Genomic DNA, 226,351 nt, shown 5'->3' on the forward strand with positions numbered 1-226,351 from the left:
AAGGACCACTTGGCGCTCGCCGACCGAGCCTGAGCAAAGAAGCCGAACAATTCCAACATGCTCTTCCCGTGCTGCCCACCGGGGTCCGCGCAACTCTTCTCTCATCCTTAGAACGGGATGTCGTCGTCGAGATCCCGCGAGAAGTTGCCGCCACCACCACCGCCCCGGCTCGGCGATGAAGCGGGAGGCGGGGCGCCGTAATCGTCGCCATAATCGTTGCCGCCACCGGCACTGCCACGGCCGCCGCTCGCGCCGCCGCCTTCACCGCGGCCGTCGAGCATCGTCAGCGTCGAACCGAAACCCTGCAGCACCACTTCCGTGCTGTAGCGATCCTGGCCCTGCTGGTCCTGCCATTTGCGGGTCTGCAGCTGGCCTTCGATATAGAGCTTGGCGCCCTTCTTCACATATTGCTCGACGACCTTGCAGAGGCCTTCGTTGAAGACGACGACCGTGTGCCATTCGGTCTTTTCGCGGCGCTCGCCGGAATTGCGGTCGCGCCAGGTCTCCGAGGTTGCAAGACGGATATTGGCGATCGGCCGGCCATCCTGAGTGCGGCGGATTTCGGGATCTGCACCGACGTTTCCAATCAGAATTACCTTATTCACACTACCAGCCATGCTTCTCACCCTGCCTGCCGCCCTGCCCGGCGGCGTTTAATCGATCGGCGCACCTTAAACCATCACGGACCGCCGATGCGCATGGGCGGCATTTAATCCACATCTTTATCCATCAGAAAGCCGCATGCATTCATCAGGAATTTTGTTCTTTATTTGTTCTAGTTTATCCGTATGATCCTGTCAACAGAATCGAAAACCTTGAGCCCTTGCGGATATTCAGCCTCGACTCGCCCGTCGGCATCACTAAATAAGGGCTGTTATCCAGAAAACCAAAGCAGAGACGATGAGCGAACTGAAGACGATCTCCATCCGCGGCGCGCGCGAGCATAATCTCAAGAGCATCGATCTCGATCTGCCGCGTAACAAGCTGATCGTCATGACCGGGCTTTCGGGTTCAGGCAAATCCTCGCTCGCCTTCGACACGATCTATGCCGAGGGCCAGCGGCGCTATGTCGAGAGCCTGTCGGCCTATGCCCGCCAGTTTCTCGAGATGATGCAGAAGCCCGACGTCGACCAGATCGACGGGCTGTCGCCGGCGATCTCGATCGAGCAGAAGACCACCTCGCGCAATCCGCGCTCGACGGTCGGCACCGTCACCGAGATCTACGACTACATGCGCCTGCTCTTTGCCCGCGTCGGCGTTCCCTATTCGCCGGCGACCGGCCTGCCGATCGAGAGCCAGACCGTCAGCCAGATGGTCGACCGCATCCTCGATTTCGGCGACGGCACCCGTCTTTATATCCTTGCGCCGCTCGTGCGCGGGCGCAAGGGCGAATACAAGAAGGAACTGGCGGAGCTGATGAAGAAGGGCTTCCAGCGCGTCAAGGTCGACGGGCAGTTCTACGAGATTGCCGAGGCGCCGGTGCTCGACAAGAAATACAAGCACGACATCGACGTGGTGGTCGACCGCATTGTCGTGCGCTCCGATGTCTCGGCGCGACTGGCGGACAGCCTGGAGACCTGCCTGAAGCTTGCCGACGGGCTGGCGGTCGCCGAATTCGCCGATAAGCCGCTGCCGCCGGAAGAGACGTCGGCCGGCGGCTCGGCCAACAAGTCGCTGAACGAGACGCATGAACGCGTGCTGTTTTCGGAGAAGTTTGCCTGCCCGGTCTCGGGCTTCACGATTCCCGAGATCGAGCCCAGGCTCTTCTCTTTCAACAACCCCTTCGGTGCCTGCCCGACCTGCGACGGCCTCGGCGCCCAGCAGAAGATCGACCCGGACCTGATCGTGCCGGAGCCGGAACGGACGCTGCGCGACGGGGCGATCGCGCCCTGGGCCAAGTCGACCTCGCCCTATTACAATCAGACGCTGGAAGCGCTCGGCAAACATTACGGCTTCAAGCTCGGCACCCGCTGGAACGATCTTTCCGACGAGGCCAAGGACGTCATCCTCAACGGCACCAACGACAAGATCGAATTCCACTATGCCGACGGCGCCCGCTCCTATACGACGCAGAAGAATTTCGAAGGCATCATCACCAATCTCGAGCGCCGCTGGAAGGAGACCGATTCCGCCTGGGCGCGCGAGGATATCGAGCGCTTCATGTCGGCGGCCCCCTGCCCTTCCTGCAACGGCTTCCGCCTGAAGCCCGAGGCCTTGGCGGTGAAGATCAACACGCTGCAGATCGGCGAAGTGACCGGAATGTCGATCCGTGTCGCCCGCGACTGGTTCGAGACGCTGCCGGCAAGCTTCAATGCCAAGCAGAACGAGATTGCTGTGCGCATCCTCAAGGAAATCCGCGACCGGCTGCGTTTCCTCAACGATGTCGGCCTGGAATATCTCAGCCTGTCGCGCAATTCCGGCACGCTGTCGGGCGGCGAGAGCCAGCGCATCCGGCTCGCCTCGCAGATCGGTTCGGGTCTGACGGGCGTGCTTTACGTGCTCGACGAACCGTCGATCGGCCTGCATCAGCGCGACAATGCCCGGCTGCTCGACACGCTGAAGCATCTGCGCGACATCGGCAACACCGTCATTGTCGTCGAACATGACGAGGATGCGATCCTGTCGGCCGACGACGTGGTCGATATCGGCCCGGCGGCCGGCATTCACGGCGGCCAGGTGATTGCCCACGGCACGCCGCAGGATATCATGGCCAATCCGAAGTCGCTGACCGGCAAATATCTCTCCGGCGAACTCGGCGTTCCCGTTCCCGACGAGCGCCGCAAGCCGAAGAAGGGCCGCGAGATCAAGGTGGTCGGCGCGCGCGGCAACAATCTGAAGAACGTCACGGCGTCGATCCCGCTCGGCGTGTTCACGGCGGTGACCGGCGTTTCAGGCGGCGGCAAATCGACCTTCCTGATCGAGACGCTCTATAAATCGGCAGCACGCCGCGTCATGGGCGCGCGTGAAAACCCGGCCGATCACGACCGCATTGACGGCTTCGAGCATATCGACAAAGTGATCGACATCGACCAATCGCCGATCGGCCGCACGCCGCGCTCGAACCCGGCGACCTATACCGGCGCCTTCACGCCGATCCGCGACTGGTTCGCCGGCCTGCCGGAGGCAAAGGCCCGCGGCTACCAGCCGGGCCGTTTCTCCTTCAACGTCAAGGGTGGACGCTGCGAGGCCTGCCAAGGCGACGGCGTCATCAAGATCGAGATGCACTTCCTGCCCGATGTCTACGTCACCTGCGACGTCTGCCACGGCAAGCGCTATAACAGGGAGACACTCGACGTCACCTTCAAACAGAGGTCGATCGCCGACGTGCTCGACATGACTGTGGAGGAAGGTGTCGATTTCTTCGCGGCGGTGCCCGCGGTGCGCGACAAGCTGCAAGCGCTGAAGGATGTCGGTCTCGGCTATATCAAGGTCGGCCAGCAGGCCAATACGCTCTCGGGCGGCGAGGCGCAGCGCGTCAAGCTTGCCAAGGAGCTGTCGAAACGCTCGACGGGACGCACGCTCTACATTCTCGATGAACCGACGACCGGCCTGCATTTCCACGACGTCGCCAAGCTGCTCGAAATGCTGCACGAACTGGTCAACCAGGGCAATTCGGTGGTGGTGATCGAGCACAATCTTGAAGTCATCAAGACGGCCGATTGGGTGCTCGATTTCGGACCCGAAGGCGGCGACGGCGGCGGCGAGATCGTCGCGACCGGCACGCCGGAAGCGATCGTCAAGGAGAAGCGGTCCTATACCGGACACTTCCTCAAGGAATTGCTGGAGCGACGGCCAGTGAAGAAGGCGGTTGCGGCTGCCGAATAAAAGATGAAGCGGGGGAAGTAATGGAAGATCGGTTGGAAGATTGGGATATCTTTATTTCCCACGCATCGGAAGATAAGGAGGACTTTGTTCAACCACTTGCAGATGCGTTGGCCGCATTTGGAGTGCGAGTTTGGTACGACAAATTTACACTGAAAATTGGTGATAGCCTGAGCAGGAGTATTGATCGAGGGCTGTCGAAATCCAATTATGGGCTAATTGTCCTATCGCCTTCTTTTATCTCCAAAAGCTGGCCAGAATACGAACTTAGAGGGCTTACTGCTCGCGAACTGAGTGGTGACAAAATTATCCTCCCAATTTGGCATAATGTTTCTCATCGAGACATATTGAATTTTAGTCCGCCGCTAGCAGACAAGCTCGCCGTTGATTCCAAAAGCCTTACGCCGCTTCAAATTGCAATTGAGGTTATAAAAGTAATACGCCCCGATATTTTCACGAGAATATTAAGGCGTATAGCCTATTATCAAAGGTTGGAGGGGGCGGAAGTCAGGCAAATCGCTCTGAAAGACATTAAACCAAGCCCCATACAACACCCAACACTCCCCCCAGAAATGATTGGTCGTATCCGACTAATCCGAGCCACGTTACTTGATGTATATGGCTGCACAATGGAGTTCTGGATAGATGGATTTAGGCGAGACGCCCACCCTTCGGGGGAGATTGCATATTGGGAGCATGTCTCCGCAGTTTATTGCGAGTATATCAATATGCACCCAGAAATATCTACCGAAAATCGTTCAGATGTTTTTGGAATTATACTTTCAATCGGAAATTCTTCAGATGAAGAACATCTAAAATCTCGTGCAAAAAATCTGCCGAAAGGCTCTATAGATGATTTGCGATCACTATGGGCATCCGCCATTCCATTATTTGAATTTGAGTCCGATTCATCTGTTTTTAAAGATCAAATAGTTGATGCTGATATAATTCCGGAGAGATTGGGAGATAAGGAGCATTTTCCGAACGACCTTCCAGAAGCCTTGATACGAGAAATTATAGAGGCCACAAAATGACGAAATCCGGCACTATCCGCACTGGCATCGGCGGCTGGACCTTCGAGCCCTGGCGCGGGCATTTCTTTCCCGAGAGCCTGAAACAGAAGGACGAGCTGAATTATGCCAGCCGCCAGCTGAAGGTCATCGAGGTCAACGGCACCTATTACAGCACGCAGAAGCCTGCGGTCTTTGCCAAATGGGCGGCTGACGTGCCCGACGGTTTCATCTTTTCGCTGAAGGCGACACGTTTCGTCACCAATCGGCGGGTGCTTGCCGAAGCCGGTGAATCGATGGAACGGTTCCTGTCGTCGGGCATCAGCGAACTCGGCGATCATCTCGGGCCGCTGCTCTGGCAGTTCGCACCTACGAAGAGGTTCGATCCGGACGATTTTGGGGCCTTCCTGAAGCTGCTGCCGGAAAAGCAGGACGGACTGCCGCTCCGCCACGTGGTTGAGGTGCGGCACGATTCCTTCAAGGTGCCGGAGTTCGTGGCGCTGCTTTCGAAATACGGCGTGGCGCCGGTCTGTGCCGAACATTTCGAATATCCGATGATCGCCGACGTGACGGCCGATTTCGTCTATGCCAGGCTGCAGAAGGGATCAGACGACATCCCGACCTGCTATCCGGAAAAGGACCTGAAGGCCTGGGCAGACCGGCTGGAGACCTGGGCCGAGGGCAAGATTCCCGACGACCTGCCGCTGATCGATGGAGATCGCAAAGTGAAGATCGAGCCACGCGACGTCTTCGCCTTCATGATCCATGAAGGCAAGGTCAATGCGCCGCATGGGGCGATCGCCCTGCAGCAGGCGTTGGCGAAATAGGCGGGGGTCGATAGTCACAAAAGGATCGTGACCTTGTGGGTATCACATCGTCAGTCACGCGTTGCATGAGGGCATCATGAGCGTGGTAACCCGGGAGCCCGCATGAGCGTTGCCGCATCCTATCTCTATCGCGACGGACGCCGGGTCGAGGCAGTCCCTTTCGAGGCTGCCTCCATTCCGGCGATGGACAACGAATTCATCTGGATCGGCCTGCACAAGCCCAGCCGGGACGAACTCCTGCTTCTGCAAAGCCGTTTTGGCCTTCACGAACTCTCGATCGCCGATGCGCTCAGTTCCCTGCAGATGCCGAAGCTCAGCGTTTATGACAACCAGCTGTTCGTCATCGCAAAGACGGCGCAGCTCGAGGGAGACCAAATCACCTACGGGGAAACCGCAATTTTCGTCGGCAAGCGCTATATCATCACCGTGCGGAATGGTTCCGAGCGCGGGCACGGAGAGCTGCGCGGCCGGCTGGAGACTTCGCCGAAGACGCTCTGCCATGGCACCGACTACATTCTGCATGCCATTCTCGATTTCATTATTGACGGCTATCTTCCCATCGTCCGCACGATCGAGGATTCCGTTTTCGACATGGAACGAAAAATGCTCGACGCGTTTCTCGACCGCAGCCAGATCGCCCGCATTTTCAAGTTGCGCCGGGAAGTCATTCTATTTCAGCGGGTGCTGGACGCGATGCTCGACCTTTGCGGGAAGCTCTACCATCTCGACCTGCCGTCGCTTGACAGGGAAGCGAAGCCCTATTTCCGCGATGCGCTTCAGCACATGCACCGTGTCGAGACGATGGTTGCAAGCTTGCGCGACGTGATCACATCGGTTTTCGAAGCGAGCAATCTGCTTGAACAGCAAAGACAGGGCACGATCACCCGGCAGCTGGCGGCCCGGCATCTACGGCATGAATTTCGACAATATGCCCGAGCTGAAAACCAGCTACGGTTATTTTGTCGTCCTGGCAGTCATCGCCGTCATGTGCATCGCGCTTTTCATCCGTTTCAAGCGCGCCCGCTGGATATGACGCCTTGCTCGCCGATACCGGCAGGCTTTATTTTTTCCCGTCCGCCAGCGCCTCTTTCCGGCGGCGCGGCAGGAGCGATTTGAGGTACTGCCAGATCGGCGAGACGATGTAGCCGGCGACCGGAATAGCGATCAAGCCGGCGACGATACCGACGATGCCCGCTCCTGCGGCCTCGACGATCCAGCTGAGCACGGATGCCAGAGCGGGAATGGCATGCGCGGTCGCCTCCCCGGCATCATGGATCAGATGTGCAAGGCGGCCGAGGCCATAGGATTCGAGGCCGTGAACGATGATGCCGCCGCCGACCCAGATCATGGCGGCCGTTCCGACAATGCCGAGCACTTTCAGAAAATAAGGCATGCCTGTGACAAGCCCCTTTCCGATCGTACGCCAGAAGGCGCCCACCGCAGATGCCGTCCGCACACGTGCCAGCATCAGACCGAGATCATCGGCCTTGACGATAAGCGCCACGCCGCCATAGACCAGGACCGTGATGCCCAGTCCAACGACGGCAAGGATGAGGGCCTGCGTGAACATGCTGCCTGACGGCACCGCGGCGAGCGTAATCGCCATGATTTCGGCCGACAGGATGAAATCCGTCTTGATCGCACCGGCGACCTTTTCGTCTTCTACCGATTTGGCATCGAGGCTTGTCGTCTCGAGTGCCGATTCATGGGCGTGAGCTGCATGCGGCAGCACCAGTGCGTAGACTTTTTCCACACCCTCGTAGCAGAGATAAAGTCCGCCGATCATCAGCAGCGGTGTGATCGCCTGCGGTGCGACAAGGCTCAGGATGAGTGCTGCGGGCAGGAGGATCAGAAGCTTGTTCTTCACCGAGCCGAGGGCGATCTTGCCGATGATCGGCAATTCGCGCGCTGCCGAAAATCCGGTGACGTAGCGTGGGGTAACTGCGGCATCGTCGATGACGACGCCGGCCGCTTTCGCGCCTGCCTTGGCAGCCTGGCCGGCAATATCGTCGAGCGATGCCGCAGCCACCTTGGCCAAAGCCGCGATATCATCAAGAAGGGCGATCAGGCCAACACTCATTCGAGCCTCCGTCGGGAAGACAGACTTATGCAGCAAAAACGGAAGGCCCGTCAACGAAACGTGGCATCCTCCGCCGGGAAGATGCCACGCAAGGATCGCGACGACGATGGCCGTTATTCAGCCGGCATCGGGCTCAACCCGCCCTCGTCCAGCGGCGGACGCGCCTGTCGTTCCCGTTTCTGCGAAACCCGCGACAGAACGCTCTGCCGGTTCACGGATTTGCGCTCCTCGTCGATGCGGCGGATCAGGATCTCCGCGCGCTCGACCGAGCCGAGAAGCGCCAGGATCGTGCCGCGTTCGGCCGCGCCGGCATTCGGGCCAAGTGCCAGTGTCTGTTCCCGCAGTTCAGTGACATTGGGAAGGCTGACATGGCCGGCCGGCATGGAGGGACGAACCACGCCATAGTCGGGCATGATATCCTGCAACGAGGCATCGAGCTTGCTCAGTGCCAGATTGACGATCGCCAAAGCGGGCTCGCTGAACTTTTCACGCTTCACGCGCCGGGCGACCTGATGCATCGATTCCGTCAAGGCAGCGGTGAAGTCCGCCTCCTCGATAAGGCTGGCGACAAGATCGAGTTGCTCGTAAGGCAGATCCTCCTTCATCAGCGATGCGGTATAATCGCGAATGTCACGGCTGAGGATATCGGTGGCGAGATAGTGTTCGCCCGGATCGGATGGCGCCGACTTGGCGGACCGGGCAATATCCAGGAACATCGCTCCGGCCTGCAGATGACGCGCGGTCTCCTGCTGGACGGCCGGAACGGCTCGCGCGAAGTCGCTGGTGAGCCTGCGGTCGAGGAATTTCGGCGTCGAATAATCTTCAACATCCTCGGCGTCGATACGGCCGATGCGCGACAAGACACGTTCGAAGACGCTGACGAAGGGAAACAGCAGCGCCGTGTTGAAAACGTTGAAGAAGGTCGAATAGAGACCGACAGCGACCGGAACCAGCGGAAATGTCTCCTTGCCCTCGACCACGACCGGAACGCCGGGATCGCCGCCGAACCACTGCATCGCCCATGCCAGAACGTCGATCGAGACGAAGAACAAGGGCACCGTGATGCAGACGCCGATAATGTTGAAGGACATATGGGCGTAGGCAGCGCGTTTGGCGTTCTTCGACAGATTGAGCGAGGCAATCCAGGAGGTGATCGTGGTTCCGAGATCCGCACCCAGCGAAAAGGCAACCGCCGTCGTCCAGTCAAGGACACCGGCCGCGCCGAGCCCCATGACGATACCGATCGTCGCCGACGAGGAGTGGATCATCGCAGTGACGCCGGCGGCGATCAGCACGCACTTGATCAGGTTGTAATAGGAGTCGGCGGTCAGCGTCGACAGAATGTCCATGACCTCCGGTATGTTGCGCAGCGGCCGAAGGCCGCCGGTCATCAGATTGAGACCGTAGAAAATCAGCGCGAAGCCCATGCAGGCAAGCGCGACGTTGCGGATGCGCTCGCTCTTGGCAAAGCAGTAGACCAGTGAAAAAACACCCGCAAAGATCAGGCCAAGAGGACCGAGCGGCAAGGCGATCAGGCCGTTTCCGAGCGTCGTTCCGATGTTGGCGCCCATGATGACGCTGATCGCCGGACGCAAGCCGACAACGCCGGCATTGACGAGGCCGACGACCATGACCGTCATTGCCGTGGATGACTGGATGACACCGGTGATGAGCGTTCCCGCGATGACGCCCTTGATCGGCGTGCCTGCGGCTCTCGCGAGAAATGCGCGCATCTTGTTGACGGAGAGTGCCTGGATGCCGTTCGACATGAACTCCAGACCGAGCATGAATATCCCCAGCCCGCCAATAACAGGCACAAGAATATCCTTGAAAATGTCGATGTTCATTACGCCTTACCCCCTTGGCGCCAAAATGGCGCGCTTCAACGACGCCCCCGCGTGTCACATGCCCGATTTGATACGGTCGGGGATGCCCCGACCGCGTATCATGCGCGCCCGAACGATTTACTGGCTCGCGGATGCATCCTGCTTCAGCCAGTATTTGACGATCTGACTGACGAGCTGCGGCGGCAAAGGCACATAGCCCAGCGCCTCGGCGTCCTTACCGCCCGCCTCGAACGCCAGACGGAAAAAATCATGCACGCGGCGATAGCGATTGGGCGCCTGTCCCGTGATTGGAACGACAGCAAATGTTGCGCCGCTGATCGGATAGGCCGCCTCTCCCGGTTGATCCGCGAGCGATACCGAAAAATCCTTCGCTTCATCCCATGAGGCGGTGCTGGCGGCAGCCCGCACGCCATCCGGTCCCGGTTTTACGAACTGGCCGGATTTGTTCTGAACAGCGGCATAGGGCAGGTTTGCACGCTCGACCTGGCCAAAATCGGCATAGGCGATCGCCCCCTTGGTTGCCTGCACCGCGCGAATGAGATCCCCGGTTCCCTCGACACTCGTCCCCACAGGCCAGGCGATCAGCGTATCCGCTCCATGTGCCGCCTTCCATTCCGGGCTTGCCGAGGACAGGAATTCGGTGAACATGAAGGTGGTGCCTGATCCATCCTTGCGGCTAACCGGGCTGATTTTCTGATCGGGAAGGCTGATCTCCGGGTTGATCGCCTTGATGGCAGGGTCAGCCCACGACTGGATCTTGCCGAGATAGATATTCGCAAGCAGCGGGCCAGTCAGGTTGATACGGCCCTTGTCGATACCGTCAAGATTGACGGCAATCGCCACGCTGCCGAGCACGATCGGAAATTGCTGGCGGCCATGCTTTAAAAGCTCGTCGTGGGAGACAGGCACATCGGTCGCAGCGAAATCCAGCTCCGGCTGATCAAGGCGCATCAGGCCTGCCAGCGAACCGACGAGCTCGTAATCTACCGTCCAATCGGGTGAGCTGAAGTCGCCGTCATCCATCCGCGCCTTCTCGTAGATCTCTGCCCACTTCGCGATGATGGGTGCCGCGAATGTGGAGCCGGCGCCGCGAATGGGCTCGGCCATGGCTGCAGGAGCGATGAAGAGTGAACCGACAACTGCCGCAAGTCCGCTAAAGCCGGCGGCGGCGGTCGTCACTCTGTGGACTTGCCGAAAAAAACGTTCCATCGGCGCTTCCCCTCGCAACCGTTGACTGCGCACTTCGATCAGAATTCAAACCAGATCAGCTCAGGACCCACTGTCCGAACCCGTGTTCCAGCCGACAGGAATTCCTGACACGACTAAGTATTTCCATTAATTAACATTTTAATGACAGTTTAGTTTTGCGGGTTGCTGATTCTCCGCGCAGGACATTCTTGGACTGATCGATGTCGCTCTAAAAATTCGAAATAAAACCGTCACTCAACTGACACATCGGCCGCATTTATAATGGTAAAACAACGCAGCCCGCGCCACGGCCAGACCGACGGTGCGGATTGCTTCTGCGTTCGAGGTGCAAGAGGATGCGGCGGCGCTAAAGCGGCAATACCTCGGCTGCAAGCTCCTCCGCCGTCAGCCCCTTGCCGGCGCGTTGGCCAGCCTCGCCGTGCAGCCAGACGCCGGCAGCCGCGGCCTCGAAGGCCGGCAGGCCCTGGGCGAGCAAGCCGCCGATGATGCCGGCAAGCACGTCGCCGGAACCGGCGGTGGCAAGCCAGACGGGAGCGTTGGTATTGATGAGCGCACGTCCATCGGGTGCTGCGATAACGGTATCGGCGCCTTTGTAAATGATCGCGGCATTGGCGCGGCGGGCGGCGGCCACAGCCTTATCCACCTTTCCGAGCGCATCATCGCTGCCGATATCGGGAAAGAGCCGCGCGAATTCGCCCTCGTGCGGTGTCAGCACCAGACGCGGCTCACCCCGGAAAAGATCAAACAGCTGTTGCGGATCGTCTTTGAACGAGGAGATGCCGTCGGCATCGAGCACCAGATGACGATCGGCAAAGGCGGCGACGAAGCCGCGCGCCCTGGCGCCGATGCCGAAACCGGGGCCGAGGACGAAGGTCTGCAGCCGCTTGTCGGAGAGCCAGTTGCCGAGGTCGGCCTCGTCGTCGATGGCATGCAGCATGACGGCGGTCAGATGCGCGGCATTGGCGGCCATCGCCGCGCGGGGGGCGGCGATCGTCACCAAGCCGGCGCCGGCCTTCAGGCCCGAGATCGCCGACATGCGCGCCGCACCCGTCTTGTCGGCCACGCCTGAGAAGACGACCAGATGACCGCGCTTGTATTTGTGGGTTTCCAACTGCTCGGCCGGCAGCGCACTCTTCCAGGCATCCGGCCTGTTCTCGGCGATGATACCGCCTGCCTCGGCGCGGATGATGCGGGCGGGGATACCGATGTCGAAGACCTCCAATTCACCGCAAAGCTCCCTGCCCGGCATCAGCAGATGGCCGGGCTTGCGGGTCATGAAGGTGATGGTGTTGCAGGCCCGGAAGGCAGCCCCCAGCACTTTGCCGGTGCGGCCATCGAGGCCGGAGGGCAGATCGATGGCGAGCACGGGAATAGCGGCCTCGGTGACGCGCTCGATCAGCGCGCGCACATCGGCCGACACCGCGCGACCAAGCCCAGCCCCGAACAGGCCATCGATGACGACGTCGCCGGTTTCCGGCCGATAGAGGTCAAGTTCCTGTCCCTCCGACGCGCAGCCGATGCGGGCGCGGGCGACATCGCCCTTCAGCCTCAAGGGATCGCCGAGATAGTAGAGCGCCACGTTGGCCCCACTCTCCTGCAGATGGCGGGCTGCGACATAGGCGTCGCCGCCATTGTTGCCGGGCCCGCAGAGTATGACGAAACGCAAAGCTCCGGGATGAAGGCGCAGAGCAGCCGCCGCGACTGCCGCACCTGCCCTCTCCATCAGGTCGAAAGAGTCGATGCCGGACGCGGCAGCGGCCGCGTCGACGGCGGCCATTTCGGCAGGCGTGAGAAGAAGGTCGGACAGATGTTTGCTCATCATCCTATTCAATCAAAAAACGCCTAAAAAACAACCGCCTGAAATACCAAAGAGAAGGACCCTATTTAGGCATTTGCCTATATTTTAATCTCAGCGTGACGTGTATTCGCAGGTGCGAAAATACATGAGTTTTTCCGTTTCCGATGGGATTTTGATCGGGAGACAATGTTTTTCCATCTGACCGTCGCCAAAACCACACAGAATTCCCTACAAACTCGCCGGTTTTGGCAGAATCGACGTCTTTTTTCGACAGGATGGATTTCAAACTGGCACGATATCTGCATCATATCCCGCGAGCGGGAAAATTCCTGCCATAACAAGAGAAGCGGAGAGACATTTTCTCATGAAAAAGATCGAAGCGATCATTAAGCCTTTCAAGCTGGACGAAGTGAAGGAAGCCCTTCAGGAAGTTGGCCTGCAGGGTATCACGGTCACGGAAGCCAAGGGTTTCGGCCGTCAGAAAGGCCACACGGAACTCTACCGTGGAGCCGAATACGTCGTCGATTTCCTGCCGAAGGTCAAAGTCGAGGTCGTATTGGCCGACGAGAACGCGGAGGCCGTTATCGATGCGATCCGTAAGGCGGCGCAGACCGGCCGAATCGGCGACGGAAAGATCTTCGTCTCCAATGTCGAAGAGGTTATCCGCATCCGAACCGGCGAGACCGGTATCGATGCCATCTGACCACTTTGCCAATCGCGCAAAGTCCGTTACCGTCACCGCCGACCTACACCGTCATCGCAAATCGGAGGAAACTACTTAATGGCGACCGCAAGCGAAATTCTGAAGCAGATCAAGGAGAACGACGTAAAGTTCGTCGATCTGCGTTTCACCGACCCGAAGGGCAAGTTGCAGCATGTGACGATGGACGTTGTCTGCGTCGATGAAGACATGTTCGCTGATGGCGTGATGTTCGACGGCTCGTCGATCGGCGGCTGGAAGGCCATCAACGAGTCCGACATGGTGCTGATGCCCGATACCGAAACGGTGCATATGGACCCATTCTTCGCCCAGTCGACCATGGTTATCGTCTGCGACATCCTCGATCCGGTTTCCGGCGAGGCCTACAACCGCGATCCGCGCGGCACCGCCAAGAAGGCCGAAGCCTACCTCAAGGCATCCGGCATCGGCGATACGGTCTTCGTCGGCCCTGAAGCCGAATTCTTCGTCTTCGACGACGTCAAGTACAAGGCCGATCCCTACAATACCGGCTTCAAGCTCGATTCGACCGAACTGCCGTCGAACGACGATACCGATTACGAAACAGGCAACCTCGGCCATCGCCCGCGCGTCAAGGGCGGCTATTTCCCGGTTCCCCCCGTCGACAGCGCCCAGGACATGCGTTCGGAAATGCTGACGGTGCTCTCCGAAATGGGCGTCGTCGTCGAAAAGCATCACCATGAAGTCGCGGCCGCCCAGCACGAACTCGGCATCAAGTTCGATACGCTGGTGCGCAACGCCGACAAGATGCAGATCTACAAATACGTCGTGCACCAGGTGGCCAACGCCTACGGCAAGACGGCGACCTTCATGCCGAAGCCGATCTTCGGTGACAATGGCTCGGGCATGCATGTGCACCAATCGATCTGGAAGGGCGGCAAGCCGACCTTTGCCGGCGACGAATATGCCGGCCTTTCCGAGAGCTGCCTGTTCTACATCGGCGGCATCATCAAGCATGCCAAGGCGATCAACGCCTTCACCAATCCGTCGACGAACTCCTACAAGCGCCTCGTCCCGGGTTACGAAGCCCCTGTGCTGCTGGCCTATTCGGCCCGCAACCGCTCGGCTTCCTGCCGCATTCCGTTCGGCTCCAACCCGAAGGCTAAGCGCGTCGAAGTCCGTTTCCCGGATCCGACCGCCAACCCCTATCTCGCCTTTGCCGCCATGCTGATGGCCGGCCTCGACGGCATCAAGAACAAGATCCATCCCGGCAAGGCCATGGACAAGGATCTCTACGACCTGCCGCCGAAGGAATTGAAGAAGATCCCGACCGTCTGCGGCTCGTTGCGCGAAGCACTCGAAAGCCTCGACAAGGACCGCAAGTTCCTGACGGCCGGCGGCGTCTTCGACGACGATCAGATCGATGCCTTCATCGAGCTGAAGATGGCTGAGGTGATGCGTTTCGAAATGACGCCGCATCCGGTCGAATACGATATGTACTATTCGGCCTGATCGGCCGCGAACACAGAAAGTCCCGGCCCGCCGGGGCTTTCGCCTCCCAGGTCATGGACGCCACTACGGCGCCGCGCGTCTATCAGACGCGCAAAGGACGCTGTAGAACTTGGAGTGCTGCATAATTTTGTCCTTAAATCGGTTCCGATTTAAGGAGTTATGCAGAAGGAGGATATGACGTTCATGTGACGAACTCGCGCACAAATCTTGATTTGCGCGGCACCAATCACCAAATTTGGTGATGAAAGGAAGTCGTACCATGAAAGAAAGAGTAGCAAAGTTCAGTATCGGCGAAGTGGTTCGGCACAAGGTTTTTCCGTTTCGCGGCGTCATCTTCGACGTTGATCCGGAGTTCGCGAATACGGAGGAATGGTGGAATTCCATTCCCGCCGAGGTCCGTCCGAGCAGGGACCAGCCCTTCTATCACCTGCTCGCCGAGAATGACGAAAGCGAATATGTCGCTTACGTCTCCGAGCAAAACCTGACGAACGACGAAAGCGGTACGCCGCTTCGCAACCCGCAGATCTACCAGATTTTCGATCAGGCCCCGTCAGGGCAGTTCAAACCCAAGATGAGCTTCGCCCACTAACCCACTCGTGCCGATCGTTGAATCAAGGCCTCGCTTCTCCCGGCGAGGCCTTTTCTTTGCGAAACAAAAAACCCGGCGCGAAGCCGGGGTTTCTGTTTCAAAGAAAGTGGCAGGATTACTGCGCCTTGGCTGCCTTCTGGGCGTCTTCCAACTTCTTGCGGGCTTCTTCGGCCTTCTTCTGCATGCCTTCCTGGAGGCTGCGCTGGCTTTCGGCGAGCTTGGATTCGGAAACCGGTTCGCCGTCGTAAGCACCGGTGAAGCCTTCAAGCGAAATCTTGATCGGGTTCGGGGCGCGGCGGAAGTTGATCGAAGTGAAGATCACGTCGCTGCCCTTCTTGAGGCTGGCGATCATCGCGTCGGTCAGCGGAATTTCGGCGGTGCACTTGTCCGGCAGGCAGACGGCGTAATCGAGCTTCTGGCCCTTGCCGCCGTCGATCTGCATGATGACGCCGGGAGGAACGAGGCGTGCCGTGGGAACAGAGACCTGCAGGAGCTTGCGGTTGATCTTGCCGGAAACCGAGATCAGGCCGACGGCCGTGACGAGCTGGCCGCCATTGGCGAGGATCAGGTTCTGGACAACACAGATGTCGTTGTCTTCCTGCTTGCTGCAGGTCTTGTACCAGCCGAGCTTCGGCGCCCCTGCTGCCTGTGCCGGGGCATCGGCCGGAGCCTGTGCCGCCGCATCCTGTGCGAAGGAGGAGACCGGAGCCGAAGCGCCGAACACCACTGCCAGAACGGACAGTGCTGCCCGCATTTTCTTTTCAGTCTTGAACATCATAACGAATTCCGTCTCCTGATATCCGTTCGGGGCAGCGGTTTGCCGCCCCAACCATCGGGTCGTTCGGCACTCCACCTCTTAAAAAAATAAGGCAAATGCATGACCCCTAAACTTCGGGTTCACCTGTTACATCGCAGCGTTCAAGATATCCAGCATTTCTTTGGCAATTTGAGGTGCATTTCGTCGCGAGGCCAAAGAAATCGCCGATCCGTGTTGGAATCGGTCGACCCCATGATAATCTTGGCGTGAATCATGCCCCGTTTTTCACGGCTCAAGGATTGCCGAATGCTCCGGATCGTCGTCCCCCTCGTCCTCTCGCTGCTGCTGTGCGGCACTGTCGCTGCCGAGCCGCTGCACGGCATCGCGATGCACGGCGAGCCGGCCTTGCCGGCCGACTACAAACACTTCCCTTACGTCAATCCCGACGTGAAAAAGGGCGGCAAGATCACCTATGGCGTGGTAGGCACCTTCGACAACCTCAACCCGTTCATCCTCAAGAGCATGCGCACGACGGCGCGCGGCATGTGGGATCCTGATTATGGCAATCTCGTCTACGAATCGCTGATGCAGCGCTCCAGGGACGAGCCCTTCACGCTCTACGGCCTGCTGGCCGAGACGGTGGAATGGGACGACGACCGGAGCTTCATCCAGTTCAACCTCAATCCGAAGGCGAAATGGGCCGATGGCCAGCCGGTGACGCCCGAGGATGTGATGTTCACATTCGAGCTGATGCGCGACAAGGGCCGCGTGCCCTTTGCCAACCGCCTCAACGTCGTCGCCAAGATGGAGAAGGTCGGCGAGCACAGCGTGCGCTTCACCTTCAACGACAAGGCCGACCGCGAGACGCCGCTGATCTTCGGCCTGTTCCCGGTGCTGCCGAGACATGCGATCGATCCGGCAACCTTCGACCGTTCTTCGCTGACGGCGCCGGTCGGCTCCGGTCCCTACAAGGTGAAGACGGTGAAGCCCGGCGAGAGCATCACCTATGAGCGCGATCCGAATCACTGGGGCAAGGACATTCCCGCCAAGGTCGGCACCGACAATTACGACCAGATCACCGTCCAGTATTTCCTGCAGGACACAACGCTGTTCGAGGCCTTCAAGAAGGGCGATGTCGACATCTATCCCGACGGCAATCCCGGTCATTGGGCCAATGCCTATAATTTCCCCGCCGTCACCTCGGGGGTTGTGGTCAAGGACGTGTTCACACCGAAACTGCCGAGCGGCATGCTCGGATTCGTGTTCAACACGCGCCGGCCGATCTTCGCCGATCCCAAGGTGCGCGAAGGTCTGTCGCTGGTGTTCGACTTCGAATGGGCGAACAAGAACCTTTATTCCGGCGCCTATAAACGCACGCAGAGCTTCTGGCAGAATTCCGAGCTGTCGAGTTTCGGCGTTCCCGCCAACGCGGCCGAGCTTGCCCTGCTCGGGCCGATCAAGGACAAGATCGCGCCGGAGATTCTCGACGGCACCTACAAGCTGCCGGTCACCGACGGTTCCGGCCGCGACCGCAATGTGCTGAAACAGGCCGTCGAGCAGTTGAAACAGGGCGGCTATACGATCCAGGGCGGGAAGATGAACGACGCCTCCGGCCGCCAGCTCGCCTTCGAGATCATGACGCAGAATGCCGACCAGGAGAAGCTCGCCCTCGCCTATCAGCGTTCGCTGCAGACGATCGGCATCGCCGCTTCGATCCGCACCGTCGACGATTCGCAGTATCAGAGCCGGACGAACAGCTTCGACTACGACATGATCATGAAGTCCTACACGTCCTCGCTGTCGCCCGGAAACGAACAGCTCGGCCGCTGGTCTTCGGCCGCGAAGACCCGCGAGGGCAGCGACAGCTTCGCGGGCGCTGCCGACCCCGATCTAGATGCGTTGATCGATCACCTGCTCCGGGCGCGCACGGCCGAGGATTTCACCGCGGCGGTGCGCTCCTACGACCGGCTGCTGCTGTCCAGCCATTACGTGCTGCCGCTCTATCATATGGGTCAGCAATGGGTGGCGCGCAGCAAACGCATCGGCCATCCCGACACGGTGCCGCTCTATGGCTATCAGCTGCCGCTATGGTGGGATACGAGCGCCCAATAAGAAGCAGCCGAACCGCCCCGGCTTAAATGTCTCCCTGGAGACGCACAGAATAAGGAAAATCATGATGGAGCGCATCACCATCGACGTCGTCTCGGATGTCGTCTGCCCCTGGTGCTATCTCGGCAAGGCGCGGCTGGAACTCGCCATCGCCGAGGTGCAGGACCAAATCGGCGTCGACATCAACTGGCGGCCGTACCGGCTCAATCCCGACTACCCCAAGGAAGGCGTCGACCAGAAGAAGGCGCTGGCGGAGAAGCTCGGCGGCGAGGAGCGCGTGGCGCAGGCGCACAAGATGCTCACCGATTATGGCCGCGAGGTCGGCATCGCCTTTAATTTCGAGGCGATCAAGATCGGCCCGAACACGCTCGATGCGCATCGGCTGATCCACTGGGCGATGATCGAAGGACGCGAGAAGCAGGACAAGGTCGTTGCCGCGCTGTTCAGGGCGAATTTCGAGGATGGCCGCAATGTCGGCGACCATGCTGTGCTGCTCGATATCGCCGAAAAATCAGGCCTCGACCGCTCGGTCATCGCCTCGCTACTCGCCTCCGATGCCGATCGCGATCTGATCGTCGCCGAGATCAAGGCGGCCCAGGAGATGGGCGTCAACGGCGTGCCGTTCTTCATCTTCGACCAGCAATATGCCGTCAGCGGTGCACAGACACCCGATGTGCTAGCGAACGCGTTGCGCGATATCGCCAAGGCGAAGGCCGAGGCGCGGTCGGGGCTCAACTGAGGCTACTATGCGAATCGAGATCGAACAGCAGCGGCAAAGCCGTCCGCGTGAGCCAACTATACCGTTTATATTTTCAAGCATGACTTGGAACGAAGCATGAGTGGCGCCAGAGCGAAACCTAAAGGAATTTATATGCTTCATTCACAAGGGACTCACGGCTGGGAGTTCGCAAACTGGGATAGGCTACAGCCCGATGGTGAAGGCATCGGCCTCCATTTTCGTGAGAGCCCGTGGCCGGATAGCATGCTCGATTTGCCTCGCGGCCCGTGGCGAATACCGGACTATGCCGAAACGCCAAAGCTGATCTTTGATTCAAAGCGGAAAGTGCAAGACATTTATGCGGTAGAGTATTTCCTTTTCATTTCCGACAAAATGAAGAGCTTGCTTGAGGAGTTCGCTCCAAAGTCATGTGAATACTTGATTTGCGAGACCGAGTTTTCGAACGGAAAACCCGGACCGAAAATCTGGCTGTGCAGCGTTGTCGATTCATACCGCAAGGCAGTGGATGTCGAGAATTCCCCCTTAATTCGCGTCACTCAATGGGGCGGCTATATGATATCGGGCGGAGCTGACTGGTGTTTTCTGCCTGCTGTCCTCAAGGGCGCGCAGCTCTTCCGCTTGGTTGAGTATGCGGTGGCAATTTTTTGCGATCAATCGTTCAAGGACATATGCAAAGACAGGGGTATTAAAGGTACTTCTTTCCAACAAGTTGGCTTTTTACCGAAATAGTAAGATACGTTTCGATGAGCAGCGCATTCCAACTTCGTTGTAGAGCGAAGCTGCAGGAATCTAGCCCGGAACCGGAACGCAGCGCACCTCGGTCTTCACCGAATTGGCGATGAAGCATTCGTCGTGGGCGCGATGATGCAGGGCTTCGAGTTCGCTTGACGAGGGCTGCTTTTCGCCGCTGAAGACGACATGCGGACGGAGCGTTACGACGGTCATGGCAAGGCGGCCTTCGGCATTCTTTTCCATGATGCCCTCGGCGGCATCGGTGTAGCTGTCGACGCAAAAGCGCTGTTTGGCGGCGATCGACAGGAACCAGAGCATGTGGCAGCTGGAGAGCGAGGCGACGAAAGCCTCTTCCGGATCAACGGCATCCTCGGCTGAGTAGGGCAGCGGAACGACATGCGCGGAAGAGGACGCCCTCACCTCGATGCCGCCGTCGAAGGTCCAGCGGTGGGCGCGGCTGTAGCGGTTGTCGGTGAAGGTCTCGCCGTTGCGCTGCCAGGCGATTGTTGCGCCGTATGTTCCCATCTCCATCTCCTTTTTCCACGCAATTCCGGACGCAAAACCGCGGCACACTTTTGCTGGAATTGCTCTATTTCGCGAATTCGGCCAGCTGCGTCATGATGACGGCGGCGCCCTGCAGGCGTTTTTCCGGCGTCGGCAGGTCTCGGGTCAGGAACAGGCTGTGATCGGGGCGGATCTTCGCCATCGTGCCCTGCTTGCCGATATAACCGACGAGGTTGGCCGGATTGGGGAATTCCTTGTTGCGGAACTGCACGACGACGCCCTTCGGGCCGGCATCGAGCTTTTCGACATTGGCGGTGCGGCAGAGCGACTTGATGTAGACGATCTTCAGCAGGTGCTGGACTTCGATCGGCATCGGGCCGAAGCGGTCGATCATCTCGGCGCCGAAGCCATCGATCTCCTTGAGCTCGGTGATTTCGCCGAGACGGCGGTAGAGCGCCATGCGCAGGTGCAAATCGGGCACGTAGCCTTCCGGGATCATCACCGTCGTGCCGACCGAGATCTGCGGCGACCAGCCGGTGTCGTGGACCTCGTCGAGACCCTTGACCTCGGCGACCGCCTCTTCCAGCATCTGCTGGTAAAGCTCGAAGCCGACCTCCTTGATATGGCCGGACTGCTCCTCGCCGAGCAGGTTGCCGGCGCCGCGGATATCGAGGTCGTGGCTTGCCAGCTGGAAACCGGCGCCAAGCGTATCCAGCGACTGTAGCACCTTGAGGCGACGTTCGGCGGTGGCCGTCAGCACCTTGTTGACCGGCAGGGTGAAGAGCGCGAAAGCACGCACCTTCGAGCGGCCGACGCGACCACGCAGCTGATAGAGCTGGGCGAGACCGAACATATCGGCACGGTGGACGATCAGCGTATTGGCGGTGGGCACGTCGAGGCCGGATTCGACGATGGTGGTCGAGAGAAGCACGTCGTAGCGGCCTTCATAGAAGGCGTTCATGATGTCTTCGAGTTCGCCGGCCGGCATCTGGCCATGGGCGACCGCGACCTTCAGCTCCGGCACATCCGACTGCAAGAAGGCATGCACGTCCTCGAGATCGGCAAGCCGCGGGCAGACATAGAAGCTCTGGCCGCCGCGATAGTGCTCGCGCATCAGCGTCTCGCGGATGACCAGGCTATCGAAGGGCGAGATGAAGGTGCGTACCGCCATGCGGTCGACCGGCGGCGTGGTGATCAGCGACAGTTCGCGCACGCCGGTCATGGCAAGCTGCAGCGTGCGCGGGATCGGCGTTGCCGACAGCGTCAGCACGTGCACGTCGCTCTTCAGCTCCTTCAGCCGCTCCTTGTGCTTGACGCCGAAATGCTGTTCCTCGTCGATGACGAGCAGGCCGAGATTGGCGAATTTGATACCGGCGCCGAGCAGCGCATGGGTGCCGACGACGATATCGGTCTTGCCTTCCGCCACTTCCTTCTTGGTCAGCGCCAGCTCCTTGGCGCCGACGAGGCGCGAGGCCTGCTGGATGCGCACCGGCAGACCGCGGAAACGGTCGGAGAAGGTCTTGAAATGCTGGCGGGAAAGCAGTGTCGTCGGCACGACGATGGCGACCTGGGCACCGTTCATCGCGGCGACGAAGGCGGCGCGCAGCGCCACTTCGGTCTTGCCGAAGCCGACGTCGCCGCAGACCAGACGGTCCATCGGCCGGCCGGCGGCGAGATCCGAGCGCACCGCCTCGATGGCGTTATCCTGATCTTCGGTCTCGTCATAGGGGAAGCGAGCTGCGAATTCGTCGTAAAGGCCTTCCGGCGTCGTCAGCATCGGCGCATGGCGCGTCAGGCGCTCGGCAGCGATGCGGATCAGCGCATCGGCCATATCGAGCAGGCGCTTCTTGAGCTTGGCCTTGCGCATCTGCCAGGCGCCGCCGCCGAGCTTGTCGAGCTGCGCCTCGGTGCCCTCGCCGCCGTAACGCGAGAGAAGATCGATGTTTTCGACCGGCAGGAAGAGCTTGGCCTCGTCGGCATATTGCAGTTCGAGGCAGGCATGCGGCGCGCCTGCCGCCTCAATGGTCCTCAGCCCTATAAAGCGCCCGATACCATGTTCGGCGTGGACGACGATCGAGCCCTCATCGAGGCCCGCGACTTCCGAGATGAAATCGGCGGCGCGCTTGCGGCGCTTGGAGCGGCGCACCATGCGGTCGCCGAGGATGTCCTGCTCGCCGATGACGACGAGGTCGCCGGCCTCGAAGCCGGCTTCGAGACTGAGTACGGCAGCAGCAGCCTCACCTCTCGCCAGCGAGCCGACATCCTTCAGCGCCTCGATCGGCTTGACCTTTTCCAGGCCATGTTCGTTCAACACCTGCAGCAGGCGCTCCAGCGAGCCTTCGGTCCAGGCGGTGACGAGCACTTTCGCGCCGGCAGCGCGCCGGTCGGCAATATGCTTGACGACGACGTCGAAGATGTTAATGCGTTCGGCATCGCCGCCGCCTTCGGCGTTCGAGCGAGCCCAGCGCTGGCCCTGGCGAGCGTCGACATTGACGACCCGCCTTGCCTCGCCCTCATGCTCGTTGAAGGGGCTGATGCGGATCGCGCCGAGAGCGTCGAGGGTTTTGACGAAAAGCTTGCTGTCGAGATAGAGCTGGCCCGGCGTCACCGGCTTGTAGGGCGTGCCCTGCGTCATCCCCTTGGCCGGCTGGCCGGAGTTCAGGCGGGCGTCGTAATAGTCGAAAACGAGCTTGGAGCGCTCTTCGGCTGCTTCACGTACCGTATGGTCGATGACGATACGGAAGCCGCTGAGATAATCGAAGACGGTATCGAGCTTCTCGTAGAAAAGCGGCAGCCAGTGCTCCATGCCGGGGTAACGGCGGCCTTCGGAGACGGCGAGATAGAGCGCGTCGTCGCGTGTGGTCGCGCCGAAAGCGGAGAGGTAATTCTTGCGGAAACGGCTGATCGTATCGGGCGTCAGCGTCACCTCGCTCATCGGATTGAGATCGAGGGAACGCACCTGCCCGATCGTGCGCTGGCTGGCCGGATCGAAGGAGCGGATGCTCTCCAGCGTGTCGCCGAAGAAATCGAGGCGGACCGGCTCTTCGGAACCCGGCACGAAGACGTCGAGAATGCCGCCGCGCACGGCATATTCGCCGACCTCGCGAACGGTCGCGACCCGCTCGAAGCCGTTGCGCTCCAGGCGTCCGGCGAGATCGTCCATGCGCAGCTGATTGCCGGGGCGGGCCGAAAAGCTCAGGCTTTCTATGACATCCTGCGGCGCCACCTTCTGCAGCATGGCATTGGCGGTGACGAGCACGATTGCCGCATGCGGCTTCTTGCGATGGGCGATGAGGCCGCCGAGTGCGGCAAGCCGGCGAGCCGAAGTGTCGGCACTCGGCGAGACACGGTCATAGGGCAGACAGTCCCAGGCCGGCAGGGTGAGAACCGGAATGTCGGGGGCGACAAAGCTCAGCATCTGTTCGAGATCGGCCATTCGGTGGCCGTCGGACATGACATAGGCGACCGGCTCTCCCGTTCGGGCGAGCTCGGCGAGCAGCACCGTTTCAAGACCTGCCGGCACATTGCCGATCGTCAGCGGCTCGGCAATGGCCGCAAGCTTCTTCGCATCGAAACCAGGGATCATTCCGGCGTCCTGAGGGGCTTGTCAAAATCGGGCTTGTAGGCGGCGATGCGGGCAAACATCGGTGTCTGGAAACGCTCAGGCACCGGCCATGTTCCCATGATCCAGCGGACGAGATCATTGTCCTCTTCCGCCATGATCGTCTCGAACTCATCGAGTTCGGCTTCCGACAGAGTCGCGACCTCGGCTTCGGCGAACTGGCCGAAGACCAGATCCATCTCGCGGATGCCGCGATGCCAGCAGCGGAAAAGGATTCTGCGGCGGCGCGGGTCGAGACCGGCACTCGTGAGCGTGACACCTGTCATGGCATTACCTTCCTGTTGATGCGCCTCTATAGACCCTGGAAAGCGGCTTGTCAGCCTTGCCAAGGCCGCATTGTTCATCGCATTTTGGCCTCATGCGCCCCGCCATTCTCGATCCTCTGTTTTCCCCCATTTCCGGCCTTCCGGGCGTCGGCCCGAAGATCGCCGAGCTGCTCGTCAAGCTGCTCGGCCGCGAGACGCTGGAGGATTGCCGGGTGATCGACCTGCTCTTCCACGCGCCCTTCTCGCTGATCGACCGGCGCAACCAGCCGGGCATCGCCCGGGCGCCGCAGGGTGCGATCGTGACGATCACGGCGCGCGTCGACCGGCACCAGGTGCCGCCGCGCGGCAAAAGCAATATCCCCTACCGCGTCTTCCTGCATGACGAGACCGGCGAGCTGACGCTGGTCTTCTTTCGCGGACAGGCGGCATGGCTGGAAAAGCAGCTGCCTGTTGACGCGGAGGTGACGGTCAGCGGCAAGATCGACTGGTTCAACGGCCGCGCCTCGATGGCGCATCCCGACTATATCGTCAGGGCCGACGAGGCGGAGAGCCTGCCGCTGGTCGAGCCGATCTATCCGCTGACGGCGGGGCTCTCGCCGAAGACGCTGCGCAAGATCATCGACGCCGGCCTGCCGCGTTTTCCCGAGCTGCCGGAATGGATCGACCTGGCCTTGACTGAGAAACAGGGACTGCCGTCGATCCGCGACAGTTTCCACATGCTGCACGAGCCGCGCGATCCCACCGATATCGACCCGCAGGCCCCTGCCCGGCGGCGGCTTGCCTATGACGAATTCCTCGCCGGCCAGCTATCGCTGAGCCTGGTGCGGCAGAGGCTGCGCAAGGTGGCGGGCCAGCCGGTGCATGCCACCGGCGCCATCAGCAGCAAGATCCTGAAGAGCTTGCCCTTTTCGCTTACCGCCAGCCAGAACGAGGCGATCGCCGAGGTTTTGAAGGATATGGCCGGCAACGAGCGCATGCTGCGGCTGCTGCAGGGCGATGTCGGCTCCGGCAAGACGCTGGTGGCGCTGATGGCGATGGCGGCGGTGATCGAGAGCGGCGGCCAGGCCGTGCTGATGGCGCCGACTGAAATCCTGGCGCGGCAGCACCACGCGACGATCGCGAAATTCGCCGCCTCCGCCGGTCTCGGCATCGAGGTGCTGACCGGGCGAACCAAGGGACGCGAGAGGGAGGAAATCCTGGAGCGCATCGCCTCGGGTGCTGCCCAGATCATCATCGGCACGCATGCGCTGTTCCAGGACAGCGTCGCCTACGCCAATCTGATGCTTGCCGTCGTCGACGAGCAGCACCGTTTCGGCGTGCATCAGCGCCTGCGGTTGACCGCCAAGGGCCTCTCGCCGCACATGCTTGTCATGACGGCGACGCCGATCCCGCGCACGCTGGTGCTTGCCGCCTTCGGCGATATGGACGTCTCCAAGCTCACCGAAAAACCGGCCGGCCGCAAGCCGATTCAGACGATCACCGTGCCGATGGAACGGACCGGCGAAATCGTCGGGCGGCTGCAAAGCGCGATCGCCGAGGGCAAGAAGGCCTACTGGATCTGCCCGCTGGTCGAGGAGTCCGAAGAGCTCGACCTGATGTCGGCCGAGGAACGGCATGCGACGCTGGTCGCCGCACTTGGCCCCGGCATCGGCCTGATCCACGGCCGCATGAGCGGGCCGGAGAAGGACGCGGCGATGATGGCGTTTAAGAACGGCGAGACCCGGCTGCTCGTCGCCACGACCGTCGTCGAGGTCGGTGTCGACGTGCCGGATGCGACGATCATGGTGATCGAGCATGCCGAACGTTTCGGCCTGGCGCAATTGCATCAGCTGCGCGGCCGCGTCGGGCGCGGCCACGAGGCCTCGACCTGCATCCTGCTCTACAAGGGACCGCTCGGCGAGACCGGCCATGCCAGGCTCTCGATCATGCGGGAGACGGAGGACGGCTTCCGCATCGCCGAGGAGGACCTGAAGCTGCGCGGCGAAGGCGAATTGCTCGGCACACGACAATCCGGCACGCCGGGTTTCCGCATCGCCAGCCTCGAGGCGCATGCCGACCTGCTGGAGATCGCCCGTAAGGATGCGGCTTACCTCATCGAGCGCGATCCGGAGCTGACCACCGAGAGGGGAACGGCGATCCGCACCCTGCTTTATCTTTTCCGCCGCGACGAGGCGATCCGGTTCTTGAGAGCGGGTTAAAGCGCGCCGAGGCGCGCTTTAAGTCTTTGTTCTATGCATGTCGTTACCCCAAAACCGCTGAACACTTTTGGGCGACATGCATCATTCAGCCTTGGAAACCGCCACCGGCTTCGGCCGCGGCAAATGCTTCTGCTTGGGATCGGCCGGCTTATGTTCGGGCGCCACAAGCCCGCCTGAAATCAGGAACTTGGCGGCGTCTTCCGGCGACATATCGAGCATGACGATTTTTTCGCGCGGCACGAAGATGAGGAAGCCGGCCGTCGGCACCGGCGTCGGCGGCAGGAAGACGGCGACCATGTCCTGGCCCATGGCATTGAACTTCGAAGCGATTTCGCCCTTGGCGTCGGTGGCGATGAAGATCAGTGCCCAGAGGCCGGGACCCGGATATTCGATGAGGCCGACCTTTTTGAAGGAGTTCGCCTGTTCCTTCAGCACGGTTTCGAAAATCTGCTTCACGCTTCTGTAGATCGTGCGCACCAGCGGCATGCGCTGAACGATCGATTCGCCGAACCGGACGATGCTCTGGCCGATGAGGTTCTTGCCGAGGAAGCCGACGACGGTGATCAGCACGACGGCGATCAGCAGGCCGAAGCCGGGAATGGCGAAATTGAGATAGCTTTCCGGATTCCAGCGCGCCGGAATATAGGGCCGGACCCAGCTGTCCGACCAATGGATGAAGGTCCAGGTCAGCCAGATGGTAATCGCGATCGGCGCGCAGATGATCAGTCCTGCGAGAAAATTATTCCTCAGCCGCGTCGCGACCGGCATTCTGGGGGTGTTGTCGGCCATCGTTTCCTGATGAACTCCATCTCAGTCCTGGACGGGCCGGAACGCCGGCCCTTCCCCCTTGTCCGCAGACCAAAATTGCCAGAATTCGGGGCGCCGCACAATATGTTTCGGCACGGCGCTCCCGGCGTTGCAGGCTTATTCCACGGTCACGGATTTCGCCAGGTTGCGCGGCTGATCGACATCGGTGCCCATGAAGACGGCGGTGTGATAGGCGAGCAACTGGATCGGCAGCGAGAAGATCATCGGCGCGATGATTTCGTCGACCACAGGCAGGGTAATCGTCGCCATGGTCGGCAGTTTCGAGGCCGCCGCACCGGCCTCGTCGGTGATGAAGATGATGCGGCCGCCGCGGGCGGCGACCTCCTGCATGTTCGAGACAGTCTTTTCGAAGAAGCGGTCGTAGGGCGCGATGACGATAACAGGCATGTTCTCGTCGATCAGCGCGATCGGTCCGTGCTTCAACTCGCCGGCGGCGTAACCCTCGGCGTGGATATAGGAAATTTCCTTGAGCTTCAGTGCGCCTTCCATGGCAAGCGGGAAGCTGGTGCCGCGGCCGAGATAGAGCACGTCCTTGCATTTCGACAGTTCGCGCGACAGGCTTTCCATCTGCGGCTGGATGAGGTTCAGCACCCGGCTCATGATCCGCGGCATTTCGGCGAGATGGCGCACCAGCGCCCTCTCCTCGTCTGCACTCACCGTGCCGCGCGCCTTGCCGGCGCCGATCGCCAGCGCTGCCAGCACGGCAAGCTGGCAGGTGAAGGCCTTGGTCGAGGCGACGCCGATTTCGGGACCGGCCATGATCGGGAAGACGGCATCGGATTCGCGCGCGATCGTCGATTCGCGGACATTGACGACGGCGCCGATCTTCAACCCGTTGTCGCGGCAATAACGCAAGCATGCCAGCGTATCGGCGGTCTCGCCGGACTGCGAGATGAAGAGTGCGGCCTGCGACGGCGACAGCGGCATTTCGCGGTAGCGGAACTCGGAGGCAACGTCGATCTCAACAGGCAGGCGGGCATAACGCTCGAACCAGTATTTGCCGACGAGGCCGGCGAGATAGGCCGTGCCGCAGGCCGAGATCGCAAGGCCGGTCGCCGCCTTGAAGTCGATCGCGGCGGCATTGGCGCCGATGGTGTTCTCGGCGAAATCGACATAGTGGCTGAGCGCATGAGAGATCACCTCCGGCTGCTCGTAGATTTCCTTTTCCATGAAGTGGCGGTGGTTGCCCTTGTCGACGACATAGGCGGTCGCCTGCGAGATCTGCCGGGCGCGCTTGACCGGCTTGCCGGCGAAATCGAGCACCGCGACACTGTCGCGGGTGAGGATGGCGCAATCGCCGTCGACGAGGTAGGTAATCTCGTTGGTGAAAGGCGATAGCGCGATCGCATCCGAGCCGAGGAACATCTCGCCGCGGCCGTAGCCGACGGCGAGCGGCGGGCCGGAACGGGCGGCCATGATCGTGCCGGGATCGGCCTTGAGCATGATGGCCAGCGCATAGGCGCCGGTTACCCGGTTCACCATCTTCAGCATGGCGGCGCGCGGCTCCAGGCCTTCGCGCAGGTATTTCGCCATCAGATGGGCGACGACCTCGGTGTCGGTCTGGGTTTCGAAAACCGACCCCTCCTCGGTCAACTCGTCGCGAAGCTCGGAGAAGTTCTCGATGATGCCGTTATGGACGACGGCGACGCCTTCGACGAAATGCGGATGGGCATTGGTCTCGTTCGGCACGCCATGGGTCGCCCAGCGCGTGTGGGCGATGCCGACGGTGCCGGGCAGCGGTTCGATGTCGAGGCGCTTTTCCAGATTGAACAGCTTGCCCTCGGCGCGGCGGCGATCCATCACGCCGTCATGAATGGTGGCGACACCGGCGGAATCGTAACCGCGATATTCGAGACGCTTCAGCGCATCGACCAGGCGCCCCGCAACAGGCGCAGTTCCGACGATCCCCACAATGCCGCACATATAGTATCCCCATAAAGGCTTCGACAACGAGGCCAGTCCTAACGATTCCTGCTTATTTCTCAATCACCTCGGCGGTCACTTTCAATTTCCGCCGGTTACGCAAGGCCGGTCAGGCTTTCGCCTTCTTCGCCGCCTTGATGGCGAGCGCACGCTCACGCAGCAGCGTCGCGCGGCCGGGCTTGATCTCCTGCCGGGCGCGGCCGAGCGCCAGCGCGTCGGCCGGCACGTCGGCAGTGATGACGCTGCCGGAGGCGATATAGGCGCCGTCGCCAATCGTCACCGGCGCGACCAGCGAAGAATTGGAACCGATGAAGGCGTTTTCGCCGATCACCGTCTCGCTCTTGTTGACGCCGTCATAGTTGCAGGTGATCGTGCCGGCGCCGATATTGCTGCCGGCGCCGATGACGGCATCGCCGATGTAAGTCAGGTGGTTGACCTTGGCGCCCTCGCCGAGCCGGCCGTTCTTGACCTCGCAGAAATTGCCGACCTTCGAACCGGTGCCGAGATCCGCACCCGGACGCAACCGCGCAAAGGGGCCGACGGTCGCGCCCTGGCTGACATGCGCGCCTTCGATATGCGAGAAGGCATGGATGACGGCGCCGCTGTCGATCACCGCGCCGGGACCGAAGACGACGTTCGGCTCGATCAGCGCATCCTGGCCGATGACGGTATCGTAGGCGAGAAAAACCGTTTCCGGCGCGATCATGGTGACGCCTGAAAGCATCATCTGGTGGCGGCGGCGCTCCTGCCAGAAGCGCTCGATGACGGCGAGTTCGGCCCGGTTGTTGCAGCCGGTCATCTCGATCTCGGGAGCATCGACCGCGGTGACGCGTCCGCCGAGCGAACGGGCGATTTCGACGAGATCGGTCAGATAGAATTCGCCCTTCGCATTGGCGTTGCCGATGCGCGAGAGAAGATCGAGCGCCTTTCTGCCGTTGATCGCCATCAGCCCACTGTTGCACCAGGTCACAGTGCGCTCAGCATCGGTCGCATCCTTTTCCTCGCGGATGGCGATGAGTTCGCCGTCCTTGACGAGCAGGCGGCCGTAGCCAGTCGGGCGGTCGGTGTGGAAGCCGATGACGACGACATCGCTGCCATCGGCAAGGCCCTGGCGGGCGGCCTTCAGCGGTCCGTCGGTCTGCAGCGGCACATCGCCATAGGTGACGAGGATATCGTCATAACCCTTGGCGATCGCTTCGCGCGCCGCCAGCACCGCGTGGCCGGTGCCGAGGCGTTCCTTCTGCAGACAGGATTCGATGTCGACGCCGGCGATGCTTGCCGCCTTTGCCACGTCCTCGGCATCACGGCCGACGACAAGGGCGACGGATGAGATGCCGGCGGAGGCGACCGCCTCGACCACATGGGCGATCATCGGCCGTCCGGCGACCGGATGCAGGACCTTCGATTTCGAGGATTTCATCCGCGTGCTGTCACCGGCGGCAAGGATGACGGCAAGACAAGTGCGTTCCATGATTTGCTCCGCGAATCCGCGCCATGAGGCGGCTTTATCGCCTCATACTGCATAATTCCCTAAATCGGAATCGATTTAAGGATAAATTATGCAGCCATTCAAAGTGCTGCAGCGTCCTTTGCATCTCTCGAAAAGACGTGCGGCGCTGCAGACAAGCAAAGCCTTCACAAGGGTGAAATTGCTGCCGAAATCGACCCTGTGACGGCCTCGGACCCGCGGGCCTCGAAAGCTTCATGCACATGATGGCGGCCGTCGAGGATGACGTCCTCCATCGCACGGCGCGCGGCGGCGTTATCGCCGGAAACGATCGCATCGACGATGCGCATATGGGTATCGGCGATATTGGCGAAGCCGTTTTCGGTTGGCGGCGTGCTCATCCGGAACATGCCGACGAGGGCTGCTTCGATGAGACTGCCCAGTGTCCGCATGAAGGGATTGTGCGAGGCTTCGGCGATCGCCAGGTGAAAACGAAGGTCGGCGAGTGCGAGGCTGTCGGCCGTATGACCGGCCGCCGCCATCTCGAGCGCCAGCCCGCGCAGCATCTCGATCTCCTCGGCATTCGCCCGCTCGGCGACGAGACCGGCGGCGAAAGGTTCGAAGGCGAGACGGATATCGTAGAGCTGCAGCAGAAACTCTTCCGTCACGCCGTTGTCGAAGTGCCAGGCGATGATCTCGCTGTCGAACATGTTCCAGAGGTTCTTCTCGGTCACACGCGTACCGACCCGCGCCTTGGCGACGACCATGCCTTTGGCGGCGAGCGTCTTCATCGTCTCGCGCAACACCGTGCGGGACACTTTGAAGCGTTGCGCCAGTTCCGTATCGCCTGGCAGGATCGAGCCGACCGGATAGGTGCCGGCGACGATCGCCTTGCCGAGTTCGTCGACCACCTGAGCGTGGCTCGTCCGGGTTCTACGCCCCGTTTTGCGTGTCTCGTCCAATTTGTAGCGCAAGCGATCCGTCTCCCCCTCAGGCGTACCTCTTGTTCAGACTGGAAACGAACAGGATGGCTTTCTGCATCAGGATGAATGCAAACAGCAAAAGGCCAATCAGGATCTTGGTCCACCAGCTCGACAGCGTGCCGTCGAAGGTGATGTAGGTCTGAATGAGCCCCTGGATCAGGATACCGATCAAGGTTCCTGCCACGAATCCCGCTCCTCCGGTCAGCAGCGTCCCCCCAATGACGACCGCCGCGATGGCATCGAGTTCGACGCCGACTGCTGCAAGAGAATATCCGGCAGAGGTGTACAGCGAAAAAACGATCCCGGATAGACCCGCGAGAAAACCCGACAACGCATAGATCTGGATTGTCGTGCGGCCGACCGGCACGCCCATCAGCCTCGCCGTCTGCGTGCCGCCGCCGAGCGCATAGACGTTGGTGCCGAAGCGGGTGCGCTGGGCGATGAAAATGCCGACGGCAAAGACCAGAAGCATGATGCCGCCGATCAGCGTCAGCCGCCCGCCACCGGGCAGACGGTAATAGAGGCTCGTCAGCGTCGAATAATATTCGTGGTTGATCGGGATGCTGTCGATCGAGAGCACGAAGGCCATGCCGCGCGCCAGGAACATGCCGGCAAGGGTGACGATGAAGGCCGGCATTTCGAGATAGTGGATGATCGCGCCCATGATACCGCCAAAGGCAGTGGTGATGACGAGCACCAGCGCGAAGGCGAGCAGCGGATGGATCGAGGTGTTCTCAAGGATCACCGCGAGGAAGACGCCGGTAAAGGCGATGACCGAGCCGATCGACAGATCGATGCCGCCCGAAATGATAACGAAGGTCATGCCGACGGCAGCGATGCCGAGAAAGGCATTGTCGGTCAAAAGATTGCCGATGACGCGCGTCGACAGAATGTTCGGATATTGCAGCGCGCATCCTGCATAGGCGAGCACGAAGATGACGATGGTCGCAAGCAGCGGCAGGTATTTCGAGTTCATTTCGGCTGCTCCCTGCCCTGCCGGCGGCTGGCGAAGATGGCGAGCGATTGTACCGCCGGCGACTGGATGACGAGAATGACGATAATGATGACGGCCTTGATGATCAGGTTGAATTCAGGCGGGAAGCCGGCGGACAGGATGCCGGTATTCACCGCCTGGATGATCATCGCACCGATCAGCGATCCGAGAATGCTGAAGCGTCCGCCGAGCAGCGAATTGCCGCCGACGACGACGGCGAGGATGGCGTCGAGTTCCAGCCATAGGCCGGCATTATTGGCATCGGCGCCCTTGATGTCGGCTGCGACGATGATGCCCGCAATCGAGGCGCAGAGACCGCTCAGCATGTAGACCGCCATCAGCAGCACCGGCGTTTGAATGCCGGAGAGCGTGCTGGCGCGACGATTGATGCCGACGGCCTCGATCAGCATGCCGAGCGCCGTGCGGCGGACGAGCAGGATGACGAGCAGGCCGACGAGAAGCCAGATGACGACAGGCATCGGCAGGAGAGCCAGCGAACCGCTGCCGAAGAAGGTGAGCCCGTCATTGTTGAAGGTCAGGATGGCGCCTTCGGTGATGAGCTGGGCGATGCCGCGACCGGCCACCATCAGCACCAGCGTCGCGATAATCGGCTGGATATTGAGGACTGCCACGAGGAAACCGTTCCAGACACCGCAGGCAAGCCCAATCGCCAGCGTCAGGATAATAGTATAAGCAACTGAATTTCCTGACACAATCGACGAAGCGGCGACGGCGCCGCAGATGGCGATGACCGCACCGACGGACAGATCGATACCCTTGGTGGCGATGACCAGCGTCATGCCGATCGCCAGCAGCGCCACCGGCGCGCCGCGGTTCAGCACGTCGATCAGGCTGCCATAGAGGCGGTCATTCTGAACCACGACATTAAAAAACTGCGGTGACGTTATGAAATTCAACAGAAGAATGACAACGAGCGCAATCAATTGCGGCGCCAGGCGATATGCCAGCGCTTTCAGCGAGGACCTCATGCATCCTCCATCTTGTGCTCGGCCGCAGCGATGGCATCGACGATGCCGGCAGCGGTGATACGCTCGCCTGTCAGTTCGGCGATATGCTGCCTGTCGCGAAGTACGATGACACGTGAGCTATAGGCGACAAGCTCTTCAAGTTCCGAGGAAATTACGATCAGCGACATGCCGCCGGCACAGAGCTCTTCGATGAGCCGGATGATCTCGGCATGGGCACCGACATCGATGCCGCGGGTCGGCTCGTCGAGGATCAGAAACTTCGGATTGGTCGCCAGCCAGCGGGCGAGGATCGCCTTCTGCTGGTTGCCGCCTGACAGTAGCCGGATCGGCTTCTCGCGATCGGTGGTGCGGATATCGAGCGCCTTGATGTAGCGGTCGGCAAGCGTGTTCTGCTCGGCGCGCGACAGCGGCCGCGTCCAGCCGCGGCGGGCCTGCAGCGCCAGTGCGATGTTCTCCCTGATCGACAGGTCGCCGATGATGCCATCGGTCTTGCGGTCCTCCGGGCAGAAGCCGAAGCCCTTTGCGATCGCCGCGCGGGGGCTCGAAATCGTCGCCGGCTGGCCGTCGATCGTGGCGCTGCCGCTGTCGGCGTGTTCGATGCCGAAGAGCAGTTCGGCGGTTTCGGTGCGGCCGGAACCGAGCAGCCCGGCGACGCCGACCACCTCTCCGGCGCGCACTTCAAGGTCGAACGGTTTGACCTTGCCACGTTTGCCGTAGCCTGAAAACCGGTATCGGACATCACCCGCCGCAAGGTTGTGTTCCCTGACCGTCTCCTCGACATGGGCCAGCTCGCGGCCGAGCATCATGGCGATCAGGCCCTGGCGCGGCAGATTGGCGACATCGCGGGTGCCGACGAGCTTGCCGTTGCGCAGCACGGTGATACGGTCGCTAATCGCATAAACCTGCTCGAGAAAATGGGTGATGAAGACGATGCCAAGGCCGCGCTTCTTGAGGTCTTCGATGATGCGGAAGAGCAGCGCCACTTCCTGATTATCGAGACTTGCAGTGGGCTCATCGAGGATCAGCACCTTGCCGGAAAGATCGACGGCACGGGCGATGGCAACCACCTGCTGGACAGCGACGGAGAAACGGCCGAGCTCGGCGGTGACGTCGATATCGACGCCGTAGCCGGCGAGCAACTCACGTGCCTTGCGGTTCATTGCGCGGACGTCGGTCATGCCGAAGCGCCTTGGCTGGCGCCCGAGAAAGAGATTTTCGGCGACGCTGAGATTGGAAAGGAGATTGACCTCCTGGTAGACCGTGCCGATGCCGAGCTTCTGGGCGGCGAGCGTATTGGCCGGATTGATTTCCTGGCCGTCGAGCGTCAGGCTGCCCTCGTCACGATGGTAGGCGCCGGTGATGCACTTGATCAGCGTCGACTTGCCGGCACCGTTTTCGCCCAGCAATGCGTGCACCTCGCCTCGGCGGAGCGTGAAATCGACCTTATCCAGCGCCACTGCGCCGGGAAAGAATTTCGATATTCCGGAGGCCGCGAGAACGTTCTCGAAATCGTGAATCATAAGGGTCTGTTTTCCTGATATTGACGGCAAACGCCGCGCCGCGGCCGGACATGACGTCCCAAGGCGGCAAAGGCAGTTCCGCACCGGTCCATGACGGGCCGGTGCGGTTCTACAGCGCCCTCTCGTCTTTTCAGACGCAGGACGCTGTAGCGCTTTTATTGCTGCATGATTTTGTCCGGAAATCGAATTCCGATTTCAGGAATTATGCAGCGGTGTCACATCAGATCAGTAGCCCTGACCCTTCTTCTCTTCGTAGACCTTCATCGGCTCGTCGGCAGGCGTGTAGAGCTTCGACTCGGTCTGGATCCACTTGGCCGGAGCCTTCTTGTCCTTCAGATAGGCTTCGAGCGCATCGAAGGCCGGACCTGCCATATTCGGCGTCAGCTCGACCGTGGCATTGGCCTCGCCTTCGGACATCGCCTTGAAGATATCCGGAACGGCGTCGATGGAGACGACGAGAATATCCTTGCCGGGCTTCAGGCCGGCTTCCTTGATCGCCTGGATGGCGCCGACGGCCATGTCGTCGTTATGGGCGTAGAGAGCGCAGATATCCTTGCCGCCATTCTCGGCCTTCAGGAAGCTTTCCATGACTTCCTTGCCCTTGGTGCGGGTGAAGTCACCGGTCTGGCTGCGAACGATCTTGAGGTTGTCGTGGCCGGCAAGAGCCTCTTCGAAGCCCTTCTTGCGGGCGATGGCCGGCGACGAACCGGTGGTGCCCTGAAGCTCGACGACATTGCACTTCTTGTCGCCGACGGTCTTGACCAGGAAGTCGCCTGCGACCTTGCCTTCATGGACCAGGTCCGACGTCACCGCCGTCAGGTAGAGATCGTCAGGAGCCTTGATGGTACGGTCGAGAAGGATGACCGGGATTTCGGCTTCCTTGGCTTCCTTGAGAACGTCGTCCCAGCCGGTTTCGACGACCGGAGCAATGAGAATGGCATCGACGCCCTGAGCAATGAAGGAGCGCAGAGCCTTGATCTGGTTTTCCTGCTTCTGCTGCGCATCGGCAAACTTCAGATCGATGCCGCGCTTCTTGGCCTGTTCCTTGGTCACGGTCGTTTCAGCCGCACGCCAGCCCGATTCCGAGCCGATCTGCGAGAAGCCGACAGTGAGGCCGGCGGCCGAAGCCGAACCGAACATGCAGGCAGCCAGAATCGTGGCACTCAAAAGTGCAGTCTTCAATTTCATGATTTCCTCCCAATGCCGCATCTCGCGGCGCAGGGTCAAAAAATCATATAGTATTACTTTTGTAAATCGGAATCTTGGGATGCATTGCAGCAAAAAAAGAGCGCCCAGAAGGGCGCTCTTCGCAACTGCGAGATAGCTACGGGACTATTTACCCGGAAGCTTGTCGTCGACACCTTCGACATAGAAGTTCATGCCGAGCAGTGTGCCGTCATCGGCCTTCTCGCCGGCCTTCAACCAGGGCGTGCCGTCCTGCTTGTTGATCGGGCCGGTGAAGGGATGCAGTTCGCCTGATTTGATCTTGGCTTCGGTCTCCTCGGCGAGTTTCTTCACGTCGTCGGGCATGTTGGTATAGGGCGCCATCGTCAGGATGCCGTCCTTGAGGCCATCCCAGCTCTGCTCTGACTTCCAGGTGCCGTCGAGAAGCGCCTTGACGCGCTTGACGTAATAATTGCCCCAGGTGTCGATGATCGCGGTCAGCTGGACGTTCGGGCCAGCCTTGATCATGTCGGAAGCCTGGCCGAACGCCTTGACGCCGCGCTGCTCGGCGACCTGCATTGGCGCGGTCGTGTCGGTGTGCTGGGTGAGGATATCGACGCCCTGGTCGATCAGCGCCTTGGCGGCATCGGCTTCCTTGCCGGGGTCGAACCAGGTGTTGACCCAGATAACCTTCATCTTGAAGTTCGGATTGACCGACTTGGCGCCAGTTTCGAAGGCATTGATGCCCATCACCACCTCGGGGATCGGGAAGGAGGCGATATAGCCGGCCGTGCCGTTTTTAGAGAGCTTGCCGGCGATAATGCCACTGATGTAGCGGCCTTCATAAAAGCGCGAATTGTAGGTCGCGACATTGTCGGCGGCCTTGAAGCCTGTCGCATGCTCGAACTTCACTTTCGGGAACTTCTTGGCGACGGCAATAGTCGGGTCCATGAAGCCGAAGGACGTGGTGAAAATCAGCGAGCAACCGGAGCGGGCCATGCGCTCGATCGCGCGTTCGGCATCCGGGCCTTCCGGGACGCTTTCGAGGTAGGGCGTCTCGATCTTGTCGCCGAATTCCTTCTCGAGCTGGAGGCGGCCGTTCTCATGGGCCTGCGTCCAGCCGCCGTCGGTGCGGGTGCCGACATAAACGAAGCAGACCTTGGTCTTGTCAGCCGCCTCGGCGGCCGAACCGATGCTCAGGACGAGGGCAGCTGTCGCTGCGAGAGCAAGTGCAAGTTTTTTCATATTGATCCCTGTTGGTTGGAAGTTTCGAAACCCGTCTTGTTTGTTGTTGTTCACCGGTCCGGCACGAAGGCTTTGCCGAGCGAGGCCGGCGTATTGATCAACGTCGTGCGCCGATTATGCGAGATGATGACGAGGACCACAACTGTCGCCGCATAGGGCAGCATCGAGAGGAACTGCGAGGGAATGCCGATGCCGAAGGCCTGCGCGTGCAGTTGCAGGATCGTTACCGCCCCAAAAAGATAACCGCCGGCCAGCAGGCGCCAAGGCCGCCAGGAAGCGAAGACGACGAGCGCCAGCGCGATCCAGCCGCGCCCGCCTGACATGTTCTCTGTCCATTGCGGCGTGTAGATCAGCGACAGCTGCGCGCCGGCAAGGCCGGCGCAGGCGCCGCCGAACATCACGGCGAGGTAGCGCATGCGGATGACGTCGATACCGAGCGCATGCGCCGAGGCGTGATTGTCGCCGATGGCGCGGATCTTCAGGCCGGTGCGACTCTTGAAGAGGAACCAGTTGACGGCGATAACGAGCAGGATCGACAGGTAGAAGATCAGATCCTGCTTGAAGAGGACCGTTCCGACATAGGGAATGGCCGAAAGCAGCGGGATTTCGATCGGCAGCAGCCGGACGCCGGGTGCCCCGACGAAGGCCTCGCCGAGCATCCCGGAGGCGCCGAGGCCAAGGATCGTCATCGCAAGGCCTGTCGCCACCTGATTGGCGACGAGTGTCAACGTCAGGAAGGCGAAGAGCAGCGAAAACACCGCGCCGCTGACGACGCCGCCGACAATGCCGATATAGGCCGAGCCGGTGAGCTGTGCCGTGGCAAAGGCACCGACCGCGCCCATGATCATCATGCCCTCGACACCGAGATTGAGAACGCCGGAGCGCTCGGTCACCAGTTCGCCGAGTGCGGCGATGACGAGCGGCGTGGAGGCGGTGATGACGGTCAGCAGAATGGCTTCGAAGATGCTCATGCCGCCTTGCCCCCTACCCGCGACCAGACCAGGCGGATTTTGTAATAGATCAGCGTATCGCAGGAGAGCACGAAGAAGAGCAGCAGCCCCTGGAAGACGCGGGTGACCTTGTCGGAAAGGCCGAGCGAAAGCTGGGCTGCCTCGCCGCCGAGATAGGTCAGCGCCAGCACCAGGCCGGATGCGATGATGCCGAGCGGATTGAGGCGGCCGAGGAAGGCGACGATGATGGCGGTGAAGCCGTAGCCCGGCGAGATCGCCGGCTGCAAATGGCCGATCGAGCCGGAGACCTCGCTGATGCCAGCAAGGCCGGCAAGAGCGCCAGAGAAGAGAAAGCTGAACCAGATCATCTTCTTCGACGAGAAACCGGCAAAACGCCCCGCCCGCTCCGATTGGCCGAGCACGACGATCTCGAAGCCTTTCAGCGTATAACGCAGCATGAACCAGGCACCAACCGCCGCAATGATGGCGAAGATGAAGGCCCAATGGGCGCGGCCCGACTCTTCCCAGATCGCCGGCAGCACTGCTTCCGGCGCGAAATCACGGGAAACCGGAAAATTGAAACCCTTCGGATCGCGCCAGGCGCCGCGGATCAGCCAATCGAGGAAAAGCTGGGCGATATAGACCAGCATCAGCGATGTCAGGATCTCATTGGTGTTGAAATGCGCCTTCAGCAGCGCCGGAATGGCGGCGAAGAGCGCACCGCCGAGCGCGCCCAATATCAGCATCAGCGGTAGCACCAGCGGCGAATGCCAGTCGTAGAAGATGATCGGCAGATAGGAGCCGGTGATGGCGCCGATGGTGAACTGGCCTTCGGCGCCGATATTCCAGTTGTTCGAGCGATAACAGACGGCCAGGCCGACGGCGATCAGGATCAGGGGCGCGGCCTTGATCGCCAGTTCGTGCAGCGACCAGACCTCGAGCAACGGCTCGACGAAAAAGGCGTCGAGTGCGGCGACCGGATCCTTGCCGAGCATGGCGAACATGATGGCGCCGAAGACCAGCGTCAGGACAAGGGCAAGCAGCGGCGAGACGAAGGCGAAGAGCTTCGAGACGTCGGGCCGTTTTTCGAGTTCAATGCGCATGGGGCGCCTCCGGGGCAGAGCTGCTCTCGTGCAGGCCGCCCATCAGCAGGCCGATCCTTTCACGCGTCAGTTCGCCCGCCGGGAACGGGCGGGAAAGACGGCCTTCGCAGATGACGGCAATATCGGTCGCCACTTCGAAGATCTCGTCGAGATCCTGGCTGATGACGACGACGGCCGAACCAGCTCTTGCGAGATCCACCAAGGCCTGACGGATGCGGCTTGCCGCCCCGGCATCGACGCCCCAGGTCGGCTGGTTGACGACGAGCACCGCCGGCTGGCGGTCGAGCTCGCGGCCGACGATGAACTTCTGCAGGTTCCCGCCGGAAAGCGAGCCTGCGGCCGGATCATCGCCGCTCTTACGGACATCCATGGCCTCGGAAATGCGCCTTGCGGCGGATTTCACCGCAGCATGGCGGATGATGCCAAAGAGGCCCAGAAACGCTTTGCGGTCCGACTGGCTGCGGGCAAGGATGAGATTATCCGACAGTTTCATGGCGGAGACGGCGGCATGGCCGTGGCGCTCCTCCGGCACGAAGCCGGCGCCGAGAAGACGGCGGGCGGTAATGCCCTGATTGCCGACCGGCTTCTTGCGGATGACGATCGCCTCGGCCAAGGCGACCGGATATTCGCCCGACAGTGCGTCGAAGAGCTCGCTTTGCCCGTTACCCGCGACACCGGCAATGGCGAGGATTTCGCCGGAGCGCACCGCCATCGACACATCACGCAGCGACATGGCGAAAGGGGTGCGCGCGGCGACGGAAAGATTGGCGACGGCAAGCTGCACCTCGCCCTTGTCGCTGCGCTCCGGATGCGTGACGGTCGCCACTTCGCTGCCAACCATCATGCGGGCGAGAGAGGCAGGCGTTTCCCGTTTCGGATCGCAGGCGCCGGTCACGCGGCCATGACGCAGGACGGTGGCGCGATCGCAGATGCGCTGCACTTCCTCCAGGCGGTGGCTGATATAAAGAACCGAGCGCCCCTCGGCGCGCAGCTTGAACAGCGTCTCGAACAGCCTGTCGGCCTCCTGCGGCGTCAGCACCGAGGTCGGCTCGTCGAGGATGATGAGCTTCGGGTTCTGCAGCAGTGCGCGGACGATCTCGATGCGCTGGCGCTCGCCGACCGAGAGATCGGCGACATGGGCATGCGGATCGAGCGGCAGGCCGTAGGCGACGGACAGTGCCCTCGCCTCCTCGGCGATCCTGTCGATCGGGATGGCGTCATCGAGCGACAGCGCGATGTTTTCGGCAACCGTCAGCGCCTCGAACAGCGAGAAATGCTGGAAGACCATGCCGATGCCGAGCCTGCGGGCTTCACCCGGCGACGTGATCGCAACCGGCTGGCCCTGCCAAAGGATATTCCCGCCCGTCGGCTCGAGGACGCCGAACAGCATCTTCACCAGGGTGGATTTGCCTGCACCATTTTCGCCGAGAAGCGCATGAATTTCGCCCGGCGCTATATCGAGATCGATTTCATTGCAGGCTGCAAAGCCACCGAAGAACTTCGTCAGCTTCTGGACCGATAATAACGCGCCGGAATCCGGCACATTCAATGGCGACACGTTCCCCTCATTTCTTCTGCCAACCGGTCCGTTCGGATCTCATGGAATCAGCAGCGTCGTTCCTGTTGTTTTTCTTGTTTCCAGATCCGCGTGAGCCTGCCCAACCTCACGCAGCGGATAGGTTTGATTGATATTGATACCCACTTTGTTGCTTTGCACAATATCAAATAGCGCTTTGGCACTGTCGATCAGTTCCTGACGCGCGGCGATATAGGTGAAGAGCGTCGGCCGTGTCGCAAAGAGCGAGCCCCGCTGCGCCAGAGCCGCGAGGGTAAAATTCTCGATCGGACCGGAAGATTGGCCGAACGAGGCAAAAAGGCCGCGCGGTTTCAGACAATCGAGCGACTGTGGAAAAGTATCCCGGCCGATCGAATCGTAGACGACATCCACACCCTTGCCGCCGGTGATGTCGCGGACACGGTCGACGAAGCTGTCGCTCTTGTAGTTGATCACATGGTCGTAGCCATGGGCGAGCGCCAGCTGGATCTTGTCTTCAGAGCCCGCCGTGCCGATGACGGTGGCGCCGAGCGCCTTTGCCCATTGGCCGGCGATCAGGCCGACGCCGCCGGCAGCTGCGTGGAACAGCAGGACCGTCTGCGGGCCGACCTGGAAGGTGCGGTTCAAGAGATATTCGGCGGTCATGCCCTTCAGCATCATCGCCGCTGCGGTCTCCAGCTCTATGCCGTCCGGCACATGCACCAGATGCCGCGTCTCGACATTGCGTTCGGCGCTATAGGCGCCGTCGGCACTGGCATAGGCGACACGGTCGCCGACCTTGAAATCCTCGACGCCGGGGCCGACCGATGTCACGGTGCCGGCGCCCTCCTTGCCGGTGACAAAGGGCAGATGCGGCGCCTTGTAGGTGCCGTTGCGGAAATAGACATCGATGAAATTGAGCCCGACCGCCGCCTGTCTGATCTGCACTTCGCCTGTCGATGGCGGCGGAAGATCGATCTCAACATAGTCAAAAACCTCCGGCCCGCCCGTCCTCGAAAATGAAACCGCCTGCGTCTTGGTCATCTTGCCTGTCCTATGCTTCGCGCCCAAGGGCGGGGAAGAATTGCAGCACCGCGCCGATGACGTAAAGATAGGCGCCGGTTACGATGAAGAGAATGAGCGCCCATTCGGGTGTGTCGAAATGCATCAGCAGCGAAAAAATGCCGAGCGCCGACCACAGGAAAAAGACGCCGAGATTGAGCGGGCGCAACCTTTTGACCCGGACCGGGTGAAGGAAATTGATCGGCAGGAAGGTCAGCACCACCGAAACGATGACGACGGTGAGCGCCGTCGTGGCGCTGGCATCGATGACGAACAGCGTGAAAACGATCATGTTCCAGACGACGGGGAAGCCGGAGAAGAAATACTCGTCCGTCTTCATGCCCATATCGGCATAGTAGATGGCGCTGGAGACGACGATCATGCCGGCGGCGACGAAGGACCAGGGCTCGCCGATCATGCCGCTCTGATAGAGCGCGAAGGCCGGCAGAAGCACATAGGTGACGTAGTCGATGATATTGTCGAGCGTATCGCCCGACCAGTTCGGCAGAACTTCCTTGACGCGCACCTTGCGGGCGATCGGCCCGTCTATGCCGTCGACCAGAAGGGCGAGGCCCAGCCACCAGAACATGTCGATGAAGCGGTGCTCGGCGGCGGCAACGACGCCGAGAAACGCAAGAAAGGAGCCGGATGCCGTCAGAATATGGACGGAAAAGGCGCGCATCTCCGCATAAGGAACTCGCTTGTAGTTGAAAATCTTCATATTCCCCGACCGCCCTATCGCGCTCGCCCCGGCAAGCATCTTTTTTTTCGCCACCATCGCCGGACCCTGTTGCTGAATCGGGTTCGACGCCGTAGGTCTTTGTTGTCGCACCGTTTTTGTCGAAAACCGGTATCCGTTTGCGGCGCGCTGCTCTAATATGCATCCTTTGCCGGCCTTCGCCAGCGGGAAATACGACATTCCCCGCCTGCCCTTGCTGCCCATTGAATCCTGACAATGACATGCATATTTCCCTTTAGAAGCGTCGCGTGGAATGGAATGCCTTTAATTCCGGCCGGATTTGTAATATCTCGCTCGCATTCGAAAGTTCATCCGACGAAACGGGATCCGCTACCGAAATGAACGCGCCTGCAAAGACCGAAGACTTCGCCTTGTCCATCCCCGCCGGCGTCTATGCCGAGACGGTGCTCGATGTCACGCACTATACCGACCGGCTCTTCCGCTTCACGATGACCCGGCCGCAGGGCTTCCGTTTCCGTTCCGGCGAATTCGCGATGATCGGCCTGATGGTCGAGGGCAAGCCGGTGTTCCGCGCCTATTCGATCGCCAGCCCCGCCTGGGCCGAGGAGCTGGAATTCTTCTCGATCAAGGTGCCGGATGGCCCGCTCACCTCCCATCTGCAGGCGATCAAGCCGGGCGACCAGGTGCTGATGCGCAAGAAGCCGACGGGCACTCTGGTGCTCGACGCGCTGACGCCCGGCCGTCGTCTCTACATGTTCTCGACGGGAACAGGCATTGCGCCCTTCGCCAGCCTGATCCGCGATCCCGAGACCTATGAAAAGTTCGAGGAAGTCATCCTCACCCATACGACACGCGATGTCGCCGAACTGAAGTACGGCTTCGATCTCGTGCACGAAATCCAGAACGACGAGTTGCTGAAGGAAGTCGTCGGCGACAAGCTGCGCCACTATCCGACAGTCACGCGCGAGGATTTCGAATATCGCGGCCGCATTACCGACCTGATCTCCTCCGGCAAGCTGTTCACCGATCTCGGCGTGCCGCCGCTCGACCCAGCGATCGACCGCGGCATGATCTGCGGTTCCTCGGCCATGCTGAAGGATACCAAGGAACTGCTCGAGAAGGCCGGCCTCGATGAAGGCGCCAACAGCAAGCCTGCCGAATTCGTCATCGAGCGCGCTTTCGTCGGCTAAAGCATTTCTGACAATCTGATCTGACAACGGCTCCGGAAACGGGGCCGTTGCTATGTGTGGCTAAGGTAATCGATCAACACCGCCATGCTGGTGCGCGCTTCATCCGGCCTGCCTTGATGGATGGCGCGGATGACGGCGACATGCAGCGCGATGGCGCGGTCCATGCGCTCCGGACTTGCCTTGGAGTACCAGAGGCGACGTGAATGCGTCTGCACCGGGCCGAGTGCTGCCGTGATGAAGCCGTTCGGGCAGGCATCTTCAAGGATTTCGTCGAAGGCCTTGTCGGCGGCGAAGAAGCCGGCGAGATCGCCGGTGACGGCGCATTCCTCCATCGCGCGGGCGCAATCGATGAGGCGCGCGCGGTGCTCGTCGCTTGCATGTTCAGCAACAAGGCTTGCCGCGATCGGCTCCAGCTCGCGGCGCACCTGCATGACATTGCCATGATCCTGAGCCGCGATCTCGGCGATCTGCAGGCCGACGCGCGGCTTGACCAGGATCAGCCCCTGCCAGGCAAGCTTCTGGATCGCCTCGCGCACCGGCGTACGCCCATGGCCCGCCATATCGATCAGCTGCTTTTCAGTGACCAGCGCGCCGGGCTTCAACGCCAGCGTCACGATCAGATGCTCCAGCGCGAGATAGGCAAGATGGCTTTGTGAAGTCTGCATGCAAACAACCGTGCCCCACTGATATATCAAATTCTGGCATGCTGGAAAACGCACGGCAAGCCGTACTGGTATATCCCCACGGAGATAAATGAATGGACGCTCTCAAGATTGAGTGCTCCGACGAAGGGGCGTCTTCGTGACAGCGCGGACCGGCGGTCGGCGCTGTCGAATCTCAACAGAAATTGTCCCTTGTCACCTTACGATTGTCATGCGCCTGGCGAAATGCTTCGATGCTCCTCATGAACCGGTTTCATGGAGCTCGCAATGTCTCCCGACAACGTTGACCTTAATCTCCTGCGCGTCTTTGATGTTCTGATGCGGGAAAGGAGCGTTACGCGCGCTGCCGATCAATTGGGCCGGACCCAATCCGCAGTCAGTCACTCGCTCTCGAAATTGCGCATCGTATTTAAGGACGAGCTGTTCACACGCGACGGCGGATTGATGAGGCCCACGCCTCGCGCATTGGAGCTTATCGGGGACCTATCTGACTCTCTCGGAAAAATTCGCACGTTGATTGGGCGGTATAATGTCTTCGACCCTGCAACGACAGAACGAAAGTTTCGCGTGGGGCTCACTGACTATCATGCGATGATCTTCATCCCGGGCCTCATTCGAGAATTCTCCAGACAGGCGCCATATGCGACCCTGAATGTCATACCTGCAAATCGGGCTGAATCCGAAAGCGCAGACTACTTCCGACAGGTTGATTGCACTTTGACGGGCGCGAGTCTGAAGGACGACCCCAACCTGACTAAAACCGAGCTCGGGCAGGACAGAATCCTCTGCGCTGTTTGGAGTGGCAGCCAGATCGCCAGGGCTCCATTAGGTTTGGAGCAGTATCTTTCGGCATCTCACCTTCAAATTTCCGCCGATGGTTTATCTGAGGGTTTGGCAGATGCTGCACTTAAAGAGCGTGGGCTTAGGCGAAAGGTCGTAGCAACCATTTCGAACTACCTAGTGATGCCGTTGGCGCTCAGGGGGACGGACCTGATCACGCATTGTGGCGACGGTATTTTTCAGATTCTTGACGAAGCAAACGAGATAACACTTCTCTCTCCGCCCATACCCATTCCTTCCGTCAGCGCAAGTCTCGTGGTTCACCGGCAGATGGCTGCCGATCAGGGAAGCCTTTGGTTGCGTCGCCTCATAACTGAACTGTATCACGCGGCTCAAATCAGAAAAAATGAAGCCATATTGGCAAACAACGTTATCGCGTGACGAGGAGCGCCAACTAGGTCGTCAGCTTTGACGCATCCACCGGGGCCTGATGTTCGTATGAATCTCATTCATAAATCGAATGACGACAACCAATTTGACAGTTTAGTCCTCAGCGAGCCACCCTCTTTGGCAGAATTCAAAAAAGGGGATCCATTTATGCGAAATTTAGTGGCTGGTATTCTCGGCGCGGTAATTGCCGCCTGTGCATATCCCGTTTCGGCGGGAACCTTAGACGATGTCAAAGCAAAGGGCATCCTCACATGCGGGACGAACCCGGCAACGGCGGGTTTCAGCGTTCCTGACAACGATGGGAAGTGGACAGGCTTCGTCGTCGACTACTGCCGCGCCGTGGCCGCTGCCATCCTCGGGGATGCAACGAAGGTCAAGTTTATCCCGCTCAACGCCAAGGATCGGTTTACCGCGCTCCAATCCGGTGAGATCGACATCCTGGCTCACAATGCGACTTGGACGTCCTCGCGAGACACTTCCCTCGGCATCATCTTCGCTGGAGTTTATTTTTATGACGGCCAGGGCTTCATGGTTCGCAAGTCGGAGAATATTCAGTCCGCCAAGGGTCTGGACGGCGCATCGATTTGCGTTTCGCAGGGGACGACCGCCGAATTGAATCTGGCCGACTATTTCCGCATCAACGGCATGACCTATAGCGCCGTCGGTTTCGCGGATGAAGAGGCTGTTATCAAGGCCTATGAGGAAGGGCGTTGTGACGTTTTCTCCGCAGACACTTCGAGCCTGAACGCTGCGCGTATCCGTATGGCGAAGCCCGACGAGAACGTCGTGCTCCCGGAAATCATTTCGAAGGAGCCGCTGGGGCCAGCCGTCCGCCAAGGTGACGACCATTGGCTGAACATCGCCAAGTGGACTCTCAATGTCATGCTCGCTGCAGAAGAGTTCGGCATAACCTCGAAAAACGTCGACGAGATGAAAAATTCCGACGATCCGAATATTCGCCGTCTCCTGGGCGTCGAAGGAAGCTTCGGCAAAGACGTCGGGCTCGGTGAGACCTGGTCTCAGGACATCATCAAGCAGGTCGGCAATTATTCCGACATTTTCGAGCGTTCGATCGGCAAGGAATCTCCCTTGAAGATAGAACGTGGTGTGAATGCTCTCTGGAACGCCGGCGGCCTTCAGTACGCGCCTCCCATCCGTTGATACGAGGCCGCCAGGAGAATCGGCGGCCTCTTCCTAGTTGGGAGGAACGAATGGTTGACATATCTCAGCCAATTTATGTGCGCAAAACCTTCTCGTTGCATGACAAAAAGGTCCGTGGCATCGCCTATCAAGCCGCGTTGGCGGTGAGCCTGTCAGTGATCCTCGCTGCGGTTGCAACCCAAACCGTTTCCAACATGAAACGACGCGGCATTCCTCTCACATTTGATTTCTGGAACCAAACGTCAGGATTTCAGATCAACCAGACGCTGATCCCATACGACACCCTGTCCACCTATGGACAGGCCTTTTGGGTAGGTGTTGCGAACACGCTCCTGGTAAGTGTACTCGGCATCGTTTTTGCTACGATTATCGGTTTCCTGATCGGCGTTTTACGCCTTTCCCGCAACTGGATAGCGGCCAAAGTCGCGACCTCCTATGTCGAAGTCATCCGAAATATCCCGCTGCTGCTTCAGCTTCTGTTCTGGTACAACGCAGTCCTCAAGCCGCTGCCCGCTCCAAAGGCATCGATCTCCCTTCCAGGGGGAATATACCTCAACAATCGCGGGGTCATAATGCCAGCGGTTGAACTTCAGGCCGGCGCCAGCTGGGTCGGCGTCGCAATCGCTGTCGGGATAGCTGTTGCTGTTGCATTCGGGGCCTACGCCCGGACCGTCCAGAAGCGAACCGGCAAGCAGCTTCCAATCCTCCTAGTCAGCATACTCGCCCTCGTTGGGTCACCGCTGCTTGCTTATTTAGCAATGGGCAGTCCCGTGACCTTCACCTATCCGGAGTTGAAGGGTTTCAACTTCCGTGGTGGCCAGCAAATCTACCCCGAATTTGCCGCCCTGCTCATCGGCCTTTCTGTTTACACGGCGTCATTTATCGCTGAGATCGTCCGCGGCGGCATTCAAGCCGTTTCGAAGGGACAGACAGAAGCGGCCCATGCGCTCGGTCTGCCGGACGGCAAAACGTTACGCCTGGTTGTGGTTCCGCAAGCATTGCGGATCATCATTCCGCCACTGACCAGTCAATATCTGAACTTGATCAAAAACTCATCGCTTGCTGTTTTTATTGGCTATCCCGACCTCGTTCAGGTCTTTGCGGGATCGGTCCTCAATCAAACGGGGGCGGCGGTCCAGGTGATGGCCATAACGCTCGCGGTCTATCTCGTCATCTCTTTGATCACATCGGCCGCCATGAACGCCTTTAACCAACGTTTTGCGCTCGTGGAGAGATGAGATGAATGAAGCTCTTCATGCGCCGGCTGCATATCGACATGAATACATTCCTGCTGTCGCTCCGCCGCCCGGAATCCAGCCCGGCCCTATGACTTGGGTGCAGACGAACCTGTTCTCGAGTCCCTTCTCATGCCTTTTAACCGTGTGCTTCACCGGGCTGGCGGTTTGGCTCGTTTGGCTATTCCTGAGCTTTGCCTTGATAAATGCCGTGTGGAGCGGTGACAGCGAAACCTGCCGTGCCAATCCAGACGGCGCATGCTGGTCGTTTGTCGCCGCTAAACTGAACTATCTACGGTACGGCGCATATCCGGCAACCGAGCGCTGGCGGGTCGACGTAACGCAGCTGATTGGTGCTGCCTTGGTCGGGTGGCTCCTATGGCGGAGCGCGCCACATCGTAACATGGCGGCATCGCTGTTTTTTGGAATTTATCCCATTGCGACGTTTGCGCTGCTTCGTGGCGTTGAATCTATGGGCTTACCGATAGTAGACACCACCCTCTGGGGCGGAATGATGATCACGCTGTTGATGTCCATCGTCGGGATCGTGTTTTCGCTGCCGCTCGGTATCGTTCTCGCACTCGGCAGACGTTCCGAGCTCCCGATCGTCAAGGCCGTTTGCGTCTTTTATATCGAAGTTGTGCGAGGCGTACCGTTCATCACCGTACTGTTCATGGCGAACTTCATGATGCCCCTGTTTGTGCCCGAGGCGCTCACGCCGGACAGGCTTCTTCGCCCAATGATCGGCACCGCCCTCTTCTCGGCGGCTTACATGGCGGAAGTCGTTCGTGCCGGACTGCAGGCAATCTCCAAAGGGCAATATGAAGCGGCTCAGGCGCTGGGCCTCGGGTACTTCACGAGCATGAGGCTCGTCATCCTGCCTCAAGCGCTCGCGATCGTCATTCCCGGCATCGTTTCGACATTCATTGGACTATTCAAGGACACGACGCTCGTCGCAATCGTCGGCATTGCAGACTTTCTGCGAGCGGTCGAAACCGCCCGTATCGATCCGAACTGGGCGGGACCGACTATCTCGTCAACCGGTTATCTTTTCGCGGCGGTTATCTACTGGATCTTCTGTTTCGGGATGTCTCGGTATTCCATGTCCGTGGAAAGTCATCTCGCGCGCGGTCACAAATCATAGGAAGTGCGGATGTTGAACAATCCGAAGTAGACGCCGCTGGCGACATCACAGCAGCCGCTGGGCAGTTCCTGCGACAGAGGCGATTGTCCCGCTCATTCAACGCGCGGCTTGCGCACACATTGGCACTAGGAATCCAACCGATGACACATTCCCGTGCACCGGCGACCAGGAAACTGGGCGCCGAGGAGCCGAATTTTGACGTTGTCCACGACCGTAGCCAATTCGGCTCGGCGAAATGGGCCAATCAATGGGACGAATTCTCTCCCCGCGTCGAGGGTGACGGATTGATATCGCTTTGGACGGCCGACATGGATTTTCGTGCGCCGGAACCGGTGATTGCACGCCTGCGCGAGGCCGTTGATCATGGCATCTATGGCTATACCAAGCGCGATCCGCACCACTACGAAATCATAAAATCCTGGTTCAAGCGCCGCCACGGCTGGAATGTGGATATCGAGACGCTGCTTCCTGCTCCGGCAATCATGCCCTCCGTCGCAGCCATCTTGCGGACCTTTACGCAAGCTGGTGACGGCGTCATCGTCCAGGCACCGGTCTATTCCCCATATTTCCAAGTCGTCCGCGAGAATAGCAGGAAGCTCCTGATCAACCGCCTGAGACTTACGAACGGCGCGTACGAGCTCGATCTGGAGGACTTCGAACGGCAAGCTGCGAACGGCGCCCGCGCATTTTTATTGTGCAATCCGCACAACCCTGCCGGAAAGGCCTGGACACGTGAGGAGCTGAAGAGCCTCGACACCATATGTGAGCACTACGGCATCCTGGTCATCTCCGACGACATTCACTGCGACATTCGACTAAGCGATCGTCCTCATATCGTATTCTCCTCTCTCGATGAAGCCGCTGCGGCAAAATCCTTCATCTGCACAGCACCAACCAAGACATTTAACCTGGCCGGCGTACCTGCGGCTACCGTTTCCGTTGCTGACCGGAAGCGCCGCGAGGAACTGTTCCAGGTCATGCAAGCATCGTTCATGCTGAACGCTCACTATTTCGGGCGGCTGGCTCTTGAAGTCGCGTATAGCTCGGGCGATCAATGGCTTGACAGCCTTACACCTTATATTCGCGAAAACGTCAATCTCGTCTCGATCATAGCGGGCAGCAATCTTCCGGGTATCACACCCATGAGACCTGACGCGTCATATCTGGTGTGGCTGGATGCGCGAGAGTTGGACGTAAAAGTGGAAGGAATCCATCGATTCTTCGTCGACCGGGCCGGGGTCAACCTTTACGACGGGCGGGTCTATGGCCCGGGTGGAGAAGGATTCATCCGCCTAAACGTCGGTTGTCCGCGCTCAATCCTCAAGGAAGCGCTCGGACGCATGGCACGCGCCCTCGCATCGCTATAGCGCTTGCGGCGTCTCTCACTCGTGCCGCAGCGCCTCAATAGGGTTCAACTGCGCGGCCCTTCTCGCCGGGAAATAGCCGAAGATCATGCCGATCGCCGCGGAGAAGAGGAAGGCGACGGCGACCATTAGGGGGCTGAAGACGAAGGGGACTTTCAGGAGCGTCACGGTGCCGAAGCCGAGGCCGAGGCCCAGTATGATGCCGGTGATGCCGCCGAACAGCGACAGGGCCACCGCCTCGACCAGGAACTGGGTGAGCACCTGGTTTTCGAGCGCGCCGATCGCCAAGCGGATGCCGATTTCGCGGGTGCGCTCGGTGACGGAGACCAGCATGATGTTCATGATGCCGATGCCGCCGACGAGCAGGCTGATGGCCGCGACGGCGCCGAGCAGGCCGGTCAATAACGTCGTCGTGCCGGTCATCGCCGCGGCGATCTGGGTCATGTCGTTGACGTTGAAATCGTCCTGGCGGCCGGGCACGATCTTGCGGCGTTCGCGCAGGAGATTTTCGACATCGGATTGCACCTTGGCCGTGGAGACGCCGTCGCGCGCCGAGATGATGATCTGCGGCACGTTGCTGCTGCCGCTGATGCGCCGCTGGAACACCTTGACCGGCATGATGACGACATCGTCCTGGTCGTTGCCCATGCCGGACTGGCCGCGCTTGGCCAACACGCCGATGACGGGGCATGAGACCTTGCCGACGCGGATCTGCTGGCCTGTAGGGTCGGCGCTGCCGAAGAGCTGCGAGCGCACTGTCTCGCCGATGATGCAGCGCGCCTGGCCGCGTTCCTCGGCGGGGGTGAAATTGCGGCCGAGCGCCAGGTTCCAATCCTGTGCGATGAAATAGTCGTTGGTGGTGCCGGAGACGCTGGTGGAATGGTTCTGGCCGCCGAAAATCACCGTCGCCGTCGACTGGTTGAGCGGCGCCACGGCCCTGAGGCCGCCGATCTGGTCGCGGATCGCCGCGACGTCCTTGACGCTGAAGCGCTTGGCCTCAGAACTTGCCCGGCCGGGGCCGAACTGGCCGGGGCGGACGAACAGCATGTTGGTGCCCAGCCGCGACAGCTCGGTCGAGACCTGTGCGGTGGTGCCGTTGCCGATCGTCACCAGCGCGATGACGGCGGCAACGCCGATGACGACGCCGAGCACGGTCAGGAACGAGCGCAGCATATTGCGGCTGATGGCCCGCAGCGCCAGCTTCAGCGTCTCAAAGAACATGATCCGCCCTCCTCCGATGCTCGACTTCCGTCTCCAGCTTGCCGTCGACGAAACGCAACAGCCGCTGCGCATAGGCGGCAATATCGGGCTCGTGGGTGACCATGACGATGGTGATGCCCTGCTCGCGGTTCAGCCGCGTCATCAGATCCATGATCTCGACGCTGGTCTTCGTATCGAGATTGCCTGTGGGTTCATCGGCGAGCAGCAGTGCCGGCTCGGTAACGATGGCGCGGGCGATGGCGACGCGCTGCTGCTGGCCGCCTGACAGTTCTTGTGTCTTGTGATGTTCGCGCCCGGTCAATCCGACCAGCGCTAGCGCCTCGCGGGCCCGCTCGCGCCGCTCGCGCACCGCCATGCCGCGATAGATCAGCGGCAGCTCGACATTTTCGACGGCGGAGGTGCGCGACAGAAGATTGAAGCCCTGGAAGACGAAGCCGAGCATGTGGCGGCGCAGCAGCGTCAGCTGGCTGCGGTCGAAGCCGCTGGTCGGAATGCCTTCGAAGATGTAGTCGCCGGCACTCGGCACGTCGAGGCAACCGAGAATGTTCATGGCCGTCGACTTGCCGGAGCCAGACGGCCCCATGATCGCGACGAATTCATGGGCGTTGATCGCAAGGTCGACGTGGTCGAGCGCGCGGATCGCCGCCTCGCCCTCGCCATAGACTTTCGAGACCTGTCTGAATTCGATGAGCGGCGGGCTTGCCATCCGTCTCTCCGCCTAGTTCGCACGCGCCGTGGCGTCGATCACCAGTGCGTCGTCTTGCTTGAGGTCACCGGAGACGACCTGGGTGAACTGGCCGTCGGATGAGCCGACCTGGATGACAACAGGCACCGGGCGGCCGTTGCGCAGCACCCAGACACGGCGTTGCGTGCCCGTCAGCGCCGAACCGGCATTGTTGTTCCGCTGACGTGGCGGGCCGAAGATGCCGAAAATGCCGCGGCCACGCCTTTCGGCCTGCGCCGGAGCATAGCGCAGCGCGGCGTTCGACACCATCAGCGTGTCCTTGACGGCCTCGACGGTGACATCGGCCGTCGCCGTCATGCCGGGGCGCAGCAGCAGGTCGGCATTGTCGACCGACAGGACCGCCTTATAGGTCACGACATTGTTGACCACTTCGGAGGCGAAACGGATCTGCTCGATCTCGGCGGGAAAGGTCCGGTCGGGATAGGCGTCGACCGTGAACTTCGCCTTCTGGCCGACGGCGATCTGGCCGACATCGGCCTCGTCGACATCGACCTGCAGCTCCATCTTCTTCAGATCGCCGGCGATGGTGAAAAGGATCGGGGCCGAAAGCGAGGCTGCGACCGTGGCGCCCGGATTGACGGAGCGGGTGAGGATGACGCCGTCGATCGGCGAGATGATCTTCGCCTTGGCGAGATTGACTTCGGCAAGCTGCAGGTCGGCTTCCGAGGCCAGGACCTCGGCTTCGTTGATCTGTTTGGCGGCAACGGCAGAATCATATTTGTAGCTGGCGTCGTCGAGGCTCTGCTGGGTGGAGACATTGCTCCTGACCAGGCTCTTCAACCGCTCGAGCGAGGTGCTTGCCGATTGCATATCGGCATCGGCCTTGACGACGTTCGCCTTGGCCGAATTGAGCTTGGCGCGCGAGCTTTTCACATCCGCCTCGAGCTTGTTGGTATCGAGGAGGGCGAGCACTTCGCCTGATTTGACCGTGCTGTTGTAGTCGACATTGACGTCGCGGACCGTGCCGGACAGTTCGCTCGATATATCCACCTGCTCGGTCGGCTGTACCGAGCCGGTGGCGGTGACGAGCACCGTCAGATCGCCGCGTTTTGCCGGCTGGGTGGCATAGCTCACTTCGCTTTGCCCGCGGGCCATATAGAAATAGGCGGCGACTGCTGCGGCAGCGATGAGGATCAGCAGGATGAGCAGGCGTCCGCGCCAGCGGCTCCGCTTGCCCTGCCGTCCCGATGCGGCAAGGACCGCGGCGAGATCGGACGCTACGCCTGTCTTTGCTCCGGTCTCGCTGCCGCTTACGATTTTGTTCATGTCGTCCTCAATTCGTCAGTGGCCGCCTGCTGCCTCTGCGGCGAAATAATCACAACGCAGATGAACCGGCGATTAGCGTGCCGCCGAACTGGCACGGAATTGCGGATGGGTGAAATGAAATATTGGTAAGGAAAGGCTGGTTCAGGCGCCCGAAGCGTCTATCAATCCGCGTCCTCGGCATATTGGCCCGCGCCCGGCAAAGGATGCAGCCACGGTTCGCGCCGCTTGATCCAGACTTCATAGCCAGGCGCAAGGTCGGTCGGCGGAGTGTCCAGGGACCCTAGGCGGATTTCCGCCTCGTCATCCCTAAGGCAGAAAAGCCTGCTGCCACAGGCGGGGCAGAAGCTGCGGCCGGCGAAGGTGGCGATCTCGCCGTTATGGGAGAAAGCCTGGCGCGGCCAGACCGCGAAAAAGGTGAAGGCGGAGCCGCTCGATTTGCGGCAATCGGCGCAGTGGCAAAGGCCGACGCGAAGCGGTTCGCCGTCCACCCTGTAGGCGACCGCCCCGCAAAGGCAGCTTCCGGTTCGGATTTTCATGTCGGACCGTCAGGCGTCGAGATTGGTCGGCAGGCCCGGCGGGCGCTGCTTTGCCGCCATCAACAGGTCGAGTTCGGTGGCGGAGGGGCCGAACTTGTCGTAGAGGCGCTTTGCCTCCTTGTCATCCAACCGGTATTTCCTGGCAAATTCGCCGATGCTGTAGGGGCGGCCACGCAACACTCTTCGCGCCGGGGTCGCCGTATTCGGTGCGTCGGTCATGGTTTTCTCCTTTCGTCACGTCCCTTTTAAGCTAGAGCGAGCTGTCGATTTGGAAAGAGCCGACGAGCCGCATCGAGGCTTCCGGCATTGGGGAATGCGGTTGTTTTCCTGGAACCTTTTCGCCGATATGCGTATTTTTCGGACCGAGGTTGCGGGCCACGCCAAGCGGACACAGCGGTACTGGAGAACATCGGGATTTTTCCGCTTTCTCCCGGTGGCCAACGCAGTGGCAGACGAGTTCCCTGCCCGCCCGGTCCGCTTCCTCATCCCGCTCTTTTCGAATGGAAAACCGCTGCCCACTTTTGCGCGACATTCGTTAAGACAGGCGCTGGCCGTCCTCGCTGAAGAGGTGGAGTATATCGGGATCGAGATGCAGCGGCAGGCTGTCGCCGGATTTCATGCGCTGCTGGCCGGCAAAGACCGCAATCAGCTTCTTTCCGGCCGCCTCGGCGTGCACGACGGTCTCCGAGCCCAGTTCCTCGACAAGCGTGACGCTTGTATCCAGCCTGCTCGCGGAGCCGGCATCGGCAAGGGTGATATGCTGCGGCCGGATGCCGATGCTGACCCTTTCGCCCGCTGGGCGTGCCTCCTTGGCAACCACGGAAAGACGATGGCCGCCGACGGTTTCGACCTCAGCGAAACCGTCCTCGTGACCGACAATCGCACCTTCGAGAAAATTCATGTGCGGCGCGCCGATGAAGCCGGCGACGAAGCGGTTGGCCGGCTTGTTGTAGAGTTCCAGCGGTGTTCCCACCTGCTCGATCCTGCCGCCTCTCAGCACGACGATGCGGTCGGCCAGCGTCATTGCCTCGACTTGGTCATGGGTGACGTAGATCATCGTCGCCTTCAGGCGGGCGTGAAGGGCCGCCAGTTCGGCACGCATGCTGACCCTGAGTTCGGCGTCGAGATTGGATAGCGGCTCGTCGAGCAGGAAGGCATCCGGCCGCCGCACGATGGCGCGGCCGATCGCCACGCGCTGGCGCTGGCCGCCGGAGAGCTGGCCCGGGCGACGCTGCAGGAAAGGTTCGATCTCCAGCATGCGTGCGGCGTCGGTGATGCGCGCTTCGATCTCGGCCTTCGCCACCTTGGTGTTCTCGAGACCGAAGGCGAGGTTTTCCCTGACGCTCATATGCGGATAGAGCGCATAGGACTGGAAGACCATGGCCAGGCCGCGATCGGCGGCGCTGATAGCGGTAACATCCTTGCCGTCGATGGCGATGCTGCCGCCTGTGGGCTTGTCGAGGCCGGCAATCAGACGCAACAACGTCGATTTCCCGCAGCCGGAAGGGCCGACGAAAGCGACGAACTCGCCGTCGTTGACCTCAAGCGAGACATCGCGAATGACCTCGACGGCGCCGAAATTCTTGACGATGTTCCTGAGCTCAAGCCCGCTCATGCACTCTCCTGTTTCTTATTTTAAGGTTGGCCTATTTGAGCCCCGAGCCGGCAATGCCGGTGGTGATGAAGCGCTGCAGGAAGACGAAGATCAGCACGACTGGGATCATCGAGACGACGGTCATGGCGAGGATATAGTGCCATTGCACATTGAGCTCGCCGGCATAGACGTTGAGGCCGACCTGCAGCGTATAGAGTTCCTTGCGCGAGAGCACGATCAGCGGCCAAAGGAAGTCGTTCCAGCGCCAGACGACCGAGAAGATCGCCAGCACTGCGAGAGCCGGCGCCGACAGCGGCAGGATGATGCGCCAGTAGATCTGCCATTCGCTGGCCTTGTCCATGCGCGCTGCATCGAGCAATTCGTCGGGAATCGTCAGCATGTATTGCCTGAGCAGGAAGACGCCCGTCGGCGTGGCGACCGTCGGCAGGATGACACCCCAGAGGCTGTCGAAGAGGTTCAGCGTGCCGATGACGGAATAGAGCGGCACGACGATGACCGAGAGCGGCACCATCAGCGTTGCCAGGATCATCAGCATGACGGCGGTGCGGCCGGGGAACTGGTATTTCGACAGCGCGAAGGCGGCCATGGAATTGACGAGCAGCGTAATCGCCGTCGCCACGACGGTGACGAAGACGGAGTTGCGCAGGAACAGGAAGAAATCGAAGCGCTGGAACGGTTCGGTGTAGTTGCCGCCGGCGAATTCGACCTGACGCACCGGTGTGCGGTCCTTGATATTCGCCTTGACGATTTCACCCGGCTGTTTCGGATCGACCATCTGGCCGATGATGCCGATGCGGCGGACTTCGGCAAGCACGCGGGTGCTGCCATCCGGCATCGCGACATTATAGAGCGGCAACGGCTTGTCGTAGCCCGGCACCACTGCCTGCTCGGTGACATAGGGCAGGAAGGACGGCGGGAATTCGGCAAGGGCCGCCGGCGTCTTGAAGGAAGAGAAGACCAGCCAGACGGCGGGGCCGAACATCAGGAAGACGCCCGAGATCAGCCAGATCCAGGTGACGACATCCGTCCAATGCCAGCCGCGACCGCGCCGGCGGAGCAGAAAGGCAGAAACGGCGCTCATTGGCGTGCTCCCTTCTTCTCGTTGCGGCTACTGACGCCGAGCTGGACCAGCGTCAGGATGACGAGCACGATGCCCATCAGGATCGAGGCGGCCGACGCCAGTCCCGGATTGCGCAGCGAACTCGCAAAGCCGGTCTCGTAGATATATTGGGTGATGTACATGGTGCTGGTGCCCGGTCCGCCGCCGGTGAGCACGAAGACCTCGTCGAAAATCTGCACGGCGCGGATCAGCGCCAAGACCAACACGACGATGAGGTTCGGCATCAGAAGCGGCAGGGTAATGCGCCGGAAGATGCGGGTCGGGCGGGCGCTGTCCATCGCCGCCGCCTCGTAGAGATCGCGCGGGATCGCCTGCAGGCCGGCGAGCAGGATCAGCGCATAAAAGCCCATATGCGCCCAGACCGAGACGAAGACGGCAAAGAAGAAGGCCCAGAAACGATCGCTGAGCCAGGAGAAGGGTTCGAAGCCGAAGGGGCTCAGCGCATAATTCAACAGGCCCTCCCGCTGCAGGATCCATTTCCAGATCAGGCCGACGACGACGGGCGAAAGCAGCACCGGGAAGAAGAACACGGCGCGCCAGAAGCCGCGATTGGAAAGCTCGCGGTTGAGGATCAAAGCCGTTGCGAGCGCTGCGATCAGCATCACTGTGACCTGAAAGACGACGAAGACGGCGGTGTTGCGTACCGCCGCCCAGAAGGTGTCGGCGGCACAGGTCGAGGGATCGAGATAGCTGCGGCAATCGAAGAGGATGCGGTACTGGTCGGCGCCGACATAGGTCCTGTTCTGCAGGAAGATGGCGCTGCCGCTCGTCGTCGAATAGATGAAGTTGATGACCAGCGGCAGCAGCACGAAGACGGTGAAGATCAGCATGTTGGGCGCTAAAAAGACGCCCGCCATGCCGTTCAGCCCGGTGAGTTTCTGCCAGCCGCGCATGGGAATGTCGACGATCCCCATGGCAAGCCGGACAGGCGCAAGGAGCGCCTGCCGCAGACCGGTTCTCGCCGGTGGTTCAGAAAAAACCGTCTTCGCCGTCATCTGTTCTTCCGTCAGTTGCCGGCGACCTTGGCCTTGATGTCCTCGTCGATGCGGGCATAGGCATCGTCGAGCTTCATTTCGCCGGCGATCACCTGGCTGATGCGGGCGACGATGGCGCTGTAATAGGCATCCGACCACTTCCAGCCCGGCAGCTTCATGGCGGGTGCCGCCGTCTGACCGGCCGCTTCGACGAAGGCCTTCAGCGCCGCCTGCACATGCGGATTGTCGGTCTTGAAGTCCATCTGGCCGGCGGCGACACCCTTATGCGCCGGAATGAACAGGCTGCGTTCGGCAAATTCCTTCTGCACGTCGGCGCCTGCCAGGTAATCCATCACCTTGGCGACGTCCTTCGGGTTCTTGGTATATTTGACGGCGACCAGACCCGCACCGCCCTGCATGCCGGTGCAAGCGGCCGTGCCGCAGGGGCTTCCGGCCATCACCCAGTCGAAATTGTCGCCGATCTTTTGGGCGAAGCCCGAAACCTGCCAGCTGCCCGAATAAAGATAGGCAAGGCCGCCATTGATGAAGTCCTCGGCGGCGGAGCGGTAGGTGGTGCCGGCAGCACTCACCCAGACATCCTTGTTGATCGTGCCGTCCTCGTTCCACTTGACGAAGCGGCTGAGGAATTCCTTGGCGCCCTGATCGATCGGCGCCGGCTTGCCGTCGGCGGCGATATAGTTGGCGCCATAGGAGATATTCGGGCCGGAGACGCGGTGGCCGGAGCGGTCGATCGCCATGGCGAAGACCTTCTGGCTGTCGGCGACCTTCTTGGCGGCCGCCGCCCAGTCGTCCCAGGTGGCCTTCGGGCCGGGGATCTCGACGCCGGCCTGCTCGAACAGCGTCTTGTTGACGAAGCCGCCGGTCAGCGTCAGCTGCGTCATGAAGCCGGTGATGGCGTTCGAGCCGTCCGGACGCATCCAGTCGGCCTGAGCGCCGAAATTGTCGTCCCAGTATTTCGCGTCGGTGAGGTAGGGGCGAAGATCGAGCCAGTGTTGCGCCGGCGCCTTCAGATTGGTGAGGCGGGCAATATCCGGCCCCTGCCCGGCTTCGAGCTGCACTGGCAGCTGTTCCTTGACGACGTCGTAGGAGACTTCGTCGAGGATGACGTTGACGTCAGGATTGGCCTTCGAGAAGCGCGAGAGCAGATCCTTGATCACCTCGCCTTCGCCGCCGTCGGAATACCACATGATGCGCACGTCGCCGGCATGGGCGGCAACGGAGCTCAACAGAATTGCAGCAAAAGCTGCGCCGATCGATTTCATTCTGGTCATTTTCTCCTCCTCTTGACCGATAAATTCCTGCATCCGGCGGTCCTCCGCCTGCCGAACACGTCGTCTACGAGGCCGCGCGCCGAGGCTGCCTGCCCGGTATCTCCAGATGTACCGCTTCTCCCCGCACCGACCAGTCCGGCGGGCGAAGAATACGGCCTTCGGCATGCACGGTGCCGTCCTCTTCGAAGACGACCCGGCCATAATCCGGATCGACGACGATCAATGCGCCCTCGTCGTCTCGGCGGGCCGAAAGCGTGGCGAAACGCGCCTGCATGCCGTCAAGGCTACCCTCGCGCCCGAGATCGGAGAGACGGACGATCCAGCGGCCGTTGCGGCCGGCCAGGCGCAGCTCGATATCCGTCGTCGGGCCTTGCTTTACCGGCTCCAGCGCGCCGTTGCCGATCAGCATCGCAATCCCGTTGCCGGAGCGGGCGAGCGCCAGATTGCCGTCAACCACCGTGTCGTCGAAGGCCTCGAGCGGGAACCAGGCATGGGTGAAATCCGGCTGGCCCTCATGGATCTCGAAATCGAGGATCGCCAGATCGCGATATTGATGCACGCGCGGCAGCGTTCCGCAGCCGCCCCAGAAGCTCGGCCGGCCATAACCGAACTGGATGGTTTCGCCGGGATGATTGATCCAGATCTGCGCTTCCGGCCGGTGACCCAGACGGAGGTGCAGTACGGTTTCCTGATAGCCCCAGGCGCCGGGACGATAATGGGCGATGGTGCCGAGCGCAGTGTCGCGGGTCTTATAGTGATAGAGGGCAGCAAAGCGGTTCTCGCCCTGTGAAAAGGTCCATTCCTGCGCGTCGTCGGACTGGTGCGCGGCGATCGCGGCCAGCGTTTCGGGAAAACGCAGGCCATGATCGCGGATGCAGACGGCAAGCTGCGGCAAAGCGTGGACACGCCGGCCGTACCAGCCGCGGCCCCAGAGCAGACGGGCAATGGCGGAGAGTTCGACCGAGCGGCCGGGGCGCAACGTATGTTCATAGGAGCGGCCCTGGCTGCCGGTCAGCATGCCGTGATGGGCCGAGCGGGCGACGATCTCCATCAGGCGGACGATGCTACCACTCGCCCGGCTGCGGATCGTCTCGTCCGGCGCGCAGGCGGCCAGCGCCGTCAGGCCCTTGAGATCGATCGGGAAATAGGGAACGGAATTCCACTCGGCCATTTCCCAGCGCTCGAAATGATCGAGCCAGGCGCGGACACGATCCTCGCCAACTTGCATCTGCTCGGCGCCGGTGCGGCCGGAACGGACGAAGACGGCTTCCGGGAAAAGCCTGCCGCCGAGATAGGCGGCGGTATGGAAGAGAAGCGCGTGGTTTTCCGAGAAATACCACTGAACGTCGTTGCCGGGCTCATCCATCCAGTAGCGGTAATTGAGGACAGCGTGCTCGATCCTGTCGCGCAGCGCGGGTGACAGCAGATCGCTCCAGCGCGTATAGGCAAAGAGCAGCGGCACCAGCACGAAATCGGCGCAGTCGTGACAATCCTCGATGACCGGCAGCATGGCCGAGATCATCGCCTCGGTTTGCTCGCCGCCCTGCCCGAGCGCAAGGCGCGCGAAAGCACAGACCGTGTCGGGCTCCGAATGGGTAGCGACCTCGGCCAGCGCCTCGGCGACGCGGTCCTCAAGGGCGGCGGGTGCCTCCCCCTGCCGCTCAGGATGGCAGATCTCGACGCCGAGCGTGCGACTGAGCGAAAGCGTACCTGCTTTGAAGGTGATGCGGAAATGGCGGAAATCGGCGGGCATATCGACCGAGGTTCCGAGCGCCAGTTTCGTTGCTCCCGCTTCCAGCTCGAAATCATAATCGAAGCGCTCGATCGACATGAAGTCGCCTTCGATCTCGACATGGCAGCTCAGCGGCGCCGGCAGCGGCGCGGGGAAGAGGATCGTCACGTCTTCGCCGAGATAGGCGGTGCGGTCGAAGCGCATGCCTTCGAGGATCGCCTCCAGCGCATCCGCATCATCGGCGGCGATGGGAACAGGCAGGGCAGTTTCAACTTCCGGCCCTTCGACATAATCCAGCTGGAAATAGAAACGGGCGTCGCGCTCGGCGAGATCGTCGAAATAGACGCGGATTTCGTTCAGGCCGGCCGTGAGTTCGACCTCGAAGTCTTGCTGGGCTTCGAGATTGCGCTGGTAAGGCGCCATGAAACCCTGCTCGCGGCCATTGACGAAGAGGATCGCGCCGCCGCAGGTCGACAGCCGAAGCGTCGCGCGCCCCGCGGAGCGGGCATCGAGGAAGGTGCGCGCCCAGCAGCCGATGCGTGTCGGGCGAAACCAGAAGCCAGAGAGATCGACACGCGGGGAGGCAAAGGGAAGCCACCAGCGGACCGCCTCGAATTCGGCAGCCGGTTGCGGCCGACGGTCGGAGAAGGATTTTTTGAATTCGGTGCGGCAGGGATATTCATGCGGAATGAAGTTCTTCGTCTTGGTGACGAAGAAAAACGGATCCATGCTGCCTTCCATCGGGCGGTCGGCGACGTCGTAGCGCTGCTGCCACAGGTCGGCGAGCTGCCAGTAGACGATCGGGCTGGCCTTCGCCGTTGCACGGCGGAGATGGGATTGCTGCTCGGCGGTCATGCTTCAGCCCGCCCCAGGCAGTCAGAGCATGACGTCGTCTGAAAACCGCTCACACTTTTCGGCATCATGCTCGGAGCCATGAGATTCCGGACAAAACACCGACGCATGGATTGGCCGTCAAGCCGCATCTTCAAAGCCTCCCTGCTCTGCCGCTTGTCGCGGACTCCTCAGGCAACGATTGTGCACAGGCAATCCATTTGCGCAATCTGAAAGATTTTTGCATAGTAGCTGAGAGCGAGGAGACGACATGGCGGCGGAAGAGAAAAAAGGCAGGCGCACGCGCCTCGACGACATTGCCGCCCGATGTGGCGTCTCTATCAGCACGGTGTCTCGTGCGCTGGCCGGCGAAAAGGGCGTCAGGCCGGAGATTCGCAAGCTGGTGCTGGAAACGGCAAGTGCGGTCAGCTACGCGCTGCCGGCAAGCGTTGCCGGCAAGAAGGTCATGCTCGTTGCCTCTGGCGCAGCGATGATCGACTATGTCCGCAACCAGTTCACGCTCTATGTGCTCGAAGGATTGAATGCGCGTGCCGCCGCCCTCGGCATCGAACTGGCGATACGCCCGGTCGCCGACAAAGGGGACGAGGCCCGCGTCCTCGCCGAGATGCGTGACGATCCAAGCTTCGGCGGCATGCTGATCCTGACCGTCGACGAAGAGGAGATGCTGGCAGCTGCGGCTGATCTCGGAAAGCCCGTCGTGCTGGTCAACAGCGACGATCCGTATATGCGGCTTTCGAGTGTGACACCCTGCAACCGCTCGGCCGCCTTCATCGCCGCCGAGCGGCTGATCAAAGCCGGGCATGAACGCATCCTGTTCATGCTGAGGCCGGGTCGGCGGACGATCGAGCGGCGCCTGGAGGGCTGGCGCGATGCCCTGCAGCATCATGGACTGACCGCCGATGCCGATCTGGTGCTTGAGGTCGACGACTGGCTGCCGGAACTCGGCGCCGAAGCCGTCACCCGTCTTGTCCGCGAGAAAGGCCTCTCCTTCACCGCCATCCTGACGGCGGGCGACAGTCTTGCCAATGGCGCGGTGCGCGGATTGCAGGCGATGGGTTATGGCGTGCCGCAGGACATCTCCGTCATGGGCATAGACGACCTGCCGCAGTCGGCCTTTCTCAATCCGCCGCTCTCGACGGTGCATATTCCGATGCGCGAACTCGGCGCCACCGCGCTCGATCTGCTGCGCGACATGATGCTCGGCCTGGCGGCCCCACGGCGGCGGGTCGAGCTTGCCTGCCATCTCGTCGAAAGGGGCAGCGTCGCGGCCGTCAGGCATATGTCTGCCGTAGCGGAAGGTCGCTGAACCCACACCGTGATCGAGAATATCAAGCCTCGATAAAACTCGCTTCGAACAATTCTCGCGCATAGGCATCATGCGTGGTGCCGGCCTGCAGATCCGCTTTGGTGAGTTCGTCCACGAAACAACCATTCTTCATGATCAGCACCCGGTCGCACATATGGGAGATGACCGCGAGGTCGTGGCTGACGAGAAGATAGGTCAGGCCCTTTTCCTCGCGTTGGTCGGCCAGCAGGTTGAGGATTTCGGCCTGGACCGAGACGTCGAGCGCCGATGTCGGCTCGTCGAGCAACAGGATGGGCGGCGACAGGATCAGGGCCCGGGCGATGGCCACCCTCTGCCGCTGGCCGCCGGAAAGCTCGTGCGGGAAACGGTTTGCGAAGCTCGCCGGCAAACCCACCTGGATCAATGCCTTTTCGACTTTCGACCAGATGTCGGAATGGCCCATGGCGCGCAGCGGCTCGGCCAGGGCGGTGCCGATACGATGGCGCGGATGCAGGGATCCGTAAGGATCCTGAAACACCATCTGGGCGAATTTCAGCTCCTCGCGAGAGCGCTTCTTGCCGATCGGTTTGCCGCCAAGTTCGATGTCACCGGTCCAACCGGCCTCCATGCCGGCAAGGCAACGCAGCACCGTCGATTTTCCGCATCCGGATTCACCGACAATGCCGAGCGTCTCCCCCTGGCCGACCTCAAAACTGATGCCCCTGACGACATGGTTGCTTGATTTGCCGGAGGCAAAGACGACATCGAGGTCACGCACATTGATCATTGCGCCATCTCCAGATCGAGTTTCGTCCTGTCGAGAACCGCGAGCCGGCGAACCGGATTCCTGGGGTCGGGCAGCGCAGCGATCAGGCCGCGAGTATAGGGATGGCGCGCCTCCTCCAGACTGGTCAGCGTTTCCACGATCCGGCCGGCATACATGACGATGATGCGCTCGCAAAAGGCAGCCACCATGCGAATGTCGTGGCTGATCAACAGCAGGCCGGAATTGTTCTCGCGCACCAGCTCATCGAGCAACAGCAGCACGTCCTTACGGACACTGACATCAAGCGCCGAGGTCGGCTCGTCGGCGATGACAAGCTTCGGCCGTGCCAGCAGCATCATGGCGATCATCACGCGCTGGCCCATGCCGCCCGATATCTGGTGCGGATAAAGCGCCATGACCCGCTCCGGATCGCTGATGCGCACGCGCTCCAGCATGGCGCGGGCAGCCTCATGCGCCTGTTTCTTGTGAAGACCGAGGTGAAGGCGAGCGGCTTCGGCGATCTGCTTGCCGATCGAAAGCACCGGATTCAGCGAATAGCGCGGATCCTGCATGATCAAAGCGATGTCCTTGCCGCGCAGCGCGCCCATCTGACGTTCGGTCTTCGACAGCAACGAACTGCCGGCGAGATCCAAACGCTCGGCCGAGACCACCGCGGCAGGCGGCAGAAGGCGCATGATGGCGCGGCCTGTCGTCGATTTACCGGAACCGGATTCTCCGACGATCCCGACACGTTCGCGCCCGACGTCGAAAGTCACGTTGGAGACGGCAGGCACGGCGCCTCGGCCGAAACGGACGCTCAATCCTTCGACGGAAAGAACGGGCTGCAGATCACGATCTTGCATGGCGAGGATCCAGAATGTCGCGCAGAGCATCTCCGGCGATGTTGAAGGCAAGGCTGGTGAGAAGGATGGCGATACCCGGCATCACGGCAACCCACCAATAATCCAGCATGAACTTGCGGCCGCTGGAGATCATCGCGCCCCATTCCGGCGCCGGCGGCTGGGCGCCAAGCCCGAGGAAGCCAAGCGAAGCGGCTGTCAGGATGATGCCCGCCATGTTGAGCGTCAGGCGAACGATGACGGATGGGACGCACATCGGCGCGATATAGAGGAGAAGAATGCGCATCGGCGAGGCGCCATAAAGGCGGGCGGCGACCACGTAGTCGGCGTTTCTGACGACGAGCGCCTCGGCGCGCGCGAGTCTCGCAATCGGCGGCCATGCGGTCAGCGAGATCGCGATGATTGCCGTGGTCAATCCGGCGCCGAGCGCCGCAGCAAAGGCGAGCGCCAGGATCAGCGACGGGAAAGAGAGAACGATATCGGTGGCGCGCATCAGCAGCGCATCGGTGCGCCCTCCGAAGAAGCCGGCAACGACGCCGATCAACAGGCCGATCGGCCCGACGATCAGAGAGACCGAAAATACGGTCTGGATGGTGATGCGCGTGCCGAAAATCAGGCGGCTCAAGATATCGCGGCCGAATTCGTCCGTGCCGGCCAGATGCGCGAGGCTCGGCGGCTGCAAGGCATCACCAAGCCGCTGCACGACCGGATCGTAAGGCGCAAGCAGCGGCGCGAAGATCGCGATCAAGCAAAGCAGACCGAGGATGACGAACCCTCCGAGACCAAGCGGCTCGGCAGCCAGTTTGCGGCCGGCGCGCGCAAACGAAGCCGCGATACGGGTCGACACACTTGGAGGGCGAATCTCTATCTCGCTGCGGATGACATCGCTCATCGGGCCGCCTCCCGCATGCGCGGATCAAAGACGGCGTAAGCGACGTCGGCCAGGAAGTTCAACAACATGAAGATGAATCCCACAATGATGGTGCCGGCGACGATGGCGTTCATGTCGCCGATCATCAGCGCGTTGGTCATGTACTGGCCAATGCCCGGCCAGGAGAAAACGATCTCGGTCACGACAGCGCCTTCGAGCAACCCGCCATAGGAAATGGCGAGAATGGTGATCAGCTGCACCGCAATGTTCGGTAGCACATGGCGCCAGATCGTGCCGAGGGGGCTCACACCCTTGGCTCGGGCAGCAATGACATAATCCTGGCTCAACTGCTCCAGGGTGAAGCTGCGCGTCATGCGGGTGATATAGGCCATCGCCGCATAGGCAAGGATGACAGCCGGAAGGATGATATGACCGAGCGCGTTCCAGAAGATTTCGGTCTCGCCCTGCAGCAGGCTGTCTATCAACAACAGCCCGGTTTGCGGCGTGACGAGGCCTTCGTAAAAGACATCGATCCTGCCCGGCCCGCCGACCCAGTTGAGGCCGGCATAAAAGATGACGAGCCCGACGATGCCGAACCAGAAAACCGGGATCGAATGACCGACGAGCGCGACCACGCGGGCCGTCTTGTCGATGAAGCTGTCGCGAAAGAGTGCTGCGACCAGCCCGAGCGGGACACCGACGAAGGTCGAAATGATCACCGCCAGCGTCGCGAGTTCAAACGTCGCCGGAAAGGCTTGAGCGAGGTCTGCAGAGACCGGATTGCCGGTGAGGACTGCAGTGCCGAAATCACCATGCGCCAAACCGTTCAGATAGAGGAAAAACTGCTGGTAGATCGGCAGATCGAGCCCCAGACGCGCCCGCATCGCCGCATAGGCAGCGGGATCGGCGAGCTCGCCGACGATTGCGCCGACCGGATCGGTGGGCAGGATACGGCCGATCACGAAGGTCACACATAAGAGGATGAACAGGCTGACCAGCAAATGCGCCAGGCGTCGGCCAAATTCGGCTACGGAGAGTTCCTTCATGATCGGCTGTCCTGGAGTATTACTGGGTTTCGACCTTGGTGACGTTCTCGAGACGCGTCAGCTGAGACGGGTGGCCGACATATCCCTCGACCTTGGTGGACAGGACGATCGGTTCAAAGCGCTCGAAGAGCGGAAGCACCGCCGGCTTCTGTTCGACGAACATCTTCTGCATCTGAACATAGAGTTCACCGCGCTTCTTGGCGTCCGGCTCCATGGATGCCTTCGCCGTCAAGGCCGTCAGCTCGGGAATGTCCCAGCCCGAACGCCAGACGAAATTGCCGGCATTGTTGGCTTCCTTCGAGTTGTCGGGATTGGAGGAGAACTGCTCCATTGAACCAAGCACGTTCGGCATATAGGCGCTGGTCTGCGGGATCAGCAGATCGAAATCCCTGGCGCGATGGGCGGCGATGATTTCCGAGCCGTTGCCCTGCTGGATGTCGATCTTGATGCCGATCTGGGCCAGCGATGCCTGGATGGCGGTGGCAAGATCGATGCGCGGCGTTTGCGCGATGGTCTTCAGCGACAGCGAAAAGCCGTCCTTGAAGCCTGCTTCGCTCAGCAGCTGCTTGGACTTTTCGACGTCGAGATGCCAATCGGGGTTCGGGATGGCATATTCGAAATTCTCCGGAACGGGAACGTTTCTGGCCCGCCCGTATGGGCCCATGATGGTCTTTTCGATGCCCTTGTAGTCGATGCCGTAGGCAATGGCTTCGCGAACCTTCGGGTTGGCGAGATATTTGTTGCCGGCATTCATCGACAGCACGTAGAAGCCGCCCGTCGGAATACGCTGGATAGCAAAGCCCTTCTTGTCCTGGAAGGTCGCGAGATCGGATGCGGTGAGCGCACTGGCAATATCGATATCGCCGCGTTCGAGCATCAGCCGCTCGACCTGGCTTTCAGGCACATGCCGGACGATGACGCGACGCATCTTCGGCGCGCCGGTCATATAGTCCTTGTTGGCATCGAGGATCACCAGTTCGTTCGGAGACCAGCGATTGAGGGTGAACGGACCGGAGCCGGCCGAATGGGTTCGCATCCAGGCGTTTCCGTAGTCGTTGTCGACGGCGTGGCTCTCGACCTCGACGCTGTCGACCACACTGGTGGTCGTCGTCGTCAACCGGTAGAGCAGAAGCTCTGCCGTCACCTGATTGGAGAGATCGATCCGCACCGTCTGGTCGTCGACGGCCTTGACGAGCTTTTCGACATTGTCCTTGTCGTAGCCGACGCGCTTGAGGTTGGCGGCGGCGGCCTGATCCATCTTCAGGAGCCGGGCCAATGAATAGACGACATCCTTCGAGGTGACCGGATTGCCGGAGGCGAAATTCGCCTTGCGCAGCGTAAACGTGATGCCCTTGTCGTCCACCTTCCAGCTTTCTGCCAGCTGCGGAAGGACCTTACCATCAGCCGTGCTGGCAACCAGCCGATCATACAGATTCGACATGATCTCGACCGCCTTGCCTTCGGTCGCCTGGTGCGGATCGAGCGACAGAACCTGCGCTAGCGAAGTGCCAATCACTAGCTGGTCCTGCGGCGTAGCGGCCTGCAGCTGTGGTGCCGATATCGTCAGGGCGCCGATGACAGCGCCGACGAACAAGCTTTTAGAAAAATGCTTCATTGTCACTCCTCCCTGGATTACGATAGGAAACATATTATGTCGTCCGTATGTCGTATTATGATTTAACGAAGTCCGGTAGGGTTGACAAGGCCCGAGCGGCAGAGACTTGATGCGAAGGGATTGGGGGAGCCGAAGATGACGACACACAGCCGCGGCCGACAAAGACTGGCGCAGCAGGTCATCGATCAGTTGCGGGCGCAGATCGAGACGGGGAAGCTACGGGTCGGCGACCAGCTGCCGACCGAGCCGCAGCTTGAAGCGACATTCGGCGTCAGCCGCACGGTGGTGCGCGAGGCTATCGCCGATCTGAGGTCGGCAGGCTTCGTCAAGCCGATCCAGGGCAAAGGCGTCTTCGTCGCGGATCCGAAGGCGCATTCGGTCCTTTCTTTAACGCCGGTGGAAATCAAAAGCATTCCGGAAACCCTGGAATTGCTGGAGTTTCGCATGGCGGCCGAGGGTGAAGCGGCAGCGATCGCCGCCTATCGCCGCACCGCCGAGCAGGAAGCTGCGATCCGCGAAGCCAACCGCAGAATGGCAAACCTTATCGAGACAGGACAGCAGACGGTGGAGGCGGATTATGCCTTCCACATGGCGATTGCCGCCGCCACGAACAATCGATTCTATGTTGCCGTCTTGCGCCAGTTCGGGCCCAGAGCCATCCCCCGCGGCCAATTTCCGACGCTTCCCGAGGCCAACGACCGTGACTATCTTCAGAAGGTTTATGCCGAACATGTCGAGATCTTGTCGGCGATTGCCGACCAGGATCCGGAGCGGGCGCGACAGGCAATGCGGGCGCATATGCTGGCCAGCCAGCGCCGTTATCGCATGCTCGCCGAGCAGCAATAGGGCTCGACACTCTCAAAAATTCATATTATGTCATATGACATTGTGTAATTTCGAAAGAGACTCAAATGTATCTGGGAACGCAGGTCGCAGCGCGAGATGACGACGATTATCGTATCTTCGCGCAACTGGGGGTGAGGCATATCAATGCCGACCCGCCGGGGAAGCCGAGCAGCTGGACGCTCTCCGATCTCGAACGTCATCGCGACAAGGTCGAAAGCTTCGGCCTGATTCTCGACATGATCCAGTTGCCACTGCCCTCGCAGCCGATCGAGAAGGCGTCCTATCCCGACATCCTGCTTGCCGGCCCCGAGCGTGACCGGCAGATCGACGCCGTCTGCAAGCTGATCGAGAATGTCGCGGCCGCCGGCATTCCTGCGGTGAAGTACAATCTCAACCTGATCGGCATTCCCCGCACGCCGGATGAACCGGGACGCGGCGGATCGCTGAATGCGAGCTTCCGCTGGGACAAGACGGACCAGCAGGCCGAGCCCGGCCTTGCCGGCGTGCTTTCGGAAGACGAAAACTGGGAGCGGATCGACTATTTCCTGGAACGCGTCGTTCCTGTCGCTGCAAGCAACCGCGTCCGGCTCGCCTGCCATCCGCACGATCCCTATACGCCGCCGGGTTATCGCGGCGTCACGCGGGTGCTGGGTACGGTGGAAGGCCTGAAGAAATTCGTGCTGATGCGCGAAAACCCGTATCATGGCCTCAATTTCTGCCAGGGTTCGATCGGCGAGATGCTGGAAAAGCCCGGCAAGGAAATCGACGATGTCATCCGCTGGTTCGGCCAGCGCGACAAGATCTTCAATGTTCACTTCCGCAACATTCGCGGCGGCAAGCTGTCCTTCATGGAGACCTTCCCTGAAGAAGGCGACATGGACATGGTCCGCTCGGCCAGGATCTACAAGGAGGTGGGCTTCAAATACATGCTGATGCCCGACCATGTGCCGACCGTCAGCGGCAAGGATCCAACCGCCACCGCATTTGCCTTCTGCTACGGCTATATCGCCGCACTTCTGCAAGTGCTCGAGAGCGAGTGAGCCGGTTTTCAACACCTAAGAAATAGGACTTCATGATGAATCCGATTGAATTGAAGAAGGCCGTCGGTAGTGGCCTCCTGTCGTTTCCGGTGACCCATTTCGACGATCACCTCAAATTCGACGAAGCCAAGTACCGCCGTCATGTCGAGTGGCTTTCCGGTTATGACGCGGCTGCGCTGTTTGCCGCCGGCGGCACCGGTGAGTTTTTCTCGCTTAATCCGGCCGAAATTCCGCAGGTGATCCGGGCCGCCAAAGCGTCGGCGGGCAAGACGCCGATCATTTCGGGAACCGGCTACGGCACGTCGCTCGCCATCGAGATCGCAGTCGCGGCCGAGAAGGCCGGTGCGGACGGACTGCTGCTGCTGCCGCCCTATCTGATGTTTGCCGAACAGGCGGGTCTCATCGCCCACGTCAAGGCGGTCTGCCAATCGGTCGGCATCGGCGTCATCGTCTATAATCGCGACAACGCCATTCTGACCGCCGACAGCATCGCGCGCCTGGCGGAGGAATGCCCGAACCTGATCGGCTTCAAGGACGGCGTCGGCGATGTCGACAAGGTGATCGAGATCACCACCCTGCTTGGCGACCGCCTCGTCTATGTCGGCGGCATGCCGACCCATGAGGTTTATGCCCAGGCCTATTTCGCCGCAGGCGTGACGACCTATTCATCCGCCGTCTTCAACTTCGTGCCCGCGCTTGCCCAGCGTTTTTACGGCGCCTTGCGCACCGGCGATCAGGCAACCGTCGATGAGATCCTGAAGGGCTTCTTCTTCCCCTTCGTCGCCTTGCGCAACCGCAAGAAGGGATATGCCGTCTCGATCATCAAGGCCGGCCTTCGCGTCCTCGGGCAGAACCCAGGCCCCGTGCGCCCGCCTCTGACGGATCTTACCCAGGAAGAGCTGGCGCTGCTGGAAAAGATCGTCCAGGCCAACGGCGTCACGCGGATCGCGGCGGAATAATACAGCGCGGCAGTAGGCCGCCGGGGTGGCCCGGCGGCTGTCCGGCTCTCGCCAACAACGGACATCGGCCCGGCTTGGCTAGACGACCGCTACGGGGCTGCTTCGAGGCGCGAATTAGCTAAACAGCAGACTTTCAGGCACCCTGCGTGCATCCTCGTGAACGTAGGCCGTTGCTGTCGCTGGCTTCCGGCGCGACGGCTTTTCGGAATAGCGGCAACGGACAGCGCCGCACTGGCAACCGCCGGATTAGGACTCAGCCATCACGCCCCCTCACCGCCCATGAGGCGGTATCGTGATCGGGGTGCTGGTTGTTGCTCTCCTTGATCGCCGCGGCCCAGCCGGCGCCGTTGTTTTCGGTCGCACCGGTATTTTCTATGCCCGTGATGGTATCGAACCAGGCCACCATGTTCTCGGTGCAGGTATTGGCATGCGGCGAGAAAGCGTGCGGATCGTCAAGCGAACCGATCATCAGGTTGGTGCGACCGTTTTCGAGGTGGTGGAAGAACAATGGGGTGCCGCAATTGGCACAGAAGCCGCGCTCCACAAGCTCCGAGCTCTTCCAGACGCTTGGCTTGCCGCGTGTCCAGCTGAGCGCATCATCGGGCGCGGCGACGAGCGCGGCAAAGACGTTGCCCGAGGCTTTCTGGCACATGCGGCAATGGCAGAGATGCGAATTGTCAAACATAGCGGTTGCATGGTAGCGCACGGCACCGCACTGGCAGCCGCCGCTCACCTCCATTTCGACGCGTTTCATTTTTGCTCCTTCTTCAAGAGACGGGTTTGGGCTCAATCTCTTTCAGGTTTTCGTCACTTTCCCGTTCCCGAAGCTGTCATGCTGCCTAGTGGTACGTCACGGCGGGATTGAACACCCTTTGCAGGAAGGGCCTGAGAGCTCCCTGCATGTGGTTCCTTGGAATTTGATGTCCACACTCAAAGAGGTGAAGCGTCGCCAGGACTCCGGCATTGGACAGAGCTTTTGAGAAGCGTTCGGCTTGGGCAACAGGAGCACGGTCGTCATGCTTTCCATGCAGCAACAGCGTCTCAGACCGAACTTCGGGCGCATAATGCAATGCAGAGCGAGCCAGAAAGGCCTCTCTCGATAGGCCCGCCTCTTTCTCGATAGCCCACCGCAAACCGTCTGAACTCTCGTGATAAGCGGCTTCAAGATCGTAGACGCCGCTGGCTAGAATGACTGCTCGCAGATCAGAAACCTGGGTGGCGACCATTGCCGATGCAACGGCACCACGACTGTTTCCATAGAGAACAATTCGGTCAGGATCGACGGAAGGCTGGCCCCGCAGGAAAGCGAGAGCAGCTATGATCGCTTGCTGGGTTTTGGGACCGCAGAAATCTGAAGGGCCGTCTGACGCCCCAAAACCGGGCTGCGAGACTGCCGCTGCAGTGATATTCAAACCAGAACAGAACCGAAGCAACGCGCCGCTGTCGACCGCCTCTATCCCTCCAAGCAGACGGCCACCCTGATTGCCGTGGACAAATAGGATTGCTCCTGCGGGCGTTTCGCTTGCGGCTTGAGCTTGAAAAAGCTCAACCGTGGCTCCGTCACCCCGGTCAATGAGATGTCGAGTTACTACCGGCATAACCACCATCAGGTTTTCGCGTGCCGGACAGACAATACTGCAACTTATGGCATTGGCAACGTCCGGTGGCGGCGGATAATCGTTGAGAAACCGCTCATCCGTCTGTTTCGGTATTTTGAGCAAGTAGGTGCTGGCTATCCGCCCTTGGCTGGTTTCGGCGATCTCCTAGACCGAGGATTCACATGATCCCGGCCGCCCCGCCTACAGCGCCACGCCGGTGCCTCGGTCAAACACGTGCACCTGATCGCTGGTGATGCTTGCCTCGAACACGGCGCCGTAACGGGCGGGGTATTCGCCGTCGACGATGGCGGTTACCTGCTGTCCGGCGAGGTCGAAGACGACATGGGTCTGGGCGCCTGTCGGTTCCACCAGCATCGTCCGGCCGGCGAGCGGCGTGCCGGCGGTGATACCGGGAACGAGATGTTCGGGGCGCAGGCCGATGGTGACGGCCTGGCCGGCCTTGACCTTGCGGTCGGGCGCGATGCGGATTGCCGTGCCGTCACCGAGGCGGGCGGCGGGCTCACCGTTTTCGCCGTCGACCGTGCCTTCGAGCATGTTCATCGCCGGTGATCCGATGAAGGCGGCGACGAAGAGATTGGCGGGTTTCCTGTAGAGTTCGAGCGGCGTCCCCTCTTGCTCCACCCTGCCCTGATTGAGCACGACGATGCGGTCGGCAAGCGTCATCGCTTCGATCTGGTCGTGGGTGACATAGATCGAGGTCGTCCTGACCTTCTGGTGCAGCGTCTTGATTTCCGAGCGCATCTGCACGCGCAGCTTGGCATCCAGGTTGGAGAGCGGCTCGTCGAACAGGAAGACGGCGGGATTGCGCACGACGGCGCGGCCCATGGCGACGCGCTGGCGCTGGCCGCCGGAAAGCTGGGCCGGCTTGCGGTCGAGGAGCTCGGCGAGATCCAGCATACGGGCGGCCTCCGCCACCCGGGCCTCGATCTGGGGTTTGGCAACGCCGGCGAGCTTCAGATTGAAACCCATGTTTTCAGCAACCGTCATGTGCGGGTAAAGCGCGTAGGATTGGAAGACCATGGCGATGTTGCGTTCGCGCGGAGTCATGGCGTTGACGACCTTGCCGCCGATGGCGATCTCGCCATCGGTGATCTCCTCGAGGCCGGCGATCATTCTGAGCAGCGTCGATTTTCCGCAACCGGACGGCCCGACGAGGGCGACGAATTCCCCATCCTCAATATGAAGCGAGATGCCGTGGATGACATCGACGGCGCCATAGGTCTTGCTGATATCGGTGAGTTCAACGGATGCCATGATTGCACTCCAACGGTTCGGCTCAGGACTTTACGGCACCGGCGGTCAGACCGGCGATGATGTGTCTCTGGGCGACGAAAAAGACGATGATGGTGGGAAGGATGGTCAGGGTAATGAAGGCCAGCACCAGCTGCCACTCCGTGCCGTACTCGCCGCGATAGACCATGATGCCGAGCGGCCAGGGATATTTCGATTCCGAGTTCAGCATGATCAGCGGCAGGATGTAGCTGTTCCAGCTGCCGACGAAGGAAATGATGCTGACGGTGGCGACGATCGGGCGGGAAAGCGGCAGCGAGATATGCCAGAAGAAGCGGAGATAGCCGCAGCCATCGACAAAGGCCGCCTGAAACAATTCTTCCGGAAGATTGCGGAAGTAGTTTCGAAACAGCAGGATGCTCATGCCGAGGCCGAAGGCCACCTGCGGCAACACCACGCCCCAATAGGTATCGAGCAGGCCGAGATCGCGGATGCGGATGAAGAGCGGCAGGATCGCGGTCGCCGCCGGAAACATCAGGCCGAGCAGGAAATAATTGAGCAGGAAGGACGATCCGAAGAAGCGGACATGGGCGAAGGCGAAAGCTGCCATCGACGATACGATCAGCGTCAGGAGCACGGTGAGCGATGCGATCACCAGCGAATTGCCGATCTGCAGCCAGTAGCGTTCACCGAAGAGGATATCGGTGTAGTTCGCCCATTGCCACTCCGTCGGCAGGCCGAAGGGATTGGTGCGCAGATCGCCCAGCGTCTTGAAGCCGCCGAGCGCCGTCGTCAGCAGCGGCACGAGCACGATGGCGGCAATCAGGCTCAGCGACACGTAGAGGTAGACGCGTGTTGATGTGCTCATGCGGATGGAAGAGCTCATATCAGTCATGGCGCATGAATATCCTTTTGTAACCGAAGGCGAGCGTCACGCAGATGATGAAGAGCACCACGCCGACGGCGCTGCCGAGGCCGACCTGCATGCGCATGACGCCGTAGGTGTAGAGGAAGGTGACCATCGTCTGGGTGGAGTTGGACGGCCCGCCGCCGGTCAGCGGCATGATCATGTCGAAGAGCTGCAGCGAGCCGACGACGGCAAAGAAGATGGAAAGACGCAAGGTCGAGCCGAGCAGCGGCAGCGTCACGTAACGGAACTTCTGCCAGCCGGTGGCGCCGTCGATTTCGGCTGCCTCCAGCACGCTCTTGTCGACGGATTGCAGGCCGGCGATGAACAGCATCATGTGGAAACCGAAATATTTCCAGACGATGACGCCAAGCACGGCATAGATCGCCACATCCTTGTCGGCGAGCACGTAAGGGTTGGCGAAGCCGAAGAAGTTGGAAACGGCGGCAAACAGGCCATAATCGCCATCATAGACGAAGCGCCAGATAAGGCCCGCGGCGACGTCCGCCAGCACATAGGGCAGGAAGAAGATCAGGCGGTAGCCGACGACACCCGGAATGCGGTGTGCCAGCATGGTGGCCAGCCAGATGGCGAGCGGCACCTGGATGCAGATCGAGATGACGATGATCAGGCCGTTATTGACCAGCGCCTGCGTGAAGGCCGCATTGCGGAACAGAACCTGGAAATTGCGCAGTGCGATGAACTCGGTCGGCGTGCCGTAGCCATTCCACTTGTAGAGGCTGTACCAGGCCGCCTCGCCCATCGGCATGATGACGAAGAGCGTGAAAAGCAGCAGCGCCGGCGGCAGGAAGATCAACAGCACTGTCAGCCGATCATGGGCGACCGAACTCTTGCTGTTTGCGGCTCTCTTTGCCGGCCTCGCGGCCGTGGTTATCGATGGGACTGAAATATTGGCCATGGGTCCTGCTTTCGCATCTCGTCGGCAGCAATGCTGGCGCTCCGCTCTTAGAGCGCCCCGCGTCCAATAGGACGCGGTAAGGACGCTCTAACACTTTGAATCTGCGCATAATCCTTTCCGAAAATCGATTTCGATTTTCGGGGTTATGCGCGGAACGGAGCGCCAGGAAGGGTCTGCAGGCGCTGGTTATTGTTCCAGTTCGAAAGCGTCCTGGATCATCTGGGCGCCGTCCTTGGAATTCATCTGCCCGGAGACGATTTCCACCGACACGTCGTTGACGACACGGCCGACCGCAGCGCCGAGATCCTGGTCGAAATAGTTCTGATGCCAGGTCGAACCGGCCAGCTGTTTTGCCGATTCGGCAAGCAGCGGGTTGGTGACGCCGTCGCCGGCGCCGATGGAAACGGGTAGAAGCATGCCGGCCTTGGCCATCGCCCGCTCATTGTCCGCATTCGTCAGGAAAGCGAGGAAATCGAGCGCTTCCTTGGATGCCTTCTTGGTAACGGCCCAACCGTTCAAACCGCCGAGCGTATCGGTCGGCTTGCCGGCGCCGCCATCAACCGCCGGGAAGGCGAAACGGCCGATATTTTCGGGTGCGAGCCCCTTGCCGTCACCGGCATTCTTGCGCTGGTTGGCCTCGGTGTTTTCAAAGCCGAGGATGATTGCAGCCTTGCCGTCGCCGAAAACGCCGAGCGCCTGCGGCCAGGTCGAGCCGAGATAGCCGGGCTGGAACGGTTCGAGCTTGCCGAGTTCAGCGAGATCGTCGCCGGCCTTGATGATCGCGGGATCGAGGAAACCTTCGCCCTGGCCGGTCTTTGCCGCTTCGAAGACCTTCTGTCCGCCTTCGCGCATGACGAGATAGCTCCAGTAGAAGTGGATCGGCCATTTCTCACCGCCGCCGCCGGCGATCGGCACGATGCCTGCCGCCTTGATCTTCTTCACGGTACCCAGAAAATCAGCCCAGTTCTTGATGTCCTCGGCCTTCACGCCGGCCTTGGCAAAGAGTTCCTTGTTGTAGAAAAAGCTGACAAGACCGACCTTATAGGGAATAGCCCAGGTCTTGCCCTCGAATGTCAGGCCGCTGACCGAAGCCGGGCTATAGGCGCCGCGCAGTTTGCCGCCATCGGCATCGAGCGCCGGCGTCACATCCTGGAGGGCGCCGGTCTCGGACTGCTGCTTCAAGACGCCGCCGCCCCAGCTGTAAAAGAAATCCGGCACATCGTCGGATTGCAGCAATGTCGGAATCTTGGCTTTGAAGGCCTCGTTTTCGAGAAACTGCATCTGGATATCGACGTCGGGATGCTCGGCTTCGTATTTCTTGACGATCTCTTCCCAGGCCGCGACATATTTCGGGTCGAGTTCGAGATGCAGCCATTTGACGACCGTCGCCGCCGAAGCAGCACCTGCTCCGGCCAGCAACATGCCGGCAGCCGCGGCCATGGATGCGATACGCCTGCCGCGAAGAGCAGTGCTCTTGAACCTAAAAGTCATGATTTTTCCTCCCAGGGGTCCTGTCCTCACAATTTTTCCCCTATGCGGATTAATTCAACGGAGCTTTGGCATATTGTCAACCCAATGCCTCTATTTTTATCAAATGCGCTTGACAGGACCGCTGAATTCCCTGCTATTTATTTCGTAACCCGTTAAAAATATTTGGGGTCCGCCCCAACGAAACGCTCGCCTGGCTAGTTCCCATGAAGACCGCAGATCCCGAATTAATGCGCGCGATCAATCGCTTGAACGTGCTCGATACCATCAGGCGCCATGGCCCGATCTCGCGGATAGAGATCAGCGAGCGTACCGAACTCTCGACCACGACCGTTTCGGCCATCACCGCCTCATTGCTCGACGACGGGCTGATCCTGCCGCGTCACGAAGGCGATATCCGCAATGAGGCCGTGCGCGGACGGCCGCGGGTCATGCTGGAGCTCAATCCCGATGCCGCACGCGTTGTGGGCGCCAAGATCGCTGCCAACAGGATGGTCTTTGTCGTCACCAATTTCCGCGGCGATGTGCTGTCGAAGCTCGCCTTGCCGATCCGCATCGACCGGCAGCCGATTGGCGTCATCGCCGATCTGGTTGAGGATGGCGTCCGGCGCTGCGTCGTCGATGCCGGACTTTCGCTGGAGGATGTCGACAGCGTCTGCCTCGGCTTTCCCGGCGTCATCGAGCACCGCACCGGCTACATCAGAAGCAGCCCGATCTTTCGCGACACCAATGTCAATTTCGCCGCCGAGATGTCGACGCGGCTGGCAACGCCGACCATTGTCGAAAGCGACGCCCACGCCATCACGCTTGGCCATCACTGGTTTGGAAAGGCGCGCGATCTCGAAGATATGGTGCTGATTTCGCTGGAGCAGACGCTGGGGCTGGGCGTTCTGCACGGCAACAGCCTGTTTCGCGGCGCCGGCGGCCTCAGCCACAATCTCGGCGACCTCGTGCTCGGCATGGGGCCGAACGGCATCGTCCGGCTTTTCAGCCAGGCCGGCGAAAGCGCGATCCTCGGCGAACAGCAGGCCGACGGGCGTTTTGCCGAAGCGATCCGTCTCGGCCGCGGCATGAACCATGCCCAGGCGCTGATCAAGGCAGACGACGACCGGCTGATTAGCGCCGCGATCCGCGCCGGCGAAGCGGTGGGTTTGACTATTGCCAACATCGTCACACTGTTTGCGCCGCCACGGGTCATTCTTGTGGGGTCGAGCCTGGCGCTCGGCGAACCCTTTCTCAACAGCCTGCGCGATGCCTATGCGCTCGCCATTCCGCCATCGCTGCGCGGGGTGAGCGAACTCGTCTTCGACGATTCGACCGACGATTTCTGGGCGCAGGGTGCCGCGGCGGTGGCGCTCTATGAGCTTTACGAATCGCCCTGGAGTACGACGGGGCCGGCGCTCTGACGAGCGCCCCAATCAAGATCAATGGCAAGATCAGTGGAGGAATTCATGGACAAGGTCGGTATCGGCATCATCGGATGCGGCAATATTTCAGGCGCCTATCTCAAGGCGATGGCATCCTTTCCCATCCTCGACATCCGCGGCGTCGCCGATCTCAACCGGGAGCTGGCGGAAGCAAAGGCCGCGGAATTCAACGTTCCGGCCAAGACTGTCGAGGAGCTTTTCACCGACCCCAAGGTCGAGATCATCGTCAACCTGACGATCCCGAAGGCCCATGTTGCCGTAGCGCTGCAGGCGCTCGATGCCGGCAAGCATACCTATTCGGAAAAGCCGCTCGGGATTAATTTCGCGGAAGGGAAAAAATTGGCGGAGGCCGCCAAGGCGAGGAATCTGCGCATTGGTGCTGCCCCCGACACCTTCCTCGGCGGCGGCCACCAGACGGCGCGTGGCTTGATCGACCAGGGCGTCATCGGCCAGCCGGTCGGCGGCTCGGCGACCTTCATGTGCCCGGGCCATGAGCGCTGGCATCCGAACCCGGACTTCTATTACGAAGTCGGCGGCGGGCCGATGCTCGATATGGGTCCTTACTACATCACCGATCTCGTCAATCTTCTCGGGCCGGTTGCGCAGGTTGCAGGCTTTGCGACGACGCCGCGGGCCGAGCGGCTGATCACCAGCGAACCGCGAAACGGCGAACGCATTCCCGTGCATGTGCCGACCCACGTCGCCGGGATGATGGCCTTTGCCAATGGCGCTGTCGTGCATATCGCCATGAGCTTCGATGTTGCCGGCCACAAACATGTGCCGCTCGAAGTCTACGGCACCGAGGGCACGCTTGTTGTTCCCGATCCCAACAAGTTTGGCGGCCCGGTGGAATATCTGAAGAAGGGCGGTTCGTTCGAGGACCAGCCGGTCACAGCACCCTATGCCGACGGCAACTATCGCTCGCTCGGCGTTGCCGACATGGCGCATGCGATCCGCTCCAACCGGCCGCACCGCGCCAATGGCGATCTGGCGCTGCATGTGCTCGAAGTCATGGAAGCATTTCACACCGCCGCCGCGACCGGCCGGACGGTCGCGATCACCACGGCAACGGAGCGCCCTGCCCCGCTGTCCGATTCCATCGTCGACGGACGGTTGGCGAAATAAGTTTCAGGAGGAAAGACTATGCGTGAAGCACTGATTGTCTGGGGCGGCTGGAGCGGTCATGAGCCGCAGGAGTGCGCCGAAATCATCAAGACCATGCTCGAGGAGGACGGCTTCAAGGTCTATCTCGAGCATGGCACCGAGGCGCTTGCCGACCCTTCCGTTCATGATCTCAGCCTCGTCGTGCCGATCATGACGATGTCGAAGATCGAGAAGGAGGAGGTCAAGAACCTCGCCACTGCGATCGAAAGCGGCGTCGGTATCGCCGGCTATCACGGCGGCGCGGGCGATGCCTTCCGCGACTCCGTCGACTACCAGTTCATCATCGGCGGCCAGTGGGTCTCTCACCCCGGCAACATCATCGACTATACCGTCAACATCACCCGTCCCGACGATCCGCTCATGGAGGGTATTGCCGATTTCCCCTATACCTCAGAGCAATATTACATGCATGTCGACCCCTCGAACGAGGTTCTGGCGACGACCAAGTTCACCGGCGAACACGCCTACTGGATCGACGGCGTCGTCATGCCGGTCGTCTGGAAGCGGAAATACGGCAAGGGCCGGGTCTTCTATTCCTCGCTCGGCCATCAGGCCAAGGAATTCGACGTTCCCCAGATGAAGACCATCTTCCGCCGCGGCGCCAACTGGGCGGCGCGGTAAGGCGAAGTTCAGACACCGTGGCTGCCCAAGACCCCTCCCCACCCCCTCCCCACAAGGGGGAGGGGCTAAGCTGCGGTGTCCGGCAGTGACCAAATGGAGAGGTCTTCCTGGCTGGTACCGTTCTACCGATTGGTACGTTGGAGGTTATGTGAGGCGATGCGGCATCTTAGCCCCTCCCCCTTGTGGGGAGGGGTTGGGGAGGGGTTTGGGCTTGTCTCAGCCGATGATCAATGCCGTCCCGTAGAGCCCCAGCGCAAAAACCGTATGGGCCAGCAGATTGAAGCACCGCACCTTGTTCGGCGTCGGATGTTTGGAGGCGGCCCAGCCGATGCCGAGGCCGGGCTGCAACAGGAACCACCCTGCCCCGACGGTGATGATGCCGAAGATCCAGGCGGGAAGAAATGTCGGGGCCGCCAGCCAGGCCGAGCCCATGATGATGGCGAAGATCACCCCATAGAGGATGCCGACAGCGTAATGGCTGATCCAGCCGAGCGCCAGTTCGTTGTTATAGGGTTCGGCATCGGCGATGCTCTCGTGAAAAACCTTGCCCCGGCCGAGGTGCCAGAACCAGCGACCCACAGGTGCCCAGTTTGGGGCCGCCTGGCCGAGCTGGGTGAGCACGATTGCCCAGAGGTCCATCAGGATTGTTGCGCCGGCGCCGAGCGCCAGACCACGCAATAGAATATCGAACATCGGGAATCACCGGAAGTGTTGCGAATGCAGGACGCTACCAAACCATTGCGGGCGCGCCTGCGCAAGACTGCCACCAGTTCATCGCCTCAACTGCAGTTTTTCCCCGGAGGAGGGTCCCTGCCCTCGTCGGCGCTCGGTCATCCGCAAAGGCGTCAGTGCAGGCGTGAATTGACTGAAGGCACAAGGGGCTGCGGTATCGCTTTTGTTCCATAAGACTTGCGCTCCCCTGAAATTTAGCCAAAATCCTGATCGTAATACCCAGGCTCCTGACAGCAACGCGGCGCGCCTGGAAGCTATTCATTTAATACATCAAGGATGATTGCAGATTGACAGTGGCGTGGCGGTCGTGATTGACCCGCCGAGACTGAACAATTCGAATTTATATCTATCTTCACGGCGTGGATGCGACATGACTTTCGTGGAATCGCAAGGGGACAGAAAGTATCGGACCAGCGAGCGAGTGGGCGGGCTCGTTGAATGCTCGTCGCTGCAGGTCGAGCTCAGGTGTTTCGATCCGGGCTGGCAAGTCGACCTTACACTCGAATGCACGGAAATAGCCGTCCTGCTCTCGGGTCAGTCGAAGATCAGGTGGACCGGTGACGGTCACAGGCAGGAGGCCATCGCTCGCCCCGGTGTCGCCTGGATATGTCCGGCGGGTGTCCATGAGAGCGATGTAGAAATCATCGGCACCATGCCCGAGTCCCTGCACATCTTCCTGCCGCCGTCGCTCGTCGGTGAGAGCGCGCTTTCGAACTTTGACATCGACCCGGCCAAGGTGCAGCTCGCCTATGCGGGCGGCGTCCCCGATCCCATGGTGCTGCATATCGGCCAACTCTTTCGCGGTTTGTTGAACAGAAGCCTGGAGCCGACCGATCGACTCTTCCTCGACGGCATTCAGATGGCGCTGGTGGCGCACCTGCTCGGCACCTATTCGTCTGGTCGGTGGCATCCTGCAGTGCGGGTCCCGACCATCGATCCAAAAAGGCTGCAACGCGTCTTCGATTTCATCGAAGCCCGCATCGCCGCAGAGATCTCGCTGAATGACCTTGCTGCCGAGGCCTGCCTTAGCCCCTTTCATTTTGCCCGTATGTTTCGCAAGGCCACCGGCCTGACCCCGCATCGCTACGTCACCGAGCGACGGATCGAGGCGGCCAAGGAAAAGCTGCGGCTTGCGGGATCCTCGCTCGTGGAGATCGCGCTCGATACCGGCTTCGGCTCGCAGGCGAATTTCACGCGCGTCTTCCGCAAGATGACCGGCTTGACGCCCGGCCAATACCGCGCACTCGTCACCGGTTAGCGGTTTCCGCCTGTCGGACAGAGTTCGACGTTTGTGCACGCACGCCGGAGCGCAAGATTTGCGCATAGCGCAGCAAGAGCTGAAAATACCGCAAAACCATTTCCGGCCTACACCTGTCTCATCGAACGGGGAGCACTCATCCTCGAACGAAAAAGGAGGCAGGGAGATGATTACCATTGACGAAGCGCGCAAGATCATCGCCGCAGGCGAGGCGCGGGCTAAAGAAATCGGCGTGCCGGTCAATATCACGGTCCTGGACGCCGGAGCCCATCTCAAGGCGTTCAGCCGAATGGACGGCGCCGTGCTCGGCTCGATCGACCTTGCTATGGGCAAAGCCCGGACGGCCGTATTGTTTCAAACCACAAGCGAGGCCGTCTGGGAATATTGCAAGCCCGGCGCTCCCGCCCATGCCCTCGAATTATCCAACGGCGGCCTGGCTCCCTTTCCCGGTGGCATCTCGCTTTTTGCCCACGACGGCACGGTGATCGGCGCCGTTGGCGTTTCCGGCGGAGCGGTTCCGCAGGATCTGGAAATCGCGAAGGCAGCCGCTGCAGCCGTCGCGTGACGTGCCAACCCTTGCTTTTGACCAACCCTAAAGTATCGAAAGGAATGTCGCATGACCAAGACCATTTTGATCACTGGTGCAGGCTCCGGCTTCGGCAAGGCTGCCGCCATTGGCATGGCCAAGAACGGCCACAGCATTATCGCGACCACACAGGTTTCGTCGCAGGTCACTCCGCTGCGTGAGGAGGTCTCCGCCCTCGGACTGAAGAACGTTCGAATCGAGCGTCTCGACCTCACCGACGCCTATGACATCAAGCAGGCGCAGGGCTGGGACTTTGACGTGCTCTGGAACAATGCCGGCATGGGCGAAGCCGGTCCGGTTTGGGAAATCCCGATCGAGCTCGTTCGCAAGAACTACGAAGTCAATGTCTTCCTGCCGCTGGTGCTGACCCAGGGCGTCGTCCAGAAATGGGTGCGCGAACGCAAGAAGGGCAAGGTTGTTTTTACGTCCTCCATGGGCGGCCTCTTCACTCCGGCCAACTGGGGCACCTATGTCTCCACCAAGCACGCTTTGGAATCGATCGCCGAAGCGCTGCAGCAGGAACTCGCCCCTTATGGCATCAAGATCCAGACGATCAATCCGGGCGCCTACTACACCGGCTACAATGAGACCATGGCCGACAATCCGTTCCGCTGGCTGGACGACAGCAAGAACTTCACCAAGCGCGCAGATCTGCGCAAGGGCTTCGACGATTTCTTCGCCACCCCCGAAGGTAAGATGGACCCGAAGGAAATGATCGACCGTATGATCGACGTCGTCCCGGCCGACACCGGCAGGTTCCGCAACGTGGTACCGAAGGTCGTCGAGGACATGCTGAAGGAGCATCAGCTGAAAGCCTGGGAAAACCAGATCTAAGCAGAATTTTTGGCGGCGAGCTCTGCAAGTGACACCCGGCCAGCGGTGTCGCGCCACCAAACCGATCCTTGGAGGAAACCATGTCCATCATCGCAACCGCAACTGTCCGCAGCCCGGCACCCTTAGTCCGCCGCATCTTCAACGCTGCCCTCGGCATCGCCGCCACCATACTGGCTCTGGGTGGGATGGAAGTGCGTGCCGCACCGCAGACGCTGACCGAGACTGAACGCCGCAACAAGACGACTGTCGAGGCCGGCTTTGAAGCGTGGGCGGCCGGCACAGGCAGCCCTTATGACCTCCTCGCTGACGACGCCCGCTGGACGATCGAGGGCTATTCGTTGGCATCGAAGACCTATTCCAGTCGCGAGGCGTTCTTGCGCGAAGTGATCCGCCCGTTTAACGCCCGCATGAAGGCGCCGCTGAAGCCCGCGATCCGCAACGTCTATGCCGACGGCGACACTGTGATCGTCTTTTTCGATGCCCGCGGCATCGCCCGCGACGGGGAGCCCTACGCCAACACTTATGCCTGGTTCCTCGACATGCGCGACGGCCGTATCGTCCGCGCCTCGGCCTTCTTCGATTCGGTCGTGTTCAACGCGTTTTGGACCCGTGTAACGCCGGCCGACTAGCCAGAACCAAACTTACCGTTTCAAGGTCGCGCGGCGGACATCCTGCTGGCCACCAGCCGGCTTCCCGGGATTCAACCGCAGGATCGGGGCGGCAGGCGACTGACGCCTGTTGCCGGCTCCGTTATTTGACCGGCTCAACATCCTTGGCGAAGGTCGACCGTCAAAGGGCGTCGCGCTCGTATCGCGGCGCCCATCCGCGGGCCATCCCGCGGCTCATCACTCTTTCCGCCAGCGCCAATTGCTGGCGGAGATGTTTGCAGTCATCGAGCAGCGAGCGTATCGCCGCCTTGGCATTGTCGTCATGCCAGGCAAGCACGGCTTCGACTTCCCAAGCTTGATCGGGCCAGCTTTGATCCGGCCAAGCTTGACCAGGTCCAGTTTGTTCGGGGCGTGCCCGATGGGGTTCCAAGGCTTTTACCGGCTGCATCAGTTCAGCGCCAACGGCAATTGAACAGGGCGCGGCAACGGCGGCAGCGGCCGGCTGAGTTCGACCTTTCTCTGCCAGGCGGCACGACGCTGTTGATCCCGCTCGCGGGCTGCGCGGGATGCTTCGACAAGCGCGAGGGCGTTGGCGATCACCTGTTCCGTATGCGTCATGATCATCTCCAATGTTCCTGTTTTGTTCTAAGTTAGAACTTCGGCAAGAAAAGTCAAGCGTCGGGACAATATGGCTTTGAGGATGGGTGGGAAGCGCGGAGAGTATTCAGTCCGCTGCTTCTATGACGGCAATGCCCGCCTCCTGTGCCGCCCTGATGAAGGCCGCCCGAACGTGTTCCGGCGGGAGATCGCCGATAATCGCATCCAGGCACGACTTGACGGCCTCGAAATACTCTTCGCCGTCGTCTACGGGCCAGTCGCGCAGGAGCGTGCGCGCGGCGTCCCACACAGAGTTAATAACGGCGTAATGGCCGAGCCCCATTGAGGCCAAGCCAACCGGTCGAAAATGTGCCGTCTGTTTCACTTTGCTACAGCTTTTCCCAATTTCGGTGGAGCTCATGGGTACGATGCAATTTGCATGCCGTTGGTAGCCCGCGTCACCAGCCGAAGTGCGGCTTCACGGGATTCGATCTTGGTCAGCGATGCTCGCAGTGTAGACGCTCCCCTTCGTCCACTCCAGATCCCTGCAGCCGGCCCGGTTTGAGAACACGGAGCTTGAACTGAGGCCCTCCGATCAGTCTTTAAGCGAGCGATTATGGTAAATATCGGGCTCCCAGTCCCGCGCCTGCTGATTACGTCTCAGTCTTTCCTTTTATACTCTATAAGAATTACAGCAACTCATATGCTTTGCGCGACGCAGGACGCTCTCTAATCATTAATGGATTGTACCAGAGGTGGACGGAGTTTCATCCGGGTCGTACAATCCAAATCTATCTGCACGCGGATCTGGGAGGAGCGCGATGCCTATTTTCATGGACCGGCACTTTCTTGAAGGAACCACAGCCGCCGACGTTGCCCGGGCGCATCGCATGGATCTCGACATTCAGGACAAATACGGCGTCAAGTTCTTGACCTACTGGTTCGACCAGCGGCGCGGTACCGCCTTCTGCCTCGTGGATGCGCCGGATGCGGAAACGGCGCAATGCGTGCATCGAGAGGCGCACGGTTTCGTCGCCGGCGAGGTCGTCGAGGTCGCCTTATCGGCGGTCGAAGCTTTTCTTGGCCGAATTCACGATCCTGAGCCGGCGCCTGGACAGTCATCCAGCGACGTCGATCCCGGCCACCGGGCAATCCTCTTTACCGACATCGTCGGATCGACAGCAATGACATCGCGCCTCGGCGACCGCATTGCAACCGAAATGGTCAGGGCTCATGACGCTATCGTGCGCAGATGCCTCAGCCAGAATTCAGGCCGAGAAGTGAAACACACCGGCGACGGCATCATGGCGACCTTCGCCGCGACAACGGCAGCGGTCGCATGCGCCATGGCGATCCAGCGGGAATTCGAACGTTACAACGGCGGAAACTCCGAGCCTCTCCATATCCGCATCGGAGTGGATTGCGGCGAACCGGTCGAGGACAGCAACGACCTCTTCGGCTCGACCGTGCAACTTGCCGCGCGTCTCTGTGCGGCAGCCTCCAGCGACCAGATCCTCGTCTCGGAGAATATTTTTCGGGAATACGGCGCCGCCGATCTCTTCGCTCACGCAACGCGCCGACGGTTCAAGGGGTTCTCGAAGCCTATGTTGGTCTTTCGATGCGACTGGGCCAATGCCGGCGTAAACTAAGATCTGCTGGATCCGACACCCGAATAGCCGGCTGCCTCTTGGCAGGGCTCGCCGCGGCGCTTTGTGGCCAAGAAATAGGGGATCATCCGATCTGTAGATATCTAAAGCAGAACGCGCCGCAACTGATGTCACGGCGCGCCCTCACCTGCCATGCAGGCGGCCCCCAACAGCCATGTCTGATTAAGCATTACCAATTTGATGATTCATCAGCCCGTCGAACCTGGGACCACCCTCGACCTTGGCAAGCACGCCCGACATCTTCAGAAAGCGCCGGAAATTCTCGCGCGCAGCGCTCAGCGGGAAACGCCCGTTGGCCGTATCTCTGCACGCCTTCAACAGCGTTTCATATGCCAAACCCCGTTTGTCCTCCGGCCACCCGTCCAGAACATCGAAGATTTCATCGAGGCATGTGACCTCATCGATGAAATGTTGACGATGAAGCAGAATCGGATCAAACCGAGTTGACGACATAGTATCCTCCCATTTATATTACTTTTTTATGGTGTAATTTTACTCAAAAACCGCAATCTATTCAAGTCGAAATCGCGCCCGCTTGACTATTAACGTCGCGGAACTACTTCCATAGCGACGGAATAGCCCGATCAGCTTAGACTTACGTGAATTTAGTCATCGGCTGAGGCCGCGACGCATCACGATTATAGATTGATTGATCAATTGCGCGAATGTTTCGGCTCAGGTGAGCGTGATCTAGCGGGCCAGAAGTTTTCGTATAGGCTCGCGTTGGCATGGTAGATTGCGATCATGACAAGCTTGTGAGGAGACGTTCAGATGAACCGATTTTTTCCATTGGTAGCGGCAGTGCTGATCGGTGTGTCCGTGTTCACGTCTTCCTGCACGTCGCCTGCAAGGCAGGATCACCAGGATTTTCAGTATCAGCGGAATACATCGGTAAACCCGGCATGTGCGGATGGGTTCAGACCCAGCAATGCTCGCTCGTGCAGTTATTGATAGGCATAGAGCCGGAAATTGGGCGGCACGCTGCAGCAATTGGACCGGTTGGGAACTCCAAGCCCTGCCTCACCGTTAGATGATCGGGTCACAATGGCCCGACCCTTAAACAGGAGAACGGTTTCCCATGAACAATTTGATCTGGCTTGTCGGCGCTGTCGTTATCGTGCTCGCGATTTTGAGTTTCTTCGGCTTCCGCTGATTGCAGACGTGCTGATGGCATGCGGCGGCTCAACCGCGTCTTCTTCTCCCGGCGATCGTATGGACGAGGGGAAGCCGGAGCACGCGCCTGGTTGAAAACACTTCACGAAACGCGATTGATCCGCCAACGCCTCCTGACAGGTTTCGAGAAGGCCGAACCGGCTGTTTCGCCGAAGGTATTTTCGGTCGTCGGTTGTGACGTATTCACAGCATTGGCGATACCGCCCAGTTGCCGCCTAACAAACAACAGCCACTTGCCACCGGACATACGCGTTCCATATCGGAGATCTTGAGCATTGGAGGAAAGGGAGACCGACAATCCTGCGATGTCTTATTCCTTTCACCGCACTCGTTCTTGCGGGTTGCAGCGGTCAGCAGTCCGCGCTTAGTCCCGCCGGCGAGGAATCGGAGGCGGTCTATCGGCTGTTCGTCGTCATGGTTATTGGCGGCATTACGATTTGGGTCGGCGTAACCTCCCTGCTCCTTCACGCTGCGCGCCATCGACGGGAAGCATGGCCGGCGGAGAAGGCTGGCGCGCTCATTGCCTGGGGTGGAGTTGCATTTCCGACTGTCGTCCTTCTGCTTTTGCTGGGCTACGCAGTCTGGCTGATGCCGGCGATACGGCCTTGGAACCTGCTTGCAGCAAAGGATGGGGCGATCGAGGTGACGGGGGAGCAGTTCTGGTGGCGTATTCGCTATCCGGCCGTCGGTGACCAGCCTGCTTTCGAGACCGCCAACGAAATTCGCCTGCCCCTCGGCCGACCGGCGACTTTTTCCCTCAAAGCGACCGACGTTATTCATTCCTTCTGGATTCCGGCGCTGGGCGGCAAGATGGACATGATTCCGGGCCGGACCAATTTCCTCACGCTGACGCCAACGCGCACCGGCAGCTATCGTGCCCCTTGTGCCGAATTTTGCGGAGCCTCGCATGCCTATATGGCATTGTCGGTCGTCGTCATGGAGGAGGACGATTATAACGCCTGGCGCAGCAGGCTGATCGATGGCCAGGCAAGCGCTGCGAATGAAGGCGGACAACTCCTGCAGCGCCATGGCTGTGTGGGGTGCCATTCACTCCGTGGACTGCAGATCGCCGGCCAGACCGCCCCGGATCTCACCTTGATCGGCGCCCGCCTCTCGATCGGCGCAGGTGCGCTTGCCAACACGCCGGAAAACATCGCCCGCTTCATTCACTCACCCTCATCGGTGAAACCGGGCGCAAAGATGCCCGCTTTCAACATGCTTCCCGAAGATGATATCGAAGAAATTGCCCGCTATCTCGGGGGGCTCAAATGACGGAACCACTCGCTTCGGTCTCAGCCGAAACATCCGCCGCGCAGGAAGCGGAACTTCGGCGCGTATGGGCCAATCCGAAAGGCTGGCGTTACTGGACCTCCGTCAACAACACTCAGATCGGCCTGTGGTATGGATCGGCCGCCTTCATCTTCATGCTGTTTGCCGGCATCCTTGCGCTGCTCATGCGCCTGCAACTGGCAGTCCCCGACAACGACTTTCTCTCCGCCGATCTCTTCAACCAGGCCTTCACGCTGCACGGCACCGTGATGATGTTCCTGTTTGCCGTTCCGATCTTCGAGGCCGTCGCAATCTTCCTCCTGCCCTCCATGCTTGGCGCGCGGGAGTTGCCGTTTCCGCGGCTTTCCGCTTTCGGCTTCTGGAGTTTTGCGCTCGGCGGCGTATTCGTCTGCGGGTCGATATTTTTCGGGGCGGCGCCCAATGCGGGTTGGTTCATGTATCCGCCGCTTGCCACCGACAAGCAATATTCCGGCATCGGCGCGGATATCTGGCTGCTCGGCCTTTCCTTCATCGAGGTCGCCTCCATCGCCGCAGCCGTCGAGCTCATCGTCGGCATCATGAAATGCCGGGCGCCGGGCATGCGGATCAACATGATGCCGCTCTTTGCCTGGTATCTGCTGATCGTGGCGGGCATGATCCTCTTCGCCTTTCCGCCGCTGATTGCCGGCGACATCCTGTTCGAGATGGAGCGGATGTTCGACTGGCCTTTTTTCGATGCAGCACGTGGCGGCGATCCGCTGCTCTGGCAGCATCTATTCTGGATTTTCGGCCACCCCGAGGTCTACATCATCTTCCTGCCCGCCATCGCGCTGATGGCGATGATCGTTCCGACCTTCGCGCAGCGTCCGATCGTCGGCTATTCCTGGATCGTGCTGGCTGCGGTCGGCACTGGGTTCCTGAGCTTCGGGCTCTGGGTCCACCATATGTTCACCACGGGCCTGCCGCAGATTTCACTGGCCTTCTTCTCGGCAGCGTCCGAGGCCGTCGCAATCCCGACCGGAGTGCAGATCTTTGTCTTCATCGCCACCATGCTGGCCGGCCGGGTGATCTTTTCCCTTCCCATGCTCTTTGGCGTCGGGGGACTGGCGATCTTCATCATTGGCGGGCTGACCGGCGTCATGGTGGCGCTCGCGCCCTTCGACTGGCAGGCGCATGACACCTATTTCGTCGTCGCCCATCTCCATTACGTGATGATCGGCGGCATGCTGTTTCCGGTGGTTGCCGGAATCTACTATTATTATCCGCTGGTGAACGCACAAAAACTTTCGGCTCGATGGGGCAAAATCGCCTTCTGGCTCATGTTCGTCGGTTTCAACACCGCCTTCTTCCCCATGCACCTGACCGGCCTGCGCGGCATGCCGCGGCGGGTCTTCACCTACCCCTCCGATGTCGGCTGGAACCTCCTGAACCTCGTCTCCACCATCGGCGCTTTCATTTTTGCCGCAGGTGTCACCATCATCGTCATCGATGTTCTGCGTCCTAAACATCGCGAGCCGAAAGGCGAAATGAACCCCTGGAATGCCGGAACGCTCGAGTGGATCAGCGAGCCGGAAGAAAATTGGGGCGTGCGGTCCATTCCGATCATCAAAAGCCGGTATCCGCTCTGGGACCAGCCGGAGCTGATCGACGGCATCAAGGCGGGCCGGTACTATCTGCCGGACGCGGCCGATGGTCGGCGCGAAACGCTCGTGACGTCGGTTCTGGACGCCGAACCGCTGCAATGCCTGCGAGTTGGCGGGACATCGCTTCTGACCATCATCTCCGCTTTGGCGCTTGGCGGCGCGTTCATCGCACTGACCTTCCATTGGTGGATCTTGACGGCGCTATGTGCCGCCGTGACACTTGTCGTCATCCTGATCTGGCTCTGGACCGGAACCAACGAGATACCTAGCCAAAATCTCAGGGATATCGGCCTTGGCAAGCAGGTTCCCCTTTACGCCTCCGGCCCGGCTTCAGTCGGCTGGTGGGCGGTCTTCATCACCATGGCCGGAGACGGCACAGCCTATGCCAGCTTGATGTTCGGCTATTTTTTCTACTGGACGATCCATCCCGATTTTACGGCAGGATTGCCGGGTCCGGGCAGGCTCTGGCCCCTGATGGCGGCCGCGCTCTTTATGCTTGCCTGGCTTGCCATGCTGTTTGCGCGATATATCAATTCGAAGGGCAGGATGGCATCGGCCCGTCTTTGCCTCCTCACCGCCACCATCCTCACACTTGCCGCCTGCGCCGCCGGTCTGGCGGGTCCCTATCTGTACGACATGCAGCCGACGGCGCATGTCTATCCGGCGATCGTCTGGGTCATCGTGCTCTGGACGGTCGTTCACGGCCTCGTTGCCGTGATCATGCAGTTCTATTGTCTGGCGAGTAGCTTTGCGGGTCGTCTGACGGCGGAATATGACGCCGATCTGCACAATGTCGTGCTCTATTGGCACTTCCTGGTCATCACTGCCCTCACCTCCTTCGGAGTGCTGGGCCTGTTTCCAGAGTTGAGGTGACGAGATGCGCCTGATCCCAAAAGAGGTGGAAACGCTCTGGACCCTGTTTACCGGGCCCGCCGTCTGGGCTCTGCATTTCCTTGTCTGCTATGTCGCAGCCGCCGTCTATTGCGCGAAAGCATCGGAAGTTGCTTTCTCTTTCGGTATGCTCCGCTTTACCTTGTCCATTGTGACGGTGCTCGCGCTGCTTGCCATTCTCGGTGCCGCCTGGCTCGCCTGGCGGCAATGGGGCTTCGGCAGCGGCGATCCGCCTCATGACGAACCGACGAGGCAAGACCGGTTGCTGTTCCAGGGCTTTGCAACACTGCTGCTGTCGGGCCTGAGTTTCGTTGCAGTCATCTTCGTATCGGTCCCGCTGCTTTTCATCGAGGCCTGCGCAAGATGAAGAACCTTGCTCTTGTCGCCGGCATCTTTGCCCTTTGTCTTGCGCTGGCGCTTCTTGCGACGAGCTGGAACGGCGGATCGCTGACGGCGCATATGATCGTCCATATGACGACCGTCGCCATTGCAGCTCCGCTGCTGGCGATGGCGGTCAGCGGCAGGCGGCTCGATCCCGCCGTCCATCTCCCCTGGTTCGGGCCGGTACTTGCCTCGGTCGCCGAGCTCATCGTCGTCTGGCTCTGGCATATGCCGGCGCTCCGTCGGCTGGCGGAAACGCGGCTTGATGCGATGCTTCTCGAACAGGCAAGCTTCCTTCTTGCCGGCATTCTGTTGTGGGCCGCGTGTTTCCGGCGGCATGATGAAGGCGCCCAGCGGTTGGCGGGCATCATCGGCCTGCTCTTCACCTCGATCCACATGACGCTGCTCGGCGTCCTGCTGACACTTGCGCCCCGCCCGCTTTATGGGATCGGAGATGTCACCTGTCTCGGCTTCGTCCTTGGCCGCGACACCGATCAGCAACTCGGCGGTGTCGTCATGCTCCTGGTCGGCGCAGCCGCCTACATGCTCGGCGCCATCATCCTGCTTGCCGACGTCCTCAAGCCTACGTCTTCAAGGGGCAGCCAATGCGGATGAGGTGGAGACGGATATCTGCCGGCGCCGCAGTACTTGCTGCAGCGGGCCTGTTCGTCGCCTGGGCCGGCATCGTCGACATCCGTGCAAGCACCGGGCACTGGCGCGTTACGGACTGGTTCCTCCATTGGGTGATGCGGGCATCCGTGCGCACGGCAGCGCTGGGCGGGCATGCGCCACGGTTTACGGCGGCGATGCTGCCGCTTGCCGCAGGTCACTACGAAACCGGATGTGCGGGCTGTCATGGTTCGCCGGCTATGCCGCGACCCGCCACCGTCGAAAACATGCTTCCTCCTCCGCCCAACCTGCAGCATGTCACCGCGACATGGAATGATGCCGAGCTCTTCGAGATCGTCAAACATGGCGTGCGCTATACCGGCATGCCCGCCTGGCCTTCGCTGGAACGGGATGACGAGGTCTGGGCCATGGTCGCCTTCCTGCGGGAATATCCAAGCCTCGACCAGGCAGCCTATCAGCGGCTCGCCGGCTTTTCCGCGACGGCGTCCCGGGACTTCGCTGCGATCGTGAAAAGCTGCGAAGGCTGCCATTCGTCTGCAGGCCTCGATGAAACCAGTCTTATCCCGCGTCTCACCGGTCAGTCGGAGACTTACCTCCGCGACAGTCTCGAGGCTTACGCGACCGGCAAACGCCCAAGCGGCGTCATGAAGGTTGCGCTCTCGCAGACATCGAGCGAAGACCGGAAAAAGCTGGCCAGCTATTTCGCCAGTCAGAGCGTACCCACCGAAACGAGCCGACCTTCGGAAATGCTCTCTCTCGGCAAGGTCCTTGCGGAACGCGGTGACCGGACGCGTGGCATCGCGGCCTGCGCCGCCTGCCATGACGCTGCCGGTGTCAACGAGGCCTATCCACGCCTTGCCGGCCAACCGGTGCCCTATCTCGAAAACCAGCTCGGTCTTTTCCGTACCGGAACTCGTGGCGGCGGCGCCTATGCGGGTGTAATGACAAGGGCTGCCGCAGGCCTGACCGACGACGATATTCAGGCGCTCGCAGCCTATTACAGTGCGTTGTCCAAGGATTGAAGCTTTCCTGCGCGACGATGTTCGCCGGATTGCAAAAAGTGGATGATCACCCCCCGGCCCTTCCTTTACAATCAGCCGTTTCGCCGTCAAAGGCAGGTGGTAAGGGAATTCGATGGCTCGTCTTATTGGCGCAGATGAAGCGGCTCAATCGGGAAAGCGGACCACAAACTCCGATTGGCCGGAGGGCCTGGCGCGGGATGTTACAGCCATCAAGGTCGGCGACTGTCTGCTCGGTTACAAGGCTGTCCAGCGCCGCATGCGGACCGGCCGCTGGAACCATTTCCGCGGCCGGATGCGCGAGATCGAAAAATTGATCAGGCACCGTCACGGAGACATCGTGCCCGAAGCCGATGACGCATTGATTTACGTCGAGGTGATCGCCGGCCTCGCCCTTGTCGAGTTCAAGGAAGAGTTCGTCGAGGTGGTTCTCGGCTGGGCGGCGCGATGGCTTCCCTGGGCTGGGAAAGCCGACATAGAGGACGTGATCTACGAGCGGACAAAGGTGCGCTTTTCTGACTTGTCGGCCGACGCGCTCGGCCATGCTCTGCACCTCAGCTACGCAGAACGGAGCGCCCTCGATATCCGCACCATCGGCGCCTTCGATGTGCCGAAACAGAAACGAGCAAAACTGCAAAAGGAAAAGCGGCGACAGCGGGACCGAAGCCGAAAAGAGGAGCAGCGCCGCGCCGCCGGCGCGCTTTCCAGAGCCGACTATCTCGCCAATTCTTTCAGCCAAGTGCGCCCTTGGGAGGCTTTCGGCATCAGCCGCCGGACGTGGGAACGCCGCGGCAAACCCATGCCGAAGCCCGCGACGATATCGGATTGCGATCCGATCTCGCTCGCCGCTTAGAACAGGATGATTTTAGGCCTGTTCGGCCTAAAATCTGAATCCTGTTCTAAATTAAAGAGTTAGAGCATGATGTCGTCCGAAAACCGCTTACACTTTTCGGCATCATGCTCAGGCAAGCGCTTTCGTCAGCTTTAGCCGGGTGGTCCGAACCAGCTATTCACAGCCTCTTGCAGACCATCCTGCGCCCCGTCGCCGACCCACACCACATATCCATCGGGCCGGATCAACACTGCAGTTGGCGCCGAGACCAAGCCCAGCGCCGGCAGCTCCCATGCGCCCTCATATCCGGCGTCGACCAACTTGATGCGGTCCGACCACCGCGTGTTGCCGACGCTGCCGGGCGCGCCAAGGTTCAGGAGCACCGGCCGCGCATCCTGGAGCAGCGTAAAGAGACGCATAGGACCGACAGCCGTGGTGAGGTCGAGGTCAGGCATGCGGCGGCCGAGCAGCGGATGCCCCTCGCCAAACTCGTAGTGGATCGCCAATCCGGACATTTCGGCAGCGATGCGTTTGCGCGGTTCCTCCATGCCAAGCAGCTCCCTTACCACGTCACGCAAGGCTTCAGTGCGATCGTCGGTGCGCTGCAATGCCACCTGCGCCATCGTCATGCGCAACACGCGGGCGGCAACCGGATGCCGCTCGGCGTGATAGGTGTCGAGCAAGGCGTCAGGCGATCTTCCTTTTACCACCTGGGCCAGCTTCCAACCGAGATTGACGGCATCCTGCACACCGGTATTCAGGCCTTGCCCGCCGACCGGAGAGTGCACATGGGCGGCATCGCCGGCGAGGAGTACCCGCCCCTTGCGGTAGGCCGTCGCCTGCCTGGACATATCGGTGAACCGGGAAATCCAGTTGACGCGATGGAGTCCGTAATCCGTTCCAAATGCGGCGAGGAGGGCTTCCCTGAGATCGCTGAGCGTCGGTTCGGTCGTGGCGCCGGCATTCTTCTCCGGCACCATCACGCCGATCGGACCTTCCTTGGCAAAGACGATCTTGCCGTCGTGGATTTCATACTCCTCCCTGCCGAAGGCATAGATGCCAAGGGCCGTGCGATGGATGCCCAATGGCGGCTCCTCTTCCATCTCCACCTCAGCGAGAATGTTGCCGGTCGTCGCATCCCATCCTTCAAACGCAATGCCGGCAGCCTTGCGGATCAGACTGCGGCCGCCATCGCAGCCGGCGAGATAGCGCGCCCTGAGCGAGGCGCCATCGGAGAGTTCAATGGCGACGCCGCTCTCATCCTGCGCGAAACCCGTTACCTCGAGGCTGCGATAGATCGGCACTGCCAGCTCGCCGACCCAGCCGGCCAGAATGCGCTCGACATGCTTCTGTCGCAGCGCCAGCCCGTAATTGTGCCGGGTTCGGAAAATCGCTGATATCCAGACGCGTCACCGCGAAACCCGTGACCTGGGCTATCTGCCCTTCCGCGAGGAACCGGTCGACGATGCCGCGCTGATCGAGAACCTCGAGCGTGCGTGCGCTCAGTCCGCCGGCACGCGTACCGGCAAGCTCCTGGTCAGGGCGGCGCTCCACAATGGCGACGTCGACGCCCGCCAAGGCCAGTTCGCCTGCCAGCATCAGGCCCGTCGGCCCTGCCCCTGATATCACGACTGCATGTTCCCTCATCCGCAAACTCCCTATTCCGCCGCTCCTTCAGGATTCCAGACAGAGCTGGCCCCACTAGTAATCGGTCCTGCGCAGATGCCGATTTTCTCTGTCGCAGGTTGTTCTCCCTATAATAAGAGTTCCATACTGGTTGGAAGGACTTGCGACAGGATATCGGCCTTGCTCTCTAAAGCCATATTCTTTGCCATTTGCTGATCTGGTGCCGTGGAACCTCAGGCGTTTCAGCACGACCTGACCGGGTGGGCGCCGGATTTTGACAGGCATCTTCCCCGGTCATCGTCTGTTCTCGAACAGCGATCGATCAATTCCTTGGAAGGGTATCTTACTGCGGAGCCGGAGCTTTTTGCGGAATCGTCTCAGCCGCCGGTCGCTCGGACGGATCGGCGGGATGGCCATAGATCATGTAGGCGGCGCCTGCCAGCACCCCGAGGACGAGAAGAGCGAGCACGTACAACATCATTCCGCGGATGGCCGCCTTCGGTGTCTTATCCATGAGGGATCTCCAGGATTGCTCAGCGGTCAAATTCAATGCGAGCGCTTTTGGTTCTGACGCGGCGGTTGTTCAAGTGAGTAGCATTCACGGAACGATCAGGTCCGGATTTGGTTTAACCTGCATCCTCATCGCTAGCGGAGGCCATCATGTGGGCAATCCTCACCGGAGCCGCTCTCATCATCGGCGGACTTCTTTTTCTTTTCACGTCGGCGCTTGGTCGAAAACCGAGTAATCCGCACCAAATGCCGCAAGGCGGCACCACGCTGGAACCACGGCGCCAAGGCCTCAGGTTCCTCGGCGTATCCCAAAACTGGCCGGCGTTGGCCGTTATCGCCATCGGCGCACTTCTCTTGGCTTTTGGGGGATATTCATGACCGACACTCCTTGGGCGTCTTAGCTCCTTCGGCAACAAAAACCCGGCTTTCACCGGGTTTTTGTTCAGGCATTACCAAGTCTGGCGACTGGTCCAGTCATCGATGTCGCGTTTAACACGGTCCTTTTCGATACCATACCGCTCCTGGATCTTGCCTTCCAGTTGCTCGCGCTTGCCGGCAATCTGGTCGAGATCATCGTCGGTGAGTTTGCCCCACTGCTCTTTGATCTTGCCCTTCGCCTGCTTCCAGTTTCCTTCGACACGATTCCAATCCATGGTCGATTTCTCCTATTGTTGATGAGCAGGAAACGGACCGCAGTCGAAGTTGGTTCCTGTGTATTAGCTGATTTCATAAACCGTCACGTGATCCTGCGCCGACGCACGTAAACGACAGCCCAGGCCATGCGCGCAAGTGCTCGCCAGCAGTCGATCGCCATCGGCTTAGTTCAGTGTTTGAGCAAATGGGCACCTATTGTGCCGACCATAGTGCGGAGATCATCTTTCGACCGTACCCCATGTTCGAACATGGAGATCAACTCTTGAGCTGCTTTGATTGCACTTGGGCTATCCTTGGAGCAGCAGCGAGCGGCGCACCATTCGTCATAGATGTCTTTGATCATTGTGAGGTCTTCTGGACCCAGAGCCGACTTGGAGCCGTGCATACCTTGAAACATCGCAATCCTCCCAGATGCTGACGTGACACGTAACCACAACGCACTGATTTTATGCCAAATTCCGGAGATTTCAATGTGCGGTATAGGACAGAGCGAAAGACGCAAGGCTCTGCCCGCGTCCAATCAAAGCCAGACTCCAATCAAGAAAATCGCAAACAATTTTTGAAACTATAATAGATGTGAAAATATTAATCCAAGCGTTAAGCAAATCATTTTTCCAGTGTTATACTATGTCAATGGGAGAGAAACAATGTCACTCAATATATTCGTCTATCTCTACAATCTAGGCGGCCTTGACGCACTTAACGTTTCTCTGCGGAGCCTGTCGGATGAAGAAATGCTTGGTGCATTACTGTCTCTTGAGAAGATAGGGTACGAGTGATCTGGAATGCCCGGAGAAAGCAAGCTTCCGCATGTGTGCGGAGCGGTCCGAACGAACGCTAGTTGTCAGATGGGACAAAGGCCAATCCGGAAGATTGCGATGAGACCTCACGAGCTTGTGTCTCCCTTCATGCGCTGAAAAAGGAGATGTTCATTCTCTATCGTTCCAAAGGAAGTGAGGGCGATCATGATCCGATCCCAGATAGCCGACGCACAAACCGCGTTGAGCGACGAAGAAGTCGCGCTTTGCCAAAGAGTCTTTGACCACATCAGCTCGGTGCGAGAAATCACAACAGACACCGAGCGCGAAGATCTGGCTCAGCGGGTTATCCATTCGTACCAGCATGGGGTGAAGGACGAGGCCGCGTTAATGCGACTGCTGATCTGAGAGCGCGGCGGCAATCTTGAAGACTAGAAATGGTGAGAGCGTCGGGGTTCGAACCCGAGACCTACTGATTAAAAGTCAGTTGCTCTACCAGCTGAGCTACGCTCTCCCTCTCCGCGGGTGTGACCACCCCGGCTGGAAGTGGGCGGAACATAGGCAGGCGACCCATGCCGGTCAACCGAAAATTTTGCCTTTTGCAAACGTTCGGCACATTTCTTGCGCACGCCAAGACAAATATCTTACGTGCAGAGACAGATTTCTTGCGCGCGCAAAAAGGTGATTGGCAATCGCTTGCGTGCAAAGCTAGGAACATCACGCAGATTGCAGCCGGAGAGAATGCGTGTCGATTGCCGATATTTCCCTGTGGAGCGCGCTCATTGCCGGGGCGCTTTCCTTCCTGTCGCCCTGCGTGCTCCCCCTCGTTCCGCCCTATCTCTGCTATATGGCCGGCGTCTCCGTCGAGCAGTTCCGCGGAGGCGGTGCGGTGGCGGTGGCGCCCGACGTCAGGCGCGGCGTGTTTTTCTCGGCACTGCTCTTCACGCTCGGCTTTGCCACCGTCTTCGTGGCGCTCGGCGCCGGTGCTTCCAGCATCGGCATGGCGCTTCGCCAGCATCTCGACCTCTTGTCGAAGATCGGCGGGCTGATCATCATCGTCATGGGGTTGAACTTCCTTGGCCTCTTTCGAATCGGGGTGCTGGCGCGTGAGGCGCGCTTCCAGAGCAGCGGCAAGCCGGCGACGCTGACAGGCGCCTATATCATGGGCCTTGCCTTCGCCTTCGGCTGGACGCCCTGCATCGGCCCGGTGCTCGGCGCCATTCTCGGCGTTGCCGCCTCGCGCGAGACGGTCGGCTCCGGCGCCGGGCTGCTCGCCATCTATTCGCTCGGCCTTGCCATCCCGTTCTGGATCGCCGCCGGCTTTTCCGGCGCCTTCATGCGCTTCCTGTCGCGCTTCCGCCGCCATCTCGGCACGGTGGAAAAGGTGATGGGTCTGTTCCTCGTGCTGACCGGCCTCGCCTTCCTGTTCGGATGGGTCAGCAATGTGGCGATCTGGTTCCAGCAGACCTTTCCGATCCTGATGCAGATCGGCTAGGCCACCGGCTGCCGATTTTCCTGGCCATGGTGCAGGTGTGCGTGGGCTCCTCCGCTTCCTCCTGCGCCGTCCGTCGCCGGTACCGACGGGCAATGCGGCTTTGCGCGGCCTATCGGGAAAAGCGCCCCACGTTGCGGGATAGCCCATTGGTCAAGGGGACACTCCTCAGTATGCTGAGAATATCTGGCATCCGCACGCCGACGCTGCCATAAATGAGCTTCATCGAGGGAGGCATCGTGATGCAGAAGAATGCGCCGGACTTCAGCCTTGAGGGCAAGGTGACCTTAGTGACGGGAGCGAGCCGTGGCATCGGTCGAGCTTGCGCATTTGCCTGTGCCGCAGCAGGTTCCGATATCGTTTTGGGTGTCCGCGATGTCGCAGCGTCGGCGGGCCTGGTTGCCGAACTCGAGGGAGCGGGGCGAAAAGTTCTCCCCGTTGAACTGGACATTCCCAACAAAGCCCATATCGCACAAGCCGTCGACGCGGCGCTTGCGACGTTCGGGCGGATCGACGTCCTCGTCAACAATGTCGGCGTGGCTCCGGGCAACCTCGCGGAACTGGTCGAGGAGAAGGATCTTGACGAGATACTCGATGTCAACATCAAGGGTACCTTTCTGATGACGCAGGCTGTGGGCCGTCACATGATCAAGCGCAACGGCGGCAGGATCATCAACATCAGCTCACAGGCCGGTACCGTGGCACTGCGCGGCGAGGCAATCTATTGCATGAGCAAGGCGGCCATCAATCACCTCACGCGTTGCCTTGCAGCCGAATGGGCACGCTATGATGTCACCGTAAATACCGTATCGCCAACGTTCATTCACACCGATGGCACAGCACCTTTTCTATCCGATGCCGACAATCGCGAAGCGACGCTCGATCACATTCCGCTCGGCCGGATCGGAGAAACCGATGATGTGGTGGGTGCAGTCATCTTCCTTGCATCACCGGCAGCGAGCCTGATCACCGGCACTAATCTGCTGGTGGACGGTGGATGGTCCGTCGCCTGAGATTGAGCCCCCTTGCAGCGCAAGTCCTGTGCAAGTGAACAACGATTTGCCGGACAAGGATCGCCCTACGTCATCGGCAAAGGCGCTGGTCATAAGATTTCGGCCAGGATCAATAGCTCTCATGCAAACTGGCCATGAATTCGGCTCGGAGTGGAAGGTCGGTCGAGCAGACGGACTGTCACCGAGGAGTCGATTTCTTGGCGACTTGCAGACGCCAATGAGGGATCTAGATTCCCTGGATGGAAACCCTCGAATCCGACAACGGCTCTCGGCAGAATTCGCTTCGTCAGGTGCTGCGAAAGCTCGATAGGGCCGACGGCAAGCAGGCGGTCGCCTTTCGGGTGGTATTTGCTGCCATTGATGTCGCCATTCTCGCCTTCTTCCTGCTCGGCCCGTACCTGCGATCGGGTCCGTCCTATCTGATCATCGACTATGCGATAGCCGTGTGGATCGCTGCCGAGATGGCGGGCCGGGCGATTGCCGCATTCTCTCTGCGCGAGTGGATTCGGCGGCCGATGACCTGGATCGACTTTGTGGTGCTGGCCACGCTGTTGCTGCCGGATCTGCTCTTCAATTTCGCTTTCCTGCGGATCATGCGGTTCTGGGCGATCGGCAGGAGTCCGCTGCTTAGGGACTTGCTGCGCAAGGCCGGCTATTCATACCTTCTCGACGTCGTCCGGGCGGTGATCAATTTCCTTGTGTTCCTCTTCATGGCAACCGGGTTCGTCTATACGTCGTTCTTCTATAACAGGGAGGGAGGCGAAGGATTCGTCGATGCGCTATACTTCACGGTCGCGACGGTGACGACGACGGGATTCGGAGACATCACGCTTCCGGGAACGTTGGGCAAGCTCACTTCCGTTGTGACGATGATTGTCGGCATTTCCCTTTTCGTCAGGCTTGCTCAGGCAGTGGTCCGCCCTCACAAGGTGACCTATTCCTGCCACCGATGCGGCCTTCAGCGCCATGACGCGGACGCCGTTCATTGCAAGGCGTGCGGAGAGGTCTTGAACATACCGGACGAGGGATTGTGACCGTCGATCCTAGCGATTTTTGCAATGCTTTCGGACGAGGCTTCGTCCGTCGGATTGCAGCCCGCCCGTGCTGGGGAGCACGCCGCCGCCGGCTTAACGGTCGATGATCCGGCTGACTGAACGGGTACCCAGACGCGGGCTGGCACGACGGGCTGTCTGACCGATACCAAGGCGCCAGCCAAAGCCGCCATGGCGAGAAGGATTGCGACGCAAGGAAAATGACTCCCCGACGTATCGTTGTCGTTGTCTCGGTAGCTCATCATCCTCTCCTAAAGCGCGCCGGCGGAACGCCCGCGGCCTGGAGAACAGTATGGCTAACGGCAAAAGAGGCGGCTGTTGCACCTAGGTATCGACGACACGTTAGTATGCCCAATACCTTCGTCCACTAGCGGACCCCAGTCATCAGTCGCAAACTCCCGATGCCAACGCTCTCTGAGCATGATCTCGAGGCGGCCATCCATCGTCCATTATCGGAGAAGCAATCATGAGCGATCTTAGAACTGGGAGCCTCACGCGTCGGTCCTTCGGCGGGGTCGCACTCGGATTTACGGCGGCGGGGATCCTCGCGGGACATGCCGCGGGTGCTGACCAGGGCAAGATGGTCGGCCGAAAGAATGGCCACGGGCTTGTCGCTGACCGACAAATCGACGCGGGAGACCTCACTGTTGGATACGCCGAACTTGGCCCCAACGACGGATCGCCCGTCCTTCTGTTCCACGGTTGGCCCTATGACATCAATGCGTTCGCCGAAGTCGCCCCGTTGCTTGCAGACCAGGGCCATCGTGTAATCGTCCCCCATATGCGAGGATACGGCAGCACCAAGTTTCTCGCCGACGACACAATGCGCAACGGCCAACAGTCGGCGCTGGCAGTCGATGCCATCAAGCTGATGGACGCTCTGAAGATCGAGCGAGCCACTGTCGCGGGTTTCGACTGGGGCGCGCGGACCGCCGACATTGTCGCCGCGCTCTGGCCGGAACGATGCAAGGGCTTGGTCTCCGTCAGCGGCTATCTCATCGGGAACCAGACCGCCGGAAAGGCGCCGTTGCCGCCGTCGGCCGAACTGCAGTGGTGGTACCAGTTCTATTTCGCGACAGAACGCGGTCGCGACGGCTATGAAAAATACACGAACGACTTCGCCAGACTCATCTGGCAACTCGCCTCTCCTCGGTGGAAATTCGACGACAAAACGTTTGAACGAAGCGCTGCGGCGTTCGCCAATCCGGACCATGTGGCGATCGTCGTCCACAACTACCGTTGGCGGCTCGGTCTCGCGGAGGGAGAGAAGCGGTTCGACGAGTTCGAAACCAAGCTCGCATCCGCTCCCGACATCCACGTGCCTGCGATTACGATGGAAGGCGATGCCAATGGAGCACCGCATCCTGATCCGAAGGCCTACGCCGGAAAATTCAAGGCAAAATACGAACACCGTCTGATCAAGGGCGGTATAGGCCATAATCTCCCGCAGGAGTCACCAGAGGCTTTCGCTCAGGCAGTCATCGACGCGGATGCATGGGCATAAGCACCAGCATTGCTGGACGGTTCTTCCGAGGCTCGCCAGCCATCAGGTACAAACGAACTCACCTATCGGATATTTGGATAGTATCGATCAGAAAATGACGGGTAGTAGGACGCCTGTCATCGTGTGATGAAGCGGGAGGCGCTTCTGCCAGACAGCCGTGTCCGCTCCATCGCGGGGCGAGTTATCAGAAGCAGGAAGCGCCGAAACAGCGACCACCGCGGTTGCGTGGCGACAGTGCCTCGAAAGGATCCTTCGTTGGAAATCGGTATCGATAGTTTTGCCATGCTGCTGAACGACCCCGCTACGGGACGACTGCAGTCAGCCATCGATCGCATGGAGAGCGTACTTGCGGAGGTCGAGCTGGCCGATCAAGTCGGCCTCGACGTCTTTGGCATGGGCGAACATCATCGAGAGAACGCACTTGATTCCGCGCCAGCCGTGATCCTTGCGGCCGCTGCGGCGCGCACGAAGTCGATCAGGCTGACAAGCGCTGTCGCCGTCCTCAGCGCTGCCGACCCCGTGCGGCTCTTTCAGGAATTCGCCACACTGGATCTGATATCGCGCGGACGAGCGGAAATCGTGGTCGGCCGAGGTTCATCCATTGAGGCCTATCCCCTGTTCGGATTCGACCTTCGGGACTACGATACCCTCTTCGCGGAGAAGCTGGACCTGTTGCTGAAGATCAGGGAAAAGCCAAGTATCGAGTGGCAGGGCCGCTTTCGAGCGCCCATCGGCGGCCAGGGTGTCTTTCCCCGTCCGCACCAGCCAACCTTGCCAATCTGGCTGGGTGTCGGCGGGACGCCCGAATCCTTCATCCGCGCCGGAACACTTGGCTTGCCTCTGATGGTCGCCATCATCGGCGGTAGCTTCGAGCGGTTTCTGCCGTTGGTCGAACTTTATCGACGTGCATGGCTCGCCGCGGGCCACCCCAGCGAGGAACAGAGGGTCGGCGTGCACGCTCTCGGCTTTGTCGGGGAAACTGACAAAGCAGCCAGGGAAGCGTTCTTCCCTGGCTGGTTCCAGATGTTCACGGACGCTGGACGGGAACGGGGCTGGCCACCGCCAACGCAGGCGCAATTCGACTTCATGTGCGGCCCGAACGGTGCGTTTCTGGTTGGCAGCCCGCAGACGGTTGCGGCAAAGATCGAGCATGTTAACAGAACGTTGGGAGGGATTTCTCGCCTCACCTTTCAGATGAGCACAGCCGCCTTGGAGACCGAAGCAATGCGCCGTTCGATCGAACTCCTTGGCACCGATGTCGCTCCGATCGTTTGCGGACACCGTCTCGGCTAGAGCCATTGAGGCGCCTACATTGATCGGCGCCGCTATCTTCGAATGCTCGACCGACCCGTGATGGTGAAGCTGTCGCCGGACCCCCGTCCCTGCGCACCAACCACGGCGTCGTCCGGAAGGCGATGTCAGGCGGACGCGCGCCGATCGAGGACGATCCGGCCAGCGGGTCATGTGAACTCCAATCATCCGTGGTGCTGCTCGGGTGATACCTCCGGCCATTCCTCACGTCTATTGTACCTTGGTGTGCCCAAGGCGGCACCCGATCCGAACGTATCGGAGACACCTTCGTACAATATCGTGGCCCGGTTTTCGGCGCGATTGTCCCGGCAAAGCGGAAGACGACGCAAACCGTGTCCGGCTGCCTCCGCACACAACCGGTCAGCGCATGGCGCCGCTAGGTGAACGAAGGCCACCCGCGTCGCCCAAACGGAGGCAGGCATGAGCGTGCTTAAAACCGTGGTTATCCCGGGGCTTCGCAGGGAATCGGAGCGGGACGGTCAAGCCATTAGCATCCGGCGGTCGCCATGCGCGCGCCGATTTGGCATGAATTGAAAAGTAATACTTTTAACGAGCGAAGGGTTGGCATGCCCGCCGTCGATGCCTATGTGAGTTCGACAGCCGTACGCCGACGGTTACGCAGAGCCTCCATTCAGCATGGCGAGGGCGGCCATGGCTTCTCATTTTGAAAGGATCCACGATGACACTCTCCGGCGACCTTCTTATCGGCGGCGCGAACGTGCGCGGCGCGGCCGCGGCATTCTCCGCAATCAATCCCGCCAACGGCAACCCGATGGAACCGCGCTTCGCAGGTGCGACGAAGGAGCAGGTGGAAGAGGCCACGAGTTTGGCGTGGGACGCTTTCCCGATCTACAAGGAGACGTCGCTCGATGATCGGGCTCGGTTCCTGGAAGCAATCGCCGAAGGCATCGTCGCACTCGGCGACGATCTCGTCCTGCGAGCGATTGACGAGACTGGCCTGCCACGCGGCCGCATCGAGGGAGAGCGCGCCAGGACCGTCGGACAGCTTCGCCTGTTCGCCAAGGAGGTTCGCGACGGCAGATTTCAGGAACTTCGCTTCGATCCGGCCGATACGGAGCGCAGGCCGGTTGCAAAGCCGGACCTTCGGCTGCGAAACGTTGCCCTCGGCCCTGTCGCGGTGTTCGGGGCATCGAATTTTCCCCTCGCCTTCTCTGTCGCTGGCGGTGACACCGCCTCCGCCCTCGCCGCGGGCTGCCCGGTTATCGTCAAGGCGCACTCCGCGCATCCCGGCACGTCCGAGCTGGTCGGCAGAGCCGTCGCGGACGCGGTTGCTGCATGCGGCCTTCCGCGGGGGACGTTTGGGCTTTTGTTCGACGCGGGATTCGAGGTCGGTCAGACCCTGGTCGCCGACCACCGCATACGCGCCGTCGGCTTCACGGGCTCGCGCCGCGGCGGCACCGCGCTGATGAAGATCGCGTCGGAGCGGAAGCAGCCGATACCCGTCTACGCCGAAATGAGCAGCATCAATCCTGTCATCCTCTATCCCAACGCAGTTCGGAGCAGAGGAGCGGAGATCGGAAAATCGTTCGTATCCTCTCTGACCCTCGGCGCTGGCCAGTTCTGCACCAATCCTGGCCTGATCATCGCCGTCGAGGGTGCGGGCCTCGACGCCTTCATCGAGAGTGCCGCCGCAGCGCTTTCGGAATCGCAGGCTCAAACAATGCTGACTGGTGGCATCTTTGACGCATACTGCAATGGCGTCGCAAGGCTGTCGTCATCGTCTTCCGTCTCGCAAGTGGCCGCGGGAAAAGACGGAACGCCCCATCAGGCAGCGGCGGCGCTCTTCGAGACGACCGCGGCTGCATTCCTCGCGAATCCGGAACTTCAGGAAGAGGTTTTCGGCGCCTCGGGACTGATCGTCCGCTGCCGTGACGACGAGGAATTGCGAAGGGTCGTGGGATCCCTGGAAGGTCAGTTGACCATCGCCCTGCACGTGGACGCTGGAGACATCGGGGCCGCCTCGCCGATGATCTCGCAGTTGGAGCTGCTCGCGGGCCGACTTCTCGTCAACGGCTTCGGAACGGGGGTCGAGGTCTCCCCGGCGATGGTCCATGGCGGACCCTATCCAGCCACATCGGACGGACGATCGACCTCGGTCGGGACCATGGCGATCTACCGCTTCCTGCGCCCGGTCTCCTATCAGGACTTTCCGATAGATCTGCTTCCCGAGCCGCTCAAACTATTCTAAGCGCGTTTAGCCTCGGGCAACAGAATGTCGTGGATGCGATCGATGCATCCACGACGCAGGTCAGACTGCCGCTGTTCTAGCGGCCATCGTAGCTTTTTGCCCGCCACCCGCGATGATCTGCGCGGTGCCTGTGACTAGGCCCAGCGGCCGCCCAGTCGAAGGGGAAGGCTTATCCGCATCGTAGGCTGTTGCGAGACCGGTCGCCAGTTCATACGTTCTGTCATCCAACCTCACAGGAGCACAAGATGCAGATCGACCTCACAGGCAAGACCGCTCTGGTTACCGGATCCACTGAAGGCATTGGATACGCAATCGCCCGCCAGCTCGCGAGGGCGGGTGCGGACGTGGTGGTCAACGGCCGTTCCGAAGAAAAGACCGCAAAAGCCGCCGTCCGCCTGAAAGGCGAAGGCGCCAAGGGAAGCGTGACCGCGGCGGCAGCCGATCTCGCGACCGCTGGCGGATGTGACGCTCTTGTCGCCCAAGTCCCTCACGTCGACATCCTCATCAACAACGCGGGCATCTTCCAGCCGCTAGACTTCTTCGATGCGGACGACGAGGTATGGGACCGCCACTGGCAGGTGAACGTCATGTCCGCCGTCAGGCTTTCGCGCGCATATCTTCCGGGCATGCAGAAGCTCGATTGGGGCCGCGTCATCTTCATCGCGTCGGAATCCGGCTTTAACATACCGGTCGAGATGATCCACTACGGTGTCAGCAAGACCGCAGACATCGCGGTTGCCCGCGGCCTTGCTAAGCGCATGGCTGGCACGGGCGTCACCGTGAACTCCGTCCTTCCCGGCCCCACGCTTTCGGAAGGCGTCGAGGCGATGCTCGCCGAGGAACGTGTGAAGACGGGGAAACCGATCGAGGAGGTGGCGGCGGACTTCGTCAAGAAGCACCGCGCCGGTTCGATCATCCAACGGGCCGCGAGCGTCGAGGAAATTGCCAATCTCGTCACTTATTTGGCCTCCCCTTTGGCGTCCGCAACGACTGGAGCTTCGATGCGCGTGGACGGAGGCCTGATCGACACGCTCTGACGGACTCCACCGACCGGCCACTGCACCGTCTTCGTCGGAAGTTGTCTCCGCGATGCGCTGCGGTGGCGGGCTATTCGGTGGCCTTTCCAAAGCCCTCCAATTCTCACTCTTCGCAGACCAGTAGCTTATCGAAAAGACGGCACGTCAAGGAACCGCTGGCGACCGCCAAAGTTTAGCCTCGAGAACATCAGCGCAGATGAGTTCAATGGAAGACGCAGCGAAAGACTTGGGCGAACAACGTCGACGGCTCGATGGCCGTCGCGTCGCGGCAATCGACGACGACCTTGGGAATTCAGTATGAACATCGAGACGATCATTTTCGGGCCGAGCGACTGGGTCCCGAACAACCCGCATCTTCCTGTATTGCTTTACAAAGGGCTGTTTGCCGACGGCGGACCGACCGATTTCGAACGTCGCTTCGCGGCAAACGGTTGGACAGGCATCTGGACAAACGGTGTCTTCGATTATCAGCACTACCATTCCGGTGCCCATGAGGTGCTGGGAATTGCGCTTGGTAGCGCCACGCTGCTGATTGGTGGTCCCGGGGGTCAAGCAATAGCGGTGGCGGCCGGAGACTGTCTGGTGCTTCCTGCCGGGACAGGGCATCAGAATCTCGGCTGCACGTCGAACTTCCAGGTCATCGGCGCTTATCCTAAGGGACAGCATGCCGACATTCAGACTTCGGCTGCTTCAAGCGAGACGCTGACGAAAATCTCGTCGGTACCCCTACCCGACACCGATCCCGTTCAAGGACCATCGGGATTTCTGATCGAGCAATGGCGGTAGCAGGCTTGCCGCGTTCGCCGATCTGATCGACGCCGCCCCCATCAGCACCACGCCGGCAGCAAAAGCGAGGCCTGCACCTATGCCGTGGTATGGCTTGCCCTGTCCCTCGGCCCCACTCGTCCTTATCCCTCGACCAATCGATCGCAAACACGCCTCCATGTAGCGTCGTCGATGCCGTGTTTAAGGCGGCGGTCAGAAGGAGACGAACATGAACCTTGAGACAAAGATGAGCCTGGAAAACACCGCACACACCGGCAGACCTCGGCTCGACGAATTGGTGCCGTCGCGCTACGCGGTGCGGGTCGGCGAGATTGAGGTGCTGGTGGTCAGCGATGGAGTGCTACCGCTCCCTACCGCGATGCTGGGACACAACATCGATCCCGCCGTCCGAGCGGGCTGGCTGAAAGACATGTTCCTGCCAGCGGATGCTTTCGACTGGGCGCTGAACGTGGTCGTGGTGCGCAGCGGCGATCAGACCATACTCCTCGACGCCGGGCTGGGGATCGACCCGGACTTGCATCTGCCGCGGGCCGGGCAGCTGATCAAGCGTTTGGAAGCCGCCGGCATCGATCTTGCGTCGGTGACCGACGTGGTGCTGACCCACATGCACATGGACCATATTGGCGGGCTGCTCGTCGATGGGGTGAAGGACCAGTTGCGTCCGGACCTGCGCATCCACGTGGCGGCGGCCGAGGTCAAGTTCTGGGAGGCGCCCGATTTTTCCCGTGTCTCCATGCCGCCGGGCTTCCCGGAAGCGCTTCGGGCGACCGCCGAGCGGTTCGCCAAAGAGTATCGCAGCCATTTCAGGCTGTTCGATGACGAGTACGAGGTCGCGCCGGGCGTGGTCGTCCATCGCACCGGCGGCCACACCCCGGGGCACAGCGTGATCCGCGTGGCGTCCGGCGGCGACCGGCTGATGTTTGCCGGCGACGCCGTATTCGCGGTCGGCTTTGAGCACCCCGACTGGTTCAACGGCTTCGAGCACGACCCCGAGGAGGCGGCGCGCGTTCGGATCCGTCTTTTGCGGGAGCTGGCGGAGACCGGCGAGCAACTGGTGGCCACCCACCTGCCGTTCCCATCCGTCGGCCGGGTGGCGGTCGAAGGCGACGCCTTTCGTTGGGTGGCGGCCTTCTGGGACTACTGATCGATTGTTGGGTTGGGATCTTGGAGCGTGTACTCATCGCGTGAATGAGTCCACGCTCTACTGGTTTGTTTTTTGAGCAATTCCGAACGCTAAACCACTACACACTTTTGCTGGAATTGCTTAAGTCAGATCCTGACCCGCCGATCATCCCCGCATCCTGGAAGACCTCTTGGCCGATATCGTCAGCCTGCTATTGCCGTTCTTCGGCCTGATTCTCATCGGTTACATCGCCGCCAAGGCGACGAAGCAGCCTACCGAAGCGCTCGGCTGGCTGAAACCTTCATCATCTATGCCGCCCTGCCCGCTCTGTTCTTCAAGCTCGTCTCGCGCACGCCGATCGAAGAGCTGAGCCGCGTCGATTTCATCGCCACCGATATTGCGGCGACCTATGCAGTCTTCATCCTGCTTTCGCCATCGGCCGCCTGCTGCGCGGCAATTCGCTTGCCGATTGCACCATCCAGTCCTTTGCCGGCGCCTACGGCAATATCGGCTATTTGGGACCGGGCCTGGCGCTCTTGGCGCTCGGCGAAGGCGCGGCGGTGCCGGTGGCGCTGATCATCTGCTTCGAAAACGCGCTGCATTTCGTCGTGGCGCCGGCACTGATGGCAGCGGCTGGCGACGACAAGCGTTCAGCCAGCCGGCTTATCGCCGACATCGTGCGGAAAGTCGGCCTGCATCCCTTCATCCTGTCGACGACGCTTGGCTTTGCCGTGGCTGCCTTGCATCTCGACCAGCCGCTGGCGTTTCAGCGCCTCGTCGACTATCTCGCCCAGGCGGCGGCTCCCTGCGCGCTCTTTGCCATGGGCGTGACGCTGGCGCTGCGGCCACTGAAGCGGATCCCGGCAGAAATCTCCTATATCGTGCCGGCGAAGCTCATCCTGCATCCGATCGCGGTTTTCGTTGCGCTGACGGCGATTGGTGGTTTCGAGCCGGTGTGGATCCAAGCCGCCGCGCTGCTCGCCTCACTGCCGACGGCGACCAATGTCTTTGTCATCGGCCAGCAATATGGCGTCTGGCAGGAGCGCGCCTCGGCGACGATCCTGATCACCACGGTGTTTTCGGTGGTGACTGTTTCGCTCTGGCTGATCGTGATCCGCTCAGGCCTTCTTCCGCTTCAGTTTTTCCCGTAGCGCATCGGGAATATCGCGAAAGCCGCGGCCGGGCTCGATGCCCTCGCGCATGACGATATTGCGCAGCGGCGGTATGGCCGAGAGGATATGCAGGCCGGCAGCCCGCAGCATCTGGACGGGCAGGAAATCCGAGAGCAGCGAGCGGTTGAGAAGATCGACACTGGCCGTGCGCGTCATGATATCGGCGCGGCGCCTGCGGTCGAAGCTTTCGCCGGCATCGGCCGGCACCGGCAATTCCGCCCTGTCGCAAAGGATATCTGCAAGCGCCATGATATCGCGCAGGCTGAGGTTCAGCCCCTGCGCCCCGATCGGCGGGAAGACATGGGCGGCCTCGCCGATCAGCGCGATGCGTCCCTTGCCGAAACGATGCGCCATCATGCCGGACAGCGGCCAGACTTGGACGCCCTCCTCGACTCTGACCTTGCCGAGCATGGACTGCATGCGCGCCTCGACAAGAGCGCCGAGCTCGGCAAGCGGCAATTCCATGCGGCTCGCCGCCTCAGCGGGATCCTGCACCCAGACCAGGCTGGAGCGGCTCCCCGGCAGCGGCACCTGGGTGAAGGGGCCGTGTTTGGTGTGGAATTCGGTCGAGATATTCTGGTGCGGCAGCGAATGGGCGAAATTCAACACCATGGCCGATTGCGGATAGGACCAGTTGCGCACGGTAATGCCTGAGGTCTCGCGCAGCTTCGAGCCGCGGCCATCGGCGCCGACGGCAAAATCGGCCGACAGCGTCTCGCCGCCGGCAAGCGTGATCGAGACCACTTCGGCTGATATGTCGATCGATTCGGCCATATCGGTGAAGCGGTTGATATTGCCCTCGCCGGCAGCGGCCTCTTCGAGGATATCGATCAGCGCCCTGTTGGGGAAATTGTAGCCAAAGGCATCCAGGCCGACATCGGCCGCGCGAAAGGTGGTGGTCGGGGCGCGCAGCAGCCTGTCGGTGCCGTCGACGATGCGCATGCTGGTGAGAGGGGCGGCTGCGGGACGAAGCTTTTCCCAGAGCGCCAGGCGGTCGAGGAAGCGGATCGACTGATCCATCAGCGCTGTGGTGCGCCGGTCCTCCTTGGGAGCAACGGGGGCAACCAGCGCCACGCTGCGGCCGCCGCGCGCCAGCGCGATTGCGGCGATCATGCCGGCCAGACCGCCACCGACCACCGCCACTTCGAATGTCTTCATGCTATCGTTCCGCCATCGTAAAAAGGCGGATCGACCGCTTATGCGGCCGGCTTCGCCTGACGGCGCCAACTATAGCCCTTGCCGGCCTCGGCGTCACGCACCGCCGGCTGATAATGATGGGGAATGGCGGGAAGACGGTTTTCGGAAAGACGCTTCAGCGCCGTGGCGTTGGTGACCGAAAAGCTGTCGATGCCGACGCGCAGCATCAGCGGCACCTGATCGATCAGCACGTCGCCGACGGCGCGCAGCTCGTTGGTGTAGCCGAGGCGCTGGCGCAGCAACGAAGCATGGCTGAAGGCGCGGCCGTCGTTGAAAGCCGGAAAGGCGACGGCAATGATTTCGAGGCGATAGAGATAGGGCTCCAGCCGGCGCACGTCGTCGGCCGGCTTGATCAGCACGCCGAGGCCGACATCGTTGCTTTCGTCGGCCTTGGCGATCAGTTCGTCGAGACTAAGCAGCGGCTTCTGCTCTTCGGACGCCTTCACCTCGTCGGTCTCGATCACCCAGGGATCGTTTTCGACAAAACCGGTTTCTCTCCAGATCTTCGTCATCATCCCCTCCTTATGCCGCTTCGGCCGTCGCGCCGTAGAGCGCGGTCTTGAAAGGCTGCGGTCCGACGCGGCGATAGGCGGCGAGGAAGTTCTCGGATGGATCGAGGCGCAGGCCGAGATAGGTGTCGACGATCGTCTCGATCGCGTCGGTCACCCGGTCCGGCTCGAAGCCGCGGCCGATGATTTCGCCGATCGAGGTATGTTCGTCGCCGGAGCCGCCGAGCGTGATCTGGTAGAGTTCGGCGCCCTTCTTTTCCACACCGAGCAGGCCGATATGGCCGACATGGTGATGGCCGCAGGCATTGATGCAGCCGGAGATCTTGATCTTCAGTTCGCCGATCTCTGCCTGACGTTCGGCATTGCCGAAACGCCGCGAGATTTCCTGCGCCAGCGGAATCGAGCGTGCATTGGCCAGCGCGCAGTAGTCCAGCCCGGGACAGGCAATGATATCGGTGATCAGGCCGGCATTGGCTTCGGCGAGATTGATGGCGACGAGGCCGCGATAGACGGCTTCGAGATCGGCAAGTGCCACATGCGGCAGGATCAGGTTCTGCTCATGGCTGACGCGGATTTCGTCGAAGGCATATTCCTCGGCGAGATCGGCAATCGCATCCATCTGCGCATCCGAGGCATCGCCCGGAATGCCGCCGATCGGCTTCAGCGAGATCGTCACCATGCCGTAGTCGGGGTTCTTGTGCGGCTGCACGTTCTGCTGGACCCAGCGGGAGAAACCGGAATCAGCCTTCTTCCAGCGGGCGAGGTTTTCCCAGCCTTCGGCGCGCTGGGGCAGATCAGGCGGCGCGAAATAGGCAGCGATCGACTGGACGTCCTTTTCCGGCAGCTTGAGCTCGGTATCCTTCAGCGCGACGAATTCGGCCTCCACCTGGCGCGTCAGCTCCTCGGTGCCGGTTTCGTGCACGAGGATCTTGATGCGGGCCTTGTACTTGTTGTCGCGGCGGCCGTGCAGATTGTACACGCGCACGATTGCCGTGGTGTAGGAGAGCAGGTCTTCCTCGGGCAGGAAGTCGCGGATCAGCTTGGCGATCATCGGCGTACGGCCCTGGCCGCCGCCGACATAGACGGCAAAACCGATTTCGCCCTTGTCGTTCTTCTTCACATGCAGGCCGATATCATGGACCTGGATTGCGGCGCGGTCACGCTCGGCGCCGGTAACGGCGATCTTGAACTTGCGCGGCAGGAAGGAAAATTCCGGGTGTACCGACGACCACTGGCGCAGGATTTCGGCGTAAGGACGCGGATCGGCGACCTCATCGGCGGCGGCACCGGCGAAGTGATCGGCGGTGACGTTTCTGATGCAGTTGCCGGAGGTCTGCAGCGCATGCATTTCAACGCTGGCGAGGTCGGCCAGCGCATCTGGAATATCGGACAGCTTCGGCCAGTTGAACTGCAGATTCTGGCGCGTGGTGAAGTGTCCGTAGCCGCGGTCATAGGTGCGGGCGATATGGGCGAGCATGCGCAGCTGGCGCGCGCTCAGCGTGCCATAGGGAATGGCGATGCGCAGCATGTAGGCGTGGAGCTGCAGGTAGACGCCGTTCATCAGGCGCAGCGGCTTGAACGCATCCTCGGCGAGTTCGCCGGAAAGGCGGCGCTGGACCTGATCGCGAAACTGCTCGACGCGCTCGGTAACAAAGGCATGGTCAAATTCGTCGTAACGGTACATCGTCTTCCTCAGACTGCAATGAATTCGGGATCGGCAGGAGCGTAGCCCGGGGCATATTCCATGGTCGGGCCCTGTGCGCGGATGCGCTCGCGAAGGCGAAGCGGCCAGAGAATGCCGTTGGTTTCCTGAACGTCGACGACGGCGACGTCGACGACCTCGTTGTCGCCATAGGATTTCTTGCCGATCGCCTCCAGCGCCGCGACGGCCTCGGCATGATGGGCAACGAGCGCCTCCTGCAGCGAGGTGGACCACTTCCCGTTCGCATCCAGCCAGACGGCAATGCCGTCCGTCAGCCGGTTGGCGGTCAGAACCTTGTCACCCATATTCAGCTCCTTGCAAGTTCCTCGAGCCGGGCATTTGCGCGCACTAGTGGCTCGGACAGTTCGAAATTGGCGCCGGCGACCGCATCGCCGATGATGACCATGACAGGCCCGGTCAACTCGTCGCGGCGCTGCAGATCGGGCAAATCGGCGAGCGTCCCATGCAGCAGGCGACGATCGGCGCGGCTGGCATTTTCGATGACGGCGACGGTGGTTTCGGCGGGAATGCCCGCCTGCATCAGCCGCTCGGCAACGGAGGCAGCAACCGTGCGGCCCATATAGACGGCGATCGTCGCGCCGGAAACGGCAAGGCTTGCCCAATCGGGCAGCACGTCGCCTGTGAGATCATGGCCTGTCGTAAAGACCAACGAGGAGGCGACGCCGCGCAACGTCAGCGGCAGCTCGAAATCGGCTGCGGCAGCGAAAGCCGAGGTGATACCGGGCACGACCTCATAGGTGACGCCCGCAGCACGCAATGCGGCCATCTCTTCCCCTGCCCGGCCATAGACCAGCGGATCGCCGGATTTCAGGCGCACGACCCGCTTGCCCTGGCGGCCGAGATCGACCAGCAGGTCGTTGATTTCTTCCTGGGACTTCGAGTGGCAGCCCTTGCGCTTGCCGACGGAAAGCCGCTCGGCATCACGGCGGCCCATATCGACGATCGCCTGCGGCACGAGCGCATCATAGACGATGACGTCGGCTTCCATCATCACGCGCTGGGCCCGCAGCGTCAGCAGATCCTCGGCACCCGGACCGGCGCCGACCAGCCAGACGTGGCCTGCGACCTTGTCCATCGCGTGCAGCAGCCGGTCGGCGGCATGGTGGGCCTGCGGCAGGTTGCCGTTGGCGACCGCATCGGCAACGGCGCCGGAGAAGAAACGACGCCAGAAGACCCGGCGGGAGACGCCTCTCGGAACCAGTTGTTCGACGGCCTTGCGGTAGCTCGTTGCCAACCCGGCAAGGCGGCCGAGCGAGGGCGAAAGAAGCTGGTCGATCTGGGCGCGGATCATCTGCGCCAGAACCGGCCCTGCCCCTTCAGTGCCGATCGCAACGGCGACGGGCGCGCGGTTGACCAGCGCCGGCGTGAAGAAATCGCAGTAATCGGGCTGATCGACGGCATTGGCCGGAATTCTGGCGGCGCGGGCGGCATCGACGATGCTGCGGTCGTCGGCTTCATTGCCGGTTGCGGCGAAGACGAGCGCCGAACCCTCGACCTGTTCGGCTGAGAAGGCAACGCGCACGGTCTCGATACGGTTGCCGATCAGGAACGAGTGGTAATCGGCTTCCGGCCGATCGGCATAGGCGACAATCCGCGCCTTCGTGTTCAGCAGCAGCCGCACCTTAGCGAAAGCTTCGTCGCCATTGCCGAAGACAGCCGTCTTCTGGCCTTCCACGCGAAAGAAGGCGGGAAATACCGAAAGCTGTTCAGTCTTGGGAGGCATCATCAATCCACTTCAAGGTTGCCGGAATATGCCCTTGATCGACAAGGGATTGAAGGAACAGAAATTCGAAAGCCCAAGCAAGCGGGTATTCTTTTGCTCGTGCCGTCAATGATTTGAGAAAAGTCACCCGTGCGGCCAAAAAGCCGCATCTTCCCAGCCCGCTTGCTGCAATGCAGTATAAAGCTTGTGACAAAAGACGTCCACCGGTGCTTGACGCATTTCACTCGCGCCGCCAAGGCGATAGATTGAGGAAAACTGGAGCGCCCTCATGCCTGATAAGACCATTGCCTCCCGCCTGCTTTCGGTCATCGAAGGCGACATCCTGCCGCTGACGGAGCGTGGCGTTTCGCTTGGCAATAAGGTGTTCGGTGCGGCGATCTTAAGGAAATCCGATCTTTCGCTCGTCGTCGCCGAGACCAATAACGAGCTGGAAAATCCGCTCTGGCACGGCGAGGTCCATACGCTGAAGCGCTTCTACGAGCTTGGCGACAAGCCGCCGACCAAGGATCTGATCTTCCTTTCGACGCACGAGCCCTGCACGATGTGCATGTCGGCGATCACCTGGGCCGGCTTCGACAATTTCCACTATTTCTTCAGCCATGAGGATTCCCGCGACGCCTTCGCCATTCCGCACGATTTGAAGATCCTGAAGGAAGTCTTCGGGCTTGAACCCGGCGGCTACCGCAGGCAAAACGCCTTCTGGAACAGCTTTGCCATCGCCGATCTCGTCGAGACCGAAGAGGCTCAGCTGAAGACCGCGCTGGAGACGCAGACCGCCCGCATCAAGGCGCGCTACGACGCGCTGTCGTCCAGCTACCAGTCGTCGAAGAGCGCCAACGACATTCCCTTGAACTGAGGGCCGCTGAACTGAGGCCCACCGAACTGAAGCCTGCTGAACCGAGGGCAACATGGAACCTTCCAAAGACATTTCGCGGCTGATCGAGATCATGGCGGCGCTGCGCCACCCGGAAACCGGCTGCCCCTGGGACATCGTGCAGAATTTCGAGACGATCAAGCCCTATACGATCGAAGAGGCCTATGAGGTCTCCGACGCGATCGAGCGTGGCGACATGGACGATCTCTGCGACGAGCTGGGCGATCTGCTGCTGCAGGTGGTCTTTCACGCGCGCATGGCCGAGGAGGCCGGCGAATTTTCCTTCGGCGACGTGGTCAACGCCATCACCGCCAAGATGATCCGTCGCCACCCGCACGTCTTTGCCCGCTCGGCGGCGGATACGCCGGACGCGGTGAAGAGACAATGGGACGAGATCAAGCAGGCGGAGAAACGCGAGCGCACTGAACGGCGGTCACGGCGCGGCATCACCGAGGACTTCAACAGCGGCTTTCTCGGCTCGGTGCAGCGCAGCTTCCCGGCTTTGACGGAAGCACTGAAGCTGCAGGAGCGCGCCGCCAAGGTCGGCTTCGACTGGTCAGCACCGGAGCCGATCCTCGACAAGATCGAGGAAGAGATCGGTGAATTGCGGGTAGCCCTTCGCGAAGGCGATCAGGCAAAGGTCAGCGACGAACTCGGCGACCTGATCTTCGCGGTCGTGAATATCGGGCGGCATGTGAAGGCGGATCCGGAACAGGCAGTGCGCGGAACCAATACGAAATTCCGGCGTCGTTTCAGCCATATAGAACAGGTTCTTGAGGCAGAAGGCGAGACGCTGGAAGAGGCGACGCTGGAGCGGATGGAGGAAATCTGGCAGGCGGCGAAAGCGATTGAAAGAGCGATCGTGGCGGAGTGAGTTATCGCTGGCGATTTTGGTTGATCGCCGAAACCAGCCCCTCATCCGGCTGCCGCCACCTTCTCCCCGCCTGCGGGGAGAAGGGGATATGCCGCAACCTCTCCGTTCCCCGCCGACCTTTCGCAGGGCACGTCCCCTCGCCCCGTTTTTACGGGGAGAGGGTTAGGGTGAGGGGCAGCCATTAGCGCGAACCCGACAGCAGTGGCACCGCGCCAGGCGCGGGCCTTACCGCTCCCAATCTTCCTTATCAGACTTCGGACCATTGCCGATGCGGCGTTCGAGTTCGGTTGCCTCGGTTTCGGAGAGGCGCAGATCGAGCGTGATCGTGCCGTCTTCATTATCCTCGCGGCTGTCGACGATCGCATGGTCATAAAGCCAGGGAAGCAGCGCCAGCTTGTCGACAGGAAGGCGGATCGTCGCCACGGTCATCACGCCGGACAGTCTGCGGCTGATCTCTTCCATCAGCGTGTCGACACCCTCGCCGCTGACGGCGGAAACCGCCACCACGTTGCTGGCGCCGGCCGATTTCTGCACCATGGTGTCATGCACCTCGGGCTCCAACCGGTCGATCTTGTTCCAGACCTCGATCAGCCGTTTTTCGGCTTCGGCCTCGTCGATACCGAGATCGTTCAGGATGCGCATCACGTCGGAGCTCTGCGCCTGGTTGTCGGCATCGGACATGTCGCGGACATGCAGGATGAGATCGGCTTCCAGCACCTCTTCCAGCGTCGCCCGGAAGGCGGCGACCAGATGGGTCGGCAGGTCGGAGATGAAACCGACGGTGTCGGAGAGGATGACAGTGCGGCCGTGCGGCAGCTTCATGCGCCGAAGGGTCGGGTCGAGGGTGGCAAAGAGCATGTCTTCAGCCAGCACGCCGGCGCCGGTGATGCGGTTGAAGAGCGTCGACTTGCCGGCATTGGTATAACCGACCAGTGCCACGATCGGGTGCGGCACCTTGCGGCGCTTGGCGCGGTGGAGCTGGCGGGTGCGCACGACCTGCTCCAGCTCGCGCTCGAGCTTGATAATGCGGTCCTGCAGCATCCGCCGGTCGGCTTCGATCTGGGTTTCGCCGGGACCGCCCATGAAGCCGCCGCCGCCGCGCTGGCGTTCGAGGTGGGTCCAGCTTCGGACCAGGCGGCCCTTCTGATAATTCAGATGGGCGAGATCGACCTGCAGCGTGCCTTCCTTGGTGGAGGCGCGGCGGCCGAAGATTTCGAGGATGAGGCCCGTCCGGTCGATGACCTTGGCGTTCCATTCCTTTTCGAGGTTGCGTTGCTGCACCGGCGTCAACGGATGATCGACGATGACGAGACCGGAATCGCGCTCGTCGAGCAGCGCCTTGATCTCTTCGATCTTGCCGGTGCCGAGCAGTGTGGCCGGTCTTGGATCGTTGACCGGGACGATCGAGCCGTGGACGACATCGAGATCGATCGCCTGGGCAAGACCGGTCGCCTCTTCGAGCCGGCTTTCCGGCGTGCGGGTCGAGGCAGATTCGCTCTGACCGCCGCGACTGCGCGATTTCAGAACCGGCACGACGACAGTCGCGCGCATATCGTCCCTGTGCTTGGCGGCCTCAGGGATGATCGAATCGTTCTTGGTATCGCGTGTCGAAATGACGGCTGATCCTGTTAGGACGCGGCTTCTTCGCTCTCGAACATCTGCATGGGCTGGCCAGGCATGATCGTCGATATCGCATGCTTATACACGAGCTGCGAATGGCCGTCACGGCGAAGAAGAACACAAAAATTGTCAAATGACGTAACAACGCCCGTGAGTTTCACGCCGTTGATCAGAAAGATTGTCAGGGAAATCTTTTGCTTGCGAACAGTATTGAGAAATAAGTCCTGAAGATTCTGAGAACGTTCCGCCATCGCGCCGCTTCTTTCTTTATTGCCGACCTGATCTGGCCGGTAGAATATCAATCAACCTCACCATGCGAAGACCGGTGGCATCCTCATTCCACCTGTCCAGCAAATCTTGGTATCAAATCGCAATCTTTTCCGCAACGTCGAAAAAGGCCTCGCGGACTTTCTGCGAAACGCTGCCTGGATGACCGTTGGCAATGGCCTGGCCATCGACGGAAACGACCGGAAAACAAATGCTTGTGGCTGCAGTGAGGAAGACCTCGCGGGCCGCGAGCATCTCGGAAACGGAGAAATTTCGCTCCGCTATCGTCAACCCCAGCTTGGCTCCGACATCCATCAAGGTGGTGCGGGTAATGCCGCGCAGGATGCCGTTTTCGGCCGGGCGCGTCACCAGCCTTCCGTCCGGGTCGACGATCCAGACATTGGTCGCCGCCCCTTCCTTCACCATGCCGTCGCCGTCGACATAGATCGCTTCCTGGGCGCCGGCCTCCTTGGCCTGCTGGCGGGCCATGGCATTCGGCAGCAGGCCGATGGACTTGATGTCGACGCGGTCCCAGCGATTGTCGATAAGGGTGATTGCCCGGATGCCGTTGGCGTTCTTGGCGGCAATGATCCTGGCATCGGTGCTCTTCGCGGTGATGACAAGCGAGGGCGGCGTTCCCTCGGCCGGAAAGACATGATCGCGGCGGGCGACACCGCGCGTCACCTGCATGTAGAAAAGCCCGTTGCGGACATGGTTGCGGCGCAGCGTCTCGCGAATGACCTGCGTCAGTGCCGCCCGGCCCATCGGCCAGTCGATGCGCAACTCACCAAGCGAACGGTCGAGACGGTTCAGATGGCGCGTGAGGTCGACGATATAGCCGTGGCGCACCTCGCAGACTTCATAGACGCCATCGGCAAACTGGTAGCCGCGATCCTCGATATGCACGCTGGCATCGGAATGCTTGACGTAACGGCCATTCACATAGGCAATTCTCGGCATGGGAAACCTGGTCTTCCGGAAAGCAATATGGGACGCGGCGCGGCGTCGGCCGCGCCGGAAACGATCAGACGCCGAGCGACTTCAGCTTGCGGTGGAGCGCCGAACGCTCCATGCCGACGAATTCCGCGGTGCGCGAGATATTGCCGCCGAAGCGGTTGATCTGGGCGATCAGATAATCCTTCTCGAACATCTCGCGAGCTTCGCGCAGCGGCAGCGTCATGATGTGATAGTCGTTCTTGGCGGACACCTTCGGCAGCATGTCGCCGAGATCGGTCGGCAGCATGTCGGCGGTGATCGGCGCGTCCGGCCCGTCGGTGCGGGCGAGAATCATCAGCCGCTCGATATTGTTGCGCAGCTGGCGGATGTTGCCGGGCCAATCATGCGCCTGCAGCACGGCCATCGCGTCGTCGCCGATGCGGCGCGGACGGATGCCCGCCTGCTCCGATATCTGGCGCATCAGCTGGTCGACGAGGAAGGGAATGTCCTCGCGCCGTTCGGCAAGTGCGGGCACACGCACCGGCACGACGGCGAGGCGATGATAGAGATCCTCGCGGAACCAACCCTCGGCGATGCGGCTTTCGAGATTATAGGCGGTCGAAGAGATGATGCGGACATCGACCTTGACGCGCTTGGAACCGCCGACCCGCTCGAACTGCTGATCGACCAGGACGCGGAGGATCTTGTTCTGCGTCTCACGCGGCATTTCGCCGACCTCGTCGAGATAGAGGATGCCGCGATGGGCTTCCTCGAGCGCGCCGATCTTGCGCGCCTGGCCGGGCGTGCCCTCGGTGCCGAACAGCGCCACCTCCATGCGTTCGGGCGTGATGTTGGCGGCGTTGATCGCAACGAAGGGGCCGTTGGCGCGAGCCGACTTCTTGTGGATCATCCGCGCCACCAGCTCCTTGCCGGAGCCCGACGCGCCGAGGATCATGATGCGGCTGTTGGTCGGCGCAACCTTCTCGATCGTCTGGCGCAGCTGCGAAACGGCAACCGAGGTGCCGATCAGCTCCAGCGCATCGCCGGTGCGGCGCTTCAGATCCGAGACCTCGCGCTTCAGCTTGGAATTCTCCAGCGCACGTTCGGCGATCAGGATCAGCCGGTCGGCCTTGAAGGGCTTTTCGATGAAATCGAAGGCGCCGCGCTTGATCGCCGAGACGGCGGTCTCGATGTTGCCGTGGCCTGATATCATCACCACGGGCAGCTCCGGATGGCGGGTCTTGATCTCGTCGAGCAGCGACAGGCCATCGAGCTTGCTGCCCTGCATCCAGATATCGAGGAAGATCAGCCGCGGCACGCGATCGGAAATCGCCGCCAGCGCGCTGTCGCTGTCGTGGGCCGTGCGCGTCTCGTGCCCTTCGTCCGAGAGAATGCCGGAAACGATCTCGCGAATATCATGCTCATCGTCGACGACGAGAATATCAGAGGCCATAAACGCTTTCCTTGTCATTGGCTGCGGGGGCAGCAGGCGTCGGATCCAGGCGTGGCAGATGCACGCGGATCATGGCCCCTCTCCCCCGGTCAAAATCGGCGGGCGCATCATGCAGCTCGAGCTGCCCGCCATGTTCCTCGATAATCTTCTTGACGATGGCGAGGCCAAGGCCGGTGCCCTTTTCGCGCATCGTCATATAGGGTTCCAGAATGCTGTGACGGTTCTCCACCGGCAGGCCGCGGCCATTGTCGATCACGTCGACGGTGAAGCGGTCGCGGCCGGTATCGAGTGCGGCGCGGACGAGAACCTTGCGTTCGTCCCGTTCGTCGCTCGGAACGGCCTCGATCGATTCGACGGCATTCTTGATGAGGTTTCCGAAAGCCTGGCCGAGCATGCGGCTGTCGAACAGGCCCTCCAGCGGCTGGTCGCCGAAATCCTGCTCGAAGGTAACGTGATGGTTGCCCATCTCGCGCAGGAAGATCGCGTCGCGCAGAATATTGCGCAGGTCGCTCGGCTCCTTGGTCGGCTTCGGCATGCGGGCGAAAGCGGAGAATTCGTCGACCATGCGGCCGATATCGCCGACCTGGCGGATGATCGTATCCGTGCACTGGTCGAAGACGGTCCGGTCATCCGGGTCGATCTGCTTGCCGTAGCGGCGCTGGATGCGCTCGGCGGACAGCTGGATCGGCGTCAGCGGATTCTTGATCTCATGAGCGATGCGCCTTGCCACGTCGCCCCAGGCGGTCGAGCGCTGGGCGATGACGAGATCGGTGATGTCGTCAAGCGTGATCACGTAGGACTCGCTCATGTCGCGCACTTCCTCGCGGGTCACCTGCACGCTCAGCGTCCTGACAGTGCCGCCGCGGACCAGCGCGATCTGCTTGCGGAAATCGCCGCGATGACGCACCGCAGCCTCGGTCAGCACGTGATCGACCTCAGGCGCGATATCGACCAGTTGCTTTCCGAGCATCTCGTCTGCGGACAGCGACATCAGCGTCTCGGCCGAGCTGTTGACGATGGCGATGCGACGGTCCTGCTCGACGCCGATGACGGCGGCAGTGACGCCCGACAGCACCGCCTCGATGAAGCGGCGGCGGTCATCGACCTCGTCCTTGGCCTCGAGGATCTCGTCGCGCTGGGTGCGGATTTCCGAGATCATCTTGTTGAAGGTGCGCGACAGATTGGCGACGTCGCCGTCGACGGCATGCACCGGCACGACGATGTCCATATTGCCCGATGCCACGCTGTCGGCCGCCGTGATCAGCAGGCGGATCGGCCGGACGATGCGGTCGGCGACGGCGATCGCAGTCCAAATCGCCGCCAGGAGCACGATCAGCGCGAAGCCGATATAGAGCACGGCAAAGGCGACCTGCAGCGAGAAGCGATTGGCCTCCATCGAGCGGTATTCGGTGGCGTTCTCCTCCATCATGCGCATGGCGCCCATGACCTTGGGATCGACGGCGCGCACCGTATAGAGGAAGGTGCCCTGGATGGCATCGAGCTTGATGATGGCGCCGACGAGATTGGTGACGCCGGGCGGGATCAGCGTCGGCTGGCCGGCGGCCGCCTTTTCCAGGGCGTCCTGGGGAATAGCGGGTAGCGGCTTTTCCGTGGCGATATCGGCCTGGACGATCACCGAGCCGTCGCGCTCGACGAGGAAGGCGCCGAGCAGGCCGCGGCCCCTCGCCTGGCGAGTCATCAGATCGGCAAAGCCTGTCCTGTCGAGACTGTAGAGCGCGCGGTTGCGCTCCAGGTCGTTGGCCATGGAGACCGTCTGCCCCTGCAGGTAGCTGGCATTCTCCATCATATAGGCCTGGCCGATATTGCGCGACGAGCTGACGATCGACTGGGTGCGCAGGGCAAACCAGCGGTCGAGACCGGCATTTAGCGTGATGCTGGCGAAGATGGCGACGAGGATCGCCGGCGTGATCGCGACGATCGAAAAGAGCACGACGATGCGGATATGCAGGCGGGCTGCCGCACGGCCGCGGGTGCGGGCTTTCAGCAGCCTTGCCACCTCGCGGCCGATCAAGGCGAGCAGCGTCAGGACAAAGAAGGAATTGACGATCACCGAGGTGATGACGACATGCGACGTCGGGGCGATCGGCGTCAGGCCGAGCAGCACGAAAAGCGTGGCCGTGGCGCAGAGAAGCGCGCCACCGGCGAGCACGAGGCCGGGTACGGCAAAAAGGGCACGGCGGTCGGTCACCGTCGTCACCGTCTCGCCCGCCGCCGCCGGCGATACCCCATCCTGCGTCATTCGGCCTCTCTTCAGACGGCACCTGCCGCCCTCGCCATCCGATCGAAAACCAAGCAACGCCGGCTTAAAAAGCCAGCGCCGCAACGACTCGATCGGGAGCGAATGTCCAAAACCCTTGCGTGACCTTTAAGCAACGCATTGTGGCGAAAATGCAACGCGCCTCGGCACATTGTCAAGCCGTGTGAGCTCGACGAGCCTTAATCTGACCCGCCGAGGAAGGTTTGTTTTCTCTAGAAGCGCCGTGGCCCTTCGGGTTTGTTTCCGACGATCGTGTCGATCCGGTCCAGCACGTCGGACGTCATCTTCTGTCTGTGTGAGAGGGCGGCGAGATTGTCCTGCAACTGGCTGGCACGCGAGGCTCCAAGGATGACGGTCGAGACATTCTGGTTGGCGAGGCACCACAAAAGGGCGAGATGGGTGATCGATAGGCCGATCTCGTCCGCGAGCTTTGCCAGCTCGCCAACTTGTTTGAGCTGGGCGCGGCCGGCATCACTGGACCACTTTTCCTTCAGCCATTCATAGCCCGGCAGGTTCATACGGCTGTCGGCCGGCACACCGTCATTGTATTTTCCGGTCAGGACGCCCGAGGCGAGTGGCGACCAGATCGTCGTGCCAAGGCCGATCAGGTCGTAGAGCGGCAGATAGTCAGCCTCGACCTTTTGGCGTTCAAAGATGTTGTACTGCGGCTGTTCCATGGTCGGCGGCGTGATGCGCAAGTCCCGGGCAACGGCATAGGCTTCCGTCAATTGCTGCGCGGACCATTCCGACGTGCCCCAATAGAGCACCTTGCCCTGGGCGACGAGATCGTGCATCGCCCGGACCGTTTCCTCGATCGGCGTGTCGATATCCGGGCGGTGGCAGAAGTAGAGGTCGAGGTAGTCGACCTGGAGCCGCTTGAGCGCTGCATGGCAGGCATCGGTCACATGCTTGCGCGACAGGCCGCGTTGCGTCGGCCTCTCACCTCCCCAGAAGACCTTGCTGGAGACGACGAAGCTGTCACGGCTCCACCCGAGCCTGCTGAGCGCCTCGCCCATCACGATTTCGGACTTGCCGCTCTCGTATCCTTCGGCATTGTCGAAGAAGTTCACCCCATTGTCGTAGGCAAGCTTCATGAGGTCGACCGCGTCGCCTCCATTGACCTGCTTGCCGAACGTCACCCAGGAACCGAAGGAGAACTCGCTCACCTGCAGGCCCGACTTTCCCAAACGTCGATATTCCATCATGTAACTCCCGCAAATTATGAATATGTGCCGGCCTGTCACCGGGGTCGGCGTCGCCCGATCGATCGACGACCGATTGGCGTAATCTATGGCATGCGCAACGATATGCGAGGCTCAGCCCGCCAAGTTGACCAAAACACGATGTCGCAGGTCCCGTCAGCCCCCGACCGTAAAGAAAAAGGGCGCTCCACGACATCAGCCGGAGCGCCCGTGGCATGCGATCGACGACGTTTGCGGCGGAGGTCGACGGCAGCAACGGCAGCATGATGAGATTCGGAACGGATAGGCAACATGCGATTGGAGTCTGCGACGTTATCGCGCGCCGATTGATCCTGTCATCCACCGGATATCCACAGCCTATCCACAGGCACCGCGACAATGATCGCAGCAACTTCAATGACATTCGCCTCTCGGCAAAACACTCCTCACAAATGCTTATGTGACTGTCGAATGACACCGCATCTTTGTTTGTCTGCTTGGATACAAACCGTGGCCTGGCTCAGATAGGCTCACCTCTCCTCCCGACCGTGGCGGCGGACGCCGGGAGGGGTGGGCGGTGGGCAACATGAGGGCCTACCGCCTTCTTTTTATCGCGCCCTTGGAAGAACGCTCAGGCCGTGCGGGAACTCCTGTAGACCGAGACGCCAAGTTCCCTGATCTTCTTGCGCAAAGTGTTGCGGTTGAGACCGAGAAGATCGGCCGCCTTGATCTGGTTGCCGCGTGTCGCCGTCAGGGCGGCGAGGATCAGCGGATATTCCATTTCCGTCAGCACTCGTCCCCGAAGCCTGCAAGTACCAGAGGCAGTTTGATTCAACGCAACGCTTGAACCCGGCATTCATCGTATTCCTAAAAGCAGCTCCATATTCATGGAGGATAATGGCTCAAAGAGGAGATGCAGAATGTCCATGTTCAGACTGCCAACTATCACTCTACTGGCCTTGCTCGGTGCCGTCGGTACCATGGGCATCGCGTCCGCCCAGACGAAAAGTCCAGACTCGGCTCAGTCGGAGGCTAAGCCCGCGGCCGAAGGATCGGAAATGATGCCCGGCATGATGGGCCGCAACATGATGTCATCGGACATGAATGAAGGAATGCGCATGATGGGGCCAATGCGCGGTCATATGATGAAGATCATGTTCGTCATCGGCGATACTGATGGGGACGGCGCAATTTCTTTCGAAGAGTTGACTGCAATCCACAAACGCGTCTTCGACGCGGTCGACGCCAATAATGACGGCAAAGCCACACCTGAAGAAATGCAGGCGTTTATGCAGGACATGTGACCGACGGCTCGGCATTTGCCACCCCATGTGAGCAGCCACCACCAACTCCAGGTGCGCTGCTCCTTCGGGACTAACCTTGCCCGGCGCCGTGCCAAGGCCAGAGAAACCGGAGCGCCGGCAATTGCGTTACATCAATGCCGAACTGCGGCGAAGGGAGATAGATGATTACAATCGTGGCGGTCCACGAGAGATGGAGCAGGACATGACGGCACAATATTTTCTCCCGCTATCAACATATCCCGATTCAAGTTCCGGATTGATCATTTCGAACGCTGTAGCGTTTTCCGGGCACTACGGTGCACATCTTCACGCGTGCGCGCTAACGGTGGAGATCCCGCACATCCCCAACGCATGGTCGTCTTTGCTGCTCGATACTCCGAAGATGATCGAGCATGCCGAGACTTTGAGCCGCGATCGCGCCGCGACTCTGGTTGCAGCGGCAACCAACCTCGCAGCGAGCGCCAAGGTTGAATTATCTTGTCGAACGGTCAAAACCACCTTGCCCCTATTGCACGACACGGCAGCCACGGAAGCACGTTTTTTCGATCTGGCTATTCTCGAATGTATCGCGGACGTTCCGGATACTCGCATTGTCGCCGAGGCGGTCATATTCGGCTCCGGCCGGCCAGCCGTCATCTTTCCCAACAAGACCTTTGCGGGCCCAATCGACCATCTGGTCATCGCCTGGGACGGAAGCCGAGCTGCCGCCCGGGCCGTCAACGATGCAAAGCCATTTATTCACAAGGCCAAGCGGGTCTCGGTCCTATCTCTGACCGGCGAAAAGCCGCTGCAGGAGACCAGCGGAGCGCACCTTGCTGAGATCCTGGTTTCGAGCGGCGTCAATGCAAGCGCAACGGTCGCTCGCTTTACCTCGTCATCCATCAGTCTGAGCATTCAGCGGACGGCGCTGGAATTGGGCGCCGATATGCTTGTCATGGGAGGATTTGGACACTCGAGGTTGCGAGATTTCGTCCTGGGCGGAGCAACCGATGGCGTCTTGGAGGAGCCTCTTCTGCCCGTCCTCATGTCACATTGACAATAACTGTCCACGGCGTTGCCGATCTTGCTTCGGCGCCGTCGGCGAAACCTTGGCCGCGCCTGCGTTAAAGATGCGCGACCAGCGACCGGGAGGATGCGCGTTCGACGTCCCTCCGCAGCACCGTGCAAGCCCGAACAGGCTCAGGCGGTGCGGGAACTCCTGTACACCGAGACGCCAAGTTCCCTGATCTTCTTGCGCAAGGTGTTGCGGTTGAGACCGAGAAGATCGGCCGCCTTGATCTGGTTGCCGCGCGTCGCCGTCAGTGCGGCGAGGATCAGCGGATATTCCATTTCGGTCAGCACGCGATCATAGAGGCCGGGCGGCGGCAGATTGTCCCCGAAGCCTGCGAAATAGCTGCGCATGTTCTCTTCGACGGCTTGCGCGATCGTCATCGAGCCGCTGCGCATCGGCCCCTTGTCGATCGGGCTGTCGGGCACGTCGGAGCGCAGTTCGGCGTCGATGATCTCGCGGGTGATCACATCCTGCGGGTAAAGCGCCATCAGACGGCGGATGAGATTTTCCAGTTCGCGGACATTGCCCGGCCAGGCATAGGCCTTCATCAGTTCGAGCGCTTCCTGATCGAAACGCTTGGAGCCAAGACCTTCCTTTTCCGCCTGCTGGATGAAATGGCGTACCAGATCGGGAATGTCCTCGGCGCGGTCGCGCAGCGGCGGCAGGCGCAGCGGCACGACGTTGAGGCGGTAATAGAGATCCTCGCGGAAGAGGCCCTGGTTGATCGCCTGCTTCAGGTCCTTGTTGGTGGCGGCGACGATGCGCACATCGGTGCGGATCGGGGTGCGGCCACCGACGGTGGTGTATTCGCCCTGCTGCAGGACGCGTAAGAGCCGTGTCTGGGCGTCCATCGGCATGTCGCCGATCTCGTCGAGGAAGAGCGTGCCGCCTTCGGCCTGCTCGAAGCGGCCGGTCGAGCGGGTCTGCGCGCCGGTGAAGGCGCCCTTCTCGTGGCCGAAGAGTTCGGATTCGATCAGGTCGCGCGGGATTGCCGCCATGTTGATCGCGACGAACGGGCCGTTGCGGCGCTTGCCGTAATCATGCAGCGCGCGGGCGACGAGCTCCTTGCCGGTGCCGGATTCACCGGTGATCATCAGCGTCAGGTCCGTCTGCATCAGCCGGGCGAGCACGCGATAGATCTCCTGCATCGCCGCCGACCGGCCGACGAGCGGCATGCCGTCCTGCATGTCGTCTTCGAGTTTGGCGGGCTTGCGCTTCGGCTCGGCGAGCGCCCGGCCGATGATGCCGATCAGCTCGGTGAGATCGAAGGGCTTCGGCAGATAATCGTAAGCGCCCTTTTCCGAGGCCTTGATGGCGGTCATGAAGGTGTTCTGGGCGCTCATGACGAGGACCGGCAGGTCCGGCCGCGCCTTCTTGATGCGCGGCAGCAGATCGAAGGCGTTCTCGTCGGGCATCACCACATCGGTGACGACCAGATCGCCCTCGCCTGCCGAAATCCAGCGCCAGAGGGTAGCGGCGTTGGAGGTGATGCGGACGTCATAACCGGCGCGGCTCAAAGCCTGGTTGAGCACGGTCCGGATGGCCGCATCATCATCTGCAACGAGGATCGTGGCTGTCATCGAGAAGGTCCTGTCGAGCTTGCTATAGAGGCGTCTTCAAGCGAGGCGTCCTTCGACGCCGGCATGAGAACGCGGAATGTCGTGCGGCTGTTCTGGCTGTCGCATTCGATGATGCCGCCGTGATCGCCGATGATCTTGGCGACCAGCGCCAGACCGAGGCCGCTGCCGTTCGGCTTGGTGGTGATGAAGGGATCGAAGAGATGCGGCAACAGATCGAGGGGAACGCCGGGGCCGTTGTCGTGGACGCAGAATTCCAGCGGCAGCGAGATCTTTTCACGCGTGCCGGCGACCGAAAGACGGATGCCGGGACGATAGGCCGTCGTCAACATGATCTCGCCGTCCGACCGATCGCCGACCGCTTCGGCGGCGTTCTTCACCAGATTGAGGAAGACCTGGACGAGCTGGTCGCGATTGGCATAGACGGCCGGCAGCGACGGGTCGTAACTCTCGGTGACCCGGATGTTGCGGGCAAAACCCGCCTTGGCGACCGCCTTCACATGATCGAGCACGGAATGGATGTTGACCGGCATGCGGTCAACAGGGCGTTCGTCGGAAAAGACTTCCATGCGGTCGACCAGCGAGACGATGCGGTCGGTCTCGTCGCAGATCAGCCGGGTCAGCGCCCGATCGTCGTCGACCGCAGACTGTTCGAGCAGCTGGGCGGCGCCGCGTATGCCGGAAAGCGGGTTCTTGATCTCATGCGCCAGCATCGAGGCAAGGCCGGTCACCGAGCGGGCAGCGGCGCGATGCGTCAGCTGCCGGTCGATCTTGTCGGCCATCGAGCGTTCCTGAAAGACGATGACGACGGCGCCGGGCTCGCTGAGCACCGGGGCGACGTAGAGATCGACGAGCTTGTCCTGGCCGAGGCGGGGCGAACTCAGGTCGACGCGATATTCGTTGACCGGCGCCTTGCGCTCGCGCACCTGGTCGATCAGGGCGAGCAGCGGGCTGCCGAAGGGAATGAAGGTCGAAATGCGGTAACGCGCCAGGTGCGAGGCGCTGGCACCGAAGAAGGCCTCCGCCTCCCAATTGGCGAAAACGACGAAGCCGGATTCGTCGACCATGACGACCGGGTTCTGGATGGCGTTCAGCACGGCCATGGCGACGGTCCCGCCGGCATGATCGGACGGAGATGTCATATCCTTCATCATGCCGCCTCCCGGCTGTCGACAATATTCACAGCCAGCGCATCGTAAAGGCGCGCGGCCACCTCGCGCGGATCGCGCGAGGTCATGATCTCCGCCTTTTCAGCGCCTGACAGATCAGGCGCGAAACGCTGGAGATACCAGCCAAGGTGCTTGCGGGCGTGGCGGATCGCCACCGCTTCGCCGTAGAAATCCAGCATCATCCGGTAATGTTCGACGGCGATATCGGCGGTCTCCTGGGATTGCGGTACGGGCGCACCTGAAATGATGCCGGCATGCCACGGCCTGCCCTGGCAGCCCCTGCCGATCATCACGGCATCGGCGCCGGAGCGGCGCAATATTTCCTGCGCGTCAGCTGCGGTTTCGACATCGCCATTGGCGATCAACGGAATGGAGATCACTTCGCGGACGGCGCGGATCGCATCCCAATCGGCGCGGCCCTCATAGAATTGCATACGGGTGCGCCCATGAATGGTCACAAGCTGGATGCCGGCCGCCTCGGCGCGCCGCGCGATATCAGGCGCGTTGATCGAATTCTCATCCCAGCCAAGGCGCATCTTCAGCGTCACCGGAATGTCGACGGCCTTGACCGTCGCCTCGATGAGGCCGAGCGCGTGATCGGGATCACGCATCAGCGCCGAACCCGAATAACCGCCGATCACCTTCTTTGCCGGACAGCCCATGTTGATGTCGATGATATCGGCGCCGTGATCGGCGGCGATCTTGGCCGCCTCCGCCATCCAGTGCGCCTCTCGCCCGGCAAGCTGCACCATATGCGGCCGGAAGCCGGCAGCACTGAACCGCGACCAGGATTCAGCCGTGTCGTTGACCAGTTCGCGGCTCGCCACCATCTCGGTGACGACGAGGCCGGCGCCGAAGCGCCATGCAAGCTCGCGGAAGGGCATATCCGTGACGCCGGACATCGGCGCCAGCACAACGCGGTTCCGCACGGACACGGGTCCGATTTGGAAAGGCGCTGCGAGGTCCTGGGAAATCAAATGATTATCTTTCGGGCACACAATAGAACTGCATTATTTTTAGCCACTATTCCCTGTCTTGCCAAGGGGGCTGAGACAGGAATTGATATTTTTCGGGCAGATGCTGGAAAAGGCCAAAGCAAGACGTTAGAGCACTCGGGTCAATTCCGCATATTTTAGGGGATTTATGCTGCAAATGCCTTCTAAGCAACCGATATCGGCTGGAATTGTCATCGTTGCCGCCGGCCGCGGCGAGCGCGCAGGATCATCCAAGGAGGGCCCCAAGCAATATCGCATGATCGGCGGCAAGGCGGTTATCGTGCATACGCTTGAAAACTTCATGACATGGGAAGCCGCAACCGAGATCGTCGTCGTCATCCATCCCGATGACGAGGCGCTGTTTGCGAGAGCCTTCCGCCACATCATCTCGGCAACGCCGATCAAAACGGTGCATGGGGGTGCGACCCGGCAGCAATCCGTGCTTGCCGGCCTCAGACACCTCAAGGACAAGCACATCAGTCATGTGCTGATCCACGATGCCGTGCGGCCGTTCTTCGATCATGTGCTTCTAGACCGCATCGCCGAGAGCCTTGACGCCGGCGCACAGGCGGTCCTGCCGGCGATCCCGGTCACCGATACGCTGAAACGCGCCGACAGCGCCGGCACCGTGCTGACGACGATTTCACGCGAGCATCTTTACGCGGCGCAGACGCCGCAATCCTTCGCCTTCGAAACGATCCTCGAGGCGCATGAGAAGGCGGCCGCAAGCGGACGAAGCGATTTCACCGACGATGCCTCGATCGCCGAATGGCTGGGCATTCCGGTGACGATCGTCGAGGGCACGGCCGACAACGTCAAGCTGACGGTCAAGAACGATATCGCCATGGCCGACGACAAGCTCTCGTCTTCGCTGCTTCCGGACGTGCGCACCGGCAACGGCTACGACGTACACCAGCTCGTAGCGGGCGATGGCGTGACACTCTGCGGCGTGTTCATTCCACATGACCAAAAGCTCAAAGGTCACTCCGATGCCGACGTCGCGCTGCATGCGCTGACGGACGCGCTGCTTGCCACCTGCGGCGCCGGCGATATCGGCGATCATTTCCCGCCGTCCAACCCGCAATGGAGGGGGGCAGCTTCGCGAATCTTCATCGAGCATGCCGCCCGGATCGTGCGCGAGCGCGGCGGCACGATCATGAATGCCGACGTTTCTCTGATCGCCGAGGCGCCGAAGGTCGGACCGCATCGCGACGCCATGCGGGCGAAACTGTCGGATTATCTCGGCATCGATATCGAGCGTTGCTCGGTCAAGGCGACGACCAATGAGACGATCGGCTTCGTCGGCCGGCGTGAAGGCATCGCGGCGATCGCCACGGCGACCGTCGTCTATCGCGGGAGGAAATAATGAGCCTTTTTCCCGACGATATCCTTTCAGTGGCGGAGGCGATCATCCGTGACTTCACGGCTGCGGGGCTGATGATCTCGACCGCCGAATCCTGCACCGGCGGACTGATCGCCGGGGCGCTGACGGAGATTTCGGGTTCGTCCGCCGTCGTCGACCGTGGCTTCGTCACCTATACGAATGGTGCAAAGATCGAGATGCTCGGCGTGCAGGCGGAAACGCTGCTGCACTTTGGGGCAGTCTCCGAAGAAACGGCGCGGCAGATGGTGCATGGTGCCCTCTTCCGCTCACGCGCCGACATCGCCGTTGCCGTCACCGGCATTGCCGGCCCCGGCGGCGGATCGCCGGAAAAACCGGTCGGCCTCGTGCATCTCGCCGCCAAGTCGCGCGCCGGCTCGCTCATCCATCGGAAAATGCTCTATGGCGATATCGGCCGCAGCGAGGTTCGACTGGCAACGATCAGGACGGCGCTGGAGATGGTGGGCTCGCTCCTTGCTGCCTGACGCCGGTTCGCTCATCGGGCCGGCGTGTAGATCCTGTTTGCGCGTGTCTCGAAGGCTTCGGTGAACATGCGGAAGGCGCGGTCGAACATCGAACCCATCAGCGCGCCCAAGATGCGGCTCTTGAACTCGTAATCGATGAAGAAATCGACGGTGCAGCCGCCGGACGGCGTCTCGGCAAAGTGCCAGCGATTGTCGAGATATTTGAACGGGCCATCGATATATTTGACCTCGATGACGTGCTCGGCGCGGTTCAGCAGCACCTGTGTGGTGAAGGTCTCGCGGATCGCCTTGTAGCCGACCGTCATGTCGGCAACGAGCAGGATCTTGCCGTCGCGCTCCTTGCGGCTCCTGATGGCCAAGGCTTCGCAGAGCGGCAGAAATTCCGGATAACGCTCGACATCGGCGACGAGATCGAACATCTGCTCGGGCGTGTGCGGGACGGGACGGTGCGTTTCGAATTGCGGCATAAGCGGCAATTAATCGGGCGGGCCGAGAAGATCAAGAAGCTCGCGCATCTGGCGGCGGGATTTTAGCTGAAGAACCGGCACATTGGGGCCATGCTCGGCGATGCCCGTGACGAGACGCGGCGCGAATTTCGCCTCGAAAGTCCAAATGAAGTGGAGGAATTCCAAGTCGACCTTCTCGATACAGCCCGGCGCCATCTCGGGGCGAGTGCGGCCTATCCATTTCGCCCACCGGCTAATTGCGCCCCAGATGCAGACAAGCCGCGGCATGCGGACCCAAACAACGAAATCGGTGCGTGGCAGCCGGATATCCAAGGAAGACGGGTTCGTGCCGTCCATGATCCAACGTTCTTCGAGGATCCGGCTGGCGATGATCTTTCTCTGCTCGGCCCTGTCGCGTACCACCCAGCCGGGAAGCCAAAATACGTCGCGATCGAGCGAGATGTAGGAAAGTCCGAAGCGCTTGGCGATCTTCAGCGACAGCGTCGATTTACCGCCGCCCGAGCAACCGATGACGAGGATCCGGCGGGCTAAACGGATATGCTCGGCAGCCTGTTCGAGGTCGGTGATCTGCTGACGCGGCAGCAAGTCTACTCTCTGATCCATCATGCAACTCCCTCGAGTCAGACGTGCGCTTCGCCGGGATGCTCCTAAACGCCAGCGAACCGGCTAGCTGCTTTGCGCGATCTTATGATGACGGTGGAATTTGCAAACCCGTGATCCTGAAGCGCCGCTTCGATCAGAGGTGCGGCATCGCGCTCGAAATTCCAGATATAGGCAAGCGCGTCCAGCGAGAGGCGTTCGGGGCAGCCGGCAGGCAGTTCGGGACGGTTGCGCCCAAAATAACGGAATGTTCTTGAGACCGCGCCGTACAGGCATGCATATCTGGACAGCCGAAGCCAAATGACGGCGTCTGCACGCGGCAGGCGCAGATGGAAGGAGCTGAGGCCGGTTCCATCCATGATCCAGCGTTCTTCCGCCACCGCTTTGGCGATCAGCCGATCGATGTCGCTGCGATCCCGTTTCCTCCAGCCGGGAAGCCAATAGAAATCGCGATCCATCGAGATATAGGGAAGGTCGAGCGAAGTCGACAGCGCCCGTGCAAGCACGCTTTTTCCACCACCGGGGCAGCCAATCACCAGAATGCGTCTGGCATGCCGGAGCATTGGTTCGTCGACGGGCATGTCCGCAACTCCCCATCAAAAACCGCTGCGAAAATCCATCGGCTCAGACTGCTGATGAGATCGGCCATTCCTCTTTCGTCATGCTCGGGCTTGTCCCGAGCACTTGCAACCGGCGCAGCAGATCCTCGGCAACAAGGCCGAGATGACGTCGAGTGAAGATCGAGGTTTGTCAACAAACTGAACCGCGGCGAAAATCGCCGCGGCCGACACAAAAAGCAAGGCCGGCTCTTATTCGGCTGCGATCAACAGCTTCTTCTCGCGCGCCGCCCGCAGCCGGGCAAAGTCGTCGCCGGCATGGTGGGAGGAGCGGGTCAGCGGGCTGGAGGCGACCATTAGGAAGCCCTTGCTGTAGGCGACGGTCTCGTAGGACTTGAACTCGTCAGGGGTGACGAAGCTTTCGACCTTGTGGTGCTTGCGGGTCGGCTGCAGGTACTGGCCGATCGTCAGGAAGTCGACATCCGCGGTGCGCAGATCGTCCATCAGCTGCAGGACTTCGTTCCGCTCTTCGCCGAGACCAACCATGATTCCCGATTTGGTGAACATGGTGGGATCGAGTTCCTTCACCCGCTGCAGCAGGCGGACGGAATGGAAGTAGCGGGCGCCGGGGCGAACCGTCAGATAGTTGCCGGGCACCGTTTCCATATTGTGGTTGAAGACGTCGGGCTTGGCGGCGACGACGCGTTCCAGCGCACCCGGCTTCTTCAGGAAGTCGGGCGTGAGGATCTCGATCGTCGTCATCGGCGAGGCGGCACGGATTGCCCAGATCACCTTTTCGAAGTGTTCGGCGCCGCCGTCTTCCAGATCGTCACGGTCGACCGAGGTGATGACGACATGGCTAAGGCCCATCTCCTTGACTGCCTTGGCGACGTTCTCGGGCTCGGCCATATCGAGCGCGTTCGGCTTGCCGGTGGCGACATTGCAGAAAGCGCAGGCGCGGGTACAGATCTCGCCCATGATCATGAAGGTCGCGTGCTTCTTGTCCCAGCACTCGCCGATATTCGGGCAGCCGGCCTCCTCGCAGACGGTGACTAGCTTGTGCTCCTTCACGATCGCGCGCGTCTCGGCATAACCCTTGGAGGTCGGCGCCTTGACGCGAATCCAGTCCGGCTTGCGCATGACTTCCGTGTCAGGCCGATGCGCCTTCTCCGGATGCCGCACGCGCTTGGCGTCGGGATTGATCGTATCGAGGATGGTCACCATTGCAGTTTCAGCCTTCTACCGCCCTATGCGGCAAATCTCATTCGGATCTAGCGCCGCACCAGCCGCGCAAGGAATATCAACAAGCAGGCGCCGAGGAAACCCGTCACGAAATAGCCGAGCCGCCCGCCGACCACCTCGAGATGAAACTGCGCGAGGATGGCGCTTGCGACGACCGAGCCGACAATGCCGAGCACGATATTCAGGAAAATCCCGTATCGCGCTTCCATCAGCTTGCCGGCGAGCCAGCCCGCAAGCCCGCCGATGATGATTGCCGAAATCCAGCCGACGCTTTCCATGCCTTCCCCTACCCTCAAGTTGGCCCTCAGTTACGCCTCAAGCGACCGCTCTCGCGATCAGAACCACGATGATGGCGCCGACGGTGGCGTGGATGATCTGCACCACCAGCGCATTTTCAATGCCCAGCGAAATGCCGAGCGTGCTGAACAGATAACCGCCGACGAAGGCGCCGATGATGCCGCTCAGCAGGCATCTTATCAGCCCGCCGCCACCGACGACCAGGCTTGCCAGGAAGCCTGCAACCAGGCCGATCAGCAAAAACACCAGCAACGCCTGCGTCTCCATAGACATGATGATTTCCTTTCGTTTTTTCCACCCTGGGGAGTGGCTTTCCACTCCGGGGGGATGGCTTTGCCACCCCGGGGGATGGCTTTGCCACCCCGACATAAAGGGCGGCATTGGAAAGTATCAAGCGTTCAGGACGCGGCCGTAAGCATCGAGCACCGCTTCCTTCATCGATTCCGACACGGTCGGATGCGGGAAGATCGTGTGCATCAGTTCTTCCTCGGTCGTCTCGAGGTTCATCGCGACGACGAAGCCCTGAATGAGTTCGGTGACTTCGGCGCCGACCATGTGGGCGCCGAGCAGTTCGCCGGTCTTCTTGTCGAAGATCACCTTCACCATGCCCTGGTCTTCGCCGAGTGCGATCGCCTTGCCGTTTGCCGCGAAGGAGAAGCGGCCGACGCGGATGTCGCGGCCCAGTTCCTTGGCCTTCGCTTCGGTGATGCCGACGGAGGCGACCTGCGGATTGCAATAGGTGCAGCCCGGCACCTTGCCCTTGTCGGTCGGATGGACATTGGGAAGGCCGGCGATCTTTTCGACGCAGACGACGCCCTCATGCTCCGCCTTGTGCGCCAGCATCGGCGGGCCGGCGACATCGCCGATCGCATAGATGCCGGCGATATTGGTCTTGCCGTAGCCGTCGATGACGACGCAGCCGCGGTCGGTCTTGACACTGAGCGCCTCGAGACCGAGATTTTCGATATTGCCCTGAACGCCGACGGCCGAAATCAGCCGGTCGGCAGTGATCTGCTCAACCTTGCCATCGGCCGTCTCGACATGGGCGGTAACGCTGTTCGTGGCCTTGTCGACCTTGGTGACCTTGGCGCTGGTGAAGATCTTGAGGCCGCGCTTTTCAAGCTGCTTGCGGGCGATCGCCGTGATCTCGGCATCCTCGACCGGCATGATGGTCGGCATGACTTCGACGACCGTGACGTCGACACCCATCGAGCGATAGAAGCTGGCGAATTCGATGCCGATCGCGCCCGAGCCCATGACGATCAGCGATTTCGGCAAAACATCCGGCTTCAGCGCCTCGAAATAGGTCCAGATCAGCTTGCCATCCGGCTCGATACCGGGCAACGCGCGCGGACGGGCGCCGGTGGCGATGATGATATGCTTGGCGGAATAGGTGCCCTCGCCGCTCTTGACGTTCTTCGGCAGCGGATGCTGCGGCTCGACGACCGGCTTCGACGGCTTGCCGACGACGATCTCGCCGGGCTTGGTGATCTTCGCTTCTCCCCAGATGATGTCGATCTTGTTCTTCTTCATCAGGAAGCCGACGCCGGCATTCAGACGGGCGGAGACGGCACGCGAGCGGCCGACGACGGCCTTGGCATCCGGCTTGACCGTGCCTTCGAGAACGAGGCCGTAATCCTTGAAGTGATTGGCGTGGTCGAGCACCTCGGCCGAGCGCAGCAGCGCCTTTGTCGGGATGCAGCCCCAGTTCAGGCAAATGCCGCCCATATGCTCGCGCTCGACGATCGCGGTCTTGAGGCCGAGCTGGCTGGCGCGGATGGCAGCGACATAGCCGCCGGGACCCGAACCGATGATGATGACGTCGTAGGATTCAGCCATGTGTTTCCTGCCTTTGTTACGCTGCGCTGCGGGTCATGAGCACCCACGCATGTCTCTTGCTGTTTTCGAAGAGCGGCACGGCATCGGCGCGCGCAGCCTCCAGGAATCCGTTTCTTCCATAAAGCGACAAAGCCGCTTCGTTATCACTTGCGGTAATGAGACTGACCGGGCGGCGATCGGCCCTTTCGATCTGATCGTCCAGCAGCCTGCGTCCGATGCCGATGCCACGCAGATGGCGATAGACGCCGAGACTGCCGATGAACCAGCTTCCGACCACCGTCTTCTGCAAGGCGAGCATCGGTGCGGTCGCCGGAATGGTGGCCTCGATATCACCTATCCCCTCATTCAGCGCATGGCCGATCGCCACACCAGCGACCTCGCCATAGGCCTCGGCAATGACGGCATCCCGCCAGCCGCCGACAGCTTCCTCCTCGCCCATCTTCAGCCGGCCCAGCTCCAGCGGCGTGTCGCTCACGCCGTTTTGCACACCGGCAAACCAAAGCCAGGAGGCAAACCCGCGCGATGCGATATCCGCCAGAATCGCCAGCTCCGAGGCATCCCGCCGTGAGGCCTGCCGGAGGGCGATGAAGGAGGTCATACTCAGATCCCCAGCATCATCCGCACGATCGATTCCAGCCCGCGTCCAAGCGCACGCGTATTCTCCGCATCGAGGTGAATGCCGTCGATCGGTGTGGTCTTGGCGACGGAATTGCCGTCGAAGAAGCCACAACCGAGTTCGTCGGCAAGATCACGATAAAGCGTTGCGAGCTTTGCCGATTCCTCGATGCCGCCGGGAAACGATGCGGCGAAGGGCACATTGCCCGTTGCGCGGATCGCCGGCGGCGCCACGATCAGAATCTCCGGCCCATCGAATTCGAAGGGCCAGGCATGATTGCGGATCAGCCGCACGAGCCGGCTGATGCCCTGGCATGCGGCAAAGGCCGAGCCTGCCACGACCGGCTTCATGTCATTGGTGCCGAGCAGAAGGATGACGAGGTCGAGCGGTGCATGCGTCTGCAGGATCGTCGGCAGGATGCGCGCACCGTTGCGGTCGCAATCGGCGAGATGGTCGTCGAAAGCGGTGGTGCGCCCGTTCAAGCCTTCGGCGATGATACGCGCGTCACCGCCGAGCGCTGCCTGAAGCACGCTCGGCCAACGATTCTGGTAATCATGACGGCCGATCGTCTCGGCGTCATAACCCCAGGTCAGCGAGTCACCATAGCAAAGAACGGTCTTGGTCATTTCCGCCTCGTACCGCTATCAGACAAGCATGCCCATCGGGTTTTCGATGTAGCCCTTGAAGGCCTGGAGCAGTTCGGCGCCGAGCGCGCCATCGACGCAGCGATGGTCGGTCGAGAGGGTGACTGACATCACGGTGGCAATCGCCATTTCGCCCTTCTTGACGACAACCCGCTGTTCGCCGGCGCCGACCGCGAGGATCGTCGCATGCGGCGGATTGATAACGGCTGAAAACACCTTGACGCCCATCATGCCCATGTTCGAGACCGAGCTGGTGCCGCCCTGATATTCCTCGGGCTTCAGCTTGCGGTCCTTGGCCCGCTTGCCGAGATCGCGCATCTCGTTGGAGATCACCGACAGCGTCTTTTGCTCTGCCTTGCGAATGATCGGCGTGATCAGGCCGCCGGGGATCGAGACGGCGACGCCGACATCGGCATACTTGTGCTTGACCATGTTGTTGTCGGTCCAGGAGACGTTGGCATCCGGAACGTCGCGCAGCGACAGCGCCATGGCCTTGATGACCATGTCGTTGACCGAGAGCTTGTAGGCCGGAGCGCCGCCATCCTTTCGCGGGGCCGCATCGTTCAACTGGGCGCGCAGCGCCAGCAGCGCATCGAGCTCGCAATCGACACTGACGTAGAAATGCGGGATCGTCTGCTTGGATTCGACCAGGCGCTTGGCAATCGTCTTGCGCATGCCGTCATGCGGCACGAGCTCGTAGGAGCCAGGTTCGAAGAGCTTGAGCACGGCCTCCTCGGAAGCGCCCTTCGGTGCAGCAGCAGCGGCCGGCGCCGGCGCGGCAGCCTGCGGGGTTGCAGCGGGCGCAGGCGCAGCGGCCGCCTTGGCGCCACCGCCGGCAACGGCGGCCTCGATGTCGCTCTTGACGACGCGACCGTGCGGGCCGGAGCCTGCGACAGCCGAAAGGTCGATACCGGCTTCCTTGGCCAGACGGCGGGCAAGCGGCGAAGAGAAGGTGCGGTTGCCATCAGCCGAAACCGATGCGGGTACAGCGGCGGGTGCTGGTGCTGCAGCCGGAGCGGACTGGGCCGGAGCCGGCGCGGCCTCGGCCTTGGGCGCGGCCGCGCCGTCTGCCTTCGGCGCAGGTGCGGCGGAACCCGCACCAGTTGCGGCAGCAGCGACATCCTCGCCATCGGCGGCGAGAACCGCGATCAGCGCATTGACCTTGACGCCTTCGGTGCCGGCGGCAACGACCAGCTTGGCGACCGTGCCTTCATCGACGGCTTCGACTTCCATCGTCGCCTTGTCGGTCTCGATCTCGGCGATCACATCGCCAGACTTGACCTTGTCGCCTTCCTTGACCAGCCATTTGGAAAGATTGCCTTCCTCCATGGTCGGAGAGAGGGCGGGCATCGTGATATTGATCGGCATCGAAACACCCTCCCCTTATTTGTAGCAAACAGCCTTCACGGCATCGACGACTTCGCCGACGTTCGGAAGCGCCAGCTTTTCGAGATTGGCGGCGTAGGGCATCGGAACGTCCTTGCCCGCAATCGTCAGGATCGGCGCATCGAGATAGTCGAAGGCCTGCTGCATGACGCGGGTGGCGATTTCGGTGCCGACGGAGGACTGCGGATAACCTTCCTCGACGGTGACCAGACGGCCGGTCTTCTTCACCGATTCGATCACGGTCGGCAGGTCCATCGGACGGATGGTGCGAAGGTCGATCAGTTCGACGTCGATGCCGAGCTTCTCGAGTTCGGCGACAGCCTTGGTGGCATAGCTCATGCCGATGCCGAAGGAGACGACGGTCACGTCGTTGCCCGGACGATGGATGCGCGCCTTGCCGATCGGCAGGACGAAATTGTCGAGCTTAGGCACATCGAAGTGCTGGCCGTAGAGAATTTCGTTTTCCAGGAAGATGACCGGGTTCGGATCACGGATCGCAGCCTTCAGCAGACCCTTGGCGTCAGATGCCGTGTAGGGCATGACAACCTTCAGGCCGGGAATGGCGCTGTACCAGGCTGCATAATCCTGGCTGTGCTGGGCGCCGACGCGGGCTGCTGCACCATTCGGGCCGCGGAAGACGATCGGAGCGCCCATCTGGCCGCCGGACATATAGAGCGTCTTGGCAGCGGAGTTGATGATCTGGTCGATCGCCTGCATGGCGAAGTTGAAGGTCATGAATTCGACGATGGGGCGAAGGCCGGCCATTGCCGCACCGACGCCGACGCCGGCAAAGCCATGCTCGGTGATCGGCGTATCGACGACGCGGCGCGGGCCGAATTCCTGCAGCAGCCCCTGCGTGACCTTGTAGGCGCCCTGATATTCGGCGACTTCCTCGCCCATGACGAAGACGTTTTCGTCGGCGCGCATTTCCTCGGCCATGGCGTCACGCAGCGCTTCGCGCACGGTCGTCGACACCATTTCGGTGCCGGCCGGGATTTCGGGGTCGTTCTGCACCTGGGCTTTCGGCTCGGCCGGAACGGGTGCGGATGCCGGAGTTGCGGCAGCCGGCTTTTCCTCCAGCGCTGCCTGCGGTACAGCAGCCGGCGCTGCCGCCGGAGCGGACGCAGACATGTCGGATGCGGATTCGCCGTCCTGCAGGAGAACAGCGATCTTGGCGTTCACCTTGACTCCTTCGGTTCCGGCAGGAACCAGAAGCTTGCCGATGACGCCTTCGTCGACGGCTTCGACTTCCATCGTCGCCTTGTCGGTTTCGATTTCGGCGATCACGTCGCCAGAAGTGACCTTGTCACCTTCCTGCTTCAGCCATTTGGACAGCGTGCCTTCTTCCATCGTCGGAGAGAGGGCGGGCATGAGGATATCGATAGGCATGGGTTCCCTCCCCGATTACAGCAGAATGTCGGTATAGAGCTCGGATACATCCGGCTCCGGATCGGCCTGGGCGAAGTCGGCACTATCGGCGACAATGTCGCGAACATCCTTGTCGATCGCCTTCAGATCGTCTTCGGAAGCCCAGCCCTTTTCGATAAGGCGTGCCTTCACCTGTTCGATCGGATCATGCTCGGAGCGCATCTTCTGCACTTCGTCCTTGGAGCGATACTTCGCCGGGTCGGACATCGAATGACCACGATAACGATAGGTCAGCATTTCGAGAATGATCGGGCCCTTGCCGGAACGGCAATGTTCGAGCGCCTCGTCGGCCGCCGCCTTGACGGCGCGGACGTCCATGCCATCGACCTGAATGCCGGGGATGCCGAAGCCGGATCCGCGCAGCGAGTAATTCGACTGAGCGGTGGCGCGGGCGGTCGAGGTGCCCATGGCGTAACGGTTATTTTCGACGATATAGACGATCGGCAGCTTCCAGAGAGCCGCCATGTTGAAGCTCTCGTAGACCTGGCCCTGGTTGGCAGCGCCGTCGCCGAAATAGGCGATGGAGACATTGTCATTGCCGCGGTAGCGGTTTGCAAAGGCAAGACCCGTTCCGAGCGAGACCTGGGCGCCGACGATGCCGTGACCGCCGTAGAAATGCTTCTCTTTCGAGAACATGTGCATCGAACCGCCCTTGCCGTGGGAATAGCCGCTGCGACGCCCGGTCAGTTCCGCCATGACGCCGCGCGCTTCCATGCCGGTTGCCAGCATATGGCCGTGGTCACGATAGGCGGTGATGACCTGGTCGCCTTCCTTTTGCGCCATCTGCATGCCGACGACGACAGCTTCCTGACCGATGTAGAGGTGACAAAAGCCGCCGATGAAGCCCATGCCGTAAAGCTGACCGGCCTTCTCCTCGAAGCGGCGGATCAGCAGCATCTCGCGATAGGCCTTGAGCTCCTCATCGCGATCGAAGTCGGCTACCGGGCCTCCATTCGATGCTTTGGCTGCCGGTTTTGCTGCAGTTTTGCGGCTGGAAACGGTCGCGGTCTTTCGCGGCGCCATTCAACCCTCCCTATGGGTTTGTCGGTTCTTGGTGGCGCGTACCATAGGGAAGAAATATGACCACAGCAATGCCATAAATGCATGGCTCGTATTCGACGCTAAATTATTGGAAAAGCAGTGAAAATTACAATTAACCTGCTTCCGGTTAATTGGAATAATGGTTGAATACGACGATCTCGTCCGCACGCGACATGTTAAGCTGATAACGCGCTTTTTCGTCCAACATGTCCTTGTCGAGCGAGCCGTCACTCAAGAGCGCGACCTGGTTTTCCAGATGTTCGCGCTTCGCCTTCAAGACCGCAAGCTCTTTTTCACGGGCGACACGCTGACGCTCGAACGTCTCCGTCGCGCGCAGGCCGTAATCGCCATGAATGCAATGATAACCGAAATAGGAGAGGAAGGCGACCGTCATGGCCGGAATGACGAAACGACCGATCTTTCTCTTCTTATGATGCTTTGTCCACATACACGCATGCTCTTGAACGCATTACCAATTCGTTCAATCTAGCGCGCAGAGATTAACCGTTCGTTGACTCTAAAAAATGGGCAAGAAAAAACCCGCGCCGGGAAGACGCGGGTCGAGCCGTTGAAAATCAGATCCGATCAGCCGCGAATGATCGAGCGGCCGGCATACTGGGCCTGGGGGCCGAGGCCTTCTTCGATGCGGATCAGCTGGTTGTACTTGGCAAGACGGTCGGAGCGCGACAGCGAGCCGGTCTTGATCTGGCCGCAGTTGGTGGCGACCGCGAGATCGGCGATGGTCGAATCTTCGGTCTCGCCGGAGCGGTGGGACATGACGGCAGTATAGGCCGCCTTGTGCGCCGTGTTGACAGCATCGAGCGTTTCCGTCAGCGAGCCGATCTGGTTGACCTTGACGAGGATCGAGTTGGCAACGCCCATGCGGATGCCGTCGCGAAGACGGGCGGAGTTGGTGACGAAGAGATCGTCGCCGACGAGCTGGGTCTTCTTGCCGGTCAGGTCGGTCAGCGTCTTCCAGCCGTCCCAGTCGTCTTCGGCCATGCCGTCCTCGATCGAGATGATCGGATAGTTGGCGGCGAGTTCGGCCAGATATTCGGCCATGGCGCCCGATTCCAGCGTGCGGCCTTCACCTTCGAGAACGTATTTGCCGTCCTTGAAGAATTCGGTCGAGGCGCAGTCGAGGCCGAGGCACATGTCATCGCCAGGCTTGTAGCCGGCTTTCTCGATCGACTTCATGATGAAGTCGAGGGCCTCAGGCGCGCTCTTCAGGCCGGGTGCGAAACCGCCTTCATCGCCGACATTGGTGTTGTGGCCCTGGCTAGCAAGTTCCTTGCGTAGCGTATGGAAGACTTCCGAACCCATGCGTACGGCTTCGGCGATCGAATCGGCGCCGACCGGCAGGATCATGAATTCCTGGAAATCGATCGGATTGTCGGCATGGGCACCACCATTGATGATATTCATCATCGGCACCGGCAGCAGGCTGGCGGAGGCGCCGCCGACATAACGATAGAGCGGCAGGCCGGACGCCTGGGCAGCAGCCTTGGCGACGGCGAGCGACACGCCGAGGATGGCGTTGGCGCCGAGGCGCGACTTGTTCGGCGTGCCGTCCAGCTCGATCATGATGTTGTCGATCTGGATCTGGTTTTCGGCGTCGATGCCGCCGATCGCGTCGAAGATCTCGGTGTTGGCGGCTTCGACCGCCTTTTCGACGCCCTTGCCCAGATAGCGCTTGCCGCCGTCACGCAGTTCGACCGCCTCATGCGCGCCCGTCGAGGCGCCTGAGGGAACGGCCGCGCGGCCCATGCTGCCATCTTCGAGATAGACATCGACTTCGACGGTGGGGTTGCCACGGCTATCGAGAATCTCGCGGGCGATGATATCGGTGATTGCAGTCATGGGTTCTTCCTGCTCGGTGGATGATAAGTCGGTTCGAAACCTGTCTTAGTCGAAGGCGTGCAAATTACAATGCTGCAGTTTCCAGCCTTCGAACCGCGTTTGGATCTCGCCTAAAGCGCGTCGCGATCTTTCAGATTCGCTTGCCACGCTTTAGGTCTTTGGCTTTCCGCATGTCGTTGTCGCAAAACCGCTGCACACTTTTGCGCGACATGCCTATAGCACGATCATGTCAGGCTGTTGAACGTCAAGCCTTGGCGACCGCATCGAAGGCGAGCAGCTTTTCAAGCAGCCGCGGCATGTCCTTGAGATAGACCATGTTCGGGCCGTCGGAAGGTGCGTTATCGGGGTCCTGATGGGTTTCGACGAAGACACCGGCAATACCGGCAGCCACTGCGGCGCGCGCCAGCGTTTCCACGAATTCCCGCTGACCGCCGGAGGATTCGCCCTGCCCGCCCGGCTGCGCCACGGAATGGGTCGCATCGAAGATAACGGGTGCACCCATCGCCGCCATGATCGGTAGCGAACGCATGTCGGAGACCAGCGTATTGTAACCGAATGAGGCGCCGCGCTCGCACAGCAGCACGTTCGGATTGCCGCTGGCATTGAGCTTCTTCAGAACGTTCTTCATATCCCAGGGGGCGAGGAACTGGCCTTTCTTGACATTGACGACGCGGCCGGTCTTGGCGGCGGCGATGAGAAGGTCGGTCTGGCGGCAGAGGAAGGCCGGGATCTGAAGGACATCGACCACCCTTGCCACCTCCGCGCATTGCTCGGCAGTATGAACGTCGGTCAGGACGGGAAAGCCGAATTCCTTCTTGAGGTCGGCAAAGACTTCCATGCCCTTTTCGATCCCGATACCGCGTTCGGCCGAGAGCGAGGTGCGGTTCGCCTTGTCGAAGGAGCTCTTGTAGACGAGGCCGATGCCTAGCTTTCCGCAAAGCTCTTTCAGCGTGCCGGCAACCATGAAGGCGTGGTCGCGGCTCTCCATCTGGCAGGGACCGGCAATCAGCGATAGACGGCCGGTATTGGAAAAGGTGACCTGGCCTTGGCCTTCGCCGATCCTGACTTCGGAATTCGTATCAGTGCTCATCGTGTTTCCTCGAAGGCGAAGAGCGTGCCCTGCCCGGGCGCGGGCTTCACCAGAATGCGATTGTTCTTGCGCGTGTATGTCACCCCGTTAGCAGCCAAATGCGCTTCTGTCACGGCAAGATCGGCGACAGCAAAGAGGATTGCCCGGCCGCGCAGGCCGCGATCTGCGGATGAGACGGCGACGTCGAAATATGCCTCCAGCCCTTCCGGCGTCATCAGGCTGATTTTCGCATTCGATGCCGCAATATCGACGCCGAAACCGGTTTTCTCGACTGCCGATTGCGCCACGGCAAGGCTGACGAAGGCAGCGAAGGCGGCCGGCTCTGGCGTGCAAAGCGCGATCTCAACTATGCCGGTGACGCCATTGGCATGCGTCTCCAGCGCCGCGCGGTCGGCCGGTAGCGGATTGACGCGCTCGACGGTGAAAAACAGGAGATCAGGCGCGCGCAGGTCGCCGGCGAAAGCCAGCTTAAAGCCGGCAATCGTCTCGGAACCGTCCGGCATCGTCATCGGCCGGGTGAACTGCAGCATCTCGCCAGCGCTCGATCCGTTGCCGACGAAATCCTGATGATCGATGCCGGCATCCTTGCTGCCGAAAGCCAGCCCCGAGAGCCCCTCCTCGCCACAGCGGAAACGGAAGGCCTGGTTGCGGGCAGTGAAGACATTACCTTGGCGCGCAGATGCGTTGCTCTCCTCGACGTTCGCAATCCCGAGCGGCTCCAGATAGGTCTTGTCGGCAAAAAAGACGCAGGCATTCTCCGTTCCGAAGGGATGGCACGCATCGGCGGCAACGGTGAAGCCGAGCTTGCCGAGCCTCTCGCGCGCCAGATCGATGTTGACGACCGGCAGCACGACATGATCCAGCGGGTGCGGTTTGGCGGAATGCGCGTTCATGATATCCCTCCTGGAAACGGCAAGAGATGTGCGATGGCGCGTCCCTCAATGCAAGACTTCTGTGCCAATCCGGCGAATGAAAATAAAAATCTCAACGAGTTGGCGCCAAGTTTTACGGAAATTTAGCTACTTGCGGAACACATATGGAACATATAGTGTCTGTTCTGGATTTGTTTCAATCACGAGGTCACAACGTCGATGCTCACGCGCAAACAACAGGAGCTTCTCCTTTTCATTCATGAGCGCATGAAGGAATCCGGCGTTCCGCCATCTTTCGACGAAATGAAGGATGCCCTGGACCTCGCCTCCAAGTCCGGGATTCATCGCTTGATTACTGCGCTTGAGGAGCGAGGCTTCATTCGCCGCCTACCGAACCGCGCCCGCGCGATCGAGGTCATCAAGCTTCCGGAGGCCTACAGCCCCAGCATTCAGCCCCGGCGCGGCTTTTCGCCGAGCGTCATCGAGGGTAGCCTTGGCAAACTGCAGCCGGTCGCCACTCCTGCTCCCGCAAAACCCGTCGCCGACAACGGCAACTCGGTCTCGGTGCCGGTCATGGGCCGAATCGCTGCCGGTGTGCCGATCTCGGCGATCCAGAACAACACCCATGACATCGTCGTTCCGGCCGACATGCTCGGTTCCGGTGAACATTATGCGCTGGAGGTCAAGGGCGATTCGATGATCGACGCCGGCATCTTCGATGGCGACACCGTGATCATCCGCAACGGCAGCACCGCAAGTCCCGGCGACATCGTCGTTGCTCTGGTCGACGACGAAGAAGCGACACTCAAGCGCTTCCGCCGCAAGGGCGCCTCGATCGCGCTGGAAGCGGCCAACCCGGCTTACGAGACCCGGATTTTCGGGCCGGACCGCGTCAAGGTTCAGGGCAAGCTCGTCGGTCTCATTCGCCGCTATCACTGACATTGGCCAGGCCGGATTCGGTAAAACTGTTGCTGCGCCAGTCATAGGCGCGATGGCGCATCCATGGCCGCGACAATGAATCGAAGGCGGTTGCCACCTCCGGGCCGGCGTCCGTGAAGCGCAACTCGACGGATCCGGTCCTGCGCAGCGTCTCGCCGGTGAAGAGCGTTGCACCTGAGCGGCAGTTGTTGAAGCGAAGGCGCACGGACGTCACGACGATATCGGCCGCGTCGCATGCCGGGCCGAGATAGGCGGCATTGTCGATGACGGTTACCACCTGACCATTGCCAAGCCTTGATGTGCACCAGGCCTTCTTGACGCAGGAAAAGCGGTTTGCGTCACCGGCCGCTGCGGCCGTCCGCATCGCGGTCCTTGCTTCGTTCTGCTGATCGCGGGAAAGCCTGACGCGGCGGTCTTCTCCCTCAGGCGGGATAGCAGGACCATTCAGCATCTTCGGCGGATTATGCCCCGGCAGGACCAGCGCTCTCTGCCACTGGTCGAAGATGAAGTCCGGCGGTCTTTCACGGTTGGAAGCCATTGCCGCCGCCGCGACGACCGCGACGAGACTGCCATCCTCCGAAATCACCAGATCCGGCGGACGGGGACCCGGCAGAAGCAGCAGGATGAGCGTTGCGACCGCGATAATCGATGTGCCGACATGGCGCAACCGGGTGCGGAGCAGCGTCAGCAGCAGAAAGCCTGCCACGGCGACGGCGAAATACCAGGCGGGCAAGCGGCCCACGTCGATATTGCCACCCCAGCCGGACACCGTCTTTGCAACCGCGATCACCAAATCGAGGCCGAATCCGACGATCTTCCAAGCCCAAACATCCAGACCGAAAGGCATGAGCAGCATCGCCAGCAGACCTGCCGGCATGATGATGAAGGAGATGATCGGCATTGTCGCGAGGTTTGCCGGCAGGCCGTAGGCGGTCAGGCGATGAAAATGCTCGATCGAAAACAGCGCGGTTGAAAAACCGCCGATCAGCGAGGTCAGGAAGACGCCGCCGAAGAAACCGGCAACCGTAACGAACGGCCTGATGATCGGCAGCTTCAGGAAGGCGTTTTCTCGGACGCGCCGGTCCTTCCACAGCTGATAGCCCGAGACCAGCGCCAATGTCGCGGCAAAGGACATCTGGAAGCTCGGTCCCAAGACCTCGGACGGCGAAATGGCAATGATGACGAGAGCGGAGAGCGCGACATTGCGCAGGCTGATCGACGGCCGGTCGAAGAAGACCGCAATCAACATGATGGCCATCATGATGAAGGCGCGTTCGGCAGAGACCGCAAAGCCGGAGATCAGGAAATAGGCGGTGACGGCGATGAGCGCGCCGGCGGCAGCGATCTTCTTCGTCGGGTAGGCCTCAGCGATGCCGGGGAAGAGGCTGAGCAGCATCCGGAAGCCGACGAAGAAGATGCCGGCCGACAGCGCCATGTTGAGACCGGAGATGGCGATGATATGAGCCAGACCGGACTGGCGCAGCGCCTCCGTCGTCGCATCCGAAATGGCGCGCCGCTCGTCCGTCACCAGAGCAGCGGCAAAAGCACCGGTGTCGCCGGGCAGGATCGACCTTATGCGGTCGCCGATGCCGCTGCGCAGCCGGTAGAGACCTTCGAGCAGCGCTTCCGCTGTCGATCTTGCAGCCTGGGGACCTGCCTGCGCATCGACCTTCGTCGGTGCACCGTAGAAGAAACCGTTGGCGCCGATGCCGTCGAAATAGGCACTGAAGGAGAAGTCGTTGAGCTCGGGAAGCGCTGGGCCCGCCGGCGGCGTCAGCCGCGCCCTGCCGGTGATGATATCGCCGATCTCGAAGGCCGCGTCCGCGCCGCGGGCGATCGCGGTGATACGTTCCGGCGGCCGCTTCACCTGTGGCGCCTCGGTGCCGGTGACGGCAAGAATGTAGCGCCACCGCCCGCGACCGTCGCCTTCGCGCCGCTCGACGCGGCCGGTCACCGTCGTCGTCACGGCGGAATCGAGGATCACGGTGGAAGCCCGCCGGCTCTCGAACTGCGCCGTGACCATGCCGCAGGCCACGAGCGAAAGCGCCAGCAGCGTTGCCCGCACCGCGGCCCGGCTGCGGCTGGCAATGAGAACCGCCAAGGTCAGCGCCAACAGGCAGAGCAGCGATGCAATGAGAGGAAAATCCGATGCCGCGAGAAACCAAACGGCTGACCCGGCGCCGAGGAAGACCGGCGAGAACAGCAGCAGGCGGCCATGGTCCGCCTCCTCGCCCAGCATGCGCATGCCGGCACGCAGCAATTGCGAGGTTGCGGCCGGCAGCCGGTGGCGCAATGGTGTCGCCGACTGCGTCCGTGTCGGTCGCGTCACCACGACAGGTGGTGAAAAACTGGAGGAGTCGGCAAGGCCTTCGCCTGCTTCCGGCCGCAATTCGACTGTCGTCAACTCCTGCATGAACCGCCCAAGCCCGGCTGCGAAGGCGGCCAGAATGCAACCTCAAATCAAATCCGGCAAGAATAATCGATTGAAATATGAGGGAAAATCGCGAGCGCCAAAAGACCAGTCGAATCATCGGCTTCCGATATGCGTGCGGCTCATCGCTGCAGTGCCTAAAAGGTGATACCGCAATGCACAAAATGCCATCACGGTAACTTGGCATTAGCTTCGCGATCATATAGCTATCGGTGAGGACGCTTAACCCCTATGGCGCTTTTATGGCGCCACCGCCATTTCGGAGGATCAGCATGACGGATCAAAGCGCTACAATAAAAATCGGTGACAAGTCTGTCGACCTTGCTGTCAAAAGCGGCACGATCGGCCCGAGCGTCATCGATATCGGTGCCCTCTACAAGAACACGGCTTCCTTCACCTACGATCCGGGTTTTACCTCGACCGCATCCTGTGAATCGAAAATCACCTACATCGACGGCGACGAAGGTGTCCTGCTGCATCGCGGCTATCCGATCGAGCAGCTCGCCGAGCACGGCGACTTCCTCGAAGTCTGCTACCTCCTGCTTTACGGCGAACTGCCGACCACCGTGCAGAAGAAGGATTTCGATTACCGCGTCACGCACCACACCATGGTGCACGAGCAGATGAGCCGCTTCTTCACTGGCTTCCGCCGCGATGCGCATCCGATGGCCGTTATGTGCGGCTGCGTCGGCGCGCTGTCGGCCTTCTATCACGACTCCACCGACATCACCGATCCGCACCAGCGCATGGTCGCCAGCCTGCGCATGATCGCCAAGATGCCGACGCTTGCCGCCATGGCCTACAAATACCATATCGGCCAGCCCTTCGTTTATCCGAAGAACGACCTCGACTATGCCTCGAACTTCCTGCGCATGTGCTTTGCCGTGCCTTGCGAGGAATATGTAGTCAATCCGGTGCTTGCCCGCGCCATGGACCGCATCTTCATCCTGCATGCCGATCATGAACAGAACGCCTCGACCTCGACCGTCCGTCTCGCCGGTTCGTCGGGCGCCAACCCGTTCGCCTGCATCGCCGCCGGCATTGCCTGCCTCTGGGGCCCCGCTCACGGCGGCGCCAATGAAGCAGCGCTCAACATGCTGAACGAAATCGGCACGGTCGACCGCATTCCGGAATACGTCGCCCGCGCCAAGGACAAGAACGATCCGTTCCGCCTGATGGGCTTCGGTCACCGCGTCTACAAGAACTATGATCCGCGCGCCAAGATCATGCAGAAGACGACGCATGAGGTGCTCGGCGAACTCGGCATCAAGGACGATCCGTTGCTCGAAGTGGCGATGGAGCTGGAGCGCATCGCGCTTACCGACGAATATTTCATCGAGAAGAAGCTCTATCCGAACATCGACTTCTATTCCGGCATCACGCTGAAGGCGCTGGGCTTCCCCACGACCATGTTCACCGTGCTCTTCGCGCTCGCCCGCACCGTCGGCTGGATCGCGCAGTGGAACGAGATGATCGAGGATCCGGAACAGCGCATCGGCCGTCCGCGCCAGCTCTATGTCGGCGAACCGAAGCGCGATTACATCCCGGTTTCGAAGCGCTGATCGCTTTAAAAGAACCCAAAAGAAAACCCGGTCAGAAACGACCGGGTTTTTTCTTTTTCAAGACGTCGAGAAGGATCTCGGCGGCGTGCTCGCCGGGCGGCGTTTCGGTCTGCATGCGTTGCCAGACGAGATCGTAACCCTCGGTCATCGCCTTCAGTTCGAACGTGTCGGCCGACAGCCGCTCCATCCAGCGCGCCAGGCTGGCGCCGCGGACGATCTCGTTCAGATATTCCGGCACGATGGCATAATCGGCGATGATATTGGGCAATGCGCCCGTCCACACCTTGATGCGCGGGGCGAGCAGGCGGATGATCCAATCCGTCTTGTAGACGGACACCGTCGGCACGCCCGCAAGGGCGAGTTCGAGGATCACCGTGCCGGAGGCTGCCATCGCCGCATCCGCTTCGGCAAAGGCCTTCCATTTCTGCGCCGGCCCGACCGCCACCTCCGGCGGCGTGGCCCAGCCGGCGGCGAGCCCCTTCACCAGCGCTTCGTTGTGCGGCACGGTCGGCAGCAGGAATCGCATCGGGCCGTTGCGGGCGACGAGTTCCTTTGCCGCGTCCTCGAAGAACGGCAGGAGCTTGGCGATTTCGGAGGATCTTGACCCCGGAAGCATCAGGATTGTCTTGCCCGCCTGCCCGACAGGTGCGCGCCCGACGCGCAGCCGCCGCGCTTCGAGCAGCGCCGGATCGGCGATCAGGCGATGGCCGACATAGGTGGTCTCGGGCCCGCCGAGTTCGCGCATTGTTGCCGGCTCGAAGGGCAGGACGGCGAGCACATGATCGACATAGGCGAGCATGCGCACAGCGCGATATTCCTTCCAGGCCCAGACGCTCGGACAGACGTAATTGACAACAGGCAGATCGGGCAGCGCGGTGCGGACACGCTTGGCGACGCGATGGGTGAAATCCGGGCTGTCGATGATGAGAAGAATATCAGGCCTTGCGGCGATGATCGCAGCCGTCGTCTGGCGGATCAGGGTATAGAGCTTCGGCAGCCGGCTCAGCACCTGGGTGATGCCCATGATCGACAGCTCGGAGAAATCGAACAGGGATTTCAAGCCTTCGGCCTGGAGCCCCTCGCCGCCGACGCCGACGAGTTCCACCGGTCCGCTATGGATCTGCTTCAGGGCGGCGATAAGATCGGCACCAAGCAGATCACCTGACACCTCGCCGGCAATAACGGCGATCTTCAGCGGCGCCCCGTTCATTCGAGCCCCCATGCCGGCAGGCCGCGATCGATGCCGCAGACGAAAAGCCCGGCCTCATCGGCGGCTTTGATGACGGCGGCGCGATCGAGCACCAGCGAGCGGCCGGCCTCGACGGCGACGCCGGCAAGGCCGGCTTTCCTCGCGTTCAGGACCGTGGAAACGCCGATCGCCGGCAAGTCGGCGCGAATATCCTGCTGCGGCTTGCAGAGCTTGACCAGCGCGCCGCGGCGGCGTGGCGAGATGCGTCCGGCGGCTCGGAGACTCGCGACACGCTCCAGCATCTCGTCCGTGCCCTCAAGACCCTCCAGCGCGACGATACGCCCGCCGATGGCGACGGCGCCCTGCCCGACATCGAGCCGGCCGAGCATTTCGGCGGCTTCCGCCGCGCGGTTGATATCGCGCCGGTCTTCTTCGCCCGGTATCGCCGTGCCGAGCGGGCCGACGGCGGCAAGAAGGTCGGGGGCGATCTCATGGGCACCGACGACACGCCGGCCGTTTCCCTCGATAAGCCGGATCACCATCTGCAGCACCGTATCGTCGCCGCCGGACAGCAAGGTGCGGATCGCGGCCGGCATCTTCATGAGAGTGCGCAGCGTCGGCCGCACCTCGCGCCATTCCGGCCGGCGCCGCACGCTGCCGGACATAACGACACGGCCGATGCCGTAGCGGTTCAAGAGGCCCTCGAGAGCTGCAAAATCGCCGATGCCGATGACGGCATGGTCATACCCTTCCCAACGCCGATCGCTTTCGTCTTTCAGCGCGACGATGACGGGATTTTCGCCCGCCGCGCGCGCAGCTTCGGCGACATAGGAAGGCAGAAAGCCGCCGCCGGCGATGATCGCCAGCCGGCCCGCAGCGATGTCGCCGGAAAAAGTCACGGACTAGCCCTTCTGCCCCCGGGTCGGCGAGGACAAGGCGCGGTCGCTGTCGGCGGCGATGAAATCGAGGATGTGGACCGCCTGCTCGCAATCGGCATATTCTTCGCGGATGGCGGCGGCGTTTTCGCGGACGGAGCCTGTTCCTTCGAAGATCGACTTGTAGGCGCGGCGCACCCTGTGAATGACGGCGCGGTCGACGCCGGCGCGCGTCATGCCGACGACGTTGAGGCCGCTCAGCAGCCCGGGATTGCCGTTCAGCATGCCGTAGGGAATGACGTCGTAGCTCACTGCCGAGAGCCCGCCGACGAAGGCCTGGCGACCGACGCGGGTGAACTGGTGAACGGCCGAGCCGCCGCCCAGGATGACGCGATCTTCGATGACGACATGGCCGGCGAGCATGACGTTGTTCGACATGATCACGTGATTGCCGACCCTGCAGTCATGCGCGACATGGGAATTGGCAAGGAAGAGATTGTTGTCGCCGATGATCGTCTGGCCGCCGAAATCGGCCGTGCCGGTGTTCATGGTCACGCCTTCGCGGATCGTGCAGTTGGCGCCGACCGTCAGCGTCGTCTCCTCGCCGCCGTGATGCACGCTTTGCGGATCGCCGCCGACTACCGCCATCGGGAAGATACGCGTGCCCTTGCCGATCACGGTGCGGCCGGTGACGACCGCATGCGACAAAAGCTCGACATTCGCATGCAGGACGACGTGCGGCCCGACATGGCAGAAGGGACCGATCCTGACGCCCTCACCGATGGTCGCGCCGTCTTCGACGACAGCCATCGGATGAATGCGGGCGCTTTCGGCGATAGTGCTCATGCCTGATCCTTACGAACGATCATCGCGCCGATATCGGCTTCGGCGACAAGCGCGCCGTCAACCTTGGCATCGCAATGGAATTTCCAGATATTGCCGCGCTGCTTGTGCTTCCTGACATGGAATTCAACACGATCGCCGGGGACGACGGGCTTGCGGAAGCGCGCATTCTCGATGGTCATGAAATAGACGAGGTTGCCTGGCTGGCCATCCTTCTTGGCACAGATCGCACCCGCGGTCTGTGCCATGCCCTCGATCAAGAGAACGCCGGGCATGATCGGAGATTCCGGAAAATGACCGGTGAAATGCGGTTCGTTCACCGTGACGTTCTTGATGCCGATCGCCGTGTTGTCGCCGTCGATCTCGATGATCTTGTCGACCATCAGAAACGGGTAGCGATGCGGCAGCAGTTTCATGATCTCGATGATGTCAGCCGAAGAAAGCGTTGTCGTGGCTTCCTCAGTCATTTTGCTCGCCTCCAGGTTTCTTCCCGCGCAACTTCGTCTTGGACATCTGTTGCGCGACATCTCTCAGATAGTCATTCAGCGGGCGCGCAGGTGTGCCACCATATTGTCCGCCGGCGGCAAGATCGGTCATGATACCGCTTTTGGCGGCGATCTGCACGCCGTCGCCGATCGTCACATGCCCCTTGATGCCGACCTGGCCGCCGATCTGCACGCCATTGCCGATCTTCGCGCTGCCGGCGATGCCGACCTGCGCGACGATGGCGCAATGGCGGCCGATCTGAACGTTGTGGCCGATCTGTACCTGGTTGTCGATCTTGGTGCCTTCGCCGATCACCGTATCGTCCATGGCGCCTCGGTCGATCGTGGTGTTGGCGCCGATCTCGACATTATCCTGGATGATCACCCGGCCGATCTGGACGATCTTGATCATGCCGCGCGGACCCGGCGCATAACCGAAACCATCCTGGCCGATGCGGGCGCCGTTGTGGATGATGACGCCATTGCCGAGCAGCGCGCAGAGGATGCTCGCGCCGGCCGCAATCGAACAATCCCGGCCAATCTTGACATTCGGGCCGATGATGCTGTGCGCGCCGATGCGCGTCCCTTCGCCGATCTCGGCATGCGCCCCGATAACGGCCATCGGCTCGACGATCACGCCCTTTTCAAGCTTGGCGCTCGGATCGATCACCGCGCTTGGCGCGATCTCGCTATCACCGGAAAAGACGACCGGGCGCAATGCCGCGGGATAGAACAGGCCGCCCGCCATCGCGAAAGCCGCATGCGAATTGGACGACAGGATGACCGGGATGTGTGGGGGTACAAGATCGGCGAGCGCCTTGTCGCAGATCACCGCCGAGGCTTGGCATGTCGCCAGCTCATCGCGGCTGCGGCGCGACAGGATATAACAGACATCGCCTGCCCGTGCCCGGCTGATGGGGGCAACGGACCTGACGATAACATTGGCATAGTCGGAATTGACAAGTTCCGCCCCAAGAAACTCCGCCAGCTCAGCGAGCTTCAGACCTTCATGGGGCAGAAAGAAAACGTTTTGCTCCATCGGCAATGCTCCAGAACGGAATTGAGTCTTACAGTTCCGGACTGCCGATATCAGAATTGGTTGTTGATGCCAAACTTGAAGTTCTGCGTCTTGTCGAAGTCTTCCTTGAGGACCGGGATCGCGTAATCCAGACGCAATGCACCGAAGGGAGACTGCCAGACGACGCCGACACCGACGGAAGCGCGCAGCGAAGCGCTGGTGCCCTCGGCCTGGTCGGACCCGAGAAGCTCGACATCATTGCCAAACAGCGTGCCGGCATCGGCAAAGACTGCGCCGCGCAGATTGAAGTCACGCGGGAAGCCCGGCATTGGGAAGGTCGCTTCAGCAGACGCCGTGAAATAGGTCGTGCCACCGAGCGGGTCATCGTGGTCCCCGGTGATGCGCGGGCCGATACCCTTGTTCTCGAAACCGCGAATATCGCCGTTGGTCAGCGTGAACTGGTCGAAGACGTTCAGATCGTCGCCCAAGGGAACGACATAGCCAGCCGAAGCGGAGAGCGAGCCGATGATATCGGCATCGTCGGCGAGCAAGTGGTAATAACGGGCCTTACCGTAGATCTTGTAGAACTGCGAGTCGCCGCCGAGGCCGGCAATTTCATGCGTCGCCGTCGCATAAATGCCTTCGCGCGGCAGGACCGTATCGTCGAGCGTGTTGTAGGTCAGCGTCTGCGAGACGGAAGACTTCGTCCACGGGCTCTCGTCGACCAGATTGGCGTAGGTGGCCGAAAGATCACCGGTATCGCCGTCATACTTCATCTGCTTGTAGTTATAACGGAAGGTCGTCGCGAGATCTTCGGTGATCGGCGCCGTGACGCGCAGAACGACGCTGGTTTCCTCGTAGTCGTAGTCGTCGTTGCTCGACGTTTCGCTGCGGTTGACATCGAAGCCTGCCGCCAGACGGTAGCCGAGGAAATAGGGTTCGGTAAAGCTGACGCCGTAGGCGCGCGAGCCTTCCTGGCCGCCACCGGCCGAGATGCGGATGTACTGACCACGGCCGAGGAAGTTCTTTTCCTCGATCGAGGCTTCGAGCAGCAGACCGTCGCCGCCGGCGGCATAACCCGCTCCGACACCGAACGAACCGGTCGACTGATCCTGCACGTCGACGATCACTACGACGCGGTCCGGCGAACTGCCCGGCTGGGTAGAGATATTGACGGAGGAGAAGTAACCGAGCGCTTCGAGGCGACGCTTGGCCTTGGTGATCATCTGCTGGTTGAAGGCGTCGCCTTCGCTCATGTCGAATTCGCGGCGGATGACGTAGTCGCGCGTGCGGCTGTTGCCGCGGATCTCGATGCGCTCGACATAGGCGCGCTCGCCCTGGTCGACCAGATATTCGACACCGATCGTGTTGTTGTTGAGGTCGCGGTTACCGCGCGGCGTGACACGCGCAAAAGGATAACCGGCAGACGCCACCTGATCGGAGATCGCCTCGATCGACTTCTGCACTTCCTTGGCGTTGTAGACCTGGCCTTCGCGGGTGCGCACCAGCGGCTGCAGCTGCTCTGAGCCGACGCCTTCGACGGTCGACTGGACGGTCACCGGTCCGAAGTCGTAGCGCTGGCCTTCCTCGATGTTGAAGGTGAGCGTGTATTTGTTGGTCGCGTCGTCGAAGGTGGCATCGGAAGAGACGATGCGCATGTCGGCATAGCCGCGATTGTAATAGAACTGGCGCAGCGCTTCTTCGTCGGCGTGGAGCTTGTCTTCGTTGTAGACGTCCTTGCGGGTCAGGAACGACAGGAAGTTCGAACGCTTGGTGGCGATGACGGCAGCCAGGCGGCCGGCGCTGTAGGCATTGTTGCCGACGAAGTTGATCGAATCGATCTTGGTGCGGTCACCCTCGTTGATGACGAAGGCAAGGTTGACGCGGCCTTCGCCGAGCGGCACCACCTGCGTCGTGACTTCGACCTCGCTGCGGCCGGTGGCAGCATAAGCTTCCTTGATCGACTGGATGTCGGCCTGGATCTGGGTGTCGCTATAGGGGCCTGCAGCGTGGGTCTGGACGATCGTCGCGAGCTTGTCGTCCTTGATCTTGCGGTTGCCGTTGAAGACGACCTGATTGACCAGCTGGGCTTCCTGAACATTGACGACCAGCGTGCTGCCGGAGACCGAGATCTTGACGTCGGAGAAATAACCCGTCCCGTAGAGCTGCTTGACCGAGGCATCGATATCGCTGTTCGAAAAACTCTTTCCAGGAGCGATGGTGAGGTTTGACCGGACGGCTTCCGCGCCGACACGGCTTGCGCCGCGCACATCGATGCGCTGGATGACCGCGGCCTCAGCGGCCGTAGCGGAAACGAACGTCACAGCACCTGCGCCCGAAGCAACAACACCAGCAGACAGCGCAACCGCCGATACTGCGTTCAAAAACTTTGAACCAGCCTTCATTTCACCTATTACCTTTGTTTCCCTCGTCCCCGGCCCCAGGAAAACCCGATTCCGGTCACGTGTGTCGTTTTACCCGCTTTTGACATACAAGCAAGGCAGGTCGTTAATTTCTGTTTACTTCATTTACAAGCGTGACCCATTCGCCACTACAGCCTTGAAACATCGTAAATAAATAGTAATTAGCCTCGCCTTGCTCGTTTACCCTCTCAACGAGCCAATGTCGTTCCAGGTCGTGAAAACCATCAATGTCAGTATCATCGCCAGGCCGATGCGAAATGCAATTTCCTGGGCCGAAGAGCCGAGCGGTTTCCCCCTCACCGCTTCCACCGCATAGAACATCAGGTGGCCGCCATCAAGTACCGGAACCGGCATCAGGTTAAGCAATCCTATCGAAACAGAAAGCACCGCCGCCAGCTGCAACACTGCGCCTATTCCAAGCGACGCCATCTGGCCCGAAGCTTGCGCCACGCGGATCGGCCCGCCCAATTGATCGGCGCGCATCGTTCCGCTGAAGATGTTGCCGATATATTTGAAGGTGCCGGTGACAATGTCGCGGGTCTCGATCACAGCCTCGCGCAGCGACTGCAGCGGCGTATAGGTCTTCAGGCGGAAGTTCCCGGCCTCCCGGCTGGTGACGATGCCGATCTGGCCGAGCTCGACCTTGTTGCCGAACTGGTCGGTCTGGTCTACGCGCTGCGGCACCATCGGCACATCGAGTTTCTGGCCGGCGCGCTCGATCGTCACGACGATCTTCTGGCTCGGGCGGATGCCGACATAGCGGCGCACGTCGTCGAAGGTCTCGACCTTGCCGCCGTCGATGGCGACCAGCAGATCGCCTGGAAGGATGCCGGCGGCAGCGGCTGCGCCGTCGGGCTTGACCTCGGCAACGACAGGATCGGCGATCGTGCGGCCATAGACCGAGAAAAGAATGGTGAAGATGGCGATTGCCAGCAGAAAATTGGCGATTGGGCCAGCCGCGACTGTTGCAGCACGTTTCCACAGCTTGGCGCCGGCAAAGGAGCGCGCTCTGTCCTCCTCGGACATGGCGGCGATCTTGTCGGTGTCGGGCTTGCTCGAGGCATCTTCGTCGCCGAAGAACCGGACGTAGCCGCCAAGCGGGATCACCGAGATCTTCCAGCGCGTTCCGTGGCGGTCGGTGAATCCGAAGATCTCCGGACCGAAACCGACGGAAAAGGCAAGGATGCGAATGCCGCTCCAGCGCCCGACGAGGTAATGGCCCATCTCATGCACGAAGACGAGCAGTGACAGCACGAGGATGAAGGTAACGATGTTCCCCATCAGAAATGCGTATATGCCGCTCATCGTTTCCATGAGTCCTTTCCGTCAGACTGCCGTGTTGTCAGAGCCCGAACAATGCCGCGCCAAGCGACGTCATTCCGGTCCCCTTTATCAGGGAAAAAACCCCAGCAAGCAAGAACGCCGAAAAACAGGCGAAAATCAGTCCGTCGACACGGTCCATGACGCCGCCATGGCCCGGAATGAGACGGCTCGAATCCTTAACGCCGAATTTTCGCTTGATGAACGATTCGAAAAGATCGCCCGACTGGCTGCAAACCGAGAGAACGAACGCCACGCCGGCGGCGATGATTTCAGCGCCCGGAATGAGAAAATGGATGAGAACGACGCCGGCTGCGACCGCCGAAATGGCGCCGCCGATTGCACCCGACCAGGTCTTTCCGGGCGAGATCGAAGGGGCAAGCTTCGGTCCGCCAAGCGCCCTGCCGACGAAATAGGCAAGGATATCGGTTGCCCAGACGACCGCAAAGACGAAGAGCATGGCGTAAAGGCCAAGCCGGTCATCGCCTCTGATAGCGGCAAGCGCCAGGCCGGTGGCGCCCGCATAAAACAGGCCCACTGGCAACCAGCGGCTCGTGCCCTGCAGGATGATCAGGGCGATGCCGACGGCGGTGACGCCGGCCAGCATGCCGGCGGCGAATTCGAAATTGCCGACAAGCACCAGGAAGGCAATCGCCGCCTCGCCGATCCAGCCGACGGCATTGGCGACCCAATCCCGCGCGATGCCTGTCATTTTCGACCATTCATAATAGATCAGCAGGCCGATCACGACCGCCAGGATACGGAAGGCAAGGCCGCCATACCAGGTGGCGGCAAGAACGATGGCCGCGAGAATCAGTCCTGAAACGATACGGAGCTTCAATTCCTGCTGCATCAGGTACCGACCGCGGCCGCCTGCGACGACAGGCCGCCGAAGCGCCGGTCACGAGAGGCGAATGTCTCCAGCGCCGAGCGGAAGATCTCGGGGCTGAAATCCGGCCAATATTCCGGAAGAAAGATGAATTCCGAATAGGCGGCCTGCCAGAGAAGGAAATTGGAAAGCCGCTCTTCGCCGCTGGTGCGGATAATGAGATCCGGATCGGGAATGCCGGCCGTGTCGAGACGGGCGTTGATCAGCGCCGGTGTAATATCCTGTGCTCTCAGCCGGCCGGCCTCGACATCCCGGGCGAGACTGACGACGGCGCGGGCGATCTCGTCGCGCGAACCGTAGTTGAAGGCGATGACCAGCGTCAGTGACGTGTTGTCCTTGGTCGTCTCCTCCGCCTCCAGCAACAGGCTCAGAATGTCGCTGCGCAGGCTGTGGCGGTCGCCGATCACCTTGATCCGCACGTTCTGGCGATGGAGCTCGGCGAGGTCGCGCCGGATGAACGCCTTGAGCAAGCCGAGCAGATCGGAGACCTCGGCTTCGGGCCGGCGCCAGTTCTCCGAGGAGAAGGCAAAGAGGGTCAGATATTTTATGCCGGCCGCACCGGCGGCGCGGACTGTCTCGCGCACCGCCTCGACACCCTTGCGATGGCCCATCGTGCGCGGCAGGCCGCGCTGCTTGGCCCAACGGCCATTGCCGTCCATGATGATGGCAACATGCTCTGGCACAGTCACAAATACAGATTCCGACATTTCCCGTCCGGTCTTTCCAGGCAAAGGCACAGATCCACTAGACCTGCATGATTTCCTTTTCCTTCTCGCCAAGCAAGCGGTCGATTTCGGAAATCGTCTCGTCCGTCATCTTCTGTACACGTTCCGACTGCGCCCGGCTCTCGTCCTGGCCGATGACGCCGTCTTTTTCGGCTTTCTTAAGGCCGTCCATGCCGTCGCGGCGAACATGGCGAATCGCCACCTTGCTCTTTTCGGCATAGTCGTGCGCCACCTTGACGAGCGACTTGCGGCGCTCCTCGTTCAGCTCCGGCAGCGGAATGCGCAGGTTCTGGCCATCGACGATCGGGTTGAGGCCGAGATTGGATTCGCGAATGCCGCGCTCGACGGCGCTGACCATCGACTTGTCCCAGACGGAAACCGAAAGCATGCGCGGCTCGGGCACGGTGATGTTGGCAACCTGGTTCAGCGGCATGCGCGAACCATAGGCCTCGATCGTCACCGGGTCGAGGATGTTGGCCGAAGCACGGCCGGTGCGCAGCGATGCGATGTCGCTCTTGAATGCGGAAATCGCGCCGTCCATGCGGCGCTTCAGTTCCTTGATGTCGATACCTTCACTCATATGGATGCTCCCGTCTAGAGCATGATGCCGAAAAGTGTCAGCGGTTTTCGGGCGACATCATGCTCTAACTATTTAATGTAGAACATGATTCAGATTTTGGGCTCCACCGGGCCTAAAATCATCATGTTCTAGCGAGGGCTGCGCCGAAACCGCGGCGCAGCTTATATCAGTTGTCGGAGACGATGGTCTTGAGACCACCGCCCGTCAAGATTTCAGCAAAACCACCCTTCTCGTGGATCGAGAATACGATGATCGGAATGGAATTCTCCCTGGCGAGCGCTACGGCGGCAACGTCCATCACCGCAAGCCCCCTGTCCAGCACTTCCTGGTGCGTCAGCCGGTCGAGGCGGGTCGCATCGGGATATTTCTTCGGGTCGGCGGTATAGATGCCGTCCACCTGGGTGCCCTTGAAGATCGCTTCCGCACCCATTTCGGCGGCGCGGAGTGCTGCGGCGGAATCGGTGGTGAAAAAGGGGTTGCCGGTGCCGCCGGCAAAGATCACCACACGTCCCATCGACAGATGATAAAGGGTTGCGCGCTGCGAAAAGCTCTCGCAGATCTCGGGCATGGAGATGGCCGAAAGCACCACCGTATCGATGTTCAGCTTGCGCAGCGAGGTCGCCAGCGCCAGCGCGTTGATGATGGTGCCGAGCATGCCCATATGGTCGCCGGTCACCCGGTCGCCGCCCTTGGACGCTACCGCGACACCACGGAAGATATTGCCGCCACCGACGACGACGCCGACTTCCACGCCCATATGCCGTGCCTCGGCGATATCGGATGCAATGCGGTCCGCCACCGTCACATCGATCCCGAAACCCTGGCCACCCATGAGCGCTTCGCCGGAAGCCTTGAGTAGAACACGTTTATAGACAGGCTCTAAAGACATCTTGGCTCCTCGTAAATTGCCGTGAATGCCCGATACACGAAGGGCACCGCGTTGTCACGCGATGCCCTTCGTGTTTTCCCAATTATGGCTGGAAGATCAACCCTTGACGGCAGCAGCGACTTCGGCCGCGAAGTCGGTTTCTTCCTTCTCGACGCCTTCGCCGAGCAGCAGACGGGCCATGCCGGCAACCTCGATCGGCGCGCCGACGGCCTTTTCAGCTTCCTTGATGGCGGCTGCGACCGTCAGATCCGGATTGATGACGAAAGCCTGCGAGAGAAGGGCGACTTCCTCGAAGAACTTGCGCATGCGGCCTTCGACCATCTTTTCGATGATGTTGTCCGGCTTGCCGGAGGCGCGCGACTGTTCGATGAAGACGTTGCGCTCGCGCTCGGCGACGGCGGCATCGACTTCTTCCGGGCGGATCGCCAGCGGCGCGGTCGCGGCGATGTGCATGGCGACCTGGCGGCCGATGGCGTTCAGGGCTTCCTTGTCGCCGGTCGACTTCAGCGCAACGAGAACGCCGAGCTTGCCGAGGCCGTCGGAAACAGCATTGTGGATATAGGTGGCGACGACGCCGTCCTCGACCGAGAGAGCGACCGAACGGCGCAGGTTCATGTTCTCGCCGATCGTTGCGATCGCATCCTTGATCGTGTCGGACACGGACTTGCCGGATGCCGGGTAGTTAGCAGCGGCAACGGCATCGACGGTGCCGTCGGTCGAGACGGCAACCTTGGCGATACCGCGAACGAGTTCCTGGAAGGCATCGTTACGGGCGACGAAGTCGGTTTCGGAATTGACTTCGACGACGACGGCCTTGGTGCCCTGGCTCGAAACGCCAATGAGGCCTTCGGCAGCGGTGCGGCCGGACTTCTTGTCGGCCTTGGCGATGCCCTTGGCACGCAGCCAGTCGATCGCCGCTTCCATGTCGCCAGCGGTTTCAGCAAGAGCCTTCTTGCAGTCCATCATGCCTGCGCCGGTCTTTTCGCGCAGTTCCTTCACCATTGCAGCCGTAATCTCGCTCATTAGCTTCCTCTTGTCGGTTCATACGGTGGACCGCAAAGCGCGGCTCGGCACCGGATTGAGGCACGAAATGTACCTGTATGTATGACAGCGTGATGAAGACGCGTCATAACGAAACTTATCGGACGGAGAGCCTGACGCCCTCCCCTTGAAACGGGCAAGGCCGCCGAACTTCGATGAGTCGCGAGCGGCCTTTCCCAGTCTCTGCAAGCATTGGCGGACCTTTTCGATCCGCCCGCCTTCATCAGCCTTCGGCTGCTTCCTCGAGAGCCGGTTCGACCGGAACTTCGGAGGATGCGCCGAGATCGCGGCCGGAAGAGCCCTGCTGACGCGCGATGCCGTCGATGGCGGCGCGGGAGATCAGCTCGCAGTAAAGAGCGATCGCGCGCGATGCGTCGTCGTTACCCGGGATCGGATAGTCGATCAGGTCCGGATCGCAGTTCGAGTCGATGATGGCGACAACCGGGATGCCGAGGCGCTTGGCTTCGTCGATCGCGATTTTTTCCTTGTTGGTGTCGATGATGAACATCAGGTCGGGCGTGCCGCCCATATCGCGGATACCGCCAAGAGCCTTGTCGAGCTTTTCGCGCTCGCGCTCCAGGTTCAGGCGTTCCTTCTTGGTAAAGCCCTGGGCTTCGCCGTTCAGGATCTCGTCGAGCTTGCGCAGGCGCTGGATCGAATTGGAAATCGTCTTCCAGTTCGTCATCATGCCGCCGAGCCAGCGCGAGTTGACATAGTACTGGGCCGAGCGCTTGGCGCTGTCGGCAATGATCTCAGACGCCTGGCGCTTGGTGCCGACGAAGAGAACGCGGCCGCCGCGGGCAACGGTGTCGCTGACGACCTGAAGGGCGCGCGACAGCATCGGAACGGTCTGGGCCAGATCGATGATGTGAATGTTGTTGCGATCGCCGAAGATGTACGGCTTCATCTTCGGGTTCCAGCGATGCGTCTGGTGGCCGAAGTGGACGCCTGCTTCAAGCAGCTGACGCATAGAAAAATCAGGCAATGCCATGCCTTGTTACTCCTTTTCCGGTTGAACCTCCGCAAGGCGAACAGCACCCTCTTCGAGGATGCCACCGGGCGGAACAGTCCGGATTTCTCCCGGACGATCCCATGCCTTACGTGTGGAATGCCGGTGCCCATACATTCGATTTGGCGCAAAAGCAAGGCTTATGCCGAAAAAACCTGGCGGCTCAGCTTGCCAGTGTCGGCAGCAGCGACAGCATGACGCCTGCGTCGGGCATCGGCAGGATGGCATCGACCTCAGCTGGCAGCAGGGTGCCGATCGCGCCGTCGGCGTTGCCGGTGGCGGTCCCCAGCGGACCGCGGAAGCCGTGTCTCGTCCAGGCAAGCTCCTGGAGCTTCGGGCTCACCAGCGCTTCGATCAGTCGGTTGGCATTCTCATCGACGACGATCAGCGGATGCGCGGAATAGACGGTCGGGCGCGGATAGAGCACCACCGGCTTAGCGCCGGCGCCCGTCTTGATGCGCTCCCAGCGCTGGGGATCGGCGAGGATCCATTCGACCAGCTGATTTTCATAGCCGACAATCATCGGCTCGCCGCCGAGGCCGCCTGCGAGATACTGGTCGAAAAGTTTGCCTGAGGACGGCGACTTGAAGCCCATGTTGCGGAAGATCGCCTGCACCTTGCCGCCAAAGGTGGCGAGATCGCCGGATGTCGCGACATTGCCGCTGAACAGGCTGAGCACCAGGCCTGCGAACATGAAGCCGGAATTGGAGCGGTTGGGATCGGTCGAGACGATGCGGGCGCGGCCGTAGAGCGAATTGACGCCGAGCTTCGACCAGTCGGATCCGGCCAGGATCGCATCCAGCAAAGCCTTGAGGTCGAGCTGATGATGGCCTTCGTTCGTCACCGTCACCAATCCCGCTTTCATCAGTCCATCCACGACGGGCTGCCAGGAATAGACGACGATCGGCGTGTTCAGCACAACGCGGTCGTTACGGATAGAAATGCCGTTCTGCCGGGCGATATCGACCATGATTGAGGAGGACGGCCAGAGGAATTGCGGATGCTGCGACAGCAGCGCCTGTTCGCGGACCATTTCGACGGAGCCCGCGACGCGGCTGCCCACCGTCAATCCATATCCGCCAAGCGCCCTGATGACGTCGGGGTCGGCCAGGAAGGCTTCCTTCTCGCCGCCGACGAAGCCGAACAGCGTCGTGCGGCTGCCGAGCAGGCCCTGCAATTCCGGCCGATCCCGGACGGCGAAATAACCGCCGGTGCCGACGACGCCGGCTCCGAGCAGTCCCACTCCAAAGGCACGACGAGAAAGGGCCATCAGTGTCCAATATCCTCTTTGAGCGATGCCTGGATGAGGCGCAGATCGGTGTCGAGCGTGCCGAGTTCCTCATCGACCAGGCTGTCGGCATAATGGACGAAGGCCTCTTCGAGCTTGACCAGCACGCCGCGCACCTCCTCCAGCTGCTTGGGGTCGGGAACACGCTTGGCCTCGATGACGGCAAATCCCTCCGCCACCTCGGCAGCTCGCGGCAGATAATAGGAGAGGAACCGCCGCACGGCATTGGCACTCTCGGGCTTGGCTTCAACCTTGCGAAAGACATCGGCGACGATTTCGGCGAGATGCCGGACTGCGGCTGCCGTCTGACGATCGCTTATCGTGCCGGCGGCCGTCTCCAGCCTCTGCGCAAAGGGAACGGCGGCCTCCAGCAGGTCGCGGGCAAAGGCGACGCGTCCGCTGCCGATGCTCTTGGTATCGAGGCCTTCGAACAGCCGGCGCGGCGCGAGCAGGATGATGAGGCCGGCAAAGACCAGAAGGGCGATGATGGCGGCGATCCAGAAGGGCATGCCGGCGGCAAAGCTCAAGAGCGGCACGGTGATTGCCGCAGCCAGTCCCGCCACGATCCAGTTGCCATCATTGCCGAGCCAGTTGCGCATGCCTGTCCTAATTGTAGCCTCGCGCTGTGCGGAAGGCGGTGGCGAGATCCGAGCCGCCGTCGAACACGCGCGCCGAGGTCAGCTTGGCGAGGCTGTCGAGCTGGGTCTTGTCGGCATCGCCGAATGTGATGCCGAAGATCGGCACATGCGGCTCCATCGCCTTCCAATCTCTGGTGAAGGCCTGGCTTTGATCATCTGACTTGCCGTCGGTCATGATGACGATGGCAGGCAGATAAGTCGAGAGCCTGTCGGTTCGGATCTGCTGCAGAGCCCGTTCGGCGCAGGCATACATGTTCGTGCCGCCATTTGCCTTCTGCCGGGAAATCTCGTTCAGCAGCCCTTCCTGCTCCAGCGGATTTCCACTCGCCATGAACGTGTTGCGTACGCTGCCGTCGAAGGGAATGACGATGATCTGGTCGGCGGGCGACCATTGCACCAGCACTTTGCTCGCCTCGTCTGGCGTCAACAGGAAGCGCATCGCCTTCTGCAGCTGATCCTCGCCGTCACCTTGCATCGAACCGGAAAAATCGAGGCAGAGCGCGGTCAGGGACGGTTTGCGCAGCGCGGCCTGATAAAGGTTGAGCGCCTGGCGGATGACGCCCGCCTCCGGCATGCGGATTGCCGTCACCAGCCGGGCGGGATCGAAATTCCAGCTTGGCTCCGGTTTTGCGGCTACGCCGGTCAACGGAATGCGCCGGCCGGTATCGGCGATGCGCTGTTGCACCGGGGCGGAGCTCAGATAGGCGAGCAGATCGTTGAAGAAGGTCTGGACTTCGGGCCCACGGCCATGATCGACGAGACCGATCGGCGAATCCGCCATGGCCACACCATCAGCCGGATAGATCGCATAAAGCGGTTCCTGAGACAGGGCGGCGAGCTTGTCGTTGGTTTCCTTCAGCACCGCCTCGTAATTCCACATCGCGTCATAGATCGTACCCTTGCCGGCGGATTCGACATAGAGATCGGCAAGCCAGCCGGAAGAGCCGGAAGAGCGCACGACACCTGACAGCAATGACCGGACGCTCTCCTGGACGTGTCTGTCGTCGAGATCGCCGGGTTCGATCACCGGCTTGTTGCCAAGCGCGCTCGACAGCATGGCAAGATAGGCGCTGGCGCCCGAGTTGGATTGCGTCGCCGAGGTCATCAGGAACTTCAGCGATCCGCCCTCGACCGCAGCGAGAATGTCCTTCATGAAGACGTCCTTGCCGATCCAGCCGAGCTGCTCGGCCTTCGACTTGCGCACGCCCAGTACCACCGGCGTCTGGGCGATCGAGGTCAGGCTCTTGACGCGGCGCTTAGTGTCGAACATGTCGACCCAGACGCTGGAGGCCGGCCAGACCGCATCCTGCTCGACGCCCTGGTCACTCTGCAGCGCCAGGCCGATATCGAGCGTGCCTTCATATTTGAAGGTGCAGGTGGCGTTCTTCTGCTTGCAGAATTCTTCAACGATCGGCTGCAGAACGGTGTTCTCCGATCCCGATACGACCGAGAAATCCGGTCCCTGGCCAAAGGGATTGCAGCCGGCAAGAGGCAGAACGGCAAGACATGCCAGGCCTGAAAGCAGTGCTCGCATCGTCATCTTGCCGATCACGCCTGGGTCATCGCCTTCTTGAGTTCGATCGTCATCTGCTCCATTTGCTGTTCGGCAAGCGCCCGCTTCCGGCGCCCCTCCTCCTGAACCTGCAGCACGCCTGATATCGTATCGATCAGATCCCTGTTCGCCTTGGCGAGCGTGTCGATATCGACGATGCCGCGCTGCGACTGCTGCTCGATTGATATCGCCTGGTCTTTCATCATCTCGGATGCCTGGCGGATCATGTTGTTGGTGGCGTCGGTCACCGCCTTCTGCAGGTCGAGCGCCGATTTCTGCCGCGTCAGGCCGAGCAGGATCACCATCTTCTGCTTCCAGGCCGGCACCGTCAGCGCCGAAGTCGCCTGCAGATTCTCGATCAGCGTCTCATCGCCCGCCTGAACGATGCGGATCTGCGGCAATTGCTGGATGCCGAGCTGGCGTGCCTGCTGCAGGTAGAACACCCGCTTTTCCAGCCGGTCGAGCGCCTGCAGGCTGTCCTGATAGGTCTGTGCCTCCAGCATGCCGCCGCCGGGGCCGGTCGCTGCCGCCTCGGCTTGCGCCTTCAGCCTCGGCAGCTCGACGCTGCGAAAACGCTCGGCGAAAGTCTTGCCGGCCTGAACATAGGCCTCGAGCCGCATGATCGATTGCCTGGTTTCCTCATGCAGGTCGTCGAGCAGCGCAATGTCGCGCCTCAGCGTATCCTTATGGCGGTCGAGTTCCAGGCCGATCCGGTCGATCTGGCCGGCCACGTCTTCGAACTCCGCCTTGAAGCGTTCGAGCCGGGCCTTGGCCGAGAGAAACATACGGCTGAGGAAACCCTTATCCTTCAGCGATGCCGGATCGAGGCTTTTCGATTTGAGGATGATGTCGGTCAGCAGGCGGCCGACATCGCCGAGGTCCTTGTTGCGGACTTCGCGCAGGATCCTGTCGGCATAATCGCTGACCGCCTGCTGGGCACGGTCGCCATAGACCGAGATGCCGGCACGGTCGGTGATGTTGATGCTATCGGAAATGCGGGCAATTTCCGCCGGATCGGCGACAACAACCGGCAGGGCGGCATTCTGAACAGTCGCGAGATCGGTGTCGGCCATGGTTCGGGCTTTCAAGCTTGCGATGCGTAATGGCTACGCAGTCTAGCAGATAGACGTCATCGCAATGGCTTGGCCGCCAGGATCGCACCGACCCGAAAAGCAGGACGACAGACGGCGACTCAGTCATCGCTGATCGCCGAACCATAGTGAATTTTATGATACAGTTTTATGACAGGCGAGACCCCGTCGCCTACTTGCAAACCTCGGCCTTGCGGTCGAGCAATTCCAGCTTGGCGAGCTTGCCGGTCAGGACGAAATCGCCATAATCCATCGTCAGGTCGCGGGTGATGCCGTTCTCATAGAGCTTGAAGGACATGCGGTAGACCGGCACAGCATCCGATTTCGCATTCTCGTTGAAATAGGCGATCGTCACCGGCCAGAAGGCAGTCTTGGAAAAGGCGCCGGCATTGCCGGCATCGGCTTCCTCGGCGATCGGCGTCTGCTGCTTGCCGACGATCGTCGTCGTCGCCAGCGACTTGTCGCCGTCGTCTGAACCGTCGAAGACGCGCGCCTCGAAGAAGCGCTTGCCGTCCTTGGCGTGCTGGATCACATCGAGCATATGTTCTGTGGGAAAGCGGCTTTCTAACAGCTGCAGTTCGCGGCTCGCCGGCTGCTTGAGATCGACCTTGACACCATCGGGCTGGTCCTGAGCCGCACCGTTGACCTCCTTATCGAGCTGGTCGTCGGTGAAGGATTTGGTGTCGAAGGTGAACTTGCCGTCCTTCAGGTTCTCGAAGGTCTTGGTCTGCTGGTCGCTGACACGCACGCTGTCGTCGGTCTCGATCTGCGTCACGAAGCGGAAGTTGGTGGTGAAGCCCTGGCAGTAGCTGCCGTCGAACTCATAGACCATGCGACCGTACATGCCGGCGATGCCGGAGCGGTCCGAAGCGTCCTTCAGTTCCAGATCGTAGACCGCGCGATGGGCGACGAGGCCGGTCGCGATCGCAGCGCTAACCGCGGGCGCAGCCGCCCATGCATTGGCGGAAACGCTGGCGAGAAGCAGAGCGACAAGACTCGATCGGAACATTCATTAACTCCTGTTGGACTCGGTCGCGATGTTATAAGAACGCTTTCGGCCAAATCGAGGCTCGAAACTGTCATATTGAAGAATCTAGTCTTGATGCATAATTTTTGAAGAATTGACAACAAAAGCGGAGACGAAAATGCCCGATGAAATTGCGGCTCGCCTGATTGAGATGGGGATAACCCTTCCCGAAGCCGCAGCACCTGCTGCAAATTACGTTCCCTATGTCATCAGCGGCAATCTTCTCTACATCTCCGGCCAGCTGCCGCTCGAAGGCGGCAAGGTCACTGTCTCGGGCCATCTCGGCACGACAGTCGACGTTGCAACGGGTCAGCGCGGCGCCGAACTCTGCGCCATCAACATCCTTGCCCAAGCGAAGGCGGCACTTGGCGGCGATCTCGGCCGCATCCGGCGCGTTATCAAGCTCAACGGCTTCGTCGCCTCGGCGCCCGACTTCGTCGAGCAGCATCTCGTCATCAACGGCGCTTCGAACCTGATTGCCGGCGTGCTTGGCGAAGCCGGCAAACATGCGCGTGCCGCCGTCGGCATGGCGGCCCTGCCGCTGAATGCCGCCGTCGAGATAGACGCTATCATGGAAATCGCAAAATGACCAATGTTGCCTGGATCAGGGAACTGCCGGTCGCCCACCGCGGCTATCACGACCTCAACACGCATGTCTGGGAAAACACGCTTTCGGCCTTCTCGCGCGCTGTCGAAGCGGGCTTTGCGATCGAATGCGACCTGCACTACGCCTCCGACGGCGTGCCGGTCATCTTTCACGACGAGGACCTGCAGCGCCTGTGCAATCTCAACGGCGACATCCGCGAGCGCACCTCCCGGGAACTCGGACTGATCGCCGTTGGCGGCACGAGCGACAAGGTGCCGACGCTGCGCCAGCTTCTCGATCTCGTCGAAGGCAAGGTGCCACTGGTGCTGGAGCTCAAGGGGCGCGAGGCCGATGACGAAGGTTTCGCCGAAGCTGTGCTCGAGGTCCTCGAAGGCTATGAGGGCAAGGTGGCGCTTATGAGCTTCGACCACTGGCTGCTGCGCGACCTGAAGGCGCTTGGCTCACCCTACCCGCTCGGGCTGACCGCCAACGGCAACACGCCGGAAGAGTTCAAGACGCATGAAAAGGCGATGGAGATCGGTCTCGATTTCATCTCTTATTATTATGACGACCTGCCGAATGCCTTCATCACCGGCGAACGCGAAAAGGGCATTCCCGTCATCACCTGGACGGTGCGTGACGAAGAGGCGCGCCGACGCACATTCGCCAATGCAGACCAGATGACCTTCGAAGGCTTCGATCCGCGTGCGACTGCTTGACGCTCGCTTTTTGGCCAAGATCATGCGCAGACTGCTGCATAACTCCTTAAATCGGATCCATTTGAGGATAAATTATGCAGCAACTCAAAGTGTTACAGCGTCCTTTGCGCGTCTGAAAAGACGCGCGGCGCTGTAAGGCAGAGCCGAGACAATCCTCCCACAGGCTTCGCATTTGTCCCATGACTGATGAATTATCCATTCGCGTAGAACGCTCCTTCACCGCGATTTCCCCGGAGAGCTGGTCCAGGCTTTCCGGGGCGTCGAAGACCTGCGCTGCGATTGCCTACAACCCTTTCGTTTCGCACGCCTTTTTATCGTCGCTGGAGGAATCCGGCTCCGCCGACGCCGAGACCGGATGGCTCGGCCATCATCTGCTGCTCGAGACCGGGCGCGGCGAGTTGATCGGCGCCCTGCCCGGCTATCTCAAGAACCATAGCCAGGGCGAATATGTCTTCGACCATGGCTGGGCCGACGCATTCGAGCGGGCCGGCGGGCGCTATTATCCCAAACTTCAGTGCTCGATCCCGTTCACCCCGGCGACAGGCCCGCGGCTTCTTGTCGCCGAGGGGCTGCAGCGGCTGCCGATCCAGAGCGCGATCGCCGAAAGCCTGAAGGAGGTGGTGTGCCGGCTCGGCATCTCCTCGGCCCATATCACCTTCGTGCCGGACGAAGAGATCGGCGTCTTCGAGATGGACGGCTATCTGCACCGCACCGACCAGCAGTTCCATTTCATCAATGACGGCTATGCCGATCACGAGGATTTTCTCGAAACGCTTGCCTCGCGCAAACGCAAGGCGTTGCGCAAGGAACGTCGCGCCGCCCTCGAAAACGGTATCAGCATCGACTGGCTGACCGGCCGCGACCTGACGGAACGCATCTGGGACCAGTTCTTCAAGTTTTACATGGATACCGGCGGGCGCAAGTGGGGCCGGCCCTACCTCACCCGTAAGTTCTATTCGCTAATCGGCGAACGCATGGCCGACGATATCCTGCTCGTCATGGCCAAACGCGACGGGCGCTATATCGCCGGCGCGATCAATTTCATCGGCGGCGATACGCTCTACGGTCGTCACTGGGGCTGCATCGAGGATCATCCCTTCCTGCATTTCGAGGTCTGCTATCACCAGGCGATCGATTTCGCCCTTTCGAAAGGGCTGAAAAGGGTCGAGGCTGGAGCGCAGGGCGAACACAAGCTCGCCCGCGGTTACCTGCCGGTGACGACACATTCCGCCCATTATGTCGCGCATGCCGGCCTTCGCCGGGCGATCGGCGACTATCTCGCCCGCGAGCGCGCCGATGTCGAACAGATGAGCGAGTTGCTGACCGAGCACAGCCCTTTCCGCAAGGGTGAGCGCCAGCAGGAGGATTGACGCCGCCGCACCGGCCGCGCTACCCGAATAATCTGGAAACGAGGAGATTTTCGCGATGACCAACCCTGCCGCTTATGACGACAACAACATCTTCGCCAAGATCCTCCGCGGCGAAATCCCCTCGCACCGCGTCTACGAGGACGAGCATACCGTGGCCATCATGGATGTGATGCCGCAGGCGCCGGGCCACGTGCTCGTCCTTCCGAAGGCGGCGTCGCGCAACATTCTCGATGCCGATCCAGCCACCCTCACCCAGGCGATCACCGTGGTCCAGAAGGTCGCCAAGGCGGTCAAGGACGTCTTCGATGCCGACGGTGTGTTCATCGCCCAATTCAACGAACCGGCCGCCGGGCAAACGGTGTTCCATCTGCATTTCCACGTCATCCCGCGCCATGAGGGCACCGCCCTCAAGCCGCATTCCGGCAAGATGGAGGACGGCGCCGTGCTTGCCGGCAATGCCGAAAAGATCAGAGCAGCGCTGGGGTAAGGTCAACCCCTGTCGATTTGAGAGAATTCAATCCAGACAATTATTTGGAACAAGATCATGATCCGCCATACTGTCGCATTCCGCCTGAAGCACGAAGCCGGCTCGGCTGAAGAAACGTCGTTCCTCTCCGACGCGCTGGTGCTTGCCAAGATCCCGAGCGTGCGGAATTTCGAGCAGCTTCGGCAGACGAGTCCAAAGAATGCTTATGCCTTCGGCTTTTCGATGGAATTCGACGATCAGGCTGGCTACGACACGTACAACCTCCATCCCCTGCATGTCGCCTTCGTCCGCGACCGCTGGGTGCCCGAGGTCGCCGATTTTCTCGAGATCGACTACACCAAGCTCTGAAAGGGCGCATGTAGATCCGGACACGAAAAAGGCCGCAGTGACGCGGCCTTTTCCAATTCGGTGACGGTATCTTACTTCTTGCGTGGAACCTTCGGAACCGCGCTTCCCTTCTTCGGGGCTTCGCGGACCTCAGGCTCGGCCTGCGGCACCGCTTTGGCGCGGGTCTTGCGGGCCGCCTTCGTCTTCAGCTCGCCGTCATCCCCATCCTCGGCTTCGGGATGCACGACCTCGGCTTCGGGCTTCGGCTTGATCGGCGCCGTTTCCGAGATGGCTTCGAGCACGATGCCGGGCTTGCCGTCTTCCTTCGGGCCGACGGTGACATTGACGACGCCGCCCTTCTTCAGCTTGCCGAAGAGGATCTCGTTGGCAAGCGGCTTCTTGATCGTATCCTGAATGACGCGAGCAAGCGGGCGGGCGCCCATCTTCTCGTCGTAACCCTTTTCCGCCAGCCAGGCGATCGCATTCTCGTGCAGGTCGAAGGTGACGTTCCTTTCGGAAAGCTGGGCCTCCAGCTGCATGATGAACTTCTGTACGACCTTGTGGATGACGGCCGTCGGCAACGCCGCGAAAGGAATGATCGCGTCGAGACGGTTGCGGAATTCCGGCGTGAACAGGCGGGTCAGCGCCTCCTCGTCCTCGCCGGTGCGCTTGGACGAGCCGAAGCCGATCGCCGCCTTGGCCATTTCCGACGCACCCGCATTGGTCGTCATGATCAGGATGACGTTGCGGAAGTCGATCTTCTTGCCGTTATGGTCGGTCAGCGTGCCGTGGTCCATGACCTGCAAGAGGATATTGTAGATGTCGGGATGGGCCTTCTCGATTTCGTCGAGCAGGACCACGCAATGCGGGTGCTGGTCGACGCCATCGGTCAGAAGACCGCCCTGGTCGAAGCCGACATAGCCGGGAGGTGCACCGAGCAGACGCGAGACCGTGTGCCGCTCCATATATTCCGACATGTCGAAGCGCAGGAGTTCGACGCCGAGCGACGATGCCAGCTGCTTTGCCACCTCGGTCTTGCCGACGCCGGTCGGACCGGAGAAGACATAGGCGCCGATCGGCTTGTTCGGCTCGCGAAGACCGGCACGTGCCAGCTTGATCGAGGTCGAAAGAGCTTCGATCGCGATATCCTGGCCGTAGACCACAGAACGCAGTTCCTGCTCGAGATTGGCGAGCACCGCTTCATCGTCCTTGGAGACGGTCTTCGGCGGAATGCGCGCCATCGTGGCGACCGTTGCCTCGATCTCCTTTTCGGTAATCAGCTTGCGGCGCTTGGACGGCGGCAGCAGCATCTGGGCCGCACCGGTTTCGTCGATCACGTCGATCGCTTTGTCGGGCAGCTTGCGGTCGGAGATGTAGCGGGCCGACAATTCGACGGCCGACTTGATGGCATCATTCGAATAACGCAGGTGGTGATACTCTTCGAAATAGGGCTTCAGGCCCTTCATGATCTCGATCGCATCTTCGATCGACGGTTCGCTGACGTCGATCTTCTGGAAACGACGGACCAGCGCACGATCCTTCTCGAAGAACTGGCGGTATTCCTTGTAGGTGGTCGAACCGATGCAGCGAATCGCGCCCGATGATAGGGCCGGCTTCAGCAGGTTCGATGCATCCATCGCGCCGCCCGAGGTGGCGCCAGCGCCGATCACCGTGTGGATCTCGTCGATGAAGAGCACGGCGCCCGGATATTCTTCCAGTTCCTTGACGACCTGCTTCAGGCGCTCCTCGAAATCGCCGCGGTAGCGCGTGCCGGCGAGCAGCGTGCCCATGTCGAGCGAGAAGATCGTCGCATCGGCGAGGGCTTCGGGAACCTTGCCTTCGACGATGCGCTTGGCAAGGCCTTCGGCGATCGCCGTCTTGCCGACGCCGGGATCACCGACGTAGAGCGGATTGTTCTTCGAACGGCGGCACAGGATCTGGATGGTGCGGCTGACCTCGGCGTGACGGCCGATCAGCGGATCGATCTTGCCGCCCTTGGCCTTCTCGTTGAGATTGACGCAATAGGCCTTGAGCGCATCCTGCTGCTTCTTCGGGCCGCCCTCTTCCTCGCCGCCGCGCGCCGTCGGCTTGCTGCTTTCGGCTTCTTCCTCAGCGCCGCGCGGGGGACGCACATCCGAAGCGCCCGGCCGCTTGCCGATGCCGTGGGAGATATAGTTGACGGCATCGTAGCGGGTCATCTCCTGCTCCTGCAGGAAATAGGCGGCGTGGCTTTCGCGCTCGGCGAAGATGGCGACGAGCACGTTGGCGCCGGTCACCTCTTCGCGGCCAGACGATTGCACGTGGATGACGGCACGCTGGATGACGCGCTGGAAGCCGGAGGTCGGCTTCGAATCCTCGTCATAACCGGTGATCAGGTTGGAGAGTTCGTTATCGACATATTCGACGAGCGTCTTGCGCAAGGTGTCGAGATCGACATTGCAGGCACCCATGACCGCGGCCGCATCGGCATCGTCGATCAGGGCGAGCAGCAGATGCTCGAGCGTCGCATATTCGTGGTGCCGCTCGTTGGCAAAGGTCAGTGCCTGATGGAGCGCCTTCTCTAAACTAGGCGAAAATGTTGGCACGTTCAGATCCTCACTTCTTTTCCATGACGCATTGCAGCGGATGCTGGTGCTGCCGGGCGAAGTCCATCACCTGGCTGACCTTCGTTTCCGCTACCTCGTATGTGAATATTCCGCATTCGCCAACGCCGTGGTTATGGACATGAAGCATGATGCGGGTGGCACTTTCACGATCCTTCTGAAAAAAACGCTCCAGAATATGGATGACGAATTCCATGGGAGTGTAGTCGTCATTCAAAAGCAGCACGCGATAGAGGTTGGGCTTTTTGGTCTTCGGCTTGGTGCGTGTGATGACCGAGGTTCGATTTGCGTTGTCCCCGTTCCTTTCGCTGTCGTTCTGCATCCGGATCGGCTTTGCGATCATTGTCATTCATTCCTCAAGCAATCCGGCGGAGCATGGGAGGGTGCTTTTCCCGCCGAATATCTGAAACACTAACTTAGTTCATAATAGGCTGATTTTAAGCCCCCTGTCAGACACTGCAATCAAGAAATGGCCGGCATGCACGGGAAAGACCAAAAAAGTCCCTGGTCGATCCCATGCGGGCGCTGCAGCGAAAGCGGAAACAAAAAGACCGGCCACAGATGCGTAGCCGGTCCTCGTTTTTCAATATGTCGCGCAGGTTGCGCCGTCAAAATCAATTCATGCGGCAGCAGGCGTCGCCGACGGCGCCGACTTGGCGCTCTTGACGACGGCAGCGGCGATCGGTGCTTCATGGGGCTTGTAGGCTGATTTGGCGAGATCGGCATACATCTCACTGAGCTTCGTGGTCTCGGAGACAAAGCCTTCAAAATACGCCTTAACGTAGCTCGTCTGCAGCTCGAAAGCGGCCTCGAAGCTCTTGACGCCGGCTAGGGTTTCGAAATGCGTCACCGCGTCCTGAAAGGATTTCTTCGAATATTCCGTGGCTTCAGCGGCGATCGCCTGAAAGCCCTTGGTGGTGTCGGAATAGTTTTTCAGTGCCGTGTCGACGGCTTCCTTGCTCTTCTTGTTAGCATCGTCAAAGTTGAACATGAGCCATCCTCCGTTGGGCTGTTGGTGGCGGCAGGGTAGCTGCAACGCACAAATAGTCAAGTAGTCTTGTGCGTTGCAAAACGCCCAGGAGTTGCATGACAATCATATAACAAAGCCCACGCGTCGGGGCACGTACGTCTTTAATTGATTTTGCTAAAATATATCAGAATGCCGCAACCGGAAGTTTTGAACAAATTCTCGCTCCGAATCGAAAAAACAAAAAAGACCGAACGGATCGCGCCGTTCGGTCCCTTTGAAGCATTCGAGCGCGGTCAGAGATCGACGTCGAGGATCGCCATCGAAAAGTTGTAGGAGCGGTCGCCGTCCTCGTCATCAATATAGACGACACCCAGAAATTCTTCGCCGAGATAGACTTCCGCAGAATCATCCTTGCGCGGACGCGCCTTGACGATCATCTGCGGGTTGAACATGCGCTTGAAATAGGCGTCGAGCTTCTTGATTTCTTCTGGCTTCACTCTGTCATCTCCGTAAGCGGTCTTGATTGGCCGCTTCTTGCACAGGAAATGCAGCGGTGTAAAGGCAAGGTTGCCGTTTGCTCATGGCCCTCCCCGTTCGGATCCCGCCGACTTTTCCTATCCTTGTTTCCAATGGGCGCTCAGATATCGGCGCCGATCACCTGGTCCATGTTGCGCGACGGCTCGGAACAACCGGCCTCGCCGACGACCTTGGCCGGCACGCCCGCAACCGTCTTCTTGGGCGGCACCGCCTTCAGGACGACCGAGCCGGCGGCGACGCGTGAGCAGTAGCCGATCTCGATATTGCCGAGGATCTTCGCACCGGCGCCGATCATGACGCCGGAGCCGATCTTCGGATGGCGGTCAGCGCCCTCCTTGCCGGTACCGCCGAGTGTGACGCCGTGCAGGATCGAGACGTTGTCGCCGATGACGGCCGTCTCGCCGACGACGAGGCCGGTGGCGTGATCGAGGAAGATGCCCTTGCCGATACGGGCGGCCGGATTGATGTCGGTCTGGAAGACGCTGGAGGAGCGGCTCTGCAGATAAAGCGCAAAATCACGCCGGCCGCGGTTCAGCAGCCAATGGGCGAGACGATGCGTCTGCAGCGCGTGGAAGCCCTTGAAATAAAGCACCGCCTCCATGAAGCGCAGGCAGGCGGGATCGCGGTCGTAGATCGCCTGGATATCGACACGCAGGATGGAGCTCCAGTCCGGCCAATCGAGGAGCATTTCCTCGAAGGTCTGGCGAAGCAGGTTCGCCTGCATGTCGGGGTGATCGAGACGTTCGCAGATGCGGTGGATGACGCATTCCTCGAGCGAATGGTAGTTGATCACGGTCGAATAGAGGAAGGCGGCGAGAACCGGGTCCCGTTCGGCGGCGAGCCGGGCTTCCTCACGCAGGCTGTCCCAGATGGGATCCATCACCTTCAGCGGATGGCCTGTGTCAAAAGCACGAATGTCAGTCTTTGCGACCATCGCCGCTCTCCTCGTTGCCAGCCGGAATGCCGTTTTCGGAATCCAATATATAGAGGAAAACGCCAATAACATAAATGGGTGCCGTCGCCATGGTTTTTTAGTATGGTTTTTCGGCATCACGATGTTGTCAGCGATGGGCGACCTTTGCGTAGAAGGCCAGAACCGCCTGCTTGAAAACCCTATCGCCGACGGCGAGCATATGATCGCGGCCGGGAATATCGAGCGCTTCGGCATTTTGCATCAGCGCCGCCAATTCCTGCGGCGAGCCGGCGATATCATCCTTGGTGCCGACGCCGATCAGCGTCGGCATGTCCAGCTTGGCCATGTCGGAGCGGGCGACGAGATCGCGCGAGCCGCGTATACAATCGGCAAGGGCGACGCGGTCGCTCTTCGTCTGCTCGGCGAAGGCGCGGAACATGCGGCCGCGGGCATGCGTGACCGCGTCCAGCGATGGAGCCAGCAGCGCATCGGCAATCGGGTCCCAGTCACCGACGCCGTCGGTCATGCCGATGCCGAGGCCGCCGAGCACCAGCGAACGGACGCGATGCGGATTCGCAAGCGCGGCAAAGACGGAGATGCGCGCGCCCATCGAATAGCCCATGACATTGGCTTCGGGGATGCCCAGATGATCCAGCAAGGCGATCGCATCGCCGGCCATGACCCAGGGACGATAGGCTTCGGCATCGTGCGGCTTGTCGCTTGCGCCGTGGCCGCGATTATCCATGGCGATCACCCGGTAGCCGGCATCACCAAGCGTCTTCAGCCAGCCCGGATGCACCCAGTTGACGTTTGCGGTCGAGGCAAAGCCGTGGATCAACAACACGGGGACGCCGGCAGGATCGCCCTCATCGAAGAAGGCGAGCTGCAATCCATCATGGGTGAAGCTTGAAAATGTGGGCGTATTCAGGTTCATCGGGCCTTCCTTTTTGGCGCGACCATAGTCGAGCGGCCTTTCATCGTGAAGCCAAAAACTGTGGCTAAAAACTGTGCCTGGCGCGGCGCTTTGGCTCTACACATTTGCGGCGAAGGCTTATAAGGTTCGCGTAAATTTCAAAGCATTCGGAGAGCGACATGGCCGGCCACAACATTCCTCACTTCCAGAACGACGGCGGTCACCGCGTTATCGAAGTCGGCGTCAAGGAATTCATGTGCACCGGCGCTTCGGCTCCCTTCGATCATCCGCATATCTTCATCGACATGGGCGACGACAACGAGAAGGTCTGTTCCTACTGCTCGACGCTCTATCGCTTCAATTCCGCGCTCAAACCCAGCCAGACCAATCCGGCCGGTTGCGTTTTCCACGTGAAGGCGGCGTAGTCAGTCCAGATCCGGATCGGACGGACAATGCCGGTCGAACATGCCGCCATCATCGGCGCCGGGATATCAGGGCTGACCGCTGCCCTTGCGCTTTCGCGCCGGGGTATCAGCTCGGAGATCTTCGAGCAGGCGGGCGAACTCACTGAAGTCGGCGCCGGATTGCAGGTTTCGCCGAACGCTTCCCGCATCCTTGCCGAACTCGGTATCCTTGAAGGCCTGTCAAAGGTCTGGCTCGAGCCGGACGCGATCCGGCTGATATCGGGTGGGTCGCTCCGCCAGCTCGCGGCGGTGCCGGCCGGCAAATTCGCGCGGGAACGCTGGGGCGCTCCCTATGGCGTCCTGCACCGCACCACATTGCAGAAAGCCCTTTTGGCTGCGGTTGCGGCCGATCCGCTCTGCCGGCTTCACCTCGGCGTGCGGATAGATTCGACCCTACCGCTTTTCGAGCGGGCGGCCGATGTCGTCATCGGCGCCGACGGCGTCTGGTCGAAGCTCCGGCAAGCCGTTCCGGGCAGCCCCTCGCCGCGCTTTTCCGGCAATATCGCCTACCGCTTCACTGTTGCCGAGGATGAGGCGCCCGGTTTCCTCGACCGGGCAAGCGTTTCGGCCTTCCTCGGCGGCTCGGCGCATCTCGTCTGCTATCCGTTGCGGGAAACCGGCAGCTTCAACATGGTGGCAATCACCGCCGGCAATATCGCGCCGCAGGCCTGGCAAAGCGAGCCGACGGCCGAGCAGCGGGCGCAGCTACGGGCGCGCCTTTCCGGCTGGAACACCGCGATCGTCTCGTTGCTCGAGATAAATAGGAAGCTGACGTTCTGGCCGCTGTTCGAAACCACATCAGGCGCATGGCAGGACGGCCGAAAGACGGTTCTGATCGGCGACGCCGCGCATGCGATGATGCCTTTTGCCGCCCAGGGAGCGGCGATGGCGATCGAAGACGCCTACGAACTCGCCACATTTCTTTCGAACAGCCCCGTGGCGGAAGCGCTGGCGCTATTCGAAAGACATCGGGCGCCACGCATTGCGAGGCTTCGCCAGCGCGGCGCCTTCAACCGGTTTGCCTATCATGCGAAAGGGCCGATCCGGATCGGCCGCGATCTTGTGCTCGGCCTCAAGCCGCCGCTAAGCCTCGCGGCAGATCTCGACTGGATCTACGGCTATCGGGCTGTCGATCTGCCTTGAGGCGCGACCAGCGATAAAGCGTGTCTGGTCAGACGGCGCTTGCCGCCGCAAAACCCAGTTCGATATCGGCCTTCAGGTCGGCCACGTCCTCGATGCCGATCTGCAGGCGGATGACCGGACCCTCCGTCGGCGCCTTGGCGATCTTGCGATCGTTGAGATTGGCATGCAAAGCGAGGCTTTCAAAGCCACCCCAGGAATAGCCGAGGCCGAAAATCCTGAGCGCGTCGAGGAAGGCATGCGCCTTTGCTCTGGACTTCTCGGGACCGTCGGCGGCCAGCACGAAGGAAAAGATGCCGCTGGCGCCTTTGAAATCCCGCTTCCAGAGATGGTGCGAGGGAAAACTCGGCAGGGCCGGATGCAGCACGCGGGCGACATCCTCCCTGCCCTCCAGCCATTCCGCGATATCAAGAGCGCTTTCATAGTGCCGCTCGAGGCGCAGGCCCATGGTGCGCAATCCGCGCAGGATCTGGTAGGCATCATCGGGTGCGCCGCAGATGCCGAGCACACCGTTTGCTTCCTTCAGCCGCTCCCAATGCTCGGCATTGGCCGAAACCGTTCCGAGCAGGATGTCGGAATGGCCGGACGGATATTTCGTCGATGCGTGGATGGAGATGTCGACGCCGTGATCGAGCGGCCTGAAATAGACCGGCGTCGCCCAGGTATTGTCCATCATGACGACGGCGCCGTGGCGGTGCGCAACTGCCGAGATCGCCGGAATATCCTGCATCTCGAAGGTGTTGGAGCCGGGAGCCTCGGTGTGGACGAGCTTCGTGTTCGGCCGGAAGAGCGTCTCGATGCCGGCGCCGATCTCCGGATGGTAATATTCCACCTCGACGCCGAGGCGCTTCAGCATCGTGTCGCAGAAATGGCGCGTCGGGCCATAGACCGAATCGACCACCAGCGCATGATCGCCGGCAGCGACGAAACCCAGGAACGGAATGGTGACGGCCGCAAGGCCCGACGGCACAAGGATCGTTCCGGCCGAGCCTTCGAGTGCGTCGATCGCCTCGCAGAGCGCATCCGTCGTCGGTGTGCCGCGCGTCCCGTAAGTGTATTTCTGCGTGCGCGTCTCCATCGCCCGCGCATTCGGAAACAGCACCGTCGAGGCATGCACGACCGGCGGATTGATGAAGCCGTGATAGTCGAAAGGGTCGTTGCCGATATGGGTCAGGCGGGTGTTGATGCCGGCATTCTGCAGGAAGCTGTCTTTGTCTTTCATGTCGGGAATAGCCTTTGGCGACGGAGACGCAAAAGTGGACTTTTGGACGCCCTGCCATATCAGGTCAACCCCTTGAAGATCGGTTGCAGGCGACGATCCGAAATGATGGAAATTTCGATTTTCGCGTTATTTTTCCGCAACCAGGCGCCTATTTCCTAGTCAACAGCCCATGAATGCAGCGCTATCTGCCAAAATGTTGCATTTCGCCGCAATTATTGGGCGCGACACTTGACCATGGTGAGATTTGCGACTGTGATAGGGTCTCTCGCGCCGGGAGGGTGTCGAGACAATGGGGAGGCGGCACGGATTGTCGGCACGCACTCTCCACAAGAAAAGATAAGACAACGGAAAAGGTTGGGAAAATGAAAAATAAGCTCCTGTCGGCCGCCATCGGCGCAGCAGTTTTGGCAGTTGGCGCCTCGGCCGCCTCCGCCACCACTCTCTCAGACGTCAAGGCAAAGGGTTTCGTTCAGTGCGGCGTCAACACCGGCCTTACCGGCTTTGCCGCACCTGACGCTTCCGGCAATTGGGCCGGCTTCGACGTCGACTTCTGCAAGGCAGTCGCTTCGGCTGTGTTCGGCGACCCCACCAAGGTCAAGTACACGCCGACAAATGCGAAAGAACGTTTCACCGCCCTCCAGTCCGGCGAAATCGATGTCCTCTCGCGTAATACGACCTGGACGATCAATCGCGACACCGCACTCGGCTTCAATTTCCGTCCTGTCACCTATTATGACGGCCAGGGCTTCATGGTCCGCAAGGGCCTGAACGTGAAGTCGGCTCTCGAACTCTCCGGCGCCGCAGTCTGCGTGCAGTCGGGCACGACTACCGAACTGAATCTCGCCGATTACTTCAAGACGAACAATCTGCAGTACAATCCGGTCGTCTTCGAAAATCTTCCTGAGGTCAACGCTGCCTACGACGCCGGTCGTTGCGACGTTTACACGACCGACCAGTCCGGTCTCTATTCGTTGCGTCTGACGCTGAAGAATCCCGACGAACACGTCATCCTTCCTGAGATCATCTCCAAGGAGCCGCTTGGCCCGGCCGTCCGTCAGGGTGATGATCAGTGGTTCGATATCGTTTCCTGGACGGCTTATGCGCTGATCAATGCCGAAGAGTTCGGCATCACGCAGGCAAATGTCGACGAGATGAAGAACTCGCCGAACCCGGATATCAAGCGCTTCCTCGGCAGCGAGACCGACACCAAGATCGGCACCGATCTCGGCCTGACGAATGATTGGGCCGCCAACGTCATCAAGGGCGTCGGCAATTATGGTGAAATCTTCGAGCGCAACATCGGCGAGGGCAGCCCGCTCAAGATCGCACGCGGCTTGAATGCGCTGTGGAACAAGGGCGGCATCCAGTACGCACCGCCGGTTCGTTGATCGAGCACTGGCAATGACATACCGGGAAGGCGGCCAAGCCGCCTTCCCACTCCAAAAAGTAAAAAGAAAGCCCGAAAACGGGCACAAGGGGATTGGCGCGGCATGACGCATGAGGCTGTGGATACGACACCTTTGCATGGCACCGGCTGGAGTTTCCGGTCGGCAATGTACGACCCGAAATACCGGAGCATATTTTACCAGGTCCTAACAATCGTTGTTCTCGTGGGCTTTGTGTGGTGGGTGGCCCACAACACTGCCGTGAACCTTGCCCGCAGCAATACGGCATCGGGTTTCGGCTTTCTTCGCGGCCGCGCCGGTTTCGAAATCGGCCAGTCGCTGATCGGCTTTTCGAGCGACTCGACTTATGCGCGCGCACTTCTTGTCGGCATTCTGAATACCTTGCTGGTGGCGGTGACCGGTATCTTCACGGCGACCATCATCGGCTTCCTGATCGGGATCGGCCGGCTGTCGCGCAATTGGCTGATTGCCAAGCTCTGCACGGTCTATGTCGAGGTTTTCCGCAACATTCCGCCGCTGCTCGTCATCTTTTTCTGGTATCTCGGCGTTCTCTCCGTCTTGCCGCAGCCGCGTGAATCGGTGGGTCTGCCGTTCAGCATGTACCTCAACAACAGAGGACTAGCCTTCCCGAAGCCAATCTTCGAGACGGGCATGATAGCGGTCGGCATCGCCCTCGTGATTGCGATTGTCGCCACCATCATCATCGCGCGCTGGGCCCATAAACGCCAAGCCGCAACCGGCCAGCCGTTCCACACCGTATGGACGGCAATCGGGCTGATCGTCGGCTTGCCATTGCTGGTCTTCGTTGTCTCCGGCTTTCCGCTCACCTTCGACGTTCCGGTTGCCGGAAAATTCAACCTCACGGGCGGCTCCGTCGTCGGCCCCGAATTTATGTCGCTGTTTCTCGCTCTGTCCTTCTATACCGCCTCGTTCATCGCCGAGATCGTTCGCGGCGGCATTCGCGGCGTTGCAAAAGGACAATCCGAAGCAGCCGGCGCGCTGGGGCTGCATCCGTCGAGCGTGACGAGACTTGTCGTGGTGCCGCAGGCGCTGCGCATCATCATCCCGCCGTTGACGAGCCAGTACCTGAACCTGACCAAGAACTCCTCACTCGCCATCGCGATCGGTTTCTCGGATCTCGTTGCCGTCGGTGGCACGATCCTCAATCAGAGCGGTCAAGCGATCGAGATCGTCTGCATCTGGGGTATCGTCTATCTCAGCTTGAGCATTCTCACGTCGCTGTTCATGAATTGGTTCAACGCCAAGATGGCACTGGTGGAGAGATAAGATGTCGGTCGCCGATAAACCCTTTGTCAGAACGTCCATCCTTGCCGCCGAACCGCCGCCCCCCGGCGAGAGAGGAGCCGTCGCCTGGATACGTCGCAATCTCCTGGCAAGCCCGAAGGACGTGATCCTGACGATCCTGGCTCTTGCGCTCCTCGCATGGGCCGTGCCGCATCTCGTCAACTGGCTGTTCATCCAGGCCGTATGGTCCGGGCCGGACCGCACATTCTGCGCGACAACGATCCAGGGCGGCATCCAGCCTGACGGCTGGAGCGGTGCATGCTGGGCCTTCATCAGCGCCAAGTACGATCAGTTTATCTTCGGCCGCTATCCGCTCGGTGAGCGTTGGCGGCCGGCGATCGTCGGGATCCTGTTCATTCTGCTGCTGGTTCCGATGCTGATCCCGTCGGCGCCGCGCAAGGGCCTGAACGCCATCCTTCTGTTCGCCGTCCTGCCGATCATGGCCTTCTGGCTTCTTCACGGCGGCTTCGGCCTCGAAGTGGTGGAGACTCCGCTCTGGGGCGGGTTGATGGTGACGCTCGTCCTGTCCTTTGTCGGTATCGCCGTCTCCCTACCCGTCGGCATTCTGCTTGCGCTGGGACGCCGCTCGAAGATGCCCGTCATCCGGATGCTTTGCGTTACCTTCATCGAGGTCATTCGAGGCGTTCCGCTGATCACCGTTCTGTTCATGGCAAGTGTCATGCTGCCGCTTTTCCTTCCCACAGGCTGGAACGTGGACAAACTGCTTCGGGCGCTGATCGGTGTGTCGATCTTCACGTCGGCCTATATGGCTGAAGTGATCCGCGGCGGCCTTCAGGCGATCCCGAAGGGACAGTTCGAAGGCGCCGATTCACTCGGCCTCGGCTATTGGCAGAAGACCCGGCTGATCATCATGCCGCAGGCCATCAAGCTTGTAATCCCGAGCATCGTGAACACCTTCATCGGAACGTTCAAGGACACGTCGCTGGTCACCATTATCGGGATGTTCGATCTGCTTGGCATCGTCAAGCTGAACTTCTCCGATGCCAACTGGGCAAGCGCCGTCACGCCGATCACGGGTCTGATCTTCGCGGGCTTCATCTTCTGGCTGTTCTGCTTCGGCATGTCGCGTTATTCAGGCTTCATGGAACGCCATCTCGATACCGGCCACAAACGATAAGAACGCTACAACGATAAGAATGAGGGAAAATAATCATGGCTGAAGCTCCAGCGAAAAAGCTCACCGTTTCCGCGACGGAAGTGGCGGTCGAGATCGTCAACATGAACAAGTGGTACGGCGATTTCCACGTGCTGCGCGACATCAACCTGAAGGTCATGCGCGGCGAGCGCATCGTCATTGCCGGCCCATCAGGCTCGGGCAAGTCGACGATGATCCGCTGCATCAACCGCCTGGAAGAACATCAGAAAGGCAAAATCGTCGTCGACGGCACCGAGCTCACCAATGATCTGAAGAAGATCGACGAGGTGCGGCGCGAAGTCGGCATGGTGTTCCAGCACTTCAACCTCTTCCCGCATCTGACGATCCTGGAAAACTGCACGCTGGCGCCAATTTGGGTCCGCAAGATGCCGAAGAAGCAGGCCGAAGAAGTGGCCATGCACTTCCTGAAGCGGGTCAAGATCCCGGAGCAGGCCAACAAATATCCGGGCCAGCTTTCCGGCGGCCAGCAGCAGCGCGTGGCGATCGCCCGGTCGCTCTGCATGAACCCGAAGATCATGCTGTTCGACGAGCCGACCTCGGCGCTCGATCCCGAAATGATCAAGGAAGTGCTCGACACCATGGTGGGTCTTGCCGAGGAAGGCATGACCATGCTCTGCGTCACCCATGAAATGGGCTTTGCCCGCCAGGTGGCCAACCGGGTCATCTTCATGGACCAGGGCCAAATCGTCGAACAGAACGAACCGGCCGCCTTCTTCGATAACCCGCAGCACGAACGCACCAAGCTGTTCCTCAGCCAGATCCTGCACTAGATCGAAGCGTCCCTTGAAAAGACCCGCCGCACCTTCCGGTTCGGCGGGTTTTTCACGTTCAGCGGGAGGCTGTCGCCTGCAGCAGACTGCAGAGACCGGCAAGACCGGAATCACCGCCGGAGGCGGAGATATCGGCGCAACGGACGAGCATCTTGCGCTGATCATTGACAGGCCTCGCCTGGAAGGCCTCCAGGGTGCGGATCTGGGACGCGCTGAGGCTGCGCTCAGCCGCGGGTCTGCCGCTGCTGCCTGCCCCATCCACCCTGCCGATGGCGAGGTTGGCATCGATGCCATTACCGCTACCGACCGAGGCCGTGGCGTTGGCATCGAGCCGATCAGAACCGCCGGTGCGTGCATTGAGATCGGCATTGACGCCGCGCTCGCCCCCGATCCTGGCGTTGGCGTCTGCGTCGATACCGTTGCCGCCACCGACACTGGCATTGACATCGGCATCGATGCCACCGCCGGCATTGGCGGTCGCATCGCCATTGACCCCGTTCGAGCCGCCAACGGAAGCATTGACACCGGCGCTGACGGCATTGCCTGCATTCACCGACACACCGACATCCATCGCACGCGCATCGCTTGCCGGCATGGCAAGGAGTGCGCAGGTGGATGCGAGCACTGCAAAGGACAGTCCATGGTTATGGGTCATGTTTTCCTCCGTTTCCATTCCGCCGAACGATCTGCCCGGCAGTCGAAAATCGAGGAACGCGCGTGCCTTCGATCGATCGGACGCCTGCAACTACAGGACGTCCATGGCAAGGCAACGTGAAGAGATGACGAAGGTTTCACAGCATGGCCCGGCAAGTCGGTTTGGCGGCGTGCAATGATGTTTCACGGTTATTGAATTCCGAATCGACCGACCGACTGTGCCTAAAGCGGGCATGTCGGCTGACAGTCGGAGGGGTGTTGAAGTATTCCTTCCGATGGCGCCAGCAATCGTCAGCCGGCGGCGAATAGTCCGATGGCAGCTTTTCCTTATGATCGACCACAGCTGTCGCGGGCATTGGCTTCTCCACCAGCGATTGAACATGCTAAAAATAACTCCCTTTCTGCCTGGATATATCAAGCGGGAAGTCCATGTTTCAGCATGTTCTCATTTGAGGGAACTGGAGGTTTAAAATGGGTATTTTCGACAAGATCAAACATGCAATCTTCGGAGAGGCGAAAGCAGCCGAACCCGTTGCTGCCGGCGCGCCGACGACAGAGCCGGCGCCAGCGCCTGCCGCACCGTCGGCAAACCCCAGTCCGGCCCCTGCGCAGCAGAGCAAGCCAGTCCCCACGGCCACAGGCACAGCCACAGTCGATATCGTCCCGATCCTCGATGCGGCTGCGAAAAAGAGCGGTCAGAAACTCGATTGGCGCCGTTCTATTGTAGACCTGATGAAAGCCGTCGGGATGGATGCGAGCCTGACCGAGCGCAAGGAACTTGCCGCTGAACTCGGCTATACTGGCGACACCAACGATTCCGCAAAAATGAACATGTGGCTGCACAAGGCCCTGATGAAGCGGCTTTCGGAAAATGGCGGCAAGGTACCGGCCGATCTCCTGGATTGATCGACGGCGGATGGCTGCCGCCATTTCTAAGACGGCAGCCACCCGGCAAGGTCTTTCGCAGATGCGGAGGGAACAAGGAGTCCCCCTTGCCTGCAGGCGTTGGAACCAATAACGTCGCGCTCGATTACTTCAAAATCGATCGTGGAGAATTAAATCCGATGAGATTGATGGCAGTCGTTGGTGTTGCACTTGGTCTGGGCTGTATATCGGCCGCAGAATCTCCTTCAAACTATCAATCCTACAGCGGCATTCGGGTCGATACTGACCCGGCGCTGCTGGCTCGGTACGACAAAGCGCTTCAGCGGTGCGTGCCGGAGGCAGCCTCATGGCAACGCGGCTCAACGGACCCGCACAGCCTCTATTACAACGCGGCTCTCAGAAGTTGCCTCTATAGGTACAGCTTCGTCGACAGAGGCGTCTACGCCTACCCCATCCCCCAGGTCTACTTCGATCATTTCCTGGATCGCTGAGAAGAGCCCGAGCCCTTCAGAGGTCTGTCAAACAGAAACCCCGCCATTTTGGCGGGGCTGTCCTCAATCGCGATGCTGCTTCTCCTGCAGAATTCCTTAAATCGGAATCGATTTAAGGATAAAATGATGCAGCAGTTCAAAGTGCTGCAGCGTCCTTTGCGTGTCTCAAAAGACGCGCGGCGCTGTCGTCAGCGTTTGCCGCCAGTTGGTGGCCGGCCCTTGCCTGCCGGGCGGTTGCCGCTTCCGGACGCAGTCTTGGCGTCATTGCCCTGACCGAAATTGGTGCCGCCGAGATGGCCGCCGCCGCTGGTATTGGCAACCTGGCGCTGCGCTTTGCGCAACAGTGCCTCTGCATTGGTCTTGCTCATGAAATTCTCCTCAATGGCTGGAAAACCCAGCCGGAATGCCGGCACTGACATCCGCGGTCAAAGACCGAAGGCATATCAGACAGCGACGATGGTGTTGGGGGAGGCTTGCGTCGATCAAAGACTTGCCTGCGTTCATGACGATTCCCCCTCAACCGGCATGACAATCACCCTCCGGCGGCTGCCGGACGGCGCAGAAATCGATTTTGAAAGGAAAGATCAGCTGGGACGCCAAGGGCGCAAACCAAGCTCGACAAGCAATTTCGATAGATGAATCAATATGACGGCAATGTGTTTAAAACAAGTTCCCGGCTTCCTGGCTGGAGAGGCGTTGCCGACTGCTTTTGCCGATTCATAGAGGATAATCATCCTGCAGCGCCGGTTGGAACACTTCTTGCAGAGTTACTAATATGTTTATGATGCAAGGACAAAATGTCATGAATCGGTACACATCGCATCAGTTTCCCGCACTGAGGATCCTCATGAGCGGCCAGGAAAAATACAGCGTCATCAGGACCCTCGGCGACGCCGCCACCATGCTAATTTCTGCATGGCCCGGCGATGACGGCGAGGAGTATGTCGTGGCGGTGAGGACATGCCTCGACGCCATCCGCGGAACCACGCCCCCGGACGCCGCGCGGGAAGCGTTGATCAGAGCGGCAGATGAAGCCGGCATCCGCTACCTCTCGGTCGTTCACTGAGATCGCTCGATCAGATTCCAGAGAAGAATTTGCGGAAAACGCTCGAGCAGTGCAAATCCGCCGCGACTTTTGCTTCTGCCCAACTCATAGCCTGTCCTGGCGCTTCTCCCGTGACATCAGTTGGCTGGCGAATGCAGCGGAGAGCGCGTCGTCGGCATATTCAAACGTACCCGCTGTTTTCACCTCCACAGCGGCGCGCATCAACGCCCCCAGCGCAGCCCGCGCGAAAGAGCCGCCGACACTCACGCGGCGCACTCCGACGCTCGACAGTTCGGCAACAGAATATTTTCGCCCTTTCAAACCCATGACCACGTTGACCGGCTTGTCCACGGCTGCGCAAACGGTTCTGATTGCCTCGATATCCGGCAATCCGGGTGCGTAAAGCACATCTGCCCCAGCGGCCGAAAATGCTTGCAGCCGCTCGATCGTGTCGTCCAGATCGGGTGTCTCCCACAGATAGTTTTCCGCCCGCGCCGTGAGAAGGAAAGGCAGACCCCGTGCAGCCTCCGCTGCGGCGTGGATGCGCTCGACGGCTTGCGACAGCTCGTAGATCGGGGCAGCAGGATTGCCTGTTGCGTCTTCGATCGATCCGCCGACAAGTCCGGTTTCGCAGGCCAAGCGGATGGTTTCCGCACAGGTTTCCGGCGACGCACCGAAGCCATCTTCAAGGTCAGCAGAGACAGGAAGATCGGCAGCGCCAACGATCTCGGCGGCGTTCTCAAGTACCTCATCCCGCCCAAGGCTCGCGAATGAATCCAACTTGCCTTTGGAAAAGGCGTAGCCCGCGCTGGTGGTCGCGAGCGCCTCGAAGCCAAGGCTTGCGAGAAGGCGAGCCGAGCCGGCGTCCCATGGGTTTGGGATGACAAAGGCGCTGTCTCCCTGGTGAAGTGCCTTCAGCCGCTCGAACTTGGCCTTTTGATCCATAAATGCCCCTCACATTTCACTCAGGGCGAGACTAGCATCACGGGAACGAAATGTGAACAGGATGCGCGAACTCGGAGATCCATGCTAAGATTGACGCTGGGCGATGTGGCCCGGTGACGACACAGGCACTCGCCCTCATGAGGCAGCCATTCCTCCGTTCCCCCTTGCATTGAACGTCCAGAAAAAGGGCAGCATATTTGTCACACGGTGGCTTTAACATAGCCGGAGACAACGAAGGTGGCAGACGTTTTGATGCGGAAGCGAGAATTGATGGTTGGCGTGGCCGCGGTCGCGCTTGCAGGCATTCATGGAGGGCGGGTGATGGCGGCGTCGAACGAGAATGTGGATGTCGCGGCGCTCGCAGCCCTGAGGCCCGGAATGCCGATGGCGAAGGTCGAGGCAGCGATGGGTTCCACCTGGAAGCCTCCTGCTCCACATAAAGGCGGCAAGATCGATCTGCTCGAGAACAGCCACGGCTTCGTCGCATGGATCGATCGGAACGGACTGATCGGTATGCTCGACTACGACCATCGCTTCCTCCATCCGGTCGGAGAGATCGCCATGGGAATGAAGATCGAAGAGGTACTCGCTGCCATGCCGTCTCTTGAGATCGGAGACGACCTTCCAATGATGCGAGGCGTGCGCATGGGCGTGCGACGGTTTCCCGAGGGCTACACTCTCCGCGTCCGCCTCACCCTCGAGACCGTCAACGAAATCGGCTTCTCCAACCCCGCGGCGGAATATCCGGAACCGACGGAACCATCCTATCCGGTGGCAACGGGCGCGGCCGGTGCGCCCTTTGCGGACTCGAACCTCAAGCTCGTCGTGCTGTCCTCGCTTCTCGACGCGAAGCAGATTGATCTCGGCACTCCGGCACAGCTCGCAACTCATGTCCTGGGACGAGCCGTCGATCTCGAGGACGACGGGTACGAAATCATTCCTGAGGCCCGGGCCTATCTGGAGCGATATCCACTGACCGACGAGCTTCTCGCCGCCGTGGAGGAGATCGAGTTTGACGGCGGAGGAACCGCCTATGAGTTCGCGTGGTATTTCTGGGATGGCGAGGACGATGTCTTCGACGTGAAAGAGCTGACTGGGATCGAGCTTTGCAGGAACCTCAGAAGCTTTTCTGCAATCTCGATGATCGGAAACGTCGACGTGCGCGCCCTTCTGTCACTGCAGAAACTGGAATATCTGAGGCTCAACACCGGCATAGACCACATCGAAGCTCTGCTCGACTTGCCGAGGCTGAAAGAAGTGAGAGTTCTCGACAACGGGACTTATGATGAGGTCACGACGACCGGCACGCCAGCCAGGCGCACCTTTGATGCACTGAAGGATCGCGGGGTCCGTGTGTGGGTCCATTGGGCGTCTGCCACGGAGCCCACCCCGCCCGCTTTCGAATGATCCGATCTGAGACAACGAACAGCAGGGTACTCATCCTATCGTTTTCAGAAAATGGACGAATCATGCGCCGCCATAAGCGCGCGCAGGGGCAAACCAAGCCGCGCCACCAACTACTACCAATCTCTTCGGGAACGGACCCTTGAAATGATGGCGACCCCTGCAGGAATCGAACCTGCGACAACCTGCTTAGAAGGCAGGTGCTCTATCCAGCTGAGCTAAGGGGCCGTCCGGCGGCCGCGTCTCACGAGCGCGACCGGATGCGGCATATCTGGACCAGAAATCTCAATGCGTCCAGGGCTGCGTGCGGGTATAGCGGAAATTGTCCGGATAGGCGACGACCTGGCGGACCGGATCCTTCGGTGCGATGACGCGGTATTCGATGCCGTTGCGCTGGGCGTAGGCTTCGGCGAGTTCCTGCGTTTCGAAGGTGAGCTTCACCTGCTGGCGCATATCGCCCGAGGAAGTGTAGCCCATGATCGGATCGATCTTGCGCGCCGACTCCTGATCGTATTCAAGCACCCAGAGATGGGTGTTGGCCTTGCCGGACTGCATGGCGGTCTTGGCTGGACGATAGATCTTGGCAGACATGACTGCAGCGTCTCCGACTATGCGGGCAAGCGCCCGCCTTTCATGGTCTCAATCCCGTTGCCGGCCCGTTCTCGGGCCTTGGCAGAGAATAATGCCAAGAGATGAATTTTGCTTAGCCGCGAATCCCCGCTTTTTCAAGAAAAAAGGCGGTGTGCGACACGCCTGCCGACTCCGTTCGCATGACAGCCGACACCGCCTCCCCTTCAAATCCGGTGATTGCCGGCGGATTTCGCAATATTTCCGCTTGTTTCACCTTGTGATCATAACCTGATTGCCGCTGCCTTCCCTCGGCACTAGTTTACGGCTCAATCGATTTCAGTGGATTTGCAGCTCATGATGAGACGTTCGGCGGAGTTCAATGCCATTGTGATAGGCGCTAGCATCACGGCGTTCTTCTACGTTGCCATCAGCTACGCCCAATATATCGGCCTGATCGCCCACGGCTAAGGGAGCCCTGTGCTGACGTACAATTGCGCCAGACAGACCGAACTCGTGCGCCCGGCAAGCAGGCTGGCGACCTATCAAGATTTTTCTGTCTTGCATCCACAGGTCCTGCGAGGAATCTTCGGCCAGAGCTGGATTTATGGGTTGCGACGGCGAAGTGAACCGTGTATCTCCCCTGCCATTCACGGCACGGAGTGTAGCGCAGCCTGGTAGCGCATCTGGTTTGGGACCAGAGGGTCGGGAGTTCGAATCTCTCCACTCCGACCATTCAAATATCCCGATATTGTTGAATTCCTTGACAGGCGCACCCTGCTCGTGGTCGCGCGCCGTCACTTCGCCTTCTTCGTCGTCGTGGCGCTGACGATCCTGTCGCCCGGCTTGATTCCGAGTTTGGCAACGATGCCGGCGTTGAGTTCGACGACGTATTTCACCGCGCTCATCGAATCGATGATGTCGCGTGAATAGGGCACTGCCTTTTCCTTGATGTGGCGGATCGTGCCGGTGTCGTCTGCAAAAAGCATATCGAGCGGCAGGATGGTGTTTTCCATCCACATGGTGACGCGCCGCGGCTGGTCGAAATCGAAGATCATGCCGGCATCATCGGCCATCGTCTTGCGAAACATCAGGCCGCGGGCGCGCTGATCCGGGGTCGAGGCGATTTCGACGGTGAAATGCAGCACCTTGCCCGTAGCGGTCTGGATGAGCAGCGGCTCCTTGTCGAACCGTATCTCCTCGTCAGCCAAAGCCGGCAGCGCGACCATGAAAAAAAGCGCCAATAAGGCGCTTCTGATGGCATCAAATAGGATTAGGCCGCGCATGTTCAGTGCGACCGGCTTGCCGGGCTCGGAACGTCAGGATGGATCTCTGCGGCCATCAGGCCCTTTTCGCCGTCGCCGAAGCGGACGAGGACCACCTGGCCGGGGCGCAGTTCCGTCAGGCCGAAGCGGCGCAGCGTTTCCATGTGCACGAAGATGTCTTCAGTGCCCTCGCCGCGCGTCAGGAAGCCGAAGCCCTTGGTGCGGTTGAACCACTTGACCAGCGCACGCTCGAGGCCGCTCGTCGCGGTGACCTGCACATGGGTGCGCACCGGCGGCAGCTGCGAGGGATGAACCGCGGTCGACTGGTCCATCGAGAGGATCTTGAAAGCCTGGTAGCCGCGCTCGCGGCGCTGGATGAGGGCAACGATGCGCGTTCCCTCAAGGATCGTCTGGTAACCGTCGCGGCGCAGGCAGGTTACGTGCAGGAGAACATCCTGCATGCCGTTGTCGGGCACGATGAAGCCGAAACCCTTGGCAACGTCGAACCACTTGACGACGCCGGTGATTTCAACAAGATCGACCGCCTCTCCTGATAGCTCGTCGAGGTCGGAGTATTCGTTCGATGAAATCCTGTCAGCCATTGTCGCCAGCCCCTCGAATACGCGTCACACTGTTACGGTTAACTGATTCTTGAAATCAAGATTAACATCTTGGTAACGGATAAGCGCAAGTCCTAGTTTTCGGTTATTCCCAGGTGCACATTTTATAAAGATGACTTGCCCGAAGCTGACCTCGGCTCGCCGAAAAAAGCTAGCCCCAATAAAGGAGTAAATAGAATGCGTTATCTTCATACAATGGTGCGCGTCAAAGACCTCGACGCCTCACTCACCTTTTACACTACGCTTTTCGGGCTGGAGGAGATTCGCCGCCACGAAAACGAGAAGGGCCGTTTTACCCTGGTTTTCCTGGCTGCTCGCGACGATCTCGACCGTGCGCGCAGCGAAAAAGCTCCCTGCCTCGAGCTTACCTACAATTGGGACACGGAAGATTATAGCGGAGGTCGCAATTTCGGCCACCTCGCTTATGAGGTCGACGATATTTACGCCACCTGCCAAAATCTGATGGACAACGGCATCACCATCAACCGGCCGCCGCGCGACGGGAACATGGCCTTCGTGCGCTCGCCCGACGGCATCTCGATCGAAATCCTGCAGAAGGGCAGCCCGCTTCCGGCCGCCGAACCCTGGGCCTCGATGGGCAATACCGGCGCCTGGTAAGGGTTTTCGCCGCAAGGCTTTTGCGAGGCTTGCGGCTTTTTCGATTTCGGGTCTGGCCGGCGCCTCGGCGCTTGCCGCGAGCCGACGCCGCAGGCAATCTCCTGACGACTCGAAGCGGAATAGAAGCGTTTTCGTTTATTTTCCGCATTCAACTGGAGACTGTCGCTTGCGTAAGATGCAAATGCGGATGCCCGTGACGGGCGCTTTGCTGATCGCCACCTCGATGCTGGCGCTGTCCGGTTGCGCGTCGGACAAGAAGGCACTCGATTCGGCGGTGGTGGTTCCGACTGTGCCGGCCGCAGCACCTGAGCTGGCCACGGCAGCGCCTGCAAGCCCTGCCCCACGTTCGGTCTATACGGATCCCCGGCTCGTCAACATCTCCGGCGTCCAGGGTGCGCCTCAGGTCGTGGCACAATACCCGAATGCAGCCGTCCCGCCCGCCGGCTCGGCAACGGCGGCGCCCGCCAATATTGGCGGACTCGTCCTGCAGTCGACCCGGATCAATGCGCAGGCGATGAGCATCTTTTCCGATCACCAGCCGGCGCCGCAGAACAACAGCACGTCCACCGTCATTCAGCCGCAGGCCTATGTGCCGGTGGAAGGTGCAGCACCTGCGCGAAGCAGCGTCTACAGCCAGCCGCCCGTGCCCACACAGCCGGTGGAGCCGGTGCTGCCGCAGCAATCCTCGCAGAATAGCAGCACGCAGCTTGCGCCCGTGCAAACGGCGTCGCTGGCGACGGCCAGCATTCCGGCCTCGACGATGAACGCGCTTTACAGCGCGCCAAAGCAGAACCTGCTCGGCAGCCTCTCCGGCCTGCTGCACAAGGCGGCGCTGCCCGGCATGACGCGCATCGCGCCGAACGGGCTGCATCTTCAGAACGACAAGGTCGAGGTCGGCTGCTTCAAGCCCGACCTGCTGAAAGTGATCAAGATGGTCGAAAGTCATTTCGGCAGGCCGGTCATCGTCACCTCCGGCTACCGTGACGAAGAGCATAACCGCCTCGTCGGCGGCGCCGACGAATCGATGCACAAGAGCTGCGAGGCGGCCGACATCCAGATCGACGGTGTGACGAAATGGGATATCGCCACCTATATCCGCTCGTTGCCGGACCGCGGCGGCGTCGGCACCTACTGCCACACCGATTCGGTTCACCTCGATACCGGCAAAACCCGTGACTGGGACTGGGGCTGCGGCGGCAAGCGCGCACCGATAACGACGGCAAGAGCGATCTGACGGCCGCGCGATTTTCGCATTACGTTACGGAAACACCGCCTCGTCTCGTTAAAGAAACAAGCGGCAGCCTATTGATTCAGCTTCAATAATCAGCTTCTCGAACACACTCGGATTTCCTGTCATTTTTTTGAAAGAAAACCGCAATTCCGCTTGCGGGATTCAAAACGCCTGACTATAAGGGCGCCACCACGAAGGAAGCGCCCTTCGTCTATCGGTTAGGACACCAGATTTTCATTCTGGGAAGAGGGGTTCGACTCCCCTAGGGCGTACCACTTTCTCTCGATATAGAAGCCAACACTTCCGCTTGCAGAAGCCGGCGCGCGCTCCTATTTTAACGATGCTGCCTGCGCCCTTCGTCTATCGGTTAGGACGACAGATTCTCATTCTGTAAAGAGGGGTTCGACTCCCCTAGGGCGTACCATCAGGTTTGCGCAATCGCCCCCAAACCAGCCCGCTGGCTTATCTTCCCGGCTCCGTCACCTCACGATACAATGTTTTCCACAGCAGCAAATAAATCGGCGAAAACGATGATTTTTTCGCGCCTTGGCGCTTGCGGCCTTCGAAGGCGCTGACTATAAGGGCGCCACCACGAAGGAAGCGCCCTTCGTCTATCGGTTAGGACACCAGATTTTCATTCTGGGAAGAGGGGTTCGACTCCCCTAGGGCGTACCACTTTCTTTCCCTTTGACACTTTCCATCGTCAGCGCGCGCGGCCATTTCATTTCGCCGGCGCAGCATCGCAGACGCGGAGCTGGATGCGGCGTGCGCCCTGGTAATGATCGGCACCGAGCGAACCGGCGACATGCAGGCTGGCGCCGCGCGAATTGATGAGAAGATTGCCGAGCGCCGTATCGGCGGCGCGGAAGGCGATGCCGTCGAGCCGCGATCCGTCCATGGCCTCCAGCGTCACCTTCACATGTTTCTCGCCGACCAGGCGGGCATCGCGCACCCTATGCGCCGGTATGGCAAAGAGCGGCTGTGCGTGGCCAGAGCCATAGGGGCCGGCGGCCTCCAGGCGGTCGATGAGCTCGAGCGTGGCGCCGCTTGCGCCGATCGCACCGTCGATCTTCAGCGTTTCGTTGGCGACGAGATTGGCCACCGTCCTCTCGGCCTTCTCGGTGAAGAAGGTCCTCAGCCTGCCGAGATCGGCGCGCTCGACCGTTAGGCCTGCGGCCATGGCGTGGCCGCCGCCTTTGACGAGCAGACCCTCGTCGACCGCAGCCCGGACCATCCTGCCCATGTCGAAGCCGTTGATCGAGCGGCCCGAGCCGGTGCCGCGGCCGGAAGGATCGAAGGCGATCGCGAAAGCGGGCCGTTTGAATTTTTCCTTCAGCCGCGCCGCAATCAGCCCGACGATGCCGGGATGCCATTTCTCATGGGCGGTGACGATGACGGACGCACCCTCGCCGTCGCCATATTCGGCAAACGCCTCGGCTTCGGCCTCCTGCAGCATGATCGTCTCCATCGCCTGGCGTTCGCGATTGAGCTCGTCCAGGCGCTGCGCGATCACATCCGCCTCTCCGGCGTCGTCGAGCGTCAGCAGCCGGCTTCCGAGTGCCGCGTCGCCGATCCGCCCGCCGGCATTGATGCGCGGGCCGATCAGGAAGCCGAAATGATAGGGTGTCACGGGACCCGCGAGCCCCGCCTTGCGGAAGAGTGCGGCAAGCCCTGCATTGCTCTGGTGGCGGGCAGCGACCAGCCCCTTCACCACATAGGCGCGGTTAAGGCCCTTCAGCGGCACGACATCGCAGACCGTCGCAAGTGCCACGATGTCAAGCCATTGCAGCAGGTCGATCGCCAAGATGCGCTTGTTGCCGGCCGCACGCAGCAGCCGGAGTGTCGCGACCAGCACCATGAAGACGACGCCGGCGGCGCAAAGATGCCCCTGCCCCGAGAGGTCGTCCTCGCGGTTCGGGTTGACCAGCGCATGGCAGGGCGGCAATTCATGTGTCACCTGGTGGTGATCGATGACGACGACATCGATGTTGCGCGCGGCAGCGGCGGCCAGCGCCTCGTGGCTGGTGGAGCCGCAATCGACGGTGACGATCAGCTGAGCGCCGTTATCGATCAACTGGTTGATCGCCGCCGGGTTGGGACCGTAACCTTCGAAGACGCGGTCGGGAATATAGATGTTCGCCCTGACGCCGAAATGGCTGAGAAAGCGAAACATCAGCGCCGAGGAGGCTGCGCCGTCGACGTCGTAGTCGCCGAAGATCGCGACGCTCTCGCCGCGCTCGATCGCGCGCAGGAGGCGGGTCGCGGCCTTTTCGCAGTCGGTCAGCCTATGGGGATCGGGCATCAGGCTGCGGATCGTCGGGTCGAGGAATTCGATCGCCTCGTCTACCGTCACGCCGCGCCCGGCGAGCACCCGGGCGATCAGATCCGGTAATCCATGGATCTGCGACATGGCCAGCGCGCGGTTCTGCCCGGCCTGGTCGAGCCGTGCGACCCAGCGATTGTCGAGCGCGGATTTCTCCACGCCGAGAAATGCGCGCTGTACCGGGTCGACGAGATCTGCCATGCCACACTCCGCTGACTGCATCTGCTCTTTCTACAGGAGCAGCGGAGATAACATAGCGATGGATTTGCAGACACGGATTTTTACCAAAGCATGTCGCGCAAAACAAAAGTGTGCAGCGATTTTGCGACAACGACATGCGTAAAAATAAAGACCTAAAGCGCGAGAGCGAATCTGAAAGATCACGACACGCTTTAGAATACCGCCCAGACGATCAGGGCGATGCCGGCCAGTTGCACCAGGATAACGGAGAAGAGAGTGAGAAGAATGGCCCAGTTACGGCCTTCCGGGCTTTCGTCGTCGTAGGCCTCATTCGAGGCCTCGTCGGAGCGGTGGTCACGAACCTCATCACGGTTCGTCTCGGGAACGTCCTCAAACACACCAGGGTGATCGGGAGGTTCCTCTTCCGGGCGACCATACCCCTTCCCGGCATGGCTGTCCTTGTTCACGAAATTCTCCAAAGCCGGCGACTCCCTCTCCCGGCTTATTTATATCAATGTTTCGGTATCTGTTAATATAAGTTTTCGTGAGAGCGGCTAAACAGGCAATAAAAAAACCCGCTCTGCGTGCACAGAGCGGGTCAGCTATCCCGGATTGTGGCAAAAAAAAGAGGTCAGCCTTCCTCTTTCGGCCGCTCGATGCGAATCACCTGCGGCTCGCCGAAGAGGTAACCTTCCGACTTGATCGAGGCGACGGCCTTACGCACCGACTCTTCCATCGTCGCATGCGTGACGAGAATGATCGTCTGGTGGTGCGATGGCGCCAGGTGCTGCTTGGAGCGCTGGACGATCGATTCCAGCGAGATGTTGTTTTCGGCCATACGGGTTGCGACGCTGGCAAAGACGCCGGTGCGGTCGAGCACGGTCAGGCGGATGAAATAGCCGCCCTCGTGGCTCTGCATCTGCGCCTTGCGGTAGGGTTCCAGCGTCGCTGCGGGATGGCCGAGCACCGGCACGCGCTGGGCGCCCGGCTGGCTCTTGGCGATATCGGCGATATCGCCAAGCACCGACGAGGCCGTGGCATTGCCGCCGGCACCAGGGCCGACCATCAGCAGTTCGCCGAGCACGTCGGATTCGATCGCCACTGCATTGGTGACGCCGTCGACCTGGGCGATGACCGAATCGACCGGCACCATTGTGGGATGGACGCGCTGCTCGATGCCGGTATCGGTGCGCTGGGCAACGCCCAAGAGCTTGATGCGATAACCGAGTTCGGCAGCGGCGTGGATATCCTCGATCGAGATGTTGGCGATGCCTTCGAGATAGATGTCGTCGGCCGCGATCTGATTGCCGAAGGCGAGCGTCGTCAGGATGGAAAGCTTGTGGGCCGTGTCGTTGCCCTCGATATCGAAGGCCGGATCGGCCTCGGCATAACCCAGCCGCTGCGCCTCCTTCAGGCATTCGGCGAAGGAAAGCCCCTCCTTCTCCATCTTGGTCAGGATGTAATTGCAGGTGCCGTTCATGATGCCATAGATGCGCGAGACGGAATTGCCCGTCAGCGATTCACGCAGCGCCTTGATGACTGGGATGCCGCCGGCGACTGCCGCCTCGAAGTTCAGCAGCGACCCCTTCTCCTCGGCGATCGTCGCAAGCTCGACGCCGTGATAGGCAAGCAGCGCCTTGTTGGCTGTCACGACATGGAGACCACGCTGGAGTGCGGTGCGCACGGAGATGTTGGCCGCCCCTTCGGCGCCGCCCATCAGCTCGACAAAGACGTCGATATCGCCCTTTTCGGCAAGCTCCTCCGGCCGGTCGAACCAGGTAACAGCGGAAAGATCGATGCCGCGGTCCCTTGCCCTGTCACGCGCGGAGACCGCCGTGATGGTGATCGGACGCCCGCAGGTGACGGCAAGCTCGTTGCTTTTCTGCTGAATGATGCGGACAAGCGAGGCGCCAACGGTGCCCAAGCCCGCAATGCCGATTTTGAGGGCATCTGCCATGGATCGATCCTGAAATGTCTGTGTGGCGGCAGCCGCATGACGCGGCTGCCCAACGGTTGGATTAGCGGTGTGCATTCAGCGAGATGACATTGTGCATCGTCTCGTCTGCCGTCGACATGAACTTCTTGATGTTGCGCGCAGCCTGGCGGATGCGGTGTTCGTTTTCGACAAGGGCCAGACGGACGTAGTCGTCGCCCATTTCGCCGAAGCCGATGCCCGGGGCAACGGCGACGTCGGCCTTCTCGACCAGCAGCTTGGAGAATTCCAGCGAACCGAGATGGCGGAACTTTTCCGGGATCTTCGCCCAGGCGAACATCGTCGCAGCCGGCGGCGGCACGTCGAACCCGGCCTTGCCGAAGCTTTCGACCATGACGTCGCGGCGGCGCTTATAGACGTTGCGGACTTCCGCAATGTCGGAACCATCGCCGTTCAGCGCATGCGTCGCCGCCACCTGGATCGGCGTGAAGGCGCCGTAGTCGAGATAGGACTTGACGCGGGTGAGCGCCGCGATCAGCCGCTCGTTGCCAACGGCAAAGCCCATGCGCCAGCCGGGCATGGAAAAGGTCTTCGACATCGAGGTGAACTCGACGCTCACGTCCATTGCACCCGGCACTTCGAGAACCGACGGCGGCGGAGAGCCGTCGAAGTAGATTTCCGAATAGGCAAGGTCGGAGAGCACGATGATGTCGTGCTTCTTGGCGAAGGCGATGACGTCCTTGTAGAAATCGAGCGTCGCGACAAAAGCCGTCGGGTTCGAGGGATAGTTGAGGATCAGCGCCAAGGGCTTCGGGATCGAATGCCGGACGGCACGTTCGAGCGGTTCGAAGAAGCTCGCATCCGGCTCCACCGACATGGAACGGATCACGCCGCCCGCCATCAGGAAGCCGAAGGCGTGGATCGGATAGGTAGGGTTCGGGCAGAGGATCACGTCGCCAGGCGCGGTGATTGCCTGCGCCATGTTGGCGAAGCCTTCCTTGGAGCCCAAGGTGGCAACCACCTGGGTATCCGGGTTGAGCTTGACGCCGAAACGGCGGGCATAATAGGCGGCCTGGGCGCGGCGCAGGCCCGGAATGCCCTTGGAAGAGGAATAGCGATGCGTGCGCGGATCCTGCACGACCTCACACAGCTTGTCGACGATCGACTGGGGAGTGGGAAGGTCGGGGTTTCCCATGCCGAGATCGATGATATCGGCGCCGCCCGCTCGCGCGCTTGCCTTCAAACGGTTGACCTGTTCGAAAACATAAGGCGGCAAACGCCGGACTTTGTGAAACTCTTCCATCTCATTCCCCATGGAAAGGCGGCATTTCGGGCCGCAGTCGAAGTTCGTTCCGTCTCCCGGCGGCTGCGACACGAACTTCAGAATCGCAACGCCGTATTCATCAGACCCAAGCGACGCGGCGAATCTTTGACGGAAAGGCCGCGTAACGCGCTTTATCGGGAAAATTGTATCTTCCGATCCTTGCCGAAGGCTTTGCGTCCAAATTGCCTGAAAGGCAAGGTCTATTTGGAGATTTCAGACAGCGTATCGGTGCCGTGCTCGGCGGCGAGACGCCGCATTTCCGCGACCTTGGCCTGATATTCGGCTTCCGAAAGCGCGCCCGCCTTGCGCCGGGCGGCAAGTGCCGTCAGCTGATGCTGCAGGTCAGCCGCCTGCTCGTCGCTCATCTGCACATTGGCGGCGGTCAGCGGCGCGCCGAAATTCGGATAGCCGTCCGGGTATTTTGCAAGGCCGCCCTCGGCCGCCTCGCCCTTGGTGGCCGGCATGACGACGGCGGTCGGCGCCGCTCGCTTGGCGGCGGCTGCGGCTTTTTGTTCCGCCGTCAGATTGCATCCGGCAAGGGCCATCGCCGCCGCGGCGCAGATCAGTGCGGTGCGGTTGAAGGTTGCGATGCGCCGAATGCCGTTCTTCGTCATGCCTCAAAAATCCAGTTTTGACTGCTTCGACTGTTAAATTTGTCGCAGCCACAAAGCAATAGCATGAGCCGATGCGGGTGGAACTTGTTTTCTCGTTCGATCACGATGTACAACGAATGGATAAAAAGAGTGGTGCCGCCGCCGGAGGAAATGGTGACCGACAGCAAGCAGGAGAATGGCGGCCAAAAGAATGGCGAAAAGGCCGGCTTCGACGCGACCGATCTCGATCCCTATCTGCTGAAGGATCCTGAGGCCATGGCGATGAATTTCGCTCGGGCGCTCGAAAATCTCGGACAAGCAGCATCTGCCTGGCTTGCGCCGCGCGAACGCGGCGAGATCAGCGAAAGCGCCGCCGATCCGATGACCGACATGGTCAAGACGCTTTCCAAGGTCACCGAATACTGGATTTCCGATCCGCGCCGCACCTTCGAGGCACAGACGCAGCTGATGTCCTCGTTCTTCGGCATCTGGATGCGCTCGATGCAGCGCATGCAAGGCACGCGCGGCGTGCAGGGCGATCCCACGCCTCCCGAGCCGGACACCCGCAAGGACAAGCGTTTCTCGGACGAGGACTGGGAGAAGAATCCATTCTTCGATTTTCTCCGCCAGGTCTATTTCGTCACGACCGACTGGGTAGAAAAGATGGTGTCGGAGACCGAGGGCCTCGACGAGCACACCAAACACAAGGCCGGCTTCTACGTGAAGCAGATCACGGCGGCGCTTTCGCCGACCAACTTCATTGTCACCAATCCGCAGCTCTACCGCGAGACGATCGCGACCAGCGGCGCCAATCTGGTGCGCGGGATGAAGATGCTGGCCGAGGATATCGCTGCCGGACATGGCGATCTTCGCCTTCGCCAGACCGACATGACGAAATTCGCCGTCGGCCGCGATATGGCGCTGACGCCCGGCAAGGTGATCGCCCAGAACGACATCTGCCAGATCATCCAGTACGAGGCTTCGACCGAAACGGTGCTGAAGCGGCCGCTTTTGATCTGCCCGCCCTGGATCAACAAGTTCTATATTCTCGACCTCAACCCGCAAAAATCCTTCATCAAATGGTGCGTCGACCAGGGGCAGACGGTCTTCGTCATTTCCTGGGTCAACCCGGATGCGCGCCACGCCGATAAGGACTGGGCGGCCTATGCCCGCGAGGGCATCGATTTCGCGCTGGCAACGGTCGAGAAGGCGACCGGCGAGAAGGACGTCAACGCCGTCGGCTACTGCGTCGGCGGCACGCTGCTTGCGGCAACACTGGCACTGCATGCCAAGGAGAAGAACAAGCGCATCAAGACCGCCACACTCTTCACCACCCAGGTCGACTTCACCCATGCCGGTGACCTCAAAATCTTCGTCGACGAGGAGCAGCTTGAAGCGCTCGAAGAGCATATGCAGGCGGCCGGCTATCTCGATGGCACGAAGATGTCGATGGCCTTCAACATGCTGCGCGCCTCCGAGCTGATCTGGCCTTATTTCGTCAACAACTACCTCAAGGGTCAGGATCCCCTGCCCTTCGACCTGTTGTTCTGGAACGCAGATTCGACCCGCATGGCGGCGGCAAACCATGCCTTCTACCTGCGCAATTGCTATCTCAAGAATGCGCTGACGCAGAACGAGATGATCCTCGACGGCAAGTCCGTGTCGCTGAAGGACGTCAAGATCCCGATCTATAATCTCGCCACCCGCGAGGATCACATCGCACCTGCCAAGTCCGTCTTCCTCGGCAGCCGGTTCTTCGGCGGCAAGGTGGAATTCGTCGTGACCGGCTCCGGGCACATCGCCGGCGTGGTCAATCCGCCCGACAGGAAGAAGTATCAATTCTGGACGGGCGGCCCCGCAAAGGGAGACTACGAGACCTGGCTCGAACAGGCGACGGAGACCCCAGGCTCATGGTGGCCGCATTGGCAGGCCTGGATCGAGACGCATGACGGCAGGCGCGTGCCGGCCCGCAAACCCGGTGGCGATGCGTTGAACGCCATCGAGGAAGCGCCCGGAAGTTATGTGATGGAGCGCGCCTGAGAAGGCCCAAACACATCTCTTTTTGAGGCGTCGTAAGAAACTGCAGCGCCGCGTAAACAAATTAGAAACCATAATTCGTCATCCTTGCGAGACAGTCGGAAGTCGCGGTTGGTCTAAATTCGGCCCATTTGCGCCTGTACCGGCCCCCGGCGAAGTGTATCAGTCAGTGCCGCCGGCCTGCGTAGCGAGTTTGAAAGACGAGTGTAGTATGGCGTGTGCGGTCGGGACGTTCGATGACGTCACCCCTCTTGGCGGATCTGCTTTCCGTTGGCGCAGATCTCGCAGTTTCCTTTACGGTGTTGTCGGTGCCGGATTTCTGACCTCCACATGGCTGATCACGACCTTCGCGACGATGCACTCGATAGCCGCTCCCTATTCTCCGCCGGATCGCCTGGCACAGGTGGCGGCTGCGCCGAAGGTGGCGCCTTCACCGCGCCATGAGAGGCTGATCCATGTCGGCAAGGCTGACCGGCTGACAGCCTTCGATGCGAAGCCGAAGGTCCCGCTGACGGCGAACCTCATTCAATCCCATGCCGAAAAGACCGCCGCCGCTGCATCGGCGCTTGCAGTTCTCGCCAAAAACAATCGGCTCGCCATGGCTGCCGAACAGCCGGTCGTGGCGGCGATCTCCGACAGCGCCAAATTCCGCAAGGACGACGTAATCGCGGCGGCGGTCGAGTTCGCCTCGGCAGAGACGGAAGAAGACGACGGCGACCGGATCATCGTTCCCTCGAAAGAAGCCGTCGCCGCAGCAGAACTCCCGACCCTGCTGGCACTTGCCGATGCCGGATCCCGGCAAATCGCGCCGGCTCCGGTCGAGCCAACCGCATCTCCTCTCAAAACGGCCTCCATTCCCGCATCGGAGCCAGCTCCGGTGATCGTCGCCGCCGCGGAAGATGCGCCACCCTTCGATCTCGTGCTGGCGCCGGACGAAGGTTCGGTGCCGCTGCCGATGGCGCGGCCTGACGGACTCGTCGGCAAACCGACACCGCTCTCCAAGGGGTCTGAGCGCTCTGGCGAGCCTGTGCTTGCCTACGCCCAGCCGAACGCGCCGATCGAGGACGATGCAGTACCGCGCTACGACAAGCCGGTCTTCTCGCCGAAGCTGCGCGCCGGCGTGGCGATCTACGATATCGAAAACAGCACCGTCTATCTGCCGAACGGCGAGCGGCTCGAGGCCCATTCCGGGCTCGGCAAGATGCGCGACAAGCCGCGTTTCGCCAACAAGAAGATGCATGGACCGACGCCGCCGCACACCTACGTTCTTACCATGCGCGAGAGCCTTTTCCACGGCGTCGAGGCGCTGCGGCTGACACCGATCGAGGGTTCGGACGCCATCTATGACCGTGTCGGCCTGCTTGCCCACACCTACATGCTCGGCAAGAACGGCGATTCCAACGGCTGCGTCTCCTTCAAGGATTACCGCCGCTTCCTCGCCGCCTACAAGCGCGGCGACATCAAGCAGCTCGTCGTGGTGCCGCGGCTGAACAACAAACCGTCTTCGACGCTAGCCTCGCTGTTTTCGTCGCGCAGCTGAGGATTGGACAGCGCACTGCCGCTTGCCCGGCGGCGGACGCTACTTCAGCCAGGCTGCGATTCGCTCCACCGCCTCGGCGATCTCTGCCTGCGAGCCCGCATAGGACAGACGCAGCGTTCGATTTCCCTCCAGCGGATCGAAATCGAGACCGGGCGTTGCGGCGACGTCGATTTCCGCGAGCATACGTTTGGCAAAGCCCATGCTGTCATTGCTGAAGCGGGTGACGTCGAGATAGGCGTAAAAGGCCCCGTCCATCGGCGAGGCGATCGAAAACCCGATCTGCGGCAGTCGCCGCATCAGCAAATCGCGGTTGGCGGCGTAACTGGCCTTGTAACGATCGAGATCGCCGCCGGCGCTGAGAGCGGCCGTGGCGGCGATCTGGGAAAGCTCGGGTGGGGAAATATAGAGGCTCTGCGCCACCCGCTCGATCGGCCGAACCAGGCGCTCGGGAAGCACCATCCAGCCGATTCGCCAGCCGGTCATGCAATAATATTTGGAGAAGGAGTTGATGACGATCGCCTCGTCGGTCAGCTCCAGCGCGCTCGCCTCCTCGCCGGCGAAGGTCAGCCCGTGGTAGATTTCATCGGAGATGAAGGCGATGGAATGGGCCGCGCAGTAATCCGAAAGCGCCTTCAGCCCCTCGCGGCCGGTCACTGTGCCGGTCGGGTTGGCGGGGCTTGCGAGCAGCACGCCTTTCAACCTCATGCCGCTTTCCTTCTGCGCCGCTTCGAGGCTTTGCGGCGTCAGGGTGAAGTGGGTCTCGGCCGTTACGGGCACTTCGAGAACCTTCAGGCCCAGCGCGCCGAGGATATTGCGATAGGCGGGATAACCGGGTCTTGCGATCGCCACCGCATCGCCGGCATCGAAGAGCGACAGGAAGGCGAGATTGAAGCCGGCCGAGGAACCGGTGGTGATGGCGATGCGCTTGGGATCGATCTCCAGGCCGTGGCGATCCCTATAGTGCCAGGCGAGCGCCGATTTCAGCCGTGCCGTCCCCAGCGCATCGGTATAACCGATCCGGCCTTCGGCAAGGGCTGCGCGCGCCGCCTCGAGGGCCGCCTGAGGCGCCGGATGCGAGGGCTGGCCAACTGCCATCGAGATGACGGGATGGCCGGCCGCACGCCGCTTCGTCGCCTCCGCAAGGACGTCCATGGCGTGAAAAGGCTCGACTTCGCTACGTTTCGATATGGAAAACAAGATCGTTTCTCGCTCAGCTTCTGCAATGACGGCCCGACAATTGCCGCATTAATCGGCTCATCACAATCCCGCGAGGGCCGCGTGGGGATGAAAAATTCTGGTTTGAGCAGAACTGAACGCACCGTACCTTGACGCGACGCATTCAAGTCCATAACCCGGCGACGGATCTTCTCGATGAGGAGACGACCATATCGCCGATGACGAGGATATCATGGCATTCTTCCCGAAGACCTTCACCGCACTGGCGCTTGCCGCATCGATCGCCCTTCCGCTGCCGGCGGCAGCGCTCGACGACCAGCAGAAGAAGGAGTTCGGCGAATTCATCAAGCAATACCTGATCGAGAACCCCGAGATCATGCTCGAAGTCCAGGATGCGCTGCAGAAGAAGCAGGAGACCCAGCGGTCGGTGAAGGCCAATATGGCGATCGAAGAGAACAGCACCGACATCTTCGAATCGAAGAACGACGTCACGCTCGGCAATCCCAAGGGCGATGTCACTGTCGTCGAATTCTTCGATTATAATTGCAGCTACTGCCGCCATGCGCTTCCCGACATGCAGGCGATGCTGAAGAAGGACAAGAACGTTCGTTTCGTCCTCAAGGAATTCCCGATCCTCGGGCCGGATTCTGTCGCCGCCCACAAGGTGGCCGACGCCTTCCGCAAGCTGGCACCTGAGAAATATGCCGATTTCCACGTCGCCCTTCTCGGCACCGAAGGCCGTGCCTCTGACGAAACAGCGGTCGCGGTCGCCGCTTCGCTCGGCGTCAGCGAGGAAAAGATCCGCGCCGAGATGGCAAAGAGTCCGAATGACGGGATCGTCCAGGCGACCTACCAGCTCGCCTCCAGTCTCGGCATCAGCGGCACGCCGTCATATGTGATCGGCAACGAACTGGTTCCCGGCGCCGTCGGGCTCGACGATCTCGAAGCCAAGGTCAAGAACATGCGCAGCTGCGGCAAGACCGCCTGCTGAGCAAACCAGTCGCCGGCTGGCAGCCCATCAAATCGCCAAAATCGAAGTGTTTCAACCATGTGGACAAATGTGGCGCGAATGCCGCTGGCCAATCCGTAAGGGCTTTCATTCAGCCTTCGCGGAGTCTATAGGTTGCCGTCGTACATTTTACGGAACATTCGATGACGCAAACGATTTTTGTCCTGAACGGGCCCAACCTGAACATGCTGGGTAAACGAGAGCCCGGCATTTATGGCGGCAAGACGCTCAAGGACATCGAGGCGGACTGCAAGGCCGCGGGCCGCGAACTCGGCCTCGATATCGACTTCCGCCAGAGCAACCACGAAGGCACGCTCGTCGACTGGTTCCATGAGGCCGACGAAAAGGCCGCCGGTGTTGCCATCAATGCGGGCGCCTATACGCATACATCGGTCGCGCTGCATGATGCGATCCGCGCTATTTCCATTCCCGTCGTCGAGCTCCACATATCCAACGTGCATGCACGGGAAGAATTCCGCCACAAGTCGATGATCGCGCCGGCATGCAAAGGCGTGATCTGCGGCTTCGGGCCTCACAGCTACATCCTGGCGCTCCAAGCGCTGAAGAACATCACGGCATAAGAAGAAGACAGGGCAACACCATGGCTGAAAAGAAATCGGGTATCGACCAGGCACTGATCCGCGATCTCGCCAATATTCTGAACGAAACGGATCTGACGGAGATCGAGGTTGAGCAGGACGACCTGCGCATCCGCGTTTCACGCGCCGGCACGCCGCAATATGTCCAGGCGCCGATCGCAGCACCTGGTTATGCCGCGCCCGCAGCCGCCGCTGCGGCAGCCGTTGCTGCGCCGACTGCTGCTCCCAGCCGCAACCCGGCCAATGTCGTCAATGCACCGATGGTGGGCACCGTCTACATGGCGCCGGCTCCGGGCGCGCGTCCGTTCATCGAAGTCGGCGCAACCGTCAAGGAGGGCCAGACGCTGATCATCATCGAAGCGATGAAGACGATGAATCAGATCCCCTCGCCGAAGTCAGGCAAGGTGACCGAGATCCTCGTCGATGACGGACATCCCGTCGAATACGGCCAAGCCCTCGTCGTCATCGAATAGGCCGATGCCCATGATTTCGAAAATCCTCATCGCCAATCGCGGGGAAATAGCCCTTCGCGTGCTCCGGGCCTGCAAGGAGCTCGGCATCGCCTGCGTCGTGGTTCATTCCACCGCCGACGCCGATGCCATGCATGTGCGCCTTGCCGACGAAAGTGTCTGCATCGGCCCGCCCTCCTCGCGCGAGAGCTATCTCAACATCCACCAGATCGTCGCCGCCTGCGAGATCACCGGCGCCGACGCCGTGCATCCGGGCTACGGCTTTCTGTCGGAGAACGCCAAGTTCGCCGATATCCTCGAAGCCCACGGCATTACCTTCATTGGGCCGACGGCGGATCATATCCGCATCATGGGCGACAAGATCACCGCCAAGACGACGGCGCTCGAGCTCGGCATTCCCGTCGTTCCGGGCTCGGACGGCGAAGTGAAGACCGAAGAGGATGCGCTGAAGACGGCCGCCGAAATCGGCTATCCCGTGCTGATCAAGGCCACGGCCGGCGGCGGCGGACGCGGCATGAAGGTCGCCAAGAGCGAGGCCGACCTGATCGAGGCCTGGTCGACAGCGCGCACGGAAGCGGCAGCCGCCTTCGGCAACGATGCCGTCTACATGGAAAAATATCTCGGCAAGCCACGCCACATCGAAATCCAGGTGTTCGGCGACGGCGAAGGCAATGCCATCCATCTCGGCGAGCGCGACTGCTCGCTGCAGCGGCGCCATCAGAAGGTCTGGGAAGAGGCGAATTCGCCGGCACTCAACGTCGAGCAGCGTATGAATATCGGCCAGGTCTGCGCCGATGCCATGAAGAAGCTGAAATATCGCGGCGCCGGCACGATCGAATTCCTCTATGAAAACGGCGAGTTCTATTTCATCGAAATGAACACCCGCCTGCAGGTAGAGCATCCGATCACCGAAGCGATCACCGGCATCGACCTCGTGCACGAGCAGATCCGCGTCGCTTCCGGCGGCGGTCTCTCGGTGACGCAGGACGAAGTGCATTTTTCCGGTCACGCCATCGAGTGCCGTATCAATGCCGAGCACCCGCGCACCTTCGTGCCTTCACCCGGCACGATCACGCATTTCCACGCGCCGGGCGGCCTCGGCGTGCGCATCGATTCCGGCGCCTATCAGGGCTACAAGATCCCGCCCTATTACGACAGCCTCATCGGCAAGCTGATCGTGCACGGCCGTACCCGCGTCGAATGCATGATGCGCCTGCGCCGGGCGCTCGACGAATTCGTCGTCGACGGCATCAATACGACGCTGCCGCTGTTCCAGGATCTCGTCTCCAACCAGGATATCGCCAACGGCGATTACGACATCCACTGGCTGGAAGACTACCTCGCCAACACACCGGCGGCATAGGACAGGAATGGCAGGATCGCGCAGGAAGTCACCAGGCATAACCCCTGACATTCTCCTGCGCGCCTATTCCATCGGCCTGTTCCCGATGGCCGAATCCGCCGACGACCCGGAGATCTTCTGGGTCGAACCGGAACTGCGCGGCGTGCTGCCGCTCGACCATTTCCATGTGTCGAAAAGCCTGGCCAAGGCGGTGCGCAAGAAGCCCTTCGAGATCCGTTTCGATCACGCGTTCGATCAGGTCATCGCCGCCTGTGCGGAGGAGACGTCCGGGCGCCCTAGCACCTGGATCAACAGGACGATCAGATCGCTTTATTCGACGCTCTTCGACATGGGCCATGCCCATACCGTCGAAGCCTGGGAGGGCAATGAGCTGGTCGGCGGCCTCTACGGCGTCTCGCTCGGCTCGGCCTTCTTCGGCGAAAGCATGTTTTCGCGCCGGACAGATGCCTCGAAGATCTGCCTCGTGCATCTGGTCGACCGGCTGCGGGAAAGGGGCTTCACCCTGCTCGACACGCAGTTCACCACCGAGCACCTGAAGACGTTCGGAGCGATCGACGTTCCGAAGGCCGATTATGCCGCGATGCTTGCCGCGGCGATGGAATCGCCGCATCTGGCGTTCTGAGGATCGTTTTCAGAGTAAAATCCAGCAGACAACATCGCCCCATGCCACACGCCGGGTTGAGGAAGATGCCGCAGACCAGCAAAGACGCAGTTACTTCGCCTTGGCGCCGTCAGGCGCCGGGACATCCGAACTTGCCTTGCATTCTTTCAGCCAGACGTCGTAGATCGGGTGCTCGACAGCGTTGAGGCCGGGGCTGGCGGCGAACATCCAGCCGGTGAAGATGCGGCGGATCTTGCGGTCGAGGGTGATCTCGTCGACCTCGACGAAACCGTCGATCTTCTGTGCTTCCGACTGGTCGCGCGAATAACAGGCCTTCGGTGTCACCTGCAGCGCACCGAACTGGACCGTCTCGTTGACATAGACGTCGAAGGTCGTGATGCGGCCGGTGATCTTGTCGAGGCCGGAAAAGACGGCAACCGGATTTTCGATGCGTGCGGCATGTGCCGCAACTGGTGGAAGCAGGGCCGAGAGCGCCAGCAGCGATCCGGCGGCACGCAGGACCATGTTCCGCGTGAAGAGCTTCATATGTACCCGTCTCCAGACATTTTCAGTTCACAGCCGCGGTCAAGCGCGGCCAACGTGCGGGTAAAGGTCAATTGTGGCCAAAAGCCGGGTCTTGGGATCGCCCGGTCGAGCCGTCTCAGTTGCCTGGCGTCCAGGCGTCGTAATCGCCGGTGACGCGCGGACGCTCGCCCGGAACGGCGATGGAACCCGGCGGACGATAGGCCTGCGGCGAACCGGTATGGTTGGGCCGGTGCGGCTTCTGCCAATCTTTGGCGACATAGGTCTCCTTGGACGGGGGAACATCGGTGCGATGATGCATCCAGCCATGCCAGCCCGGCGGAATGGCGGAGGCTTCGGCATAACCCTTGTAGATCACCCAACGCTTCGGCAGACCGTAGGAGGACATGCCGCCTTCGTAGTAGACGTTGCCGAATTCATCCTCGCCGACGCGCTTGCCAAATCGCCAGGTCGCAAAACGCGTGCCCATCGTCTGACCGTTCCACCAGGTAAAGGTCTGAACCAGAAGATTCCACATGTCTTTTCCTTGTGCCCGCCAGATGCGAGCCAAACCAGAATTCGTTTCCTCGCTTATGCCGTCGCCAAGCCGAATTGTCCAGCGATTCCACGACGGCCATGGTCATTTCAAAGCCATCTTGAAGCCGAGATGAGAGGGCTTGAAGCCCAGCCTTTCATAGAAACGGTGGGCATCCTTGCGCACCGCATTCGAGGTCAACGCTACCCGCCCGATACCGCGGCCTTTTGCCTCGGCAATGGCGAATTCGATCATCAGCGCACCGATCCCCTGCCCGCGCATATCGGCGCGTGTCTGCACCGCCTCGATAATCATCGCCGAGGAGCCGCGGCCGGTGAGCGTGGTCGTCACCATCGTCTGAAACGTGCCGACGACCTTGCCGCCGCGCTCTGCGACATAAAGCGTCTGGTCAGGCGAAGCCTCGATGACGGCGAAGGCCCTGACGTAATCGGTAAAGGCTTCAGCTTCCGTGGTATCGCCGTGACCGCCGAGTGCGTCGGCCGAAAACATAGCCACCAGCGCCGGCAGGTCGTCCTTGCGAGCTTCACGGATATTCAAATCTTGTGGCATCAAACTTTTCTACCTATGTAAAAATGGGACGATGATTGTTGCGGAAGGAAAAAGACGGATGTTCTTGAGCGATATCCGTGAGGTCAGATACTCCGCCAGGGATATTCGGCTTAGAATTGCACTATCAACACTGGTGATAATTTTCTTCGGCTTCGGGATTTTCGATAGGACTTTGAATTCGTTTTTCCTGTCCCTCCTCTGTGGTCCGCCAGTTGCGTACTACCTATTTCGCAATCTTTATGTCCTGATCTTTTCATCCAATAAGACGATCATTGCGATAGGTCCAAATGGCTTCAAAGATCTTCGGCTAATGCAAGAATTAATTCCGTGGCCGGCAGTCGCACGCATCGAGGCGGCGGCACCCACGCTGGCGCAAAGGATTTTGCGAACAATTTTTCTCGTTCTGGGCAACCTGTTGTCCGCATCGCCGGGAACGGACGCAGAAGGCACTGGAGATACAATCGCTGTCTGGTGCCGACCAGACGGCATTCAGGGTCGCAAACCGGTGTTCTCACTATTCCATACCGCACGTGCCACGAATGATCTTCGGCAACTGCGCATCGAAACGGGTGGTCTTACCGTCAGCAAGGAGCGACTGATGCAACTGCTCCAAACCTACCACACCCACCATAGCAAGGCACTCAACGATACAGGCGTTTAACCCGCCAAGCGCTTTTCCAACACCAATGCCGGAATGCCGGATTGTCCGGCTCCACTATTCTCGTTGCGGCCGATCTCGGTGAAGCCATGCGTGCGATAGAAGGCGATCGCCGCAGCATTCTGCGGTTCGACTTCGAGGCGCATGATCTCCGCATCGGGAAAGCAGGTTTCGAGCTCGGCGAAGATATCGCGGCCGATACCCTGGCGCTGCAGCGCCGGCCCGACATAGAGGAGATGCAGCATGACAGTCTTCGTCAATTGCTGCGACATGGCCGCATAACCCATGCCGCCGATATTGCGGCCATCATCGGCAACGAGGAATTCGGCATCCTTTCGCACGAGGCGCGTCTTCAGCGCCACCGGCGAAAAGAGATGGGTGATCAGATCCGCCACCTTGGCTCTGCCATGCAGGCTGTCATAGGTGGCATGAAAGCTCTCCACCAAGAGGGCGCGCACCTTCTCCAGGTCGCGCTCGCCGGCGGTGCGGACGAAATACACCGCTTACTCCTCGATGCCGAGCTTCGCCTTGACGAGGGCCTGGACGGCCTGCGGGTTGGCCTTGCCGCCGGTCGCCTTCATTACCTGACCGACGAACCATGCCGCCATGGTCGGCTTCGCCTTGACCTTTTCGACCTGATCGGGATTGGCGGCGATGATCTCGTCGACGGCCTTTTCGATCGCGCCGGTATCCGTCACCTGCTTCATGCCGCGCGCTTCGACGATCTCGGCGGGATCGCCGCCCTCGTTGAGCACGATCTCGAAGAGATCCTTGGCGATTTTGCCGGAGATGGTTTCTGCCTTGATGAGATCGATGATGGCGCCGAGCTGGGCCGGCGAAACCGGCGTCTGCTCGATGTCCTTGCCGGTGCGGTTCAGCGCGCCGAGCAGATCGTTGATCACCCAGTTGGCGGCCGTCTTCCCGTCACGGCCTGCGGCGACCGCTTCGAAATAATCGGCGATCGCTTTTTCGGAAACGAGCACCGAGGCGTCGTAGATCGACAGCCCGAGCTCGCGCACGAAGCGCTCCTTTTTGTCGTCAGGCAGTTCCGGCAGATCGGCTTCGAGCGCCTTGATGAAGGCATCGTCGAATTCGAGCGGCAGCAGATCAGGATCGGGGAAATAACGATAGTCGTGCGCATCCTCCTTGGAGCGCATCGAGCGCGTCTCGCCCTTGTTCGGGTCGAAGAGGCGGGTCTCCTGATCGATCTTGCCACCGTCCTCCAGAATGCCGATCTGGCGACGGGCTTCATATTCGATCGCCTGGCCGATGAAACGGATGGAGTTGACGTTCTTGATCTCGCAACGCGTGCCGAAACCCTCGCCCGGCCGACGGACGGAGACGTTGACGTCGGCGCGCATCGAACCTTCGTCCATGTTGCCGTCGCAGGTGCCGAGATAGCGCACGATCGAGCGCAGCTTGGTCATATAAGCCTTGGCCTCGTCGGACGAGCGCATGTCGGGCTTGGAGACGATCTCCATCAGCGCTACGCCGGAACGGTTCAGATCGACATAGGACATGGTCGCGTGCTGGTCATGCATCGACTTGCCGGCATCCTGCTCCAGATGCAGGCGCTCGATGCCGATCTCGATATCTTCGAACTGGCCCTGGCGGTCCGGTCCGAGCGAAATGACGATCTTGCCCTCGCCGACGATCGGATCCTTGAACTGCGAGATCTGATAGCCCTGCGGCAGGTCGGGATAGAAATAGTTTTTGCGATCAAACAGCGAGCGCTTGTTGATCTGGGCTTTCAGGCCGAGGCCGGTGCGAACCGCCTGCCTGACGCATTCCTCGTTGATGACGGGCAGCATGCCGGGCATGGCGGCGTCGACCATCGAGACGTTCGAATTCTGCGGCTTGCCGAACTCCGTCGAAGCGCCGGAGAAGAGCTTCGAATTGGACAGCACCTGGGCATGGACTTCCATGCCGACGATGACTTCCCAGTCGCCGGTCGCGCCGGGGATGAAGCGTTTCGGATCAGGCGTGCGGACGTCGACAAGGGTCATCTGATGCTCTTTGCAGGCTGTTCTTTTCCACTGGTGAGGTAAAGGAAATGGCGTGCCGGTGCAAGGCTTTCGCCATGGCGTGCATCGCGGTTTTGCCGTCCATTAACGCAGCCGCGGTAGGGTTCCCCTATGACGATGACCGATATTATCAAATGGGCCTTGCTGTTTCTGGCGCTGAACCTTTTGGTATTCTGGATCTATTTCTTCGACAAGCAGGCGTCGCGCCACGGCAGGCGGCGCATCAGCGAGCGCACGCTTCTCTTGCTTGCGCTGATCGGCGGCAGCCTTGGCGCGGTGGCGGCACAGCAGCTGTTGCGGCACAAGACGAGAAAGGAGCCGTTCCGGTCAATCCTGGCGGCGATCCTGATACTGCATGGCGCACTGATTGCTGTGCTGGCCTTCGTGCCGCAATGGAGCCTTCTGCTTCCTCGGGATTTTTGAAGCGTCAGAATTCCAGCCCATACCCACCTTGGCCGTCGGAGACCAGCTGTTTCGTTAGCCCGACGGAGGGGACGTCGCGATCGAGCTTCGGATTGTAGGCGACAGAGAGCCAATGAATGCTGTAGCCGTGCTTCTGAAAAAAGCCGATCGCCTCGCCGTTGCCGGAATGGGTCTGCATCGCCGCCTTCTCGAAGCCCTGATCGGCAATATCCTTTTCGATGCGCTCAAGAAGAGCCGAACCGAGGCCCTGGCGGTTGAAAGCGGGGTCGATCCAGAAATCCGAGATGGTTTCGTCCAATCCCTCGCGCGCCGCCCAGCCTGCGACCTGGCCGTTCTGCTCGACGACGGTGATGGTCAGCCAGTCGTTTTCCACGAAGTTCCGGAAGGCGCTGCGCGCCGCGTCGGTCATCGCGTCCGATTCGCCGATCGACGCCATCGCCTTTTTCCAGGCCCTGAGCCCGATCTCGCTCAATAGCTCCGCTTCACCGTCGCGGGCATTGCGAATGTGGATCAACGACACCTCCGCGTAACGCGTCAACTAGACCACTGAGTCGCGGATTTTACCAGTAGCTCCAACGGGATGATCGACCGAAACCGCGGTTTTCGACTGGTTTTGAGAGATAAGTACGCTCTTGACCGGATTTTCCGGGCTGAATAATAGGTCTTATCGAGGTGTTTTATGTTGAGCCTGCCTGAGACCCGGTAAAGGCCCTGCCCGCAAGTTCGCTTGCGCGCATGGGCCCGAAAAAAACGAAGCCCTGACGTTCGAATGAGCGCCAGATCGTTTTTGTGCGCCCTGACGGGCGCGATACCGGATCTCAATACATGGACATTTCTCGCACGGAGCAGCGCATCCTGCATCTCATGGCCCAGGGCGGCCGCATTGAAATTACCCGCGACGACGACAGGAAGATCGAGGCGGTCAGTTGCTTCACCCGCGACGGCTGGCTCTATCCCGGCGTCGATCTCGATCTCTTCCGCAGGCTGAAGCGACTGAGGGCAATCAAGTCCTCAGGCGGCCACCCCTACCGGATCACCGAAAGAGGGCTGAGGTTGGTCAGGTCGCAGCTGAACAACAGGTAATAGCGGCACTCCCGATCGCGTCTGGAGCGGGCGCGATCGGGGGTATCGCCTCAAGCCTTTGCAGAAAGTTCCGTCCGCATTGCCGACCACTCGTCGGCCATCGTGCCTGTGCCGCGTGCCTTGCCGGCGCGGCGATACCAATAATCGGCGTTCCAGTCGTCGCCTTCGATGCGATGGCAAAGGGCGTGCCCCCAGTCGAACGGCTGTTCGCCCTCGTGGCGCTGGCAGATGTCGTGGACCGCCTGCCACTCCGCACCCATGGTGAAACCGCCGGCAGAGAGGCGATCGAATGCCTCGATCAATCGCACAAGATCACTGTTCGCCATAAGACCTCCTTGCTGGTTCCTGCTATCGGTCAGCCAACCGCTTCTCCAGATGCACCTTTTCAAGCGAGACGCCCATGCTCTCGGAAAATTCGCGGCCGCGCCAGATGATGGTGAAGCCACAGCGTTCGTGGAGGCGGATTGCGCCCTCGTTCCCGGCATGCGTGTCGAGCCTGGCAGTCGCCAGTCCCTCTGAGGCCATCAGCTCGCACAAGTGAAGCAGGAGAGCCCGGCCAACGCCGTTGCCCTGATGGTCGGGATGCACCCAGAGGTCGGACACATAATTCGGTTGGTTTTCACGCGCGCCCCAGCCGATGATCGTCCCACCCCGTTCCGCAATGACGATCTCGCCTTTCGTTTCCTCAGGAAAGATGGCGAACTCGTGCCGCACCCTGGCGATCACATCGGGATCGAGATAGCTGTCGTCGAAGGCATCGCTTGCGGCCCATGCGGCAAAACCGAGGGCGCCGACCACTTCGTGGTCAGCAGCCGCTATCTTCCGGATCGTTAGGTCCGTTACCACCACTTGGCCGGCGTAAACCGGCCGGCTGCCTGCTCGATGACGTGAGCGGTCTTGAAGAGGGTTTCCTCGTCGAAAGGCTTGCCGATCAGCTGCAGGCCGAGGGGCAGTCCCTTGTGGTCGAGGCCGGCCGGCACGGCGATGCCGGGCAGGCCCGCCATGTTGACCGTCACGGTGAAGATGTCGTTCAGATACATCTTCACCGGATCGGCGGCGAGGTTCTCATCGGCAACGCCGAAGGCAGACGACGGCGTTGCCGGCGTCAGGATGGCATCGACGCCGGCGTCGAAGGCGAGTTCGAAATCGCGCTTGATCAGCGTGCGGACCTTCTGGGCGCGGATGTAATAGGCATCGTAATAGCCGGCCGACAGCACATAAGTGCCGATCATGATGCGGCGCTTGACCTCCTTGCCGAAGCCCGCGGCACGCGTCTTCTCGTACATGTCGACGATATCCTTGCCGTCGACGCGCAGGCCGTAGCGCACGCCGTCGTAGCGCGCGAGGTTCGAAGATGCCTCGGCCGGAGCGACGATATAATAGGCCGGAAGGGCGTATTTGGTGTGCGGCAGCGAGATGTCGACGATTTCGGCACCCGCTTCCTTCAGCCAGGCGATGCCCTGGCGCCAGAGGGTCTCGATCTCATCAGGCATGCCATCGACACGGTATTCGTTCGGAATGCCGATCTTCATGCCTTTCAGCGATTGGCCGAGAGCTGCTTCGTAATCCGGCACCGGCAGATCGACCGATGTCGTGTCCTTTGCGTCGACGCTTGCCATCGACTTCAAAAGGATCGCGGCATCGCGTACGTCGCGGGCGATCGGGCCCGCCTGGTCGAGCGAAGAGGCGAAGGCGACAGTGCCCCAGCGCGAGCAGCGGCCATAGGTCGGCTTGATGCCGACGGTGCCGGTGAAGGCGGCCGGCTGGCGGATCGAACCGCCGGTATCGGTCGCGGTCGCGCCGGCGCAAAGATGCGCGGCTACCGCTGCGGCCGAACCGCCGGACGAGCCGCCGGGCACGAGCTGCTGGTTGGAGCCTGCGGCACGCCAGGGATTGATCACCGGGCCATAATGCGAGGTCTCGTTGGACGAGCCCATGGCGAACTCGTCCATGTTCAGCTTGCCGAGCATGACAGCGCCGTCATCCCAGAGGTTCTGCGTCACGGTCGATTCGTAACGCGGCTCGAAACCATCGAGAATGTGGCTGCAGGCCTGGGTGTGAACACCGACGGTGGCGAAGAGATCCTTGATTCCGAGCGGAATGCCTTCGAGTTCGCCCGCCTTGCCGGCGGCGATGCGCTCGTCGGAGTTCTTGGCCATGACGCGGGCGAGATCCGGCGTGATCTTGATATAGGCGTTAAGCCGGCCATTGGCCGCATCGATCGCCGAGATATAGGCTTCGGTCAGTTCGATCGCGGTGATTTCCTTGGCGCGCAGCTTCTGGCGGGCTTCGGCAATGGTCAGGCTGGTGAGTTCGCTCATCGTGTTTTCGCTTCAGATCTGGAAATGGCAACAGGGTCGGAAAGAGGCTTCGAAGCCTTATTCGACGACTTTCGGCACCAGGAAAAAATTGTGGTCGGTGACGGGCGCATTGGCAACGATATCGGCTGCCTTGCTGCCGTCGGTCACCTCATCGGTCCGCTTCTTCATCGCCGTCGGGGTCACCGACGTCATCGCCTCGACGCCGTCGACATTCACTTCGGAGAGTTGTTCGACGAAGCCAAGGATGCCGTTCAGCTCGCCGACCATGCGATTTGCCTCGTCCTCGGAGACGGCAATACGGGCAAGGTGGGCGACGCGCTTCACGGTGGCAAGATCGACGGACATGGCATTCTCCGGATAGGATTTTTCCTACTCGCTATAAAGGCCATGTCCGCCTGACGCAACGGGGTTTCGTCAGATCGACAGGCTCTCGGAAGGCCTGATCGCCTTCACATCCGTCTTCGATCCGTCCATGCCGGCAACGAATTTTTCGGCCGTCTGGTCGATGATCGGAAAGGTGCCGTAGTGGCAGGGGATCGCGGTCTTGAAGTTGAAATAGCGCCGGCAGGCAAGGGCTGCCACAGCGCCGCCCATGGTGAAGCGGTCGCCGACCGGCACGAAGCCGATATCAGGCTGGTGCAATTCATTGATCAGCGCCATGTCGGAAAAGATGTCGGTATCGCCCATGGCAAGGATCGAGGCTTCGTCGTCGAAATGCAGCATCAGGCCGTTGGCGTTGCCGAGTGCGTGCGAGACGCCGTCCTCGGTGATTTGGGCGGAGGAGTGCAGCGCATTGGTGAAGGTTGCCGAGAAGCTGCCGAGCGCGATCGTGCCGCCGGTATTGCCCATCTCGATCTTGTCGACGCCCTTGGAGCCGAGCCAGGCGGCGAGATCGGCATTGGCGAGAACGACGGCGCCGGTTTCCTTGGCGAGTGCCACGGTATCGCCGACATGATCGCCATGGCCATGCGTCAACAGGATGTGGGTGATGCCGGCGGACACATCCTTGATATCCTGGCCGGAAAAGGAGGCGTTATAGCTGAGGAACGGGTCGAGCAGGATCTTCGCCTTTGACGTCTCGATGCGGAAGGCGGAATGGCCGAGCCAGGTGATCTTCATGAAATGTCTCCTTATTATGTGATGCAAAGCCGCTTTCGATGCCACATCAAAGAATGAGAGCATGATGTCGTCCGAAAACCGCTCACACTTTTCAGCTTCATGCCCTAAGGACATATCTTATGCGGCCGCAAAGAAAAGCGGCGGCGACTTCAATTTGTTTTGACGGGATGAAACGGCGATGACGGTGCTGACGATTGAGGAAATGGCGGAGACGCTTGCCCCGCGACAGGCGATTGCCGGCCTCGATCTCGGCACCAAGACGATCGGGCTTTCGATGTCCGATCTCGGGCGGCGTTTCGCCACGCCGCGCACGGTGATCCGCCGCGTCAAGTTCACTATCGATGCTCAGGCGCTCTTGGACTTCGCGACGGCGGAAAAGGTCGCAGGCTTCATCATCGGCCTGCCTATGAACATGGATGGATCAGCGGGTCCGCGCGTGCAAGCGACGCGCGCCTTCGTGCGCAACATGGAGCAGAAGACGCCACTGCCCTTCGTCTATTGGGACGAGCGGCTTTCGACGGTTGCCGCCGAACGGACGTTGCTCGAAATGGACGTCTCCCGCGCCAAGCGGGCCGAACGGATCGATTCGGCCGCCGCAAGCTTCATCCTTCAGGGCGCGCTCGACAGGCTTTCCTTGCTGGCAAGGTCCGATGGAGACGAATTCAGCGCCTGACGCGCCTTCCACCAGGCGATGATCGACTTGCGCTTCCGGAAGGCCAGGATGGCGAAAACGAAAAGGCTGTCCACCGCAATCGCGCGGGCAACGAGCGGCGGGATGGTCTCCGGCGGAATGCCGAGCGCCTTGCCATAAAGCTCGAAGGTCAGGTCATGGACCTGCCGGCTCAGCATGAAGATGCCGAAACTCATGTCGTAATAGGAGAGCCAGTACCATCCGCCCAGAAAGACGATGGGGCCGGCCCAGAAGATCAGAAACCACTTCATGCGGCCTCTCCTCCATGCTTGCGCGCCACGGGCAGATCGAGGGAGACCAACCAGGTCGACAATGCCATGATGCAAAGCACCAGCGTCGGAATTGCGATATCCAGCGCCAGGACTGCGAAAAACATCATCGCCGCCACCAAAAACACTGCCTTGGCGATCTTGGTTCCCATGGTCGTCAACTCGGGTCTTCTACTCATACAATCTCTGCTGAGACCACACTGTCGGGTTAACCAGCCCCACGCAACGTAAACCATTTGTTAAGGTTAATGCTACGCCCGCCCCCTGTGGATGAGTAGATATCAGCCGTAGACGCCGCGCACGATGCGCTTCAGCGCCGTCGCTGCCTTCTCCCAGTCCTTGGGCGTTTTCAGCGACAGGCCGGCGCACTGCCCGCCGGCTGCGGCGGCGAGCACGAGGTGCTGGATCGCGGCGATGACGACGGCGTTGACGGCTGCCGCATCCACCCCCTTCGGCGGCGCCAGCGAGCCGCGCATGCGCTCCAGCCAAAGAGCCAGCGCCTTCGAACGCGCCTCGGACAACCGCCTCACCTGTTCGGTGTTTTCCGATATCTCCCAGGCGAGGATGCGGCGCATCAGCGGATCGTTTCTCAAGGCGTCGAGGAGGAGAAGCGACAGCCGCTCCATCAGGTCACCATAGGTGAGCAGGAACATGCCGCCGGCGTCTTCCGGAATGCGATCCTTGACCCATGTGCCGAGATCGGCACCGATCGCCTCGACCAAGCCGTCGAGGCCGCCATAGTAACGATAGATCAGCTGCTTGTCGCAACCGGCGCGGCGGGCGACCGCATTGATGCCGAAATTCTGGAAGCCTTCCTCGGCGAGCAGCCCCTTGGCGGCGGCAAGGATGGCGCGCTCGGTGGCGCCGCGATCACGCGCGCGCCGTTCCGGCCCCTCGCCGGTCCCGGGTGAATTTTCAAGATTTACGGCTTCATTCAGCATGATTGACCCTTCCCCGCTGTCACCAACCGGTGAGTAACGGGGAGGCTGCATGCAATCAATCCTATCCCTTTGGGAAGATTGTGGATATTCGATCCGGACCGTTGATTGTCCGTCGAACGGATGTGGAGGGCTGCACGTTGGGCGGATCGGATCCGCTCAGAAATCTCGTCCTGGCGGTTGATCGTGATGGACGAACCCGGCATAGCTGCATTATGAACAAATCTAACAATCTCCGCTAAGGCCAAGCAATGGTGAACTATATCGAAGCCTCTACCGCGCCCCCGAAGAATACGGGCGCCATCCGGCTTTATGACGCTGAAGCATTCGAGGGCATGCGCAAGGCATGCCAGCTGACCGCGCGCTGCCTCGATGCGCTTGCCGATATCGTCAAGCCCGGCCTGCTGACCGATGAGATCGACAGGTTCGTCTTCGATTTCGGCATGGATCACGGCGCCTATCCGGCGACGCTGAACTATCGCGGCTACACCAAATCGACCTGCACTTCGATCAACCACGTCGTCTGCCATGGCATTCCGAACGACAAGCCGCTGCGTGACGGCGATATCGTCAATATCGACGTTACCTTCGTGGTCGACGGCTGGCATGGCGATTCCAGCCGGATGTATCCGGTCGGCGTCGTCAAGCGTGCCGCCGAGCGGCTGCTCGAGGTCACTTATGAATCGCTGATGCGCGGCATTGCCGCCGTCAGGCCCGGCGCCCGCACCGGCGCGATCGGCGAGGCGATCCAGACCTATGCAGAGGCCGAGCGCTGTTCGGTGGTGCGCGATTTCTGCGGCCACGGTGTCGGCCGGCTGTTCCACGATTCGCCGAATATCCTGCATTACGGCCGCGCCAACGAGGGGCCGGAGCTGCGCGAAGGCATGATCTTCACCATCGAGCCGATGATCAACCTCGGCCGCCCGCATGTGAAGGTGCTGGCCGACGGCTGGACGGCAGTCACCCGCGACCGCTCACTGTCGGCGCAGTACGAACATACCGTCGGCGTCACCTCCGATGGCTGCGAGATCTTCACGTTGTCGCCGGGTGGGCTCGACCGCCCCGGCCTGCCGTCGCACAACGGGTGACGGGCCGATGGCGAAAGGCCCCGTTTCGACATCTTCCGACGACGAGCTGCCTTTCCTAACGCAAGAGTCCCTTGCCGCCGACGAACGCTCGTTCTTTGGCGGACGGCCGCAAAAGCCGTCCGCGCCGAATGCCAGGACCGCCCTGCCCGCCTCGCTCGCCGGCCAAGAGCATTATCACGGCCATCGCGAGCGATTGCGTGACCGCTTTCGGGAGCTCGGCGACACCGCGCTGGCCGACTACGAAATCCTCGAACTGCTGCTTTTCCGCATGATCCCGCGGCGCGACACCAAGCCGATCGCCAAGGCACTGATCGAGCGGTTCGGCTCGCTCTCCGGCGTCTTCGGTGCGCCTCAGGCGCTGCTGATGGAGGTCAAGGGCGTCGGCGAGGCCGTGGCGCTCGACCTGAAGCTGATCTCGACTGTCGCCCACCGGACGTTGAAGAGCGAGCTCAGGAGCAAACAGGTCCTGTCCTCGTGGTCTTCTGTCATCCAGTATTGCCATGCCGCCATGGCGCACGAGACGCGCGAACAGTTCCGCATCCTCTTCCTCGACAAGCGCAATGTGCTGATCGCCGATGAGGTGCAGGGCCGCGGCACGGTCGACCATACGCCGGTCTATCCGCGCGAGGTGGTCAAACGCGCGCTCGAGCTTTCGGCCACGGCGATGATCCTCGTCCACAACCACCCCTCCGGCGATCCGACGCCATCGCGCGCCGACATCGACATGACAAAGGTGATCATTGATGCGGCCAAGGCGCTCGATATCACTGTCCACGACCACGTCATCATCGGCAAGGATGGCCATGTCAGCCTGAAGGGGCTGAAGCTGATGTAATCCCGCTACACAACCACCGCCTATCCTTGCCT

At 60.8% G+C, this 226,351-nt stretch carries 218 protein-coding genes, 6 tRNA genes and 5 pseudogenes; 90 read left to right on the plus strand and 139 right to left on the minus strand.

Translation table 11 applies throughout. From position 1 onward, the window contains the following. Window positions 1–107: 107 nt before the first annotated feature. Entirely contained in the window at window positions 108–617 is a 510-nt protein-coding gene (locus RWJ89_RS08355; protein ID WP_131666065.1) for a single-stranded DNA-binding protein, read from the minus strand. Between the two features lie 283 nt (window positions 618–900). Here RWJ89_RS08355 and uvrA point away from each other — a divergent pair, with 283 nt between their 5' ends. The 4 genes and pseudogenes from uvrA (at window position 901) to RWJ89_RS08375 (ending at window position 6,692) form a co-directional block, all read left to right on the plus strand. Next, a complete protein-coding gene (uvrA, locus tag RWJ89_RS08360) occupies window positions 901–3,825 on the plus strand; it encodes an excinuclease ABC subunit UvrA (protein WP_316030834.1) in 2,925 nt (974 codons plus the stop codon). Between the two features lie 20 nt (window positions 3,826–3,845). Then, entirely contained in the window at window positions 3,846–4,856 is a 1,011-nt protein-coding gene (locus tag RWJ89_RS08365; protein WP_316030835.1) for a toll/interleukin-1 receptor domain-containing protein, read from the plus strand. After that, window positions 4,853–5,659: a DUF72 domain-containing protein gene (locus tag RWJ89_RS08370; protein WP_316030836.1), complete on the plus strand. Its 807-nt coding sequence runs from the start codon at window positions 4,853–4,855 to the stop codon at window positions 5,657–5,659. The genes RWJ89_RS08365 and RWJ89_RS08370 overlap by 4 nt, the downstream gene beginning before the upstream one ends. Window positions 5,660–5,761: 102 nt before the next feature. Further along, a pseudogene (locus RWJ89_RS08375) lies at window positions 5,762–6,692 on the plus strand (magnesium and cobalt transport protein CorA). Between the two features lie 27 nt (window positions 6,693–6,719). On the opposite strand, the gene RWJ89_RS08380 reads toward RWJ89_RS08375, so the two are convergent. The 4 genes from RWJ89_RS08380 to RWJ89_RS08395 form a co-directional block, all read right to left on the minus strand. Further along, complete coding sequence (locus tag RWJ89_RS08380; RefSeq protein WP_316030837.1) at window positions 6,720–7,739, minus strand: DUF808 domain-containing protein; 1,020 nt, start codon at window positions 7,737–7,739, stop codon at window positions 6,720–6,722. A 113-nt stretch (window positions 7,740–7,852) separates the two neighbouring features. Continuing rightward, on the minus strand, window positions 7,853–9,586 hold the full coding sequence (locus RWJ89_RS08385; RefSeq protein ID WP_316030838.1) for a Na/Pi cotransporter family protein: 1,734 nt from the start codon (window positions 9,584–9,586) through the stop codon (window positions 7,853–7,855). A 117-nt stretch (window positions 9,587–9,703) separates the two neighbouring features. Continuing rightward, window positions 9,704–10,795 (minus strand): phosphate ABC transporter substrate-binding protein PstS, encoded by a 1,092-nt coding sequence (gene pstS, locus RWJ89_RS08390; protein ID WP_316030839.1) that lies wholly within the window; start codon window positions 10,793–10,795, stop codon window positions 9,704–9,706. A 346-nt stretch (window positions 10,796–11,141) separates the two neighbouring features. Then, window positions 11,142–12,614, minus strand: a complete 1,473-nt coding sequence (locus RWJ89_RS08395; RefSeq protein WP_316030840.1) for an NAD(P)H-hydrate dehydratase — start codon at window positions 12,612–12,614, stop codon at window positions 11,142–11,144. Window positions 12,615–12,957: 343 nt separating this feature from the next. Here RWJ89_RS08395 and RWJ89_RS08400 point away from each other — a divergent pair, with 343 nt between their 5' ends. From RWJ89_RS08400 to hspQ, 3 genes are all read left to right on the plus strand, one after another. Further along, entirely contained in the window at window positions 12,958–13,296 is a 339-nt protein-coding gene (locus RWJ89_RS08400) for a P-II family nitrogen regulator (RefSeq protein WP_003539626.1), read from the plus strand. A 78-nt stretch (window positions 13,297–13,374) separates the two neighbouring features. Further along, a complete protein-coding gene (gene glnA / locus RWJ89_RS08405; protein ID WP_011651961.1) occupies window positions 13,375–14,784 on the plus strand; it encodes a type I glutamate--ammonia ligase in 1,410 nt (469 codons plus the stop codon). Between the two features lie 259 nt (window positions 14,785–15,043). Further along, on the plus strand, window positions 15,044–15,373 hold the full coding sequence (hspQ, locus tag RWJ89_RS08410) for a heat shock protein HspQ (protein WP_020049907.1): 330 nt from the start codon (window positions 15,044–15,046) through the stop codon (window positions 15,371–15,373). A gap of 115 nt (window positions 15,374–15,488) precedes the next feature. On the opposite strand, the gene RWJ89_RS08415 is transcribed toward hspQ, so the two are convergent. Beyond that, the gene (locus RWJ89_RS08415; RefSeq protein WP_168281912.1) at window positions 15,489–16,151 is read right to left on the minus strand and encodes an invasion associated locus B family protein; all 663 of its coding nucleotides are present in this window, start codon (window positions 16,149–16,151) and stop codon (window positions 15,489–15,491) included. 285 nt (window positions 16,152–16,436) lie between these two features. Between RWJ89_RS08415 and RWJ89_RS08420 the strand changes: the two genes are divergently transcribed. The 3 genes from RWJ89_RS08420 (at window position 16,437) to RWJ89_RS08430 (ending at window position 19,707) form a co-directional block, all read left to right on the plus strand. Continuing rightward, window positions 16,437–18,242 carry an extracellular solute-binding protein gene (locus RWJ89_RS08420; protein ID WP_316030841.1) on the plus strand — a complete coding sequence of 602 codons (1,806 nt, stop codon included), beginning with the start codon at window positions 16,437–16,439 and terminating at the stop codon, window positions 18,240–18,242. Between the two features lie 64 nt (window positions 18,243–18,306). Then, window positions 18,307–18,978, plus strand: coding sequence for a DsbA family oxidoreductase (locus tag RWJ89_RS08425; protein WP_221945984.1), 672 nt, complete (start codon window positions 18,307–18,309; stop codon window positions 18,976–18,978). 96 nt (window positions 18,979–19,074) lie between these two features. Beyond that, window positions 19,075–19,707: an imm11 family protein gene (locus RWJ89_RS08430; RefSeq protein ID WP_316030842.1), complete on the plus strand. Its 633-nt coding sequence runs from the start codon at window positions 19,075–19,077 to the stop codon at window positions 19,705–19,707. 60 nt (window positions 19,708–19,767) lie between these two features. Here RWJ89_RS08430 and RWJ89_RS08435 read toward each other — a convergent pair whose 3' ends face one another. The 3 genes from RWJ89_RS08435 to RWJ89_RS08445 all read right to left on the minus strand — a co-directional run bounded on the left by RWJ89_RS08435 (window position 19,768) and on the right by RWJ89_RS08445 (window position 24,102). Further along, window positions 19,768–20,235: an OsmC family protein gene (locus tag RWJ89_RS08435; protein ID WP_168281906.1), complete on the minus strand. Its 468-nt coding sequence runs from the start codon at window positions 20,233–20,235 to the stop codon at window positions 19,768–19,770. Between the two features lie 64 nt (window positions 20,236–20,299). After that, window positions 20,300–23,800 carry a transcription-repair coupling factor gene (gene mfd, locus RWJ89_RS08440; protein WP_168281904.1) on the minus strand — a complete coding sequence of 1,167 codons (3,501 nt, stop codon included), beginning with the start codon at window positions 23,798–23,800 and terminating at the stop codon, window positions 20,300–20,302. Then, window positions 23,797–24,102: an FAD assembly factor SdhE gene (locus RWJ89_RS08445; RefSeq protein WP_017960426.1), complete on the minus strand. Its 306-nt coding sequence runs from the start codon at window positions 24,100–24,102 to the stop codon at window positions 23,797–23,799. The genes mfd and RWJ89_RS08445 overlap by 4 nt, the downstream gene beginning before the upstream one ends. A 92-nt stretch (window positions 24,103–24,194) precedes the next feature. Here RWJ89_RS08445 and recG point away from each other — a divergent pair, with 92 nt between their 5' ends. Beyond that, window positions 24,195–26,300, plus strand: a complete 2,106-nt coding sequence (gene recG / locus RWJ89_RS08450; RefSeq protein ID WP_316030843.1) for an ATP-dependent DNA helicase RecG — start codon at window positions 24,195–24,197, stop codon at window positions 26,298–26,300. An 81-nt stretch (window positions 26,301–26,381) separates the two neighbouring features. Here recG and RWJ89_RS08455 read toward each other — a convergent pair whose 3' ends face one another. The 14 genes from RWJ89_RS08455 to pcsA all read right to left on the minus strand — a co-directional run bounded on the left by RWJ89_RS08455 (window position 26,382) and on the right by pcsA (window position 42,763). Then, window positions 26,382–27,089, minus strand: coding sequence for a DUF502 domain-containing protein (locus tag RWJ89_RS08455; RefSeq protein WP_017960424.1), 708 nt, complete (start codon window positions 27,087–27,089; stop codon window positions 26,382–26,384). Window positions 27,090–27,224: 135 nt separating this feature from the next. Then, on the minus strand, window positions 27,225–29,051 hold the full coding sequence (gene glmS / locus RWJ89_RS08460) for a glutamine--fructose-6-phosphate transaminase (isomerizing) (protein ID WP_131666051.1): 1,827 nt from the start codon (window positions 29,049–29,051) through the stop codon (window positions 27,225–27,227). A gap of 109 nt (window positions 29,052–29,160) precedes the next feature. Beyond that, window positions 29,161–30,522, minus strand: a complete 1,362-nt coding sequence (gene glmU / locus RWJ89_RS08465; protein ID WP_131666050.1) for a bifunctional UDP-N-acetylglucosamine diphosphorylase/glucosamine-1-phosphate N-acetyltransferase GlmU — start codon at window positions 30,520–30,522, stop codon at window positions 29,161–29,163. A 164-nt stretch (window positions 30,523–30,686) separates the two neighbouring features. Continuing rightward, window positions 30,687–31,472 carry a FadR/GntR family transcriptional regulator gene (locus RWJ89_RS08470; RefSeq protein ID WP_131666049.1) on the minus strand — a complete coding sequence of 262 codons (786 nt, stop codon included), beginning with the start codon at window positions 31,470–31,472 and terminating at the stop codon, window positions 30,687–30,689. 16 nt (window positions 31,473–31,488) lie between these two features. Next, window positions 31,489–32,457, minus strand: coding sequence for a galactofuranose ABC transporter, permease protein YjfF (yjfF, locus tag RWJ89_RS08475; RefSeq protein WP_020049894.1), 969 nt, complete (start codon window positions 32,455–32,457; stop codon window positions 31,489–31,491). After that, window positions 32,454–33,464: an ABC transporter permease gene (locus RWJ89_RS08480; protein ID WP_131666048.1), complete on the minus strand. Its 1,011-nt coding sequence runs from the start codon at window positions 33,462–33,464 to the stop codon at window positions 32,454–32,456. The genes yjfF and RWJ89_RS08480 overlap by 4 nt, the downstream gene beginning before the upstream one ends. Beyond that, window positions 33,461–34,984 (minus strand): galactofuranose ABC transporter, ATP-binding protein YtfR, encoded by a 1,524-nt coding sequence (gene ytfR, locus RWJ89_RS08485; RefSeq protein ID WP_316030844.1) that lies wholly within the window; start codon window positions 34,982–34,984, stop codon window positions 33,461–33,463. The genes RWJ89_RS08480 and ytfR overlap by 4 nt, the downstream gene beginning before the upstream one ends. Window positions 34,985–35,209: 225 nt before the next feature. Next, window positions 35,210–36,172 carry a galactofuranose ABC transporter, galactofuranose-binding protein YtfQ gene (ytfQ, locus tag RWJ89_RS08490; protein WP_003539585.1) on the minus strand — a complete coding sequence of 321 codons (963 nt, stop codon included), beginning with the start codon at window positions 36,170–36,172 and terminating at the stop codon, window positions 35,210–35,212. A 144-nt stretch (window positions 36,173–36,316) separates the two neighbouring features. Next, a complete protein-coding gene (locus RWJ89_RS08495; protein WP_072638498.1) occupies window positions 36,317–37,393 on the minus strand; it encodes a BMP family ABC transporter substrate-binding protein in 1,077 nt (358 codons plus the stop codon). Between the two features lie 50 nt (window positions 37,394–37,443). Then, a complete protein-coding gene (locus RWJ89_RS08500) occupies window positions 37,444–38,364 on the minus strand; it encodes an ABC transporter permease (protein WP_025394520.1) in 921 nt (306 codons plus the stop codon). Beyond that, complete coding sequence (locus RWJ89_RS08505; protein ID WP_131642643.1) at window positions 38,361–39,446, minus strand: ABC transporter permease; 1,086 nt, start codon at window positions 39,444–39,446, stop codon at window positions 38,361–38,363. Before RWJ89_RS08505 ends, RWJ89_RS08500 begins: the two co-directional genes overlap by 4 nt. Then, complete coding sequence (locus RWJ89_RS08510; protein WP_316030845.1) at window positions 39,436–41,004, minus strand: ABC transporter ATP-binding protein; 1,569 nt, start codon at window positions 41,002–41,004, stop codon at window positions 39,436–39,438. Before RWJ89_RS08510 ends, RWJ89_RS08505 begins: the two co-directional genes overlap by 11 nt. A 39-nt stretch (window positions 41,005–41,043) precedes the next feature. Next, window positions 41,044–42,024 (minus strand): quinone oxidoreductase family protein, encoded by a 981-nt coding sequence (locus RWJ89_RS08515; RefSeq protein ID WP_132609505.1) that lies wholly within the window; start codon window positions 42,022–42,024, stop codon window positions 41,044–41,046. 10 nt (window positions 42,025–42,034) lie between these two features. After that, on the minus strand, window positions 42,035–42,763 hold the full coding sequence (gene pcsA / locus RWJ89_RS08520; RefSeq protein WP_012757415.1) for a phosphatidylcholine synthase: 729 nt from the start codon (window positions 42,761–42,763) through the stop codon (window positions 42,035–42,037). 356 nt (window positions 42,764–43,119) lie between these two features. On the opposite strand from pcsA, the gene RWJ89_RS08525 reads away from it, so the two are divergent. After that, the gene (locus RWJ89_RS08525) at window positions 43,120–43,932 is read left to right on the plus strand and encodes a ferredoxin--NADP reductase (protein WP_018069601.1); all 813 of its coding nucleotides are present in this window, start codon (window positions 43,120–43,122) and stop codon (window positions 43,930–43,932) included. A gap of 50 nt (window positions 43,933–43,982) precedes the next feature. Here the strand turns inward: RWJ89_RS08525 and RWJ89_RS08530 are convergent, their stop codons facing one another. Continuing rightward, window positions 43,983–44,597, minus strand: coding sequence for a GntR family transcriptional regulator (locus RWJ89_RS08530; protein ID WP_168258376.1), 615 nt, complete (start codon window positions 44,595–44,597; stop codon window positions 43,983–43,985). A 264-nt stretch (window positions 44,598–44,861) separates the two neighbouring features. Here RWJ89_RS08530 and RWJ89_RS08535 point away from each other — a divergent pair, with 264 nt between their 5' ends. From RWJ89_RS08535 to RWJ89_RS08555, 5 genes are all read left to right on the plus strand, one after another. Beyond that, window positions 44,862–45,815, plus strand: a complete 954-nt coding sequence (locus tag RWJ89_RS08535; protein ID WP_165504464.1) for a LysR family transcriptional regulator — start codon at window positions 44,862–44,864, stop codon at window positions 45,813–45,815. A gap of 156 nt (window positions 45,816–45,971) precedes the next feature. Continuing rightward, the gene (locus RWJ89_RS08540; RefSeq protein WP_077981030.1) at window positions 45,972–46,985 is read left to right on the plus strand and encodes an amino acid ABC transporter substrate-binding protein; all 1,014 of its coding nucleotides are present in this window, start codon (window positions 45,972–45,974) and stop codon (window positions 46,983–46,985) included. A gap of 50 nt (window positions 46,986–47,035) precedes the next feature. Next, window positions 47,036–48,223 (plus strand): amino acid ABC transporter permease, encoded by a 1,188-nt coding sequence (locus RWJ89_RS08545; RefSeq protein WP_316030846.1) that lies wholly within the window; start codon window positions 47,036–47,038, stop codon window positions 48,221–48,223. 1 nt (window position 48,224) lies between these two features. Beyond that, complete coding sequence (locus RWJ89_RS08550; protein ID WP_131666039.1) at window positions 48,225–49,364, plus strand: amino acid ABC transporter permease; 1,140 nt, start codon at window positions 48,225–48,227, stop codon at window positions 49,362–49,364. 140 nt (window positions 49,365–49,504) lie between these two features. Then, window positions 49,505–50,731, plus strand: coding sequence for a MalY/PatB family protein (locus tag RWJ89_RS08555; RefSeq protein ID WP_077981033.1), 1,227 nt, complete (start codon window positions 49,505–49,507; stop codon window positions 50,729–50,731). Between the two features lie 15 nt (window positions 50,732–50,746). On the opposite strand, the gene RWJ89_RS08560 is transcribed toward RWJ89_RS08555, so the two are convergent. From RWJ89_RS08560 to RWJ89_RS08605, 10 genes are all read right to left on the minus strand, one after another. Next, window positions 50,747–51,949, minus strand: coding sequence for an ABC transporter permease (locus RWJ89_RS08560; protein WP_072638506.1), 1,203 nt, complete (start codon window positions 51,947–51,949; stop codon window positions 50,747–50,749). Continuing rightward, on the minus strand, window positions 51,939–52,655 hold the full coding sequence (locus RWJ89_RS08565) for an ABC transporter ATP-binding protein (protein ID WP_025394513.1): 717 nt from the start codon (window positions 52,653–52,655) through the stop codon (window positions 51,939–51,941). Before RWJ89_RS08565 ends, RWJ89_RS08560 begins: the two co-directional genes overlap by 11 nt. Window positions 52,656–52,667: 12 nt before the next feature. Next, window positions 52,668–53,960, minus strand: coding sequence for an efflux RND transporter periplasmic adaptor subunit (locus tag RWJ89_RS08570; RefSeq protein ID WP_077981034.1), 1,293 nt, complete (start codon window positions 53,958–53,960; stop codon window positions 52,668–52,670). Between the two features lie 161 nt (window positions 53,961–54,121). Then, the gene (locus RWJ89_RS08575) at window positions 54,122–54,496 is read right to left on the minus strand and encodes a GFA family protein (RefSeq protein WP_077981035.1); all 375 of its coding nucleotides are present in this window, start codon (window positions 54,494–54,496) and stop codon (window positions 54,122–54,124) included. 9 nt (window positions 54,497–54,505) lie between these two features. Next, on the minus strand, window positions 54,506–54,715 hold the full coding sequence (locus RWJ89_RS08580; RefSeq protein ID WP_077981036.1) for a hypothetical protein: 210 nt from the start codon (window positions 54,713–54,715) through the stop codon (window positions 54,506–54,508). 316 nt (window positions 54,716–55,031) lie between these two features. Further along, the gene (locus RWJ89_RS08585) at window positions 55,032–56,111 is read right to left on the minus strand and encodes an ABC transporter ATP-binding protein (protein WP_131666037.1); all 1,080 of its coding nucleotides are present in this window, start codon (window positions 56,109–56,111) and stop codon (window positions 55,032–55,034) included. 31 nt (window positions 56,112–56,142) lie between these two features. Beyond that, entirely contained in the window at window positions 56,143–57,192 is a 1,050-nt protein-coding gene (locus RWJ89_RS08590; RefSeq protein ID WP_003539547.1) for a carbohydrate ABC transporter permease, read from the minus strand. Beyond that, a complete protein-coding gene (locus RWJ89_RS08595; RefSeq protein WP_316030847.1) occupies window positions 57,189–58,226 on the minus strand; it encodes a carbohydrate ABC transporter permease in 1,038 nt (345 codons plus the stop codon). Before RWJ89_RS08595 ends, RWJ89_RS08590 begins: the two co-directional genes overlap by 4 nt. A gap of 11 nt (window positions 58,227–58,237) precedes the next feature. Next, entirely contained in the window at window positions 58,238–59,497 is a 1,260-nt protein-coding gene (locus RWJ89_RS08600) for an ABC transporter substrate-binding protein (protein ID WP_316030848.1), read from the minus strand. A 64-nt stretch (window positions 59,498–59,561) separates the two neighbouring features. After that, entirely contained in the window at window positions 59,562–62,084 is a 2,523-nt protein-coding gene (locus tag RWJ89_RS08605) for a hypothetical protein (protein WP_168281891.1), read from the minus strand. 247 nt (window positions 62,085–62,331) lie between these two features. Here RWJ89_RS08605 and RWJ89_RS08610 point away from each other — a divergent pair, with 247 nt between their 5' ends. After that, window positions 62,332–63,387: a LacI family DNA-binding transcriptional regulator gene (locus tag RWJ89_RS08610; RefSeq protein ID WP_316030849.1), complete on the plus strand. Its 1,056-nt coding sequence runs from the start codon at window positions 62,332–62,334 to the stop codon at window positions 63,385–63,387. A gap of 22 nt (window positions 63,388–63,409) precedes the next feature. Here RWJ89_RS08610 and RWJ89_RS08615 read toward each other — a convergent pair whose 3' ends face one another. Genes RWJ89_RS08615 through RWJ89_RS08635 form a run of 5 tightly spaced genes read right to left on the minus strand, consistent with a single transcriptional unit; the run spans window position 63,410 to window position 68,524 of the window. Next, window positions 63,410–64,153: an ABC transporter ATP-binding protein gene (locus RWJ89_RS08615; RefSeq protein WP_168258365.1), complete on the minus strand. Its 744-nt coding sequence runs from the start codon at window positions 64,151–64,153 to the stop codon at window positions 63,410–63,412. After that, the gene (locus tag RWJ89_RS08620) at window positions 64,150–64,995 is read right to left on the minus strand and encodes an ABC transporter ATP-binding protein (protein ID WP_168287360.1); all 846 of its coding nucleotides are present in this window, start codon (window positions 64,993–64,995) and stop codon (window positions 64,150–64,152) included. The genes RWJ89_RS08615 and RWJ89_RS08620 overlap by 4 nt, the downstream gene beginning before the upstream one ends. Beyond that, entirely contained in the window at window positions 64,982–65,884 is a 903-nt protein-coding gene (locus RWJ89_RS08625; protein WP_017960388.1) for an ABC transporter permease, read from the minus strand. Before RWJ89_RS08625 ends, RWJ89_RS08620 begins: the two co-directional genes overlap by 14 nt. Next, a complete protein-coding gene (locus RWJ89_RS08630) occupies window positions 65,881–66,909 on the minus strand; it encodes an ABC transporter permease (protein ID WP_020049855.1) in 1,029 nt (342 codons plus the stop codon). The genes RWJ89_RS08625 and RWJ89_RS08630 overlap by 4 nt, the downstream gene beginning before the upstream one ends. A gap of 19 nt (window positions 66,910–66,928) precedes the next feature. Beyond that, window positions 66,929–68,524 (minus strand): ABC transporter substrate-binding protein, encoded by a 1,596-nt coding sequence (locus RWJ89_RS08635; RefSeq protein ID WP_168258363.1) that lies wholly within the window; start codon window positions 68,522–68,524, stop codon window positions 66,929–66,931. Window positions 68,525–68,659: 135 nt separating this feature from the next. On the opposite strand from RWJ89_RS08635, the gene RWJ89_RS08640 reads away from it, so the two are divergent. From RWJ89_RS08640 to kdgD, 3 genes are all read left to right on the plus strand, one after another. Further along, on the plus strand, window positions 68,660–69,370 hold the full coding sequence (locus tag RWJ89_RS08640) for a FadR/GntR family transcriptional regulator (RefSeq protein ID WP_020049853.1): 711 nt from the start codon (window positions 68,660–68,662) through the stop codon (window positions 69,368–69,370). 65 nt (window positions 69,371–69,435) lie between these two features. Further along, entirely contained in the window at window positions 69,436–70,410 is a 975-nt protein-coding gene (locus RWJ89_RS08645) for a mannonate dehydratase (RefSeq protein ID WP_316028543.1), read from the plus strand. A gap of 32 nt (window positions 70,411–70,442) precedes the next feature. Beyond that, window positions 70,443–71,369: a 5-dehydro-4-deoxyglucarate dehydratase gene (gene kdgD, locus RWJ89_RS08650; protein ID WP_168322063.1), complete on the plus strand. Its 927-nt coding sequence runs from the start codon at window positions 70,443–70,445 to the stop codon at window positions 71,367–71,369. A gap of 253 nt (window positions 71,370–71,622) precedes the next feature. On the opposite strand, the gene RWJ89_RS08655 is transcribed toward kdgD, so the two are convergent. From RWJ89_RS08655 to RWJ89_RS08680, 6 genes are all read right to left on the minus strand, one after another. Beyond that, on the minus strand, window positions 71,623–72,123 hold the full coding sequence (locus RWJ89_RS08655) for a GFA family protein (protein WP_316030850.1): 501 nt from the start codon (window positions 72,121–72,123) through the stop codon (window positions 71,623–71,625). Window positions 72,124–72,208: 85 nt separating this feature from the next. Further along, window positions 72,209–72,976 (minus strand): alpha/beta hydrolase family protein, encoded by a 768-nt coding sequence (locus RWJ89_RS08660; RefSeq protein WP_131666084.1) that lies wholly within the window; start codon window positions 72,974–72,976, stop codon window positions 72,209–72,211. Between the two features lie 192 nt (window positions 72,977–73,168). Then, a complete protein-coding gene (locus tag RWJ89_RS08665) occupies window positions 73,169–74,242 on the minus strand; it encodes an ABC transporter ATP-binding protein (protein ID WP_316030851.1) in 1,074 nt (357 codons plus the stop codon). A gap of 22 nt (window positions 74,243–74,264) precedes the next feature. Then, a complete protein-coding gene (locus RWJ89_RS08670; protein ID WP_003539503.1) occupies window positions 74,265–75,113 on the minus strand; it encodes a carbohydrate ABC transporter permease in 849 nt (282 codons plus the stop codon). Further along, entirely contained in the window at window positions 75,106–76,044 is a 939-nt protein-coding gene (locus RWJ89_RS08675) for a carbohydrate ABC transporter permease (protein ID WP_131666025.1), read from the minus strand. The genes RWJ89_RS08670 and RWJ89_RS08675 overlap by 8 nt, the downstream gene beginning before the upstream one ends. Before the next feature lie 186 nt (window positions 76,045–76,230). Then, the gene (locus RWJ89_RS08680) at window positions 76,231–77,535 is read right to left on the minus strand and encodes an ABC transporter substrate-binding protein (RefSeq protein WP_131666024.1); all 1,305 of its coding nucleotides are present in this window, start codon (window positions 77,533–77,535) and stop codon (window positions 76,231–76,233) included. A 203-nt stretch (window positions 77,536–77,738) separates the two neighbouring features. Here RWJ89_RS08680 and RWJ89_RS08685 point away from each other — a divergent pair, with 203 nt between their 5' ends. Genes RWJ89_RS08685 through RWJ89_RS08695 form a run of 3 tightly spaced genes read left to right on the plus strand, consistent with a single transcriptional unit; the run spans window position 77,739 to window position 80,744 of the window. Next, window positions 77,739–78,938, plus strand: coding sequence for an ROK family transcriptional regulator (locus RWJ89_RS08685; protein ID WP_131666023.1), 1,200 nt, complete (start codon window positions 77,739–77,741; stop codon window positions 78,936–78,938). A 45-nt stretch (window positions 78,939–78,983) separates the two neighbouring features. After that, on the plus strand, window positions 78,984–80,084 hold the full coding sequence (locus RWJ89_RS08690) for a Gfo/Idh/MocA family protein (RefSeq protein WP_131666022.1): 1,101 nt from the start codon (window positions 78,984–78,986) through the stop codon (window positions 80,082–80,084). Window positions 80,085–80,102: 18 nt separating this feature from the next. Beyond that, window positions 80,103–80,744, plus strand: coding sequence for a ThuA domain-containing protein (locus tag RWJ89_RS08695; protein WP_131666021.1), 642 nt, complete (start codon window positions 80,103–80,105; stop codon window positions 80,742–80,744). 216 nt (window positions 80,745–80,960) lie between these two features. Here RWJ89_RS08695 and RWJ89_RS08700 read toward each other — a convergent pair whose 3' ends face one another. Next, a complete protein-coding gene (locus tag RWJ89_RS08700; RefSeq protein ID WP_077981054.1) occupies window positions 80,961–81,437 on the minus strand; it encodes a DUF2938 domain-containing protein in 477 nt (158 codons plus the stop codon). Window positions 81,438–81,846: 409 nt separating this feature from the next. Here RWJ89_RS08700 and RWJ89_RS08705 point away from each other — a divergent pair, with 409 nt between their 5' ends. The 4 genes from RWJ89_RS08705 to RWJ89_RS08720 all read left to right on the plus strand — a co-directional run bounded on the left by RWJ89_RS08705 (window position 81,847) and on the right by RWJ89_RS08720 (window position 84,783). Next, window positions 81,847–82,734 (plus strand): AraC family transcriptional regulator, encoded by an 888-nt coding sequence (locus tag RWJ89_RS08705; RefSeq protein ID WP_131663979.1) that lies wholly within the window; start codon window positions 81,847–81,849, stop codon window positions 82,732–82,734. 166 nt (window positions 82,735–82,900) lie between these two features. Further along, entirely contained in the window at window positions 82,901–83,299 is a 399-nt protein-coding gene (locus RWJ89_RS08710; protein ID WP_131642330.1) for a GlcG/HbpS family heme-binding protein, read from the plus strand. Window positions 83,300–83,350: 51 nt separating this feature from the next. Further along, window positions 83,351–84,154 carry an SDR family oxidoreductase gene (locus tag RWJ89_RS08715; protein WP_131663978.1) on the plus strand — a complete coding sequence of 268 codons (804 nt, stop codon included), beginning with the start codon at window positions 83,351–83,353 and terminating at the stop codon, window positions 84,152–84,154. An 80-nt stretch (window positions 84,155–84,234) separates the two neighbouring features. Then, window positions 84,235–84,783: a nuclear transport factor 2 family protein gene (locus tag RWJ89_RS08720; RefSeq protein WP_077981058.1), complete on the plus strand. Its 549-nt coding sequence runs from the start codon at window positions 84,235–84,237 to the stop codon at window positions 84,781–84,783. Between the two features lie 160 nt (window positions 84,784–84,943). Here the strand turns inward: RWJ89_RS08720 and RWJ89_RS08725 are convergent, their stop codons facing one another. The 3 genes from RWJ89_RS08725 to RWJ89_RS08735 all read right to left on the minus strand — a co-directional run bounded on the left by RWJ89_RS08725 (window position 84,944) and on the right by RWJ89_RS08735 (window position 85,744). Further along, window positions 84,944–85,210 (minus strand): hypothetical protein, encoded by a 267-nt coding sequence (locus tag RWJ89_RS08725; RefSeq protein ID WP_077981059.1) that lies wholly within the window; start codon window positions 85,208–85,210, stop codon window positions 84,944–84,946. After that, on the minus strand, window positions 85,210–85,380 hold the full coding sequence (locus tag RWJ89_RS08730) for a hypothetical protein (RefSeq protein ID WP_162039352.1): 171 nt from the start codon (window positions 85,378–85,380) through the stop codon (window positions 85,210–85,212). Before RWJ89_RS08730 ends, RWJ89_RS08725 begins: the two co-directional genes overlap by 1 nt. A gap of 106 nt (window positions 85,381–85,486) precedes the next feature. Next, window positions 85,487–85,744, minus strand: coding sequence for a DUF982 domain-containing protein (locus tag RWJ89_RS08735; protein ID WP_003539480.1), 258 nt, complete (start codon window positions 85,742–85,744; stop codon window positions 85,487–85,489). A 436-nt stretch (window positions 85,745–86,180) separates the two neighbouring features. Between RWJ89_RS08735 and RWJ89_RS08740 the strand changes: the two genes are divergently transcribed. After that, window positions 86,181–87,008, plus strand: a complete 828-nt coding sequence (locus RWJ89_RS08740) for a nickel-binding protein (RefSeq protein ID WP_131642318.1) — start codon at window positions 86,181–86,183, stop codon at window positions 87,006–87,008. 180 nt (window positions 87,009–87,188) lie between these two features. Here the strand turns inward: RWJ89_RS08740 and RWJ89_RS08745 are convergent, their stop codons facing one another. After that, window positions 87,189–87,479: a DUF982 domain-containing protein gene (locus RWJ89_RS08745; RefSeq protein WP_017960359.1), complete on the minus strand. Its 291-nt coding sequence runs from the start codon at window positions 87,477–87,479 to the stop codon at window positions 87,189–87,191. A gap of 1,032 nt (window positions 87,480–88,511) precedes the next feature. Between RWJ89_RS08745 and coxB the strand changes: the two genes are divergently transcribed. The 6 genes from coxB (at window position 88,512) to RWJ89_RS08775 (ending at window position 94,885) form a co-directional block, all read left to right on the plus strand. Further along, window positions 88,512–89,471: a cytochrome c oxidase subunit II gene (coxB, locus tag RWJ89_RS08750; RefSeq protein ID WP_316030893.1), complete on the plus strand. Its 960-nt coding sequence runs from the start codon at window positions 88,512–88,514 to the stop codon at window positions 89,469–89,471. Then, window positions 89,468–91,984, plus strand: coding sequence for a cytochrome c oxidase subunit I (ctaD, locus tag RWJ89_RS08755; protein WP_316030852.1), 2,517 nt, complete (start codon window positions 89,468–89,470; stop codon window positions 91,982–91,984). The genes coxB and ctaD overlap by 4 nt, the downstream gene beginning before the upstream one ends. A 4-nt stretch (window positions 91,985–91,988) precedes the next feature. Further along, window positions 91,989–92,369 (plus strand): hypothetical protein, encoded by a 381-nt coding sequence (locus tag RWJ89_RS08760; RefSeq protein ID WP_020049832.1) that lies wholly within the window; start codon window positions 91,989–91,991, stop codon window positions 92,367–92,369. Continuing rightward, window positions 92,366–92,998, plus strand: coding sequence for a cytochrome c oxidase assembly protein (locus RWJ89_RS08765; RefSeq protein WP_020049831.1), 633 nt, complete (start codon window positions 92,366–92,368; stop codon window positions 92,996–92,998). The genes RWJ89_RS08760 and RWJ89_RS08765 overlap by 4 nt, the downstream gene beginning before the upstream one ends. Next, window positions 92,989–94,035, plus strand: coding sequence for a c-type cytochrome (locus RWJ89_RS08770; RefSeq protein ID WP_316030853.1), 1,047 nt, complete (start codon window positions 92,989–92,991; stop codon window positions 94,033–94,035). Before RWJ89_RS08765 ends, RWJ89_RS08770 begins: the two co-directional genes overlap by 10 nt. A 112-nt stretch (window positions 94,036–94,147) precedes the next feature. Next, window positions 94,148–94,885, plus strand: a complete 738-nt coding sequence (locus RWJ89_RS08775; RefSeq protein ID WP_316030854.1) for a hypothetical protein — start codon at window positions 94,148–94,150, stop codon at window positions 94,883–94,885. 131 nt (window positions 94,886–95,016) lie between these two features. Here the strand turns inward: RWJ89_RS08775 and RWJ89_RS08780 are convergent. Together RWJ89_RS08780 and RWJ89_RS08785 are read right to left on the minus strand one after the other, a co-directional pair. Then, window positions 95,017–96,511 (minus strand): annotated as a pseudogene (locus RWJ89_RS08780) (FAD-dependent monooxygenase). A 322-nt stretch (window positions 96,512–96,833) separates the two neighbouring features. After that, window positions 96,834–97,004, minus strand: coding sequence for a hypothetical protein (locus RWJ89_RS08785; protein WP_316028532.1), 171 nt, complete (start codon window positions 97,002–97,004; stop codon window positions 96,834–96,836). Between the two features lie 146 nt (window positions 97,005–97,150). On the opposite strand from RWJ89_RS08785, the gene RWJ89_RS08790 reads away from it, so the two are divergent. Next, window positions 97,151–97,378 carry a hypothetical protein gene (locus RWJ89_RS08790; RefSeq protein ID WP_077981067.1) on the plus strand — a complete coding sequence of 76 codons (228 nt, stop codon included), beginning with the start codon at window positions 97,151–97,153 and terminating at the stop codon, window positions 97,376–97,378. 71 nt (window positions 97,379–97,449) lie between these two features. Here RWJ89_RS08790 and RWJ89_RS08795 read toward each other — a convergent pair whose 3' ends face one another. Both RWJ89_RS08795 and RWJ89_RS08800 read right to left on the minus strand, forming a co-directional pair. After that, entirely contained in the window at window positions 97,450–97,653 is a 204-nt protein-coding gene (locus RWJ89_RS08795) for a CsbD family protein (protein WP_077981068.1), read from the minus strand. Window positions 97,654–97,823: 170 nt separating this feature from the next. After that, window positions 97,824–97,997 (minus strand): hypothetical protein, encoded by a 174-nt coding sequence (locus RWJ89_RS08800; RefSeq protein ID WP_231283788.1) that lies wholly within the window; start codon window positions 97,995–97,997, stop codon window positions 97,824–97,826. Window positions 97,998–98,301: 304 nt separating this feature from the next. Here RWJ89_RS08800 and RWJ89_RS08805 point away from each other — a divergent pair. Together RWJ89_RS08805 and RWJ89_RS08810 are read left to right on the plus strand one after the other, a co-directional pair. After that, window positions 98,302–98,495: pseudogene (locus RWJ89_RS08805) on the plus strand (hypothetical protein). A 124-nt stretch (window positions 98,496–98,619) separates the two neighbouring features. Beyond that, complete coding sequence (locus RWJ89_RS08810) at window positions 98,620–98,820, plus strand: hypothetical protein (protein ID WP_020049824.1); 201 nt, start codon at window positions 98,620–98,622, stop codon at window positions 98,818–98,820. Between the two features lie 30 nt (window positions 98,821–98,850). On the opposite strand, the gene RWJ89_RS08815 is transcribed toward RWJ89_RS08810, so the two are convergent. Continuing rightward, window positions 98,851–98,926: transfer RNA gene (locus RWJ89_RS08815), tRNA-Lys, on the minus strand. Window positions 98,927–99,157: 231 nt separating this feature from the next. Here RWJ89_RS08815 and RWJ89_RS08820 point away from each other — a divergent pair. The 10 genes and pseudogenes from RWJ89_RS08820 to RWJ89_RS08865 all read left to right on the plus strand — a co-directional run bounded on the left by RWJ89_RS08820 (window position 99,158) and on the right by RWJ89_RS08865 (window position 111,090). After that, on the plus strand, window positions 99,158–99,907 hold the full coding sequence (locus tag RWJ89_RS08820) for a cytochrome c biogenesis CcdA family protein (protein WP_316028531.1): 750 nt from the start codon (window positions 99,158–99,160) through the stop codon (window positions 99,905–99,907). A 239-nt stretch (window positions 99,908–100,146) separates the two neighbouring features. Further along, the gene (locus RWJ89_RS08825) at window positions 100,147–100,917 is read left to right on the plus strand and encodes an SDR family NAD(P)-dependent oxidoreductase (protein ID WP_316028575.1); all 771 of its coding nucleotides are present in this window, start codon (window positions 100,147–100,149) and stop codon (window positions 100,915–100,917) included. Window positions 100,918–101,156: 239 nt separating this feature from the next. Continuing rightward, window positions 101,157–101,951, plus strand: a complete 795-nt coding sequence (locus RWJ89_RS08830) for an ion channel (protein WP_077981072.1) — start codon at window positions 101,157–101,159, stop codon at window positions 101,949–101,951. A 484-nt stretch (window positions 101,952–102,435) separates the two neighbouring features. Then, entirely contained in the window at window positions 102,436–103,473 is a 1,038-nt protein-coding gene (locus RWJ89_RS08835) for an alpha/beta hydrolase (protein WP_316030855.1), read from the plus strand. A 255-nt stretch (window positions 103,474–103,728) separates the two neighbouring features. Beyond that, window positions 103,729–104,766 carry an LLM class flavin-dependent oxidoreductase gene (locus RWJ89_RS08840; RefSeq protein ID WP_316028530.1) on the plus strand — a complete coding sequence of 346 codons (1,038 nt, stop codon included), beginning with the start codon at window positions 103,729–103,731 and terminating at the stop codon, window positions 104,764–104,766. A 697-nt stretch (window positions 104,767–105,463) separates the two neighbouring features. Further along, window positions 105,464–106,993: an aldehyde dehydrogenase (NADP(+)) gene (locus RWJ89_RS08845; protein WP_316030856.1), complete on the plus strand. Its 1,530-nt coding sequence runs from the start codon at window positions 105,464–105,466 to the stop codon at window positions 106,991–106,993. A 245-nt stretch (window positions 106,994–107,238) separates the two neighbouring features. After that, on the plus strand, window positions 107,239–108,030 hold the full coding sequence (locus RWJ89_RS08850) for an SDR family NAD(P)-dependent oxidoreductase (protein ID WP_221949667.1): 792 nt from the start codon (window positions 107,239–107,241) through the stop codon (window positions 108,028–108,030). A 297-nt stretch (window positions 108,031–108,327) separates the two neighbouring features. Further along, window positions 108,328–108,816, plus strand: a complete 489-nt coding sequence (locus RWJ89_RS08855; RefSeq protein WP_168281853.1) for a cupin — start codon at window positions 108,328–108,330, stop codon at window positions 108,814–108,816. A 208-nt stretch (window positions 108,817–109,024) separates the two neighbouring features. Next, window positions 109,025–109,960 (plus strand): MBL fold metallo-hydrolase, encoded by a 936-nt coding sequence (locus RWJ89_RS08860; RefSeq protein ID WP_316030857.1) that lies wholly within the window; start codon window positions 109,025–109,027, stop codon window positions 109,958–109,960. 169 nt (window positions 109,961–110,129) lie between these two features. Beyond that, window positions 110,130–111,090: pseudogene (locus RWJ89_RS08865) on the plus strand (AEC family transporter). Here RWJ89_RS08865 and RWJ89_RS08870 read toward each other — a convergent pair. From RWJ89_RS08870 to cysG, 5 genes are read right to left on the minus strand one after another with little or no spacing between them, the layout of a single operon-like run. Then, window positions 111,058–112,269 (minus strand): UbiH/UbiF family hydroxylase, encoded by a 1,212-nt coding sequence (locus RWJ89_RS08870; RefSeq protein WP_221998832.1) that lies wholly within the window; start codon window positions 112,267–112,269, stop codon window positions 111,058–111,060. The pseudogene RWJ89_RS08865 and the gene RWJ89_RS08870 sit on opposite strands and share 33 nt — an antisense overlap. A 38-nt stretch (window positions 112,270–112,307) precedes the next feature. Continuing rightward, window positions 112,308–112,820, minus strand: a complete 513-nt coding sequence (locus tag RWJ89_RS08875; RefSeq protein ID WP_316030858.1) for a DUF934 domain-containing protein — start codon at window positions 112,818–112,820, stop codon at window positions 112,308–112,310. A 10-nt stretch (window positions 112,821–112,830) separates the two neighbouring features. Beyond that, entirely contained in the window at window positions 112,831–114,501 is a 1,671-nt protein-coding gene (locus tag RWJ89_RS08880; protein ID WP_131642304.1) for a nitrite/sulfite reductase, read from the minus strand. An 8-nt stretch (window positions 114,502–114,509) separates the two neighbouring features. Next, entirely contained in the window at window positions 114,510–114,824 is a 315-nt protein-coding gene (locus RWJ89_RS08885) for a DUF2849 domain-containing protein (RefSeq protein WP_316030859.1), read from the minus strand. Between the two features lie 2 nt (window positions 114,825–114,826). After that, window positions 114,827–116,263, minus strand: coding sequence for a siroheme synthase CysG (cysG, locus tag RWJ89_RS08890; protein WP_131642302.1), 1,437 nt, complete (start codon window positions 116,261–116,263; stop codon window positions 114,827–114,829). 268 nt (window positions 116,264–116,531) lie between these two features. Between cysG and RWJ89_RS08895 the strand changes: the two genes are divergently transcribed. Then, window positions 116,532–117,119 carry a deaminase gene (locus tag RWJ89_RS08895; protein WP_168302938.1) on the plus strand — a complete coding sequence of 196 codons (588 nt, stop codon included), beginning with the start codon at window positions 116,532–116,534 and terminating at the stop codon, window positions 117,117–117,119. A gap of 52 nt (window positions 117,120–117,171) precedes the next feature. Then, the gene (gene mazG, locus RWJ89_RS08900) at window positions 117,172–118,011 is read left to right on the plus strand and encodes a nucleoside triphosphate pyrophosphohydrolase (protein ID WP_131663964.1); all 840 of its coding nucleotides are present in this window, start codon (window positions 117,172–117,174) and stop codon (window positions 118,009–118,011) included. Window positions 118,012–118,236: 225 nt separating this feature from the next. Here the strand turns inward: mazG and hflX are convergent, their stop codons facing one another. The 7 genes and pseudogenes from hflX to RWJ89_RS08935 form a co-directional block, all read right to left on the minus strand. Continuing rightward, entirely contained in the window at window positions 118,237–119,562 is a 1,326-nt protein-coding gene (gene hflX / locus RWJ89_RS08905; RefSeq protein ID WP_131663963.1) for a GTPase HflX, read from the minus strand. Window positions 119,563–119,639: 77 nt separating this feature from the next. Beyond that, complete coding sequence (gene hfq, locus RWJ89_RS08910) at window positions 119,640–119,882, minus strand: RNA chaperone Hfq (protein WP_003539403.1); 243 nt, start codon at window positions 119,880–119,882, stop codon at window positions 119,640–119,642. A gap of 112 nt (window positions 119,883–119,994) precedes the next feature. Beyond that, entirely contained in the window at window positions 119,995–120,858 is an 864-nt protein-coding gene (locus tag RWJ89_RS08915; protein WP_131663962.1) for a D-amino-acid transaminase, read from the minus strand. Between the two features lie 64 nt (window positions 120,859–120,922). Beyond that, window positions 120,923–122,287: a nitrogen assimilation response regulator NtrX gene (gene ntrX / locus RWJ89_RS08920; RefSeq protein WP_011651865.1), complete on the minus strand. Its 1,365-nt coding sequence runs from the start codon at window positions 122,285–122,287 to the stop codon at window positions 120,923–120,925. After that, window positions 122,277–124,547 (minus strand): sensor histidine kinase NtrY-like, encoded by a 2,271-nt coding sequence (locus RWJ89_RS08925; RefSeq protein ID WP_017960313.1) that lies wholly within the window; start codon window positions 124,545–124,547, stop codon window positions 122,277–122,279. Before RWJ89_RS08925 ends, ntrX begins: the two co-directional genes overlap by 11 nt. Window positions 124,548–124,777: 230 nt before the next feature. Then, complete coding sequence (locus RWJ89_RS08930; RefSeq protein ID WP_131663991.1) at window positions 124,778–125,767, minus strand: potassium channel beta subunit family protein; 990 nt, start codon at window positions 125,765–125,767, stop codon at window positions 124,778–124,780. 610 nt (window positions 125,768–126,377) lie between these two features. Then, window positions 126,378–126,551: pseudogene (locus RWJ89_RS08935) on the minus strand (helix-turn-helix domain-containing protein); the annotation flags it as partial. Between the two features lie 115 nt (window positions 126,552–126,666). On the opposite strand from RWJ89_RS08935, the gene RWJ89_RS08940 reads away from it, so the two are divergent. Together RWJ89_RS08940 and RWJ89_RS08945 are read left to right on the plus strand one after the other, a co-directional pair. Beyond that, on the plus strand, window positions 126,667–127,050 hold the full coding sequence (locus tag RWJ89_RS08940) for a hypothetical protein (protein ID WP_316030860.1): 384 nt from the start codon (window positions 126,667–126,669) through the stop codon (window positions 127,048–127,050). Window positions 127,051–127,240: 190 nt separating this feature from the next. Continuing rightward, window positions 127,241–128,086 (plus strand): universal stress protein, encoded by an 846-nt coding sequence (locus RWJ89_RS08945; RefSeq protein WP_131663990.1) that lies wholly within the window; start codon window positions 127,241–127,243, stop codon window positions 128,084–128,086. Window positions 128,087–128,229: 143 nt separating this feature from the next. On the opposite strand, the gene ntrC is transcribed toward RWJ89_RS08945, so the two are convergent. The 3 genes from ntrC to dusB are packed head-to-tail and all read right to left on the minus strand — an operon-like array spanning window position 128,230 to window position 131,845. After that, window positions 128,230–129,681 (minus strand): nitrogen regulation protein NR(I), encoded by a 1,452-nt coding sequence (gene ntrC, locus RWJ89_RS08950; protein WP_003539347.1) that lies wholly within the window; start codon window positions 129,679–129,681, stop codon window positions 128,230–128,232. Next, a complete protein-coding gene (locus RWJ89_RS08955) occupies window positions 129,678–130,832 on the minus strand; it encodes a two-component system sensor histidine kinase NtrB (RefSeq protein WP_077981089.1) in 1,155 nt (384 codons plus the stop codon). The genes ntrC and RWJ89_RS08955 overlap by 4 nt, the downstream gene beginning before the upstream one ends. Continuing rightward, entirely contained in the window at window positions 130,829–131,845 is a 1,017-nt protein-coding gene (dusB, locus tag RWJ89_RS08960; RefSeq protein WP_316030861.1) for a tRNA dihydrouridine synthase DusB, read from the minus strand. The genes RWJ89_RS08955 and dusB overlap by 4 nt, the downstream gene beginning before the upstream one ends. Before the next feature lie 145 nt (window positions 131,846–131,990). Here dusB and RWJ89_RS08965 point away from each other — a divergent pair, with 145 nt between their 5' ends. Together RWJ89_RS08965 and RWJ89_RS08970 are read left to right on the plus strand one after the other, a co-directional pair. Beyond that, window positions 131,991–133,208, plus strand: a complete 1,218-nt coding sequence (locus tag RWJ89_RS08965; RefSeq protein ID WP_316030862.1) for a bifunctional 2-C-methyl-D-erythritol 4-phosphate cytidylyltransferase/2-C-methyl-D-erythritol 2,4-cyclodiphosphate synthase — start codon at window positions 131,991–131,993, stop codon at window positions 133,206–133,208. After that, window positions 133,208–133,708, plus strand: coding sequence for a CinA family protein (locus RWJ89_RS08970; RefSeq protein ID WP_168281835.1), 501 nt, complete (start codon window positions 133,208–133,210; stop codon window positions 133,706–133,708). Before RWJ89_RS08965 ends, RWJ89_RS08970 begins: the two co-directional genes overlap by 1 nt. 11 nt (window positions 133,709–133,719) lie before the next feature. On the opposite strand, the gene RWJ89_RS08975 is transcribed toward RWJ89_RS08970, so the two are convergent. The 16 genes from RWJ89_RS08975 to RWJ89_RS09050 all read right to left on the minus strand — a co-directional run bounded on the left by RWJ89_RS08975 (window position 133,720) and on the right by RWJ89_RS09050 (window position 147,668). Next, complete coding sequence (locus RWJ89_RS08975; RefSeq protein ID WP_017993995.1) at window positions 133,720–134,175, minus strand: type II toxin-antitoxin system RatA family toxin; 456 nt, start codon at window positions 134,173–134,175, stop codon at window positions 133,720–133,722. 9 nt (window positions 134,176–134,184) lie between these two features. Next, window positions 134,185–134,781, minus strand: coding sequence for an AAA family ATPase (locus RWJ89_RS08980; RefSeq protein ID WP_168281833.1), 597 nt, complete (start codon window positions 134,779–134,781; stop codon window positions 134,185–134,187). Between the two features lie 41 nt (window positions 134,782–134,822). Beyond that, entirely contained in the window at window positions 134,823–135,356 is a 534-nt protein-coding gene (locus RWJ89_RS08985; RefSeq protein WP_077981095.1) for a DNA topology modulation protein FlaR, read from the minus strand. A 228-nt stretch (window positions 135,357–135,584) separates the two neighbouring features. Next, entirely contained in the window at window positions 135,585–136,556 is a 972-nt protein-coding gene (lipA, locus tag RWJ89_RS08990) for a lipoyl synthase (protein ID WP_012757334.1), read from the minus strand. Between the two features lie 47 nt (window positions 136,557–136,603). Then, window positions 136,604–136,852 carry a GlsB/YeaQ/YmgE family stress response membrane protein gene (locus RWJ89_RS08995; protein ID WP_003539331.1) on the minus strand — a complete coding sequence of 83 codons (249 nt, stop codon included), beginning with the start codon at window positions 136,850–136,852 and terminating at the stop codon, window positions 136,604–136,606. 37 nt (window positions 136,853–136,889) lie between these two features. Beyond that, complete coding sequence (locus RWJ89_RS09000; protein ID WP_017960300.1) at window positions 136,890–137,144, minus strand: GlsB/YeaQ/YmgE family stress response membrane protein; 255 nt, start codon at window positions 137,142–137,144, stop codon at window positions 136,890–136,892. Between the two features lie 117 nt (window positions 137,145–137,261). Further along, the gene (gene lpdA, locus RWJ89_RS09005; protein WP_168281831.1) at window positions 137,262–138,710 is read right to left on the minus strand and encodes a dihydrolipoyl dehydrogenase; all 1,449 of its coding nucleotides are present in this window, start codon (window positions 138,708–138,710) and stop codon (window positions 137,262–137,264) included. A 16-nt stretch (window positions 138,711–138,726) separates the two neighbouring features. Next, a complete protein-coding gene (locus tag RWJ89_RS09010; protein ID WP_168281829.1) occupies window positions 138,727–139,308 on the minus strand; it encodes a GNAT family N-acetyltransferase in 582 nt (193 codons plus the stop codon). Window positions 139,309–139,310: 2 nt separating this feature from the next. Next, window positions 139,311–139,952 carry an SGNH/GDSL hydrolase family protein gene (locus tag RWJ89_RS09015; RefSeq protein WP_077981098.1) on the minus strand — a complete coding sequence of 214 codons (642 nt, stop codon included), beginning with the start codon at window positions 139,950–139,952 and terminating at the stop codon, window positions 139,311–139,313. An 18-nt stretch (window positions 139,953–139,970) separates the two neighbouring features. Then, entirely contained in the window at window positions 139,971–141,338 is a 1,368-nt protein-coding gene (locus tag RWJ89_RS09020; RefSeq protein WP_222061597.1) for a pyruvate dehydrogenase complex dihydrolipoamide acetyltransferase, read from the minus strand. A 15-nt stretch (window positions 141,339–141,353) separates the two neighbouring features. Continuing rightward, window positions 141,354–142,745 (minus strand): pyruvate dehydrogenase complex E1 component subunit beta, encoded by a 1,392-nt coding sequence (locus tag RWJ89_RS09025; RefSeq protein ID WP_077981100.1) that lies wholly within the window; start codon window positions 142,743–142,745, stop codon window positions 141,354–141,356. Window positions 142,746–142,760: 15 nt separating this feature from the next. Further along, window positions 142,761–143,807 carry a pyruvate dehydrogenase (acetyl-transferring) E1 component subunit alpha gene (gene pdhA, locus RWJ89_RS09030; protein ID WP_168281826.1) on the minus strand — a complete coding sequence of 349 codons (1,047 nt, stop codon included), beginning with the start codon at window positions 143,805–143,807 and terminating at the stop codon, window positions 142,761–142,763. A 145-nt stretch (window positions 143,808–143,952) separates the two neighbouring features. Further along, entirely contained in the window at window positions 143,953–144,273 is a 321-nt protein-coding gene (locus RWJ89_RS09035; protein ID WP_017988232.1) for an FtsB family cell division protein, read from the minus strand. A 137-nt stretch (window positions 144,274–144,410) separates the two neighbouring features. Next, window positions 144,411–145,685 carry a phosphopyruvate hydratase gene (eno, locus tag RWJ89_RS09040; RefSeq protein WP_020049787.1) on the minus strand — a complete coding sequence of 425 codons (1,275 nt, stop codon included), beginning with the start codon at window positions 145,683–145,685 and terminating at the stop codon, window positions 144,411–144,413. Between the two features lie 244 nt (window positions 145,686–145,929). Continuing rightward, the gene (gene kdsA / locus RWJ89_RS09045) at window positions 145,930–146,775 is read right to left on the minus strand and encodes a 3-deoxy-8-phosphooctulonate synthase (protein WP_168281824.1); all 846 of its coding nucleotides are present in this window, start codon (window positions 146,773–146,775) and stop codon (window positions 145,930–145,932) included. Beyond that, on the minus strand, window positions 146,772–147,668 hold the full coding sequence (locus RWJ89_RS09050) for a VOC family protein (RefSeq protein WP_168281822.1): 897 nt from the start codon (window positions 147,666–147,668) through the stop codon (window positions 146,772–146,774). Before RWJ89_RS09050 ends, kdsA begins: the two co-directional genes overlap by 4 nt. Window positions 147,669–147,866: 198 nt before the next feature. Between RWJ89_RS09050 and lexA the strand changes: the two genes are divergently transcribed. Beyond that, window positions 147,867–148,586, plus strand: coding sequence for a transcriptional repressor LexA (gene lexA, locus RWJ89_RS09055; RefSeq protein ID WP_168281820.1), 720 nt, complete (start codon window positions 147,867–147,869; stop codon window positions 148,584–148,586). On the opposite strand, the gene RWJ89_RS09060 is transcribed toward lexA, so the two are convergent. After that, window positions 148,567–150,999, minus strand: a complete 2,433-nt coding sequence (locus tag RWJ89_RS09060; protein ID WP_316030863.1) for a ComEC/Rec2 family competence protein — start codon at window positions 150,997–150,999, stop codon at window positions 148,567–148,569. The two genes, lexA and RWJ89_RS09060, sit on opposite strands and share 20 nt — an antisense overlap. A gap of 290 nt (window positions 151,000–151,289) precedes the next feature. Between RWJ89_RS09060 and gltA the strand changes: the two genes are divergently transcribed. Next, entirely contained in the window at window positions 151,290–152,579 is a 1,290-nt protein-coding gene (gltA, locus tag RWJ89_RS09065; RefSeq protein ID WP_003539304.1) for a citrate synthase, read from the plus strand. Between the two features lie 31 nt (window positions 152,580–152,610). On the opposite strand, the gene lpxB is transcribed toward gltA, so the two are convergent. From lpxB to RWJ89_RS09155, 18 genes are all read right to left on the minus strand, one after another. Then, entirely contained in the window at window positions 152,611–153,789 is a 1,179-nt protein-coding gene (gene lpxB, locus RWJ89_RS09070) for a lipid-A-disaccharide synthase (RefSeq protein WP_316028515.1), read from the minus strand. Further along, window positions 153,786–154,667 carry an LpxI family protein gene (locus tag RWJ89_RS09075; RefSeq protein WP_316028514.1) on the minus strand — a complete coding sequence of 294 codons (882 nt, stop codon included), beginning with the start codon at window positions 154,665–154,667 and terminating at the stop codon, window positions 153,786–153,788. Before RWJ89_RS09075 ends, lpxB begins: the two co-directional genes overlap by 4 nt. A 3-nt stretch (window positions 154,668–154,670) precedes the next feature. Next, the gene (lpxA, locus tag RWJ89_RS09080; protein WP_222415422.1) at window positions 154,671–155,489 is read right to left on the minus strand and encodes an acyl-ACP--UDP-N-acetylglucosamine O-acyltransferase; all 819 of its coding nucleotides are present in this window, start codon (window positions 155,487–155,489) and stop codon (window positions 154,671–154,673) included. Beyond that, window positions 155,486–155,953: a 3-hydroxyacyl-ACP dehydratase FabZ gene (gene fabZ / locus RWJ89_RS09085; RefSeq protein ID WP_003539296.1), complete on the minus strand. Its 468-nt coding sequence runs from the start codon at window positions 155,951–155,953 to the stop codon at window positions 155,486–155,488. Before fabZ ends, lpxA begins: the two co-directional genes overlap by 4 nt. Then, a complete protein-coding gene (gene lpxD, locus RWJ89_RS09090; protein ID WP_316028513.1) occupies window positions 155,946–157,010 on the minus strand; it encodes a UDP-3-O-(3-hydroxymyristoyl)glucosamine N-acyltransferase in 1,065 nt (354 codons plus the stop codon). The genes fabZ and lpxD overlap by 8 nt, the downstream gene beginning before the upstream one ends. Before the next feature lie 50 nt (window positions 157,011–157,060). After that, window positions 157,061–159,394 (minus strand): outer membrane protein assembly factor BamA, encoded by a 2,334-nt coding sequence (gene bamA, locus RWJ89_RS09095; protein WP_168328432.1) that lies wholly within the window; start codon window positions 159,392–159,394, stop codon window positions 157,061–157,063. 198 nt (window positions 159,395–159,592) lie between these two features. Beyond that, complete coding sequence (rseP, locus tag RWJ89_RS09100; RefSeq protein WP_003539293.1) at window positions 159,593–160,726, minus strand: RIP metalloprotease RseP; 1,134 nt, start codon at window positions 160,724–160,726, stop codon at window positions 159,593–159,595. A gap of 28 nt (window positions 160,727–160,754) precedes the next feature. Further along, window positions 160,755–161,585: a phosphatidate cytidylyltransferase gene (locus tag RWJ89_RS09105; protein ID WP_020049777.1), complete on the minus strand. Its 831-nt coding sequence runs from the start codon at window positions 161,583–161,585 to the stop codon at window positions 160,755–160,757. Further along, a complete protein-coding gene (locus tag RWJ89_RS09110; RefSeq protein ID WP_020049776.1) occupies window positions 161,585–162,328 on the minus strand; it encodes an isoprenyl transferase in 744 nt (247 codons plus the stop codon). Before RWJ89_RS09110 ends, RWJ89_RS09105 begins: the two co-directional genes overlap by 1 nt. A gap of 37 nt (window positions 162,329–162,365) precedes the next feature. Next, window positions 162,366–162,926: a ribosome recycling factor gene (gene frr, locus RWJ89_RS09115; RefSeq protein ID WP_018241888.1), complete on the minus strand. Its 561-nt coding sequence runs from the start codon at window positions 162,924–162,926 to the stop codon at window positions 162,366–162,368. 166 nt (window positions 162,927–163,092) lie between these two features. Further along, the gene (pyrH, locus tag RWJ89_RS09120; RefSeq protein WP_003539289.1) at window positions 163,093–163,815 is read right to left on the minus strand and encodes a UMP kinase; all 723 of its coding nucleotides are present in this window, start codon (window positions 163,813–163,815) and stop codon (window positions 163,093–163,095) included. Window positions 163,816–163,911: 96 nt separating this feature from the next. After that, window positions 163,912–164,838: a translation elongation factor Ts gene (gene tsf / locus RWJ89_RS09125; RefSeq protein WP_020049775.1), complete on the minus strand. Its 927-nt coding sequence runs from the start codon at window positions 164,836–164,838 to the stop codon at window positions 163,912–163,914. A gap of 241 nt (window positions 164,839–165,079) precedes the next feature. Beyond that, window positions 165,080–165,847, minus strand: a complete 768-nt coding sequence (gene rpsB / locus RWJ89_RS09130) for a 30S ribosomal protein S2 (RefSeq protein ID WP_003539287.1) — start codon at window positions 165,845–165,847, stop codon at window positions 165,080–165,082. A gap of 181 nt (window positions 165,848–166,028) precedes the next feature. Then, a complete protein-coding gene (locus tag RWJ89_RS09135; protein ID WP_168281815.1) occupies window positions 166,029–167,135 on the minus strand; it encodes a substrate-binding domain-containing protein in 1,107 nt (368 codons plus the stop codon). After that, a complete protein-coding gene (locus RWJ89_RS09140; RefSeq protein ID WP_168281813.1) occupies window positions 167,135–167,752 on the minus strand; it encodes a 5-bromo-4-chloroindolyl phosphate hydrolysis family protein in 618 nt (205 codons plus the stop codon). Before RWJ89_RS09140 ends, RWJ89_RS09135 begins: the two co-directional genes overlap by 1 nt. A gap of 7 nt (window positions 167,753–167,759) precedes the next feature. Further along, window positions 167,760–169,325: a substrate-binding domain-containing protein gene (locus RWJ89_RS09145; protein WP_316030894.1), complete on the minus strand. Its 1,566-nt coding sequence runs from the start codon at window positions 169,323–169,325 to the stop codon at window positions 167,760–167,762. Between the two features lie 14 nt (window positions 169,326–169,339). Further along, entirely contained in the window at window positions 169,340–170,416 is a 1,077-nt protein-coding gene (locus RWJ89_RS09150; RefSeq protein ID WP_131663937.1) for a toxic anion resistance protein, read from the minus strand. Between the two features lie 190 nt (window positions 170,417–170,606). After that, on the minus strand, window positions 170,607–171,443 hold the full coding sequence (locus tag RWJ89_RS09155) for a cell envelope integrity EipB family protein (RefSeq protein WP_131663936.1): 837 nt from the start codon (window positions 171,441–171,443) through the stop codon (window positions 170,607–170,609). 136 nt (window positions 171,444–171,579) lie between these two features. Here RWJ89_RS09155 and RWJ89_RS09160 point away from each other — a divergent pair, with 136 nt between their 5' ends. The 5 genes from RWJ89_RS09160 to RWJ89_RS09180 all read left to right on the plus strand — a co-directional run bounded on the left by RWJ89_RS09160 (window position 171,580) and on the right by RWJ89_RS09180 (window position 174,971). Next, complete coding sequence (locus RWJ89_RS09160; RefSeq protein ID WP_131663935.1) at window positions 171,580–172,050, plus strand: RidA family protein; 471 nt, start codon at window positions 171,580–171,582, stop codon at window positions 172,048–172,050. Continuing rightward, window positions 172,047–172,766, plus strand: coding sequence for a glycerophosphodiester phosphodiesterase (locus RWJ89_RS09165; RefSeq protein ID WP_077981116.1), 720 nt, complete (start codon window positions 172,047–172,049; stop codon window positions 172,764–172,766). Before RWJ89_RS09160 ends, RWJ89_RS09165 begins: the two co-directional genes overlap by 4 nt. Window positions 172,767–172,945: 179 nt before the next feature. Beyond that, complete coding sequence (locus RWJ89_RS09170; RefSeq protein WP_316030864.1) at window positions 172,946–174,136, plus strand: GNAT family N-acetyltransferase; 1,191 nt, start codon at window positions 172,946–172,948, stop codon at window positions 174,134–174,136. 55 nt (window positions 174,137–174,191) lie between these two features. Continuing rightward, window positions 174,192–174,623 carry an HIT family protein gene (locus tag RWJ89_RS09175; RefSeq protein ID WP_131663934.1) on the plus strand — a complete coding sequence of 144 codons (432 nt, stop codon included), beginning with the start codon at window positions 174,192–174,194 and terminating at the stop codon, window positions 174,621–174,623. Window positions 174,624–174,680: 57 nt separating this feature from the next. After that, window positions 174,681–174,971 (plus strand): Dabb family protein, encoded by a 291-nt coding sequence (locus RWJ89_RS09180; protein ID WP_077981119.1) that lies wholly within the window; start codon window positions 174,681–174,683, stop codon window positions 174,969–174,971. Between the two features lie 71 nt (window positions 174,972–175,042). On the opposite strand, the gene clpA is transcribed toward RWJ89_RS09180, so the two are convergent. The 6 genes from clpA to RWJ89_RS09210 all read right to left on the minus strand — a co-directional run bounded on the left by clpA (window position 175,043) and on the right by RWJ89_RS09210 (window position 180,907). After that, window positions 175,043–177,535: an ATP-dependent Clp protease ATP-binding subunit ClpA gene (gene clpA, locus RWJ89_RS09185; RefSeq protein WP_077981120.1), complete on the minus strand. Its 2,493-nt coding sequence runs from the start codon at window positions 177,533–177,535 to the stop codon at window positions 175,043–175,045. Between the two features lie 10 nt (window positions 177,536–177,545). Continuing rightward, entirely contained in the window at window positions 177,546–177,896 is a 351-nt protein-coding gene (gene clpS / locus RWJ89_RS09190; protein WP_017988219.1) for an ATP-dependent Clp protease adapter ClpS, read from the minus strand. 276 nt (window positions 177,897–178,172) lie between these two features. Beyond that, complete coding sequence (locus RWJ89_RS09195; RefSeq protein WP_077981121.1) at window positions 178,173–178,544, minus strand: phasin family protein; 372 nt, start codon at window positions 178,542–178,544, stop codon at window positions 178,173–178,175. 272 nt (window positions 178,545–178,816) lie between these two features. Then, on the minus strand, window positions 178,817–179,020 hold the full coding sequence (locus RWJ89_RS09200; RefSeq protein ID WP_003539277.1) for a DUF3126 family protein: 204 nt from the start codon (window positions 179,018–179,020) through the stop codon (window positions 178,817–178,819). Between the two features lie 140 nt (window positions 179,021–179,160). Next, window positions 179,161–179,994, minus strand: coding sequence for a serine O-acetyltransferase (gene cysE, locus RWJ89_RS09205; protein WP_003539276.1), 834 nt, complete (start codon window positions 179,992–179,994; stop codon window positions 179,161–179,163). A gap of 127 nt (window positions 179,995–180,121) precedes the next feature. Next, the gene (locus tag RWJ89_RS09210) at window positions 180,122–180,907 is read right to left on the minus strand and encodes an alpha/beta fold hydrolase (RefSeq protein ID WP_132609636.1); all 786 of its coding nucleotides are present in this window, start codon (window positions 180,905–180,907) and stop codon (window positions 180,122–180,124) included. Window positions 180,908–181,065: 158 nt separating this feature from the next. Here RWJ89_RS09210 and RWJ89_RS09215 point away from each other — a divergent pair, with 158 nt between their 5' ends. Both RWJ89_RS09215 and RWJ89_RS09220 read left to right on the plus strand, forming a co-directional pair. Then, the gene (locus RWJ89_RS09215; protein ID WP_003539274.1) at window positions 181,066–181,311 is read left to right on the plus strand and encodes a zinc-finger domain-containing protein; all 246 of its coding nucleotides are present in this window, start codon (window positions 181,066–181,068) and stop codon (window positions 181,309–181,311) included. A 27-nt stretch (window positions 181,312–181,338) separates the two neighbouring features. Beyond that, window positions 181,339–182,493: an FAD-dependent monooxygenase gene (locus RWJ89_RS09220; RefSeq protein WP_168256468.1), complete on the plus strand. Its 1,155-nt coding sequence runs from the start codon at window positions 181,339–181,341 to the stop codon at window positions 182,491–182,493. Window positions 182,494–182,521: 28 nt separating this feature from the next. Here the strand turns inward: RWJ89_RS09220 and RWJ89_RS09225 are convergent, their stop codons facing one another. Beyond that, the gene (locus RWJ89_RS09225) at window positions 182,522–183,712 is read right to left on the minus strand and encodes a cystathionine beta-lyase (RefSeq protein WP_221953896.1); all 1,191 of its coding nucleotides are present in this window, start codon (window positions 183,710–183,712) and stop codon (window positions 182,522–182,524) included. Between the two features lie 362 nt (window positions 183,713–184,074). Between RWJ89_RS09225 and RWJ89_RS09230 the strand changes: the two genes are divergently transcribed. From RWJ89_RS09230 to RWJ89_RS09245, 4 genes are all read left to right on the plus strand, one after another. Beyond that, window positions 184,075–185,100 (plus strand): amino acid ABC transporter substrate-binding protein, encoded by a 1,026-nt coding sequence (locus RWJ89_RS09230; protein WP_020049756.1) that lies wholly within the window; start codon window positions 184,075–184,077, stop codon window positions 185,098–185,100. 102 nt (window positions 185,101–185,202) lie between these two features. Further along, window positions 185,203–186,405: an amino acid ABC transporter permease gene (locus RWJ89_RS09235; protein WP_131642270.1), complete on the plus strand. Its 1,203-nt coding sequence runs from the start codon at window positions 185,203–185,205 to the stop codon at window positions 186,403–186,405. Window position 186,406: 1 nt separating this feature from the next. Further along, on the plus strand, window positions 186,407–187,561 hold the full coding sequence (locus tag RWJ89_RS09240; RefSeq protein ID WP_131642269.1) for an amino acid ABC transporter permease: 1,155 nt from the start codon (window positions 186,407–186,409) through the stop codon (window positions 187,559–187,561). Between the two features lie 35 nt (window positions 187,562–187,596). After that, the gene (locus tag RWJ89_RS09245) at window positions 187,597–188,370 is read left to right on the plus strand and encodes an amino acid ABC transporter ATP-binding protein (protein ID WP_011651798.1); all 774 of its coding nucleotides are present in this window, start codon (window positions 187,597–187,599) and stop codon (window positions 188,368–188,370) included. Between the two features lie 58 nt (window positions 188,371–188,428). Here RWJ89_RS09245 and RWJ89_RS09250 read toward each other — a convergent pair whose 3' ends face one another. After that, on the minus strand, window positions 188,429–189,025 hold the full coding sequence (locus RWJ89_RS09250) for a hypothetical protein (RefSeq protein ID WP_316030865.1): 597 nt from the start codon (window positions 189,023–189,025) through the stop codon (window positions 188,429–188,431). A 470-nt stretch (window positions 189,026–189,495) separates the two neighbouring features. On the opposite strand from RWJ89_RS09250, the gene RWJ89_RS09255 reads away from it, so the two are divergent. Then, on the plus strand, window positions 189,496–189,930 hold the full coding sequence (locus RWJ89_RS09255) for a DUF3597 domain-containing protein (protein WP_131642266.1): 435 nt from the start codon (window positions 189,496–189,498) through the stop codon (window positions 189,928–189,930). 158 nt (window positions 189,931–190,088) lie between these two features. Then, window positions 190,089–190,400, plus strand: coding sequence for a hypothetical protein (locus RWJ89_RS09260; protein ID WP_131663988.1), 312 nt, complete (start codon window positions 190,089–190,091; stop codon window positions 190,398–190,400). A 188-nt stretch (window positions 190,401–190,588) separates the two neighbouring features. On the opposite strand, the gene RWJ89_RS09265 is transcribed toward RWJ89_RS09260, so the two are convergent. Further along, entirely contained in the window at window positions 190,589–190,768 is a 180-nt protein-coding gene (locus RWJ89_RS09265; RefSeq protein WP_131663925.1) for a hypothetical protein, read from the minus strand. Between the two features lie 407 nt (window positions 190,769–191,175). On the opposite strand from RWJ89_RS09265, the gene RWJ89_RS09270 reads away from it, so the two are divergent. Continuing rightward, window positions 191,176–191,466, plus strand: a complete 291-nt coding sequence (locus RWJ89_RS09270; protein ID WP_131663923.1) for a DUF982 domain-containing protein — start codon at window positions 191,176–191,178, stop codon at window positions 191,464–191,466. A gap of 84 nt (window positions 191,467–191,550) precedes the next feature. Here the strand turns inward: RWJ89_RS09270 and RWJ89_RS09275 are convergent, their stop codons facing one another. Further along, window positions 191,551–192,390 (minus strand): isocitrate lyase/PEP mutase family protein, encoded by an 840-nt coding sequence (locus tag RWJ89_RS09275; protein ID WP_168281810.1) that lies wholly within the window; start codon window positions 192,388–192,390, stop codon window positions 191,551–191,553. 237 nt (window positions 192,391–192,627) lie between these two features. Between RWJ89_RS09275 and RWJ89_RS09280 the strand changes: the two genes are divergently transcribed. Further along, window positions 192,628–193,797: a DUF7256 domain-containing protein gene (locus tag RWJ89_RS09280; RefSeq protein ID WP_312887199.1), complete on the plus strand. Its 1,170-nt coding sequence runs from the start codon at window positions 192,628–192,630 to the stop codon at window positions 193,795–193,797. Between the two features lie 148 nt (window positions 193,798–193,945). Here RWJ89_RS09280 and RWJ89_RS09285 read toward each other — a convergent pair. Beyond that, window positions 193,946–194,022, minus strand: a tRNA-Arg gene (locus RWJ89_RS09285). Window positions 194,023–194,079: 57 nt separating this feature from the next. After that, the gene (locus RWJ89_RS09290) at window positions 194,080–194,385 is read right to left on the minus strand and encodes an ETC complex I subunit (RefSeq protein ID WP_131642223.1); all 306 of its coding nucleotides are present in this window, start codon (window positions 194,383–194,385) and stop codon (window positions 194,080–194,082) included. Between the two features lie 634 nt (window positions 194,386–195,019). Here RWJ89_RS09290 and RWJ89_RS09295 point away from each other — a divergent pair. Further along, window positions 195,020–195,096 (plus strand) — tRNA-Pro (locus RWJ89_RS09295). A gap of 62 nt (window positions 195,097–195,158) precedes the next feature. Here the strand turns inward: RWJ89_RS09295 and RWJ89_RS09300 are convergent. Together RWJ89_RS09300 and RWJ89_RS09305 are read right to left on the minus strand one after the other, a co-directional pair. After that, the gene (locus RWJ89_RS09300) at window positions 195,159–195,647 is read right to left on the minus strand and encodes a DUF192 domain-containing protein (RefSeq protein WP_168281808.1); all 489 of its coding nucleotides are present in this window, start codon (window positions 195,645–195,647) and stop codon (window positions 195,159–195,161) included. A 2-nt stretch (window positions 195,648–195,649) separates the two neighbouring features. Continuing rightward, window positions 195,650–196,228 (minus strand): cold-shock protein, encoded by a 579-nt coding sequence (locus tag RWJ89_RS09305; protein WP_012757289.1) that lies wholly within the window; start codon window positions 196,226–196,228, stop codon window positions 195,650–195,652. Between the two features lie 195 nt (window positions 196,229–196,423). Between RWJ89_RS09305 and gloA the strand changes: the two genes are divergently transcribed. The 5 genes from gloA (at window position 196,424) to RWJ89_RS09330 (ending at window position 198,770) form a co-directional block, all read left to right on the plus strand. Beyond that, window positions 196,424–196,864 (plus strand): lactoylglutathione lyase, encoded by a 441-nt coding sequence (gene gloA / locus RWJ89_RS09310; protein ID WP_012757288.1) that lies wholly within the window; start codon window positions 196,424–196,426, stop codon window positions 196,862–196,864. 175 nt (window positions 196,865–197,039) lie between these two features. Beyond that, a complete protein-coding gene (locus RWJ89_RS09315; RefSeq protein ID WP_410056109.1) occupies window positions 197,040–198,098 on the plus strand; it encodes a YcbK family protein in 1,059 nt (352 codons plus the stop codon). Between the two features lie 197 nt (window positions 198,099–198,295). Continuing rightward, window positions 198,296–198,370: transfer RNA gene (locus RWJ89_RS09320), tRNA-Glu, on the plus strand. 74 nt (window positions 198,371–198,444) lie between these two features. Beyond that, window positions 198,445–198,519: transfer RNA gene (locus RWJ89_RS09325), tRNA-Glu, on the plus strand. Between the two features lie 176 nt (window positions 198,520–198,695). Continuing rightward, a tRNA-Glu gene (locus RWJ89_RS09330) sits at window positions 198,696–198,770 on the plus strand. A gap of 46 nt (window positions 198,771–198,816) precedes the next feature. Here RWJ89_RS09330 and recJ read toward each other — a convergent pair. From recJ to RWJ89_RS09355, 5 genes are all read right to left on the minus strand, one after another. Then, entirely contained in the window at window positions 198,817–200,619 is a 1,803-nt protein-coding gene (gene recJ / locus RWJ89_RS09335) for a single-stranded-DNA-specific exonuclease RecJ (RefSeq protein WP_131663917.1), read from the minus strand. Window positions 200,620–200,810: 191 nt separating this feature from the next. Continuing rightward, window positions 200,811–201,065, minus strand: coding sequence for a hypothetical protein (locus RWJ89_RS09340; protein ID WP_131640203.1), 255 nt, complete (start codon window positions 201,063–201,065; stop codon window positions 200,811–200,813). Between the two features lie 164 nt (window positions 201,066–201,229). Continuing rightward, complete coding sequence (locus RWJ89_RS09345; protein ID WP_168281802.1) at window positions 201,230–202,555, minus strand: homoserine dehydrogenase; 1,326 nt, start codon at window positions 202,553–202,555, stop codon at window positions 201,230–201,232. 61 nt (window positions 202,556–202,616) lie between these two features. Then, window positions 202,617–203,834, minus strand: a complete 1,218-nt coding sequence (locus RWJ89_RS09350; protein ID WP_026265221.1) for an LL-diaminopimelate aminotransferase — start codon at window positions 203,832–203,834, stop codon at window positions 202,617–202,619. Between the two features lie 221 nt (window positions 203,835–204,055). After that, window positions 204,056–204,469 carry a hypothetical protein gene (locus RWJ89_RS09355; protein WP_017960242.1) on the minus strand — a complete coding sequence of 138 codons (414 nt, stop codon included), beginning with the start codon at window positions 204,467–204,469 and terminating at the stop codon, window positions 204,056–204,058. 150 nt (window positions 204,470–204,619) lie between these two features. Here RWJ89_RS09355 and RWJ89_RS09360 point away from each other — a divergent pair, with 150 nt between their 5' ends. Further along, window positions 204,620–206,488, plus strand: a complete 1,869-nt coding sequence (locus RWJ89_RS09360) for a PHA/PHB synthase family protein (RefSeq protein ID WP_221999145.1) — start codon at window positions 204,620–204,622, stop codon at window positions 206,486–206,488. 208 nt (window positions 206,489–206,696) lie between these two features. Further along, window positions 206,697–208,025: a DUF2778 domain-containing protein gene (locus tag RWJ89_RS09365; RefSeq protein WP_222061584.1), complete on the plus strand. Its 1,329-nt coding sequence runs from the start codon at window positions 206,697–206,699 to the stop codon at window positions 208,023–208,025. Between the two features lie 39 nt (window positions 208,026–208,064). Here the strand turns inward: RWJ89_RS09365 and RWJ89_RS09370 are convergent, their stop codons facing one another. Next, window positions 208,065–209,222: a pyridoxal phosphate-dependent aminotransferase gene (locus tag RWJ89_RS09370; RefSeq protein WP_221945924.1), complete on the minus strand. Its 1,158-nt coding sequence runs from the start codon at window positions 209,220–209,222 to the stop codon at window positions 208,065–208,067. Between the two features lie 211 nt (window positions 209,223–209,433). Between RWJ89_RS09370 and RWJ89_RS09375 the strand changes: the two genes are divergently transcribed. The 5 genes from RWJ89_RS09375 (at window position 209,434) to aat (ending at window position 213,264) form a co-directional block, all read left to right on the plus strand. Then, window positions 209,434–210,192: a DsbA family protein gene (locus RWJ89_RS09375; RefSeq protein WP_221945923.1), complete on the plus strand. Its 759-nt coding sequence runs from the start codon at window positions 209,434–209,436 to the stop codon at window positions 210,190–210,192. A gap of 161 nt (window positions 210,193–210,353) precedes the next feature. After that, complete coding sequence (gene aroQ / locus RWJ89_RS09380; RefSeq protein WP_131640210.1) at window positions 210,354–210,791, plus strand: type II 3-dehydroquinate dehydratase; 438 nt, start codon at window positions 210,354–210,356, stop codon at window positions 210,789–210,791. Window positions 210,792–210,811: 20 nt separating this feature from the next. Continuing rightward, window positions 210,812–211,282 carry an acetyl-CoA carboxylase biotin carboxyl carrier protein gene (gene accB, locus RWJ89_RS09385; protein WP_131640211.1) on the plus strand — a complete coding sequence of 157 codons (471 nt, stop codon included), beginning with the start codon at window positions 210,812–210,814 and terminating at the stop codon, window positions 211,280–211,282. A 4-nt stretch (window positions 211,283–211,286) separates the two neighbouring features. Further along, a complete protein-coding gene (gene accC / locus RWJ89_RS09390) occupies window positions 211,287–212,642 on the plus strand; it encodes an acetyl-CoA carboxylase biotin carboxylase subunit (protein ID WP_025394370.1) in 1,356 nt (451 codons plus the stop codon). Between the two features lie 7 nt (window positions 212,643–212,649). Continuing rightward, the gene (gene aat, locus RWJ89_RS09395) at window positions 212,650–213,264 is read left to right on the plus strand and encodes a leucyl/phenylalanyl-tRNA--protein transferase (RefSeq protein WP_151519249.1); all 615 of its coding nucleotides are present in this window, start codon (window positions 212,650–212,652) and stop codon (window positions 213,262–213,264) included. Between the two features lie 90 nt (window positions 213,265–213,354). On the opposite strand, the gene RWJ89_RS09400 is transcribed toward aat, so the two are convergent. The 3 genes from RWJ89_RS09400 to RWJ89_RS09410 all read right to left on the minus strand — a co-directional run bounded on the left by RWJ89_RS09400 (window position 213,355) and on the right by RWJ89_RS09410 (window position 214,870). After that, window positions 213,355–213,789 carry a DUF2155 domain-containing protein gene (locus RWJ89_RS09400; RefSeq protein ID WP_077981141.1) on the minus strand — a complete coding sequence of 145 codons (435 nt, stop codon included), beginning with the start codon at window positions 213,787–213,789 and terminating at the stop codon, window positions 213,355–213,357. 115 nt (window positions 213,790–213,904) lie between these two features. Further along, the gene (locus tag RWJ89_RS09405) at window positions 213,905–214,303 is read right to left on the minus strand and encodes an NADH:ubiquinone oxidoreductase subunit NDUFA12 (protein ID WP_131663908.1); all 399 of its coding nucleotides are present in this window, start codon (window positions 214,301–214,303) and stop codon (window positions 213,905–213,907) included. A 102-nt stretch (window positions 214,304–214,405) separates the two neighbouring features. Continuing rightward, window positions 214,406–214,870, minus strand: coding sequence for a GNAT family N-acetyltransferase (locus tag RWJ89_RS09410; protein ID WP_025394367.1), 465 nt, complete (start codon window positions 214,868–214,870; stop codon window positions 214,406–214,408). 58 nt (window positions 214,871–214,928) lie between these two features. On the opposite strand from RWJ89_RS09410, the gene RWJ89_RS09415 reads away from it, so the two are divergent. Then, window positions 214,929–215,531, plus strand: coding sequence for a hypothetical protein (locus RWJ89_RS09415; RefSeq protein WP_316030866.1), 603 nt, complete (start codon window positions 214,929–214,931; stop codon window positions 215,529–215,531). On the opposite strand, the gene RWJ89_RS09420 is transcribed toward RWJ89_RS09415, so the two are convergent. Both RWJ89_RS09420 and gatB read right to left on the minus strand, forming a co-directional pair. Continuing rightward, window positions 215,528–216,028 carry a GNAT family N-acetyltransferase gene (locus RWJ89_RS09420; RefSeq protein WP_151519248.1) on the minus strand — a complete coding sequence of 167 codons (501 nt, stop codon included), beginning with the start codon at window positions 216,026–216,028 and terminating at the stop codon, window positions 215,528–215,530. The genes RWJ89_RS09415 and RWJ89_RS09420 overlap by 4 nt on opposite strands. A 3-nt stretch (window positions 216,029–216,031) precedes the next feature. Continuing rightward, window positions 216,032–217,534, minus strand: coding sequence for an Asp-tRNA(Asn)/Glu-tRNA(Gln) amidotransferase subunit GatB (gene gatB / locus RWJ89_RS09425; RefSeq protein ID WP_151519247.1), 1,503 nt, complete (start codon window positions 217,532–217,534; stop codon window positions 216,032–216,034). A gap of 129 nt (window positions 217,535–217,663) precedes the next feature. Between gatB and RWJ89_RS09430 the strand changes: the two genes are divergently transcribed. After that, window positions 217,664–217,975, plus strand: a complete 312-nt coding sequence (locus tag RWJ89_RS09430; RefSeq protein ID WP_168258320.1) for a DUF1294 domain-containing protein — start codon at window positions 217,664–217,666, stop codon at window positions 217,973–217,975. Between the two features lie 4 nt (window positions 217,976–217,979). Here the strand turns inward: RWJ89_RS09430 and RWJ89_RS09435 are convergent, their stop codons facing one another. After that, window positions 217,980–218,489: a GNAT family N-acetyltransferase gene (locus tag RWJ89_RS09435; RefSeq protein ID WP_221991305.1), complete on the minus strand. Its 510-nt coding sequence runs from the start codon at window positions 218,487–218,489 to the stop codon at window positions 217,980–217,982. Between the two features lie 311 nt (window positions 218,490–218,800). On the opposite strand from RWJ89_RS09435, the gene RWJ89_RS09440 reads away from it, so the two are divergent. Beyond that, window positions 218,801–219,058 carry a YjhX family toxin gene (locus RWJ89_RS09440; protein ID WP_003558947.1) on the plus strand — a complete coding sequence of 86 codons (258 nt, stop codon included), beginning with the start codon at window positions 218,801–218,803 and terminating at the stop codon, window positions 219,056–219,058. Between the two features lie 50 nt (window positions 219,059–219,108). Here the strand turns inward: RWJ89_RS09440 and RWJ89_RS09445 are convergent, their stop codons facing one another. The 5 genes from RWJ89_RS09445 to RWJ89_RS09465 all read right to left on the minus strand — a co-directional run bounded on the left by RWJ89_RS09445 (window position 219,109) and on the right by RWJ89_RS09465 (window position 222,498). Then, window positions 219,109–219,384 carry a hypothetical protein gene (locus RWJ89_RS09445; protein ID WP_316030867.1) on the minus strand — a complete coding sequence of 92 codons (276 nt, stop codon included), beginning with the start codon at window positions 219,382–219,384 and terminating at the stop codon, window positions 219,109–219,111. A 22-nt stretch (window positions 219,385–219,406) separates the two neighbouring features. Continuing rightward, complete coding sequence (locus tag RWJ89_RS09450) at window positions 219,407–219,907, minus strand: GNAT family N-acetyltransferase (RefSeq protein WP_316030868.1); 501 nt, start codon at window positions 219,905–219,907, stop codon at window positions 219,407–219,409. Further along, the gene (gene gatA, locus RWJ89_RS09455; protein WP_029873113.1) at window positions 219,898–221,379 is read right to left on the minus strand and encodes an Asp-tRNA(Asn)/Glu-tRNA(Gln) amidotransferase subunit GatA; all 1,482 of its coding nucleotides are present in this window, start codon (window positions 221,377–221,379) and stop codon (window positions 219,898–219,900) included. The genes RWJ89_RS09450 and gatA overlap by 10 nt, the downstream gene beginning before the upstream one ends. A 57-nt stretch (window positions 221,380–221,436) precedes the next feature. Continuing rightward, a complete protein-coding gene (gatC, locus tag RWJ89_RS09460) occupies window positions 221,437–221,724 on the minus strand; it encodes an Asp-tRNA(Asn)/Glu-tRNA(Gln) amidotransferase subunit GatC (RefSeq protein ID WP_151519242.1) in 288 nt (95 codons plus the stop codon). 69 nt (window positions 221,725–221,793) lie between these two features. Beyond that, window positions 221,794–222,498 carry a metal-dependent hydrolase gene (locus RWJ89_RS09465; RefSeq protein ID WP_011651680.1) on the minus strand — a complete coding sequence of 235 codons (705 nt, stop codon included), beginning with the start codon at window positions 222,496–222,498 and terminating at the stop codon, window positions 221,794–221,796. A 178-nt stretch (window positions 222,499–222,676) separates the two neighbouring features. On the opposite strand from RWJ89_RS09465, the gene ruvX reads away from it, so the two are divergent. Continuing rightward, window positions 222,677–223,171 (plus strand): Holliday junction resolvase RuvX, encoded by a 495-nt coding sequence (ruvX, locus tag RWJ89_RS09470; RefSeq protein ID WP_151519240.1) that lies wholly within the window; start codon window positions 222,677–222,679, stop codon window positions 223,169–223,171. Here the strand turns inward: ruvX and RWJ89_RS09475 are convergent. The 3 genes from RWJ89_RS09475 to RWJ89_RS09485 all read right to left on the minus strand — a co-directional run bounded on the left by RWJ89_RS09475 (window position 223,108) and on the right by RWJ89_RS09485 (window position 224,399). Beyond that, on the minus strand, window positions 223,108–223,440 hold the full coding sequence (locus tag RWJ89_RS09475) for a DUF6105 family protein (protein ID WP_316030869.1): 333 nt from the start codon (window positions 223,438–223,440) through the stop codon (window positions 223,108–223,110). The two genes, ruvX and RWJ89_RS09475, sit on opposite strands and share 64 nt — an antisense overlap. After that, a complete protein-coding gene (locus RWJ89_RS09480) occupies window positions 223,437–223,637 on the minus strand; it encodes a hypothetical protein (protein ID WP_131663897.1) in 201 nt (66 codons plus the stop codon). Before RWJ89_RS09480 ends, RWJ89_RS09475 begins: the two co-directional genes overlap by 4 nt. A gap of 102 nt (window positions 223,638–223,739) precedes the next feature. Continuing rightward, a complete protein-coding gene (locus RWJ89_RS09485; protein ID WP_077981154.1) occupies window positions 223,740–224,399 on the minus strand; it encodes a TetR/AcrR family transcriptional regulator in 660 nt (219 codons plus the stop codon). A 248-nt stretch (window positions 224,400–224,647) separates the two neighbouring features. On the opposite strand from RWJ89_RS09485, the gene map reads away from it, so the two are divergent. Together map and radC are read left to right on the plus strand one after the other, a co-directional pair. After that, window positions 224,648–225,484: a type I methionyl aminopeptidase gene (gene map, locus RWJ89_RS09490; protein WP_077981155.1), complete on the plus strand. Its 837-nt coding sequence runs from the start codon at window positions 224,648–224,650 to the stop codon at window positions 225,482–225,484. 7 nt (window positions 225,485–225,491) lie between these two features. Beyond that, entirely contained in the window at window positions 225,492–226,319 is an 828-nt protein-coding gene (gene radC, locus RWJ89_RS09495) for a RadC family protein (RefSeq protein WP_131663896.1), read from the plus strand. Window positions 226,320–226,351 lie beyond the last annotated feature (32 nt).

This window comes from Rhizobium sp. 10PS4 (genome assembly GCF_032464805.1).
Classification (GTDB): Bacteria; Pseudomonadota; Alphaproteobacteria; order Rhizobiales; family Rhizobiaceae; genus Rhizobium; species Rhizobium laguerreae.

Coding starts and splice junctions, on each gene's coding strand:
- RWJ89_RS09290 (WP_131642223.1), bottom strand. CDS start 194,385: ATGTCTGCCAAGATCTATCGTCCAGCCAAGACCGCCATGCAGTCCGGC.
- RWJ89_RS08655 (WP_316030850.1), bottom strand. CDS start 72,123: ATGAAACGCGTCGAAATGGAGGTGAGCGGCGGCTGCCAGTGCGGTGCC.
- pdhA (WP_168281826.1), bottom strand. CDS start 143,807: ATGGCGCCGCGAAAGACCGCGACCGTTTCCAGCCGCAAAACTGCAGCA.
- RWJ89_RS09415 (WP_316030866.1), top strand. CDS start 214,929: ATGTTCTTGAGCGATATCCGTGAGGTCAGATACTCCGCCAGGGATATT.
- eno (WP_020049787.1), bottom strand. CDS start 145,685: ATGACTGCAATCACCGATATCATCGCCCGCGAGATTCTCGATAGCCGT.
- RWJ89_RS08415 (WP_168281912.1), bottom strand. CDS start 16,151: ATGATGTTCAAGACTGAAAAGAAAATGCGGGCAGCACTGTCCGTTCTG.
- gltA (WP_003539304.1), top strand. CDS start 151,290: ATGACGGATCAAAGCGCTACAATAAAAATCGGTGACAAGTCTGTCGAC.
- RWJ89_RS08870 (WP_221998832.1), bottom strand. CDS start 112,269: ATGAAGACATTCGAAGTGGCGGTGGTCGGTGGCGGTCTGGCCGGCATG.
- RWJ89_RS08855 (WP_168281853.1), top strand. CDS start 108,328: ATGAACATCGAGACGATCATTTTCGGGCCGAGCGACTGGGTCCCGAAC.
- RWJ89_RS08395 (WP_316030840.1), bottom strand. CDS start 12,614: ATGAGCAAACATCTGTCCGACCTTCTTCTCACGCCTGCCGAAATGGCC.
- accB (WP_131640211.1), top strand. CDS start 210,812: ATGGCTGAAAAGAAATCGGGTATCGACCAGGCACTGATCCGCGATCTC.
- rseP (WP_003539293.1), bottom strand. CDS start 160,726: ATGGAAACGATGAGCGGCATATACGCATTTCTGATGGGGAACATCGTT.
- cysG (WP_131642302.1), bottom strand. CDS start 116,263: ATGCCTCCCAAGACTGAACAGCTTTCGGTATTTCCCGCCTTCTTTCGC.
- lpdA (WP_168281831.1), bottom strand. CDS start 138,710: ATGGCTGAATCCTACGACGTCATCATCATCGGTTCGGGTCCCGGCGGC.
- RWJ89_RS08685 (WP_131666023.1), top strand. CDS start 77,739: ATGAAGACCGCAGATCCCGAATTAATGCGCGCGATCAATCGCTTGAAC.
- RWJ89_RS08585 (WP_131666037.1), bottom strand. CDS start 56,111: ATGAGCGGGCTTGAGCTCAGGAACATCGTCAAGAATTTCGGCGCCGTC.
- RWJ89_RS08790 (WP_077981067.1), top strand. CDS start 97,151: ATGTGGGCAATCCTCACCGGAGCCGCTCTCATCATCGGCGGACTTCTT.
- RWJ89_RS08995 (WP_003539331.1), bottom strand. CDS start 136,852: ATGGAAAGCGTCGGCTGGATTTCGGCAATCATCATCGGCGGGCTTGCG.
- RWJ89_RS08925 (WP_017960313.1), bottom strand. CDS start 124,547: ATGACGCAGGATGGGGTATCGCCGGCGGCGGCGGGCGAGACGGTGACG.
- gatA (WP_029873113.1), bottom strand. CDS start 221,379: ATGAGCGAACTCACCAGCCTGACCATTGCCGAAGCCCGCCAGAAGCTG.
- RWJ89_RS08380 (WP_316030837.1), bottom strand. CDS start 7,739: ATGAGTGTTGGCCTGATCGCCCTTCTTGATGATATCGCGGCTTTGGCC.
- RWJ89_RS08625 (WP_017960388.1), bottom strand. CDS start 65,884: ATGAGCGATGTCATCCGCAGCGAGATAGAGATTCGCCCTCCAAGTGTG.
- hfq (WP_003539403.1), bottom strand. CDS start 119,882: ATGGCGGAACGTTCTCAGAATCTTCAGGACTTATTTCTCAATACTGTT.
- RWJ89_RS09250 (WP_316030865.1), bottom strand. CDS start 189,025: ATGACCCATAACCATGGACTGTCCTTTGCAGTGCTCGCATCCACCTGC.
- ruvX (WP_151519240.1), top strand. CDS start 222,677: ATGACGGTGCTGACGATTGAGGAAATGGCGGAGACGCTTGCCCCGCGA.
- kdsA (WP_168281824.1), bottom strand. CDS start 146,775: ATGAGCACTGATACGAATTCCGAAGTCAGGATCGGCGAAGGCCAAGGC.
- accC (WP_025394370.1), top strand. CDS start 211,287: ATGCCCATGATTTCGAAAATCCTCATCGCCAATCGCGGGGAAATAGCC.
- RWJ89_RS08700 (WP_077981054.1), bottom strand. CDS start 81,437: ATGTTCGATATTCTATTGCGTGGTCTGGCGCTCGGCGCCGGCGCAACA.
- RWJ89_RS08880 (WP_131642304.1), bottom strand. CDS start 114,501: ATGTACCGTTACGACGAATTTGACCATGCCTTTGTTACCGAGCGCGTC.
- RWJ89_RS08690 (WP_131666022.1), top strand. CDS start 78,984: ATGGACAAGGTCGGTATCGGCATCATCGGATGCGGCAATATTTCAGGC.
- RWJ89_RS09165 (WP_077981116.1), top strand. CDS start 172,047: ATGACCAATGTTGCCTGGATCAGGGAACTGCCGGTCGCCCACCGCGGC.
- RWJ89_RS08885 (WP_316030859.1), bottom strand. CDS start 114,824: ATGGGTGACAAGGTTCTGACCGCCAACCGGCTGACGGACGGCATTGCC.
- RWJ89_RS09210 (WP_132609636.1), bottom strand. CDS start 180,907: ATGAACCTGAATACGCCCACATTTTCAAGCTTCACCCATGATGGATTG.
- RWJ89_RS09000 (WP_017960300.1), bottom strand. CDS start 137,144: ATGTCTATGGAGACGCAGGCGTTGCTGGTGTTTTTGCTGATCGGCCTG.
- RWJ89_RS09240 (WP_131642269.1), top strand. CDS start 186,407: ATGTCGGTCGCCGATAAACCCTTTGTCAGAACGTCCATCCTTGCCGCC.
- RWJ89_RS09170 (WP_316030864.1), top strand. CDS start 172,946: ATGACTGATGAATTATCCATTCGCGTAGAACGCTCCTTCACCGCGATT.
- glmU (WP_131666050.1), bottom strand. CDS start 30,522: ATGGAACGCACTTGTCTTGCCGTCATCCTTGCCGCCGGTGACAGCACG.
- RWJ89_RS08970 (WP_168281835.1), top strand. CDS start 133,208: ATGAGCCTTTTTCCCGACGATATCCTTTCAGTGGCGGAGGCGATCATC.
- yjfF (WP_020049894.1), bottom strand. CDS start 32,457: ATGAACTCGAAATACCTGCCGCTGCTTGCGACCATCGTCATCTTCGTG.
- RWJ89_RS09360 (WP_221999145.1), top strand. CDS start 204,620: ATGGTGACCGACAGCAAGCAGGAGAATGGCGGCCAAAAGAATGGCGAA.
- RWJ89_RS08430 (WP_316030842.1), top strand. CDS start 19,075: ATGAGTGGCGCCAGAGCGAAACCTAAAGGAATTTATATGCTTCATTCA.
- RWJ89_RS08540 (WP_077981030.1), top strand. CDS start 45,972: ATGCGAAATTTAGTGGCTGGTATTCTCGGCGCGGTAATTGCCGCCTGT.
- radC (WP_131663896.1), top strand. CDS start 225,492: ATGGCGAAAGGCCCCGTTTCGACATCTTCCGACGACGAGCTGCCTTTC.
- RWJ89_RS09355 (WP_017960242.1), bottom strand. CDS start 204,469: ATGACGAAGAACGGCATTCGGCGCATCGCAACCTTCAACCGCACCGCA.
- RWJ89_RS08370 (WP_316030836.1), top strand. CDS start 4,853: ATGACGAAATCCGGCACTATCCGCACTGGCATCGGCGGCTGGACCTTC.
- ntrX (WP_011651865.1), bottom strand. CDS start 122,287: ATGGCCTCTGATATTCTCGTCGTCGACGATGAGCATGATATTCGCGAG.
- RWJ89_RS08620 (WP_168287360.1), bottom strand. CDS start 64,995: ATGCAAGATCGTGATCTGCAGCCCGTTCTTTCCGTCGAAGGATTGAGC.
- RWJ89_RS08670 (WP_003539503.1), bottom strand. CDS start 75,113: ATGACTGATATGAGCTCTTCCATCCGCATGAGCACATCAACACGCGTC.
- RWJ89_RS09365 (WP_222061584.1), top strand. CDS start 206,697: ATGGCGTGTGCGGTCGGGACGTTCGATGACGTCACCCCTCTTGGCGGA.
- RWJ89_RS08875 (WP_316030858.1), bottom strand. CDS start 112,820: ATGACGAAGATCTGGAGAGAAACCGGTTTTGTCGAAAACGATCCCTGG.
- RWJ89_RS08745 (WP_017960359.1), bottom strand. CDS start 87,479: ATGTCGTCAACTCGGTTTGATCCGATTCTGCTTCATCGTCAACATTTC.
- clpS (WP_017988219.1), bottom strand. CDS start 177,896: ATGATCGCAAAGCCGATCCGGATGCAGAACGACAGCGAAAGGAACGGG.
- RWJ89_RS08595 (WP_316030847.1), bottom strand. CDS start 58,226: ATGACGGCGAAGACGGTTTTTTCTGAACCACCGGCGAGAACCGGTCTG.
- RWJ89_RS08830 (WP_077981072.1), top strand. CDS start 101,157: ATGGAAACCCTCGAATCCGACAACGGCTCTCGGCAGAATTCGCTTCGT.
- RWJ89_RS08580 (WP_077981036.1), bottom strand. CDS start 54,715: ATGACCGACGCACCGAATACGGCGACCCCGGCGCGAAGAGTGTTGCGT.
- RWJ89_RS08940 (WP_316030860.1), top strand. CDS start 126,667: ATGTCCATGTTCAGACTGCCAACTATCACTCTACTGGCCTTGCTCGGT.
- RWJ89_RS08435 (WP_168281906.1), bottom strand. CDS start 20,235: ATGGGAACATACGGCGCAACAATCGCCTGGCAGCGCAACGGCGAGACC.
- gloA (WP_012757288.1), top strand. CDS start 196,424: ATGCGTTATCTTCATACAATGGTGCGCGTCAAAGACCTCGACGCCTCA.
- RWJ89_RS09175 (WP_131663934.1), top strand. CDS start 174,192: ATGACCAACCCTGCCGCTTATGACGACAACAACATCTTCGCCAAGATC.
- RWJ89_RS09010 (WP_168281829.1), bottom strand. CDS start 139,308: ATGACCTCCTTCATCGCCCTCCGGCAGGCCTCACGGCGGGATGCCTCG.
- RWJ89_RS08795 (WP_077981068.1), bottom strand. CDS start 97,653: ATGGATTGGAATCGTGTCGAAGGAAACTGGAAGCAGGCGAAGGGCAAG.
- RWJ89_RS08615 (WP_168258365.1), bottom strand. CDS start 64,153: ATGATCAATGTGCGTGACCTCGATGTCGTCTTTGCCTCCGGCAAATCA.
- RWJ89_RS08710 (WP_131642330.1), top strand. CDS start 82,901: ATGATTACCATTGACGAAGCGCGCAAGATCATCGCCGCAGGCGAGGCG.
- fabZ (WP_003539296.1), bottom strand. CDS start 155,953: ATGACTGAGGAAGCCACGACAACGCTTTCTTCGGCTGACATCATCGAG.
- rpsB (WP_003539287.1), bottom strand. CDS start 165,847: ATGGCATTGCCTGATTTTTCTATGCGTCAGCTGCTTGAAGCAGGCGTC.
- RWJ89_RS09235 (WP_131642270.1), top strand. CDS start 185,203: ATGACGCATGAGGCTGTGGATACGACACCTTTGCATGGCACCGGCTGG.
- RWJ89_RS08495 (WP_072638498.1), bottom strand. CDS start 37,393: ATGAAAAAACTTGCACTTGCTCTCGCAGCGACAGCTGCCCTCGTCCTG.
- gatB (WP_151519247.1), bottom strand. CDS start 217,534: ATGACCCTTGTCGACGTCCGCACGCCTGATCCGAAACGCTTCATCCCC.
- RWJ89_RS08930 (WP_131663991.1), bottom strand. CDS start 125,767: ATGGAATATCGACGTTTGGGAAAGTCGGGCCTGCAGGTGAGCGAGTTC.
- RWJ89_RS08730 (WP_162039352.1), bottom strand. CDS start 85,380: ATGACGCATACGGAACAGGTGATCGCCAACGCCCTCGCGCTTGTCGAA.
- lpxB (WP_316028515.1), bottom strand. CDS start 153,789: ATGAACGGGGCGCCGCTGAAGATCGCCGTTATTGCCGGCGAGGTGTCA.
- RWJ89_RS09135 (WP_168281815.1), bottom strand. CDS start 167,135: ATGGCCCTTTCTCGTCGTGCCTTTGGAGTGGGACTGCTCGGAGCCGGC.
- RWJ89_RS08800 (WP_231283788.1), bottom strand. CDS start 97,997: ATGATCAAAGACATCTATGACGAATGGTGCGCCGCTCGCTGCTGCTCC.
- RWJ89_RS09445 (WP_316030867.1), bottom strand. CDS start 219,384: ATGGCGAACAGTGATCTTGTGCGATTGATCGAGGCATTCGATCGCCTC.
- RWJ89_RS09025 (WP_077981100.1), bottom strand. CDS start 142,745: ATGCCTATCGATATCCTCATGCCCGCCCTCTCTCCGACGATGGAAGAA.
- RWJ89_RS08535 (WP_165504464.1), top strand. CDS start 44,862: ATGTCTCCCGACAACGTTGACCTTAATCTCCTGCGCGTCTTTGATGTT.
- RWJ89_RS08785 (WP_316028532.1), bottom strand. CDS start 97,004: ATGGATAAGACACCGAAGGCGGCCATCCGCGGAATGATGTTGTACGTG.
- bamA (WP_168328432.1), bottom strand. CDS start 159,394: ATGAAGGCTGGTTCAAAGTTTTTGAACGCAGTATCGGCGGTTGCGCTG.
- RWJ89_RS08680 (WP_131666024.1), bottom strand. CDS start 77,535: ATGACTTTTAGGTTCAAGAGCACTGCTCTTCGCGGCAGGCGTATCGCA.
- RWJ89_RS09060 (WP_316030863.1), bottom strand. CDS start 150,999: ATGCAGGAGTTGACGACAGTCGAATTGCGGCCGGAAGCAGGCGAAGGC.
- lpxD (WP_316028513.1), bottom strand. CDS start 157,010: ATGGAGCAAAACGTTTTCTTTCTGCCCCATGAAGGTCTGAAGCTCGCT.
- lexA (WP_168281820.1), top strand. CDS start 147,867: ATGCTCACGCGCAAACAACAGGAGCTTCTCCTTTTCATTCATGAGCGC.
- pyrH (WP_003539289.1), bottom strand. CDS start 163,815: ATGTCTTTAGAGCCTGTCTATAAACGTGTTCTACTCAAGGCTTCCGGC.
- RWJ89_RS09160 (WP_131663935.1), top strand. CDS start 171,580: ATGCCCGATGAAATTGCGGCTCGCCTGATTGAGATGGGGATAACCCTT.
- RWJ89_RS08740 (WP_131642318.1), top strand. CDS start 86,181: ATGCCTATTTTCATGGACCGGCACTTTCTTGAAGGAACCACAGCCGCC.
- ctaD (WP_316030852.1), top strand. CDS start 89,468: ATGACGGAACCACTCGCTTCGGTCTCAGCCGAAACATCCGCCGCGCAG.
- uvrA (WP_316030834.1), top strand. CDS start 901: ATGAGCGAACTGAAGACGATCTCCATCCGCGGCGCGCGCGAGCATAAT.
- ntrC (WP_003539347.1), bottom strand. CDS start 129,681: ATGACAGCCACGATCCTCGTTGCAGATGATGATGCGGCCATCCGGACC.
- RWJ89_RS08455 (WP_017960424.1), bottom strand. CDS start 27,089: ATGGCCGACAACACCCCCAGAATGCCGGTCGCGACGCGGCTGAGGAAT.
- RWJ89_RS09255 (WP_131642266.1), top strand. CDS start 189,496: ATGGGTATTTTCGACAAGATCAAACATGCAATCTTCGGAGAGGCGAAA.
- RWJ89_RS09215 (WP_003539274.1), top strand. CDS start 181,066: ATGGCCGGCCACAACATTCCTCACTTCCAGAACGACGGCGGTCACCGC.
- mfd (WP_168281904.1), bottom strand. CDS start 23,800: ATGATCCCTGGTTTCGATGCGAAGAAGCTTGCGGCCATTGCCGAGCCG.
- RWJ89_RS09015 (WP_077981098.1), bottom strand. CDS start 139,952: ATGACCAAGACCGTTCTTTGCTATGGTGACTCGCTGACCTGGGGTTAT.
- RWJ89_RS08985 (WP_077981095.1), bottom strand. CDS start 135,356: ATGCCCGTCGACGAACCAATGCTCCGGCATGCCAGACGCATTCTGGTG.
- RWJ89_RS08385 (WP_316030838.1), bottom strand. CDS start 9,586: ATGAACATCGACATTTTCAAGGATATTCTTGTGCCTGTTATTGGCGGG.
- RWJ89_RS08775 (WP_316030854.1), top strand. CDS start 94,148: ATGGCTCGTCTTATTGGCGCAGATGAAGCGGCTCAATCGGGAAAGCGG.
- RWJ89_RS08695 (WP_131666021.1), top strand. CDS start 80,103: ATGCGTGAAGCACTGATTGTCTGGGGCGGCTGGAGCGGTCATGAGCCG.
- RWJ89_RS08545 (WP_316030846.1), top strand. CDS start 47,036: ATGGTTGACATATCTCAGCCAATTTATGTGCGCAAAACCTTCTCGTTG.
- RWJ89_RS08640 (WP_020049853.1), top strand. CDS start 68,660: ATGACGACACACAGCCGCGGCCGACAAAGACTGGCGCAGCAGGTCATC.
- pstS (WP_316030839.1), bottom strand. CDS start 10,795: ATGGAACGTTTTTTTCGGCAAGTCCACAGAGTGACGACCGCCGCCGCC.
- RWJ89_RS08945 (WP_131663990.1), top strand. CDS start 127,241: ATGGAGCAGGACATGACGGCACAATATTTTCTCCCGCTATCAACATAT.
- RWJ89_RS08980 (WP_168281833.1), bottom strand. CDS start 134,781: ATGATGGATCAGAGAGTAGACTTGCTGCCGCGTCAGCAGATCACCGAC.
- RWJ89_RS09150 (WP_131663937.1), bottom strand. CDS start 170,416: ATGGCCGACACCGATCTCGCGACTGTTCAGAATGCCGCCCTGCCGGTT.
- RWJ89_RS09230 (WP_020049756.1), top strand. CDS start 184,075: ATGAAAAATAAGCTCCTGTCGGCCGCCATCGGCGCAGCAGTTTTGGCA.
- recG (WP_316030843.1), top strand. CDS start 24,195: ATGCGCCCCGCCATTCTCGATCCTCTGTTTTCCCCCATTTCCGGCCTT.
- RWJ89_RS09050 (WP_168281822.1), bottom strand. CDS start 147,668: ATGAACGCGCATTCCGCCAAACCGCACCCGCTGGATCATGTCGTGCTG.
- frr (WP_018241888.1), bottom strand. CDS start 162,926: ATGAGTGAAGGTATCGACATCAAGGAACTGAAGCGCCGCATGGACGGC.
- gatC (WP_151519242.1), bottom strand. CDS start 221,724: ATGTCCGTCGATCTTGCCACCGTGAAGCGCGTCGCCCACCTTGCCCGT.
- RWJ89_RS08590 (WP_003539547.1), bottom strand. CDS start 57,192: ATGAGCGCCGTTTCTGCCTTTCTGCTCCGCCGGCGCGGTCGCGGCTGG.
- tsf (WP_020049775.1), bottom strand. CDS start 164,838: ATGAGCGAGATTACGGCTGCAATGGTGAAGGAACTGCGCGAAAAGACC.
- RWJ89_RS08915 (WP_131663962.1), bottom strand. CDS start 120,858: ATGCCGAGAATTGCCTATGTGAATGGCCGTTACGTCAAGCATTCCGAT.
- RWJ89_RS09140 (WP_168281813.1), bottom strand. CDS start 167,752: ATGCGCAACTGGCTCGGCAATGATGGCAACTGGATCGTGGCGGGACTG.
- RWJ89_RS09155 (WP_131663936.1), bottom strand. CDS start 171,443: ATGTTCCGATCGAGTCTTGTCGCTCTGCTTCTCGCCAGCGTTTCCGCC.
- map (WP_077981155.1), top strand. CDS start 224,648: ATGGTGAACTATATCGAAGCCTCTACCGCGCCCCCGAAGAATACGGGC.
- mazG (WP_131663964.1), top strand. CDS start 117,172: ATGGAACCTTCCAAAGACATTTCGCGGCTGATCGAGATCATGGCGGCG.
- glmS (WP_131666051.1), bottom strand. CDS start 29,051: ATGTGCGGCATTGTGGGGATCGTCGGAACTGCGCCTGTTGCGGGGCGC.
- RWJ89_RS08835 (WP_316030855.1), top strand. CDS start 102,436: ATGAGCGATCTTAGAACTGGGAGCCTCACGCGTCGGTCCTTCGGCGGG.
- RWJ89_RS09245 (WP_011651798.1), top strand. CDS start 187,597: ATGGCTGAAGCTCCAGCGAAAAAGCTCACCGTTTCCGCGACGGAAGTG.
- RWJ89_RS09145 (WP_316030894.1), bottom strand. CDS start 169,325: ATGCGAGCACTGCTTTCAGGCCTGGCATGTCTTGCCGTTCTGCCTCTT.
- recJ (WP_131663917.1), bottom strand. CDS start 200,619: ATGGCAGATCTCGTCGACCCGGTACAGCGCGCATTTCTCGGCGTGGAG.
- RWJ89_RS09265 (WP_131663925.1), bottom strand. CDS start 190,768: ATGAGCAAGACCAATGCAGAGGCACTGTTGCGCAAAGCGCAGCGCCAG.
- RWJ89_RS09400 (WP_077981141.1), bottom strand. CDS start 213,789: ATGAAGCTCTTCACGCGGAACATGGTCCTGCGTGCCGCCGGATCGCTG.
- RWJ89_RS09180 (WP_077981119.1), top strand. CDS start 174,681: ATGATCCGCCATACTGTCGCATTCCGCCTGAAGCACGAAGCCGGCTCG.
- RWJ89_RS08715 (WP_131663978.1), top strand. CDS start 83,351: ATGACCAAGACCATTTTGATCACTGGTGCAGGCTCCGGCTTCGGCAAG.
- hflX (WP_131663963.1), bottom strand. CDS start 119,562: ATGCGCGCGACTGTCGTCGTGCCGGTTCTGAAATCGCGCAGTCGCGGC.
- RWJ89_RS09105 (WP_020049777.1), bottom strand. CDS start 161,585: ATGCAGCAGGAATTGAAGCTCCGTATCGTTTCAGGACTGATTCTCGCG.
- RWJ89_RS08660 (WP_131666084.1), bottom strand. CDS start 72,976: ATGGTGGTTATGCCGGTAGTAACTCGACATCTCATTGACCGGGGTGAC.
- RWJ89_RS08965 (WP_316030862.1), top strand. CDS start 131,991: ATGCTGCAAATGCCTTCTAAGCAACCGATATCGGCTGGAATTGTCATC.
- glnA (WP_011651961.1), top strand. CDS start 13,375: ATGGCGACCGCAAGCGAAATTCTGAAGCAGATCAAGGAGAACGACGTA.
- RWJ89_RS08525 (WP_018069601.1), top strand. CDS start 43,120: ATGAACGCGCCTGCAAAGACCGAAGACTTCGCCTTGTCCATCCCCGCC.
- RWJ89_RS08515 (WP_132609505.1), bottom strand. CDS start 42,024: ATGACCAAGACGCAGGCGGTTTCATTTTCGAGGACGGGCGGGCCGGAG.
- RWJ89_RS09260 (WP_131663988.1), top strand. CDS start 190,089: ATGAGATTGATGGCAGTCGTTGGTGTTGCACTTGGTCTGGGCTGTATA.
- RWJ89_RS09300 (WP_168281808.1), bottom strand. CDS start 195,647: ATGCGCGGCCTAATCCTATTTGATGCCATCAGAAGCGCCTTATTGGCG.
- RWJ89_RS08610 (WP_316030849.1), top strand. CDS start 62,332: ATGGCGGCGGAAGAGAAAAAAGGCAGGCGCACGCGCCTCGACGACATT.
- RWJ89_RS08760 (WP_020049832.1), top strand. CDS start 91,989: ATGCGCCTGATCCCAAAAGAGGTGGAAACGCTCTGGACCCTGTTTACC.
- RWJ89_RS09020 (WP_222061597.1), bottom strand. CDS start 141,338: ATGCCGATCAATATCACGATGCCCGCCCTCTCTCCGACCATGGAGGAA.
- RWJ89_RS08555 (WP_077981033.1), top strand. CDS start 49,505: ATGACACATTCCCGTGCACCGGCGACCAGGAAACTGGGCGCCGAGGAG.
- aroQ (WP_131640210.1), top strand. CDS start 210,354: ATGACGCAAACGATTTTTGTCCTGAACGGGCCCAACCTGAACATGCTG.
- RWJ89_RS09475 (WP_316030869.1), bottom strand. CDS start 223,440: ATGAAGTGGTTTCTGATCTTCTGGGCCGGCCCCATCGTCTTTCTGGGC.
- RWJ89_RS09035 (WP_017988232.1), bottom strand. CDS start 144,273: ATGTGGACAAAGCATCATAAGAAGAGAAAGATCGGTCGTTTCGTCATT.
- RWJ89_RS08635 (WP_168258363.1), bottom strand. CDS start 68,524: ATGAAGCATTTTTCTAAAAGCTTGTTCGTCGGCGCTGTCATCGGCGCC.
- RWJ89_RS08725 (WP_077981059.1), bottom strand. CDS start 85,210: ATGCAGCCGGTAAAAGCCTTGGAACCCCATCGGGCACGCCCCGAACAA.
- RWJ89_RS09480 (WP_131663897.1), bottom strand. CDS start 223,637: ATGAGTAGAAGACCCGAGTTGACGACCATGGGAACCAAGATCGCCAAG.
- RWJ89_RS08530 (WP_168258376.1), bottom strand. CDS start 44,597: ATGCAGACTTCACAAAGCCATCTTGCCTATCTCGCGCTGGAGCATCTG.
- RWJ89_RS08575 (WP_077981035.1), bottom strand. CDS start 54,496: ATGAAAATCCGAACCGGAAGCTGCCTTTGCGGGGCGGTCGCCTACAGG.
- RWJ89_RS08565 (WP_025394513.1), bottom strand. CDS start 52,655: ATGGCAAGCCCGCCGCTCATCGAATTCAGACAGGTCTCGAAAGTCTAT.
- RWJ89_RS08850 (WP_221949667.1), top strand. CDS start 107,239: ATGCAGATCGACCTCACAGGCAAGACCGCTCTGGTTACCGGATCCACT.
- RWJ89_RS08975 (WP_017993995.1), bottom strand. CDS start 134,175: ATGCCGCAATTCGAAACGCACCGTCCCGTCCCGCACACGCCCGAGCAG.
- RWJ89_RS09410 (WP_025394367.1), bottom strand. CDS start 214,870: ATGCCACAAGATTTGAATATCCGTGAAGCTCGCAAGGACGACCTGCCG.
- RWJ89_RS08845 (WP_316030856.1), top strand. CDS start 105,464: ATGACACTCTCCGGCGACCTTCTTATCGGCGGCGCGAACGTGCGCGGC.
- RWJ89_RS08665 (WP_316030851.1), bottom strand. CDS start 74,242: ATGGCATCCGTTGAACTCACCGATATCAGCAAGACCTATGGCGCCGTC.
- RWJ89_RS08365 (WP_316030835.1), top strand. CDS start 3,846: ATGGAAGATCGGTTGGAAGATTGGGATATCTTTATTTCCCACGCATCG.
- RWJ89_RS09350 (WP_026265221.1), bottom strand. CDS start 203,834: ATGGAAGAGTTTCACAAAGTCCGGCGTTTGCCGCCTTATGTTTTCGAA.
- RWJ89_RS08570 (WP_077981034.1), bottom strand. CDS start 53,960: ATGAACAAAATCGTAAGCGGCAGCGAGACCGGAGCAAAGACAGGCGTA.
- RWJ89_RS08480 (WP_131666048.1), bottom strand. CDS start 33,464: ATGAGGTCCTCGCTGAAAGCGCTGGCATATCGCCTGGCGCCGCAATTG.
- RWJ89_RS09465 (WP_011651680.1), bottom strand. CDS start 222,498: ATGAAGATCACCTGGCTCGGCCATTCCGCCTTCCGCATCGAGACGTCA.
- RWJ89_RS09375 (WP_221945923.1), top strand. CDS start 209,434: ATGGCATTCTTCCCGAAGACCTTCACCGCACTGGCGCTTGCCGCATCG.
- RWJ89_RS08645 (WP_316028543.1), top strand. CDS start 69,436: ATGTATCTGGGAACGCAGGTCGCAGCGCGAGATGACGACGATTATCGT.
- RWJ89_RS08630 (WP_020049855.1), bottom strand. CDS start 66,909: ATGAAGGAACTCTCCGTAGCCGAATTTGGCCGACGCCTGGCGCATTTG.
- RWJ89_RS08720 (WP_077981058.1), top strand. CDS start 84,235: ATGTCCATCATCGCAACCGCAACTGTCCGCAGCCCGGCACCCTTAGTC.
- lipA (WP_012757334.1), bottom strand. CDS start 136,556: ATGGTGACCATCCTCGATACGATCAATCCCGACGCCAAGCGCGTGCGG.
- RWJ89_RS08705 (WP_131663979.1), top strand. CDS start 81,847: ATGACTTTCGTGGAATCGCAAGGGGACAGAAAGTATCGGACCAGCGAG.
- RWJ89_RS09315 (WP_410056109.1), top strand. CDS start 197,040: ATGCAAATGCGGATGCCCGTGACGGGCGCTTTGCTGATCGCCACCTCG.
- RWJ89_RS08355 (WP_131666065.1), bottom strand. CDS start 617: ATGGCTGGTAGTGTGAATAAGGTAATTCTGATTGGAAACGTCGGTGCA.
- RWJ89_RS08810 (WP_020049824.1), top strand. CDS start 98,620: ATGATCCGATCCCAGATAGCCGACGCACAAACCGCGTTGAGCGACGAA.
- RWJ89_RS08860 (WP_316030857.1), top strand. CDS start 109,025: ATGAACCTTGAGACAAAGATGAGCCTGGAAAACACCGCACACACCGGC.
- RWJ89_RS08770 (WP_316030853.1), top strand. CDS start 92,989: ATGCGGATGAGGTGGAGACGGATATCTGCCGGCGCCGCAGTACTTGCT.
- RWJ89_RS08825 (WP_316028575.1), top strand. CDS start 100,147: ATGCAGAAGAATGCGCCGGACTTCAGCCTTGAGGGCAAGGTGACCTTA.
- pcsA (WP_012757415.1), bottom strand. CDS start 42,763: ATGAAGATTTTCAACTACAAGCGAGTTCCTTATGCGGAGATGCGCGCC.
- RWJ89_RS08560 (WP_072638506.1), bottom strand. CDS start 51,949: ATGTTCTTTGAGACGCTGAAGCTGGCGCTGCGGGCCATCAGCCGCAAT.
- RWJ89_RS08420 (WP_316030841.1), top strand. CDS start 16,437: ATGCTCCGGATCGTCGTCCCCCTCGTCCTCTCGCTGCTGCTGTGCGGC.
- RWJ89_RS09110 (WP_020049776.1), bottom strand. CDS start 162,328: ATGTCGGAATCTGTATTTGTGACTGTGCCAGAGCATGTTGCCATCATC.
- RWJ89_RS09405 (WP_131663908.1), bottom strand. CDS start 214,303: ATGTGGAATCTTCTGGTTCAGACCTTTACCTGGTGGAACGGTCAGACG.
- RWJ89_RS08955 (WP_077981089.1), bottom strand. CDS start 130,832: ATGATGAAGGATATGACATCTCCGTCCGATCATGCCGGCGGGACCGTC.
- RWJ89_RS09485 (WP_077981154.1), bottom strand. CDS start 224,399: ATGCTGAATGAAGCCGTAAATCTTGAAAATTCACCCGGGACCGGCGAG.
- RWJ89_RS09305 (WP_012757289.1), bottom strand. CDS start 196,228: ATGGCTGACAGGATTTCATCGAACGAATACTCCGACCTCGACGAGCTA.
- RWJ89_RS08400 (WP_003539626.1), top strand. CDS start 12,958: ATGAAAAAGATCGAAGCGATCATTAAGCCTTTCAAGCTGGACGAAGTG.
- RWJ89_RS08675 (WP_131666025.1), bottom strand. CDS start 76,044: ATGGCCAATATTTCAGTCCCATCGATAACCACGGCCGCGAGGCCGGCA.
- RWJ89_RS08445 (WP_017960426.1), bottom strand. CDS start 24,102: ATGACAGGTGTCACGCTCACGAGTGCCGGTCTCGACCCGCGCCGCCGC.
- RWJ89_RS08895 (WP_168302938.1), top strand. CDS start 116,532: ATGCCTGATAAGACCATTGCCTCCCGCCTGCTTTCGGTCATCGAAGGC.
- RWJ89_RS08505 (WP_131642643.1), bottom strand. CDS start 39,446: ATGCGCATTGAACTCGAAAAACGGCCCGACGTCTCGAAGCTCTTCGCC.
- hspQ (WP_020049907.1), top strand. CDS start 15,044: ATGAAAGAAAGAGTAGCAAAGTTCAGTATCGGCGAAGTGGTTCGGCAC.
- RWJ89_RS09345 (WP_168281802.1), bottom strand. CDS start 202,555: ATGGCAGATGCCCTCAAAATCGGCATTGCGGGCTTGGGCACCGTTGGC.
- lpxA (WP_222415422.1), bottom strand. CDS start 155,489: ATGAGCACTATCGCCGAAAGCGCCCGCATTCATCCGATGGCTGTCGTC.
- RWJ89_RS08605 (WP_168281891.1), bottom strand. CDS start 62,084: ATGACCGCCGAGCAGCAATCCCATCTCCGCCGTGCAACGGCGAAGGCC.
- ytfQ (WP_003539585.1), bottom strand. CDS start 36,172: ATGAAATTGAAGACTGCACTTTTGAGTGCCACGATTCTGGCTGCCTGC.
- RWJ89_RS08600 (WP_316030848.1), bottom strand. CDS start 59,497: ATGACCAGAATGAAATCGATCGGCGCAGCTTTTGCTGCAATTCTGTTG.
- RWJ89_RS08550 (WP_131666039.1), top strand. CDS start 48,225: ATGAATGAAGCTCTTCATGCGCCGGCTGCATATCGACATGAATACATT.
- cysE (WP_003539276.1), bottom strand. CDS start 179,994: ATGGTCGCAAAGACTGACATTCGTGCTTTTGACACAGGCCATCCGCTG.
- aat (WP_151519249.1), top strand. CDS start 212,650: ATGGCAGGATCGCGCAGGAAGTCACCAGGCATAACCCCTGACATTCTC.
- RWJ89_RS09220 (WP_168256468.1), top strand. CDS start 181,339: ATGCCGGTCGAACATGCCGCCATCATCGGCGCCGGGATATCAGGGCTG.
- ytfR (WP_316030844.1), bottom strand. CDS start 34,984: ATGATTCACGATTTCGAGAACGTTCTCGCGGCCTCCGGAATATCGAAA.
- RWJ89_RS09275 (WP_168281810.1), bottom strand. CDS start 192,390: ATGGATCAAAAGGCCAAGTTCGAGCGGCTGAAGGCACTTCACCAGGGA.
- RWJ89_RS08765 (WP_020049831.1), top strand. CDS start 92,366: ATGAAGAACCTTGCTCTTGTCGCCGGCATCTTTGCCCTTTGTCTTGCG.
- kdgD (WP_168322063.1), top strand. CDS start 70,443: ATGATGAATCCGATTGAATTGAAGAAGGCCGTCGGTAGTGGCCTCCTG.
- RWJ89_RS09225 (WP_221953896.1), bottom strand. CDS start 183,712: ATGAAAGACAAAGACAGCTTCCTGCAGAATGCCGGCATCAACACCCGC.
- RWJ89_RS08425 (WP_221945984.1), top strand. CDS start 18,307: ATGGAGCGCATCACCATCGACGTCGTCTCGGATGTCGTCTGCCCCTGG.
- RWJ89_RS08500 (WP_025394520.1), bottom strand. CDS start 38,364: ATGAGCATCTTCGAAGCCATTCTGCTGACCGTCATCACCGCCTCCACG.
- RWJ89_RS09440 (WP_003558947.1), top strand. CDS start 218,801: ATGGACATTTCTCGCACGGAGCAGCGCATCCTGCATCTCATGGCCCAG.
- RWJ89_RS09430 (WP_168258320.1), top strand. CDS start 217,664: ATGACGATGACCGATATTATCAAATGGGCCTTGCTGTTTCTGGCGCTG.
- RWJ89_RS09195 (WP_077981121.1), bottom strand. CDS start 178,544: ATGTTCAACTTTGACGATGCTAACAAGAAGAGCAAGGAAGCCGTCGAC.
- RWJ89_RS09270 (WP_131663923.1), top strand. CDS start 191,176: ATGTTTATGATGCAAGGACAAAATGTCATGAATCGGTACACATCGCAT.